This is a genomic window from Alteromonas sp. M12 (assembly GCF_037478005.1).
GTDB lineage: Bacteria > Pseudomonadota > Gammaproteobacteria > Enterobacterales > Alteromonadaceae > Aliiglaciecola > Aliiglaciecola lipolytica_A.
The window spans coordinates 461,374-692,059 of record NZ_CP144164.1 but is presented as its reverse complement, the minus strand read 5'-3'; the positions used below and the strand labels follow the sequence as shown (position 1 = coordinate 692,059).

The following is a 230,686-nucleotide window of genomic DNA, read 5'->3' as shown; positions in this document are numbered from 1 at the left end:
TGATATCGCGGCAAAATAGGGACACTTTTTCTTTAATATTGAAATCGACTTTATAAAACTCATCGGCTTCTAAAAAATAAATACCTTTCCCAAAGGTTGCAATCCAAATTCCCCCTTGAATATCTTCGTATATGGATTCAACATCATATTCAAACAGAGAATGATCTTTTTCCCCATAACGTAAAACATAAGAGCCAGTAATTGCAAAGATTCCATTTTCTCCCCCTAACCATAAAGAAGACTTCCCTTTAAAGAGCGAGTGAGTAGCACCTAAAGGACTATCTTCAAGTGTCTTTTTCGACTCAAAAGAATATGAGTTAACACAATAAATAAAAGCTAAAATTGACAGTACATTTCTAAGTTTTTGTCCCAAAAACACAACTATTTGTCCCACATTTAAATGTTAATATTTATGAATCTTTACATAATTAATATGGTACAAAAAATGTACTCTAACAAGTGAGAATATAATGAACTGCAAATTAAACTTAAAAACAATGCAAGAAATTGCCGATGACTACCTCACAGAAATTCAAGGTGGAAGCGACTTGCAATATGCCAATTTTGAATTTAGAAATGTATCAGGAAGAGAATTACACCCTATGGATCCTGCCAAAAAAGGGAAAAAACTTAACCCGCCATCAGATATAGGCAACCCATAATGTTGTATATTTCAAAAAAACATATAATTACTCAAATCAAGTAAATACTTAATAAACCGGCAGCAACTTATTAAAATGAGTTGCTACCGGTTTACTATATTGACACTCGGTATAAGTCACATCCTAACTATCCAATAACGTCCAGTTCTTTTACCCCCCACCATCTGTACAAAAAACAAACATATTGAAAACATGGGTGATTTTCACTTTGGTTTAATTATTGCTCTTGTAAATTATTGCATTTGTTAGTTATTACATTTGCGATGCTGGGCTTAGCAGTTAATACAAAACAAATCATTAAAGGAAGAAGACGGTGATAGATAAAATAAAAATAAAGGTAATACAATTGATGTTAGTAACGCTGGCATGTTGCTCAGCGCCAGCTTTTTCGACGTTAGTTTATTCAGACACTAATGGGACTGGGGATTTTTGGGCTCGTCCAGTTGAATCAGGACCGATTATTTCAACACTTGGGCCGGTTCAATATCATGTACAAAGTTTTTATACTGCTGGTTCGGGAGAATTCAATTTTAGCAGTGTCCAGGATTATGATGGTTATTTGCATCTATACGAATTTGATTTCTCGCCAAGCGATCAATTAGTCAATTTGTTAGCCGGTGATGATGATGGTGCAGGCGGTATAGGCACCTCAGAATTTAGTTTCAATTTAGTGGGTTTTCAGCAATATTATTTGGTGACAAGCGCGTTCGCAGCCGGAGATATTGGCAGCTTTACCAATACCGTAAGCGCAGATGATAGTGATATTGCGGTATTCGCTGGAATGGTTTCTGTGCCCGAGCCATCTACATTCGCTATTTTTTCCCTAGGTTTGGTGGGGTTAGCATCACGTCGTTATACAAAATAAACAAACAATGACGTCCAGCGAGTTTTGAATCAGCACCTTTGATTTCATCGGTGCTTTTTTGTGTCTATTTTTTGTGTTTGTTTTTGGAATGAGTCTTACTTGGAAGTGATATCTACACGCCATTTTTCGATTGCTGTCTAAATAAGCCAACGTCTGGACTACAGAACGTCTGGGAATTTAGCAGATAGATAAAAAGGCATAAAGAGAAAATGGTGCCGACTGCCGGAGTCGAACTGGCGACCTACTGATTACAAGTCAGTTGCTCTACCAACTGAGCTAAGTCGGCACACTAAGGTGACGGCTTTTGATTTACTGATGTAAGTCGTTCTACAGCAGTGACAAGGTTGGTAAATCTTGTCTCAAAAGCGAGGCGCTATTTTAATCGCAGATTGAATCTTGTCAACAGTTGTTTCTCTACTTATTGGGTTTTATTGCAAGTTTTCATCTAAGCGCCTGATTTTTCATCGCAGTGGTTAAGTTATCAGCACCCCATTAATCTATTTTTGCTAGTTTATCTGCTTCATTTAACAATTTAGGGAAATGTTCGACTGGAACGTATTTGGCCAACGTAGTCATCAGTTCAGCCAAGTCGGCATAACTGTCACCGGTTAAATTAATATGTCCCATCTTACGTTTTGCTCTGACGCTTTTACCATACAGATGCAAGTGGCAGTGATCGAGACTGAGTAAATCAGTAGAATAGTCATCGCAACCAATAATATTGATCATCGCACTTTTGCCGTGAGCTTGGGTATTACCTAATGGCAATCCCGAAATGGCGCGCATGTGATTTTCAAATTGGCTGCAATCAGTGCCTTGCATACTCCAATGACCAGAGTTATGCACCCGAGGCGCTATTTCATTAACCAATAATTGATTGCCTACTAGGAAAAACTCTACGGCTAACACACCAACGTAATCAAATTCATCAACTAATTTTGTAAACGCGGTTTGCGCCTGCGCAGTTAGTTGACTATCAATATCTGGCGCGGGGGCAACCGATACATGGAGCTGACCTTGATGATGCAGATTTTCAGCCAGGGGGTAGAACTTAATGTCACCGTGTAATCCGCGAACACCAACTAACGACAACTCGCGGTCAAATGGCACCATTTGCTCGGCAATTAAAGGCACCTGCTCTAAATCTAAATCGGCTAATTGTTGCTTCAATGCAGGTAAATCTTGGTTACTAGATAAACGCCATTGACCGTAGCCGTCGTAGCCATCACGACTGGCTTTGATAATCAGTTTTTCGCCTAATTGGGCTACCGCATCATCGAGTTGTTCGATGTCAGTAATAATGAGGTGTTTACTGTTGTTGATCTGTAATTTCTCGAGTACGTTTTTTTCACGCACGCGATCCGCACCGGTCAAAATAGCTTGCATGCTTGGGTACAGTTTTCCGCTGCTTTGCGCCTGTTCCAGCAAATCTTCCGGTACATGTTCAAACTCAACCGACAATGCATCGGCCATATCGATAGCTTGTTCAATACTGATATCGAGTTTTATTTTACTAATGGGATCAACCACAGTGTGATTGGCAACATCCACCGCGTAGACTTTGAATCCCAAAGGCACGGCAGATAGGTACATCATTTGTGCTAGTTGCCCTGATCCATAGATCAGTACGTTCATTCAGGTAACTCCAGTTCATCTAAAGCAAGTACAGTATCGGTTTGCTGTTTTCGAAACGCAATAACGGCTTCAGCCACTTTCTTATCGTGTAGCGCAATAACTTGCGCGGCTAGCAAACCTGCATTAGCTGCACCCGCTTCGCCAATCGCTAAAGTACCAACAGCCACACCTTTAGGCATTTGCACTATTGAATATAGTGAATCAACACCACTTAACTGACTGGAGCGAACAGGTACACCAAAAACTGGAATATGTGTATGCGCAGCAATCATGCCCGGCAGGTGAGCCGCGCCACCCGCTCCGCCAATAATGACATGGTAATCGTTATCAGCAGCAGTTTTAGCAAATTCAGTTAGTAAGTCTGGCGTTCTGTGTGCGGAAACCACTTTTGCATCAAAGTCCACACCAAGGTTTTTCAACATAATTGCAGCTTGCTGCATGGTTGGCCAATCTGATTTTGAACCCATTACTATTGCCACTTTAGGCATATCTGCTCCTAAATTTTTAGGTCTGAGAACCAACTGAATGTCGGTAATAAGTTTAGAGGATAAATATTTTAGTCAAATAGTAAAAATGATAGTTAAAAAGCAAACTCTCGTTAGCCCCTACTCCACCTTCGCTTAAATAAAATATACGTAAACCTAGAACAGGAATACTACCCTCAATAATTGAGGCGGCAGATTGTAGCCTAATTTTCGCCCAAGCCCAAATCTTGCTAATACGAAATTAAACATTAAATGCCCAAAGGGAGGATTTTATGTAGGTTATTCAAAAATAACTGGGCTTTTTTATACATTATCTACGTAATAAACAGGGGATTAGCTATTATATGTAGTGATTAACGTTAACATGGCATGGATTTGATAAAAGTAGCAATTAACTACGCATTCTATGCATCCACAAGCTAACCTTAAGGTTGTAATGTAGTTTAAAAGGAGTGATTAATGTTAGACAGGTTTTTAAAGAAAGAATCCGCCGGCGGTATCCTATTAATGTGCTCAGCTGTGCTTGCATTGCTTGTAGCCAACTCTCCTTTTTCAATCATTTACGATTTACTCATCGAAATGCCAGTAGTTATTCAAATTGGCGCGCTGGAAATTAATAAACCATTACTTTTATGGATTAATGATGGGTTGATGGCCGTATTCTTTTTTATGGTGGGCTTGGAACTCAAACGGGAAATACTAGAGGGTGGTTTATCCAATCCTGCGAATATAGTGTTACCGGCCAGTGGCGCAATTGGCGGCATGCTTGTACCTGCAGGCATTTATGCATTTTTCACTTGGGGAAACCCGGTGGCGCTAGCAGGTTGGGCGATACCTGCGGCTACCGATATTGCGTTTGCGATGGGTATTTTAGCGTTGCTTGGAAGTCGCGTCCCCACCAGCTTAAAAATATTTTTAGTGACCTTAGCAATCATCGACGACATTGGTGCCATCTTAATCATTGCCGTGTTTTACAGTGACAATATTTCTACTTGGCCATTAATTGTAGCGGCTTTGTGTTTAGTCATTTTGACCAGCATGAACCGTAAAAATGTCCAACAGATCCCCTCCTACATTTTAATTGGCGTGGTATTGTGGGTTGCCATGCTCAAATCCGGTGTTCATGCTACCTTAGCGGGTGTGTTATTAGCGTTCTTTATTCCTATGCGGGACAACAATAATCCCAACCTATCACCTGTAAAAACCTTAGAGCACAGTCTGCTTCCGGCGGTCAATTTTGTCATACTGCCAGTTTTTGCCTTTGCTAACTCGGGGATCAATATTGCCAGTATCAGCGTGGACTCAGTATTACACCCCGTCACCTTTGGCATATTCTTAGGGCTGTTTGTAGGCAAACAGGTGGGGGTATTTGGATTTAGTTGGTTGGTGATAAAATTAGGCTTGGCTAAACTGCCTGCGGATCAAAACTTTACGCAATTGTATGGCTGCGCGATTTTATGTGGTGTAGGTTTTACCATGAGTTTATTTATCGGCTCGTTAGCCTTCGAACAAACCGGCAACAATGCATTTTTTGATGAGCGACTCGGCATATTATTAGGCTCAATAGTGTCAGCGGTGACTGGTTATCTGGTGCTGAAAAAAGCAATTAAATAGTTTTAGAAACCGGTAATAAGATTAAAGCAAAACGGCATCTAAATAGATGCCGTTTTTTTAGTTAACTATCTGTGGTATCGAGACTAATTTTGTTTCATGTAGTCGATTGTCATATTAGTTAATAGACGAACGCCTAATTTCATTCCCTCGTCATCCACATAAAAATCAGGAGTGTGGTGAGCAGGCGCATCTTTAGGGTCAACGTCTAAAGGTTTTCCACCAACCCATAAGTACAACCCTGGGATCTGTTCTTGGAAGAACGAGAAATCTTCTGCGCCTGTTACCGGTTTACTGTAAATCACTTTATCTTCGCCAGCGGTCTTAATAAGAGTTGGCAGCATAGTCGATGTCAAGTCATGATCATTAAAGGTAATTGGATAAGAATAGTCTAATGGAAGCGTTAGCTCAGCTTCAGCACGCATACTATCGGCGATGCCTTTAACCTTTCTTGGCATGGCTTCATACATGAGGTCACGGGCTTTTTTGTTTAAGGTGCGAATAGTGCCCACCAGCTCAACTTCGTTAGGAATGATATTAGAGCGCACTCCACCATTAATTGCGCCAAAGGTTACCACGGCAGCATCGTCTAAAAGTTGAACTTCACGACTGACGATGGTTTGAATACTCATAATCATTTGTGCAGCCGTGACAATAGGATCAACACTCATCCATGGGTAAGCGCCATGTGCTTGCTTGCCTTTTATAACAATTTTGAAAGGGTCTACCGCCGCCATTACACCACCTTCGCGATACAAAACAGTATTAACATCGGCAAGTGAGCTAATGTGTAGTCCAAATATAGCGTCCACATCTGGGTTTTTAAGAACGCCCTCTTTCACCATTAATTCAGCGCCACCTTCTTCTCCGCTAGGTGCTCCCTCTTCAGCTGGTTGAAAAATAAATTTCACTTTTCCACGCAGCTCGTCTTTCATTCCCACTAGAATTTCAGCCGCTCCCATCAGCATTGCAATGTGCGTATCATGTCCACAGGCATGCATCACAGGTACATCTTTACCATTGTATTCGCCCCTGGCTTTAGATTTCCAAGGTAAATCATTATTTTCTGGAACCGGTAAACCATCAATATCAGCTCGTAAGCCAACGACAGGTCCGGGCTTGCCACTATCTAAAATTGCCACCACGCCGGTCACTGCCACACCAGTTTGAACTTCCAGCCCTAGTGACTTTAAGTGTTTAGCAATGTATTCAGCAGTTTTAACTTCACGATTTGATAGCTCAGGATTTTCATGTAAATGATGACGCCATTGAATAACTTTGGCTTCAATTTTATCCGCCATTAGATCGACAGTGTCAGCAAAACATAAGGTAGGTAAAAGTGACAATGTGAGGAGTAGCTTGTTCATAATTCCCTTCTTTTTAGTTATTTTTATTAGCGTACGAGACTTTTTATATCACAATTTGCAGTACAAATAAAAAATCCACTGGAGCACAAACTACAGTGGATTTTTAGATCTTAAAAAATTAGGTATTGTTAGCTTTTTTGACGTTTCATCGCATCAAAAAATTCTTCATTGGTTTTAGTCATGGCTAATCTACCAATTAAGAATTCGATAGCGTCAATCTCAGACATTTCGTGGACTATCTTACGTAAGATCCACATTTTCTGTAATTCTTCTTGAGTGGTAAGCAATTCTTCACGACGAGTACCAGAACGATTGAAATCGATAGCTGGGAACACACGTTTTTCAGCAATTTTACGGTTAAGGTGCAGTTCCATATTACCTGTACCTTTAAATTCTTCGTAAATGACTTCGTCCATCTTCGAACCAGTGTCGATCAATGCTGTTGCAATAATGGTCAAGCTACCGCCTTCTTCCACATTACGTGCAGCACCAAAGAAACGCTTTGGTTTGTGCAAGGCGTTAGCATCAACACCACCGGTTAGTACTTTACCTGATGAAGGTATAACGGTGTTGTAAGCACGCGCTAAACGAGTAATAGAGTCGAGTAGTATTACCACGTCTTTTTTATGTTCAACTAAACGCTTGGCTTTCTCAATGACCATCTCAGCAACCTGAACGTGGCGACTCGCTGGCTCGTCAAACGTAGAGGCAACAACCTCACCTTGCACCAAACGTTGCATTTCAGTTACTTCTTCTGGACGCTCATCGATCAACAATACCATTAATTCGCATTCTGGATGATTAGCTGCAATTGATTGCGCAATATTCTGCAGCAATAATGTTTTACCGGCTTTAGGCGGAGCAACAATCAAACCACGTTGACCAGCACCAATGGGTGAAGCCAAATCTAAAATTCTTGCAGTCAAATCCTCTGTACTACCATTCCCACGTTGCAACGTAAAACGTCGATTAGCGTGTAACGGTGTTAAGTTTTCAAAAAGGATTTTGTTGCGGGAGTTTTCTGGTTTGTCGAAATTAACTTGATTGATTTTCAGTAGTGCAAAATATCTTTCGCTGTCTTTAGGTGGACGTATTTTTCCAGCGATGGTGTCTCCGGTTCGCAAGTTAAACCGGCGAATTTGGCTGGGAGATACATAAATATCATCCGGACCGGCCAAATATGAAGAATCTGATGACCGTAAAAATCCAAAACCATCTTGGAGTATTTCGAGTACGCCATCTCCGAAAATATCTTCGCCGCTTTTTGCGTGCGCTTTCAGTATGGCAAATATAATGTCTTGTTTGCGAGCCCGAGCCATATTATCTAGGCCCATCTTTTCGGCTAATGCTACAAGTTCGCTGATCGGTTTATTCTTTAATTCTGTTAAATTCATATTGGTGGGTCTTTGTGATTTGAAATGTGCTAAAAGGCACCCTGTTTTATTAGTTTCAGGTTTTTTGGCTAATTAAATTCGTTTTACTCTATGGATTGAGCGCGAAATTTGGTGAGTTCAAGATATGAACAATCGAAAGTTAGCACCAATTAGTTGTTCCGTCCAGCGAAAAACGATGATTAATGCAAAGAATGTTTATTTTTCGTTAAAAATACAAAAAATACGCAGAAAAACCAAATTTAAGTGAGTCGTTCTGCGCATTAATTGAGTTTAGATATTGTCGTTCAAAAACTCAGCTAACTGGGTTTTTGACAATGCACCTACTTTGGTAGCAGCGACATTTCCGTCCTTAAACAATAGCAAAGTGGGTATACCACGGATGCCATACTTTGGCGGAGTTTCATTATTTTCATCGACATTCAACTTGCCAACTGTTAACTTGCCGTCGAACTCGCCAGCAACTTCTTCTAGAATTGGCGCAATCATTTTACATGGGCCGCACCATTCCGCCCAGAAATCAACTAGGACAGGACCAGCAGCATTGATAACATCGGCCTCGAAACTATCGTCAGATAACTGGATAATTTTGTCGCTCATACTTTTCTCCGTAATTGGTCTCTCGCTGAGATAGTTCAGCGCATAATGAGAGTTTTATAGAAACTGGTTTTTAATGCAAGCACTGATAAGCTATAAGCTATGCAAACTACACATTTAACTGAAACACATTTTTCTGATCTGCCCATCCATGAGGATGTTTTAAAGGCATTAACAGAAGCAAACTTTATCCACTGCACGCCAATACAGGCGTTAAGTCTGCCGCACCTTTTGGAAGGGCAAGACATTGCAGGTCAAGCTCAAACAGGAACAGGAAAAACTATTGCTTTTCTTGTTGCCACATTTCATCGATTACTGACTCATCCAAATGAATCAGGTAAGCAACCTAAAGCTATTATAATGGCACCTACTCGAGAATTGGCAGTACAAATTTACAATGACGCCGAATTATTGAGTAAACACACCGGATTATCGCTTGGTTTGATATATGGGGGTGAAGGTTACCAAAGTCAACGGGAATCTTTGCAATCAGGTGTAGATATTATTATTGGCACCACTGGCCGTATAATCGATTATTACAAACAAAATGTTTTTTCCTTGGAAAATATTCAAGTTGCTGTGCTCGACGAAGCAGATCGCATGTTCGATTTAGGCTTCATTAAAGACATTCGATATATGTTCAGACGCATGCCCGATGCAACCAAACGTTTAAGCATGTTATTTTCTGCCACTTTGTCTTATCGAGTTCAAGAACTTGCTTACGAGCATATGAACAACCCCACACATGTGAAGGTTGAACACGACAAACAAACAGCCAGCCGTATCCAAGAAGAGTTATTTTATCCTTCTGATGAAGATAAAATGCTGCTACTTCTGACCTTGCTAGAAGACGAATGGCCTGAAAAAGCGATTGTTTTTGCTAACACCAAACATACCTGTGAGAAACTCAGTGATTGGTTGGAAGCCGATGGTCATCGTGTAGGCTTGTTAAGTGGTGATGTTCCACAACGTAAACGTTTAAAAATACTAGAAGATTTTAGTAAAGATAAACTGGATATTCTGGTTGCCACCGATGTAGCTGCTCGTGGTTTACATATCGAAAAAGTGACCCACGTTTTCAACTATGACCTACCCGATGATGCGGAAGATTACGTTCACCGCATTGGACGAACTGGTCGCGCTGGCAAAAGTGGACATGCAATTAGCTTCGCTTGTGAAAAATATGCGTTGAATTTACCTGCAATTGAAAGCTATATTAGCCGTCCTATTCCAGTAAGTAATTATGACCAAGAATCGCTACTTGAAGATATAACACCACCTAAACCGCAGTACAAAAAGCGACAACAAAGTGGTAAAACGTATCAGAAGCGACCGAATAACCGCAATCAGAAAAGGCGTTAATGGAAAATCAGCCAATTACATCGGTAACCAATGAAGACCAACTGTATGCCGCAGTTGATCTCGGTTCCAACAGTTTTCATTTAGTTATCGTTAGGGTCGTTTCTGGCTCGGTTCAAATTATTGGCAAAGTAAAACAAAAAGTAAGATTAGCCGCTGGCTTAAATGACGGCATGATGCTTGACCAAGTCAGCATGGAGCGAGGCTGGCGTTGCTTGGAAACCTTTGCCGAACGCCTGCAAGACATCCCCTTATCGAACATCAAAGTAGTTGGCACCGCCACCTTACGTTTAGCCAAAAATGCCAATGTATTCATCGAAAAAGCGCAACAAATTCTAAATCAAAAACTCGAAGTTATCAGTGGCGAAGAAGAAGCGCGCCAAATCTATTTGGGCGTAGCCTATACATCCGCGAACCAAGGAAATACCTTAGTCATTGATATTGGTGGAGCCAGCACTGAAGTGATTATTGGCAATGACATGCAGCCCATCAACCTGGTTAGCTTAAACATGGGATGCGTGACATTTAAAGAACGATATTTTATCGATGGGGTTATATCTGAACAGAACATGCACAACGCCATTGAAGAAGCCAAACAAAAATTATTGCCTGTTATAGATGATTTTATTTGTTTCGATTGGCAGCAATGCCTTGGCGCTTCTGGGACTCCCCAAGCCGTTGTTGAGATCCTCGTCGAACAAGGTATTAGTGATGCCATTCGCTTAGATTATTTGCATAACTTGGTACAGCAATGCATTGATTGTGGCAATTTAGATAATTTAGATATTGAAGGCCTTACAGAGGCAAGACGAGCCATATTCCCGAGTGGTTTGTGTATTTTAGTCGCATTATTTGAACAACTTAAAATCCAAGAAATGCAAATCTCAGGTGGCGCTCTCAGGGAAGGTTTGATTTATGGGATGCTTGAGAATTGCGAAAAAAATGACCGCCGCAGTCATTCAATTAACGATGCCATTAAAACCTATCATATCGATGAACAACAAGCACAAAGAGTGTGTAATGTTGCGGTCAACTTTTATAAACAATTGTGTTCACAATCTAATATTTGTAATTTTGATGCATTAGCCGTTATTGAAGCTGCATCGTTATTGCACGAAATTGGTTTGCATATTGAATATAAACAATACCATATCCATGGTGCTTATATTCTTAGCCATATTAACCTTAACGGCTACTCACAAATGCAACGTAAGAGTATTCGAGATTTAGTATTGAGTCATCGAGCAGAACTAGATTTGAATAAGTTCTCCCAATATCACCCTGATATGCAACCTTTGTTATACGGATTGGTTCGCATCTTAAGGTTGTCGTGTTTACTTTCGATTCGCAGAAAAGATGACTTGTTGCCGGAAATTAAGTTACAAATTGATGAGCAACATTGGCACTTAACTTTTCCAGAGGGTTGGCTCAGAGCTCACCCTCTGATAGATGTAGAACTGGCGAATGAAAAGTGGCTACAGCACAAAGCCGGATTACCACTTTCCTTCCGTTAGTTGGATTGAATCGACTCTAATACAATAAACTGTACATTGTGCGACGAGACTTAGACTTCAATGGATCGCCATCAGGCATCGCATTAATCATATCCAAAGTATATTTGCGTGCATCCCCAAAACTTAAGTCCTTTTTAAGCACTGCGAAAAGTAATTCTAATGCATCTTCAGGTTTATTGGCTTGATGCAATTGCACAGCTAATTCAACTTTCAGTTCTAAATTATCTGGCTGTTGTTCCAACTGAGCTTGCAGTTGTTTTATTTCCGGCGACTCGGATGCTTTTTCAACTAACTCTACTTTGCCAACAATACTGTGGTAATAACCATTTTGATCGACTAAAAGAATGTTATCTAACAACAGTTGAGCCTGTTTGGTGTTGCCTAACTCCACATAACAATCGGCTAACACTAGGGCTATATCGGCCCTTTCAGACGCCAAATCATGGGCTTGCTTCGCGATAGTAAAAGCTTGTTGATAATCGCCTTGGTTAACTAAAGCGACGGCTTTTTCATACAAACCATCTTCAGCATTAGGCAAATGTTTTTCTAACAATTCCTGAATTTGCTCTTCCATCATAGGGCCCGCAAATCCGTCAACCGGTTGACCGTCTTTAACTAGAATAACAGTGGGTAAACTTTGAATCCCAAACTGTTGTGCAATTTGCTGCTCTTGTTCGCAATTTACATTGGCATAAATCAAATGCTCGGCATGCTGACTAGCAAGCTTTTCCAAAATGGGTGTGAGTTGTTCACACATTTCCAAATTCGGTGCCCAGAAATTCACCAGCACATGCTTTTCTTTAGACTCTTCGATTATGACTTGTTGAAAATTTTCTATATTCAGGTTTACAAAATTCTGCATTTTTAGCTCTTTCTATTTTTTAGTTTCATAAACTGAAACGCACTGATTGAATACTATCGGTTTAAAGTGGGGGCATTGATTTTAAAAAGCAACCTAGCGATATAAATAGTGCCCAAAAATAGTGCGTTGTTGCTAATCACCTTGCACGACAATGTCAATTAAGCGACATTATATTAAATTTGTATGTGCTAGTGTTCTGAGCATCAACAACGTGATAGCGAAAGGTAAAGATAATGGCAGATAAAGAATACAAAAGTTTTTCTCAATTTTATCCGTTTTACTTGCGAGAACATCAGAACCCAGTCTGTCGCAGACTGCACTTTGTAGGATCCTTTTTAATCTTGCTTACACTGGCCTTTATATTTACCACTGGGCAATGGCGTTATCTTCTAGTATTGCCGGTTTTAGGCTATGGATTTGCATGGGTTGGACACTTTTTCTTTGAACATAATCGGCCAGCGACATTTACTTACCCCCTTTATAGTTTTTTAGGCGATTGGGTAATGTTTAAAGACATGCTAGTTGGCAAAATAAAATTTTAAAGTGTAAACGCTAACAATCAACAACCGCAAAAACCCACGCATTTGTATAATTGGTGCACGCAAACTTAGCCGCAATCGCCAAGCCGTAACTAAAACTATACCTCAATTTAATTAAAATCTTAGTGGCTGACACAGCGCTATGATTTTTATGTCCCAAATTTACTAGTTTTTGTCCCATTACTGCAAGACCTATCATTTTTCCTATTGAAATATAAGACATTCTTATTTTTTGTCCCATTTGTGTATTTTTTCGTCCCAAAATTCCAACGCATTTATTTCATTCTTTTTTATTCTTAAATCGTCATTACGGAAAATGACATTGACACAAACGGAATGAGTCAAAAACGGACTAACGAAGGATCGTTAAAGCAAGGAACGCCAAGCGCGAAATCCGATTGAAGCTAGGAAGGCTTACAGTCAGATCAGCAAGGAGGCATCAAGGAAGAAGGTTGTAAAACCAAAGATGGTAAGGAAACCAAGGCAAGAAAGCACTATGTAGACATTTAAACAGAGAAGTTAATTCTGTGTTGTCCGAGATGATAACTATCACGCTTCAGGCATCGTCAGCATGTATTTTTTGCAACAAGGAGCGGTAAATCCAAGGATGGATATTTCCTACGCAAGTGGTAATGAGCAACAAATAGAGTGAAACGGCAATAGACATAAAACAGTCACAAAACTGAAAAGGAAAGAGCATGCAAGAATCTCTGTTTAGGCAAAGCGCTATCGATCACCAAAAAAATCGGCTTCACGGTGAGATATTGCTTATCCCTACCTCTTCTCATGTATTAGTGACGCTTTTTGTGAGTGCCTGGATTATTGCAGCTTTAGCTTGGTTAGTAACAAGTCAATACGCGCGCAAAGAGAGCGTTGCTGGATGGTTAGAGCCGCCAAATGGCGTTGTCAAAGTGTTTCCTGAAACGACATCAGGTCGAATAGAGCGGGTGCTAGTTAAAGAGGGACAATTCGTATCAGAAGGCCAAGCACTGCTTGTAATAGACGGAGACCGCACACTTAGCAGCGGCTCAAGTTTGCAAACAACCTTGCTTGATGAATATAAAAATCAGCAACGTATATTATTGGCACAAATAGAACGAGTCGAAATAATCGACACCATAACGATTCAAAATGCCCAGTCAAAACTATTGGCAATGGGTCAAGACATCATTAGGCTCGATGCTCAGATTGAGACACTTCAAAAACGTCATTCTCTGGTTTCTTCACGCTACCAGAACTATCAATCGATGCGCAAATCTGGACATATTTCCAAAGCTGATTTAGAGCAGGTTTTAGAACAAAAACTGGGGTTACAAAATCAAGAACAGGCATTGCAGAGAGAAAAAATAAACTTAAACAATGATATCAATGCAACCAAGAATCAATTATTAACGCTACCACAAAATCAGTTAAACCAAGCCAATCAGATAAAATCTAAACTCAGCGACCTAGCACTAAAAATAGCCCAGTTAAGCAGTCAAAGTCGACATGTATTAAAGGCTTCGCGAGATGGTTTAATATCGAATCTCCAAGCCCAAGTGGGTCAACAAACGAATCTAAACACCCCCTTGCTTTCAGTCGTGCCGCAAGAAAGTCAGATTCAGGCGAAACTTTTAGTGCCAGTAAAAGCGATTGGATTTGTTGAACAGGGCCAACCTATACAAATTCGTTATGACGCTTTCCCATATCAAAAGTTTGGATTGTATCAAGGCACTATTACGAGTGTTTCCGATGCAGTGATTTTACCTAATGAGGTGCACTATGCTCCCCTGAATATTCAAGAACCTGTCTATTTAGTGCATGCCACCCTCGAATCCCAGTCAGTATCAGCGTATGGCAAAAAGCTAAGTTTAAAATCAGGAATGACGTTATCAGCAGATGTGCAATTGGGCGAACGCAGTTTACTTGAGTGGATATTTGAGCCGTTGTTGAGTTTGCGGGGTAGAATCTAATGAATAGTACTACTTTTCCTCGCCCCGAAAGTTTGCTTAACTTTAGCTCTCGCCACTCACTGCCCTGCGTATTGCAAACGGAAGCGTCTGAGTGTGGCCTAGCGTGTTTAGCGATGATCAGCGGATTTTATGGATATGAAATAGATTTAACCAGTATTCGAAGCCGCTTTTCCATTTCTGCCCATGGGGCTACGTTAAAACAAATTATGCAAATAGCAGGTCAGATGGAGTTGTCTTCAAGGGCATTACGCCTTGAGATGGAACAACTAACTGAATTGCAAACACCCTGTATTTTACATTGGGAACTGAAGCACTTTGTAGTATTAAAAAAAGTCACTAGACATAAAGTGTATATTCATGACCCTGCGATTGGAGAGCGGGTATTAGAGCTTGCCGAAGTTGACAAACTATTCACCGGAATAGCACTAGAGCTAACCCCGACCCCAGCGTTTGAGAAAGGCAAACAAAAACGAAAGTTATCCTTGAGTCATTTTTGGAATCGAATTAATGGATTGAAGCGCAGTTTAGCCATTATTTTATTGCTTTCAATCTTCATCCAAGTTTTTGCATTGATCCAACCTTATTACATGCAAACCGTCATCGATGATGTGATTTTGCGTTCCGACCTCAATTTACTCACGGTTTTGGCATTTGGATTCGGCTTGCTCTTACTGATAGATACGGGCACCTCATACATTCGCCAAACGGTCATTTTAAATCTATCAAGCCGCCTAAACATTCAAATGGCAGCAAATGTATTTACGCACCTTATAAGGTTACCTCTAGATTATTTTAGTAAACGCCACATGGGTGATGTTGTTTCACGGTTTGGCTCGCTACAAAGCATACGAGAACTGCTAACAACCGGGTTAGTGACGGTATTTGTTGATGGCTTAATGGCGACTCTCACTGTCTGGGTAATGTTTTTATATGACCGCAAATTAACTTTCATCGTTTTAGCAATCGTCTTTCTGTATGCACTACTGCGCTATCTTTTTTACAAACCATTAAAACGCTTAACCGAAGAAAGCATTGTTTCTTCGGCTAAAGAAAACAGCCATTTTATGGAATCGGTAAGAGCAATTCAGACCATCAAGCTATTTGAAAAGGAAACGGACAGACAAAGTCAGTGGCAAAACAAACTTGCGGAAGCCATGAATAAAGAAATACGTTTACAGCGCTGGAATATCGGCTTTGATACAGCGAATAAAATTCTGTTTGGGCTGGAAAACATAATTGTTATTTATTTTGCAGCACTGGCAGTCACTAACAATACGCTGAGTGTGGGGATGCTTTTTGCATTTGTCAGTTATAAATCCCGCTTTATCAATTCTATGAATAACCTAATTGAAAAATTGATAGAATTTAGGATGCTAGAGCTACATTGTGAACGACTTGCTGATGTAGTTTACACCTCGAAAGATCCCATGGTTAAGGAATTCAAAAACCCGCGACTAACCAGCTCAACATCCGAGCACGATAAAATACACGGCGAAATTAGCTTAGTTAATTTAGGGTTTTCATATAGCCAACTTGATGCACCTGTATTCCAAAATATAAACCACACATTCGAGTCAGGCTCTACCATCGCTATCGTTGGTCCTAGTGGCTGCGGCAAGAGTACGTTAATGAAGTGCATGATGGGATTACTGCAACCCACAAATGGACAAGTTTTGGTCGATGGCATTGCTCTTTCAAACATAGATAGCTATCGACAAAGCATTGCAGCGGTAATGCAAGATGACGTGCTTCTAACCGGATCTATTGCAGAAAATATTGCGTGCCTTTCAACCAATATCGATATGCAGAAAATTGTTTATTGCGCCCACTTGGCCTGTATTCATGAGGATATCGCTAAAACCAGTATGCAATACAACACTTTGGTAGGCGATATGGGCGCCAATTTAAGCGGCGGTCAAAAGCAACGCATTATTTTAGCCAGAGCGCTATACAAAGAGCCGCGAATTTTGTTTTTGGATGAAGCCACCAGCCATTTAGATGTGCAAAACGAAATGGCGATAAACAATCATATTAAACAGTTATCGATCACACGAGTGATCATCGCTCACCGTCCACAAACCATAGCCAGCGCCGACAAGGTGTTGAGCTTGGAGAATGGCAGATTAAGCGATGTGACTTCGTCGATAAAACAGCCGTAAACATCAACCTACTATTTAAGGAAAAATACAATGGAAAACATGTTGGAGTTGTACCAAAACAAACTATCTAAAAGAGAGGCACAAGTGGCCAATAAAGTGCGCGAAGGTTTGAGTAACCGTTCAATCGCTGATCAATTATTTATCAGCGAACGGACGGTGAAATTTCATTGCACTAACATTTTTAGAAAGTTAGCAATAAACAATCGAAAAATGCTGCGTTCATTGTTCCCAAATGCGTATGAAACAGCTTAAAACTGTACTCTAGTACAGTTAACTTTTTGAGTATATTAGCCATACTCATATTGTCAGTACAATGATGTACGACAAATTACTAAAGTAAATATTACAAGGAGAATGAAATGGAACATCCATTCAATACAAAAATGGAACTTAACAATTTATCTACCGAGCAAGTTGCTGCGGGTTCGCTCGCAATTCAACTGCCGAAAGATGCCAAGTTGCCTTCCCGCTCACCAATTAAACCACCCATGGAAACAACCATGGCAATTGGCGAAGAAGGCGGCAGTTTTGGCAATTGGTTCTAAGCCAAAAAGTAGTGAACTACCTTGTTAAGGTAGTTCACTATATCTGAAAATTTAACTTCGATAAAAATTACAGGACGTGTTATGTCGGTCGTTATTATTTTAGGTGCCAGCCAAGACTGTCACGCATTACATATGCTTCAAGCATGCCATCAATCAGGGGTTGAAGCCGCATTATTTGACACATCACTTTACCCTTCTTGCCACAGTATTAGTTGGGACCCGATGTTAGCCAAAGGTGGGTTGCGGTTAAACTCTACCTTCTATAAGTTTGCACAAATCGACAGTGTTTTTTGGAGCAGTGTTGGACCGCCTAGCTTGGTAGCTAATACCAACCCTTCTTTGTATCAAATCGCCATGAGTGATAGCTCAAGCGCTTTACGGACTTTTTTCGATGAGACCAGTATTCGCTGGGTTAATTCATGGCAAGTTTTTGATTCTCACAAAGTCAAACCACGGCAATTACATAAGGCATCAACAGTGGGCGCATTAATCCCACAGACCTATATTGGTAATGAAATCAAAGATATTCTTGCGTTTGCAAAACACTATAAAAAATTATTATTCAAACCTGTTTATGGCGGCTCACATGCCACTTTAATAGATGAACAATTGCTCAGTTCGATACATCTTCATAAAGTCTTAAAATATGCGCCTGTGACAATTCAAGAATATATTGAAGGGACAAACATTCGTACATATGTCATTGGTTCCGAGGTTTTCAGTGCAGAAATAGTCAGTGATGAGGTCGACTTTAGACTGCAATCAAATCCAATCCATATTCCCACCAAGACCCCTTCTAAGATTGTCGCTTTGGCCAAACGCTTGACTCAGGCGTTTAATATGCATTGGACTGCGATTGACTGGCGACGTGACAACAAAGGCAATTATTATTTTTTAGAGGCAAATCCCAGTCCAATGTTCATACATTTTGAACAACTCACCGGCTACCCTATTACAGAGTTACTGGTGCAAGCGCTAATCCACCCTAGATATTTATCTAATGTAAGTTAAATTGCTAATGCCAAACGGCCTTATATAAACAAAGTGTACCTTTAAGCATACATTTAAACGCCTGCGTACAACCCCTGAAACATTTTCGTCAATCAATCTAAAGTGTATAGTGTTGACGCTTCAACAGGACAGAATATGAACTTTATTGCTTATAAAGTGAATTTCAAAACTAATAATAAAACGACAGGAATTCTCAATGAATACACTAAACAGAAGCGCTACAGTAAGCTACTTACTATTCAGCATTTCTATTTTGTTTTCTGCTCATATATTTGCTGCACAAGAAGAAAATGCAGATGCGGAAACAGATTCGCCTTCAACTGAAAAACAAGATTGGGATGTACTTAATCCCCCTTTCGAATTGTCTTCAACTAAAATTGATACTGACGAAGTTACTTGGTCAAGTTTAGATATCTCACCCGATGGCAAAAAAATGGCATTCGACACTTTGGGAGACATTTTCATTGTTGATAGCCAAGGTGGTGAAGCAAAAGCGCTCACTCAAGATTTCGCTTGGAATATTCAACCTGCGTTTAGTCCGGATGGCAAAAAAATCGCGTTTAGCTCCGACCGAGGTGGGTTGTCTAATATTTGGATGATGGATTTAGACAGTGGTGAATTAACCCAAGTCACCACCGAAAAAAATAACATTATGCACTCTCCAAAGTGGAGTCCTGACGGACAATATATTCTTGCTACCAAAGGCATAATGTCGAGTCGTAGTATCCCTGCTGGCGAAATTTGGATGTATCACTTTTCTGGTGGCGATGGCGTTCAAATCAAAGCAAGAGTCAATGGCAAAGCAGATCAAAAAAATATCGCTGATCCTGCATTTTCTCCCGATGGAAAGTATGTTTATTTTACCCAAGACATTACGGGAGGCTCGACATTTAGTTACAACCGAGATCCCTTGAAATCGATTTTTGCGATTACCCGTTATGAACTAGAAAACGGTGATGAGGAGAGATTTGTTAGCGGCACTGGTGGCGCAATTGTTCCCACTCCCTCTCCCGATGGTAAAAAGCTAGCGTTTATTCGTAGGATTAAGAACAGAACGGCATTATTTGTTAAAGACTTGTCAGATGGCAGCGAACGAGTTTTATTTCAAGAACTTGAGCGAGATATGCAAGAAGGCTTCGGTAGTGAAGGCTATTTTGCCTATTTTGATTGGACCCCAGACTCTGAAAATATAGTATTTTGGACCGCAGGTAAGTTTCACAAACTCAATGTAGATAGCCTCGAAATTGAAGACATTCCAGTAAACCTATCAACAACAGCACAATATGCAGATGCGCTGCGTTTTGATGTGGATGTCGCACCAGATTCGTTTGACGTAAAAATGATACGCTGGGCTCAGAAATCACCAAATGGAAAAAATATTCTTTATCAGGCCCTAGGCAAGTTATATGTCAAAGACTTAAAATCAGGCAAAGTAAAACGCTTAACCAAACAAAATGACCATGATGAATATTTCCCTCGTTATTCAAATGACGGGAAGAAAATCGTCTATACCACATGGCATGACCAAGATTTAGGAACGATTAGAATCGTGTCTGCTCGAGGCGGCAAAGGTAAAGTTATTTCAAACAATCCAGGTCACTATGTTGAACCTAGCTTTTCGTTAGACGGTGAAATGGTAACTTATAGAAAAACCACTGGAGGATATTTACTTACCCCTAAGTGGTCAGTTGAACCGGGGTTATATGTTACAAACTTAGATGACAAGACCCATACTCGAATTTCTAAAAGTGGCGTTGCCCCGCATTTTGCAGGCTCAAACGAGCGGGTGTATTTTACCGCTGTCGTTGGCGGTACTCCTTACACCGAAACCCAATTAGTCAGTGTTGATTTAAACGGTGAAGACCTCCGTGAACATTTATATGGTGCCGACAAAATTAGCGAATATCGATTATCCCATGATGGGAAATGGATTGCTTTTGTGCATCAGTACAATGCCTACGTTGCGCCATTTATGGAAATGGGGAAACGTCAAAATATCGGACCATCAAGTACTGCAACGCCAATTAAACAAGTTTCAAGTCGAGCCGGTGAATATCTCACTTGGTCCCCAGATAATAAAACACTTTCGTGGTATCACGGCCCTTATTATTTCGAACGAGATTTGAAAGACGCTTTTGATTTTATCGCAGATGCACCAGCCACCTTGCCAGAACCCGTTAGCGAAGGCATTAGCCTGTCATTCAGTCAAAAATCTGATAAACCAGAAGGTTATAAAGCCATTGTTGGCGGTACCGTCGTCACCATGCGTGATGCAGATAATCAACAAGAGATAATCGAAAATGCGGTTGTCTTAATTAACGGCAACAAAATTGAAGCGATTGGCAAAGTTGACGATATCGAGATTCCTGATTCAGCATTTATTATTAACGCTGAAGGAAAAACCATTATTCCTGGTTTAATAGATACCCATGCCCATGGATCCCAGGGCAGTAACGAAATTATTCCCCAACAAAATTGGAGTCAATATTCTAATCTAGCGTTTGGTGTGACCACTATTCACGATCCATCAAACGACACCACTGAAATTTTTTCCGCGGCTGAGTTACAAAAAGCAGGCAAAATCGTTGCACCTCGCATTTACTCAACCGGTACGATCTTGTACGGCGCAGAAGCATTGGGTTACAAAGCAATCATCAAAAGTTTTGATGATGCTAAGTATCACTTACAGCGACTCAAAGACGTCGGTGCAATTTCGGTTAAAAGTTATAATCAACCTCGTCGTGATCAGCGCCAACAAGTATTAGCTGCGGCAAGAGAACTGGAAATGATGGTAGTGCCAGAAGGTGGCGGTAAACTACAGCAAAATATCACTATGGTAGTCGATGGCCACACTGGCTTAGAGCACTCACTGCCCATTGCCAAAGGTTACAATGACTTAACCAAATTATGGTCGGCAACCAAATCGGGGTATACACCAACCTTTATCGTTTCCTATGGTGGTTTAATGGGAGAAGAGTATTGGTACGACCGTACTGAAGTTTGGAAGAATCCTCGTTTGATGCGTTACACGCCATCTTATATTATCGATCGTCGTTCGATTCGCCGACCTACGGCGCCAGACAATCAATATAACCATTTTAATGTGGCATCTTATGCAAAAGAGCTAAGAGACAACGGCGTAAGTATCCATATCGGTGGTCATGGTCAACGAGAGGGCTTAGCCGCACATTGGGAGCTATGGTCCATGCAACAAGGTGGATTTACGCCTTGGGAAGCCCTAAGAGGTGGGACCATTGATGGTGCGAAACATTTGGGTATGGATAAACAGATTGGTAGCATTGAAGTAGGAAAAGTAGCAGACTTAGTGGTTATCGACGGTAACGTGTTAGCCGATATTAGGCGCAGTGAGTATGTAGACTATACCGTGATCAATGGTCGTATCTACGACGCGGCAACCATGAACGAAGTTAACAGCAAACATAAGCGACAAGCGTTTTTCTTTGAACAAGATAATCAAAGTTTTATGCCTAAAGAAACGGAAGCGAGAGTTCATGAAAAAGCCAAACAACATAAGTGGGTTCATTAAACTTAGGCTAGCCTAAACAGCTAATGTTATTAATAGGGGGCGCTTTAAGCGCCCTTTTTTGTGTCGAATTGTGAACGAAGGTGCATAATCTTACCCATTTATATTAAACTATTGACAAAAGCTGATCTGTTTATTTGCTTAGTTTGGCAAATAGTGGGATAAAACATGCCAAGCTTTCAAATTAATTTAGCTAAAAGACGTAATCTAGGAGTATTAGCACATGGATTTCTTATTCGACTATATCTTTACCGTACAAACCGCGTTGTTAGTGTTTGTTATTGTACTCATCAAATCATCAATTAAATTCGTGCCTCAGAATCGCGCATTTTTAGTCGAGCGTTTTGGAAAATTTCAATCTACCAAAGAAGCGGGTTTAAATTTCATTATTCCGTTTATCGACAACGTTGCCGCAGATCGCTCCTTAAAAGAACAAGCTGTAGATGTTCCAGAACAAAGTGCCATAACCAAAGACAACATATCTTTATCTGTAGATGGTGTTTTGTATTTTCGAGTAATGGACCCGTATAAAGCAACATATGGTGTTGATAATTACGTTTTTGCAGTTACTCAATTAGCCCAAACCACCATGCGTTCTGAACTGGGTAAAATGGAATTAGACAAAACTTTCGAAGAGCGTGACATGCTCAATACCAATATCGTAGCAGCAATAAATGATGCAGCCGGCCCTTGGGGTATTCAGGTTCTTCGTTACGAAATTAAAGACATTGTTCCGCCACAATCAGTAATGGAAGCAATGGAAGCTCAGATGAAAGCAGAGCGCGTAAAACGTGCTCAAATTCTAGAGTCCGAAGGCGACAGACAAGCTGCAATCAACCGTGCAGAAGGTAATAAAGCATCTGTAGTATTAGCCGCAGAAGCTGATAAAGAAGAACAAGTATTGCAAGCTGAAGGTGAAGCTAAAGCCATTGTTGCCGTTGCCGAAGCGCAGGCCGAAGCTTTGCGTAAAGTTGGTGTAGAGGCTAATACCGTTGAAGGGCAAAAAGCCATACAATTGGATCTAGCCACAAAAGCTATCGAAGCCAAACAAGCAATAGCCAAAGAATCATCTATTATTCTGCTGCCGGATGGCGCAACAGAGCCCGCCTCAGTCGTTGCTCAAGCTATGACGGTCATTAATTCCATGAACAAAGGAAACTAGGCATGGATTTAATCAGTAACAATTTGGCGGAAAGTTTAATTGTGCTTGGTTTAGTCATGTTAGCCATAGAAATTGCTATTTTAGGCTTCGCAACTTTCATAATGTTTTTTGTGGGTTTAGCCTGTGTTGCCGCTGGCGCTCTTTTGTATCTTGGATTGATTCCAGATACGCTAATGAGTGCTACGTTAACAGTGGGTATTTTAACGGCAATTAGTGCTGTATTGCTGTGGAAGCCACTTAAAAATATTCAACAAGACGTTGATACTAAACCAGCCCAAAGTGATTTAATTGGTCATGATTTTTTGTTAGAAAAAAATGTTTCTGCTACCGAAAATCCGTATTATCACTTCTCTGGAGTGCAATGGAAGTTGAAAAGTTCCCACCCTATTTCGGCAGGAAGTAGGGTCAAAGTTATAAAAGCAGAAGTCGGTATGTTTTATGTAGAACTTGCCGACTAAAAGCGACTCAAAGAAAAAATCTAACACAGCAGAGAGATAGGTATGTCAGCCAAAGATATTGAACAGTCATTTGTCATCCTCAAACAAACCGTCCCTTTGCTGGTTAAACACAAAATTTCTGCCGTCCCTACCAATTATGCCCTTTGGTACACCTATGTCAGCAACGACTCTCCCGAATTAAATGAGCAGTTAGATGCCGCTGTAGAAAGTGATTCTCCAATATCGGAACTCAAGGCTAAAGATCTCTATCGTAGTTACATTTCTGATAAAGAAGAAGTGAATGTTTGGGATTTACGCCAGTCTCTTGAAGGTATGATGATTGAATTATCGCAATCCCTCAAAGACACTAAATCGGAAACCCAAGATTATAAAAACCTCATGGACGCCTGTATCGACGATTTGAGCAAGGTTGAAAAAGAAGGCTGGACAGTAGAGGAAGTGTTAGGCTTAGTGCGCAATATGGTCAAAGAATCGCAAGTGATCAGACAAAGTACCATCAGCTTCAATGGCGCTCTGGCCAGTGCAGAAAAAGAAATAGTGCGGCTTAAATCGCAGTTGCAAGCCAGTCAACAAGAAGCGCTTTATGATGCGTTAACCGGATTATGCAACCGTCGTTATTTCGACTCTGAAATTAGCAGTAAAGCAAAACTAGATAAGTGCAGTCTAGCGTTAATTGATATCGACCATTTTAAAAAAATAAACGACACCTACGGCCATCAAATGGGTGATTTAGTACTAAAAGCGGTGGCGAAAAAGATACAAAGCTGCTGCCGGGAAAATGCCCAAGCATTTCGTTACGGCGGAGAAGAGTTTGCGGTCATCATGCCAGGACTGGATCAATCCCGTGCTCGGCATATGGCCGATGTTATGCGCCGAAATATCGAAAAAATCACCGTAAAAGACCGTCGAACTGGCCAATCTTTAGGGGATATAACGGTTTCTGCTGGCGTGGCCCAGTTGCAAGCAAATGAACATTCAAGTCAGTTTATCGAAACAGCCGACAAGTTATTGTATGAAGCAAAACGTCTTGGAAGAAATCGTGTCATGCCCATGGCTTAAAAGCGGTTTAAAATTAGAGAATTAAGTGTTTTTTCCGCGCTTTTCACGCATTTTAACTAATTAAAATCATAAAACTCATAATATCTACACTATTTTAAGAATAATAAAGTACCTTTATTGGTCATTTAACCAACTGAAAATAAAGGCTTTTTTCAACAAACCTTGAATTAATTTTTAAACTGTTGATTTTTAAAGCAAATGAAACAATGTAACCTGTCGAAAATTTTTGTATAATGCCGCGCAATTTTTTATTAGACACAGAGTGGACCAATGTCAGACTTATCTCATTACAGAAATATAGGTATTTTTGCCCACGTTGACGCGGGGAAAACTACCACCACCGAACGTATATTAAAACTTACCGGTAAAATTCATAAAACCGGTGAAGTACACGACGGTGAATCAACAACAGATTTCATGGAACAAGAAGCAGAGCGCGGGATTACTATCCAATCAGCTGCTGTAAGTTGTTTCTGGAAAGATCACCGTTTTAACGTAATCGACACCCCGGGACACGTTGACTTTACAGTAGAAGTATATCGTTCACTTAAAGTTCTAGACGGCGGAATCGGTGTATTCTGTGGATCTGGCGGTGTAGAGCCACAATCAGAAACTAACTGGCGTTATGCGAACGAATCTGAAGTAGCTCGTATTATCTTCGTAAACAAACTAGACCGTATGGGTGCAGACTTTTACCGTGTTGTTAAACAAGTTAAAAATGTTTTAGCAGCAACACCACTAGTTATGACGCTTCCTATCGGTATAGAAGATGATTTTGTTGGTGTAGTTGATGTATTAACTAAACAGGCTTACATCTGGGATGACACAGGTCTTCCTGAAAACTATACAATTGAAGATGTTCCTGCTGACATGGTTGATAAAGTTAACGAATACCATGAAATGTTAGTTGAAACTGCTGTTGAACAAGACGACGATCTAATGATGGCTTACATGGATGGTGAAGAGCCTTCTATTGAAGACCTTAAACGTTGTATCCGTAAAGGTACACGTGACATGTCTTTCTTCCCAACATACTGTGGTTCAGCTTTCAAAAACAAAGGTATGCAGTTAGTACTAGATGCCGTTGTTGATTATTTGCCTAGCCCGACTGAAGTTGATCCTCAACCTTTGACTGACGAAGAAGGTGTTGAGACTGGTGAAGTAGCGACTGTTTCTGTTGATGAGCCATTACGTGCACTAGCATTTAAAATTATGGATGACAGATTCGGTGCTTTGACTTTCGTTCGAATTTACTCAGGTAAATTGAATAAAGGTGACACTATTCTTAACTCGTTTACTGGTAAAACTGAACGTGTTGGCCGTATGTGTGAAATGCAAGCAGACGACCGTAACGAATTAAACAGCGCACAAGCTGGTGACATCATCGCTATCGTAGGTATGAAAAACGTACAAACAGGTCACACACTTTGTGATCCTAAACACCCTTGTACGCTAGAAGCTATGGTATTCCCAGAGCCGGTAATCTCTATCTCTGTTGCACCTAAAGATAAAGGTGGTTCTGAGAAAATGGGTATCGCTATCGGTAAAATGGTTGCTGAAGATCCATCTTTCCGTGTTGAAACGGATGAAGATTCTGGTGAGACCATTCTTAAAGGAATGGGTGAGCTTCACTTGGATATCAAAGTTGATATTCTTAAGCGTACATATGGCGTTGACTTAGAAGTTGGTCAACCTCAAGTAGCTTATCGTGAAACTATTACTCAACCTATCGAAGATTCTTATACCCATAAGAAACAATCAGGTGGTTCAGGTCAATTTGGTAAAATTGACTATCGTATCCGTCCTGGTGAGCCAGGTTCTGGTTTTACATTTAAATCAGTTGTTGTTGGTGGTAACGTTCCTAAAGAATTCTTCCCAGCTATCGAGAAGGGCTTTAAAGGTATGATGGAAACTGGTGTTCTTGCTGGTTTCCCTGTGTTAGATGTTGAAGTTGAACTATACGACGGTGGATTCCATGCCGTGGATTCATCTGCAATTGCGTTCGAAATCGCAGCTAAAGGTGCATTCCGTCAATCGATTCCTAAAGCCGGACCTCAACTTATTGAGCCAATCATGAAAGTAGACGTGTTTACGCCTGAAGATCATGTTGGTGACGTAATTGGTGACCTTAACCGTCGTCGTGGTATGATTAAAGACCAAGAAGCAGGTGTTACTGGTGTTCGCGTTAAAGCCGACGTACCACTTTCTGAAATGTTCGGTTATATCGGATCACTTCGCACAATGACATCTGGCCGTGGTCAATTCTCAATGGAATTCAGCCACTATATGCCTTGTCCAGCAAACGTTGCTGAAAAAGTTATCGCTGAAACTAAAGCGCGTAACGCTAAGAAGTAAATATTACTTTTAGTTAAGCTATCAAAAAACCCGATTTTTTAATCGGGTTTTTTATTGTTTAATAATAACCACTCTACAAAGCCCTAAAGCAATTATTCCATTCTAATGTACGTTCATTTTTTCGCACAAAACAGTTCACAAAAAAGTACAGTTTTGGGTAAATAAATTGTCAATCTTGTCTATTTTCGTTAAGGTTTAGATATTCTCCGAAGTCGTCCTTTTGGATAAGGAATATGGAGAAATCACTATCGACAATCAAGGAAGAAGCTAAGGAAGCTTATATGAAAACCTGCTTAATTTTTGCGTTGCTACTATTTTGTTCATCTGTATTAGCAAGCAAACTGCCCATAGATCAATTCTCCAAACACAGTGACTATTTAGATATGACCATCTCCCCCGATGGCAAACACCTACTCGCACGAGTACAACACGAAGGTGAGGTAAGTTTAGTCTTTTTAGATGCCAAAAATATGAAAATAGTGGGAGGCGTTCGGCCAAAAGAAGGGGATGCAATTCACTCGGCTCAGTGGGTCAGCGATGAACGAGTGGTATATCAGTTTGCAGAAAAACGTTTACGCTATGATGCGCCAATTGCAACCGGAGAGTTATTTGCGATTAATGTTGATGGCAGTAAACAAGAAATGTTGTATGGCTGGAGAGCGAGAGAGAATGGCGATCGCAGTACAAGAACAAAAAAACGCGAAGCCAGTTACGCCACGCCCGAAATAATTAGCTTGTTGGTAGATGACGAAAAAAACATCTTAATATTGGAACACCCTTGGACCTTAGAACATAACCAGTGGTACGACTTACGCAAAAAACACTCAGTTATTTCTAAGTTAAATATATTCAACGGCCGCAAAACTAAAGTCGAGGTGCTTCCCCACCCCGGAGCTCACGCTATCGCCAACAAATTTGGCGAAATTAATTTTATCAAATGGCATGATGAAAATTTAGAAGTTCATGGAGCATATAGAGAAAAACGTGATTCACGATGGCTAGAAATTGTAGATGCTTTTGGGGTCAACAAAGACCTAGTACCAACTGGCACCAGCAATGATGGCAAAAAGATTTTACTAACGGGTAGTTATGGAAAAAGAGATTTAAATACTTATTACGTACTAGACCTCACCAGCAAAAAACTTAGTCCGATTTTTGACGATATGGTAGCCGATATCGCTTATACCAACCGGGAGCCATTAACCAATATGCCGGTAGTTGGTATTTCTTATCCGGGTAAACCGCAATATCATTATGTAGAGGAAAACAAAACCGCCAAGCTGCATAAGATGTTAGTTGAGGCCTTCGGTGAACAGGAAGTTAACATCACGAGTTCAACTCGAGATGGGAAAAAGCTGTTGGTGCGTGTCTCTAGTGATGTCAATCCAGGCGAATACTACATATTTGACACTGAAAAAATGGGTGCAGAATTTATCTGGTCGAACCGCTCTTGGCTAGACCCGCGCACTATGGCACCAATGCAAGCATTTCAATTCACCACTGAAGACAATATGGTAATCCATGGTTACTTGACCATGCCATTAGCACTAAAGGAAAATGAAAAACCCCCTATGGTCGTCGTTATCCATGGTGGTCCCCACGGTATAAGTGAAACATGGGGATTTAATAGTGAAGTGCAGTTTTTAGCTAACCGAGGGTATGCGGTATTACAAGTTAATTTCCGCGGCTCTGGTGGTTATGGTAAACAGTTTGAACAAGCGGGCTATCGGCAATGGGGTGGTAAGATGATAAAAGATATCACCGACGCCACTAAATATGTTGTCAGCCAAGGATATGTAGACGGCGAAAAAATGTGTGTGTATGGCGCTAGTTATGGTGGATATGCAGCATTGATGGCCAGTGTGCGCGAGCCTGAACTGTACAACTGCACCATAGGCTATGTTGGTATTTACGATTTGAACTATGCATATACTGATAGTATTTACATGAAGAGTCATGGGGGCCGAGGTTATTTTGAAAAAGTCCTAGGCACCAACGCTCGAGAGCTAGCTCAATTCTCTCCAGTGAATTATGCAGACAAAATCAAATCAGATGTATTGTTAATTCACGGCGAAAAAGATTCTATCGTTTCGGTTAAGAATGCCCAAGCGATGCTCACCAGCTTTGAAGCCGTAGGTAAAAAGGTAGACTACATAAACTTCGAAAAAGGTGGACATGGTCTGTTTCAAGAGGCGGGACGAAGACAAGTATATGCTGCGCTCGAAGAATTTATTAATCAGCACATTAATAAATAGAATATGCCAAATAAGCAACCGCATCAGGAACATCCCTTGCGGTTGCGCATATTATCAAGTGATAACAGAATCAGTCGCTATATCAGTTTTACGACAAAACGCTTACACTAACCACCATAAAAATTCTGACATCAAACAATTTTATCAGTTATGACAATTGCGCAAGGCAAACGCCTCAATAAATACATCAGTGAAACAGGCTTATGTTCACGCCGTGAAGCTGACAAACTCATAGAACAAAATCGGGTCACCATAAATAACAAGATTCCAGAATTGGGCACTAAAGTCTTTGATGGAGATGAAGTCAGGGTTGACCGAAAGTTAATTGGTGCCACGCCGAATAATAAATCCGACCGTATTTATATCGCCTACAATAAACCAGTTGGTATCACCTGCACCACAGAGAAACATGTTAAGGGAAATATCATTGATGCGATTGGACACAAACAACGCATTTTTCCGATCGGTCGTTTAGATAAACCATCCGAAGGGTTGATTTTACTCACCAGCGACGGCGACATAGTAAATAAGATATTACGTGCTGAGAACGCCCATGACAAAGAATATGAAGTAACCGTCACACAACCTATCAGTGAACGATTTTTAACGCGTATGGCTTCTGGCGTGCCCATATTGGGCACTGTTACTAAACCCTGTAAGGTTAGTCCTTTAGGAAAATACAAATTTAAAATTATTTTGACGCAAGGCTTAAACAGACAAATTCGTCGTATGTGTGAATTTTTAGGTTATGAAGTGAGTAAATTAAAGCGCACTCGTATTATGCATATTGATCTGTCTCGACTCTATCCTGGTCAATGGCGAAATTTAACCGCTGCAGAAATGCAGGTTTTAAATGAGTCTCTTAAAGGATCACAAAAAACCGCCAATACTACCCCACAATAGCCAAAAACCATTGTGGGGTATTTCCGTTAAACTAGCTTTGCGCGTCAGGCAATAAACCTTGTACTTGAGCCGGTAGAACTTTCAATATTTGTCTGCGACTAACTTGCCAAAAAGCAGATAACAGCAATAAGGTTGCGCCAATACACAAACCAGTGATTGCAAAGCTATAACTTACCATTCCGTAAGTTTCTAATAATGTAGAGAACGCATAAATAACATAGACCAATGCAGACACCATAATAGCGCGTCTATCGACAGCAATAGATATTGCCGCTAGCAAAACATACAGCCCGAGCACCACCAAAGAAACTGACACACCGCCTACCCCCTGCAATACGCCTAAAGAAGTAAATATAGGATGCACAATTAGCGGCGCAGCGGCCAAATGCAACCAAAATGCGACATCAGATGAACGGGTTTGACGGTTGCGATCGGAGGCATCCCAATACATGGCCAAACCAAAAATAGCTAAACCAACACCTAACAACAAACTATTTACCCAACCAACAGCGCTTGGGAACACTGCCAATATAACAGCGATCATACTGCTGCTCAGTGCTGCAACTCCAGCGGCGACTGTTATAGGCACTCGAAAACGCTTCCAATGCAGCACAGCGGCAAAGGCGCTAAGCAAACCGGCAACTAGGAATGGAATTTCAGAAGGTTGTTGGTAGTTCACTAAGGGAGTGGCAAAAACGCCGCCTAAAAATGTCAGCAACAACATAATTGCAGGTAATGCCATTCTGCGCTTCACCACAAAGAATTCAGCTAAAAGCCATGATGCAATAGCAACCCCGATCGTCCCTAGCATAGGAGAAAGATGATATCCGAGAAAAGCGATTGACGCCAAGAGTAACCCGCTGGCAATAACCACGAAAATATCGTTAAAACCTGTAATTAATCGAAAGTTTTCCTCATCAGCCATTGAGGTATTTTTTAAATGAGCAATATGGGTTTTGAATTTAGTGACAGAGTCGTCAGTAAAAATACCGGCCTCCACTGCCTGATTCAAATCTTCGTCGTTGTACATAGGTTGGCTCCAATTATTATTTTTAGCCTTAAATAGGCCTTACGAATTAACCAATTTGAAATGTTTCAGCAATAAACGAACCAGAATTAATAATCTCTATTTTTCAGTATGTTAGGAAATTGGATAGGTATTTTAAGTGATAAAATTAATAGCATTACCCAAATAGTAGTGAAATTAACCATTGTTCGGTAGTTAAGGAGAAGTTACCGTTTGCCAACTCCAATCGAATGCAGCCAGCCCTATTCCTGTTATTAGTCTTTGATACTCAACAGGATCTAGTGCTTTGGCTACTACTTTATACTGAGACCTATATTTCACAGCACGAGTAGTTAATAAATCAAATCGCTTGTCTGCATTTTCGGAAAAGTCCACATCACGAAGTTTTTCAATTCGAATACTGGTGTTGTAATACTCCACCACATACTCCAATAACCGATTTTGTATCAATAACATCTTTTTATTTACTAGATGCTCGCAGATGCCCTTTTCTGTGATGGCATAAGAAAAGCCTTTTTCAGTCAAGTCTGTGGCACTTTCCGCCAACTTCAAGGAGGTTTTCCAATACTGTGTAATCAATTTTAAATACTGAATCGAAATATGCTGGTTTTGCTGAATTTCTGGCGAGTTCAATTCTTCCAAAATGTCTTGGCTAAGCATCTCAAGTGTAACAAGCAAACGATTAAAATTAGACATCTACAGTTTACAGCGGCAAAACCTAAAGGCTATAACTTCCCAACACAATTGGTCAAGTACTCTTAGCTGGCGAAAAGGACGAAAATTACCCACGGAATAAATTATGGCTTACAAAAAGATAATCTCCCCTCCCCTATAGGCGGGTGTTTTTGCCCCGCATCGTTTTGCAATCATCCCATGGCCTGAAGACCATGCTACAGACTCTTATCGGATTCGCGATTCCATGGCCTGAAGGCCATGCTACAAACCGCGCCTTGTTGAACCTTTCCATGGCTTGTAGGCGGGTGTTTTAACCCCGCGATATGTTGCCCCACGCCATGGCGTGAAGGCCATGCTACAAATATTGTAAATACAAATCGCAGGCACAAAAAAAGCCGCTCTAAGAGCGGCTTTTTAATTCGTATCTTATCTCGCTATTAAGCGATGATTTTTGCTACAACACCAGCACCAACAGTACGGCCACCTTCACGGATTGCGAAGCGTAAACCTTCGTCCATCGCGATTGGGTTGATTAGCTCAACTTTGAATTTCAAGTTGTCGCCAGGCATTACCATTTCTACACCTTCTGGTAATTCTACTGCACCAGTGATGTCCGTTGTACGGAAGTAAAACTGTGGACGATAGCCTTTGAAGAATGGAGTATGACGACCACCTTCATCTTTAGACAATACATACACTTCAGCTTCAAACTGGGTGTGTGGAGTGATTGAACCAGGCTTAGCCAATACTTGACCACGCTCTACGTCATCACGTTTAGTACCACGTAGTAGTACACCAACGTTTTCACCTGCACGACCTTCGTCAAGCAACTTACGGAACATCTCTACACCAGTACAAGTTGTTTTCGTTGTATCTTTGATACCAACAATCTCAACTTCTTCACCTACTTTGATGATACCTTGCTCTACACGACCGGTTACTACTGTTCCACGACCTGAGATTGAGAATACATCTTCAATTGGCAAAATGAACGGCTTATCAATTGCACGCTCTGGCTCTGGGATATAGCTATCTAGTGCTTCTGCAAGCTCTATGATTTTTGCTTCCCATGCTGCATCACCTTCCAACGCTTTAAGCGCTGAACCTTGAATTACTGGTAAGTCGTCACCTGGGAATTCGTATTCTGTTAGAAGTTCACGTACTTCCATTTCTACTAGTTCCAACAACTCTTCGTCGTCAACCATGTCACATTTGTTCATGAATACGATCATGTAAGGGATACCAACTTGGCGACCCAACAAGATGTGCTCACGTGTTTGAGGCATAGGACCGTCAGTTGCCGCAACAACCAAGATTCCGCCGTCCATTTGCGCAGCACCAGTGATCATGTTCTTAACATAATCCGCGTGTCCTGGGCAATCTACGTGTGCATAGTGACGCTTAGGCGTGTCATACTCAACATGTGAAGTTGAGATTGTGATACCACGCTCACGCTCTTCTGGAGCGTTATCGATTTGATCAAATGCTGATGCTGCACCACCGTAGGTCTTTGCAAGAACTGTAGTGATTGCCGCTGTAAGCGTAGTTTTACCATGGTCAACGTGGCCAATTGTACCGACGTTTACATGGGGTTTCGTGCGTTCAAACTTTTCTTTAGCCATTTTTCTCGTTTCCTAATTTAAAAGTCCGACCCTGTAACAGACCGGACCGAACCTTCATTTAGATTAATTTCTTGCTTCAACTATCGCTTTAGTCACATTATTTGGTGCTTCAGCATAGTTAAAGAATTCCATAGAGTATGAAGCTCGCCCCTGCGTTGCGCTTCGCAATGCAGTAGCATAGCCAAACATTTCCGAAAGAGGAACCTTAGCACGTACAATTTTTATACCTGCCACCCCTTCATCCATGCCATCAATTACGCCGCGACGACGATTTAAGTCACCCACGACATCACCCATCCAGTCTTCTGGAGTGGTGACTTCAACTTTCATAGTCGGCTCAAGCAGTACAGGATTGGCAATCTCTACACCTTCCCTAAAGCCCATTGAACCGGCTATCTTAAACGCCATTTCAGAAGAGTCAACATCATGGAATGAACCATCAAACAAAGTGACTTTGACATCCAACACTGGGTAACCAGCTAGGACACCATTTTGCATCTGTTCTTGGATACCTTTATCTACTGAAGGAATGTATTCTTTGGGAACGATTCCGCCCACAATTTCATTCACAAATTCGTAGCCTGCACCTTCTTCGTTTGGTTCAATTTTCAGCCAAACATGTCCATATTGACCACGTCCACCTGATTGACGAACAAACTTTCCTTCCACTTCGACACTTTTACGAATCGTCTCTCGATATGCAACTTGGGGTTTACCCACATTACATTCGACATTAAATTCACGCTTCATGCGGTCAACAATGATATCCAAATGCAACTCACCCATTCCTGAGATAATTGTTTGTCCGGACTCTTCGTCGGTTTTTACGCGGAAAGAAGGATCTTCTGCAGCAAGTTTACCCAAAGCAACGCCCATTTTATCTTGGTCAGCTTGAGAACGAGGCTCTACCGCAATAGAAATAACCGGTTCAGGGAATTCCATACGTTCGAGGGTAATGATGTGGTTTGGATCACACAAGGTGTCTCCAGTTGTCACATCTTTCATTCCAATTGCTGCCGCGATATCACCAGCGCGCACTTCTTTTAACTCTTCACGGTCTTTAGCATGCATTTGCACGATTCGACCAAAGCGTTCACGTTTACCTTTTACAGCGTTATAAACAGCATCACCTGTATTTACCACGCCGGAATAACAACGGAAGAAGGTTAAAGTCCCTACAAATGGGTCAGTGGCAATTTTAAACGCTAAGGCAGCAAACGGTTCGCTATCGTCAGCATGACGTTCAGCTTCTGTTTCATTCTTATCACTTAGTACGCCAGTGATTGCAGGTACATCAACCGGTGCTGGCAAGAACTCGATAACGGAATCAAGAACAGCCTGTACACCTTTATTTTTAAATGCTGAACCGCATGTCGCCACTACAATTTCATTTTTGAGTGTACGAATACGTAGTCCAGTTTTAATTTCTTCCTCGGAAAGCTCTTCACCTTCCAAATACTTATTCATCAATTCATCAGAGGCTTCCGCGGCAGCTTCAACCATCTCGGTGCGAAGTTCATTCGCCCTGTCCAGTAAATCTGCAGGTACATCTTCATATAAAAAGGTCATACCTTGATCAGCTTCATTCCAATTAATGGCTTTCATCTTGATCAAGTCAATGACGCCTTTGAAGTTCTCTTCAGCACCAATGTTCAATTGAATAGGTACACAAGTAGCACCTAAACGATTGTGAATTTGCTTAACTACACGATCGAAGTCAGCACCCGTACGGTCCATTTTGTTGACAAATACCATGCGCGGAACACGGTATTTATCAGCTTGGCGCCATACAGTCTCAGATTGGGGTTCAACGCCCGATGAGCCACAGAACACAACTACCGCACCATCTAACACTCGTAAAGAACGTTCAACTTCAATAGTGAAGTCTACGTGCCCTGGGGTGTCAATGATGTTGATTCTGTGCTGGTCATACTGTTGCTGCATGCCAGACCAGAAACAAGTAGTGGCTGCGGAGGTAATAGTAATCCCCCGCTCCTGCTCTTGCTCCATCCAATCCATGGTAGCAGCGCCATCATGGACTTCACCAATCTTGTGAGACAAGCCGGTATAAAATAAAACGCGCTCAGTCGTGGTCGTTTTACCCGCGTCAACGTGGGCAACGATTCCGATATTGCGATAGCGTTCAATTGGATGTTTACGAGCCATTTAATCCTCTCTAAGAAACTTTGACTACCAACGGTAGTGTGCGAACGCCTTGTTCGCTTCAGCCATACGGTGAACGTCTTCACGCTTCTTAACCGCAGAGCCTCTGTTCTCAGACGCATCTAACATTTCAGCTGCTAGGCGCTGAGCCATAGATTTTTCACCACGCTTACGTGCGGCATCAACCATCCAACGCATACCTAATGCATTACGACGAACAGGACGAACTTCTACAGGTACTTGGTACGTAGAACCACCAACACGACGAGACTTAACCTCGACTGTAGGGCGGATGTTATCCAATGCTTCTTCGAATACATCTAGGTGAGCTTTACTGGTTTTTTCAGCAACGATGTCTAATGCACCGTAAACAATTTTTTCAGCAGTAGATTTTTTACCGTCCAACATGACAACGTTCATGAATTTGGCAAGTAATTGTGATCCGAACTTAGGATCTGGTAGGATTTTTCGTTGACCTACGACTCGTCTTCTTGGCATCTTAATATTCTCCGTGGGAATTCAGGTATAACCCAAAACTCTAAATTTAATAGTTTGGCCTTACTAACGGAGAACCGTTAAGACTTAGGCCTTTTTGCGCCGTATTTAGAACGGGCTTGTTTACGGTCGTTAACGCCTGCGCAGTCTAAAGTACCGCGAACAGTGTGGTAACGAACACCTGGTAAATCTTTAACACGACCACCACGAATAAGAACAACACTATGCTCTTGTAGGTTGTGACCTTCACCACCGATATATGAAGAAACTTCAAAACCGTTGGTTAAACGAACACGGCATACTTTACGTAAAGCTGAGTTCGGCTTCTTTGGCGTGGTGGTATATACGCGTGTACATACTCCACGTTTTTGTGGGCAAGCCTGTAAGGCAGCGACGTTGCTTTTTTCAACGGGCTTCTTACGAGGAGAGCGCACTAACTGGTTAACTGTTGCCATTAACTAGGGCTCCTGGTTAATAAAAAACTACTGTTTGCCCGTTTTACCGGGCGCTGAAAGCGAAAAATCCGCGACCAAAAACTTGCATTAGCAAATTTCGGGTCGCGGAATTCTATAGATCATAAAACAAACTGTCAAGAAAAGTCTTTGACTAACTAGGGTCAGCCAAAGATATTTCTAAATTTTCTTACTCGTTGTTAGAACTGTCACCAGCTTCAGCGTTTAACGCTTCAGTTAGGGCAAGTTCAGCTTCAGAGGCAGATACTGATGTTTCTTCAACCATCTTAGCAGCTTGTTTCATTTTCGCTCGGTTTTGGTGGTAAGAGAAACCGGTTCCTGCTGGAATCAAACGACCAACAATAACGTTTTCTTTCAAACCTCGTAACTCATCTTCTTTACCTTGCACTGCTGCTTCGGTAAGAACACGGGTTGTTTCTTGGAACGAGGCCGCTGAAATGAATGATTCAGTAGACAGTGACGCTTTGGTAATACCAAGCAACTGTGTTTCATACTGAGCAGGAATTTTACCCTGCTTTTCAATTTCACGGTTAGCAACTCTAACGTTCGCAACTTCAACTTGCTCGCCTTCAAGGAATTGAGTATCACCTGGGTGAGTAATCAAACACTTACGCAACATCTGGCGGATGACCACTTCGATGTGCTTATCGTTAATTTTAACCCCTTGTAAGCGGTAAACTTCTTGTACTTCGTTAACAATGTAGTTAGCAACTGCACTGATACCACGAAGGCGCAAGATGTCATGAGGTGACTCTGGACCATCGGCGATTACTTCACCTTTTTCTACAGATTCACCTTCAAACACGTTAAGTTGACGCCATTTAGGAATCATCTCTTCGTAATGATCACCTTCTTTAGGCGTAATAACTAAGCGCTTTTTACCTTTTGTTTCTTTACCAAAGCCGATAGTACCGGAAACTTCAGCAAGAATTGCAGGCTCTTTAGGCTTACGTGCTTCGAACAAGTCAGCAACACGCGGTAGACCACCGGTGATGTCACGAGTTTTCGAACTTTCTTGAGGTATACGTGCTAGCACGTCACCTTCACGAGCCATCATACCGTCAGAGGCTTCGATTGTAGTAAAGCTAGGCAGACGAATTTCCTGCAATCCAACTTCATCACTTTCTAGAATAAGTTTAGGTTCTTTAGCGTTCGCTTTAGTTAAATCTTTAACTACGATACGGGTTAGACCGGTTAACTCATCTTGCTGCATTTCGGTATTCGAATCATCAACATCAGCAAAGCTAATTTTAGCCTTACGTTCTGTAATAATTGGATGCGAATGCGGATCCCAGTTCGCGATAACATCGCCAGCACTAATAGCTGCGTTATCATCAACAGAAAGGATTGCACCGTAAGGCACTTTATAACGTTCTTTTTCACGACCTTGGTCGTCGATAACGGTCAATTCAGTAGAACGTGAAACGATAACGACTTTGTCGTCAGCATTACGCACATACTTAGCATTGTGTAATTTCAATGTACCAGTTGTTTTAACTTGTACACTGTTCTCAGCAGATGCTCTTGATGCCGCACCACCGATGTGGAACGTACGCATGGTTAACTGTGTACCAGGTTCACCGATTGACTGTGCGGCGATAACACCAACAGATTCACCGAATCCAACCATGTGTCCACGAGCCAAGTCACGTCCGTAACATCTTGCACAAACACCGAAGTCGTTGTCACAAGTGATAACCGAGCGAACCAAGATTTGGTCTACTGAGTTAACTTCTAACATGTCAACCAAACCTTCATCTAGTAGCGTATTACGTTCTACTAAGATTTCGTTAGTACCTGGCTTAATTACGTCTTCAGCTACGACACGACCCAATACGCGTTCACGCAATGGTTCTACAACGTCACCACCTTCGATAAGAGGAGTCATTTTAACCCCTTCGAAAGTGCCACAGTCTTCAGTGTTAATGACCAAATCTTGTGCAACGTCAACCAAACGACGAGTTAGGTAACCCGAGTTAGCTGTCTTCAATGCCGTATCGGCCAAACCTTTACGAGCACCGTGAGTAGAGATAAAGTACTGAAGTACATTTAGACCTTCACGGAAGTTCGCTGTGATAGGCGTTTCAATGATTGAACCATCTGGTTTCGCCATCAGACCACGCATACCCGCCAACTGACGAATCTGAGCAGCACTACCACGAGCACCAGAGTCAGCCATCATGAACACTGAGTTGAAAGAGTCTTGCTCTTCCATTTCACCGTCACGGTTTTTAACTGATTCTTTAGACAAGTTTGACATCATTGCTTTAGCAACGTCTTCGTTTGCACGAGACCAAATATCAATAACTTTGTTATAACGTTCACCAGCGGTAACAAGACCTGATTGGAACTGTTCCTGAATTTCGAATACTTCTTCTTCAGCAGCTTCAATGATGTCTTTCTTCGCATCTGGAATAACCATGTCATCAATACCAACTGACGCACCAGCGATCATCGCATAGTGGAAACCGGTATACATGATTTGGTCAGCTGCGATAACCGTATCTTTCAAACCTAGTACACGGTAACAAGCGTTCAACAAACGTGAAATCTGCTTTTTACCCATAGCTTGGTTGATAATTTCAAACGGCAAACCTTTAGGCAAAATCAAAGAGAAAATAGCACGACCAACTGTAGTATCAGTTAATGTTACTTTTTCCTGTTTGTTACCATCAGCATCTACGTCATATTCAGTGATACGAACTTTAACGCGAGCATGAAGTTCAGCATTACCTGTACGGTAAGCTTTTTCAGCTTCATGTGGGCTGGTAAATACCATGCCTTCACCCAAACCGTTTACACGGTCACGAGTAAGGTAGTACAAACCTAATACAACGTCCTGTGAAGGTACGATGATTGGCTCACCGTTAGCAGGTGACAAAATGTTGTTAGTAGACATCATCAATGCACGAGCTTCTAGCTGCGCTTCGATTGTCAACGGTACGTGTACCGCCATTTGGTCACCATCGAAGTCAGCGTTATACGCCGCACACACTAGTGGGTGCAATTGTATCGCTTTACCTTCGATCAAAATTGGTTCAAACGCTTGTATACCCAAACGGTGAAGAGTAGGTGCACGGTTAAGCAGAACTGGATGTTCGCGGATAACGTCATCTAGTACGTCCCAAACTTCCGGTGCTTCGCGCTCAACTAATTTCTTAGCCGCTTTGATAGTAGTCGCTAGACCACGTCCTTCTAATTTTCCGTAGATGAACGGCTTGAACAATTCCAATGCCATTTTCTTTGGAAGTCCACACTGATGTAGACGAAGAGTAGGACCAACAGTAATAACTGAACGACCAGAGTAATCAACACGCTTACCTAGCAAGTTCTGACGGAAACGACCTTGTTTACCTTTGATCATATCAGCCAAAGATTTAAGAGGACGTTTGTTAGAACCAGTAATAGCACGACCACGACGACCGTTATCAAGAAGTGCATCAACAGCTTCTTGCAACATACGTTTTTCGTTGCGCACGATGATATCAGGTGCAGCAAGGTCAAGAAGACGTTTCAAACGGTTGTTACGGTTGATTACACGACGATATAAATCGTTCAAATCTGAAGTTGCAAAACGACCGCCATCTAGTGGTACCAATGGACGTAAATCCGGTGGTAAAACGGGTAATACAGTCATGATCATCCACTCAGGCTTGTTACCTGATTGTTGGAATGATTCAAGCAATTTCAAACGTTTAGTAATTTTCTTACGCTTAGTTTCAGAATTGATGCTAGGCAATTCTTCACGCATTGCGACTACATCAGCATCAACATCTAATACTTTAAGTAATTCGAATACTGCCTCAGCACCCATTTTAGCGTCGAATTCATCACCATGTTCTTCCAAAGAATCTAAGTATTCTTCTTCAGTTAAAAGTTGAGAACGCTCTAGGGTTGTCATACCGGGTTCGGTTACAACATAAGATTCGAAATAAAGTACACGTTCGATATCACGCAATGTCATATCTAACATCAAACCAATCCGAGACGGCAATGATTTCAAGAACCAAATATGCGCGACCGGGCTAGCCAATTCGATATGACCCATACGCTCACGACGTACTTTAGTTAATGTAACTTCAACGCCACATTTTTCACAAATCACACCACGGTGTTTAAGGCGTTTGTATTTACCACACAAACACTCATAGTCTTTTACCGGACCAAAAATACGGGCACAGAAAAGGCCATCGCGCTCTGGTTTGAACGTACGGTAGTTAATGGTTTCAGGTTTCTTAACCTCACCAAAAGACCACGAACGGACCATGTCCGGAGAAGCAAGACCGATTCGAATATTATCGAACTCTTCGGTTTTGTTCTGTTGCTTAAGAAACTTTAATAAGTCTTTCACTTTTTTCTCCCAGCGGAGTGGTGTTACAAAACCCGACTAACCTATTTGGCTAGTCAGGCTCTCCTTTCTTTCGCTCAATCAGAGCAAACTAGTCGTTCTGCTCTTCTAACTCGATATTGATACCCAATGAGCGGATTTCTTTCAACAATACGTTGAAGGATTCCGGCATACCAGGTTCCATACGATGATCGCCATCCACAATGTTTTTATACATTTTGGTACGGCCATTAACGTCATCGGATTTCACAGTTAGCATTTCTTGCAAGGTATAAGCGGCACCGTATGCTTCTAGTGCCCACACTTCCATCTCTCCGAAACGCTGTCCACCAAATTGAGCTTTACCACCCAATGGTTGCTGTGTAACCAAGCTGTAAGAACCAGTTGAACGTGCATGCATTTTGTCATCAACCAAGTGGTTAAGTTTCAGCATATACATGTAACCTACGGTTACAGGACGTTCAAATGCGCGGCCAGTACGACCGTCAAACAACGTGATTTGTCCGCTTTCTGGAATATCAGCCAACAGTAACAAGTCTTTAATTTCTCGTTCCGTTGCACCATCAAATACAGGCGTTGCGATAGGTACACCTTTACGCAAGTTTTCAGCAAGACGTCTAACTTCATCATCTGTAAAGCTTTCAATGTCTACAACTTGATGGGATTTACCTGAGTTATACACTTCTGTTAAGAAGCTTCTTAACTTAGTTAATTCTTCTTGCTCTTTGATCATGCGATCAATCTTCACACCCAAACCGTGAGCAGCCATGCCCAGGTGAGTTTCAAGAATCTGACCGATGTTCATCCGCGAAGGTACACCAAGTGGGTTAAGTACGATGTCTACAGGAGTTCCGTTTGCATCGTAAGGCATATCTTCCACTGGTTGGATAGTCGAGATAACACCTTTGTTACCGTGACGTCCGGCCATTTTATCACCAGGCTGGATATGACGTTTAACCGCCAAGTAAACTTTAACAATCTTCAACACACCCGGCGCTAAGTCATCACCTTGAGTGATTTTGCGACGTTTGATTTCAAACTTGTTATCGAAATCAAGTTTGATTTCACTGTGTTGTTCAGCGATTTGATCAAGTTCTAACTGTGCATCTTCATCTTGTAGCGTAAGGTCGAACCATTTTTCACGAGGCATACTGTCAAGCTTAGCTTGATCAATACCATTGCGAAGCAATAGGTTAGTCGCTCGCGCAAAGATACCGTCGGCTAAAATACCGAACTCATCACCCAAGTCTTTTTTGACTTGACGTAATTGCATATCTTCAATCTCAAGAGCACGTTTATCTTTTTCAACACCATCACGGGTGAAAACTTGAACGTCAATAACTGTACCGTGAACAGAGTTAGGTACACGCAAAGAAGTATCTTTAACGTCTGACGCTTTTTCACCGAAGATGGCTCTTAAAAGTTTTTCTTCTGGCGTAAGCTGGGTTTCACCTTTAGGGGTTACTTTACCAACTAAGATATCGCCACCTTTTACTTCGGCGCCGATATAGACCACACCTGACTCATCCAGTTTTCCAAGAGCAGATTCACCAACGTTTGGTATATCAGCACTTATCTCTTCAGGACCAAGCTTAGTATCACGAGCAATACAGCTTAGTTCTTGAATATGGATAGTTGTGAAGCGATCTTCTTGGGCTACACGCTCAGAAATAAGGATTGAATCCTCAAAGTTATAACCATTCCAAGGCATAAATGCGATACGCATATTTTGACCCAATGCCAACTCACCTAAATCAGTGGAAGGACCATCGGCCAATACGTCACCAGTAACAATAGGGTCACCTACATTACAAGTTGGTTTTTGGTTAATACATGTATTCTGGTTTGAACGGGTGTATTTAGTAAGGTTGTAGATATCAATACCTGCTTCGCCAGCAGCCATTTCTTCTTCATTAACCTTAATAACTATGCGACTCGCATCAACATAATCAACAGTACCACCGCGTTTAGCGATAATAGTTACACCTGAATCTACAGCAACCGTTTTTTCCATACCTGTTCCAACTAAAGGCTTATCAGCTTTTAGAGTTGGTACAGCTTGACGTTGCATGTTTGCACCCATCAATGCGCGGTTAGCATCATCGTGTTCCAAGAACGGGATGATTGATGCCGCAACAGATACGATTTGCTGTGGAGAAACATCCATATACTTGATGTCTTCAATTTGCATCAAAGTAGTCTCACCACGGTAGCGGCAAGGGATAAGTTCTTCAGTCAGTTTACCATCATCGTCTAAAACAACGTTTGCCTGTGCGATTGCGAATTGACCTTCTTCGATAGCAGAAAGGTAATCGATATCGTCAGTAACAACGCCGTCAACAATTTTACGATAAGGAGTTTCAAGGAAACCAAAGTCATTGGTACGAGCAAAACTCGAAAGCGAGTTAATCAAACCGATGTTTGGACCTTCAGGAGTTTCAATTGGACAAACACGACCATAGTGAGTCGGATGTACGTCCCGTACTTCAAAACCTGCGCGTTCACGAGTTAAACCACCTGGGCCTAATGCAGAAATACGACGTTTGTGCGTCACTTCTGAAAGCGGGTTGTTTTGGTCCATGAACTGAGATAATTGGCTAGAGCCAAAGAACTCTTTAACTGCCGCTGAGATTGGCTTAGCGTTAATCAAATCCTGTGGCATTATCGCATCAAGGTCGCCTAAACTTAAGCGCTCTTTAACTGCACGTTCAACACGTACTAAGCCAACACGGAATTGATTTTCTGCCATTTCACCAACAGAACGGATACGACGGTTACCTAAGTGATCGATATCATCCACTTCATCTTTACCATCACGGATGGTAATCAATTGCTTCATTACTGCAATGATATCTTTTTTATCTAGCGTACCTTCGCCAATCAGTTCTTCACGACCTAGACGGCGGTTAAACTTCATTCTACCTACAGCTGACAAATCATAACGATCATCAGAGAAGAATAAGTTACCAAATAAGGTTTCAGCAGCGTCTTTAGTTGGTGGCTCACCAGGACGCATCATACGATAAATCTCAACCAAAGCCTCTAAGCGATTGGAAGAACTATCAATACGTAGCGTGTCTGAAATGTATGCACCGTGATCCAATTCATTAATATAAAGAGTATCAAATGAGTCAATTTTTGATTCTAGTAACGCTTCAAGTGTTTCCACTGTCAATTCGTCATTAGCATTAACAATTACTTCACCCGTTTCTTCATTAATGTGATCTTTAGCGATAACACGACCAACTAGGAACTCAGCAGGAACTTCAAGCTCTGTCACTTTTGCTTTTTCAAGAGCACGAGTATGACGAGCAGAAATACGACGACCGGTTTCTACTAGAACATTTCCTTCGCCATCTAGGATGTCAAACTGTGCAGTTTCACCACGTAGACGCTCAGGAACGATGTCCATCATGAATTTTTCATCCACTATTTTGATAAGATCTTTATCAAAGAACTCATCAAGAATTTCTTCAGTGGGCATTTCCAATGCACGTAACATGATAGTCGCAGGTAATTTACGGCGACGATCGATACGAACATATAAATTATCTTTCGGGTCAAATTCGAAGTCTAACCAAGAACCACGGTAAGGAATAACACGTGCGTTATAAAGCACTTTACCTGATGAGTGTGTTTTTCCTTTATCATGATCGAAGAAAACACCAGGTGAACGGTGAAGTTGAGACACGATAACGCGCTCAGTTCCATTGATCACAAAAGTACCGTTTTCGGTCATGAGTGGTATTTCACCCATGTAAACTTCTTGCTCTTTGATATCCTTAACCGTTCCAGGAGCGGCTTCTTTATCGAACAACACAAGACGAAGCTTAACCCTAAGTGGCGCAGAATAAGTTACACCACGGATTTGACATTCTTTAACGTCAAAAACAGGCTCACCTAAACGGTAGCTCACATATTGTAATTCAGAATTACCTGAATAACTTTTTATGGGAAAAACTGATCTAAATGCAGCTTCTAGTCCATAATGGCCGTCAACATCGATGTCGATAAACTTCTTAAAAGAATCGAGCTGGATTGAAAGAAGGTAAGGTATCTCTAATACCTGCGGGCGTTTGCCAAAATCCTTACGGATACGTTTCTTTTCGCTATTGGAGTAAACCATGGGTTCCTCAGCATTCTGATTTTTGACCCAACTTGCCTAGTAAAGCGCTTTTACTAAACAAACTTCAAGCACCCTTTGGGCGCGATCTTCAAGCATACACCAATTTTTCTAAAGTTTTAACACTTAACTTATTGGTTTTATGTCACTTTTAATCACGGTTGCGCATCAATTCGAAGGATAGTTCTAAAGGGTATAAATGCCCTATCCTACAGCGCAAAAAGGCTGGTGATTAAATAATCACCAGCCCGAGCCTTTTCAGGCAAGCAATCTGCCAACAGACAAATTACTTAAGTTCCACTTCTGCGCCAGCTGCTTCAAGTTCAGCTTTAAGTGCTTCAGCTTCTTCTTTAGCCAAACCTTCTTTGATAGCTTTAGGTGCTGATTCAACAACATCTTTAGCTTCTTTAAGACCTAGGCCAGTTGCGCCACGTACTGCTTTGATAACAGCAACTTTGTTAGCGCCAAATGAAGTCATTACAACGTCAAATTCTGTTTGCTCTGCAGCAGCTTCAGCAGCTACAGCAGGACCAGCAACAGCAACAGCCGCTGCAGCAGAAACGTTGAATTTTTCTTCAGCTGCTTCGATTAACTCTACCAATTCCATAACTGGCATTTCAGCAATCGCGTTTAATATATCATCTTTAGTTAGAGCCATTTTCTCTAAACTCCTGGGGTTATTAGTTGTTAAAAAATTTAATGCCAAACACGAAAATTATTTTTCGTCTTTGATCGCCGCCAATACACGCACAAACTTGCCTGGAACTTCGTTGATTGTACGAACGAATTTCTCGGCTGGTGCTTTGAAGGTAGCAAGTAATTTTGCTAGAGCTTCGTCGCGAGTCGGAAGTGAAGCAACTGCGTCCAATTTTTCAGGACCCAATAAACCACTGCCGATTGAAAGTGCAGTTACTTTAAGCTTGTCATTTCCTTTACTAAAATCTTTGAATAGACGTGCTGCACCGCCAGGTGCGTCTATTGAAAATCCGTAAATTAGAGGACCAGTTAAAGCTTCTTCAATATCAGAAAACTTACTGTCTGCTAAACCACGTTTTGCAAGTGTATTACGTACTACTTTAACGTATACGCCTTGCTCACGAGCTTTAACACGCAGGTCAGTCAGTTCTGAAACTTCCATCCCACGGTATTCAGCGACGGCAACGGATAGAGCTCGAGATGCAACTTCACTTACTTCTGCTACGATCTCTTTTTTTGCTGCTAAACCTAGTGCCACTGAGTTCACCTCTTGTTAACTGAATGCAATTTCATAATGATTTCACATTCAGAGTTCCAGATTGATAAACCGTTGAATACTGCCAAACAATATTCGCTGATTTACCGCTCTACGGTGTTCGTTTCCCCAGAGAGTCTGAGTCGAAACCACCGTCTGCGCAGGCATTTTACGTATTAAGCGAAATATTTAATGTAGGTGCTCTCTTACTTCACCTACTATTTCGCACCTGCGGTCTTGGACGGGAGCATGATTTTTAACTTAGTTAAAAACAGCTCCAACCCATAACCTTTAGAGAGATGAGCAATTGCTCATAAGCCAATTAAGATAACTGAGTTATCTAATTGGTAATTTATTTCAAGCCTAGGCTTACTGGATCAAGTGTTACGCCAGCACCCATTGTGGTACTAAGGCTAACTTTCTTGAAGTAAGCACCTTTAGCAGAAGAAGGTTTAGCTTTCTTCAATGCTTCTAGCAAGGCATCAAGGTTTTCTTGAATCTGGTTTGCTTCAAAAGCGATTTTACCAATGCTTGCATGGATAATTCCGTTTTTGTCGTTTCTGTAACGAACTTGACCAGCTTTTGCATTTTTAACAGCAGTTGCTACGTCTGGAGTCACAGTGCCAGTTTTAGGGTTAGGCATAAGTCCACGAGGACCTAAGATTTGACCCAACTGACCTACAACGCGCATTGCATCTGGAGAAGCAACTACTACGTCAAAGTTCATTTCGCCTTTCTTGACTAGCTCAGCAAGATCTTCCATACCAACGATGTCAGCACCAGCTTCTTTAGCTGCTTCTGCGTTAGCGCCTTGAGTAAATACTGCTACGCGAACGTCTTTACCAGTTCCGTTTGGAAGCACAGTTGCTCCACGTACGTTTTGGTCAGATTTACGAGCATCAATACCAAGGTTAACTGAAACATCTACACTTTCAGCAAACTTTGCAGTAGCTAATTCTTTCAACAAAGCAACAGCTTCATTAATTTCGTATTCTTTAGTTGCGTCAACTTTCTCGCGAATAGTGCGCATACGTTTAGTTAATTTAGCCATGTCTTATCCCTCTACTACCAAGCCCATGCTGCGAGCAGAGCCAGCGATGGTACGAACAGCTGCATCAAGATCGGCTGCAGTCAGGTCAGGTTCTTTAGTTTTTGCAATTTCTTCCAATTGCGCGCGCGTCACCTTACCCACTTTTTCAGTGTTAGGACGGCCAGAACCACTCTTAATACCAGCTGCTTTCTTCAATAAGAAAGACGCAGGTGGAGTTTTGGTTTCAAAGGTAAATGAACGGTCTTCATATACAGTGATAACTACTGGAACTGGAGCACCTTTTTCAAGGCTGTCTGTAGCTGCGTTAAACGCTTTACAGAATTCCATGATGTTAACACCTTTAGCACCTAGTGCAGGACCAACAGGTGGACTTGGGTTAGCAGAACCAGCTGCAACCTGAAGCTTAATTAAGCCTGTGATTTTTTTAGCCATTATCTCTCTCTCAAATTTGGGTCTATCGCCTCGCAAAACATAGAGATTGTTTGCTCAATCGGCTTCCCATAAAAATTAACGGTCGCGAATTATAGATTACATATTCGGGCTACGCAACACTTATATACGGATATTTAATTATTTAAGTCATTCTGACAGAATTATTTTTAGCAGATGGGCGCTACTAACAATTTATGAATCGAGAATTTACTGTTTATCTTTCACGCTTTGCTGTTTGGAAAAAAATACCTTTTTGGCTTGATACATCTCGATCAACCGCTTTTTTAGTGCTGGTTCCCGTTCAATCAATTTTTCAGCATAGGCTAGTGACGCTTGTTTCTCTTGTTGAACCTGCATTGCAACATCATCATCAGAAGGTAAAGCCGCCGATGCGCGCATCGCGATTTCAGTTAACTGTGTTTTCTTGGCTAAAAAATACTGGGGGTAACAAGCTCTTTGAGTAATCCGGCCCGCACCTTGTTTTCGCTCTCGTTTACATTTCACTTTAAATTTAGGGTTATCGACTAGATCATTGTAGTAATCGTAAAATTCAAGTTCTGTTTTAACCATTTGTTGGCGATAGAAATATAATGGTTTAGTGCCAACAACTTCGATCTGCTCAACTCTTCGTTGTGGCTCTGGCTGGCTGCTTACTTGAGCAAATAAGGTGGCGCTTTGTACGAAGCTAACACAGAGTATGATGCATATGTTTACAATGCACTTTTTTAGCTGCATAAAAATAATTCCCTTTATTAAGAATGCTCATGAAATGAAATAATATATTGAATGCCAAACTTAACGTTTTAAGTAAAACAAAACAAGCCTACACCGCTTAATTGGTTGGCTATGGAAATGATAATGTAAGAGCTTAAATGGCTAACTTACATCGTGAAAAATTTACATAGACAAATATCATTTTTACTAAACATACGCAGCCTGCTGTTAAACCTAAATTATTTAAGTAGAACAAAAATCATCGCTGAATTGCTCTGGAAGCCCTAGAAATTCTCACCTTAACGAAAAAAAACAGCACAGTGTTTCCGATTTGATACAGTGGCTACACATCGCTGCTTACCGACCTTTTCAATTATTACCAGAGCTCTTTGCACAAGGTGTCTGTTTTAACAGACATTAAACCAAGGTATAGAATACATTCTTTGCCAAAACTTCCTTTTTAACGCCTCTTTAAACTCTCTTTGGAATCAGCAAGAAATAAAAACACCATTAAAAACAATAATATAAGATAATCAAAAGCAGAATCCGATTTTAAAAATGGGTATCACCATTTTTCTGGCCTACTTTCTGCTTCTTACTTAATTATTGAGTATCAAGTTTCATTATTCCCCGGGCCGTTTGTGCAAATTAGTTAAAGACACTTAACAGTGTACAGCTTGATTCTAAACGGCGAAAAAAATAATCATAGGAAGGATAAAAATGTTAAAGCTGGTTGCGAATAAGACCAAAAGAAGAAGTAATAAGCATACATCCACAAAGGTATCTTTGTGGTTTTGCGTTGGTTTAATGCTCCCTAGTAGTTTACTCCTCCCCTCCCAACTAGCGACAGCTCAACAGCCGGTGAGCGCAGAAAAACCTGAAGGTGTTATCACTAAGCCTGATGTAGACAAAATTACATTTGAAATGGTTAAAGGTCAGGCTAAAAAACTATCCGCAGAAGAATATCAAAAACGCTCTACTGAACTGCCTAAAGAATTGGCAACTATGACTTATAGTGAGTATCGAAATATACGCTTCAACCCTCAAAAGGCAATCTGGAAAGACAAGTCAAATTTCGAATTGCAACTATTCCACCCAGGTTTCCTTTACAAAAGTCCAGTGATGCTGCGCTTAGTAGATAGTAATGCTGGAAGCAACACTGTTACCTTTAAGGGAGATAAGTTCATTTATGAAAATGAAGCTTTGCCACTGCAAGGTATCGCGCCTCCTGATGCTGGTTTTGCTGGGTTTCGGGTTCATTACCCCTTAAACACTCCACAATATAAAGATGAATTAGCGGTTTTCTTAGGGGCATCGTACTTTAGGATTGTCGGTCCAGGGCAGGTATATGGAATATCAGCACGAGGATTAGCTATCAATACAGCTCATTCCTCTGGTGAAGAATTTCCTGAATTTACTCGTTTTTGGGTAATTGAGCCTAAAGAAGAAGCCGAAAATTTAATTATTTATGCTTTATTAGAGAGTAAATCGGTAACAGGCGCTTATCGTTTCGAACTTACCGCAGGACTTAACACTGAAGTAAAAGTTAACAGCCAAATATATGCTCGTACTGACGTTGAAAAGCTTGGTGTTGCTCCGTTAACAAGCATGTTGTTGTCTAGTGAAACGACCACTAGGTATTTTGACGATTTCAGACCAGAAGTTCACGACTCCGACGGTTTGTTAATGATCAACTCTCAAGGCGAACAAATATGGCGCCAGCTTAACAACCCAAAAACCTTACAAGTAACCTCAATGCAAGACACCCAACCTAAAGGCTTTGGTTTATTACAACGGGATATTGATTTTGCACATTATTCAGATATCGAAGCGAACTATCACAATCGTCCAGGCATCTGGGTAAAACCAGACAATAATTGGGGAGCAGGTCGCTTAGAGCTTGTGGAAATACCAACGAATTCAGAAACCAATGACAACATCGTAAGTTACTGGGTACCAGATGAGCCTTTTAAGAAAGGCCAAACACGAGAATTTAATTACACCTTGAGCACGGTTTCTGGAGATTTGAAACAAAGTAACCTTGCCACCGTTGTTCGCGCAATGAATAGCTGGGCAGCTTTGCCAGGTGAGAACAATCCTGCGGATAAAAGTGTACGTAAAATTATCGTCGACTTTTCTGCGAATCAATTAACAAATTTAACTCAAAACGTTCCTATCCAAGCTGATTTACAAGTAAGTGGCGGCAAATATGACGAATTGATTGTCAGTCAACTACCTGACAAAAAAAGCTGGAGAGTGTCGTTTACACTGACTGCTGACCAAGATAGAGCCGTGGACATGAGATTATCACTGTCTCTGAGAGGCAAGCCTATTAGTGAAGTGTGGAACTATGTTTGGAGTCGAAATGAAATCGAATAATCATCAAGAGGGAGTTCACATGTCTACTTCTACGAATGAACACTTTATTAAAGCATCCGCAAAAACAGCACGTAAATATAGCTATGCGTTTTTGGTACTTGCCACCGCCATCGTAGGCGGATGGGCGATGACTGATATATTTTCAGTAGATGGATTTACGGCTATAGAAATAGTTTTGCTGTTCCTATTTACCCTAACCTTTGTTTGGATTTCAGCGGCATTTTGGAGCGCGATTATAGGTTTTACCCTGCTTATGTTGCGAAGAGATCCTGTAACCCTCAAACAAGCGCTGCGCAAAAATCAGGCAGGCAGTCTGGACCCAAACCAGCGTCAGGCGATTATAATGCCGGTCTATAATGAAGATACCAACCGCATAATGTCTGGCTTTGAAGCATGTATTAAGGAAATCGAAAAATCGGGGAGTTTACAATATTTTGATTTTTACATGTTAAGTGACACCCAACAGAAACCGCTGATTGAAGCCGAACTAGTGGCATGGAATAAATTGACCGCAAGAATGGGTAATGAGGTTGCCTCACACATGTTCTATCGCCGTCGGGAAAAGAATGTAAATCGTAAAGTAGGGAATGTTGCAGATTTTTGCGAACGTTGGGGAGCCAACTATCAATCCATGATTGTGTTAGATGCAGACAGCCTAATGACTGCTGAGAGCATGCTTACGTTGGTGAAAACCCTGCAGAGCAATCCTAAAGCAGGGCTTATTCAAACGGTTCCAATTCCGATTAGACAAAACACACTTTTCGGACGTTTTTTACAATTCGCTTCTAGTTTGTATTGCCCTACTTTAGCTGCAGGCCAGGCATTTTGGCAAACAGACACTGCCAATTATTGGGGACACAATGCAATTATTCGGATTGATGCTTTTATGGCGTCCTGTGGTTTACCGCATCTTCCGGGTGACGTCCCCTTTGGTGGGGAAATCTTAAGCCATGATTTTGTTGAAGCTGCGCTACTAAGGCGAGCTGGTTGGCATGTCTATCTATTAGCTGACCTAGAAGGTAGTTATGAAGAGGTACCGAGTAATATCATTGACTATGCAACCCGCGATCGACGTTGGGTTCAAGGCAACCTACAACATTTGGGATTACTCCGAACGGAAGGCTTGCAAAATATCAGTAAATTACATTTTGTATTAGGTGCATTCGCTTACGTTTCTTCATTAGTATGGTTTGTTTTGCTGTTGCTCAGCACCATAGACGCCACCGTTAGGGCTGCTTCTGATGATGTGTTTTTCACCGCACCTCATCAATTATTTCCAGCGTGGCCAGTAGATAAATCAGATTCCATATTTGCATTACTTTTCGCAACCGCATTACTACTTATAGGACCTAAATTCTTGAGCCTAATCCATGCTCTTGTATACCGTCGGTACGAGTTTGGTGGTGCACTAACGTTAGTGATTAGTACATTGATAGAGATAGTAGTCGCAATTGTAATCGCGCCTTTGATGATGGCATATCACGCCTACTTTGTGTTGAATGCGCTGGCAGGGAAAAACGTAAGTTGGAATGCGCAAAGTCGAGAAGGCAGAACTGTACCTTGGTCCGAAGCAATAAAACGTACCTGGGCTGCTACAACGCTAGCAATTCTTTGGGGTGCATTGACTTGGTATCTGACCCCACTATTGTTTTGGTGGTTAGCGCCAGTGTTACTTGGATTGATTCTGGGTGCGCCAATCATTCATTACTCGAGTAGTTTAAAGCTCGGGATTATGTCACGTAAATACGGCGTCTTCATTTGTCCTTGTGAGGTGATTGAACAGCCTGTAACCAAAAGCTTGAGGTTGAGTCTAAGCAATTTGGATAAACAGAGTCGATATAACAAAACGGTACCTGAACTACCGCCAGAAAGATGGACCAGTATGCCGATTCAAGAACTCAGACCGACTAAAAAAGCGGGTCTTAAACACGGGCAATCAATTACAAACGAATAACCTCTTTGAAACTCAATTAAAGTTTCACCCCACAAACTTAATTTTGTGGGTTTTTTTTTACCTATTAATAATCAATTCCTGTCGATAAGATCTGTTGGCCAGACTTTAGCCGCGCCCAAGAACACAATAGCTCCACGGGCTGAAGCCTGAAGAATCCCCACAGTAAAAAGAAGTAAGTGCTTGAAATTTGGTATTATATATTTCACCACAAAACAAAAATAACCAAACTCAAGCACTATGAAGCTATTATCAGATTTATTTACCTTAGATTCAAACGTTTTAGATCCGCGTATTACCACCTCACTGTTTACCGCTGCTAAAAGCCTCATAAATGGCTCTGAATTAACCTTAACAGCGATGGGAAGAAATGCGGCTTGTGACACTGGTGGCATTGAAAAGCACAGTATTAAACGGATTGACCGACTGTTGGGAAATCCTCGACTACACCGGGTTATTCCTCGCTATTATCAAATCATACAAAACTTGTTTATCACGGAAAAACATCCGTTAATTCATATTGACTGGTCAACGGTGTACAACTACAACTTTGTGATGTTAAGAGCAGCTATCTCCATTAAAGGTCGGGCGATTACGTTGTATGAAGAGGTGCATCCTGAGGAGCAACATGCTCAGCCGATGATTCAGAAACGTTTTTTAGCTAGGTTAGCTAAACTCTTACCGAGTGACTGCCAACCGATTATTTGCACAGATGCCGGGTTTAAAATACCTTGGTTTAAGGAAGTGAGCCGACTCAACTGGTATTGGTTGGCAAGAACCCGCGGCAGTGTGAAATGTAAATTGGCGACGGAAAATCAATGGCGCTACGTAAGTGATTATCATACTCGAGCCTCTTCTAAGGCCATGGAGCTTCCCATTTGTACTTTATCGAAAAGAAGTCAGTATTCGTGTCGAGGCGTTTTATTCAAAGGGAAAAACAAACAACGACATAATGTAAATAGAAAAGGGGTGGTGACCAAAGACAATATTAATAAGCGTCATAGCAAGTCCGCCAAAGAGCCTTGGTTCTTAGTCTCCAACCTTCCGCAAAATCAATTCGGAGCGAATAAGCTTGTCCATTTATATTCACGTAGAATGGCCATTGAAGAATCGTTTAGAGATTGTAAAAATGAATACTATGGACTGGGATTATCCCGTAGTTTAAGTCGCTGTGAAAAACGTCTGCAAGTCATTTTACTCTTAGCCATGATGGTACAATTCTATCTATACTGTGTGGGTAAAGCGGCAGAAGCCCAGGGCTATCACCGCCATTTCCAAGCAAACACCATCACGAGCCGGCGCGTACTATCTTACGGGTATTTAGCTCTGAGACTGCTCAAGCATTCTCGGTTTTATCTAAATGAGAACATGCTCAAAGCATCCATCGAAGCCCTAGTGGAGGATGCAAAATGTTGATGCCGCTGTGGGGATCCCTCAGGCTGAAGCCCGTGCTACAAGGCATTTAGGCGTATTCCTTAAGCCACAAAACCATACCATCCCTGTAGGCGGGTGCTTTAGCCACGCAGAGCCACAAAACCATACCATCCCTGTAGGCGGGTGCTTTAGCCCCGCAGAGCCACAAAACCATACCATCCCTGTAGGCGGGTGCTTTAGCCCCGCAGAGCCACAAAACCACCCCATCCCTGTAGGCGGGTGCTTTAGCCCCGCGAATAGCACACATTAAATACCATGGCCTAAAAACCATGCTACATAGGCTTTTGTGCTTTTCTCGAGGCAAAAAAAAAGATGCCTATTTAGACATCTTTGTTTTAATTTCTTCGGCGCCATCCTTGGCGCTGGATTCCAGCCTGGTATCTTGAGTGCAGAACTCTGGGGCTAATATACTAAAACCATACTGACCCGTCCTTGGTATTACGTCCAGCCCGCACGTCCTTGAGCGGTCGTGCAGCTGGACGGAGCTTCGCTCCTAATAAAACCAGCTTTACCCATGTCGGTCGTTCAGTCGGCCAAAGCTTCTTCGAAGCTAAAAATTCTGGGAATATTAAACTAAAAAAGACGACCTATAGTCGTCTCTTCGTGCACATCCTGTGGCTGGGTTCCAGCCCGACATCCATGTCGGTCGTTCAGCAAGCTGCGAAACTTCGTTTCGGTCTTGCTTCACCCTTTTTCGACTTGGCCGAACTCTAGTTCTACCGGAGTTGAACGACCGAAAATAAGTACTGATACTTTCAAGCGGCTCTTTTCGTAATCGACTTCTTCGACAACGCCGTTGAAATCTGCGAAAGGACCATCGGTAACACGAACCACTTCGCCTGGTTCGAATAATGTTTTTGGTTTTGGCTTGTCTACTGATTCTTCCAAACGATTAAGAATAGCATCTGCTTCTTTCTTAGAAATAGGCATTGGACGATCTGAAGTACCACCAATGAAACCTAACACTCTTGGAACACTTTTAACCAAGTGCCATGAGTCTTCGTTCATTTCCATTTCTACCAGTACATAGCCTGGGAAAAATTTGCGTTCACTTTTGCGTTTTTGGCCAGCTCGCATTTCAACAACTTCTTCGGTAGGTACTAATATTTCACCGAAATAATCTTCCATACCGTTCATTTTGATATGTTCAACTAACGTCTTTTGAACACGTCCTTCATAACCAGAAAATGCTTGTACTACATACCATTTTTTATCAGACATGACTTACACTCCTAAACCGGTAACAAAAGACACGACTTCCACAATACCCATGTCTAAAAGATAAAGAACGATAGACATAAAAGCGGTAGCAGCCAAAACTATCAAAGTAGTGGTAGTTGCTTCTTGTCTTGTGGGCCAAACAACTTTACGCACTTCGACTCGAGATTCTTTTGCAAAAGTTAAGAATGAACTTCCTTTAACCGTGCTGCTGGCAATAAAGCCGGCAATCACCACCAATGCCACAGCACCAAGTGCACGATAAAGCACAGAAATTTCCTGATAATAGGTATTTGCGGCTATCACTCCGCCCAAAATCAAGACGACTACCAACCATTTGAGCATATCCAATGAATTGGATGGTGATTCTGCTTTTTCGCTCATATTCTTACTTCCGTAATAAATACTGGTCAATTATGTTTCAACTAAACCAGTATGTTTAAATTCAAATTTATGTGATTTGACAAAATTGGCAGGGGTGGAGGGATTCGAACCCCCAACCATCGGTTTTGGAGACCGCTGTTCTACCAATTGGAACTACACCCCTAACAAATTTCAGTTACACCATCTTTGTGATTTGAACCAATTTTTTATTGGAAAATTTGGAGTCACACAAGGAGGGACGCGTATTATACTCATTGAGCCGCGCTATTCAAGTAAAAATGAATTCCGACAAGCGGAAAATAGCAGTGGAGCTAGCAACTATTAATCGTCGCTATTCTTTGGCTTCACTTAATCCATACCCAAGGGCTACTAAAAGTTATTTTAGTTTGAGGTTAAATAAGCCGCCTTGCTAGACGGCCTATTTGATTTTTAATGGATATTTAAGGTTGAACTTCCATCGTCAATGTTAAATTCGAAAATGTGCTGTAAGCGCGAATACCCACATACCAAGTACCTGTTTGCGGTGAATTAAACGAACAGCTTTCAGTATTGCCATTTTGGTATGGTCGACAATCATAACTACCGGTAGTTGGGTTACTACCATATCGAACATAGAGATCGGCATCACCGCTGCCGCCATTGGTACTCACATCCAACACTGATGAACCCGCTGGAACTTCTACTGTGTAATACACCCAATTACGACGTGATGCGGAAATATCTTCAATTACAGTTAACGAGCCATCATTTCCTCCACCACCTGCTGATTCAGTATAATCAGCTTGTATGGACACACCAGAATAAGCACTGTAACCAATTATTTTAACGTAATAGGTACCAGCTTGAACCGGATCTACACTGCAAGATTCATTATTACCACCTAGGTAGGGTCTGCAATCATAACTATTTGTGGATGGTTCAGTTGCATATTTAACATACAAATCAGCATCTCCAGAGCCACCACTCATAGAGAAAACCAAATCGCTTGCTCCTTCAGGGATATCAATGCTGTAAAGTAGTTCAGAATTAGACGCGCCAGATAACCCGGTCACCGCAGTTCCGTTAATTAGTACATTCCCTCCTGGATCTCCACCACCATTGCCACTGCAATTTGCAGCTAAATAGTCTGACGCTGCTTTCGCTTGCACTAAACCATAGCCCGTTTGGTTATCCCGTCCGGTCGACTCCAAATCAAAAGCCGTCGCGCCTAACGCGCTGCGTACTTGGGAAGCACTACAACTGGGGTTATTAGCCCAGACCAAAGCTGCTACCCCAGCAACATGTGGACTCGCCATAGAAGTTCCGTTGTAGTAGGCGTAATCCGTATTACCTAACACCTGTAACGTAGCCGATGTGCCTGCCGCTGCAATTAATTGCTGACCAAGAGTTCGATTGACCGACACTGTTGGCACTGTAATTTGACTACTGTCATCTACCAAAAATGGATTTTGCAATCCAGGACGCTCGGCATTGCTATAAATCACAATCCCCGCCGCTCCCGCATTATCGCAAGCTAATGCCGCGTTAATTTCAGGATAAGTACTGCCCGCTTGATTGTCTGCACGCTCTACAACACAAATTTTGTTGCTCATATTTGAGCAACTGAAACTACCGCTACTGCTGGTACTACAGGCTCCTATCACTCCAGAAACTGAACCGTTAATATTATTGATTGCGTAACTTCCGCCACTAACAATATAGCGTGACGGCGGTAAAACTCGGTCATCTCCTAGTGTCGTTCCATTGAACGTTAAATAACCCTGCCGCCCATCATTAATACCCACAGTAGAAAGAATCGCTTCCCCTGGTGCAGATAGTTCAACTTGGTTGGTATATTGAGAAAATTCAGCTCTTAAACCTGTTTCATCCACTGCGGCAACAGAGATAACCGAACTATAAGACGCCGGATAAGAGTGACTTGAGTCCCCAGCATTTCCTGCTGCGGCGACTAACAAAACACCATTATTGGCGACGGCGGTAAGACGATTGCTTTCGCTTGTAGAAGAACCGGCACCACCCAATGACATATTGACTACATCCGCACCATTTGCCTCACAGGTTTCAACCGCATCGGCTAAATCACTAGAGTAACCCCAGCCTGATTCATTAAATACTTTGATGATATGCAGATTAATGTTTTGGTTAGGAAGCACGCCGACAATCCCTTCAGCATTATTAATTCCAGCAATAGTGCCTGCTACATGAGTACCATGAGATCCTCCTGGCACGTACCAATTTCCGGTACCTGAATTATTGCTCCCAGAAACCGAATTAGCACTAAGATCAGGGTTGTTAATGTCATAGCCAGAGTCAATTATACATACCGTTTTGCCACCAGCACTGACATCAGACAACTGATCAGCTTGAACATTAGCAATTCCCCAAGGCTGTGATTGCGCCATTAAATAGCGAATTGGATCAGCTTCAACAGATTCAACCAAAGGGTCTTGCTGCATTTGTAAAATAATGGATTGCATGGCTGCTTTCGACATTCGCTTGTCTAACTTTAAGATTGCCCTTCCCTGTTTATTGGTTTTTACGAAACGCATTTGCTGACCAGTTTTACTGGCTAGCTTAGTTAATAGATTGCTACCCGCAGAGATTTGACCAGGAGCAATTGACAATCCATTATTTATCTCCGACTCTGAACTTAAATCAGTACTGGCCGTTTCTATTTCATGCAAAGTAGTCTGATTTTTAAATTTTACAATTAATCGATCCGTTAGCTGATTATTCAGTTCTGGGTTTTGTGACGCCAACCATTCAGCAAACTGCAAATTTGGAGATGGCTGTGCAGCCATTGTTTGGGTAATACTCATCACAGCTACACCTAAGGCGCTGATGAGAAACTTTTTATTATTCATTCCCGATTTTCCTATTTCTGTCGTTATTTTAATTTTTATTATTTTTAAATTTGTTTAAATATTTACTTAAATTTTAATTGGTTACATAGACCTTCCTCCTTTTTAAAGACATAAGAATTCCGCCCAGGTCTGCTCAGACTGGGTTTAGGATTATATTCAGAAGTTAAATTAGATAAGAGTCGCTAAGTCTTGAATGCCGAAAAGTTCAAAATTCGCTTGTAGATTGCTTTGAGTCGTAGGTTTTTCATGGGCTCGAAATCCTATATTTCTTATTAAAGTGAGACGCTATAAAGTGACTTGAAAAGGCAGATTTAGCTGCTCACTTAATAATCTCAGGTTAAAAACTAACCATACGGTCAACTAAATGCAACCTTTTTTTACCCTTTTTAGGTGGTTTTTTTACCCGTTAAATTAAAAGGTAAAGAAAACAATAAGCTAGGAAAATACAGATTTTGCGCTTTGCTTTTGAGTGAAGGATTGTTTGAAAAAACCGAAATGAAATATAAAAACTCCCAATGCAAAACATCAGGAGTCTTTGATGTAGCTCATCAGGGAGTGCGAATTAATCAACCCCAATAAATCCTCCCGTTTGATGAGACCATAGTTTTGCGTAAATACCATTTTTTGCCAACAGTTCACTGTGGCTACCTGATTCCACGATTTTTCCTTGCTCTAAAACTAACAAACGGTCCATTTGGGCGATGGTGGATAATCTATGGGCAATGGCTAGTACAGTCTTATTCACCATTACTTTGTTTAAGCATTGTTGAATAGCCGCTTCAACTTCTGAATCCAATGCAGAAGTCGCTTCATCTAAAATTAAAATCGGAGCGTCTTTTAACATCACTCTAGCAATTGCAATTCTTTGTCGTTGACCACCAGATAATTTAACGCCTCGCTCACCTACCTGTGCGTCGTACCCGATATTGCCATTCAAGTCAGAAAGCTGCTGAATAAACTCGTCCGCTTCAGCTTGTTTTGCCGCAGTTATCATTTGCTCTTCTGTGGCAGAGGCGCGACCATAAATAATGTTTTCGCGCACAGATCGGTGCAATAAAGACGTATCTTGCGTCACCATACTAATATTGGCTCGCAGGCTTTCCTGCTTAACGTGTTTTATCTCTTGCCCGTCAATGAGAATATTGCCACTTTGCACATCATAAAATCTCAGCAATAAATTGACTAAAGTAGACTTACCCGCCCCAGAGCGTCCCACTAAACCAACTTTTTCACCTGGTTTGATTGAAAGATTCAATTGTTTGAATACATCTATGGGCTTTCCTTCAGGACCTGCATAACCGAAATCAACATTGTTAAACTCAATCGCTCCGCCGCGGACCTGTAAATCAGGGGCATCAGGTACGTCTTGCACAACAACATCATTGGCAAGGGTATTGATCCCATCTTGTACAGTACCGATATTTTCAAATAGTGAAGATACTTCCCACATAATCCATTGCGCCATGCCGTTGAGGCGTAAACACAAGCTAATTGCGACCGCTAAGTCACCTGGGGTTACTAGATGATTCAACCACAAGTAGATAGATAGTGCGCTGACACTAAAAACCAATAGAGCATTAGAAAACCAAACAAACCCATAAAGTGTTGTGACTAAACGCATCTGCGGATAAACCGTATGCAAAAATCCACTCATACCTTCTTTTGCATAGTCTGATTCACGTTGACTGTGGGAAAACAGCTTAACCGTCATAATATTAGTATAACTATCAACGATTCGGCCGGTCATGATTGAGCGCGCATCAGCTTGTTTTTGCGAGACTTTTTTAAGCCGCGGAATAAAGGTCCGCAGAATAATAAAATAAGTCAGTAACCAAATTAACAATGGCACACTCAAACGCCAATCAATCGAAAAAACCAGTACTAAAATACTGATGAAGTAAACACTTACATACACGAAAATATCGAGTGATTTCATCACTGCTTCACGCACAGCCAGTGCGGTTTGCATCACTTTAGTAGCGACACGTCCAGCAAATTCATTTTGGAAAAACCCGATACTTTGACCAAGTAAATATCGATGTGCTTGCCAACGTATCTTCATCGGGTAATTACCCAATAACGTTTGATGGGTCAACAAAGACTGTAATATCACTAAACAAGGTAATATCACTAGAATGACTGTGCCCATCCAGATTAGGCTGCCACTCTCCTGCTGTATAAAGGTTTCCGGATCACGCTCAGACAGCCAATCAACAAGTTGACCGACATAACTAAACAAGGAAACCTCTAAAGCCGCAACAGACGCAGCTAAAATCGATACCGTAAAGATTACAGGCCACATACCTTTAGTGTAATGACGACAAAAAGCAACTAGGGTCTGAGGAGGTTTTGTTGGGTGCTCAACAGGGAACGGTTTTGTCAACCGTTCAAAAAATGAAAACATGCACTATCCAATTAAAGTTTATTTGAGCTTCGAAATAATATTATCAATATTATGTTTATGGTTATCTTGCCATTGCTGCAATGACGTTTGCGCATCTTTGTCGGTGCGAGCTTTAGCAATTTCATATGCTGACTGAGCTTGGTCTTTAGGTACAACAGCTATCCCTTCTTCATCAGCAATAACGATATCCCCTGGATTGACCGTAACACCACCACATTTGATAGTTTGATTTAGGGGTGAGTAGGCTTTTTTGGCGGCAGGAAAAGGAATCACTCCACGGGCAAAAACAGGGAATTGAATGTCACGGGTTTCTGCCAAATCACGAATGACGCCATCAATAACAAACCCTGCAATTCCTCGCTGTTTAGCGATTGCACAAACGTTTCCGCCCGCTGCAGCAAACTGCGGATCAGACTTTACAACAATGATATCCCCTGGTGAAGCTTCATAGATAGCCGCATGTAACATTAAATGATCACCATCTTCGCAAAACACTGTAAAAGCAGGTCCAGCAATACGTGGGGGCTGTGGCCATAAACTTGATATTTTATAATCAATAAATTGCTCACGAGGTAATGCGTCAGCATATTCACATGGGGAGATTTGTTTGAATAAATTCATATCTAGCATAAATAATCACCTTATCTTTAAAATCTTAAAATGCAAAATTTGTCATTAACTTGAATAACCAATAACCGCAAATTCCAACCTGAACTAGAAAAAACACAAATCGAATCTGAACGGCAAGTACTGAGGTCGAAACAAGATGAACAATAGATTGTCCTAATCTTGCTGCCAGCAAGTAATACGCCAACGTATCAGTAATCGCTGAGGCGTTTGTTGCCAGAGCTGTCAGCATAGTGCCACCAATAAACACAAAACTTTCTGCACAATTAAGGTGAGCCCGAGTAAGTCGTTGCCCAAAATCAGGGGAATCTGAACCGTCGGCCTTGAACTGATTTGGTAATCGCTGTTTCTGACTCACCAAAAAGGTTCGATAGCTGGCTAATAAAATCAGTAAAAACACCGTCCAACTGATGTATCCGAGCAGAGCAATAATAGTAGCATTCATAGGTATTCCTTTATGCGGAGACATGTACGAAGACGTAAGTTACCCGAAATATCAACGAATTAGAAATTTGAATTGTTCTGTTACAGTTTTTAGTGATTTTTGTTGGTGGTTGGCGTTATTCTTTACCCCATTGATCATTAAGAAATATTCAGTTGGGACATTTAAGCATGAAACCTGTATTACCCCGTTGTTTAAATAGCATCAAATTAATATCCGCTATCGTCTTTATTATATTCTCGGTGAATGCAACCGCGGTTCAGTTAACTAAACAGCAAATTAACGATATCCTTTCATCTGTGGAAAGACCATTAGAAGACGCTAAACGAGATAAAGCTAGACTTCCCCAACAAGTATTATCTTTCACAGGCATATCTGCTGGAGATACGGTGTTAGATTTGCTGGCCGGTGGTGGTTGGTATTCTGAGCTCCTTTCCAGAGCTGTAGGTGAAGATGGCCTAGTTTATTTGCAAAACGACAGTGTTTATTGGAATTTTGGTGAAAAAGATATCATTCAAAGAACGAAAGACAATCGTCTTAGCAATGTGGTTAGACTCGACAATGTCGCCATTGCTGACATAGAGGTTGCTGATAAGTCGGTAGACATAGTGTTTACTGCCTTGGGATATCATGATTTATTTTTTACTAATACCGTCCGAGGGGGTAAATTAATAGAATTGCGCGAACATGTCGTTGATCATGTCAAAGTGCTAGAAAAACTGCATCGCGTGCTCAAGGATGATGGCATTATAGTGGTAATAGATCACATCGCTCAGGCTGGTTCAGGTTATGATGCAGCAAATACCCTTCATCGTATTGACCCGAACATTGTTAAACATCAATTTGCGCAAGCCGGTTTTACACTTGTCGAAGAGGCGTTTTATCTGAGAAATCCAGAAGATAATCACCAAAGCTCGGTTTTTTCCCCGTTGATTCGAGGAAAAACAGATCGATTCATTTATAAATTTAGTAAATAAGTCATTGATTGGAAGCTAAGAACTTAGTCTTAAGCAATTTAGTTAAATGTAAGGGAATTCAATGAAAATTTATATTTTAATGCTCGTAGTTATTGTTTTTGTATGGGGATGCTCTGATCCAGCGCCTGTTGAAGAAGAAAAGCAAGAAGCCCCGAAAATAGAAGACACCACCATTGAGCAGCCAGAAACTGAATCTCCTGAACTGGTGATTCCTCAAATTGAATCTCCTAAAGTGGAAGTTCCCAACGTAGAATCACCTACTACCAATCCTAAAACTGAATCGCCCGTTACTGAAACTCCGGCAACAGCATTACCGGATGTCACAACCGTGACTCGCCACTCAGGGCTTAAATTGGATAATATTAATACGGACATTAAACCGGGCGACGATTTTTTCAGATTTGCTAACGGTAAATGGTTAGACAAGGTTGAAATTCCATCAGATAAAGCCGGTTTAAATTCATTTCAGTTACTCGCTGATGAAGCTCAAGAAAAAGTTATGGCTATCATTAAAAAATCCTCAGAAGGCGATTTTGAAAAAGGTAGCAATGAGCAACAAGTGGGTGACTTGTACACATCTTACACCGACATGGAAAACCGCGACAAATTAGGCTTGACACCACTATTAACTGAATTAGCGGTAATTGATGAAATTCAGGATCAACAACAATTAGCGCGCTATTTTGCTTATGCCAACAAACACAGTTTTGGTACACCTTTCGCTATTGGCCAATATATTGATCTAAAAAACCCTAAAACTTACATGATTTACTCATGGCAGGCAGGTTTAGGATTACCAGATAGAGAATATTATACGAGTGATAAAGGTTCCTATCAGGAAATAAAAGGGAAATATCAGAAACACATTGCCAAAATGCTCGGATTAGTAGGATTGGAGAATCCCGAAAAAAACGCAAAAATTATTTTGGACTTAGAAACTAAACTAGCTTCTAAGCATATGAAAAAAGAAAAAACCCGAGATATGGTTGCACTATACAACAAAATTCCAGTAACCAAGTTATCTGAATTAATGCCTCAATTCGATTGGGCAGCAATGTTGCAAGAACTAGAATTAACTGACTTGGATGGCTTAGTAGTCACGCAACCCGATTACATGCGTGAGTTAGACAACATCATTGCTAAAACGCCAATCACAACTTGGAAAATTTATCTGAAATGGATGGTTATCAATCAGCAATCAAGCTATTTAACCACTGAATTAGATAAAGCAAATTTTGAGTTTTTCAGCAAAGTCTTATATGGGGTGACAGAGCAACGACCAAGATGGCGCAGAGGCGTTGATTTCGTAAATACTCACTTAGGTGAAGTGATAGGCGAGGTATATGTCAAAGAACACTTCCCACCGGCCGCCAAAGAACGCATGTTAGACTTAGTCAATAATCTATTAACAGCCTACGAAGTCAGTATCAAACAACTGGACTGGATGTCGGATGCCACCAAAGCGGAAGCGCTCGACAAACTATCCAAATTCACTGCAAAAATTGGCTATCCTGATGAATGGAAAGACTATTCAAAACTGTCTATTTCGAAATCTGACTTAGTTGGCAATATCAAACGCTCAGATGATCTGCAATGGCAGCAGATACTCGATAAACAGCCAGGTCCGGTACAGAAACACGAATGGGACATGACCCCACAAACCGTGAATGCCTATTACAACCCTCCGGCTAATGAAATTGTATTTCCAGCTGGAATTTTGCAGCCACCATTTTTTAATATGGAGGCTGACGATGCAGTTAACTACGGCGGTATTGGCGCGGTTATTGGGCATGAAATAGGCCATGGCTTTGACGATGCTGGCAGTACCTTTGATGGCGATGGTGTACTGCGTAATTGGTGGTCAGATGCAGATAAACAAGAGTTTAAAAAACGTACCAAACAACTTGTCCAACAATATAATAAATTTACCCCATTAAAAAACCTACATGTTAATGGTGAATTTACCCTTGGCGAGAATATCGGTGATTTAGGGGGACTCAGTATTGCCCTCAAAGCCTATGAATTATCTCTAGCCGACAAAGAAGCACCATTTCTCGATGGTTATACTGGACAACAACGTGTTTTCTTAGGTTATGCTCAGGTATGGGCAGCGGTGCAACGGGATGAAACATTACGTAACCAGGTCAATACTGACCCACATTCACCCTCAGAATATAGAGTGAATGGTGTGGTACCGAACGTGCCAGAATTTTATTCCGCATTTGATGTCAAAAAAGGTGACGCATTATTTCTAGCACCGAAAGATCGAGTGAAGATTTGGTAAAAGGATATTGCAGAACTAACTAAAAAGAGTGCTTTCGCACTCTTTTTTTTGGAAAAAATTAAAGCAACTTTCTGGCCTTAAATTTACGGCCTTTCATTTTACCTTCGTTAAATTGCTTCAAACTGCGTTTAACACTGCGAATTTTAACTGCGACATAGCTGTGGGTAGCTGTCACTTTTATTTTACCAATATCTTCGCCAGGAACATCCGCGTCTTTGGTTAATGCGCCTAATATATCTCCAGGACGTAATTTAGCTTTTTTACCGCCATCAATACATATTGTTTGGTACTCAGGCTGAATAATTCGATTCGCATGAAAACGAATAGCTTGAATCCCTTTCCATTCGACTTTTCTTTGCTGATAATCTTCGATGGCATTTGCCCGCGCCATTTCTTTAGGGGCACAAAGAGTTAATGCTAAACCTTCGGCGTCAGCTCGTCCCGTGCGACCGATTCGGTGAATGTGGACTTCTGGATCAGGTGTGATTTGATAGTTAATAACCGCGCCCACACCTTTCACGTCAAGACCTCTTGATGCAACGTCTGTGGCAATAAGCACCGATACGCTTTTATTGGCAAACCGGATTAGAACTTGATTGCGATCTTTTTGTTCTAAATCACCGTGTAACGCATCGACAGAAAACCCCATTTCAGTCAGAGCTTCTAATAGTTCGTTACAGGCAATTTTAGTATTACAAAATATTATCGCTGACTCGGGTTGAAACTCACTTAACAGTGCCGCAGTAGCCTTGATTCTATGAGATTCTTCAACTTCGAAAAACAATTGTTTTATTTTGCTTGTGTCATGGGTTGATTCCACCGTAATCTCAATTGGATTGCGCTGTATCTTAAGACTAATTTGTTTAATTTGGTCAGGATAAGTAGCCGAAAACAATAAGGTTTGTCGGTCTGTGGGCACAGCTCGAATGACGGTTTCCATTTCTTCCTCGAAGCCCATATCCAACATACGATCGGCTTCGTCTAACACTAGCGTATTGACTTCTTTGAGACTGAGTCGGCGTTTAGATAAGTGATCCATAATACGGCCAGGTGTACCGACAATAATATGAGCACCATGTGAAAGTGATCCAATTTGTGGGCCCATGGGCGTACCGCCACAAAGGGTAAGCACTTTCATGTTATCAATCATCCGTCCTACACGACGAATTTCTTCGGCAACTTGCTCAGCCAATTCACGAGTTGGACACATAACCAAAGCTTGAATTCTAAATCGATCCACATCTAGTCTATTTAACAAACCCAGAGCAAAAGCAACGGTCTTGCCACTGCCGGTTTTTGCTTTCGCTACGACATCCTTGCCTGCCAGAATTTTCGGTAGACTTTGTTGTTGAATTTCGGTCATCCCCTCAAATCCGAGGGTTTCCAAATTACTAACAAGTTCAGGTTTTAATGGCAAAGAAGAAAATTGGGTCACTAAAGTGCTCTCTTTAAAATAAGTTTAATTAATAATTACAGCGAGCTTGTGCGATCTAATTCAATCGCTTTTTCTAAGTTTGCTATATGTTCAGCCCTAGCTTTTAGTTTAGTCGCTCGGTGAGATTTTATATCTAAAGAAGCCATTGCGTAGGCTACTTTATTCACGGTTTTTTCGAATTTTTTGGGTTTTACAACTAAATCGAGGAACCCGGCTTCTAGTGCTTGTCCTGGGCTAAATATTTCTGCATTGATAACCGAACGATTAAAATAGCGAGGAGTTAACCTATTGCGGGCGAGTTCAATTCCAACTTGGTGCATCGTCATTCCGATAGCTACTTCATTTAGACCTATTTTGAATTCCCCATCTAACCCAATTCGGTAATCAGCTGATAATAAAAGGAACGCCCCTTTAGCCACAGCATGACCTGAGCAGGCTGCAATCACAGGCGTAGGAAAAGTTAATAAACGTTTTGATAACGTTGATCCTTTTTCCACAAGTTCTAAGGCTGACTCGTTACTGTGTTTCATCACACTTAAATCGTAACCCGCGCTGAACATGCCTGCTTTACCAGCTAAAACTACAACTTTCTGGTTTTTTTCTGCTTTGTCTAAACACAAATTAATTTGGTCTATCACTTCATGAGAAAGCGCATTGGCTTTTCCATTATCAATAGTGATAAGGGCATAGGCTTCTTGATTTTGATAACTTACAAGTTTGCTCATAATATGGTCCGATTATTTATTCCACAAATTAAGTACACCATCTTCCATATGCATAGGAATAGGCAACGTTTCGTATTGCTTTAGCCAATCTTTTGAAATTGTTTTAAATGCGTCAGAATCTTTATATTGTTCTGCCGCACTTTTTAATCTATTTACCAACTCCGGATTTGACCCTACTTTTGACAAAGTAAGATAGGTTATTGTTTTTTCGTACAAAAACACGCGTTCGAACTGATTACAATCTTTTCCTTGAACACGACAAAAATACTGAACTCCTGAATCCGAGAAAAATATTGCACTGGACTCTCCGCTTACGACACTATCGATTGCATCAGACCAACTTGAATAGACCTGAATATTCTTAGCATTTTGCGCTTGCAGCAATTTGTGGCGAACATCATTCTCCAATACCGCAATAGAGTCAAATGTAGATAACTGCTCGATGTTATTTAACGGTCTGACTATTTTTTGAGGGCTAAAAACAGAGTATACGTTCGCTGTTAATGGCGTAATCCAATGATAATTCTGTTCTCTCTCGGGAGTCCGAGTCAATGCGAAGGCAAGCACATTGGGCTTCGCCTTTGCTTCGAGTTCAAGACGTTTCCATGGGGCAAGTAATATTTGCTGCCGAATCCCCGCTGTAGCCAAAATGCCATTGACCTCATCGACCAAGAAGCCCTTTAGCTTTCCTTTTTCTGTCTGTTCAATAAAAGGCGCTTCAGGATATGCTAAGACCCAAAAATCTTTAGAATCTTGAGCAATCAACACGCCATTGTATAGCCCGATAGAGAGTATCAACAAATGACACTTTGTTACTGAACGTAAATTTACTGCGAGCAAAAGAAAATCAGCTGCTCGCGGGAGTTTGTTTAGCAAAGTGAATAACGGCTTAATTATCATTACTAAACGCTTTCTATTTTCCAATCAACCGTTTGTCCTGCAAAAAAGGGCACTATTGGATTCCCATTAGGAAGGATGATTTGTTCCGGTATTTGCCACTTATCTTTGACTAACGTAATAGATTGAGTGTTACGGGGCAGACCATAAAAATCAGCCCCATAGTGGCTACTGAAACCTTCAAGCTTGTCGATGGCGCCTAACTCATCAAATATTTGCGCATACAATTCAAGGGCACTCCAAGCACTATAACAACCTGCACATCCACATGCAGATTCTTTTCTGTGTTTTTCATGGGGAGCAGAATCTGTGCCTAGAAAGAATTTTTTAGAACCGCTGGCAACCACTTTTCTTAGTGCTTGTTGGTGGGTATTACGCTTAAGTACAGGCAAACAAAAGTTATGTGGCCGCACGCCACCAACCAACAAATCATTACGATTCAACAGTAAGTGTTGGGGAGTAATCGTTGCCGCAACATTGTCTGAGCTTTGTAACACAAAATCGGCAGCTTCAGAGGTAGTGATATGTTCGAATACAATTTTGAGGTGAGGAAAATTCTCAACAATTTTAGCGAGGTGCTGATCAATGAATTCTTTTTCACGGTCGAAAATATCCACATGGGCTTGAGTTACTTCTCCGTGAATTAACAATAGCATCTGCTGCTGTGCCATTTCTTCGAAGATTGGATACAGGGCTTCTATTCCAGCAACCGCCGCATCAGAATTAGTCGTCGCGCCTGCTGGATACAATTTAGCTGCCACAACACCGGCTTTTTTTGCATCAATGATGTCTTGTTTTGTGGTTTCATTGGTTAGAAACAAAACCATTAAAGGTTGAAAGTTGCTATTCGCTGGTCGAGCGGCCAAAATCCGTGATTTATAATCCATTGCCATTTTAGCAGTGGTAATGGGGGGTACTAAATTCGGCATTGCGATTGCTCTTTGAAAGCACCTAGCGGTCGCTGGAACCGTCTCTCCCAACATATCATGATCACGGAAATGTAAATGCCAATCGTCTGGGGCGGTTATCGTAATTTTATTCATCATTGGCCTATAGTATAAGTGTAAGCTAAATCTCTCCCCCTATTATGCCCGAAAAAATGCAAAAATAATCTTTTGCATTGCATAAATAGCATCTGTTATAAGGTAAAGATTAATTGTCGTTGTTGAGAATAACTGAAAATATGCAGCATCAGGTGTCGACATCTATCAGTCTTATTAATCTTGTGGGGCCAAAAAGCGCTCCAGTTACCCTTGCACTTAAAATGTTAGATCGCTTAGTCGGCGTCAAGAAAATGGACGCCCTTTATAAGCAACATCAAATGCAAGGGCTAAAAAAAGAACAATTTGCCGAGAAATTGTTACAGGTACTTAATATTGAAGTACTTGGCGGCGATTCTGTACAAAAAAACATTCCAAAGACTGGTCCCTTAGTTATTGCTAGTAATCATCCTTTTGGGGGCATAGAAGGGGTGATATTGTGTTTACTCATTGGCCAAATACGCCCAGATCTGCAAGTTTTGGCCAACCAAGGTTTAAAGCTTTTCCCTGAGCTCAAAGACTATTTTATCTTTACTAATCCGTTATCTGAGCGTGATCCTAAAAATACGCCCTCTATCCGCGCCAGCTTGAAACATGTTAAACAAGGCGGTGCTTTGTTAGTTTTCCCCGCGGGTCGAGTCGCATACTATCAGGGAGATAAAAAACGCATTAGTGAACATCATTGGAACCGCATAGTTGGGAAACTTATCGACTCTTCCCAAGCGCACTTTTTGCCAATCTTTGTAAGCGGTCAAAATAGTCCGTTATTCTATCGACTAGGGCGAGTTTATTTTCGTTTTAGGCTGCTCATGTTGGCAAGAGAGTTACTCAACAAAAATAACAGTCAAATTAAGATTACTTGTGGTTCATTGGTCAAACCCAACACTTATAAAGTGAAAGATAGTAAGCAACACGCTGCATTATGTAGAATTCAGAGTTATTCTCAGGATCCCCTTTGGAGAATGGATTGGCCCGATAATCAATCTGTTCAACAAGCACCTATAGCAGACCAAACCCCTTGGCAAGAAATTGCAAATGAATTGGCTTTGCTTCCTCAAGAGCAATGTTTATTGGTGCATAAACAGTTTTCAGTTTATTACGGCTTCCAGCATCAACTCCCCAAAACTGTGTTCGAAATTGCGCGTTTACGGGAATTAGTATTTCGCCAACATAATGAAGGCAGCGGTGAGCCAATAGATACCGACGCCTTTGATGCCACTTACACTCAACTATTTGTAGTCAACAACGAAAAGCAAAATATTATTGGCGCTTATAGAATGGGGCAAACCGACAAGTTGCTGGAACAAGGTGATATAACGCAACTGTATTTGGCACGTATGTTTAATTTTTCCCCAGGATTTGTGAACCAACAGCAGCCCTGCCTTGAGCTAGGTCGGTCGTTTTTAGTACCCGAATATCAAAAAAGCTTCCAAGGATTATTTTTATTATGGCGAGGGATTGGCGCATTCGTCTGTAAATTCCCCCACTATCGCACTTTATACGGCACGGTTTCGTTAAGTAAACTATATAACCCACGCTCAGTTGCATTAATACAGCAAGCCCTTGTGTCGCCAACTGAATCAGTAACCCCTCATAAAGAATTCGACTTTGCGCTGCATCCGGAAATCTCAGATTTTGCAAAAGAATATGATTTATCGACACATTTAACTACCTTATTGGCAGCAATAGAAAGTGACGGCAAAGATATCCCTGTTTTGGCTAAACATTATCTGAAACTCGGTGCTAAATTTCACTGTCTGGGAATTGACGGAAACTTCAATGACACGCCAGGATTGCTGCTAAGTGTTGAACTTCCTAAAGCCCCTGAAAAATTATTGAAGCTGTATTTAGGAGACGCTTGGAAACAATATGCGTCCTTTGAAGGTTAGTTAATCGACTTATTCGGGCTGAAGCCCAAACTACAATACACCCGTAGCATGGGCTTTAGCCCATGGATATTTACCAATCGCTGCAGCTAACGAGTGAAATGCTAGCGCCTATTCGGGCTTTAGCCCAAACTACAATACACCCGTAGCATGAGGCTTTAGCCCATGGATATTTACCAATCGCTGCTGCTAACGAGTGAAATGCTAGCGCCTATTCGGGCTGAAGCCCAAACTATTATTATGATTTTTTGGTATATGCACTGATGATCACAATTCGCTGACCATTGACTTTGCCTTCGATGTGTTCTGGATTGCTACTAAGGCCAATTCCACGCACTGCAGTACCTCGTTTAGCGGTAAAGTTAGCGCCTTTCACATTTAAATCTTTCACAAGGGTAACGGTATCACCCGCCTGCAGAACTGTACCGTTACAATCTAATGTTGGCTCGTCACTGTGCTCAACAAGACCAGACTCTGCCCACTTAAGCATATCTTCGTCCAGATATAACATGTCTAACAAATCCTGCGCCCAACCTTCAAAAGATAACTTTTTAAGCATTCGCCAGGCAACTATTTGCACCGCAGGGACTTGGCTCCACATGCTGTCGTTTAGACAACGCCAGTGAGTCATGTCCAGTTCAGCCTCGCCCGAAATTTGAGACTGGCATGTGCCGCAAACTAAAATACATTTATCTGCATGCGCCTCTTCTGGCGGGACTTCATATACGACAAGTGAGTCAGTTGCGCCGCACAATTCGCACGTTTGATTGCTGCGAGATAGAAGAGTTTGTTCTATAGACATGTTAAAACCTTTGTGGAATGGAATTTAAGCGGCGATATTATCCATAAAAACCATAAAATTTCTATGGTTTTTACACATTAGGCTAGGATTTTAGATTTAATTAAGCATTGGAAACTGCGGTTTTTCGCGTCTGTTCCCGCTGAAAAGAAACTGTTGCAGGGGCAACACCAAAGTTTTCTGGGGTACTTTGCCCTCTAAGTGACTGGATCACACTAAGTAATGAAAAATGATGAATGGCATGACTTGAGATGAATACCAACTCGCGCGCTAAAGTGGATTGAACTTGAACCTGTTCAACCTTGTTTGCACTGACTTCACAGCTAACTAATAAGTTAACATCAAGATCTTTTTGGCAAACAGAATCTAACCAAGTTTCGATTTCCTGCCACTCTTTTAGTGCGGCTTTGGGGCACCTTTCTGATTCCGAATGTCTATTTCGTTTATCATAATCAATTGATTTTATGGCGAGTCCGTTTTTTAGCGCCAAATAATGATCGAGAATATGCCGCATGTGCATACCTGCACTGCCTGAGAGATGAGGTTTTAAGATCTGCTGATATTCAGTCATATCAGTGTAAGTTAAAAATTGCTTGGCTTGGCGCACTACTTCAAGCTGACTTTCGAGCATGTTATTCCTTCCGCTTTCTTCTCATTCAGAGATTTGTTTTTAGCTAAGACCTTCATTCATAAATAATAATTTCAATTTTTTTGAATGATGTCTTTTATTAGTCACTGTTCATGGTCTACGAAGATTAATTTGGAAGTATCATAGCCAGCTGCACTGGCTTCAGTAATTAACATGTCTACAACCGATTTTGGTAAATTTTTGTCTCTACTCAATATCCATAAATACTCTCGGTTCGGTCCGCTTACCAAGGCATATTGGTAATCACGACTATCGAGGAAAAATATGACATAGCTAGAGTAAAAAGGACCGAAAAAAGATACTTTTAAATGTCCTACTGATTCATCATCAACAAAATAAGCCTTGCCTTTGGCTTCTTCCCATTCACCTTCTTCAGGGTTAAATCCCCGATTGGTAACACTGACACCACCATCTTCGAGTAGGGAATATTGCGCAGAGACAGCTTCTAAACCTTCTTCAAAACTGTGGTCAAAACGAGCGATTTCGTACCAAGTCCCTAAATATTTATTCAACTCAAAATTCTTGACCGGTTCTATTCCCTGAGGAATCGATGTGCATGAAGCAACGAACAAACTTATGATTAAAAGAAAACCGAGCTTAAATTTCATAAATACCAAACCTAATTAACTAAAAATGTCTAAACCTAGTAGTTTTAACGCACAAATAGCTTATTTGTATCACTTACATTGATTAAAAATTTAATTCAAAAGGTAGCGTTTATCTAAAAGTTTAGTTTCATTTCAAAAGTGGATTCAGCAAACCCCGCTTTTCGATAAGCTTTGATCGCTGATTCATTAGTGGCGTAAACATCCAGATAAAAATCATCCAAATTTTGTTCCCTGCCCCAAGCAATTAATGTTTGCATAATTCGTTTATTAATCCCCTGACCACGATACTCTTGAGCTACAAACATAAAGCCTAAATAAACATGATGATCGTGTTTATGGGCTCGTTTCGACTCTCGAATTTGCGCATAACCCGTGGCTATTATCTCGCCCTCGAATTCAGCTACCGCCAAATATGACGATGGACTGGTTATTAAATTTTCAATATCGTAATAAGTTGCATCTTTTGCTTTTAAAATCGAGTTAAAGGGACGTTCGGCCGCAATCAACTTTTGCTCTAATTCTATTAACTTTTCAAGGTCGCCTATTATCGCTTTTCGTATACTTATATTTTCCAACGGTTAAATTCACTCAGTCTATTTTAGTTAAAATGCACCTAATCAAAGGTTAAGTGTGAATTTAATGTAACTTTTCCAGTAACCATTGCAAAGTAATTTTAAGTAAAACCTCGTCTTCTGTTGCCGTTGGGTCGAGAACATTAAATACATGATCCGCCCCTTTCAATACTACCGCTTGAGCATCCTCAGAGCCTGCTGCCTGTATCAATCTAAGCGAAGATATAGGGTCAACAATAGTATCTGCACCACCAGCAATGGCTAAAACTGCACCAGGATAATTCGCCAGCTCAGTTAATGACTTCTGTTTTTTAACCTGCTCAAACCATTGCACACTTAAATTTAACGGTGCGCGCCACTCGAATGTTAATTCAGCCACGCCGTTATTTTTAGCTTCAGCATAATACTGCCCAAACTGGCTTGAAAACGGTTCACCACCATCGCCCGCAACCGATGACCAAGTTACCAGTGCAGCGAGTTCGGGATGCTCTATCACCAACAATTGCGCAATCAACCCGCCTTGACTAAATCCCAGTACCGCCAGAGAATCGGCTAGAATTTGCGGCTGTTCGATTAAAAACCCCCTTGCCATATCTGCATCACGCACTGCACTGGCTAATGTGTATTGACTATAGTCCACTTCACTATCGCCAGTACCCGCAAAATCAATTCTAATCGATGCGATATTATTGTCTCTTAGCCTTTTGGCTAATATCGCATATAAATCACCTACTTCATTTTTATTCGATGCAGTACCGTGGAGTAAAATTATCGCGGGATATTTGTCCATACCAGATGGAGCGGAGTAAATAGCGGGGATTTGATATTCACCATTATCTAAAAATAACGATGTCTCCCCACTTAAAACCTCTGTTGCCAAGAAAACTTGCAAACAAACTAAATACTTAATGATATTCATATATTTTAGGTTCACTGCCTTTTTGTTTTTAACACTCAATTAAAATTAGGTTGCGAACTTATAGGTAAATATTGTTAAGTCGAACTCTCTTAACTAGAGAGTTCTGTTCGCAGTATTTCTGCCCCTGCACTCAAAGCAGCAAGTTTAGCTCGTGCCACTTGTTGTGATAAAGGAGCCATGCCACAGTTGGTTGAAGGATAGAGCTTGTCAGCATCGACAAACTCTAAGGCTTTTCTTAAGGTACTAGCCACTTCCTCTGCTGTCTCTATTTTATTGGTTGCGACATCAATCGCCCCTACCATCACGTTTTTACCTCTAAGAAGTTCAATCAGGTCCATAGGAACACGAGAGTTTTGACATTCCAGTGAAACAATATCGATATTAGATGTTTGCAATTTGGGAAAGGCTTTTTCATATTGTCGCCACTCAGAGCCCAACGTCTTTTTCCAATCTGTATTAGCTTTTATGCCATAACCATAACAAATATGTACAGCAGTTTGACATTTAAGCCCTTCGATTGCCCTTTCCAAAGCAGCAATTCCCCAATCGTTTACCTCATCAAAAAACACATTAAATGCAGGCTCGTCAAATTGAATAATATCAACACCAGCTGCTTCTAATTCTTTGGCTTCTTGATTGAGAATTTTGGCGAATTCCCAAGCTAATTTCTCACGGCTTTTGTAATGGTTATCATACAGGGTATCTATCATCGTCATAGGACCTGGTAGGGCCCATTTAATCGGTTGATTGGTTTGCTGACGTAAAAATTTGGCGTCTTCAACAAAAACTGGCTTTTGACGAGCAACAGCACCAACGACAGTGGGTACACTGGCATCATAACGATCACGAATTTTAACGGTTTTACGTTTTTCAAAATCGACACCATCAAGGTGTTCAATGAAAGTTGTCACAAAATGCTGACGGGTTTGCTCACCGTCACTGACAATATCAATTCCTGCTTGCTGTTGATCTTGTAATGACAAGCGTAAAGCGTCTCGTTTCCCCTCAATTAGCGCTTCATCTTGTAATTTCCAAGGTGACCAAAGTGTCTCAGGCTGCGCAAGCCAAGAGGGTTTAGGTAAACTGCCGGCAGTTGATGTAGGTAATAGTGTTTTCATAATAAATAAAGTCTTATATTGGAGTTAAATGTTAAGCGTAATTAGCAGACCACTGCTCAAGGACTCTTTGGTAGGGTTTAATGAAATGCTCCTCAGCAAATCTTCCTTGCTCATTAGCCAACTGGCTGCGTTCTTCGCGGTCATACACGATTTGAGTCAGTGAATGATCCTGATTTTGCAAATTTGGTTGATAGCATTTTCCCGCAACTGCATTGGCGTTATAGATTTCAGGTCGATAGATCTTTTGAAATGTTTCCATGGTGCTGATGGTACTTATCAACTCAAGCGCTGTGTAATCATTAAGCAAATCACCGCAACAATAAAAAGCCAAAGGCGCGACACTATTGGGCGGCATAAAATAACGAACCTGTAATCCCATTTTTTTGAAATATAGTTCCGTCAACGATGAATCATTTGGCTGGTATTCAACACCTAATATCGGATGTTGATTTTCAGTCCGGTGATAGGTTTTGTTATCCGAAACACTGAGACAGATAACCGGGAGTTTTTTGAAGTGCTGTTTATAGGCATCTGAATTAATAAAAGATTTAAACAGTTTCCCGTGGAGGTCGCCAAAATTATCGGGAATGCTAAATTTCGGTTGATTCTTGTTATGCTCTAACAACAATACGCTGAAATCATAATCTCGCAGATAAGAGGAAAAGTTATTGCCGACAATGCCTTCTATGCGTTTGTTGGTGTTATGGTCAACAATATTGGTTTTTAAAATTTCAATCGATGGGAAGCTACGACCACTGCCTTCAATGTCAATATCAACGGTGATGATATCAAGTTCTACCGAATAACGATCTCCATTGGGATTATCCCAACAGGCCATGCCATTAAAACTATTGTCAATCATATTTAAAGCGTTGCGTAAGTTCTTTTGACGGCTCTGTCCTCTTGCTAAATTAGCAAAATTGGTCGTGATACGAGTGTTGTCTGAGGGATGATAATTTTCATCAAAAGCAACCTTGTTAATAGTAAATATAAAATCTTTAGTCATCGTGATTTGTATCCAATTTATCTGAGATAAAACCTAAATTTATTGTTAGCTCGTTTTAGACTTTGCAACTTTATTTTGCGGCCTTCCTTGTCGGCCATCGCTTTCACAGCCTCAGGGTTTGGGCCTAACGAACTATCAAGAATCAACGGCAATATGTGTAAAGTAAAAATCTAAAGTCGAAGCAGAGTGGGTTTTATACGCGGTTCAACTCATGAATAAAAATGATATTATTTCATTAATGCATGACTGTAATTCATGAGTTAGTTTAATTGATTATTAATAGATGGCGCTTTGCGCTGCACTAAAGGCGGCAAATAAAGCTTGCTCGAAGCGACTAAGGACAGAGCAGGAATATTTATCTCATGTACTGCGTAGGAAAATATAAATTGAAGATGAGTGCTAAATATCGAGTTTTATCGGAAGCAGTGGAATAAATGGCATAGACGCACTACTTTTGATGTAGGCGCCTATATATAAGGATACTTTAGTCAACCCAAACTCTGGCTAACTAACTTAGCAAGGGATACATTATGCTCGGCTTTTTTCTAAGCCCAATAATTTATCGAGAGATATCCTTCCTGGCCCCATACTAAGTACGGCCAACAATACAATAAACCACCAAACTGCAGGATTCCACCAGTGATCCCACGAAGGGAATACAGCTAATTGAATAAATAACGTCATACCAATTAAGCCAGCAGCTCCAACACGAGTCAGAAAGCCAAAAGCGAGCATCACCGGAAGCACGATTTCAGCCACCCCAGCAGAAACAGCAAGTGTTTCAATAAAGGACACAATAGTAGACCCTTCGACGTAATCTAACGTATTAGGATCACACAGCAGTAACGCCCCCTCACGAACTGGATCTGGACAGAAAAATTCATATAAAAATAAATCATATTTATCCGGATTAAAACTAAGAAACCCATTCCACTTTGTTAATCCTGATTGAAAAAACACACTTGCTGCTAATAGCCTAGCAAGAAGTAATGTTATGTCGGTCAAATACAAGCTGACTTTGGCCGTGATGTCAGCATATAGGTTCATTAGGGCTTTCATATTTTTTTTCTCTTATGTTAGTAATTTATTAAGTAGTAACTGACTAAATATTTCACTTATGTCTATTTCACCATTTTGCATCGCCACATCCGCGGCTTCACCTAAAGTTCGGCCTGCGTAAATACTAGAAATAAATAGGCTCTCTGATTCAGAAATGACTCGATGCAAAATGCTGCTATTGTCTCGCCACAATAGAAGGTTTTCAGTTGTATTCTCGATGGCGACTTGTTCGCTTAGGTTACTGACTCTTAACTGTGCCCATAAAGACGATACCGACCAATCATTTTTGATTAACTGCACGCTGGGGTGCAAAGACAGTGATTTCGATTCGATATCTTCAATTAGGGATTCAATTTCATCTTGACCAAGAGAAGGTTTATCATCGGCAAAATAGGCATGATGCCAAGCTCGATCCAATTTACATATATCCCATAAATACCTAAGTTCAGGATGATTATGTTGCAAAAAATCGTTTAAATACTCAGGAAAAATTTCACCATATTCTGCCAAAACAGGTGATGTGGGCGGGTTAGTTAAACAGAATTGTCGAGTTAAGGTTTTAAAGAAGTCCTCACCTAATAACTTCTCAGCACTTGGGTACTTGCGTTGCAACGCATCAATACAACTACTAATAAAGGTGTTCCGATATACCGCCAAGCGACGTTTATTTTGTCCATCATCAAGATGTTCGGTGACATCTTGTATGTCTCCAGTTTGTACATAGCCCATTAAGGCGAAATGAAAATCACTCATAGCTAACAACTTTACTACTTTGGATTAGCTCTCGTGCAATATTGCGTTCTGCCAGCAGTTCAGCAAACGGCGGTAAATTTGCATCTCGCTCTATCAGCACAGGACAAGGACCAATGTGACTTAAAGCATCATTTAAAAGTGCCCAAACCGCATTCGACACATCACTATCATGAGAGTCAATTAACAAATCTTTCTCGATAGGGTCAACCGAATGACCAGCCACATGAATCTCACCGATAGCTGTAGCTTCAAGATTGCCAATGTATTGCTGTGGGTCAATCCCAGTGTTGTTCGCGCTTATAAATAAATTGTTAACATCCAGCAAAATACCGCAGCTAGTCTTATTCACCAAAGACATCATAAATTCCGCTTCGGACATGTCAGATTTAAAGTTGAGATAATTAGCAGGATTCTCTATCAGTATGGGCCGTTGAATTGCATTTTGTAACTGGTCAATATTCTCGGCAGTACGAAGAAGGGATTGAGTGGTAATTGGTGTAGGCATTAAATTGCCCATATAATTTCCGTCAGCACCTGACCAAGCTATATGTTCAGAAAAAGCTGCGGTAGGAACCGAATTGACTAAACGAACCAATCGCTTGAGATGCTCGGGATTAAGTGGGTTTGGTCCACCAAGCGAAGCCCCAACACCATGAATGCTTAACGGAAATCGCTGTGCAACTTCCTGTAATTTTGCAAGTCTAGGACCACCCTGCATCAGGTAGTTTTCTGCATGAACTTCGAACCATAAATGACCATCAACCTTACTTGGTATAGCGTCAAAATGTTCTGGTTTTAAACAAATGCCCGCATCTGCGGGCAATTCAGTTAGCTTTATCATTCGGAAATGAAACGCTTAAGCAATTGGGTCTTTAGAACCAGCACCATTTGGTGTGATTATGTATTCACATGAACCTTTAGGTGCATAAGTCCATGCATTTTTTTGGAAATCAACGGTAGAAGTCCCTTCACAACTTGTGCCAGCGCCAGCTTTACAATCGTTCTCACCGGCTAAAGCAATCCCATAACACTTGTCTTTACGTCCACGTAGTCTATTGCCATCTTTCCATTCTTGGAAAGCGACTTTCACTTTTTCAGGTGTCGCATCTGCTAATGATAATTGATCATTTGGTTTAGCAACGGCGACTTGAGAAGCGGCAAGAGTGGCACCAATAAGTAAAGCAGTTTTAATCGAATTGTTATGTTTCATAAATCGTATCCTCAAAATATTTAGTTGTGAAAAACGGGCTACTTTTTGAACAATGTAGTCCATTATGTAAGTTAAAGACCATTAGCCTTTCGTTAAAATTTCAAAAAAATATTTTATTTAGAAAATTATTTTGTTTAAGAAGTGGATTAGCAAAAAATGAAAAAGTATAAAATTTTTATGAATATCAATTAGCTGCCTCCATCGCCAGTTCGCTTTTTAACGGCTAAAATGTGTTGAAAAAAACATCCAAAAAGACACCCTTTATTGCGATTAAGTAGGGATCTAATCGCAATAAACGCTGCTAATTTGGTTTAAATATTATTCTTCGCTCAGTACAAAAAGCATATTTCATACAAAAATCCTCACCGAAACTCTTAACCATTCCGCCAATAGCAAACACAAATAAATAAAATAATATTTGATCTGCATCAATTAGCGTTTATAATTTTCAGAAATTACTGAAACTTCAGAAAAGAGTCTTGATTATGAAAATGACACCCATGATAGAAACCTTCGTTATGCATTTCGGTGAAATGGGTAGTCGATGGGGTTTTAATCGAACTGTTGGTCAAATGTATGCGCTTTTAGTAATAAGTGAAGAGCCTTTAAGCGCAAATGATATTGCAGAGGCCCTGAATGTTTCTCGCGGTAACGTCAGTATGGGATTGAAAGAATTACAGTCGTGGCGACTAGTGCAAATGCATCATGTTCCCGGAGATAGAAAAGACTATTTTAAATCTTTAGGCAGCATTTGGGATATGGCCAATAAAGTATTTGAAGAGCGTCGAAAACGGGAAATTGAACCCACTATGAGCGTGCTTCGAGATACTCTTTTGGTTACACCGGCAAATCAACAAGAAGAATATGCGCAACGACAGTTACAAGAGATCCATGACTTATTAGAAAACGTCACACAGTGGAGTGAAGAACTGCAACGTCTGAGTCCTGAAAAAATGGCAACCTTAATGAAGTTAGGTTCAGGCGTCGGAAAGGTCTTAGATATGAAGGATAAGTTCCTAAAAAGCAGTTAAATCAAACATGCAAAAAGCAGATTATCGCCGTACGCAGGGTTAAATTCATCGAGTTTTAAATTTAAATAAACAACGGCTAAAATCAGCGCCGCTAGGGGGTTTCAATGGCAGATGTAATGCTACTTTCTCGCATTCAATTTGCAGCTAACATTAGTTTTCATATTTTATTTCCAGCCATAAGCATTGCTATGTGCTGGATGCTTTTCTATTTCCGCGTTCGTTTTCACATTAGTAAACATCCAGTGTGGATGCGAATCTACCGTTTTTGGGTAAAGGTATTCGCCCTCACGTTTGCAATGGGTGTGGTGAGTGGCATTACAATGTCATTTCAATTTGGCACCAACTGGCCAGGTTTTATGGCTACGGTAGGTAATATTGCGGGGCCACTCTTGGCCTACGAAATAATGACTGCGTTTTTCTTAGAGGCAACCTTCTTAGGCGTGATGTTATTTGGTATTAACCGCGTGCCGCCTTGGCTCCATACTTTATCTACCTTTATAGTTGCAATAGGAACCTCACTTTCAGCGTTTTGGATTTTAGCCCTTAACTCGTGGATGCATACCCCAACAGGTTTTGAGATGCGCGATGGCGTAGCTTATGCGGTTGACTGGTTTGAGATTATTTTTAATCCATCATTTCCATATCGATTAGGGCACATGCTGTTAGCATCAGGGTTAACCATTTGTTTTTTAATTGCCGGAATTTCAGCCTACCGAATCCTTCGAGGCGATAACAAAAAAGCCCCTAATTTAGCTTTAAAAACGGCTATCTTCCTAGCCGCAATACTCACACCATTACAAGTGATTATGGGTGACATGCATGGGCTTAATACGTTTGAGCATCAGCCTCAAAAAGTTGCAGCAATGGAAGGCGTTTGGGAAACAACAAATGGCGCACCACTACTGTTATTTGCTGTCCCTGATGAAGAGCAGCGCACTAACCATTTAGAAATAGCCATTCCAAAGATGGCCAGCGTTATCTTAACCCATGATCCAGACGGACAAATTAGAGGTCTAAACGAATTTGAAGGCAAACATCCCCCCGTTAAGCCGGTGTTCTATGGCTTTAGAATCATGGTTGGACTAGGAATGCTCATGCTATTCAGTAGTTGGTTAGCGAGCTTCTACTTATGGCGGAAAAAGTCACTTTCACCATGGATGCTGAAATTCTTCATTGGGATGACATTTTCAGGTTGGGTTGCAACTTTAGCGGGATGGTACGTTACCGAAATAGGTCGCCAACCTTATTTAGTAAGCGGCATATTAACCACGGCGGATGCGGTAACTGATATTGCGCCAGAAAACGTTGGGGTCAGCTTGGCGATGTATTTGACGCTGTATGCTTTCTTACTGTTTGCATACATAAAAACTTTGTTTTACATGGCAAGAAAGTCAGTAGAAATTGAAGAATACGATGCGGCTGAGTACACACCAGCTCGCACCACAGCGACTGCGGAGGCCAACTAATGTTCTTAGACCACGATTTACCTATTATTTTTGCCGGTTTAATGGCGTTCTCAGTACTAGTTTATGCGATTCTCGACGGTTACGATCTCGGCGTTGGTTTGCTTTTACCTATGGACAATCAACAACAAAGAGACAAAATGATCGCCTCAATTGGCCCATTTTGGGATGCGAATGAAACTTGGTTAGTGTTAGCAGTCGGGTTGATGTTAGTCGCTTTTCCTAGTGCCCACAGTATTATTTTGAAAGCACTTTATTTGCCTACCGCCATGTTATTGATTGGGTTAATAATTCGAGGAGTGTCCTTTGATTTTAGAGCCAAGGTAATCGCTCATAAAAAAGACCGTTGGGACAAGCTATTTAAATTAGGATCTTTCATTGCGGCCGCTTCTCAAGGTTATATGTTGGGCATGTTTGTGATGGGATTTGAAACCAGTATAGAAGCCGTTGGCTTCAGTTTACTCAGTGCCGCAGGTGTAGCAATGGCGTATGCGCTCATTGGCGCGTGCTGGCTAATCATGAAAACGGAAGACGAGTTACAAATTAGATCGGTAAAATGGGCAAAGAATGCGGGGAAAGTATGTTTAGTGGGGATCCTTGCTGTGTGTATTATCAACCCGTTAATTAATCCCTTTGTGTTCGAACGCTGGACGCAACCTCCGCTAGCCTATTTTATCGCGTTGGTACCAATATTATGTTTTGCCTTTTTTGTGATTGGGTATTTCACGCTGCAAAGATTACCGTTAGAAGATGACGCTGGTTGCTGGTTACCCTTTGTACTCTGTACAGCCATTTTCACCTTCAGTTTTGTCGGCTTAGCATTTAGTTTTTATCCTTTTGTGGTGCCAGGCGAATTGAATATCTGGCAAGCAGCAAGTGCACCTGAGTCTCTACGGGTTATTTTGTATGGCGCACTTATTGTTATTCCCTGTATTTTTGCTTACACCTTGTTCTCATACCGTGTGTTCTGGGGAAAAGTAAGAGATTTGGAATACCATTAGAATAGCCATTTTCAGCTTACTTAGGTTCACGCTGATAAATAGCTGAATTTCATTGCAGCGCTTATAAAATGAGTGGTCAATTCACCGACGAGTGTGAATTGACCTAACGCATACGTATTCAATGTAATCTTTTTGTAAACTGATTAGAATGACTGAATTATTTCATTTTAAAAGACGTTGGCATGAAACAAATACCGTTGAATTCGTATTTTCCAAGCATGAGTCCGATATCCCTAGGCTGTATGGGATTAGGTGGATCTTGGGGCACAGCTCCATTTGAATCTAAACATGTTACACAGGCACATACTGCGGTTGACGCGGCATTAGATTGTGGAATTAACAGTTTTGATCATGCTGATATTTACACCATGGGAAAAGCAGAACAGGTTTTTGGTGAAGTATTAAAAGCACGCCCTGAATTACGCGAAAATATCCTACTGCAATCTAAATGTGGAATTGTTTTTGAAGATGAAAAAGGCCCAAAACGATTCGACTTTTCAAAACACTACATTTTAAAATCTGTAGACGGGATCCTCAACCGACTCAATACTGAATATATTGATATTTTCCTGCTGCACCGCCCAGATCCATTGATGCAAGCCGATGAAGTCGCCGAGGCATTTTCGATACTCAAAGCCAGTGGCAAAGTAAAACAATTTGGTGTATCCAATCAAAATTCCCATCAAATGAAACTATTGCAATCGGCGTTAGACATGCCTTTGGTTGCCAACCAAATTGAATTGAATCTAACCCATTTAGATTTCTTAGAGGATGTTGTGCTGGCTAACCATCCTCAGGCAAAAGACCTATCCTTTCCTAGCGGTACTATGGAATATTGCCAACTCAACAATGTTCAAGTACAAGCCTGGGGAAGCCTTTGCCAAGGCACCTTGTCTGGCAAGAGTTTAACAAATCAACCACATCATATTCAGCAGACCGCAGATTTAGTCAGTAAACTAGCAGCAGATTACCAAACCTCTGCAGAGGCGATTTTGTTGGCTTTTTTAATGCGCCACCCAGCGAAAATCCAACCCATTATTGGCACAACCAATCCACTGAGAATTCAAGCCTGTAGCCAAGCGTCACAATTTGAACTAACAAGGGAACATTGGTATTCACTGTTTGTAACAGCCCGTGGTTGTGAATTACCTTAACCTTAAAGAGAGCCCATTATGAAATACCTAAATACCCTACTTACTCTGATATTCAGCTGCTCTCTTTTATTTGCTTGTTCCAAGCAAGAGCTGCCCTCATCAGGTACGCAAAAAGTCATATCAGATCCAATAACTTTATCTTTCCCTGATATTTACGACGACTATTTAAATCGAGATGTGCGCGACGATATTTTTTACTTCGTTATGCCTGACCGTTTTTACAATGGCAATCCCGATAACGATATGGGTTCAAAATCCATTCCAATCTCCCAAGGTGGATATAGTATTGATGACATTAAAGGATTTCATGGCGGTGATATCAAAGGATTAGAGCAAAAATTAGATTACCTGAAGGAACTCGGGATCAGTGCAATCTGGATGACACCGATTTTACGCAACAAAGCAATTCAATCCGATGGTTATGCTCATCACGGTTACTGGATTCTCGACTTTACCCAAATCGATCCGCATTTTGGCAGCAACCAAGACCTTAAGGATTTAATAAGCGCTGCTCATGATAAGGGTATCAAAATATTTTTCGACATCATTACTAATCACACTGCGGATGTTATCAGTTATCAAGAGTGTCATAACTCAGACGGCAGTTTTATAGACGAAAGGACCTGCCCTTATAAATCCAAAGCGCAATTAGAAAGTGGCGACAAGTACACAGCATTTGTGCCTGCAGGCAACGAAAATGTGAAAGTTCCCGCGTGGCTGAATGACCCTAAATACTATAACAATCAAGGTGATAGTATATGGCAAGGCGAGAGCGCAATTAACGGTGACTTTGCAGGGCTTGACGACTTAAATACAAAAGATCCACAAGTGATTGCCGGTATGATCGAAATTTATAAAAACATTATTAGCGAATTCAAACCTGATGGTTTTCGAATCGACACCGTAAAACACGTGGATATGGTGTTTTGGTCTTCGTTTAGTCCGGCAATTTTAAACCATGCAAAACAACAAGGCATACCTAACTTTCATATTTTTGGTGAAGTATACAGCGCGGATCCTATAGAACTAAGTAGCTATACAACTTTGGGTAAAATGCCTTCGGTCCTCGACTTTGGATTTCAGGACGCGACCGCCAATGTATTTTATCGAAATAAGCCGGCTCAAGAAATCTATCAGCTTTTTGAAAATGATGACTTTTACAACGACAATGACAGTCAATCTGATTTATTAATGAATTTTTTAGGAAATCACGATATGGGAAGGGCCGGATTTTTTATCAATCAAAGTTTGCCTAATGCCAGTGCAGAAGAAAAGCTCAAGCGAGATATACTCTCTCATGCTTTCATGTACTTATCTCGTGGCATTCCGGTGGTCTATTATGGTGATGAACAAGGCTTTGTTGGCACTGGGGGCGATGTTGGCGCACGAGAAGATATGTTTCCTTCAAAAGTAGCTGCCTATAATGAATTGGATTTACTTGGCACAGAAGCAACAACGGCAACGGAGAACTTTGATCAAAACCACCCAATATATCGCGCTTTGCAAAAACTAGCACAACTGCGTATGGATCACCCTACTTTGCGTCGTGGATTCGCCTTTAACCGCGCAAGCGAAGGTAGTGAATATGCTTTTGCAATATCCAGAGTGGATAAACAAGACTCTACAGAATATTTACTGGCCTTCAATCCAACTAATCAGCCGCAAACTATTAGGTTAAAAGCCAGCAGTGACGGCTATCAATGGATAGATGGTAGCAGAAAATTTAGTATGGATAGCAATGACATACTAATTACCTTGCCAGCTCTTAGCTATACAGTTTTAAAAGCGAATTCAGCCATTGAGAATACCGAGTTAGTAGAACTGGAATTTTTAGGAACGGAATCTCAAGGGCGTGTAATACGTTTTGACTACCGACTTGCTGAACAAGTTTCAAGCCCATTACCACTGTTTGAAGTAACCACTGAAATTAGCAATCAACAAGGCGAATATGAATTAGTCGCCAAAGATAACACCCCGCCATATTCAGCCATTATTGATAAACAAAAATTTATCCGGCTGGCAGCCAAGGATATTCGAGTTTCGATTAGCGATTGGCAAGGAAAAAGCGTAGTACACACTTTTTCCCTTGAAAAAAATACAGATGTTGAACGTACTATCAACCACATCAATTAACTTATTCAGAGACGAGTATGACTAAATTAAAAGGCTTTCATCATGTGGCCATTATTTGTAGCAACTATGCGCATTCTAAAGCCTTTTATACTGACATTTTAGGATTTCAAATAGTGGCAGAGAATTATCGTGCTCAGCGAGACTCATACAAACTCGACTTAGCACTTCCTGATGGCAGCCAAATCGAACTGTTTTCATTTCCCGGAGCCCCTCAACGGCCCTCTAGACCGGAAGCTCAGGGACTCAGACATTTGGCTTTTAAAGTCGATTCGGTAAGTGATTTTTGCGATTATTTGCGGACCAAAGGTATTATTCCCGAGCCGATTCGAATAGATGAATATACAAACCGGGAGTTTACCTTTTTCGCCGATCCTGACAACTTACCATTGGAAGTGTACCAAGATTAAAGTGATAAGGGGGTTAGCCCCCGTGTCACATCCATCAACCTATGCCTGCGAACTTTTCCACTTAGTTAATCGTCGGCGTTATTCCTTTGACCGGGTATGTCTGATAGATATTCGACAAATTCTATTTCAAAGCCGCTCGGATCAATAAAATACATGTTTTTTCTAAATTGATTTTTAGCGCCTAGGTTGTGGGGTTCGAAACCAGCACTTTGCATTCGAGTTAAAAGTGCCGAAATATCCCTTACCTCAAACGCCATATGGGCCAGCCCTAATTGACTACCTTTTAAGTCCCTATTTTCACCACTTCCATTGTCGTTGAACGTAAGATAGTTATATTCATCGCCAAAATGTAGCCAATTTCTTTGGGTTCCATACCAATTAGCATTGCCTTGGTGGCGAATAGACCAGTGTGGAAACGCGGCTTGATAAAAATTTAATGTTTCTTGCATGTCTTTGACGACAATATTGATATGTTCTAAACGGATCATTTGCATACCTCACTTTAATTTCATTGTGTTATTAAACAAACTTAAAAAGTTGTCTAAACGAATAGTTGATGTTTTGGCTATACAAGGTTTGAACTGTAATAGTTTTCGAGTTTGCTGTTGTTTTGTTGGTAATTGATTTTCTTGAGGTGTCTGCATGATGCTCTCCAAAGTTATATGTTTTGTTGTCTATGAGCACAGAATAAATCCTCAAGTTAACTTGAGGTAAAGGACTTTTTTTCATATTCTTAAAAAAAAACGACAAAAGGAATCATCATGGCCGAAAGAGAGCTAAGCGTTGGGTTTGTGGCCAAACGCTGCGGTGTAAAAGTATCAACGCTGCATTTCTACGAACAAAAGGGTCTCATTCAAAGTTGGCGTAATTCAGGAAATCAACGACGTTATAAAGCGGATGTTTTAAGACGAGTCTCGGTGATAAAAGCCGCCCAAAAAATAGGCATCAGTCTACAAGACATTAAACTCACTTTTGCAACCTTACCTCAGTCAAGAACGCCGACAAAACAAGATTGGGCCAAGCTATCTCGGAATTGGCAACAACAGTTAGAAGCGCGCATTCAAAGCATGATAAAACTAAAAGATTCGTTAGACGGCTGTATCGGCTGCGGGTGCTTATCGATGAAATCTTGCCCTATATATAACCCCCAAGATAACCTCGCCATTGAAGGTCCTGGCCCCGTGCTCTTAGACCGCCAGAGATCATCTGATCTGAAGGATAATACATAGACTTTTTACGCTTTATTTGGCATGATTCAGGTAAGGCATTTTTCCGGTAATCAGCTCATTCATGTCACGCTTTGGCGCTCTTCTTCTGACTTCAATACCGTCTTTTTTGTTTGCCACCAATTTCAAAATACTATTTAGGAATCAATATGTTAAGAATTGTCATTGTTGGCGGAGGCGCCGGCGGACTCGAACTTGTCAGTAAGTTAAGTAAAAAGTTAGGCAAGAAAGGATTAGCCCACATCACCTTGGTTGATCGAAACCAAACACACCTATGGAAACCCTTGTTGCATGAGGTGGCCGCTGGAGTGATTGATAAAAACTCAGATGGTGTGGATTACCGAATGCATGCAGCTCGATTTGGCTATCATTTTCAGTTAGGCACAATGAGTAACGTGGATGCTGAGAATAAAACTATTTATCTTGACCCCTTGTATGACGATGCTGGTGAGTTATTGCTAAAAGAACGAACCATCAACTACGACTATTTAGTGCTAGCCGTTGGTAGCGTTAGTAATGATTTTGGCACCCCAGGTGTTGCCGAGCACAGTTTCTTCTTAGATTCTCTATCTCAAGCGGAACGTTTCCATAAAGCACTGTTAAATCAGCTTTTACGAATTAATCAAGAAAAGTCTGATTCAGCAAAGTTGAGTATTGCCATTGTTGGAGGCGGTGCAACAGGTACTGAATTAGCTGCCGAATTACATCATGTGGCAAATTTAGCTAAAAATTATGGTATGCCTGAAATGTCAGCTTCACGATTAAAAATAAGTATTATTGAAGCCGGTGAAAGTATCTTGCCTGCTCTACCAGAACGTATTGCCACCTCTGCTCGTATCGCACTAACAAAGCTGGGTGTCGATGTGTTGGAAAATACACGAATTTCAAGTGCTAGGAAAGGCGCATTCATCACCTCAGACGACAAGCCTATTGAAGCTGATCTGCTGGTTTGGGCGGCAGGTGTAAAAGCCCCCGATTTCATTCAACAATTAGGTGTATTTGAGACCAACAGAGCGCAGCAAATCTTAGTTAATAAACATTTGCAAAGCACGACCTGTGAAACCATTTTTGTTTTAGGCGACTGCTGTGGCTTTATACAGGACAACGGTAAATGGGTACCACCTAGAGCACAATCAGCCCATCAAATGGCCGATACAGTCGCAGCTAATATCATTGGCATAGTCCGCGGCAATGTGATGAAAGACTACAAATATGTGGATTATGGTTCATTAGTCCACCTCAGCAAATACAGTACCGTGGGTAGTCTGATGGGCAGCCTAGTAAGTAGTAGTATGTTTATTGAAGGACGATTGGCAAGACTGGTTTATATTTCACTGTACAACATGCATCAATTTGCGGTGCACGGCTGGTTAAAGGCGATTTTGGTTTTACTAAGTCGCAAAGTGAGCAATATTGTGGGCCCTAAACTTAAGCTCCACTAAGCGCAACCTTCAGCATTCCTCTAGCTTGGTCCCTTAAGTTAGAGGAATGAACTACTACATATGAATTTATTGCCATTCCAGAGGCAGCCGCAATACCAGATTTATGTCCATCAGCCATGGTTCTGGCCAATATATACAGCTTTGGCGGGCCTGGTGACACACTCATTATTATGGAGGCAATGGAAAAAGCGATGAATGTATCCATAATTGGCATACTAAATTTGCTCGCTGAAAATGGTATTAAATTTTAAGTTATCACATTTCATGGGGCTACTAGTCCTCGAAAACCCTTCAAAAAGAGGGTAAAAAGGGATTTTCACTGGACTGATGAGTGTTATCTTGCCCCGAGTTGAACATAATTCCAACAAAAACACTTGCATCAAAAATTAATACCGTCAAAATATGCACGCAGTTGGTTCTCTGTTCTGATTCAAATTTAAAACCAACAAGACAAAAGGAAATGTCATGCTTAAAACAGAAGCTTTATTGGAATGTTTGTGCCCTATTTGCTTATCCGCAAATAGCCTCGATAATCATCAAACCAAAATCATGAACAAACCGCAAACCATGGGTTGTCAAAAATGCAAGTCTAGTTTTGAAATTATCATTGCCAATGGTGTCGATAATGATAAAAATGTGATTGTAATGGGATAACAAACCGATATCGAGGCAATCATGATCTATGTTTTTCACGCACAAGATAAACTAATGGACTTGCTGGCTAATGTGGAAAACGAAAGAGTACTCATTTCTACAGTCATCCAGAATATTCATTTATATCAGTTAGCAACACGGGTTAAACACTCAGAATTAGATATCGCTTTTGCTGCATCTGGTGGACCAACCGCATGGGTAAATGTCGATAATTTATCTGTGGATTACGCGCCAGAGCCTAGCAGACAATCTAAATTTGGAGACGTTTTGGTGGAGATGGCAAACGGTTTTGCAAACCTATCTACACCGGCGGGTTTCATTCCGCTGATTGATGTAATTGAACGTAACGGCCAGTTGTTAAAAAAACAGTTAAATTAACGGGTTTTAGAAACTAGTTTTTTTCTATGGCTAATACCTTCAATTTTGCCTGATACAAGACTTTATCTTGAGGGGTAAAGGTTAATTCCACCGCTGTATCCATATTCTGCTTGGCTGATTCTATTTTGCCCATTTGATAGTAGGTTTTTGCTAAACCGAAATAACCTTCATGCAAGTATGGAGCAGCTTTAACCGACCTTTTAAAATATCGCAAAGCATAGATAAGCTCATCTCTATCAAAATGTCGATTAGCGATATCGTACCAACGATAGGGATTATCATCCTCAATGGACGATAGCTTTTCCTGCAAACGTGATAGTTCATCTTGTCGGTTTTGCTCTGTTAGTAGCATTGCATAGTTGCTTAAAATATTGACTGAGCCCGAGGTGTTATTTAAAGCGTAATGATAAATTTTCTCAGCCCTCGCTAAGTCACCCAGGTTTTTGTATAAAACCGCAAGCGTGTTTAACGTTTCTGGATCTTCACTGTTGATTTCCATTGCTTTAGCTAGCAGCGAATAGGTAAGGTCATAATCTTTAGCGATTAAACTATCGCCCGCTAAATTTTGGTAATACATTGATAAGAATTGCGATTCATTCAGAAAGTCACCTCTTACATTTCCCTTTTCTGGGAAGTAATCGATTATCATTTTTTTTCTAGCAACAACAATTTCGTTTTCCTTAACCTCCGTTTCCGGCGCAAAGACATGGGTTCTTACGTGCGACGATAAGGTCATCACGTTATGGTAGCGCTGATAAATTGGCGCAGCATTTACGCGCTGGTAACGAATGTCTAAATCCACTAAATTTGCCAATGCTGTGGTTAAAATCGCCAATGAAAGACAGTTACCACTGTGCTTAGTTAGGGCATCAGATGCAGTATAAGTATCCCCTCGGTAATCAAAACCATACAGAATCATATCTAAATAGTTGTAGAGACGTTCATGTCCTTCAATATGAGCGTTTTTTTCGGCAAAATAATAGGCTTCGAAGTCCTCTTGCTGCTTTTGTGTCAACTGAAAAATATCATCGACAGAAGCGACTTCTCTAGGCGTAAATAAAGTAGATTGCCAACTCAAAGACACTTTAGGTTCATGTTTATTTTGCAATGAATCATCAGACGTCACTACATTAGCAGTTTGACAAGCTCCCAACCCAATTAACATTGCTAAGAGTCCAATGGTTTTCAATGGCTGTCTTTTCATTCACTTTATCCTTAAACATATACTGTTGCGTCACAATTCGTTAATACTGAGCAACTTACCAATACCGCTCTACACTAATTTGTCCAGGCGAACGACGCAGGTGCTTTTTCAGACCAAAAGCCGAAAGAACCTCTAATGTATCTTTAATCATCTCAGGGTTGCCACACAACATAACCTGACAAGTGATGGGATCAAATTCAAATCCACAACTTCGTTGTATATCACCGTTTCTAATTAACTCAGGAATACGTCCTGTCAATGCATCAGCGCACTGCTGGCGGCTAACAATAGGCACAAAATGAAACTGCGTAGACTTAAGCTCGAGCCATTTTTGAATTTTCTGTTGGTAGGCTAAATCGCTATTGTGTCTTACACCATAAACCAGCACCACATGCTTATACTTTGTCCAAATTTCATCACTTTCTAATATCGATAGAAAGGGGCCGATCCCCGTTCCAGTGGCGATCAGAAACAATATGTCGCTTTGTGGCACTTCATTTAAAACCAAAAATCCAGTTGCAGGTGACATCACTTTCACGCTATCCCCTATTTTTAATTCATGTAATTTAGGGGAGAGACTGCCTTGTTCAACGGGAACTGCAATTATTTCCAAATACTCGTCGTTCGGCGAGTTGACCAATGAATATGGTCGAGATAGAACTGTATTATCGGCTTGAGTGAGACCCACTTTGGTAAACTGACCTGCCACAAATTTAGGAAACTGGTCACATTGAAATTGCAGACTAAACAAATGATCATTCCAATCAACTCGATTCACAATTTTTCCATCATGCCATTGCGCCATAATTTGCTCCAAAGTTGATAATATTGCGGTTAACTTAACATGCTCATTGGTAAAGTCCATTGGCTTAATCAAAAGACCACGGATCTGGTTTTATTGACTACAGATAAAAATGTACCGTTACATTATTGGTTGAGGTTATAATTTCCGCAGAATCTAATTACCCAAATAACTCATGAATCCAGAATTTAAATTGTTGCCTGAATGGCATGCCCAAGAAGCCATTATTTTAGCGTGGCCAGACAAAAGAACCGATTGGAAACCTTGGTTAAAAGAGGTCAGAAATACTTATAAGCAACTAATTGAAGCCATAACCCAAAATAATACAGGGGTGATCTTACTGATTAGAGAGCAAGAAGTAGATACTGCTAAGGAGCTCCTCAAAAATTGTTGCAAATTAATGTTTGTGATTACTAACTATAACGATACCTGGTGTAGAGATTATTGTTTCTTAACATTGCAACACGATAAAAAAATGCAGCCCATTGAGTTTACCTTTAATGGTTGGGGCAATAAGTTTGATGCATCTTTAGACAACAAGGTTAACGCAAATGTGTTGGCAAAGCTGTGTAAAGAGCCCCTTAAAAGTGTTGAGTTAGTAGCAGAAGGCGGTGCGCTAGAAATAGATCAACACGGCCATTTATTGTCAACCGCTTTGTGTTTACAAAACCCACAACGTAATGGCGATTTGTCGCTTGCCGCCTATCAATCCATGTTTATTAAACACTTGGGCGCTAGTCGCGTTAGCATTCTAGAAAATGGCCATTTAGAAGGCGACGATACAGATGGACATATTGATACCATAGTGCGATTCACTGAAGACAATGGTGTTGTAATTCAATCCTGTTTTAACCGACCAGAGGACACTCATTTTAGCGGACTAAATGCCCTTGTGAATGAATTAAAAGTACTGTTACCTCAACATGAAATTTTTGAGCTACCCCTACCAAATATAGTCAATGAAGTTGGTGAGCGCTTACCTGCATCTTATGCAAATTACCTTATTTCAAATCATCAGGTATTGTGCCCTATATATCGTCAACCTGAAGATCAACTGGCTCTGGATATAATCGCAAGTGCCTATCCAGATTACACAATAGTGCCCATAGATAGTTTGCCTTTAGTTCAACAATTTGGCAGTGTGCACTGTATTAGTATGCAGATCCCGAAGGGGACATTAAAACCTGAGGTGCTCGACAACCTTAGCGATGGCTTAACTGTTTATGGATGTGATGCATAAAATGAATAAAAACAAGTTAAAAGTTGGCTTGGTGCAACAAGCGGTTGCTAGCAACGACAAAAACCAAAATTGGGAAAAAAGTGCCAAGCAAGTTGCCAAACTTGCAGCTGATGGTTGTGAGTTGGTGCTGTTACAAGAGCTGCACAGTACCCTTTATTTCTGCCAAGAAGAAAATACCGATTACTTTGATTTAGCAGAGACGATTCCAGGTCCTGCAACCGATTACTTTGCAGAGTTGGCCGCTAAACATAATATTGTTTTAGTTACGTCATTATTTGAAAAGCGTGGTTCCGGTCTGTATCACAATACTGCCGTGGTGTTTGATCGCCAAGCGGGTATGGTTGGAAAGTATCGCAAGATGCATATTCCAGATGATCCCGGGTTTTATGAAAAATTCTATTTTACCCCTGGAGACTTAGGCTTTGAACCCATTGACACTAGTGTTGGTCGACTAGGCGTATTGGTCTGCTGGGATCAATGGTATCCAGAAGCAGCTCGATTAATGGCGATGGCAGGAGCAGATATGCTGTTTTACCCTACCGCAATTGGCTGGGACAACACCGACACTGCGGACGAAAGAGAACGTCAATTTAATGCATGGCAAACGATTCAACGCTCTCATGCCGTGGCCAATTCAGTTCCTGTTATTGTGGCTAATCGCACAGGATTCGAAGCATCTCCGGTAGCCGGTGATCCTGGTATTCAGTTCTGGGGACAGAGCTTTATCACTGGACCTCAAGGCGAAGTACTTGCTCAAGCTAGCAGCGACAAAGAAGAAACCCTGATGGTAGAGTTAGATTTAGCAAGAACAGAAAAAGTTAAACGAATTTGGCCTTATTTTAGAGACAGACGCATCGATGAGTATCAAGACATCACCCGTAGATGGCGAGATTGAGCGATAAAAGTTCAGAATTGCATTTGATTCCTTCTTATTTTTGCGCAATTGACTATTATTAGGTCGACGAAAATTAAGTAAAAGACAAAGGTCGTTTATGGCTCCAATCAAACCTAGCATAATGATTTTTATTAGGCCGCTGACCTTTGTCGTATTCTTTTTCTCTTCATTGACTTCAATGTCATTAAATGCGCAACCAATCAAATATATCGACAATACAGATAGTGTAGACAAACACGGCGCTTATTTTATTAGCGTATTGAAGTTGGCGCTCGAAAAATCCAAAGTGAAATACGGTGACTATGCAATCGAGGGCGTACCTGTTGCAATGCGTCAAGAAAGACAGTTCAAGAGCATCGAGTCGGGGCTAATTGACCTAATGTGGACAGTCACATCAACTCGTCGAGAAGAAAACGCGTTAGCCATACGCATTCCTCTTTTAAAAGGGCTCATTGGGCACAGAGTATTGGTAATTAATAAGACCAAAGAAGCCAGCTTTGCAAACATTAAGAGTCTTGCTCAACTGGCGGAGCTTAGCGCCATTCAGGGACACGATTGGCCGGACGTTTATGTTTTAGAGAATGCCGGATTAAAAGTCGAAAAGACCATATCCCACAGTTCGATGTATAAATTAGTTGCAGGCAATATTGTCGACTACTTTCCCCGATCTTTGCTTGAAGTGATTGAGGAAATGGAGAGCAATGGTGACGACAGTTTAATAATCGATCCGCATCACCTATTAGTTTACCCCAGCGCGATCTATTTTTTCGTCACTAAACAAAATAAGCAATTAGCCGAACGTATCGAATTCGGCTTAAAAGCAGCGCTAGCAGATGGTTCATTCGATACACATTTTTATGCCTATCCTGGTCATTCAAAAGCGTTGCAGCAAATTCCTGTTGATAACCGGATTATATTTAGGCTAGAAAATCCAATCATGTCGAATTCCACGCCCATACAAGACAATTCTCTCTGGCTTAATTTAAATTAAGTCAGTGATTACGCACTGGCGCTGGGCCTAGCACTGACCGAGTCATACCAACGCTGCAAGTTAACTTGGTCATCTTTGAGCTTGATTTTTACCACTCGCGCAAAATCAATTGCACACATAGCGGTAATATCAGCAATGGAAAAAGTATCTCCAGCTACATATTCACTTTGCCCCAAGCGTTTCTCAAGCACATTGAGGTATTTACTCGCAGAAATCCCTGCTACTTCCCCGTATTCTGGTACAGGGGTCATGCGGTCTTTAAAATAGCCTGTGGTATGCTGAAAGCACATACCTACCTGCATAAACAAAGCGAATTCAACTTGGCGCTGCCACATTTCAATCTGTGCCTGTTGTAGTGGAGTCGTGCCCATTAACGCAGGCTCAGGTTGTAATGCTTCGAAATATCGACAAATTGCCACAGATTCACCAATACAAGTGCCGTCGTCTAATTCAAGGATAGGAACTTTTCCGATGGGATTTTTCAAGCGCATTTCGGGGCTAATATTTTCACCTTTTGCTAAATCCACTTGCACGTATTCCATATCAATGCCTTTTTCGGCTAGAAATATTCTTACTCTTCTAGGTGTCGGCGCTGTATGGGTGTCATAAATCTTCATTTTTAGTATCCTGCCAATTTGCCAATGTTTGTTGGGTATGAGCATCAATAGCTGCTTTGTTTTGACTCAGCCACCAGCGCTCCATTATTCGTACATTCGATTGATTTGATTTGTAAAAAATGTCTGCAATATCGCCTATAAAGGGCACTAAACCTAACACAAAATCAATAACACTATTCTTTAACATTTTTAAAATTAGCGGGCCGGGTAAACCAATACTTTTGCCCAATATAATGATCACAGCGCCCACGATTAACATGACCATGTCGCCAATCCCAGGAATCAATCCAATGATAAAGTCGAGGCCGAATTTTACTTTAGTAAACGGTATCCGTACCGCCGTATCCGACATATTGGCTAGCTTTTGCGCCAGTACCAAAGCTTTTGGCGCGGCAATAGAAGCTGCGGCGTTACCATTCATATTGTTGCACCCTTAGCTTTAGCTAAATTTGCTCGAGAAGAATTGTCTGCTGCCAAATCCCAACCATGAAGATTACTGTCAATGATAGATGCCATCATATCGATGTGCGCAGGATCATCATTAAGGGCAGGAATATATTCGTAACGTTTTCCTCCGGCCTCTAAAAAATAGTCACGATTTTCTACGCCAATTTCTTCTATCGTTTCCAGACAATCAACAGAGAATCCAGGGCAGACGATTTGGACTGACTCAACACCGGATTTTGGAAGGCTTTGCAAGGTATGATCGGTATAAGGTTTTAACCATTCTTCGCGACCAAATCTAGACTGAAAACAAATTAGAAATTGATCTTTTTGCAACCCTAAGTTTTCAGCAATTAAGCGCGAGGTCTTGTGGCACTGGCAGAAGTAGGGATCACCATTAGTTAAATAACGTTCAGGAATGCCGTGGTAGGAAAATATTAATTTGTCAGCACGTTCATGTTGTTGCCAATGCTGACGGATTTTGTCCGCGACTGCTTGTATGTATTCAGGGTGATCGCAGTATTGTGAAATAAACCTCAGATCAGGTATCCAACGACGTTTTTCAAAATCTGCGGCTATGGCATCAAATGTAGATGCTGAGGTAGAAGCACTATATTGCGGATACAAAGGCAAAACCACTAACTTACGTACACCCTGTTGCATCATCTTTTCAACCGTGCCTGAGATGCTAGGTGAGCCGTAGCGCATAGCAAAGTCAACTATCACTCCTTCGCCATACTTTGCTTGTATTGTCTTTTTCAGTGCCGCAGCTTGGTTTATTGAATGGATCATCAAAGGTGAGCCCTCATCTTCCCACACAGTTGCATAGGCTTTAGCTGAGCGCTTGGGACGAATATTTAGAATCACTAAATTGAGAATCATCCACCACAACAATCGGGGAATTTCAACCACTCGCGGATCGGATAAGAATTCTTTTAGATAAGTTTTAAGAGCCTTCTTAGTCGGCGCTTCCGGTGTACCTAAGTTGGTTATCAATACACCTATTTTATCTGGCTGGTTGTGCTTAAAGTTCGGACTGCCTGTATATTTCATTAATGACTTGGTCTCAATTTTATAAGTTTTACGCACTAATCACGTAATTGGATTAGCGCACAAAACTTAAAGCTAAACAATGCAAACCGCTAACGGTTATCAGCCTCCATTATATAGCGTTTCTACATTTGGTCCTACAGGCATCCCTAACCAAAATACCCAAACATAGAAAAGTAACGTCCAACCGACAAAAAAGGTGATTGAATAGGGTAACATTGTTGCAATTAACGTCCCCATGCCCAAATCCTTTTTATAACGGGCTGCAATGGCCAAAATCAATCCAAAGTAACTCATCATCGGCGAAATGACATTGGTGACAGAATCACCAATTCGATAGGCAGCTTGAATCACTTCAGGAGAATAACCAATTAGCATTAACATAGGTACAAATATAGGCGCCGTTACTGCCCACTGGGCCGAGGCACTACCCAACGACAAGTTCACTATGCCGCACATCAATATAAATAAAATAAACACTTCTGGGCCATCTAAGCCAAGCACAGTTAACAAGGATGCACCTTTAACCGCTAAAACTGTTCCTAGATTAGTCCATTTAAAGAATGCTACAAACTGTGCAGCAAAGAATACTAAGGTAATGTAAAGACCCATCGACCCCATGCTTTTAGACATCGCATTGATTACGTCTTTGTCATTTTTCATGGTGCCAACGATTTTGCCGTACACGAAACCCGGTATTGCAAACGTGATAAAAATGAAGGCCACAATGCCTTTCAAAAATGGCGAGTAGGCAACAAGTCCCGTTTCAGGATGTCGTAAGATGCCATTTTCCGGCACGATCGTAAGCGCCAATAAAATACATAAAATAACAAAGGACAGACCGGCCATTTTAAGACCTTTCTTTTCTAATGCACTGGGTGCTGTCATTTCTTGTTTTTCTAACTCAACCGAAGCTTCACTAGGATCATATTTGCCTAGTCTCGGTTCTACTATTTTCTCAGTTACAAACGCCCCCATAGCGGCAACCACGAAGGTACTTACAATCATAAAGTACCAGTTTACTTCTGGACCAACCATGTAATCAGGTTCAATCATATGTGCTGCTGATTCAGTAATACCAGATAATAACGGGTCTACTGTGCCTAACAACAAATTCGCGCTGTAGCCGCCAGATACACCTGCGAAAGCTGCGGCCAAGCCCGCTAATGGATGACGGCCAAGGGAATGGAAAATCATTGCCGCTAGTGGAATCAACACAACGTAGCCAAGTTCAGATGCCGTATTCGATAAAATACCGGCCAATACTACGGTAATAGTAACCATGCGTTCGGAGGCATTCATTACCATTGCTCGCATCGCCGTTGAGAGTAAACCTGAATGTTCTGCAACTGATACGCCAAGTAAAGCAACCAACACAGTGCCTAGCGGTGCAAACCCTGTAAAGTTCGTCACTAACCCCGTGACAATCCGTTGTAGTCCTTCGGCATTAAATAACGAAATGACTTCAATCAATCCATCCGGATCTCGCCCTTTGGCCCCTAACGGACGCGGGTCTAAAACGGCAACATCAAAATAACCAAGAATACCGCTGAGAATAACAATGAAAAGTGCCAGTAAGGCGAATAGGGTTATAGGGTGCGGGAGTAAATTACCAAGCCATTCTACTGTTGCCAGAAACCGTGAAAACCATCCCGTATTTTGTTCATCTGAAGACTTATTGTTTGTCTGATCTTGTACCAAAACTATTCCTCTGTCTTTACGGACTTTATCACCAACTCCATTGGGCATAAGTCCTTATTATTTTTTTGCATATGATAGCGAAATAAATCCGCAAAGTGCAGTCTATGACACAAATAAGCAGTTGTAGACAGATTTAGGGTGGTTGCTTATACAAGGTTAAAGCTTTCAATCATTCGCGGCATATACTTATCGTTAGCCGATTAAGCCTCTACATTTACAGCTTGCTGTAACGAATCTTTTGCAGTTGCACATTTTCTTCAATCGACATAACTTCGCCATTAACCCCAGAATTTAATGTTTTTTCCAACTTTTACTCTAATTGTGCAGGTGTTATTAGATCAATATTTTAATTTCGAAAGGCAGCAAACCTAAGTTAATCGCCGCAAAAATAGAAAACACGATCAAACTTGTGGGCGATATTGTTACGTCACTAAACCGCCTTAAAACGAAATTGATAAAACAAAGCACAAGATACTCATGTAGAGATTGTAGAAAGCGGTAAAGGAGACGTTTCAGTATGTGCGGCGGTAATAAGGTTTATCCAATTAACCGGAAATAACCATATATCAGCGGTTTAAAGATTTACTAGGCGCGAAAATAATGGATAGAAAAAGTAATTAGCATCGATTATTTCCCGTGCATAAAGTTGTTTATTTGGGCTATGATTGATTATCGGTGTTTAAGCAGAAGGAAGTGAAAGTGGCGAATAACAAGTCAGACAATAAAACCGTAGTCGATGAGACCCCCAATATCAGTAGCGAAACCCCATCAGAACTAGCTACTTTACGACAAATAGTGTTCGGTGCTGCACAAGCAGATATTGAACATAGGTTGTCAGATTTAGAAAGCCGAATGTTAGAACGCTTCCAACAAGCTGAACAAAAGTTAGCAGAACACGTCAAAGACCTGAATAAATCCATGCACAATGGCTTTGAAGATTTACAGCTTAAAGTTAACTCAGTGGACAAAGTGTACGAAGATAAAACCTCTGAACTTAACGCCTATGCCGACAAACTATCTTCTGAATTAGAAATGTCAGACACCAATGGCCGTCAAGAGACTGACGAACTGCATACTAGAGTTGATAAAGAAGTTGCCATGCTCACCGAGAAATATGACGCTCGATTTGCCGAAGCGTTGGAAAGGTTGGATCAGGTTACCAAAGAACTCAGTTCAACTAAAACAGATAGGAAGACGTTGGCCAAACTACTTGCAACCATGGCTGTTAATTTAGAATCTGACGAAGATTAAAGCCAATTTTTATGGCTGACCATCCAAATAACAGCGAACCACATGAAGATGACGTAGCCATGCAACAGCTGCGTGAGCTTTTATTGGGGAAAAATCGAGAACAAATTAAACAAGTCCTCAAAGACAATGCGCGTGAAATTGTCGGCGAGGTTGTGATTGAAGCGATTCACGATCGGCAAAAACGCAATGACGAATTCACCAACGTGCTGACTCCCGTCGTGCAGCAGTCAGTGGAAAAATCAGTCAAAGAACAGAGTGAACAATTTGTTGGTTATTTATACCCACTTGTAGGTCGCTTAGTTCGTAAATCTGTCACCTCATTTCTAAGTGAATTTTTAGAAAAAACCAATGTATTAATTGAAAATAGCCTGACGTTTAAAGGGATGGCCTGGCGCTTTAAAGCGTGGCAATCAGGCGTAAGCTTTTCTCAATATGTGGCGAGTCAAACTTTCGTATTTAAAGTTGAGCAAGTTTTGTTAATCCACCGGGAAACTGGGATTTTACTTAATTCGGTATCTCAATCGGTTAATGAATCTGCCGATGGAGATCTTGTTTCAGCAATGCTGACGGCAATAAATGACTTTGTATCTGATTCATTTAATTCACAACAAGAATCCACAGAACAAAATCTAGAGGTTATAAAAACCGAAGATTTTTCGTTGCTGATAAAGCGCGGGCCAAGGTTGCTTTTGGTCGCTGCTGTTACGGGTAATATCCCACAAGATATATCTACCAAATTTGAAATTACCAATGAGTATATTCATAAGCTCTATGCCAAAGAAATTGCTAATTTCAATGGCGATACTATTGTGTTTGAACCCACCTCCCAACAACTTCGAGATTGTTTGGTTGCGGAGATGCGCCCGGAAGCAATAAAAAAACGAAAAAGAAAACCGATTCTCGCCATTGGTTTGCTGTTACTCATTTTCATCGGATTAGGCTATTTAGGATTTAACAATTACCAACACACTCAACTACTAGAAAACGTTTCGCAAATCGGTAAACAACCGGGTATCATCATAAGTAAATTAGAACGAGCAGGATGGCAGGATATCAAGCTGTCAATCTTACGTGACCCCGAGGCCATAACCGTAAGGCAATGGATGTCTGAAAAGCAAATCGATACCAGCAGTGTACAAGTAATTGAAAAACAATATTTATCCCTAGAAGCACCATTGGTTAAGGCTAGACTCAAAAAGTTATTAGACCGATACCCACAAATAAGCGTTGATTGGCAATCTTCTGTACCTGTTTTAAGCGGTGTACTGCCAAACGTTCAGCGCTTAGCGTTAGCCAGAGAAATACATGCCATTCCAGGTTTAACTTATGCGGAAGAGTTAATTTCTGGGATCAGCGCCGAAGAATTGGCTACAATCAATGATGATAGTCCAGAAATACTCTCGGCACTTTTCGAAATCAATAGGGCAAAAATAGATAGTACCCAGGTTGAATTTGAACAAGGCCAAAGTGAACTCAACGAAAAGGCACAAGAGCAATTAGCTGCCCTAGCGAGTTACCTTAAAGCAGCGATTGAATTGTCTAAAAAATTGGAGTTAAATGTAGGCTTGATTATTATGGGCGCAAGTGATTCAACTGGCTCCATGCAATTTAATCAGTCTTTAAGTCGAAAACGGGCATTAGCAGCTCGGCAATTTTTAGTTGAGCAAGGAATTGAGGCTCAGTATTTAAATGCCATAGGATTGGGTGTTGTAGAAAATAAAGCGTCGGGCTCAGGATTACGTAAAGTGATTTTTAATATCATCAATTTTAAGACTGATTAAATAAGGACATCAACCGCATTATGTTGCAAAAAAAGATTTGCCTACTTGGCCCCTCGGGAGTAGGGAAAACCAGTTTGGTAAAGCAATTTGTTGAAGGTATTTTTTCTGAAAAATACCTGACCACAATTGGTGTCAAAATTGATAAAAAACTTGTAGATTTAGTAGTCGAACAAGTGCAACTTATGATTTGGGATTTAGAAGGGATTGACCGCTACTGTGGGTTTCAACCTAAATACCTTAGAGGGGCCTCAGCTTACGCAATAGTAACCGACCAAACACGCTCTCAAAGTCTTGTAGAAGGAATGGAAATTCATCGCATGGTAAGAGAAATAAGCGATATTCCTGCAATTCTAATTATTAATAAAAGCGACCTTGATGTAGCTTGGCATTGGACTGAAAATGAGCTCAATGGCTACAGCAAAGAATTTATTCGCAGTTTTTCAACTAGCGCCAAAACAGGCGACCAGGTTGAAGAAATGTTCAAATTTATCGCGCAACTAACGTTGAATTAATCAATTATGCAACAATCACTTATTCAAGCTTTAGGCATTATTAACTGCGCGATTTTAAAGCGAGTAGAAAATCGTAAATTCCAATTATTACACTGCAGTGAAGATTGGTTTTATGCTATAGCGCCAGAGGCAATTGGCAGCGAATTTTTCGAATTTATTGGTAACTCCGCCTACTTAGAAGACTTTTTTATTGATGCCGAAGATTTTTGGCAAATTGGTAATGATGGGCAAATTCAGTCGGGGATTTGGTCCGAACAATCCAAAGATGATTTATTACGTTTAGAAGCCATTGCAGCAGTTTCAAAGGGCGAAGCTTATTTAGTCATTCACAATTTGCAAGCAGAATACAAAAAACAACAACAAACTCTGCAGGTGGCCCGCGAACTGCTGATATCAAATGATAAAATCCTCGCCCAACACGAGTATATTCATGAACGTTTAGATCAAGTTCTTCGTGAAAACCAGACACTACAATCATTACAAGAGCCGATTAAGCAGGTCATTGAAAATGCCGACTTTGGTGTAGTAATTACCGATTCCCAATTAAATATCATTAGCCAAAACCCAAATTCTTATAGTTTTTTCGAAACCTCTGAAGTATCCAATGAGGCTTCCCCCTTTACGATTTTACTCGAATTGTTTAAACACCAATGTGCTGAGTTTGAGCGGGTCTTTGAAACTGGCAGTCGCTGGCATGGAGAGCTTTTTTGGCATAAACCGCCGTATTCTAGCAAGTGGTTAAAGTTAGCGTTATATCCAGTTACCGACGAAATGCAAAATTTGCAAAATTGGATATTCATTTTCAGCGATGTCAGTCGCGTCAAATACCTATTACAAAGAAATGAAAAGTTAAATCTCTATGATAATGTTACCAATCTTCCCAATCGGCAATTTTTCTGGCAAAAATTAGAACACCAAATTGAGAAAGATAAACCATTTTTCATCGTTTACTTGGATGTAAAACACTTTAAACAAATCAATGAATTACATGGTCATCAAGCTGGTGACCATATATTGGTGACTCTCGCTGAGCGGATCCAACAATGTTTATCTACAGCGGATTTATGTGCACGGGTTGGAGGTAATGAGTTTGGTATTATTTTATCCGGAGCTAAAGAGCAATCAGACTGTATTGAGTTTGCCAATCGTTTAATAGAAGCAACCGAATTTCCTTTTTATACCGAATCAAAACAAAAGGTGCAGATTGGACTCAATCTCGGTGCGGCCCATTTCCCTAGTGATGCGTCAGATTCTGAAGAGTTAATGAAGTTTGCCGACTTAGCCATGTTTTCCGCTAAAAAAGAAGATAAGAGCAAATTGCGTTTTTACTCAAAAGCCCTTAAAGAAGCATCAATGCACAGGCTTGAATTAGAAAATGCGCTTAAAAAAGCCATCGATGAAAATCAGTTTGAACTCTATTTACAGCCAATCATCGATTTAAGCACGGGCAAAATCGCTAAAGCAGAGGCGTTAATTCGCTGGCGCTTAGCTGATGGCACTATAACCAGCCCAGATAAGTTTATTCCTCTTGCAGAGCAGACCGGGTTAATAGTACCTATTGGCAAATGGGTGATTAGTCGTGCGACAGATATGTTGAAAGTGATTATTCAACATCAGCCTAATCTAAAAGTATCGGTCAACTTATCTCCTCGTCAAGTTGCCGATAGACACTTGTTTGATTTTGTTACTCAAGCCATTCTGCACAGTGGGATTCCATCCAAAAACTTGGAATTAGAGCTAACTGAAGGGGTATTAATTGATAATTATGACAAAGTTAAAAACTTATTAGACCAAGTGAGAAAAATTGGTATTTCTACTTCAATCGATGACTTTGGAACTGGCTATAGTTCCCTTTCTTATTTGCAAAAGTTACCTATCGATAACCTTAAAATAGATCGCTCTTTTGTTATTGATTTAGAACAGAACGAGAATGACAAAGCGATTATTTTGGCCGTGATTGCCATGGCACACAGCTTAAAATTAGGGGTTATTGCTGAAGGGGTTGAGAATCAATATCAGGCTAAGTTTTTACTCGATAATAAATGTAATACTGCGCAAGGATATTTATTCAGCAAACCCCTACCATTTGAAGAGTTTTGTGAACTTCTAATAACAGAGAAACATTCTGATAAACAACAATCAAACTGATTATGCCAACTCGGCTGCAAACTAGAATTAACCTGAGTTAAGTGAATGCTTGCAGCCCGGTTTGTGCACGGCCCAAAATTAGCGCATGTACATCGTGGGTACCTTCGTAGGTATTTACCGCTTCTAAATTCATAACATGACGAATAACGTGGTATTCATCCGCAATACCATTACCGCCATGCATATCTCTTGCGGTACGAGCAATATCCAAGGCTTTGCCACAGGAATTACGTTTTATTAGAGAAATGGCTTCAGGTGCCAATAAATCAGCATCCATCAATCTTCCGGCTTGCACGCACGCCAGCAAACCAAGGGAGATATCTGTCTGCATGTCGGCTAGTTTCTTCTGTACCAATTGATTGGCAGCCAATGGACGGCCAAATTGCTGACGATCCAAGCAGTATTGTCGAGCCGCATGCCAACAAAATTCGGCCGCTCCCAAAGCCCCCCAAGCAATTCCGTAACGCGCTTTGTTTAAACAACCAAAAGGCCCTTTCAACCCTGAAACATTAGGTAAGATATTCTCTTCAGGAAGAAACACGTTATCCATCACAATTTCACCGGTAATGGATGCTCTTAATGAAAATTTACCTTCTATTTTAGGCGCACTTAAGCCCTTCATTCCCTTTTCTAAAATGAAACCACGTATCACACCGTCCAACTTTGCCCACACTACAAATACATGTGCTACAGGTGAATTGGTAATCCACATTTTACTACCATTGAGAAGGTAGCCATCTGCTACTTTTTTAGCATGGGAACTCATGCTTGCCGGATCAGACCCCGAGTTTGGTTCAGTAAGACCGAAACAGCCGATCCACTCTCCGGTTGCTAATTTAGGCAGGTATTTCTGGCGTTGTTGTTCGCTTCCATAAGTAAAAATAGGGTGCATCACTAATGAAGACTGAACACTCATAGCGCTACGATAACCGCTATCTACCCTTTCAACTTCTCTTGCTATTAATCCATAGGAAACATAATTGATGTTGGAGCAACCGTATTTTTCGGGCAGGGTTGCGCCCAATAACCCTAACTGCCCCATTTCCTGCATGATGCCGATATCAAAGTGTTCAGTCCGATTAGCCTGCAAGATACCGGGCATCAACTGTTGTTGGCAAAACTGATGAACGCTATCTCTTAAAATCCGCTCATCTTCGTTTAATAAGGAATCTAGATTGAGAGGATCTTGCCAATTGAATTTAGTCATTTTAAGGGTCCCGAATTAATATTAATTAGGTAATTTTACAATTTGCATGGAAACAACCTTGCTTTTATCGTCTGCATCCAATCGACCAACCTGATGAAATCCATAGGATTGATGAAAATTTGCTGAAATGGGATTGGCTGGAATTAAATTGTATTCACAACAAATAAGTTCAATTCTATGTTTGAGTGCGAAACAAAATAAATCATCATACAGCTTCTTTCCCAAGCCTTTTCCTTGCGCCGTAGAATCAATCACTACCCTGTCCACATACAAGAAGTGCTTGTAACGTAAGTCGAACCATTGGTAATTATCACTGCTGTAGTCTGTGGCGGGTTTCATAGCAAGTAGGAAGCCGACAGTGGAGACTTCAGATGTCTGTTTGTCATGCTGCTCTATCACCCGGTGATACGCACTGAGGTTATGTAACTGCTCGATGCGAGCTAGCTCCATTGGGCTGGTAAAGTGTACAAATTTATCGTTTAAGCGTTTAATTTCAGAAAAGTCATCCTGAACCGCATCTCTAATATGAAATTCAAACATAAGCACTCTCGCTTAATAATGACGATTTTAGTGATAAAAAAAGCGCCTTCACGGCGCTTTTATCAACACTTAAATTTAGTTTCTAGCACCTGACATGTCTTTCATGTATTTAAAGAAATCACTGTCTGGTTCAACAACTAAAACGTCTTGTTTACTATCGAAACTCGCTCTATAAGCATCCATACTTCTTAAAAATGCATAGAACTCAGGGCTCTTAGAATAAGTTTCAGCATAAATCTGTGCGGCTTGGGCTTCACCTTCACCTTTAATCTTACGCAGGTTCCGTTCTGCGTCTGCCAGCATAACCGTCACTTTAGCATCAATTGTTGCCTTAATGATTTCGGCTTGCTCTCTACCTTCTGAGCGGTGCTCTTTTGCCACAGCTTCTCGCTCTGCTCTCATTCGTTGGAAAATAGAATTACTCACTTCAGGTGGTAGATTAATTTGTTTAACTCTTACATCAACAATCTCAATACCAAGCTCATCCGAACTAGTTGACGCTTGCTTCATGGCTTCATCCATCAATTCTGAGCGCTCACCAGATACGATTTGAGAAATAGTACGAGTACCAAATTCAGAGCGCAAACCATTATTAACTTTTTGTTTTAATAGTGATTCTGCTTGTAATTTGTTAGCACCAGTTGACAAGTAGTAAGTTGCAAAATCTTTAATCCGCCACTTTACATAAGAATCAACGATTAAGTCTTTTTTCTCTGAAGTAACAAAACGTCCAGCAGGATCATCCAGCGTTTGAATTCTGGCATCGAGCTTAACAACGCGGTCAATCAATGGAATTTTAAAATGCAAACCGGGTGAAAAGACAACAGTTTCACCTGAAGCATCTCGCTCAACTTTTCCGAATTGAATTTTAATTGCTTTTTCGCCTTCAGGCACAACAAACAATGAAAGAAAAACTGCGATGATAACGAGTACTACGACTCCAATACTTAGATTTTTCATTATCAATTTCTCCCTGTTCTAGTTCGATCACTACGTAACGTTGTGCTCGGAGTGGAATTACTACTTTGCGAAGAGGAAATACTATTTTGTTGTAGTCCTTCAAGCGTACTGCGAGAGTTCTCTTTAGGTGCTTGACTATTTTGGCTCTCTAGAATTTTATCTAAAGGCAAATACATCATATTGCCACTTCCCTCATTATCTATCATGATCTTAGTAGTGTTTTGATACACCTGTTCCATAGTTTCAAGATAGATACGCTGACGGGTAACTTCAGGTGCCGCATTGTATTGAGGTAATAACTCTTCAAAACGTGCGATTTCACCGCGCGCTTCTAAAGTAACACGCTCTTTATAAGCCTGTGCTTCTTCTGCCATTCTATTCACTTGACCACGGGCGCGAGGCTCGATTTCACGAGAATAAGCTTCTGCTTCGCGGATGAAACGCTGTTCATCTTCTTGTGCAGCAATAGCATCATCAAAAGCCGCTCTCACCGCATCTGGTGGACGAGCATCTTTAAAGTTAATGTCGACAATTGAAATACCCATATCATAAGGATTAATAATGCCTTCTAACTCTTGCCAAACTTGTTGACGGGCTGATTCACGACCGCGGGTTAACACATCGTCCATTTTTGAATGTCCGACCACGTAACGAATGGCACTATTTAACGCCTGACTAAGGCTTTGTTCTGGGTTAGTTACCGCAAAGCTATATTTGAAAGGCTCTACGATTCGATATTGAACTTCCATTTCAACGCTAACCACGTTTTCATCTTCTGTGAGCATGCTGCCCTCTGAAGACATCGACTTAATAGATTGCACGTCAATTGGAATGACTTCATCTACGAATGTTGGTTTCCAACGTAAACCAGGCTCTACGAATTGACTGAACTCACCAAAACGTAATACCACACCACGTTCTGCTTCACGAATAGTGTAGAAACCGCTAATAAACCAAACGACAACTAGCAAAACTGCGATCACAGTTAAGCCAACTCCACCTAAGCTTTTACCGCCAGATGAGCCGTCACCGCCGCCACCTTTGCTGAATTTACCAAACAAATTTTTGAATATATCATCCAAATCAGGCGGGCCTTGATCACGTCCCCCCTTATTTTTCCAAGGGTCGTTATTCTTTCCACCGGGCTCATTCCAAGCCATCATCACTCTCCGTTAGGTTAAGTCTAAATCTACGCAACCCCGATACTACCATCAGAAGTTAACTTAATTTGCATATACTAATGCTTTACTACCAAACTGGATAAGTCTATCTCTGATCTTTTTTCCAATCGGTTCCAATCACTGGTTGGCATTCTGACATCCACCAGCCAATCGCCGTCCTCTGCATACGATTCTGCAGCGATACAGTTCATTCCAAATAATGCGCCTCGAAGTTTACCTTCTTTAGGCGGAATGCGTAATGTAAATTGCACTATGCTTTGCGATAAACATTCAGTGAGGGCATTAAATAATAAATCAATGCCCTGATCTTGTTGAGCTGAAATCCAGACTCGAATGGGAATTCCTTCATCATTGCGGTCTATATGGGGTTCAACCCCTTCCATTCTGTCAATTTTGTTGCAAATCATTAGCTGTTGAATTTCAGATGCATCAATTTCTTCCAAAACATCATTCACCTGATCAATATTGTCTAGATATTGGTCATCCGAATAATCCACAACGTGCAATAATAGGTCTGCTTCTTGAGTTTCCTGTAAAGTGGCTTTAAATGCCGCCACTAAATCATGTGGTAAGTGCCGGATAAATCCAACTGTATCAGCCAATATAGCGTTACCAACATCTTGTAACTGAATTTTTCGCAAGGTTGGATCTAGTGTGGCGAACAATTGATCTGCCGCATAGACTCCCGCATCAGTAATAGTATTAAACAAAGTCGATTTACCCGCATTGGTATATCCCACCAGCGAGAGCGTTGGCATTTCCGCGCGTTTACGAGCTCTGCGGCCTTGTTCACGTTGTTTTTGTACTTTGGCTAAGCGACGTTGAATACTCTTAATTCTGACTCGCAAAAGTCGTCTATCGGTTTCCAGCTGAGTTTCACCGGGACCGCGTAGGCCAATTCCACCTTTTTGACGTTCCAAGTGAGTCCAACCTCGAATTAATCGAGTTGAAATATGCCGAAGTTGCGCTAACTCTACTTGTAATTTACCTTCGTGAGTACGGGCACGTTGCGCAAAAATGTCTAAAATCAGACCGGTACGATCTAACACGCGACATTTGCACAATGCTTCCAAATTTCTTTCTTGAGAAGGCGATAGAGGGTGATTAAAAATAACGACATCTGCGTTATTGGTACGCACAGCATTAGCAATCTCTTCAGCTTTGCCACTACCCGTAAAGTATTTGGGATGAGGTGCTTGCCGTGAAGCGGTTATCACTTCAACTGCATTAACACCGGCAGATGACACTAGCATTTGTAACTCTTGCAGATCTTCTTTGCTAGAATCATCAGAAAAATCAATATGAACTAAAACAGCCTGCTCGCCTGCTTCGTAACGGTCAAACAAGCTTTTCTCCTATAAGGTTTTATTCACCGTTATCAGAGTCAGGTTGTGCGCCGGTTGACATATTAATGGCCCGAGAAGGCACAACAGTTGAAATGGCATGCTTGTATACCATCTGACTAACAGTGTTTTTTAACAGAATCACGAACTGGTCAAACGATTCCACTTGACCTTGTAACTTGATTCCATTGACTAAATAAATTGAGACAGGAATACGCTCCTTTCTTAACGCATTCAAAAACGGGTCTTGTAAAGATTGCCCCTTTGCCATCACTATTCCTTATCCTTTTCTTTTTATTATGATTTTCACCTGATATACAAATTATACAGTAAAACATGGGGCTGTATAGCTGCCTATTAGGGTACAGTATTGCTGACATTCAATATGGTAGTCAAATTGTCTTTTTCAATACCATCTAAAAAAGTTATATTTTTCCAGCTTCTTAGCCAGGTTATTTGTCTTTTTGCCAATTGACGCGTTGCCGCCACACCTTTAAATACCATTTCCTCGTGATTATAGTCACCATCGAGATACTGCCACATTTGACGGTAACCCACACACCGCATGGAAGGCAAATCTAGATGTAAATCTCCGCGACGCTTAAGATCTTCGACTTCTTGTTGAAAGCCTTTATCAAGCATAACATTAAATCGTTTTTCTATACGCTCATGGAGTATACCCCGATCACTGGGCATGATGGCAAATTCTTTTACCGAATATGGGAGACTACTGGACTTTGCCGCAGTTAACTCCGTCATCGTCTTTCCGCTCAATACAAATACTTCTAAAGCCCTTAACAAACGCTGAGGGTCATTTGGATGTATACGTTTAGCTGAAATTGGGTCGATTTGTTCTAATCGGTTATGCAATGCGTCCCAGCCTTGGTTTTGTGCGTCTTGGGTTAATTGCGCACGAACTTCTTCATTGGCAGCTGGCAATGTTGATAAACCATCAACTAAGCTCTTGAAATACATCATAGTTCCACCAACCAGTAAAGGAATCTTTCCATTTTCAGTTACCGCTTTCATCGCATTTAACGCATCGTTCCTGAAATTCGCAACCGAATAAGATTCTGCAGGGTCGAGAATATCAATGAGTCGATGGGGAACTTGAGATAGTTCTTCGGGAGTTGGTTTGGCCGTGCCTATGTCCATACCACGATAGATTAGCGCCGAATCTACACTAATGATTTCACAGGGGAGCCTTTTGCTTATTTCTAATGCCAAATCAGTCTTACCAGAGGCTGTTGGCCCCATTAAAAAAATCGCTGGCGGTAAGTTTTCGGTTTGTTTTTTATTCATCAAATTGTGATAACCAATTTTTTAATGGGATTAATTTAGCGCAAGATTTAAGTATTTCTTCAGCATTGAGTTGTTTAGTTAACCATTCACAAAGAAAGTTCATATTAGTATGTTGTGCTGCTAACCCTTTGATTTGGTGCTCTGCTAACACAGTGTAAAAACTTTCAAGTAATAGTTGTTTGTCACTGTCTTGGTCAAATTTACGAATAGGCAGAGTCGCATTTTCCTTGGTACTTTGATTGAGCGCTAGCTCCAATCTATCAAACAAACTCAGCAGCACACTGGCCCAATCCAAAGCTCGGGTTCCGGAAGGGACTTGCTTCAAAAGTATACGTTGATTAACAATAGAAAGCTCAATACCTAAGCTTTTAATACTCTGAATTAATGATGGCTCTATCGTCAGCTTTATCTGGTTCAACGCCAGCGAAATGGGCATTAAAAGAGGTTGCATCACTGGTTGATTAAACTGCCCATCATCGTGTAATTTTTTAGCGGCTAATTTTTCTGCGTCACACAGATAATACGCCCCTGCACATTCGATCAATAAACGATTATCAGCAACCTGCATAAAACTCAACAGGTTGCTTTGAGAGTGTTCAGAGGAATGCGGAGTCATTAAATTTTTGTAATGCTTGGCCCCTGACTTTGAATGAGCCGGAGCACTATAACTGAATGTTTTAGGTTGCTGATTAGTGACCTGCTCATGAATTTCAGTGGTTGAGCGCAACGGCTGTTCACTCTGGCTTGGCTTATCAATTACCCTGCTCAACGGACGGATATACTGGTGGCTAGGAGCAACTTCTTGCAATGTCGTTGGTGTGACTTGTCCGCCGCTCTCAGCATGCTCCGTATGATCAGAGAACGATTCAGTCAGCGCTTTTGAAACAGAGCGAAATATAACGTCATGGACAAGTCGGGATTGATGAAATCTCACTTCATGTTTAGCTGGGTGAACATTGACATCAACTTGCATAGGATCCAAAGACAGAAACAGCACGAATGCTGGGTGAGTGTTAGGCTCAATCAAACCTTCATATGCTTGCCTAATTGCATGATTAATTAGTTTATCTTTCATCACGCGACCATTAACGTAAACATATTGCAGATCACTTTGCATACGACTCGCGCCAGCGGCGCTTAACCAGCCGTTAAGCCTTATCCCCTCATACTCACTGTCTATAGCAAGAGAGTTATCCGCAAAATCACTACCGCAAACCGCAGCAATCCGTTTGATATGCGACCCGTCATCCTTAATCGCTGGATATTTTCTAACCGTCTTGCCATTGTGTTTAAGGTTCAACGCCACATCAAATCGACTCAAGGCAATTCGCCTTATCACTTCATCAATATGGTTAAACTCGGTTTTTTCAGCGCGCAAAAATTTACGTCTAGCTGGCGTGTTGAAAAACAAATCAAGTACTTCAATGCTGGTACCTTTGGGGTGTGCAGCAGGCTGAAGTGTCACTTGCATGTCCCTTCCCTCTGCGCAAGCTTGCCATGCTTGTTGTTGTTCTTGTGGTTTTGAAGTTAAGGTTAATCGTGACACAGAACTAATACTGGCTAACGCTTCTCCGCGAAAGCCAAGACTACAAATATTTTCTAAATCGTCGAGTTTGGATATTTTGCTGGTTGCATGTCTACTCAGCGCCAATTCTAACTCTTGCTGCGGGATGCCTTTACCATTGTCGCGAATAGAAATACGTTTATGTCCACCTTTATCTATCTCAATTTCAATACTGCTGGCACCTGCATCCAAGCAGTTTTCAACCAATTCTTTGACCACAGAAGCGGGCCGTTCAACTACTTCACCAGCGGCAATTTGGTTGGCAAGTTGTGGGGATAGAATTCGAATTGACACAGGAAACCTTTATTAATTTTTTGGGCGGGAATAACTTATTGTTTAGGTGCTTGGAATTGTCAATACTTGACCAATCCTCACCGTATCATTACGCATATTATTTGCTTCTTTTATGGCGCTAATTCGCACTTTATAGCGTTGTGCCAATAATGATAATGACTCACCACTTCTGACTCTGTGAGTGCGTTTTTCAGAACGTGCGTTATTCGCCCATAGCGTACCATCTGGCGGGAGTTTTCTAAAATGTTGTTTGATTGCAGAAAATACCGAACTTGCTAATTTTTGGCGATGTTGATTCCAATTAAGGTTTTTTTCTTCAGTTGGATTAGAAATGAAGCCCACTTCCACAAGTATCGAAGGAATATCCGGAGAGGTGAGTACCGCTAAGCTGGCTGCTTGTGGCATTTTTTTGTGCAAGCTGGTCACTTGTTTCAATTCAGATATAACCATTTTACTGATGTCGTAACTGGTAGTTAATGAGTGGTCCATTGACATATCTAACAACGCTTGAGCTAAATAACGTTCACTTGCCGTATCTTGAATCACCTCGGCAGCGCCACCTAACAACTCAGAGTGACGTTCAGTGCGTTCCATCCATCGACCTAAAACAGAATTCGCTCTGCCCATAGATAAAACCCAAACAGAAGCGCCTTTTGGCTGGGGAGTGGTAAACGCATCAGCATGAACTGAGATAAATAAATCAGCTTTGTTTTTGCGGGCAATATCTGGGCGTGCATTAGGCGAAATATAATAATCACCAGTGCGTGTCATTACAGCTCTTAACCCTGGCTCGGCGTTAATCAGATCTGCCAATCTTTTGCTTACGCTCAGTGTGATATTTTTTTCATAGGTACCCGCTCTGCCAATTGAACCGGGATCCTCTCCACCGTGTCCAGCATCAATAGCAATGATAATATCTCGATCTCGAGTCGAGCTTTCTGAACTCATTACCACCTGCGGGGTGCTGTTCGAGTGGTCACTTAAATCTATTACTAAACGATTTTTATATGGCGCAGTAGGCGGTAACGCAAAGATTTCGGTATTCAATTTTCGATTTAGTTCGAGTACAACCCGCACTGACGAAGCATCTTTGGCAGAGCTGTACCTTATTTTTTTAACTAAATCGGATGATTTGGCAAAACCAGCAAGATCAATATCGCCCTTAGTATTTGCCAAATCGATAACTAACCGCTCTGGGTTTGAAAGGGTGAAATAGGAGTATTCAGGTTGCTCGGTGAGATCTAAAACCACCCGAGTATTATCCGGAGAAGGCCACAGGCGCAACGCTTCAATTGCATTTTGTGCAATACAGAAATGACTGATAAGCAGCATCAAAGTGCCGCTCAATATTTGAGCTATCAGTCTAGATACAGTATTCATCATTATTATTTTTGTAATATCTCTACAATTTTTTGCCCGACATCAGAATGGGAGGCTAGATGGATGCGCCTTCCACCAGCTTCGAATTCTATACTAATCTCTAAATCAGCTGTTGCCAATAGACCAGCGCCTTTATCGGGCCACTCAATTAGGCAAATGCAGTCTTCTGCAAAATAATCGCGAATTCCCATATATTCGAGCTCTTCAGGATCTGCTAAGCGATACAAATCAAAGTGAAAAACTCTCCAAGGTGGCACTTCATAAGGCTCGACGATAGTATAGGTGGGACTTTTAACGTTCCCAACATGCCCCAAACCATGCAAAAAGCCTCGACTAAACGAGGTTTTACCAGCACCAAGATCACCAGACAAATAAATAACTAAATGCTGGGTGGTCAGTTGGGAAATTCGTTTAGCAATATTGAGTGTAGCTGCCTCATCTGGCAAAAACTGCGTATATTTCATTTTCAATTAACTAGTTGTCTTAAATAATCAAATAAATCACTGGCAATCATACCACGTTGACCAAAGTTGTCCGCCACTAAATCGGCGGCCGCGGAATGAATGCAGGTGCCGTATAAGCTCGCATCAGTTGCTGTCATCCCTTGCGCTGCTAGAGATCCCAAAACACCTGAAAGAACATCCCCCATACCTGCTGTCGACATACCTGGATTGCCATTTGCACATACATATGTGCCTGAGGGTCCATGAACGATACTGCCAGCACCTTTTAGAATACAATTTCCGCCATAGGTTTCGACCAATTTTGATGCCGCTTGATAGCGATCATTTTCCACACTTTCGATGCTTATATTTAGCAACCTTGCCGCTTCGGCACTATGAGGAGACATTATCAAATAAGATAAATTCAACGCGTGCAATTGCTGACTTAATAAATTTAAGCCATCGGCGTCAATTACTAGTGGTTTATCTTGATCAACCAGATAACTCAATAATTGATTAAAGGTTTCTTGGCTCCAAGTAGTTTGACCTAAACCAGGACCAAATACGATACAATCTGCCCAATCTAATAGCTGCAACAAATTTTCACTGCTAGCCATTATTTCTGCCCTCCCCTGCACAATCGATGACGCTGAACTGGGATGACAGTAAACCTTTACCAGCCCGGCCCCCGTGCGCATGGCCGCCTCAGCGGTAAGACGAATCGCTCCAGCCATCCCATTATTACCGCCGATACACAGCAATTTACCATTATTTCCTTTGTGGCTATATAAAGCACGTGAAGGTAAAGGAGCAAAGTCAGCGTATTCGACTAAGCGTGCTTTAGGCTCAGTGAGATGCGCAAAGGTTTCACCAATGTTCAATTCTTCAAATATTAAATTAGCCGATTTTTGTTTGCCGTTAGCGGTGACCAATCCGGTTTTTATACCAACAAATGTAATGGTGGTATCTGCATTAATACTGGCTCCTAGCGTTGCGCCTGTATTGGCATCAAGACCCGATGGAATATCAATACATAAAATATGAGCCGCCGATTGATTAATTCGCTGAATAACAGACTGATAGGCGGATGATACAGGTCCATTTAATCCAGTGCCTAAAAGTCCGTCTACAATTAGCTCAAAATGTTCGGTATCTAACAATCGAATATCAGCCACTTCGCCACCGCTGGCTACCCAACTTTTTTGCGCCAAAGCAGCATCGCCAGATAATTGTCGAGCCGGATCGATAGATGCGAGCGACACCTTATAACCATCATCCAATAACAGACTGGCAGCAACATAGCCGTCCCCGCCATTATTACCCGTTCCAACCACCACTAAAATATTGGTCTGATGATCGAAATGTTTCTGAATCCATTGAAATAACTTTTCGCCAGCGATCAGCATAACGTCGTAAAGAGGAATAGACATCTGTTTAGCCGCTTCCACTTCGCCTTCTCTTACACACTGCGCTGTATAAAGATTTTGTGATAACCTTTGTTCTGACAATTCTGCTTTTAAGGACCGCTGTGACACAATTATCTCCCGATTTTCTGGATAGGTTAGCCAAAAATATCAAGGAGTGGGGCAAAGCGCTAGGTTTTCAGCAAGTGGGAATTACCGATACCGATTTATCTCAACATCAGGCTCACCTCGAAAGCTGGCTAGACAAAGGCTTCAACGGAGATATGCAGTTTTTTGAGCGAAATCAAGAAAAACGCGCAGATCCAGCCAAGTTGCTCGAAGGCACTTTGCGATTGATTAGTGTAAGAATGGACTATCTCCCCCCTGACGCTAGTTTTGCAAAAGATTTAAAACGCTCTAAAACCGCCTACATAAGTCGTTATGCTGTGGGTCGTGATTACCATAAACTGGTGCGTAACCGACTTAAAAAACTCGGTGAACAAATCAAACAACAATTTGTTGATTTAGAATTTCGTCCATTTGTGGACTCTGCGCCTGTATTAGAACATGCGGTTGCAGAAAAAGCCGGTATAGGCTGGACCGGTAAGCATTCATTAACGATCAATAAAGAAGCGGGTTCTTGGTTTTTTCTAGGTGAATTATTTGTCAATATTCCGCTCCCCGTCGACCAACCCGTGGAGCAAAATTGTGGTAGTTGCACAGCCTGTCTAACTATCTGTCCTACGCAAGCCATTGTAGAGCCTTATGTTGTTGACGGACGACGTTGCATTTCTTATTTAACCATTGAGTATGATGGAGTGATTCCTGAGCATTTCCGAACAGCCATAGGAAACCGCATTTATGGCTGTGATGACTGTCAATTGATTTGCCCATGGAATCGATACGCCCAACTGACCCAAGAAAAAGATTTTTATGGTAGAAAAGTCATTAAAGGCGCTGACTTAGTTACGTTATTTTCGTGGGATGAAAAGCAATTTCTTACTAATACGGAAGGATCCGCCATCCGTCGAATCGGTTTCCAAAAATGGCAAAGAAATATAGCGGTAGCTATGGGTAACGCAGAATTCGACCAGTCTATTTTGGACGCACTACAAGCACAATTGAAAGATACTAGTGAAATGGTTTCGGAACACATTCAATGGGCTATACAACAACAGCTCGAACGCCAACAATCCGTGCCCAGTACGGCGCAAACTCAAAGACTCACAAAGCGACTAATTAGAAGTGTGGAAAAAGGTCTGCCAAGAGATGCCTGATTGATTATCTGTTGGGCTGATTAATGCGTGATCAGCGGCCTATTTATCTAAAAAAATGTGGAAATAAGTTTTTCCATCTTTGCTTGTAGTGGATGACGACGTCCCAACATAATCCCACCAATCAGAGCCTCGCATGCCAGATATTACCTTAGCCCAATCTTGATGCTCACCGGCATATTCACCGATCATTTGGCATCGGCTGTTATCACAATCAAGTCGATAAAGATCAATTAGTTTAGCATCTTGGTGTAAAGACAAAAAATCACTGATTTGATTTTGCGCGGTTAAGTTGGTGTGGTTGGCAGAGTAACCCTGTTCGAACTCGACTTCTTTTAATTCTGTTAGTTGACGAGACAATTTCGATTGCTGAAATGCTTCACCTAACTCAGCTAAATCTTGATCTTGCTGGTTATTTTTATCATCTAACAAGCTAAGGTTTTCATCCTTGGCTTTTATTTGAATCTCGATTTCTTTGGTCGTCTGCTGATTCGAAGTGGTATGCGTATTTTCAGTTAGCAGCTGTTCGCTTTTCTGCTCAATTTCAACCAATACCTCGTTGTTCACAATGTCGCCGTTATGTTCCGATTGAACAGTGCCGAACCAATATCCAGCAAAGAATATTAATCCAGCACTAACCCATAAAACAAACGGCGATTTCATTATTTTGCAGTTTGGTGATAGGGCTTACTGAATTTATGCACCGCTTCCACAAATACACCTGCATTTTCAGGTGGCACATCTAGATGAATACCGTGGCCGAGATTAAATACGTGGCCAGTGCCTTCACCAAATCCAGCCAATATCGTTTTAACTTCTTCTTCAATGCGAGGAGCATCCGCGTAAAGAATGGACGGGTCCATATTGCCCTGTAACGCTACTTTATCGCCTACTCGGCGCTTAGCGTCTGCAATATCAATGGTCCAATCAAGTCCCACACCATCACATCCGGTGTCGGCGATTTTCTCAATCCATGCCCCACCATTTTTAGTAAACAATGTAACTGGTATGCGCTGTCCTTCATATTCTCTAATCAGGCCATCAACAATTTTGTGCATGTACTGCAATGAAAATAATTGATAATCTCTTGGAGTTAGCACCCCTCCCCAAGTATCAAATACCATTACCGATTGTGCTCCGGCTTTTATTTGTGCATTCAGATACGAAATCACTGAATCTGCAAGTTTATCTAGCAATAAGTGCAATGACTGAGGATCTGCAAATGCCATTTTCTTAATTTTAGTGAATGCTTTGCTAGCACCGCCTTCTACCATATAAGTGGCAAGCGTCCATGGACTGCCAGAGAATCCAATTAATGGCACTTCCCCTTTTAAGTTGCGTCGAATAGTACGCACTGCATTCATAACATAACCCAGTTCATCTTCAGGATCAGGAATAGGCAGCGCCTCGATTTGCGAGCGACTAGTTAATGGGTGTTTAAATTTAGGACCTTCCCCTGCTTCAAAATACAGACCAAGTCCCATTGCATCAGGAATAGTCAAAATATCGGAAAATAAAATAGCAGCATCTAAATCAAAGCGTCGCAAAGGTTGTAAAGTCACTTCACAGGCCAATTCGGCATTTTTACAAAGTGACATAAAATCGCCCGCTTCTGCACGAGTCGCTTTATATTCTGGCAAATAGCGACCGGCTTGGCGCATCATCCACACTGGGGTGACATCGACTGGTTGACGAAGCAAAGCGCGTAGATAGCGATCGTTTTTTAACTGCATGATTTATCCGTTTATTAAAGGGGTTAAGCCGAGCCAACAGTAATTTTTGTGAATTAGTGAGAAGCTCATTATTTTAAAATTGCGGCATAGTTTAGTAAAAAAGTGTTGTTGAGGGTATATTTATCGATTTTTAGTTTTTTATAACATATTTTAAAAATAATTCTTGATTTACGTTATCACCATTTGCTATAAAATAATGATGTTAAAAGTTCTAACAATTAAGAAGCTCGATTAACGAGCCCTCGACGCTAAAATATTACAACCCTGCTCAGCAGGGTTTTTTATTTCTAATAAGCTTAATTATCGGATTGCGCTATGCGTCGCAAGGTTTCTTCAATTAATTGCCCAGCAATAGATATTCGCGGCGGAATTATTGGCAGCTGGTCAGGTTCGTACCAATGAGCTTCTAAAATCTCATCGCCATCAACTTCAATTTCTCCGCTGTCATGTTCAGCTAAATACCCCATCATCAAAGAATGGGGAAACGGCCAAGGTTGGCTGTCAAAATACTCAAGGTTCTTTACCTTAATCCCAACCTCTTCAAATACTTCTCGATGAACCGCTTGCTCTAAGCTTTCACCACTTTCTACGAATCCGGCTAAGGTAGAAAACATTTTTCGATCTCGTTGTGCTTTACCTTGTGCTAGTAATATTTTATTTCCTTTACGGATAGCAACAATTATACAAGGTGAAACACGCGGGTAGCAGCGATGCTGGCAATTAAAGCACTGGGTTGCCATTTCCCAATTCACTTGCTGCATCGCACTTCCACACTGACCACAGTAACGATGGGTTCGTCTAAACAATATCCATTGCCAAGCACGGGCGACAGTCTGGAACAAAGGAAAATTATTACCAAGGTAAATGCCACGGAGACTAATAGTTTCGTATTCTTCAATAACCAGCTGCTCATTGCCTACATCGACTGCTAGGCAGGGAGTTCCGTCGAACTCACCCAATGAAATGATTTGATCGTCGTAATGATGAATCATTGCCAGATCTTGCCAAGTGGCTCTTAGCAACTCTTGCTGTTCCTTATTTGCGACAACACGGTCGCCCATAAAAATAATCCACTGAACTTCAGTATTAACGCCGATTTCTTTAATATTTATTAGCATAAGTCACACACATGTCGTCTTTTAGAGACACCAAAACAAGGTATAATTACCACAATTTGAAGTCAGAATGATGAAATTAGTTTAACACGATTTCTAGCCTTTCTTGAAAGTCAGATGTTACAATTGATCTACGTCAATAGACTAAAGCATAGTTTAGTTACACTATTGCCAATGATATACTATGTTTCAATGAAATGGACTCTTGTAAGGATCTACAATGTTGACCAAAGTCGAACTCGCTAAGCAAAAATGGAGTGGCTACCATAAGTCTGTAGATATATGGTTGCAAGAGCGTCAAAAATTACTGGTACAATATTGTCAATTGGCGGGCTTGCCGCCGTTTGAGAAGCAAACTTCTGGGTTGCCGGAAATAAGTGAAATCAGGACCTTCTGCGAAACCTTAGTGGATTATGTATCCACTGGGCATTTTGAAGTTTATGATAAACTGGCTTCAGATCCACAAAAGAATAATAACGATCAGAGTCTTGAAAAGTCTATATATCCTCGCATTTCAGAGACAACTGAAGAAGCACTAGCGTTTAATGATTTATTCGCCGAAGTTTCCTCAGATAAGAATTTAGCGAATTTTGACGATAAGCTTTCGTTTTTAGGTCAACAACTAGAAGCACGATTTGAATTAGAAGATCAGTTGCTTCAATCCCTGAATAAATAGGGTTAAAAAGGACATAACTAGCTATAATGAATATCGATGCACAATTGTCTAGAGCTAAAGAATACTGTGAAGGTAAGGGTGCTCGATTCACAAGCCTGAGAGAAAAAGTCTATGAATTACTGTTGAACAAAAGTAGTTCTGTAGGTGCTTACGAGTTATTAGATGAATTAAAAGTGACAGAAAGCGGCGCCAAACCTGCGACTGTTTATCGTACCTTAGACTTTTTACTCGAATTCGGTTTGATTCATAGATTAGAATCCACCAATGCTTTTGTTGCGTGTCATCATTTTGATTGCAGTCATCCAGTTCAGTTTTTAATCTGCGATAAATGCGGCTTAGTAAAAGAAATTCAGTCAGAAGGATTGAAAGAAACATTGGATAAACAGGCAAACTCTGTTGGATTCAAAGTGAGTAAACAAACGATTGAAGCACATGGAACCTGCGCACTTTGTCAGTAGTCATCCATTCCATCTTCATTTAGTTCTGGGTAAATTTGTTTTACCTCTGTAAATGCTAGAACGGGATAAGGAAACACTAGTTCTATGAACGCCGAATTCATTAAGCCATTTATTGCATCTTTTATAAATGTGTTGTTGACCATGGCTCAAACCGAATTGAAGCCAGGAGAAGCACTAGAAAAGGTCGACTCTAAGGCTTGCGGTGATGTTTCAGGTTTAATCGGAATGATTGGTGACGATATTAAAGGTTCTTTGTCGATCACTTTCGAGGAATCCTTAGCACTTGATATAATGAATAAAATGCTAGGCGAAAAACCAACAAGTGTAGATGACGATGTTCAGGACATGGTTGGAGAAGTTGTAAATATGGTTTGTGGTGGCGCGAAAAGTACGCTTGCTGAAACAAGTCAAGAATTTGGTATGGCCACACCTATTGTAGTTTTTGGTAAAAACCATACAATTAATCATCAGGTTGACGGCGCTAAATTAGTTATGCCGTTTACCAGCGAGGCAGGAAAAGCATATTTAGAAATATGCTTTAATAAATAGTGTCGCAATGTGGATACAGAAAAGAATAACAATAAGAGTCAAAGCAAGAGGGTTTCATTTAATTACCCAAGAAATCCTTGGACAGCTGCCTGAAATACGAGAGATGTCTGTAGGTATGTTGAATTTATTTATTCAACACACCAGTGCAAGCCTCACAATTAACGAAAATGCAGACCCTACAGTAAGAATTGATCTCGAAACTCAAATAAATCGGATGATTCCTGAAGGTTCGGAACATTACTTGCATGATATTGAGGGTGATGATGATATGCCAGCACATATTAAAGCGAGTATTTTTGGTAACAATTTAAATATCCCCATTAGCTCAGGTAAGCTGGAAATGGGGACGTGGCAAGGGATATACTTAGGTGAGCACCGAGACCATGGGACCCAAAGAAATATAGTGGCGACACTACAAGGACTCGAAAAAGACGTGTGAAAACTATATTTTTGACACGTAGAATTGACAATAATTTGAAAAATTTACTTTTAATTTAGACAACCACTACACACGGGATGGAAACATGAAAAAATCATTAATCGCAGCAAGTCTTTTAGCTGCTATTTCAAGTAACGCTTTCGCAGCTGAAGATTCTTCAGATAAATACTGGATAGGCGGCTTTACTGAGATTTATAAGCCAGATGAAGAGAAAAGCTTCGACTTTACTTCTTTTGATGCTGGCCTAGGACTAGGTGCTGAAGTTGGTGTTAGAGAAAGCGAGCACTGGGGTGGTCGTTTCGAAGTATCTAAAGTTAACTTACAAAGTGATGCTAACCTAGAAGATGACAGCGCAATACGTTTCGGTATTGATGCAATGTATTTCCTAGATGACGACCTAATGTATATATTTGGTGGTTTGAAACATATCGATATGGTTGACTCTGGAAGCATGGCTAACCTTGGTCTTGGTAAGCACTGGGATCTATCTGAAAAAGTTAAGCTAATTACTGAAGTAGCTGCTTACCATGATTTCGGACAAGCATACAATGACGTAAGCGCTAAACTAGGTTTAGCTTACACATTTGGTTCTACTGGTCCTAAAGCTCCTGGTGATGCTGACCAAGATGGCGTTAACGACAATCTTGATCAATGCCCTAACACTGCTATCGGTGCACGAGTAGACAGCAACGGTTGTAGCATAGATTTAGACGGCGACGGCGTATTGAATGACATTGACCAATGTCCAAATACTCCAGCTGGTACACCTGTAGGTGCGAAAGGTTGTAGTTTAGAACTTGATAGCGACCAAGATGGCGTTCTTGATAATGTAGATCAGTGTGCTGACACGCCTCTTACAGATAAAGTAGATTCAATGGGCTGTAGTGTTTTTGAAGAAGTAGAAGTTCGTGAAACACTTAAAGTAACTTTTGCAAATAACAGCAGTGTTATTCAAAATCCGAAGGATCCTAAGTTCCAAGAATTCGCTGATTTCTTGAATCGTTTCCCGAATACTCACACTACAATTGAAGGTCACGCTTCTGCACCAGGTCGTGCGGATTACAACATGACAATTTCACTTAAGCGTGCAAGAGCAGTTAGACAATTGCTTATCGATGACTACGGTATTGATGCAAGCAGATTGAGCGCTGAAGGTTTTGGTGAAACTCAATTATTAGATACAAGCAATACTGCAGCAGCACATAAAGTGAACCGTCGTATTGAAGCTGTTGTAACAGCTACTAAGAAAGAAAAAGTATTACGTTAATACGCAATATTTACGTTAAAAGCGGCTTTTAAGCCGCTTTTTTTATACCTGAAATTTAATCATGATTTGGCATCGGTGTTTACAAACACCTGTAGGACGGGATTTATCCTGTTGGAAATACAACAGCGACCGATGGACTAAAGCCCATGGCTACAAACCCCTGTAGGACTGGATTTATCCCGTTGGAAATACAACAGCGACCGATAGACTAAAGCCAATGGTTACAAACCCCTGTAGGACGGGATTTATCCCGTTGGAAATACAACAGCGACCGACAGGCTAAAGCCCATGGTTACAAACACCTGTAGGACGGGATTTATCCCGTTGGAAATACAACAGCAACCAATAGACTAAAGCCAATGGTTACAAACCCCTGTAGGACGGGATTTATCCCGTTGGAAATACAACAGCGACCGACAGACTAAAGCCCATGGTTATAAACACCTGTAGGACGGGATTTATCCCGTTGGAAATACAACAGCAACCGATAGACTAAAGCCAATGGTTACAAACCCCTGCAGGACGGGATTTATCCCGATGGAAATACAACAGCAACCGACAGACTAAAGCCCATGGTTATAAACCCCTGTAGGACGGGATTTATCCTGTTTGAAAACAATTTAAGCTCACATTATTCGTCGGAATAAGCGGGACCAGCATAATTGTCAAAGCGGGAAAATTGACCTTGGAATGTAAGACGTACCGTACCAATAGGACCATTCCGTTGTTTTCCTAAGATTATTTCCGAAATCCCCTTAAGATCAGTATTTTCATTATAAACTTCGTCTCGATAGATAAACATAATCAAATCGGCATCCTGCTCGATAGAACCAGATTCACGTAAGTCTGAGTTTATCGGACGTTTATCAGCCCGTTGTTCCAAACTCCGGTTTAACTGTGACAAAGCCACAACAGGCACATTTAACTCTTTTGCCAATGCCTTTAATGAACGGGATATTTCGGCTATCTCTAAGGTACGGTTATCACTTAATGATGGCACTCGCATTAGCTGCAGGTAATCAATCATGATCATACTGATACCACCACGCTCACGCGCTAACTTACGGGCTCGAGTACGCACTTCCATAGGTGTTAGGCCAGATGAATCATCAACAAACAGATTATCTTTGTCTTTCAACATAGCCATTGTGTTGGAAATACGTGCCCAGTCTTCATCGTCTAACTGAGCGGTACGGATTTTGGTCTGGTCGACCCGACTCAAAGAGGCGAGCATCCTCATCATAATTTGCTCGGCCGGCATTTCTAGGGAAAACACTAATACCGGTTTCTCTTCCAATAACATGGCATTTTCGCACAAGTTCATGGCAAAAGTTGTTTTCCCCATGGAAGGACGAGCTGCCACAATAATAAGGTCCGAACCCTGCAACCCACTGGTTTTTTTATCTAGATCGGTATAGCCGGTAGACACCCCAGTCACTTCTTTGTTGGTTTTGATTAAGGCTTCAAGACGATCTATTGTCTTACCTAATACAGACTCAACATCTTTGGGCCCTTCATTACTACCCATTCGCTTTTCAGCGATTTGGAAAACCTGTGTCTCGGCAAGATCGAGGATCTCACTACTATCTCTGCCTTCAGGATTATACCCAACATCAGCGATAGAATGTGCAACACCAATAAGCTCCCGTGTGATAGCACGTTCTTTAATGATTTCTGCGTAGGCCACTACGTTAGCTGCACTTGGCGTGTTCTGAGCTAGTTCGCCTAAATACGTGAAGCCACCGGCTTCTTCCAATTCATCGTGATTCTCTAACTCTTCAGAAACTGTGATGATATCAACAGGTTGGTTAGCAGATAACAAACGAACAATTGCGCGGAAAATAGTACGGTGCGAACGGTTATAAAAGTCTTCTTCAACAACGACTTCCGCTACTTTGTCCCAAGAATCGGGAGCAATTAACATACTCCCAAGCACTGATTGCTCAGCTTCCATGGAATGCGGCGGGATTTTCAGTTTCTCAACTTTATCGTCTCTGTTTTTATCCGGAACGGCTTTCACAACACTCTTAAATCTTTTAACAATGGGCCGAGTATTATGCGCTAAGTTTGATACTGCATCAAAGTGTATTGTGAAAATTTATCAGCAAATCAGGATTTGTTGGAATCGATTGGCGAATTCTTTTCGGCGGTACAGGGAGGTTGTTGATTCGTTTAATTGGGAATCTCCTCGGGGCTAAAGCCACCGACTACAGGATGCGTTTAATTGGGAATCATCTCGGGGCTAAAGCCCCGACTACAGTTGTAGCATGGCCTTTAGGCCATGGGTTCATCTCGGGGGTTTCCCAATCCAATTTCGGGGTTGTAGCATGGTCTTCAGGCCATGGGTTCCTCTCAGGGTTTAACCCATCCATCTCGGGGCTAAAGCCACCGACTACAGGTTTAGTATGTTTATTATTTTTTGTCGACTTTAATTCTGCCGCTGACGGTAGACACCTTAACTTGACCGTTTCCGCCGTTATGGGAAAATTCAAGCCAGCGACTAGGCCCATATTTGGCTTTATGTTCTTTATCTTGGGTAATTTTGTTAATAATCCGACCACCGGCATGACCTTGTAAATCAAAGCGCGCGGAAACATCTGGCTGAAAATATAGACTGATGCCACCACCAACACTGGTAGCCCGAACATCTCCTTGAGACGCTAACGCCATGCTCGCTTGCACACTACCATTTACCGTGTTCAAGTTCAGGTGCTCAACCTTTCCTAATGTTAACTCAATATCCCCATTGACGGTTTCCGCTTTTACTTCCGGACTTGAAACAACAACGTCAATATCTCCATTAACCGATTCGTATGCAGCTTCACTTGCTGTAGAGTCACTGTCTTTAATATCGCCATTTACAGTTTGAATTTTAATATTGCCCTGCAGTGATCGAGCCGTAACATCGCCATTAACGGCTTCAATACGTAACCTACCAGAGAGATTTGTGACTTCAATATTCCCATTTACGGTATCTATATCAGCACTTCCGCGTACTTGTGTAACCTCTACATTGGCATTTGTGGAGTTATAATTTATATGGCTATCTAATGGCACGTAAATTTCCAGATCATCACCATCTTCTGACCCCCAACTCCAAGTACCTTTGTTATTTTTAACCTTCACTTTAATAATGACTTCATTGCCATCACGCTCAAAAATAAACTTCTCTGTACGGTCACCTAATTCACCCACGACTCGTACCTCATTCTTCGACCAGCCTTTTATGTTGGCATAGCCTCCGAGGTGTTCAATTTGTACATAACCGTTGTTATCGGCTTTTAGCGTTTGATCAACTTTCTCACCGGCGAAGGTAAAAGAGCTTATCAAGCAAAAACCAACACTAAACAATATTTGTTTCATTCTAATACCCTTATTTACATCCACTGACTGGCAGTGATGATTCTTGCAGTACTGCAACGCGGTGCGAGTGCTATCTTGTTGCAGTTCCATCAAATTTGTCTCCACTTAGGAGCATGAACTCGTTCAATTAAATCAATTTGCTGTTGATGCACGTTTTGCAGCATTTTCAACAGTGCAATATTGTTTGAATCGTGCTTCAAAGCAGCCTTGATAGCATCAGCTGCTTCATCCAACTCCGTTAATTGCTTTTGCCAATTTTCCGTCAACGCAGGCTGATCTTGAAATTTCACCAATAACGCATCTTTTTGCATTTTATGCTGACTACTTAATGCTGCGACTAGATCTTGCCCCGTCATTTGCTCAGATGTGGGGTTTAGAGAGAACCAACTAAGAACACAAACAAGCGCGAAAGAAGCTGCAATAGCAATCACCTTGAAGCTCGACTCACTTTTACGTTTTTGAACTTGCTCAAGAGGCGCAGGTTCTTCGGCTAGCGCTATTTCAATCCCAGCCCACAGATCTCTTTCAGGTTGTTTTTCGTTACTCAGAGCATCTATTTGCGCTCGTAAATCTTTTTCAAAATTCATATTACTCATAACCCATCCACTCCTTTAACAACTGCTTGGCACGGTGAAACTGTGCTTTACTGGAGCCAACCGCCATATTCATCATGCTAGCAATATCTTCGTGGCGGTAACCTTCTATTGCATGCAACACAAAAACAATCCGCGCTCGTTCGGGCAATCTGGCGACATGACGTTCTAATTCACTTAGATCAGTGGATTGCTCCGCAGCATAAAAATTTGCCTCTGAATCTTCAATATTGAACATACGTTTCACCCAACCTCGCTGCTTACGCAAATAAGAAATGGTAATGTTTGAAGTTACTGTATGTAACCAAGTGGAGAACTTACTGTCTCCTTTATAATTACCCATTTTTCGCCACAGTTGAATGAACACTTCTTGAGCGGCATCTTCTGCTAACGACTTATCACTAGTAAGCCGAAAGCACAGACCATATACCTGACCAATATAGGTTTGATATAGGGTTTGATATGCTTTTTTATCGCCCTGTTGTACTGCTTTAATTAAATCCCGCTCAGACTTATCTTCGAATGCGCGTTGAGCAGAAACAACATTTCCTTGTGTATTCAATATGCTTGTCGTTTTTTATATTGTGTTGAAGAGTTAGTCGCAGAGTAGATCAGAAAGGTTTAAACCGCCAAAATTATATTTCAGCATTATTTGTATTTCATACTATAAGTGTCTGATATTTCCTCACTTATCAACGTAAAAAAATAATAAAACAGTATCATCCAACGCCACGTAAGCGCAGTGAAAACAATGACTTCCCCGCTGTCCACATCCTAATAGGCTTCAAGCCACTAAGGGGGAAGTTAAAATACCAAAACTAATTTAAAGAAGTGGGAAAACCAACAAATAAGGTAGCTGCAGTTAAAGGGCGAAACAGCAGCGACACACTTAGCGTGAAAGAGTCTTTTATACGGCTTATGTTGGCTTAATTTAGTACTAAAATCAATCGTTCGTAGGTTGAGCAATACCTCATAGGTATTTGTTGCTCATAGATTTATTTTCTAACCATTGGCTAAATAGTCGTCTACAATTTTAGTTCAACTAATTAGGGTAAGAAGGTAAAACAATAATGAACATGGAAATCAGCCCCTTTAATCATATTTTAGTCGTACTGCAAGCAGATGAAGATCCGTCTATACCTTTGGCTAGAGCTACTCGTTTGTGCAGGGCCTATTCTGGCAAAATGACGGTGTTCGTTTCCCTGCACAATTATTTCTACCCTAAAGCCAATCTCAACTTAGCAGATGACCTGAACAAGGTTGTGGTTAATCATCAAAATTCAATTAAAAATATATTGGAAAAATGGGAAGCAAGTGAATTTGTTGAAGATATTGTTTTGTCATGGCAGCAGAAACCTTCTCTAGCCGTAGCGAATTTATTAACTCAAACAACATTTAATTTAGTCTTGAAGGCACCTTATCTGCAAAGTGATTTTAAACGATTGTTTACCAGTGGACTGGATCACTATTTCGTTGCTAACTGTCCTCTTCCTATTTGGATGGTTAAGCCAAGATTGTGGGACAAACAACTCGAGGTTTTAGCTTGTGTTGATATGAAAGACGATGATTTCGATAATCATTTACTGAATCGTAGGATTTTAGCCGTCAGCGATAAACTGGCCCAGGCTATCGGTGGGCAAATGCATGTTATTGATTGTTATGATGGCGAAATAGGCACACTTCACATCGATTATAATAGTCAGCGAGGCTTTAAACGAGAGGCGACGTTGAAACAAAAACATCAAGAAAAGTTAGAGCTTTATATTAAAGAATATTCCCTTGCTAATGATGTTCTTCATTCTATCGAAGGTATTCCAGATGAAGTTTTGCCTGAAAAAGCCGCGCGTTTGAATGCTGAAGTAGCCGTTATTGGTAATAATGAAGATAAACATTTTATGGATAAGATCTTTGGTGACACCGCAATGACCCTAACAGAAGCAATGCCCTGTGACATTTTAGTTTTGAAGCCAGAATCTGATAAAGGTGAGGGCAACCTTACTAAAGTATAACTAAATTCGGCTTATCTGAGTAACTCGCTAGTTGATAATATGTTATATTATGCGCGAATTTTCTGGCGTAAAGCGACTCCGAGTCTGATTTTTTTACACTTTACTCAGGAAGGCCAGTTAAATGGAGTTATTTTTTATAAAATACAAAGACTTAAACTTCGGCTTGTTTATTGCTTAAAGATTGAGAACGGAATACTCAGGTAGGCTTTAAGCTTTGAATTGTACGAAACATGTCTGTATGGCGTAAATATTCATATTTTAGTTATAGGAAGAAGTAGATTGAAATTGGTAAAATCATTATTCGCATTTGCATTACTAGCCTCTATATCGGGCGCAGCCACTGCAACCAGTGGCACTATTGGCAAATATAATCTTTTATTGCTTGGCGACTATAATTTCAATGGCGGAGATGTCCAAGGACAAACGTTTATTGGTGGTGATTTGAATTCATCTAATCCAGTAGAATTTGGTAGCAGACTAACCAATACCGACACAGCTATTGATGCGGTAACTATTGTTGGCGATATCAACGCGAGTCGCGTGCGTGTATTACGTGATAATAATTTGGTTTATGGTGGTGATTTAAACGGTACCGCCGTAGAGTTGAACGATGGAAATGACGGCCAGTTAATACATGATTCATCATTGACCGTTGCTGACATCCAAGCTGAGTTGTACGCTGATACAGCCTATTTCGCTGGTCTCACAAGCACAGGTAGTTTTTCAAGTGGTAATTTTGATTATACTGGCTCAGGAGACTTGGCAATTTTTGATGTGTCTGCTGCCGATGTTTTTGCCCAAAACAGCAACTTATCAATGAATTGGGGAAGCGCTGAAACGGTTATCATTAATGTGTCTGGAACTGATATTAATATCGGTGGCGGTGTTAACCTTAACAACGGTTTTAATGGCGACACAGCATTTTCTAATATTGTTTGGAATTTCTTTGAAGCAACTAATATCGATTTTAATAGTTTAGCATCTAAAGGTTCTGTTTTAGCGCCATATGCAGATACAAGTGGCGGCGCATCTTTTGATGGCTCATTTGCTGCTGTGTCATACACTGGTGCTCGAGAATTCCATAATTATACATTCAATTATACCCCTCCAACATCAACGCAGATAGCAGAACCTTCTTTATTTGGTTTGATGTTACTTTCGGGTTTACTAGTGATCAGAAAACGTAGAATCAAATCTTAAGCACTTTATATCAATTCAAAGCCCGTTAATTAGCGGGCTTTTTTATATCTAGTATTAATCAAAGTGGCTTTTTAAATAACCCATTTCGAGGTAAATTAAAGCCTGTATTTCCCTTATAAATAGCAACCTGATTCGTCAGAGACCCCATGAAAAGAAATTACCTGAAGTACCGTTTTTACAAAATTAAATTAATCATTTTGATAGCCGGTTGCGCGCTCACTCAGGTTGTCAATGCAAATAACTCTGATTATGAAAAAGCACTTTCGAACTTCGACCAGGGACAATATGAAGAAGCCTATATCCACGTTAAAAATGCACTTCAAGACAACCCTAATGATTTATCAGCGAAAGTACTATTGAGCAAATTACTGGTAAAAAACAAACTATATGAAGATGCAGAAAAACAGATTGGCGAAGCCATCCGCTCCCATGTAGATATTAACCTAGTGTTTGCTGATTGGGCAGAAACCCTGCTCAACCTTAAAAAGTATAAATATTTAGTAGAGCTCGACTATAGCGGTAGGCTATCGCAAAAAAATCAAATGAAATGGAATATATTCAAAGCAACAGCCTGCATCAACTTGCGCGATTACCAATGCTCCAATCAGTTTTATCAACAAAATTTAGCTATTGATGCCGGTCACATTGATTCAATTAATGGACAGGCCACAATAGCGCTGATCGAAAAAAACTATTCACTGGTCGACAAATTATTAGAAAAAGCCTTAAAAATCTCATCAGAAAATGCTGAAACTTGGCGTTTAAGAGGGCAACTAGCTCGATCTCAAGGTGATATTGAACAAGCAATCATGTTCTTAAACAGAGCCCTTGAGATCAATCCCCGTGAACCAGCAATCGCCCGTAACCTCGTCGATGCTTACATTGCCAGTAATGACCTCGATAAAGCATTTTCTTTATCAGACAAGTTATTAGTAGAGTCTCCCAATGACTTATACGTGCAATTCGCACGCAACTGGTTAGCGGTTAAAACTGCTAACCAGAGTGACGGTTATAAACAAATGCAAGTATTGGCAAATCGACTCAATGGTTTACCAAGATACTTGATCGATGAGTATCCGACATTTTCATACCTCAGAGGGACGGTTTCCTTTCTACTTGGCCAGTATCAAAGCGCGAGAGACGATTTAGCAGAATACAATTTACGCTCCGGTGGTGAGTTTCAGTCGGCCTACCTGTTAGCTAAAACCTATTCGGCACTTTACGACTTTGATGCTGCGTTAGACGTATTCGAAAAATATCAGTTACAAATAACCAATAATCTTTCCCAGTCATTATTTTTAGGCGGTCTGTATTTGGTAAACCATAAACCTCATAGGGCTGTGGCATTATTAGATAGGCTTGAAGATGACTTTTCTGAACAAGTGGAATACAAACTATTTGCTATTCAGGTAGCTATAGCAAGGGGAAAAACTGACATCGCTTTGGCTGAATTAGAAAAGTTGATGATTGCCTACCCTGAAAATAAGAAGGTCCTAATTGAACATTGCATGGTAAACATGGATGCAAAGAAGCTTAGTTCTGCAGACCGAAGTCTAACCACACTCAAAAAGTTAATGCCTAACGATGTGGACGTTAAGAACCTAAATACGGCTATGCTGATCATGCAAGGACAAGATTTTGCAGCAATGGACGCCATACAAAATGTTCTAGCAGAAAACCCAGAGTCTTATTCTGCTTTATATAACCTTGCTACTGTGCAAAGTCGCTTAAAGCGTTACCCAGAAGCCCTACTAACACTAGAAAAATTACTCAGTATTAATACCAGCGATATTGCAGTTAAACTACGTTTAGCCAGAATCAACTTAGCGATGTCTAATACAGATAGGGCTAGCAACCTATATCAGTCGATTTTGAAGCAAGATATAAATAATTTACAGGCAATGGAAGGTTTGTTACAAATAAACGAAAGTCAGGGCAACTTCACTCCAGCCTTGCGTCTAGCGCAAAGTCTTCAACGCTTAGAACCGCGTTACCCGCTGTATGTGTTAAAAGAAGCACAACTTCTCATAAAGTTAAAAGACGAAGCAAAAGCTTTAAGAGCAATTAGTAAATACGAAAAGCTTATTGAAAAAACGGCATTTAATTTACTGGCGCTTAGTCAGTTGTATTTAGCCGTAAATGAGAAAGAAAAAGCGTTATCCGCTGTCGCACAAGCCCATAAACTAAACCCTAATGACATCAGTTTACACTTACAATGGGTGTCTCAATTAATTACTTCAGACAATCTCAAGCAAGCTGAAAAACAACTTAACGAACTAGTTCAAAGCAATTCAGATAACCCAGATGTATTATTAAAACTTGGCGAGTTAAATGATACAAAACAGCAGTTTGACATTGCCAAACAGTACTATTTACAAATATTAAAAATAGACGACAAATACGAATTAGCCTTGGCAAAACTTTATGCACACGTTGCCAATGGAATGTCAGAAAATGAGTTTTTAACCGTGCTCAATCAAATTGTAGACAAATATCCACAGAGCTATTTTCCACGAAGCCTACTTGCGCAATTCCATTTTTACTATGGTCAATCATCCATTGCTATCGAACACTATCAACATCTTCTAGAGACCGATAATATGCCAAATAAAGCGGCACTACTTAATCGTTTGGCTTATTTATACTTACCAGATGATTTGAACAAAAGCGCAGATTATTCTTTGCAAGCTATGGCACTGGATGACGACAATGTAAATATTCTAAGCAACTATGGATGGATACTTGCCAAACAAGGCGATTACGAAAAAAGTATCACTGTATTGCGCGATGCGATGACTCGAGATGCAAGCAACCCAAACCTGAAATATCATCTAGCTTACACATTAACAAAACTAGACAAAATCAAACAAGCTGAGCGGCTACTGAACGAGATACTGGCTGAAAATGTGTATTTCGCCGAAAAATCCAACGCTCAAGCACTGCTTGAAGAAATCAACAAAGGTTGATTGTAGCACGGGATTTATCCCGTTAGGCATACAGCAACATTCCATGAGCTAAAAGCCCATGGCTACACATCCCTGTAGCACGGGATTTATCCCGTTGGGCATACACCAACATTCCATAGGCTAAAAACCCATGGCTACACATTCCTGTAGCACGGGATTTATCCCGTTGGACATACAGCAACATTCCATAGGCTAAAGCCAATGGCTACACATCCCTGTAGCACGGGATTTATCCCGTTGGGCATACAGCAACATCCCATAAGCTAAAAGCCCATGGCTACACATCCCTGTAGCACGGGATTTATCCCGTTGGGCATACAGCAACACTCCATGAGCTAAAAGCCCATGGCTACACATCCCTGTAGCACGGGATTTATCCCGTTAGACATACAGCAACACTCCTTGAGCTAAAAGCACATGGGCCATATTTTTCTTTTGGCATAAAAAAACCCCGCCGAAGCGAGGTTTTTAAAGTCTATAAATCTAAGATTTATGCTTCTTGGATGATAACCAATTTAACAGTGGTCATTACATCTGAGTGTAACTGTAAGTCAATTTCAAACTCGCCAGTTTCACGCAAAGTACCAGTAGGCAATTTAACTTCAGATTTTGCAACTTCAACGCCAGCAGCTGTGATTGCATCAGCAATATCACGAGTACCAACTGAACCGAAAAGCTTACCTTCGTCACCAGCTGGAGAAGCAATAGTTACTTCACCAAGCTCAACGATTTTAGCAGCACGCGCTTCAGCAGTAGCTAAAGTCGCAGCAATGCTTGCTTCAAGTTCAGCACGTTGTGCTTCAAACTTTTCTACATTTGCTTTAGTTGCAGGAACTGCTTTTTTCTGAGGAAAAAGGAAGTTACGTGCATATCCTGATTTTACAGTGACAGTGTCACCCAAGCCGCCCAGGTTGGCGATCTTGTCTAGTAGAATGATTTCCATCTTTGCTACCTCTTATTTACGCCAACGATTACTTGTGAGAATCAGTATATGGAAGCAATGCTAGGAAGCGCGCGCGCTTGATAGCAGTTGACAACTGACGCTGATATTTAGCGCTAGTTCCAGTGATACGGCTTGGTACGATTTTACCACTTTCAGTGATATAGTTTTTCAGCAAAGCGATGTCTTTATAATCGATCTGGACAACACCTTCAGCTGAGAAACGGCAAAATTTACGACGTCTAAAAAAACGAGCCATTATCTGTCTCCTTATGCTTGATCTTCAGTGCTAGCAGGCTCTACAGCTGCAGCAGGTGCTTCTTCTTGCTTTTCAGAACGCTCTGGACGACGGTCATCACGACGATCATCACGACGTTCTTCTTTCGCCATTGGAGACTGTTCAGTTTCAGCTCCTTTGGTACGCATAACAAGGTTACGAAGAACAATATCATTAAAACGGAAAGCAGTTTCTAGCTCTTCAATTGCTTCTGCAGTAGCTTCAGCATTGATTAGTACGTAGTGTGCTTTATGTAATTTTTCGATTGGATATGCCAATTGACGGCGGCCCCAATCTTCTAAACGGTGGATAGTTCCGCCGTCGTTTGTGATTATTCCGGTATAACGTTCAATCATACCAGGAACTTGTTCACTTTGGTCAGGGTGGACCATAAACACGATTTCGTAATGACGCATTGTTGCTCCTTACGGTTGTAGCCTCTTACAGCTCAGCCAAACTGTATTGAGACAAGGAACTAAAGGTGATAGCTGATTTAAGGGCGCGAATTGTATACAAAGCCAACACTTAAGGCAACATATATTTCATTGGAAGATAAAGGGGGCTTAAACCCCCAAAAACTCTTACCTATAGCTATTATCAATTGCCGCTCAGTTTAATCATTTTTAGATTTTTCTATTAAATTATCGATTACATCTTGTGCACCATAAGCCTCTTCGCTCAATTTCGTTCCTTTTCCCATCCGAATATCTAAAATGCTATGGATTTCTTTGCGCTCATTCCCTGCCCTAGTATTCATGCTCATGCCTAACTCGGTAGACGGTCGCTCATAAGAGTTACAAGTTATCAATCCGCATTCACGCTCTATTTGACGTTGATGACTCAGGCCCAATGATGATGCAGGTTGGAGCTTCTGCGACTCTACAAAGGTTTCTTTGTTGGTGATAACAAACCAATCAAACCCCTGCTGTTGAGTTAATTGAGCTGATCTAAGCAATGCAAAATCTGAGGCATCTGCAACACTTTTTGAGAAACTTTTGAATTGTACTCGGTAACGGTCATCAGTAATTTTTTGCTCGCTATATCCAACTGAACCATTTTGTGCAGCACGATAATCAGGTTTCGAAGCACAGCCTGACACGAATAGTACGATTGATAAAAACAGCATGATAGATTTCATATTTCACCTCTTACTTTTTAATGTATTTATTGATTACTTTGCCATTGATTAACAATGGCTTGTTGTTCCTGCGCTCTGTCCAGCGGAGCACCGCTAATAATTTGGTCTATTACAGCATCAAGTTGTTGTTGATTTGATGCTGTTTGATAGCTGCCACTGCTTGGCGAACCTTGTTCTGAATGTTTAGCTTTTATATGCCAACCATTGGTTTGTTTGCAGGCGATGTTGGTACTGCTAATTTCAGCTTCAGACAATTGGTATTGACGGCACAATTCGCCATTTTGAGTAGCAAAACTAAGCTGCGGTTTAACTGCTAATCCATTTGTCGTCAAGGTTGTCTGTCCACTCATAGTGGAATCTAATATACTGGCAATATCAGCAGAAACACTTGATTCAAAAGTCGGCTGGTTGATGGTTAAAACGCCAACAGCTAAAATTAAAGCTACTCCTGCTGCTAATGAATAAGGTAGTTTTATGCTCGGTTTACGCTTTTTTTGAGCTGATATCTGTACCACATTGTTTTTTATTGCGTCGTTGGTCTTATCATTTCCTGCATCAATTTTCCGGGCAAGTTCAACCAATATTGAAGGCTCTGGGGTTTGATCCATTTGCTGTGCATTTTCAACAACCCACTGATCAACTTGTGATATCTCTGCCAAGCGCATTACTAATTCATCATCGTTTTCAAGGGCTTGACGAATTTGCTCCATTTCTTCTGCCGGCAACTCCGCATCTAAAAATGCGCTCAACATCTCATCAGTAATGTTCATGCTTTTTCTCCATGTGACAGTGGATTCACCATATTCAGCAAAGTCATTCTAGCCCTGGATAAGCGACTCATAACAGTACCTACTGGAACTTCCATGGTGGCAGCAACATCCTTATATGACATGCCTTGCAATGCCACTAACGACAAGATTGAACGCTGGTCACTTGGTAGTGAATCCATAGCTTGGTTCACTTGGGTTAACAGTGCCTGCGCTTCATGCTGAGGCTCTTGTTCTTTTGATACTTGCTCTTGTAACTCTGGAGAGTGCGTCGCATTTAGTCGTACCTTGCGTGAACGATATTCATCGATCCATACATTGCGGCACACTTTGAACGCCCATTTGAGGATCTCGACATCCTCTGGCACGCCTTTTTTTAGAATTTTTTCGAAAGTAGCTTGAACTAAATCATCTGCATCAGCTGGGCTACCAGTCAACGAAAACGCAAATCGCCTTAGCATAGGTATGATTTTTTCGAAGGTGTCAGTCATGGTTTTTACTCTTTTCTCTGTATCTTTATTGAGTTAACGAATGAACTAAAATTTTATTCCAAATAAAATGAAATTTATTTTTAGCTGAAACGTTTACTAATCAAGTTTAGTATTAACACAAGAGGTAAACATGACGCGAATCAAAATAACGATATTCAGTTTGTTGGCATTTAGTCAGGTGTCTTCGGCACAATTAATTAATACCCAAGGCATTACTAAGCAAGTTGAAAATATTGAAAAAACAGTCGACCGATTAGAGCAAAAAATAATCGTTGAAGAAGTAAAAGAGCCCTTTGCGCTCAGTGAGATGCCAGCGTTAGAAAACTTAATAACAGAACCCTTAACAACATTACCGAAAACTTTAGCGATAGGCGCTGACCTTAGCAACCCAGCTTTTGTAGAAGTCAAATTGGATGATGGATGGAGAGCGGTCCAAAACCAATGGATGATATTAGCAGATGAACAAACCAAACAGACTTTAACTGGTTTAGGCGCTGTGATTAATTCGGATTCAACATATTCAGGATTAGGATTGTCTATTTTGCGATTTACAATTCCGTCCCATTTAGACTCAAAATCCGCATTAGCTAAACATTTAACCCAAGAAGCATTTGCAACCTTAGATAGAAATCATATTTATACGGCGCAATCCCAGACACCGCAAACCGCTTTTGATACGGCACACAAGCCAATAAACCAATCATTGTGTACTACGACTGCACGAATCGGCATGATCGACAGCGCAGTCGCTCGAACGCACCCTGCGTTTGCAAAAGCGAAGATCACTGCGAAGTCTTTTTTAACCAAGAACTTAAATTCTCCCGCACTGCACGGCACAGCTGTCGCAGGGGTGTTGATAGGAGAATTCAACACGCTGATTCCATTATTACCGCAAGCACATTTATACTCTGCAGAAGTGTTTTATCGGCAATCCGACTACTCCCAGGGTGCAACATTAAGCGCCATGATTGATGCATTAAACTGGTTAGTAGAGGAAAAGGTTACAGTAATCAACATGAGTTTGGCTGGCCCAGATAACCGAATTTTAAATCGAATGATTACAGCCGCTATCCAGCAAGGAACGATTATCGTTGCTGCTGCCGGAAATGAAGGACCTGCTGCCCAAGCAGTTTATCCAGCAGGATATGATGAAGTCATAGCAGTGAGTGCGTTCGACAATAATTTAAAACCATATCGCTGGTCGAATCGAGGCGATTATATAGATTATTCCGCGTTGGGTGTAAACGTGATTACTGCTCAGGCGATGGGGGGGTTAAGCAAAGAATCGGGCACATCTATGGCTGCGCCAGTGGTGTCAGCAGCGATTGCATGTTTGCTGGAAAACTCGAAAAATATGAAACAGAGTTATCGCGACGCTGTTTTAGCGTCCCTATCAGACCAAGCGATTGACTTAGGTCCAAAAGGGAGAGATCCAATATATGGTATTGGCGCTATTCAAGGTATCGGAAGTAAAAGGCAAGTAAACGAATAACGGTTAAAACACCTTTAGAAGGTATAGTTTAAGCCTAAACTAGCGATATTTTGCTGATAGGTTAGGCTCTCAACTTTAGATTTATAATCTCCACGCTGAACTTCAGTCACAACAGACAAGTTATCGAATATATTTAGCACCCAATCAGCCTGTATCACCTGTCTGTTTTCGTCTCTTTGAATATTGTAACTAGCTTGCAAGTCTGACACCTCAACTGACTCATAATCTTTATATTGGTATCGCCATCCTATTCCCACCTTAGAGGCCAGGCCAAACATATCGAACTTATGAGTTAGTTTAGTATTTAACCCCGCCGCCCAATAATTAAACTGATTATCGTGCGCATTTTCTATTTCACCGCTAAGTCCGATCATGAGCATAGTATTGGCATTATTCAAAAAGTGAAATAGGTCGGCGGATGCTCCAAAACCATTGGCATCTCTTTCATATAATTGAGTAAATGACTTATTTTTAAATTTTAGGCTAGTACGCAAGAAAGTCTCAGGTTGAATAAATGTTCCTAAATAAACGCTCATTTGTTGGAAATCTAAAAAAGTGCCTGTTTCGAGACGCGCTTTGGCGCCATCAAAACGCAGCCCAAACTCACGTTGAGTAAACTTGTAGCTGCCATCAAGGCTAAACTGATGTAGCTCCAAATCATATTGTGAATATTGGTTATAGCGTTGCTGACTGTAAGCGTAACGACTTGTTACTTGCGCTTTGTCATTTATCTTCCATTTACCTTGTAGCATTGCATTTAGTTCTTGCCCACTGTCACTTTGAGTAGATACATCATCCAACTCGTCTACACTTAGGGCTGAATTGTAGATTGCGCTAGCATCAGCTTTACCACTAAACGTAAAGGCAGATTGCGTATCCGCCCAAGTAAAAAAACTGGTTGCACACGCGAATATACAGGTAATATTGCCAATTCGTAATTTCATTTTTGACCACCAATAATACTTAAATCACGCCAACGAGTAGTTGACGTAATCTTGCAGGTTTAAAGAAGGTTAAATACCTAGGTCTAAGTCATTAGTAATGGTATTAGCCACCTCTATTGCAGATGCTGTGGCTACTTCATTATTGATTTGGTCAGTCACCAAAGTACTAATTTGGTTGTTTACGTTTTGTGAAATGGAACTTTGAGCATTGCTAGTGATTGTTTCTGCAATCGTTGTGTTGACAGATTGCCCTATCACTTGAGACGCTTGGGAGGCAACATCAAGCATTGCGACTTGTGATAAATTAGCCCCAATGTTGTTGGTTAACTCAGAAGCACTGTTAAGTGATGGTGCTTTATCTATAGTTGATAACGAATTCAATTCAGATACTAGCGACGGAGTTGACTGCAACGCCAAATCATCGCTCGTTGTCTCTTGAATTTGATCATTTCCGTCTACAGAATCAGGGCTTTCTAGGTTAGTCACGCTCAAAACCGTTAGTTTTGACACTGCCGCTAAAGAATTATTTACAGTCACCGCACTAGAATTCCCCACATTGGTGCTGAACTCATCGACGGTATTTGTTAAAACACCATTCAGATTTGCAGTTTGAGTGGCAGCCATTTCCGAACTATCTTGTGTAGTAGACTCGGCTTGCTCTTGTTCAGGCGTCGTATCGGCATTTGCCTGAACATCAGCATTAGATTGAGCAGAAGAGTCAGAATTGGCAGAGATATCCGTTGAAGCATCTTGACTATTTGCTTGCTGAGAAATTTGTGTTTGATTGGATAACTGAATGTCTTGGCTTATTTGTAGATCGGCTGCCATAGCGGCACTACTTGCCTGTGCTATTCCAGCAATTACCATTAAGTTTACAATTTTGTTTAGCTTAGTCATCTTCGTTTCCTCATGTTTATATTAATGACACTTGGATAACGAATGAAAAACGAATTTATTCCCCAATAAAAAAATTTGTTTTAACTAAGCCACAAAATAGTCAGATTAAATGTGCTCTAAACCTACTAAGACACCAACACCGATTAACGCTATCAATGACCAGATAGTAGTTTTACCACTGACTTTTTCCCCCAGTATTTTAGCCACCACCAAGGATAAAATGACGCTCATGGCAAATAAAGTTTGTACCACCGCGGCTTTGGTATAGGTAAAGGCAACCATTTGTAAATATAACGCGGCAAAGGTACCAATCACGGTTGCACCACTAAAAAATAGCCAAGTACGTTTAAGGTTGTCAGTGGTGGGTAACCATTTTTGTTTGGTTACTAGCATTAAAATGACAATAATAGCTAAACCACCAAGCAAACGAATTTGGCTGGCATTAAATGCGTCAATGCCAGTTGAGGTAAGAATATCTCGACTGACTACCGCACCAACCGCTTGGCACAAAGCGGCAAGACCGGCGTAGACATAGCCACTTAATTCAAACTTATCAAAACTTGATCGTTTTTGAATCTTAATGATCATGTCCACTGAAAATAAAACTAAGGCGATTCCGCACCATTGTTGCCAAGTTAACCACTCGGCGATCCAAGCCATAGCAAGTAACGCGGTAAAAATAGGAGCGAGAGTTTCTGCAACCAAAATAGATTGGCTATCACCGATTTTGTTTAACGCTTGGAAAAAGAATGTATCTCCCAATCCTATGCCGATCACTCCACTGAACAATAGCCATAACATGGTATTGGTTGATACTGAAACTTGAGGAAGAAAAAACTGGGTGATAACTAGCAGGATGCCAATTGCTGCCAAGCCTTTCCATAAATTGAGCGCCAAAGGCGAAAAGTTTTTGCCTAAAATTCGAAACATTCGTGCTGCGACAGCCCAGCACAACGCAGTGCTTAGAGCAGCAATTTCACCTACCATCATATTTTTTGGGTACTTCTAATTGAATTATTTATTGTGACGTGAATTCTCGAATCTGCTTACGCAAAGTATCGCGCAGTTCCTCAAGATCTTTATTTAACCACATTTCTTGCGGCACTTGTTGCCACAATCTTTGTAATTTTTCTAAATGATCTTGGAAACTATAATATTCCAGTGCGGCAATCAACATTTGTGGTTTTAAAATTTCATCTGATTGCATCACTTCGAAATCGACTTGTTCACCGACCAAAGTCGCTAAACGTACCTTCCATTTAATCGCATCCTCTTGATTGGCGTTAATAATTACCGAACTAGCAGATTCAAGCCCTTTCTGATTAGCATTCCCATGATGGAACCTGGCGAGCCAATATTGACGCTCGAAAAACGCATCTTGCCACTGACTCATTAAGCCTGCAGCAGTATCACCAACTTTCCCAAAGCTGGCGCTAAATAACTTTCTAGCATGTTCAGAATTTCCCGACAGCATTGCCATCTGCGCTAAACTGGCATCACTAAAGGCATCTAAATATCGCCATTGAATATCCGCATTCTGAGCACGCATCCCACGAGCACAGGCAACCTTCAATTCACTCAATGCAGAATCTGCCTGTTTATATTGACCAACGAGAATGTGTTCATTCGCTAATTTCCACAATGAATATGCTGCAGCCATTTGGTTTGCTGGGGAGTCTTCTTTTTTAATAATTAACGATCTTAGTCTTTGTTCTCCCTTGTTCATTTCTAGCGATTCAGCAATTTTCAATTCTGAATAATACTTATTTGCCAACCAAGTATATGCGCTGGCGGCTTCCAATAAGTCGCTAATATTGGCAGCAGATCTGCCTTTTTCGGTAAACTTAACCGCCTCAAAAAAGCTCTGTGTCGCGCTTTCTAACTGCCCTCGTTGGGCTGCAATTTTGGCTAAATTGGAATATGCTCTAGAAAGTTCGATCTTGGCTATTGGGCTATCAGGTTGTAATTCAACTAAATCATGGGCATTGGTCTGGTAAAATAGGAAGTACTGTTCAGCCTTTTGGATATCTCCCGCGCGCAGATGAGTCATAGCAATCCAATAATTTGCATGAGCTAATTCCAACACATAAGTAAAGCCATTTGGATGGATCTCGACAAGCTCAGTATCCAATTCTAGCGTTTTGTTAAAAGCGTCAAGAGCACCCGCAAACTGTCGATTTTCCAAGTAAACTTTACCTAATTGGAAAAACGTTTGACTGCGACTCAATTTGGCAGCAGTAGAATCATCTGAAGGTGATACAGTACTTAGATATTCCAGTGAACGCTCTGAACTTTCTTGGATTAAATCCAACCGTCCAATCGCCTCTAATTTGGTGCTTTCATCAATCAGAAATTCAATTAATTCGTGGCTTTCAATCAGTTTCGATTCCGCTATTTTCTGATTTACTTTTGCATCATAGGCATTTTTAATCATAAATCCAAACAGCATTAACAGCAGCACTGCAAAGCCAAAACCTACTCGATACTTAAGGCTCGCACGCTTAACTGACGCATGAATCATTGCTCGTAACGTCGAACTTATGGAGCCACTTTGCTTAAGAATGAGTTTTCCTTCATCCAAAGCTTTACCGGGTGCGAGTAAATATGCTGAAGGTCGCGTGGCACTTTTCCACTCAGCAGCTTGTGCTTCTAGCTTGTTTTTTAATTCGAGCGTTTTTTGATGATGGTCTAAAGCTTCACTAAGTCTAGGCCAATTAGCAAATAGACAATCATGTACCAAGCAAATGTAATTGTTGCCATCAATTCCCTGCACAGACTTCATAATGCCTATCGCCTCAAACGCATCAATTAACTCTTTGGCATTGTGGCTTTTATATAAATCGTCAGCTTTAACCCAAACTCTCTCATAATGGCCTTTATAATTTAATTCAGCCAGGCGACTAACGGTGCGGTTAAAATGCTTTTTACAAGAGCGATCCAAACTTTCGTAAGTTTGTTCGGTAATTTTAGCAATCGCCCGTTCTAGCCCCCCCAAATTACGATAGGTTGAGTAATTAATCAGTCCATTTTGCGAACGATTTTGATGTAAGTGAAATAAAACGAATTGCAGCAAAGGTAAGCTGTCAGGAAACTCAAACGCCCGTTGGGCTATGTATGCATCAAGGCTAACCAACTCTCCATTTGCCTGTTCAAATCTTAGATGCTTAGCAGTCCCTGGGAATACCATTTTTTTAAGTTGGTTTAATGTCGGAGGCAACACATCTAGCTGTCCACCATTTTGCTTTAAACGCAGCAATGCTGGATAGTCAGATAAGGTATGATAAAAATCACTGCGCAATGTAGCCACAACGAGTATGCCACAGTGGATGACCAAACCAGCCAAAATATCGGTGAAATAACGTCGCTCAGTGTAACCCAAGGAGTCGGTTAAAAATAAACGCTCAAGCTGCACAATACCAATTGCCAGTTTCTTATCAGCAGGCCAAGACTCCATTTTCTGCTTCATCAGCTGCAAAAATTTGTCAGGTTGCTGTTTGCACATTTTAACTAAAGAATTGAGTTCTTGATTGGCGACAAAATCTTGCTCAGAAATGTCTGACAAAGCTAAAATTAGAGAGCGAAAAGGATCAATACTTAAGTTACAAGGCGTGATAATAGTTGAACGAAAGCTTATATTTTGTTCCCCAAACTGCAATTCATCTAATTTAGGGAAGATACCGGCCTGTAAAAGGCTTGATTTACCAGCGCCACTTTTACCTAACAACAACAAAAATGGTTGGGATGACAGCGCTTTGTGTTGGAGCTTTGACAACGCCTGTTGAACTACATCTTCTCTTCCTTGAAAATTATCAGTATGACTAATCTCAAACGCATTTAATCCAACAAAAGGATTATCATTGTTACGGTTTTCTGATTCCAAAATCGACATCCTAATCTAGCAGTATTTTTGTAGCTTGATGCTGGCGTGCATGCTTAGCTAAAATTCACTTTACGGCAGTGCCCAAAGTTCCCTAATTCCGTCAAAGGTTAACATTACCTATTAGGCTATTCGCCTAATTTAGACAAAAACAATGTCTTGTATGTTAAAAACCCAAGTTAGCATTTATTGTTTATTTTATCATCATTAAATTAACACACTAACAGGCTGAATTTTGGATGATAAGTCACTCATTTAACCTTGCTTAACTCAACTCAAAAAAATTGACTGCGCTGATATGTTGGGCTGAGCTACACTATCATTTTGTAGGCTATTATTTGAATAAACAACAAAAACTTCACTCCACACTTTATCGTCATCTCGAAAATAAACGCGAATGTTTATTGAGTGCAGATCTAAAACAATAAAACTTCGCCCTAACTCGCCCAAGTTACATTTTTCCTAAAAACGCTATTCATAAAAAATATTTTTTAATATTTCCTGCATCCCCTTAACCCTATTTCTAATTTTGATTCGTTTAGTTATTAAATCCATCAAATAGCAGGAACACAAATGCAAAATATTATGCTACATCCCTATCATCACTCTGGTTTTAAAATATCTGGTTTTATTGGTTCTGCAGCCATCATTACTTTCGGCTTATTTGTGATAATGCAAAAACTAACAGCACAAAATGCAGATTACATAACACCGCCGACAGCTGGGGTATTTGTCGATCCTGTATTTAACACCCAAGACAGTAAATCAATAGAAAGAACAAAAATTAAACCCATTGAACCTCCTAAGTTAATGCCGCAAACAATACAACCAAAGGAGGTGTTTGAGCCTAATGATAGCAACTTAACCGCCAACTTTACGGTTGAGGTCCCTACTCAAGAAATCGCCGCAGAAAATCAATTTTTAACGATTCAAGATGCGGAAACTACGCCTATGGTGCGTATTTCACCGAAATATCCTGCCGATGCAGCCAGAGACGGGATTCAAGGTTGGGTGAAACTGCAATTTAGTATTGATGCCAGTGGATCTGTGCAAAACATACAAATCATCGATGCTAACCCCAAACGGACATTTGATCGTGAAGCGCGAAAAGCGTTAAAAAAATGGAAATACAGACCCCAAATAAAAGATGGTAAACCCATCGAGCAGACAGGATTAGAAGTTGTGTTAGACTTTAAATTAGAAAGCTAACTATTTTCACTGCCATAAAGGAAGTTGAGTGAGTATAACTTTAGCGATTAAATCTTTGTTCTCAATTAGTCATTCTAACGAATGGCTAATTGTCCGGTTTGCACAAAGTAGCGATAAAAAACTATTTGAACAACTTTACGATAACTGTGCGAATGACCTTTACCATTTTTTAGTTACCCAATCTGATATGCATTTAGCCAAAGATATCAGTCAAAGAACTTGGTTAAAAGTGTTTGAAAGGCCACATTTATACAAAGAATCGGGGCGATTCAATGCTTGGCTATTTACAGTTGCCAGAAATTTATTGATTGATGAATTTAGGCGCAGCACACGATGTGAACCATTAACCGGCGCTCCTCTGGATCAGCTAAAAACGTCCTTTGAATTTGCTGATCCCATTGAAACTATTTTTGACAAGGTCTTAATGTCTTTACCATTTGAGCAACGAGAAGGATTCTGCTTACAACAAGAAGGATTCGGTCTACAAGAAATTGCCGATATTACCGGTTGTGGTGTAGAGACAGTAAAAAGTCGGATTAGATACGCGAAGAATTCACTTCGTGAACAATTAGAGAAATACCATGACTAAGTCCCATGAACACGATCAAGGGTCGTCAAAACAAACAGAACATTTTGAAACTCGGATATCTGAGCTATATCAACAACGTAAAACCAAGGTTCAAACGACGGGCAGCATGAAGCGTCAGTTGATGCAAAGCACCGAATCAAAATCCAAGCTATATACTTGGTTCCACAACTTTCAGCGCGCGACTTTTGCAACAGGCACAATCTTATTGTTAGGTCTAGTCGCATGGCAATCTTATGAATTACGCCAATCACCAGAGACTTTGCGCTATACGTCAGTAGAAATACACAATATTGATGACCAACAATCCCAAGATTACAGTCAAATTAGCCAACGTTACCAAAAACATTATCAAGATTACTTACAGCAAAAGGCGCTACTGGCAAGTCACCATCAAAAGTCGGCAATTCTAAGCCAATTCGAAAATGGCTGGGAATTAAGAACCTGTAATAACGAGCTAGTTAAAATATCCAAGCAACTGATTGAAACTTTGCAGCAAATGAACCTTATAAATGGCAATTTCAAAAGCGGTGACAGTGTGGAAATAGCATTTAACGTTTCTGGCTTAATTGTGGGTATTCACGCCAACAAAACCTTACTGAAGTGCTAGCTCAATGTCATCACCTCAAATCATCATCTCAGGGGTTGTGGTTCAAGGACACCAAGTAGCCTCAGGCAAAGGTGCAGGCTCGCCCTATCCTGCTGGCACAATTGAAATGCAGAGACCCTTTTTCAAACACTTGGGATTAGATATTAGTGAGTGTTTTGATGGAACCTTGAATGTGCAACTTCCGGTTTGTGCATTTCGTATTCTAAAACCCACTTTTTGTTTCGAAAACCTTCATTGGGCAAAAGGATTCAATCAAGAAACCTTCTCTTTGGTCAAATGCCAAATTAAGTTTCAAGTTCAGCAATTTGATGCTTGGGTCTACTATCCTCACCCCGAGACCAAAACCCAGCACTTTCAACAGCAAAATATAATCGAAATATTAGCGCCACCTATCGTTAATATTCATTATGGCGATAACGTGACCTTGATGTTTAATTCAGACACAATTGAGTTTGATGAAAGTTGAACTATGTGTTGGCGATACTTACCAGCATTGTGTAAGTGTTAATTTAGAAATAAGCAACTAAGACTAATTGAATCGGTAATGTTTAAATTGCTCCCAAACGGCTTGAGCAACAGGCCCTAACAACTCTGATTTGTTTTTCATAATATGGTATCTCGCTAGCATTTCGTTTTTAACATCAGTTAATTTAAGTAAAGCCAATGTTCCATTTTGAATACCTTGCGCTGCTAAGTAATCGGGTATTTTCCCCCACCCCATAGCACTTTCTATCAACATTTTTTTAGTTTGATAATCATTCACATACCACCTTCTTTGACCGTCTTGCACGCCCCATTCAGTATCTTTGAATCCACTCCCTGAATCCTGCACAACAATCTGATATTCATGTAAAAGTTCGCGGCGACTTTGTAAATTAGGATGCCGTTTAATTAATCGAGGTGATGCTACATTGACCAGTGCACCATTCGTTAAGAAGTGCTCTTCAATTTCTGAATCTTTATGTAAAACCTCTTGATACGGGGTTATGCACAGTATTGCTTTTTTGTTTTTTATCGCTTCAAACGCCCCCGTTAAATATTCTTGTTTGATAATGATTTGCGTGTTGGGGAACTGGTTTTGTACGTTTTCTAATAATGGCAGAATCAGTTTTAAATTAAATGATGCCTCAATTGCTAGGGTAATGCTGGTTTCATTTCCCAGCACCATGTATTTAGCAGTTTGTTGCAACGCATTTGCTTCATCCAAAAGACTGGTTGCTTTTTGATATAAAACATTCCCTACTTCAGTTAATTCTAAGCGATAACCCGAACGATTAAACAAACTTAAATTGAAAGAACTTTCAAGTTGTCGAATGCTTTGACTAATTGCTGGTTGGGTTTTATTTAAGTGCGCACTAGCCAGACTTAAAGATCCCAGCCGAGCGACAGTAACGAACATAGTTAGTTGATCAAGTTTCATATTCACACTCTAAAACATAAAGTATTAGTTTATAACTTCATTAAAAACATTCAATATTTATTAAGTAGCTATTCGATTATTCTTAATTCATTAACTAAGCAGTTGTTTAGATAACCTCAAAAAATAGGAATTGAATTATGAAAAAAGTTACAAAATTTACGATGCTGGTATCAGTTGGTTTAGCTTCTTTTGCCTTTGCAGCGGCTGGATTGGCTAAATTGGCTGGAGTTGAACAATTGCACTTATCCTTCGCAGCAATGGGGTTACCTATCTGGTTCGGTTATTTTATTGGTGCAAGTGAATTAGTAGGGGCTATTGGGATCTGGTTTAAAAAGCTAAGTGTTTACGCTGCAAGTGGTTTGCTAGTTATTATGCTTGGGGCAATTTATTTTCACGTGGTTTATGATGCGGTTGCCAATGCTATTCCCGCAATTGTTTTATCATTATTATTGGTCACTATCATAATTAATCGCAAACAAGAGCTTTCTGAATAGAACGGCTAGAGCATGAAAGACTTTACTATTGCGTCTGACGTTCATGTTTTTCACAGAGGCGGTCTAATCCCGCTTCTTCATGATATCGATCTGCAGCGCTTAATCGAGTTTGTATAGCAAGTTTCTCACTTTGAAAAGAACCGTCATATTAGTGCACACAGGTAGCCAAAATCGCCTATATTTGCTCAACATCCAATCCTAAAATGATTTTCGGTATGCAATTTTTTCTCTTGAATTTAACGATCTCAACACCCAGTTTCCTTAGCCAACGCTTGAAGCCAAACAATCAAAGATCTATCAAAAATTAAAAATATTGACTGCAATTTTTCACCATTGCATTTCTGACTAGCTGCTAATTTTACCATTGTGCAAGTTTTGCGGTTCAAACTGAAAGACCACATTTCCGTCAACTTTACTGTTTTCGTTGAGGTTATTTTTGTAATCGATAATTGACAACAAATGACGAATCACATTTATTCTGGCTTGTTTTTTATCATCAGCACTCACCACATACCAAGGTGTAGTGTCACTATGGCTGCGATTAAGCATTTCATTACGCGCTTCGCTATACTCGTCCCATTTGGCAACCGCAACTTCGTCAATGGGGCTGATTTTCCATTGTTTTAGCGGATTTGTATGTCTGTCGTCTAATCTGGCAATTTGCTCTTGTTTAGATATATCCAAATAATATTTAACAATGTGAATCCCCGACTCTATCAACATGCGTTCAAACTGAATAACTGTCTGCATAAAATGTTGATACTCAGCTTCGCTACAGAACCCCATTACCCGCTCAACCCCAGCTCGGTTGTACCAACTTCGATTCATCAAAACCATTTCTTGAGCACAAGGAAGATGACTCACGTAGCGCTGAAAGTACCATGAATTTACTTCGCGATCTGACGGTTTTCCCAGGGCAACTACTCGAGTGTCTCGTGGGCTCAAATGCTCTGTAATTCGTTTAATAATTCCGTCTTTTCCAGCAGAGTCTCTACCTTCAAAAATAACCAAAAGCCGCAAATTATTGTTGATAATATGATTCTGAAGTTTGACTAATTGAATCTGAAGATCACGCAGAATACTTTTATATTCTTTATGTTTCATCGATGAGGAACTCATTATAATTTTCACCTTTTTATAATTGCTAGGTTATATATAGCCGACTATTTTCAAATTGAGACCATTAGATTTGTTTGGTTTTAAAATAAAGGGGATAAACATGCAATACGATAACCCTGTTAACCACAAGTCACAACTGACTGAAAATATCTCGGTTAACTATACCTTTTTAAATCTCAATGAGCATAGAATCTCCTTGCCAAAATACCTAGCGAATTTGACTTAGTACTATTCCTCGATGTTATAGTTTAATCATAGGTTAACAAACATAATTAGCCTAGATGTAAATGGCTTTTAACTGTTAGTAATAATGGAATAGAAAAAATAGGGATATAAAATGAAGTATCAAAGTCTACAAAAGTGCTTTTTTCTAATTGCGCTAGTAGTGCTGGGCGGATGCGCGTCTAAGCCGTATGCAGTTATCGATGGCACCCGAAGCCAAGCATCTGATTTGGACAACTATGACGTTACCATTGTCTCAATTGATGGAAAAATGGAAGTCGGCACACAGGTTAAAAACGTCAAACCTGGATTTCACTATATCAACTTAGCCACTACTAAAAATGTCAGGAGCAAAGTAACAGAGCTGCGTATGTTACCTTTGGATGCGAAGGAATGTATGAGATATGTGGTTACCGCGCAACACAGTAATAGTATAGCCGACGAATGGGAAGTAAAAGTGCTCAGGGAAGAACCAATATTATCTTGCACACCAAGTGAAAAAACCGAAAAAGTAGACGCACTTCCTACCTATTTAGCCCCTAAACTAGCAACTGTATGTATCGATAAAAACTCGCTAAACCAGACTATCAGCCCCGTTGATTTATACCCTTCAATTAAACAGTGCATTATCGATGGTGAAGACGAGCTCGCAATTTACAATTATGTACTAGCCAGTGCTTACGGAATTTATGATTCTAAGAGAGTTGTTGATGCAACTGCACATCAGGCGATTAATATTATTCAGAAACACTCAATCTGGTCACTCACAGCCCTTGAACAAGATAAGTTTCAACAAAAACTTACGGCGTTTATTGAATCCCCAGAGTCAATGCAGGCAGCTTGCGACTTCATACAAAACCTTGGAAAACCCCAGTACATTCCAGATTATATGATAGAGCATGGTGTTAAAAAACTCACTGAAGAAAACCCAGATGGACTGGCTAATAATTTTTCAGAAGAGTCAAATTGGTCATCAATATTAGCGACTCAACTCAAATGTAAAATATAAAATATAAAATAGAGCCAATTCTGGACACAAATATCTTGTTGACTGTCAATCACTGGATGCACCATAAGGCACGATGGCAGTGTATGAAGGGAATCCAAGGTTAAAAAGTCAATGCCAGCAACCTAAACGCTGTTTCCCGTGCCTAATGATGTGTCAGTAAAATCTAGCAAAAAACTGCCATTTTAACCTGCGCAGCCAATGTGATTACTTGCTAGGTCGCAGGTTAAATCCCAGTCAACAAAAGCAGTGGAAGTATATTGTGTGTCTCACCTAGGCACGGCGAACAGTACGGCATTGTTTTGAGGCAAAACGTCATTCGCGTTTTCATAATCGAAAACACCATAGTCGTTAATGTGTCTTCAAATATGAAACGAAAACTAAAAAACCGCTTTTTGCATATTTTCTGTGCAAACTCGCTTTTAATCGATATTTTTATGGATTTTTCGCAAAATAATCCATTATTTCAGCTCTGCTGAGTTCTTTAGTCTGATTAGAAAAACAATAATAATTCGGACGTTGATCACTGAAATACTGCATATCCATTTCTAACCCATCGAGTTGGTGAAAGATGCCAATTGGCATATTGTAATCACCAGTTTGACTGAATTTAAAAAACAAATGGGTACCACATTCAGCGCAAAAGCCACGGGAAGCCCAGGTTGATGATTGATACATTTTTACCTTATCAAGCCCTTCTATAGTGACATTTTTACCACACTGCACCGCAAAAAAAGGTCCTCCGCCCCAGCCTCTGCATGAATCACAATGACATACTGTAAACTTCGGATTAATTTCATTTGCGGTAATTGTCACCGCTTTACAAAGACAACTTGCTGTTGAGCTTAACATGCTGGCATATCCTTATTGTTTATTTGGAATAACCTGAATTATCACCAAAAAGCCCTTTGAACATTGATTGTGCAGAGTTTAGATGCTGTATCAGTATCTAACAAGCAATTCCTAAAAGCTTAATAAACAGACTAAGGTGCATTGCGCTGGGAAGGGTTTGTTTTAAAGTCCTTCACCATATTGTGAGGGTCAATTTGAGCTCGATGCAGATTGGCCGCTTCTGCCCACCAAATTAATTGATTGAAGGTGCGAGCAAAGTAATTAAACCATGATTCTTGGTCTTCGCCGATTTGTGGCGAACCATCCTCAGAGAATACGTCTTGCGCTTTGGGCACATGAATCATAGCCGAAACAGGCAGGCAACCTAATTCAGCAAGAAAAGTGCGCATTCCCACTGCTGCGCGCATACCTCCCCATTGCCCGGCAGAATAGGTGACTATTGCACTGGGTTTATAGGAAAATATAGAGCTACCAAAGTGGTTTAGCAGGTTGGCCAATGCCGGACTCATAGAATGATTATATTCAGGGCTTATCATGATGTAACCATCACTTGATTGAATTTTGTCGGCTAACTGATTGAGCTCAGTAGGCGCTTGGCTTCTAGAATAAGCAAAGTGCGGCTTGAAAACAGGCTGCAACGGGTAATCCAGTGCATCCACCAGCTCAAATGTATGCGCCGCGTAGCGATGGTTTAAACATGCTATGCAGGCTTTACATACTCGCTCGCCAAGACGCGCAGGTTTAGGGGGAGTACTATTACGCACAGTCCCCAAAAAAACCAAAAACTTCATACCTTAAACTCCAATAAAAAAGACGCAAAGTGAATTAACTCTGCGCCTTTTTTGCTTCTCTACTATTCGTCGCCGTATATGATTTCACACTCAATACTGGTACTACAGGAAATCGAATTACGAATGAGGCATTTTTCATCTGATTTAATCAGTAATCTTTCTGCATTATCTTTGTTTTCGGTGCTTGGAATAACCAGTCTGACTTTTGATTTGACTTTAGTGAACTGAATTTTGCCATCAAGCTTGTCTAACTCACCCTCTGATGAACATTCAATCGAATGCCACTCTAACTTCGCTACTCTAGCTATCGCACGAAATGATAAAACAAAACAGTTTGCAATTGAGGCCATAAAAAGATCTTCTGGGGACCATTTATCACCTGCTCCACCAAACTGTGAAGGTGGGGCTACGTCAATATCTGGCAAGTTTTCGCATTTCGCAGTTAAACTGCCAGATACATTGCCTTGAGCAATTACAGTATATTGATGGGGTAAATCTTTCATTCACATAATCTCCAAATTTTATCAAATCATGACCTGTGGCAGACGCAAACAGCGCTAACAACAGTTGTTAAATGTGTGCCTTATTTAGTTGCGACTGCCTGTATCACAGCCCCTTTACCAGTGTGGTATATCCCCTCGATAACGTCTCGTTCTATTTCTTGTAATTGGCTGAAATTCAGCCTTCCGAGATCCGATAGCAACGACTCTTTAGTGGTCATTGAATCAATCGATTTTCCGCCTCCGGTCGCATGCTTTAACTGTTCGGGAGTATAAGCTTCTAGCAAAAACACACCACCAGCTTTGAGCCCATTAACCGCGTTTTTGTATACATGGCTGCGTAATTCGGTAGGCAATGGACAGAATATAGAAATAATGCCATCCCATATATCTTCACCAATATAGAACTCGGCTAGATCAGCATGAATTAGCTCTATTTCAACCCCCTTTTCTTTTGCCAACATTTCAGCCTTTTTCAAGCCTACTTCAGAGCCATCTACTGCCGTAACTGAATACCCTTTTTGAGCAAGAAATACCGCGTTACGGCCCTCTCCTTCAGCCAAACTCAAAACCCGACCTTGTGGAATAGCTTGATAATTTTCTGCTAAAAAAGTATTCGGCTCTTTGCCATAAGCATAGTCTTTGTCAGCGTATCTTTCATCCCACATTTAACACCTCTTTGATTCATATCAAACCAATAACAATAGTATCTCTAACATAATGCCGACGAGGCAGTTTTCTTAACGATGTTAGACGCCTTTTAGTTTCGAACGTTCATTGTTCTTGATGATCTACGTTCATATCATCAGGAGGATCGCCGGATTCTTCACCGCGTTTAATTTGCTCGCGTTTTTGTTTATCTAGGCTTTCAGTTGCCGAAGGGGGAATTGGAAACAGCGAAATAAGAGGAAATATGGCTAAAAAAACAAAGGCGCCTTTAGAGTTTCTTTTTGCCCACTTAATAAGTTTGCTCAAAACAATGAAAAGCATAGGAAATATGAGCATCGCTGTTAGCCCAATAAGTTCCTTTCGATAGTTTCCTGCTTCACTGAGTATGTCCATTTACCAATCATTACAATGTATTCCAGATAAACTATAGATGGGTAGTAAAGAGTTAAAAATAAAGGGGGAAACGATAATTAACTCACCCCTTTTTTAAAAGCCAAAACCCTGTTGAATTTGACTTTCCGGCTCTGTTTCTTGAATAAGCTCAGGGCCTTGGTTGGCGACTTTATTGACTTGACTAGACACCGGATAATACTTGTAATCGTCTGCGTAAGGTAACCATGCTATCTCTTCGCTTTGACAAAGGTTTTGGTCAGCGTCAAACCATTGTTTAGCTAATTGTCTATCGAACATCAAAGGCATGGCGTGATGCAGAGGTTGTAACTCACCTTCTGAGGGACGGGTAATGATAGTAAATGAACCAGGGGCATCTTTTCTCGGTGACTCATATAAACCACCAAATAAAATCGGGTTACCGTCTTTACGACAGACAAAATAAGCTTGTTTATGCCCATTTTCTTGTCGCCATTCATAATAACCTAACGCTGGAACAATACAGCGTTGTCCGGTTTCCCACGCATGTCGAAATGAGGGCTTTTCACTTAGAGTTTTGAGCCGTGCATTGAAAGTGGAAAATTCAGTATTCGCAGTTTTCACCCAACTAGGTAACAACCCCCAGCGAAAGACCTCGCATCCATCTGGCGTCACAATAGGAGCCATTTGAGTGGGGGCTATATTAAAGCCCAATTCAGCCTGCGCTGGCCAGTCTGATAAAATATCTGCCCAACCGTGCATTGCCCCCACATGATTTGCGAATCTGCCACACATTAACTTTACTCTAGTGCTTAGTTGATCTTAACGAAAATTTAGTATGGCAAAAGGTAATCACAATTAACAGTATGTTGCTGAATACCTAGATTCCTTATCTTAAAATGATAAATGTTGTTGTAATAACAAGTCACCCTGAGTGTCTTTGAGACTCAAGCTAACCTTAATTTCATCTTTTGTATCATTTGAGTTAGGCCATTGAATATCAATTTGCCCAAAGTTTGCATCAATAAATGCTTGACCTTGTCGATGTTCATTGGGACTTATTTGATGCCAGCTTTCTGTCAAACCTGATGAAGTCAGCTCCCATATAGATTGTCCTTTTTCGGTTTTATCTACTGACAATTCCCCCCAATGTGTATCACCACTGATAGCGAACAAGTTCTTGATATTCAACTCATCTAGTAAGGCAAGCATGCGTTCACGCTCGTGCGGAAAATTAGCCCAGCTTTCCCAGCCAGTAAATTCAGAAATAAACTGGATACTAGACACTAAAATACGTAAATCAGCAGGCTGTTTTAATTGTTCTTCTAACCATTGCCACTGAGTTTCACCTAACATCATGCCCTTACCAGAAGGATCAGGCTCGTACGGGCCTAAGTTATTAGGTGATTTCATTTTTTCATATTGAGTTTTCGATACTGCATGAAGAGCACTGCGATTCCAACGCAAATCTAATAATATCACCTGTACTTGCTGTCCTAGCGGCCCGTATATATAGGCAGTATAAGCACCATCTTCTCGACTACGTCTTTGACTATTATCAGGCTCTTTAAAATAATCTAGCATAAGTTGTTTGGATGCTTGCTTTTGAGGATATTCCGCACCACCATCATTTACACCAAAATCATGATCATCCCAGATTCCCACCACTGGCGTCGTTTCTCTTAATTGTTTAAAGCCAGGAACATTAGCTTGTTTTTGGTATTTTTCCGCTAACACCTGCATATCTTCTGTATCACCGTAAATATTGTCGCCTAACAGCATAAACAGATCTGGCTTTTGTTGATTAATCGGTGCCCAAATAGGTTGTGGTTTATCTTGATGCACACAAGAACCAAATAAAATCTTGGTGATAGGTTTAGTCGTTGCTTGCTGGGCGAATACAAAACCATGAGAACTCAATAATAAAATCAAGCAAACAGCATAAATATTGATTTTCATTGCTGGTTTACCTCAATAGCTTTACCAATGTCATCATTAAATTGGTCTGGCTTTATATTTAACAAACGAAGGGCTGTAGCGGCAACTTGGTCCAAACTAAATCTTTGCGTGTTTTTTTGCTCTCCTAATGGATGATCGTTTGCCATCATTTGCTTTACGTCTGGCCCCATGGCAGCGAGCCAAATTTGGTTTGAACCCACTATCCCATTTTTGAACTCTGCTTCTGCATTAATATAACCCTTTACTGCTTCAGGGCTGCCATGGTGAGGCCAGCTTTTCAGTGTTTCACCACGCCCGTGATCAGTGGTAATAATGAGATTAGTCTTACCTGCATATTCCGGCATACTTTGTAGCTTCTGCCATAAATTTGCGATTAAGCTATCTGCACGATGTAGTGCATCCACATATTGCCAATAACTGCCATTGTGCGCAAAGTCATCTGTTTCACCTAAAGCCAAATACAACACTTTGGGTTTAAATTGTTCAACATATTCTTCTGCAAAACCCATTGTAAAAGCATCCAAGCGTACGTTATGCCATGGGCTAGGTATATTTTGTTGCAATTGATTTAGCCACTCGGTTCTTTCTGACAGATTTTGCCAGTCTGCAGATTCAAAACCAGCATTGATTGGCAATCCACTTCGTTGCCGATTAATGATTGCCGGAAATACATCCCAACTACCGAATACAGCAACCTTATGTTGATAAATTGGTTGTTGATTTAACCATTCCAAAAAAGTAACGTTTTTGTTGTTATTGGCTGCATTATCACGAATCGTTGGATCGGCTTTACCGGTTAATAGCTCGTTATATCCAGGGTATGAAAACCACATGGAATTGTTTACTGTCATGGCAGAATTAATATCTCGATTACCCAGCAATAGCCCACTATTTGCAATTTTCGACCAAAGAAACGGCATAAGCCTAGTTCTTTTTTCACTTGCAGAAGAACCGCCAAACTGTTCAAGTTGGCGCTGTTTAATAGCAGAGTTAATATTTGCGCTGTACAACTTAGGTTCATAACCTCGATACACATCTTGCCAGCGAACCCCATCGAGGGATATGAGTATAAGGTTTTCAGCACTACTGGCCAACGAACTTGCCAGTAAAGTAAACAAACATAAAATCATAACCAATGCACGTTTCATTCAATTTCTCCATAAAAAAAGGGCTGCAAAAGCAGCCCAAAGACACAGGGTCACACATAAAGCATTTTAATTAAAATTTAACCATAGCGTTGAATGCAGCAGTACGAGGAGCTCCAATCCAAGCTGATTGACCAGAAATACCGCCTAAATAGCTTTCATCAAACATATTATTTACGGTAAGACGAAGCTCAATAGAATCAACACTTTCGCCCAAATCATCAATAATTACACCAGCATAAAAATCAGATACTAAATAGGCATCTGCGACTTGCGTATTCGCCGCATCGATAAAACGGTCATCTACCCATTTCGTCGATAGCCCTGCGATATAATTATTTCTATTCCAATCAATTGAAATAACCGCCATATGTTCGGCAGAACCAAATACGGTATTTCCAACTGGGTAATCAATTGAACCATCAGTATATTCAGCGTCATTTTTAGTAAATGAACCGTAAACGCTTAAGTTGTCATTTACTTGAATATTGATACTAGCTTCAAGACCGCTAGAATCGATACCCCCAACGTTTACATATCCGCCATTGGTGCCGATTAAGAAATCAATTCCATCCGGTGAATCAGGCGCAATAAATGTCAATCTGTCTTCAAATTTAATTGAATAATAAGTCAAACTTGCAGTAACAATGTCGCCATTGTAACGAACACCTAAATCTAGATTTTCTGCCGTTTCAGGCGATATATCTGCTAACTGAGATGAATCAGCTTCAAGCACTGTGTCTTTAATGGCAGCAAAGTTTTCAGCATAGCCAGCAAATACTTCTAAACCGTCAAGACCGGTTTGGACCACTAAACCAGCGCTTAACAACAAATCGGAATCTGACGAAATACTGACGTTTTCAGTCTCACCAAAGTTGTCGGTCCGCTCTAAATCTACGTAAAATTGTTTAACACCAAAACGTGCGGTGAACATATCTGCCTCAAGGGTGTCTTCCAAAAACAACATGGTAGTTTCAACAGGGAAAGAACGGTCATATTGCACCCAATAAGGGGTATTATCGAACTCATAACCAACTCTAGAATCAATTATTTTGTGCCAATCTCGAGACTCGTTACGATCATAATCTTCATACCAAATCCCACCGCGAAGATTGTTCTGCATGTCGTTTATTTGCGCAATCCAAGAAAAATCAGCATTAAATCCAATACGCTCTTTTTCATAGTGAGTATGGCGATAAGAACTAACCGGCAATGCACCAGATGCATAACACGCTGGATCATATTCGGCACCGGCTCCGCCATAAGGGAAGGTGATTGAACTTACACAACCATCAATGGGTGACAAAGCAACGCCAGTAGCATCCACAAAGTAGATTGTCGACAACGCACTGCCACCTTCTACGGTATTGCCAGAAACCAACTCAGAATGAGGCTGATCCGTGCCATCAGCTTCCACATCCACTAGGTATTGAGGGATCCAATCGCCACGACCTTCATTGTAATGATAATAGGCATTAGCATTGACGACTACAGAACCGAAATCATGCTCTAATTCAACATAAGCAAACCGATTTTCACGTAGTGTCGACCAGCCTTTACGATATAATTGATCGATATAGGGAATCCCAGTCCATTCAGACGTTAAGCGATCCCAATCTGGATTTTGAACAAACTGATCCAAACTAACTCGTTGGTAGTTGTCTTCATGGGCATCATCCCAAGAAAAATATGCGGTTAAATCAGTGTCGCCATAACTGCTTATGATTTTTGCGGCAATGTGATCGCGAGTATTTTCAGCCGATTGATTAACCCAATCGGTATTGCTAGAACTTGAAACACTAAACCACGCATAAGTATCTTTAGCTATTTCGCCGGTTTCATAACGCACAAACATTTTTTGCGCATCGAAATCACCCAATGTGGTACTAAAAATCATTTGTTCTTCAGTGCCAGGCTCAATAGTTACGAAATTTAATGTGCCGCCTAGGGCTTCGTTAGAACGAGATGCTATATCAGATGTACCTTGAGACACTTCAACAGTTGCAAGATTTTCAGTGTCGATATAACGATTCGCTTTAGCGCCACCACCATAGTTGGAATTACCATTGGCAATACCATCGACGGTGATACCAATCTGCTGTTGATCTAGACTTAACTGGAATCCTCGAATAGAAACAGTGGTTGACCAATCATCTGTTCCGAAGGTATCCCCTTCATTAATTAATACACCAGGTAAATTATCGATAACGGACAGAACACTGGTAAGCGAACTTTGCTGCAATAACATCGTCTCCGATGTCTGGTTATTGGCATAAGAAACACTTTTACCGATAACACTGATTTCTTCTATTTCAGCTTCTTGGGTGTTTTCTTGGGCATACGAATGCTGTGCAAATAATGCAGCTGCCACGAGCATTCCAAGACTCGAATAATGAAAAGGTAATTGTTTATTGTTGCGCACCATGGTTCCCTTTTTGTATTTAATTTTCGGGCGCTAGAGTGCTAGGAAGTGATGACAATAGAGTTTAATTTCAGTGACATTTTAAAGAAGGTTTTACTACACAAAATTTACGATACAAAAAATTAGTTACTAAAAAACATAATCTTACATAGATTACCTCAAGTGCTTTTCAGCTCTTATTCATAACTATAAGTATTCAAATGTTGTGTCTTTGTGGATAAACAAGCACATTATGCTTTCTTTTATAAGTTGGGAGAATGTTATGCTTAAATTATATGGGTTTGCCGTTAGCAATTACTTCAATATGGTGAAATTGGCCGCTGATCTAAAAAAAATCGATTACCAAGAAGTGATAACCTACCCAAATCAAACACCAGAATATTTAGCTATATCCCCTACGGGAAAAGTGCCTGCGTTAGAAACGGAACATGGTGTCTTGATTGAAACCAATGTCATTTTAGAATACCTAGATGATAATTATTCTGGCATCAAATTATATCCCGAAGACCCATTTCAGAAAGCCAAAACCAAAGAGCTGATAAAAATGCTTGAGCTTTATATGGAATTGCCTGCAAGGCGTTGTATGGCAGAAGCTTTTTGGGGTGTACCAGGAGAGGATATCACTAAAAAAGAAGTTAAACGTGCACTATTAAACGGCATGCAGTCACTCTCTAGAGTCGCTTCTTTTTCTCCATATATCGCTGGCGACCAGTTTACCGCTGCAGATATTTTCTTTTTGTATTCTGCTGATATAGCGCTGCCAATAGCAACTAAGTTATTTGATATCGACTTATTAGCCGAAGTGCCTGGAGCCAAGGAACTATTAGCCAAATTAAACGAAATGCCAGAAGCTAAAGTGATTGCTCAAGCTAGAGTTGAAGCTATGCCCGCATTTAATGCATACTTGCAAAAAGCCTTTCAGAAATAGGCACACAACCTAGTCTGATCCCTGCCTTAATATTGGAGAACTCAATGAAGAGAACTCGTGTTGCATTAACTGCCTTAGCAGTGGTGTTACTTGGTTATACTGGTGTTCGCATTTTTGTACCAAGCTATTTGGAACAACAAATGAACAAAGTGGAGCCGGTTGACACCATCACGATCAGTCAAGATGCTCAAGCATTTCATAATTCGTTAATAGTAGGCGATTGGCATGCTGATTCACTGCTGTGGAACAGGGATTTGTCTGAGCACGGGCAAACTGGACATGTGGACATTCCGCGTTTGCAGCAAGGTAATGTTGCGTTACAAATGTTTACTACTGTAACCAAATCGCCAGTGGGACTAAATTACGAAGAAAATAACACAGATGCCGCAGACAACATTACTCGATTAGCATTAGTTCAAGGTTGGCCGATGGACACCTGGACTAGCTTAACTGCAAGGGCATTATTTCAAGCTGATAAACTTTTAGAACAAGCGCAAGAGCATGCAAACGATTTTGTTGTGGTCACTTCGCAAACAACACTAGCGACATTTTTAGAAAAGCGTCTACAACATCCTAAGTTGGTTGCTGGGCTTTTGGGAACAGAAGGTTCTCACGCGTTAGATGGAGAGTTGGAGAACATTCAAGTTCTGTACAACAAAGGTTTTCGAATGATGAGCTTGCAACACTTTTTTGACAACAAATTAGGCGGCTCATTGCATGGCACAAGCCAAATGGGCTTAACTGAATTTGGTAAACAGGCTGTCAAAAAAATGCAGCAGTTAGACATTATTGTCGATGTATCCCATTCATCTGAACAAACCGTTAAAGATGTGCTAGCAATTAGCACCTCGCCGCTAGTAGTTAGTCACACAGGCTTCTATGGTCACTGTCAATCAAAACGCAATATTAATGATGGCTTAATGCAACAAATTGCCCAAGCTGGAGGCCTTATTGCTGTTGGTCATTGGGATGGTGCCATATGTAGTACTCAACCAACAGATATAGCAGATGCGATCATTTATGGCATCAACTTGGTTGGCGATGAGCACGTTTCTCTAGGTTCAGATTTTGATGGTGCTGTCACTACGGCATTCGATACCAGCCAGTTGGCACTCATCACTCAGTCCCTTTTAAACAAAGGTGTGTCAAAGGAATCTATAAGCAAGGTCATGGGTGGGAATATGCTGCAATTTTTGCAGACTAATTTACCGGTTAACTAAGCCTGCCCTAAAAGATCCATTTTAAGCGAATGCAGAATGTGACTTTCGTCACTTGTGAAGTATCACCCGCTCGATAATATTGGGATACTAAACATTAAGCAGGCAGTTTATATGGATCTTTCAACACCAATTTTACAAGCTAAAAACCTCAAAAAATCATACGCAGCAATTGAAGCTATTAAAGGCGTTAATTTTAGTATTCAAGGTGCTGGCGTATTTGCCATTTTAGGTCAGAACGGTGCAGGAAAAACATCTCTCATTAAATGTGCGCTAGGTTTAGAAAAAATCTCCTCCGGTGACATGCAAATAATGGGGCATCAACCCGGCTCTATGAATGCTAAACGTCAAACTGGGGTCATTTTACAAGACTCAGACTTGCCAGATTTGCTAACAATTCGCGAGCAAATAACGCTATTTGCAAGCTATTATCCCGCCCCATTTTCAGTACAGCAAACCATTGAAATGTGTGAACTTGAAGGCTTTGCAGATAAGCGTTATAAAAAATTATCTGGCGGTCAAAAAAGGCGTGCGCAGTTTGCCTTAGCCATAGTTGGTAACCCCCAATTAATCTTCTTAGACGAACCCACTACGGGTTTAGACATTGAAGCCAGACGAAATATGTGGGCTATCATTCGGCAGTTTGCCAAACAAGGCAAAAGCATAGTACTCACCACTCATTATCTAGAAGAGGCCGAAAATTTAGCCGACAGAATCATGATTATGAACTCAGGTTTAATAGTGGCTGATGCTTCGCCTAATGAAATCAAAAAGCAAACTAGCGGCTCAATTATTCGCTGTGAAACTCAAATTCCGGCAGATAAGTTGCGTGTTATAACCGGCGTGACTTCCGTTTCGAAATCAGGACGCTTTAGTGAAATTCGCAGTAAAAACGTCAATCTATCACTGTCAGAAATATTGAATTTAGATTCCCAAATTGCTGACCTTACCGTTAGCCAACCCAAATTAGAAGACGTGTTCAGTCACCTTAGCCAAGGAGATAAATTATGAACAGGATAGTCGCCTCTTTTGTATTGGAAACCGGTGCCGAATTGCTAAAAGCCTTTCGCGCACCTGAATTCATCTTTCCCACATTAGGGATGCCAGTGGCATTTTATACATTATTTGCCATCCTAATTCCCGGCAGTAATAGTTCGCCAGGTTATTTACTAGCCACTTACGGCGTATTTGCCGTTATGGGACCTGCAATATTTGGATTTGGAATTAGTGTGGCAAACGAGCGGGATAAAGGCTGGTTAGATCTGAAATTAGCAGCGCCTAGCCAAGGCTTCAGTTACATAGGTGCGAAGATCTGTAGCACCCTTTTGTTTTCAAGTATGTCATTGGCAATCATGTATATAATCGCCGGTTTCGGGGCGGCTGTAGCGTTGCCTCAAAGTACCTGGGCATTGATGTTAATTACCCACATTGTTGCCACTTTGCCATTTATCTTAATCGGTTTAATTGTTGGCTTTGTTTGCAATGGTAATGCGTCCGTAGCGGTTTCCAATATCATTTTTCTAGCTTTTGCGGCGTTAGGGGGATTATGGGTCCCAATCATGCTATTCCCACCAGGCATGCAAACTTTTGCACACTTATTACCCACCTATCATCTGAGCGAAATTGCATTGCATATTATAGGTGCCCCAGGGGAACGAGATTTGCTCTACAACATGCTAGCAATTTTAATCATGAGCGCGGTACTGTTAGCGATAACCGCATTGGCTTGGTCTAAACAACGTAATCACTAGAACAAATGAGGGAATAATTTAATGATTAAATATATTTTTGCAGTGGTCACAGCCCTAGTAGTTAGCATTTTAGTTCTTTTAGTTTTTATTTTACCCACTCCTACGAGCTTAGCCGATGCGACAAAAGTGGGAACGGCAAGTCAATCGCACAACACAATACTGCTAAAAACCTAAGCGTTTTTGATGACCACATGCTAATTGAATACACTAACATATTAATGAAAGACTAAGGGTGACAATACAAAGGAAGCGGCTGGCTTAAAACGTTGTGGTGAAAGCCTCCTGCAAATAACGAAGCGGTGAAAGGCACACTGCTATATCCAACTATTGCTCGGTTTGTTTTAACAAGGCTTCCAACTTTTCGGTCTTTTCTCTCGCGCTTTCAAGTAGCTGTTGTTCCTCGATTTTTCTTTTTTCTGCGGCTAGTGAGATTAGGTCTTTTTCAGATTGCGCCATTTCCAACTCAGCACGATTTTCCAATGAGCTGTGTGTCTGCTCGATTTCAGTCAATGAATCGGTTATTAACTTTTTTTCAGCTTCAAGCTCAATAACCTGGTCACCCTTTTGTTGTTCCATAAGCAAACTCTCTGGACTTTTTGACTGCTCAGTCTCTGACGAATTAGGGCTACAAGCCGCTATCGTTATAAATGACAGTATGAAGAGCATATTTATACGCATGTCTAGTTCCTAACATTACAATTATATTGGAGCTGGGTTATTATCATATGATGTTTATTGACGGTAATGAAGCCTAGGTTGTAATGCAAACCACCAAAACGTGCCATTTTAAAATTATTGCTTTGCTGGCAGCTCTTCCTGCTACCTATGTTTTAGCAGACGTATTACAACCCTCGACTATAACCTTAGTAGATACTCAATATAATAGTACCACTTGGGCGGCCAGTAATTTACAGGACGGTGATTCAAACACTCACTGGTTATCTAGCAAATTAAGCAACAACATTAATTTCCAACTCAACGACAGCAACGAAGCATACTGTGTAGAAGAATTTGAATTAACCAATTATGGTAAAGATTCAAGTTCACTAAAACAATTTATGTTACTCACCACTTCAGACAGCTCTTTAAGTGCCGACTCTGGTACTGATGGATGGCGTCCAATCGTAGCTGAGCAAAACCCCACTGCAAAAATTGATTATTTGAGTTGGGCGCAAGGGGCTCGATTGGTATCGGTGGACAGTGAATACAATAGCACAACCTATGGTGCGAAAAACCTTAACGACGGCAGCAACAAATCAAGATGGTTGTCGAAAAAATCGAATAACACCATTGAGTTTAATTTTGATACCGACTGGAATGGCAACGCTGGAAATTCAATCCCCATCAGTGAAATACAAATTACAAACTACGGTAACGATGATCGCTCAGTAAAAGAATTCCAAATTGAAGTTACCACTGATGGTGTGACTTGGAACAAACTTGAAGTCCCCGGCTCAGTCGCTGGTGATGACGACTATATATACTCCAGGACACATAATGGTGGTGTATTAGGCATTGTTGATAGCGAATACAACGCCACTACCTGGGCTGCTGAGAATATGCAGGATGGCGATGACAACTCACTTTGGTTAAGTCGCAAAAATAATAACACTATCGAATTTTCTTTTGACCCAAATAGTAATGGTACAACTGGAGCCGAAGGAGATACTGATGATGTCTTTACCTTTAGTAAATTTAACCTAAGAAACTATGGAGCGCACACTCGTTCAGTACAACAGTTTCAAATTGCAGTGCAAACTCTGAGTGACCCAAGTTGGCAAAAAATTTATGTGCCGGGCTCAGCTATTGGTGATAACGATTTTAATTTTGCTATGTCCCATAATGGCGGTACTTTGGTCGAGATCGATAGCGAATTGAATTCCACCTCTTGGGGTGCTGACAATATTCACGATGGTGACGCAAATAGTAGATGGCTAAGCTCGAATGGAAATAACACCCTAGCCTTCCAATTTGACGTTGACGAAGATGGCTTAATGGGTACGGCAACAGACTATTTCACCCTCGAAAGCTTCCGATTACGAAACTATGGAAATGACGATCGGTCAATTAAGCAGTTTCAAGTTTCAGTCAAAACCGCCTCAAATCCAACATGGCAAAAAATAGCGGTACCTGGTTCCACAAGTGGCGAAGCTAATTATAATTTTGCTTTAACGTATCAAGGCGGTACCTTAACCAGTTTTGACAGTCAGTATAACTCCACGTCATTGGCTGCGAAAAATATTCATGACGGTGACGGAAATTCTTCTTGGCTAAGTAACAAAACTAATAATTTCTTTGAATTTCAATTTGATGCTGATGGGGACGGCTCACTCGCCACTGCCGCGGATCAATTTACCTTACAAAGTTTTTATTTGAAAAACTATGGAAACGATGACCGCGCTATCAACGAGTTCCAAGTAGCGGTTAAGACATCAGCAAATCCAAACTGGCAAAAACTCAGTGTGCCAGGCTCTGTCATTGGCGAACCTGACTATAATTTTGCTTTAGCGCAACAAGGTGGGACATTAGTCAATATTGATAGCCAATATAACGCCACCTCCTATGCAGCTGCAAATCTGCATGACGGCGACTTAAACTCATCTTGGTTAAGTAGTAAAAGTAACAATACCTTGGACTTCCAATTTGATCTCGATGATGACGGTAATTTATCAGGAGCCGGGGACAGATTTAAACTTGAAGGCTTCAATTTAGTTAACTACGGCAATAACGATATTTCAATTAAGTACTTTCAAATTGAAGTTAAAACCCTTTCTAATCCAGATTGGATAAAAATTCCTGTCGCTGGCTCAGGGGCCAACGAACCAAATCACAATTTCTCATTGAGCTATCACGGTGGTAGTTTAACTACTATAGATAGTGAGTATAACTCTACCTCTTACGCCGCCAAAAATTTACACGATGGTGACCAAAGCAATCAATGGTTGTCCTCCAAACAAAATAATACATTAGCCTTTACTTTTGACACCGATAATGACGGTACCAATGGAGATCCGATTAATTTCGATACTTTCTCTCTGGTTAATTACGGTAACAACATATCAGTACAGACCTTTGAACTTGATATTCAAATTTCAAACGGTCCATGGCAAACCATCAATGCCCCAGACGGCGGGACGACTTTTACCGCCAACATGGATAATGATTTGCAAACTTGGTCTGTCGGCGCTTATAACAATGTCACAGCTACACGCATACGTACCTTAAGTAATTACGGACACTCTACCTTTACGGGCGCCAGAGAATTAACCTTTTCAGGTGATTCAGTTGGACCTACCTATACTTATACTGCCGCTAAAAATAACGACGGTGAAAGCTTCAGCATAGATCCAGCTTATCAGTTTGAAAATATAACGGATGTGCGCTTACGCACAATCTCCAACTATGGTCATTCTAGTTATATTGGCGCGAAAGAATTTAAACTTTTAGGGCCATCGGTTAGTGAAAGTAAGACGTTTAAAGCAGCAATGCATAGCAATGGTGAATTGTTCAGCCTAGATAGTGAAGACATCCCCGTTAACGTCACAGATGTGAAACTCATCACTATTAGTAATCACGGCGATCCATCCTATATCGGTGCTCGTGAATTTGAGCTGCTTGGATTGTCAGTAGCCCAAAGCAAAACCTTCACAGCGGCTATGAACGATAGTGTTCAGACTTTTACTCTAGACCCTGCCGATGTGCCAACTGATGTAACCGATGTGAAACTAGTAACCATTAGTAATCACGGTGACAATACCTACATTGGGGCCAGAGAATTTGAACTACTTGGCCCATCAATTACCAGAACGAAAATTTTTACCGCGGCCATGCATTCAAACGGAGAAACTTTTCAGTTAGATGAAGATGACATTCCTGAGGAAGTCACTGCAGTCAAGTTAATAACCATCAACAATCACGGTGATACATCTTACATCGGGCTACGTGAATTTGAAGTAATCGGGGAATCGGTTACTCCATCAACCACCTTTAGTGTGCCAATGTCAGCAGCACCATATGACATAGTATTGGATGAGGAAGATGAAGTTACAGATGTAATAGGAGCACGTTTAGTAACCATTAAAAATCACGGTGACCCAAGTTATACAGGTATCGCTGATTTTAAATTACTGGGCACAGCAATTACCCCAAGCTACATATTTACTGCTGAAAATACGACTTTATTACAGAGTTATGATTTTGATCCTATCACCACCAATATTCTGCGTTTCCGTAGCTTGAACAATTATGGAAGCTCATCTTACGTAAGGGCCACTGATTTTAAATTAAATGAAGGGGTCTGCAAAAACGCGCAGTGGCGGATGGATGAAACCAGCTGGAATGGTACGGCAAACGAAGTAAAAGATAGCACTAACAGTGGTTACGACGCAGTTTCAGTGGGTTACGGGGTGGGTACTGATCCAACTACATCTGCGATGAGCCCCGCCCTTGAGGGCGATCCAGGTTCATGTGGGTATGGAGAATTCGATGGCGTTGATGATTATATTGTTAGTGCAAATGGAGACAGTTTAGACGAGTTAACAGCCATGACGTTATCAGCGTGGATTAAGGCCAGTAGTTTTAATCAAACCAATGGCACGGATTCACGGGGGGTGTTTTCAAAAGGACCTGATGGTGTTGACGGCGTTTCTTATGGTGCTTTTTTTACCAACTCTGGCGGCAACCGACTGTATGTAGACATAGATGGGGCGAATGACAGATTTCAATCGAACACCAGTTTTGTGGTTGATACTTGGTATCATATTGCTATTGTTTTCGATGGTACCCAAGACGAATCAGAAAGAGTAAAACTATATGTTAATGGTACTCTTGACGGTACTTTTTCTGAGTCCAGTAGCCTAATTCCTAATACTTCAGGGGATTTTTATATTGGTAATTTATATTCATCGGCAAATCAGAAAAGCGTTTTCCATGGGGCCATTGATGAGGTAAACCTGAGGCCGACGGCTTTGAATGCGGCAGAAGTATCTAGCCTTATGGGCACAACCCGCTCTTGTACTGTGCCACTACATCATATCCAAATTGAACATGATGGAGATGGTTTAACCTGCAGCGCTGAACCTGTTACGCTCAAAGCCTGTGCCAATCTAGACTGTACAGATTTAGTCCCCATAGACGTCAATGTAACCCTGGCAGCCACGGGAAGTCCGTCTACATGGAGTAATAATCCAATCACTATTCCCAGTGGTGAAACTGTCAGTGTCGAGTTTAACCATACAACCGCAGAAACAATCACCCTATCAGCCGAAACAGATGTTCCAGCAATGAGTGATCTAGAGTGTATACCTGATTGTGATATTGTTTTTTCCAGCGGTGGTTACCTGCTTAGCTTAGAAGATCACACTGCATGCAGCACCACAAACTTAACAATTCAAGCGGTTAAGGTCGGTGACAGTAGTACCAGTTGTGCGGCTGCGGAAAATGGCGATTTATCCCTAGATCTAGTTTTCAATTATGCAAATCCAACCACTGGAACCAAGGTACCCACTTTAGATTCCACCGCCATGGCTGCCGCCTCAGTTACTCAGAATAGAATCATCAATTTTGATGAATCCGGAACGGCAGTATTAAGTTTTGAATACCAAGACGCCGGTAAAATTAGCATTGAAGTAAATGACGCAAGTGGCAACGGGTTGGCTTCTTCAACAGTAACAACGGTAGTTAGCCCGGCTAAATTAATTGTTGCCAGCCCTGATGCTAATGCAGAATGTACAACAAACGATGCTAGCTGCAATGTATTTAAAAAAGCCGGTGAAGACTTTAATTTATCAGTCGCCGCGGCATGTAGTGACGGTACCATTACAGCAAACTTTGAAATGAAGAATATTCCCCTTACAGTAGATACTGTTGCACCGTTAACGGGTAATTCGGTGAGTTTAGGGGTGGCGAACATCAGTATTGATACAGCCGACAACGGCGTAAAATTAGAAACAAATCAAAGTGTTTCAGAAGTAGGTGTATTTACTATAACGGCAACACCGCCAGTTAATGGTTATTTTGGTAAAACTATTGATGCCGCAACAAGTGAAAGTATCGGTAGGTTTACCCCAGCGTATTTTGACTTAGAGACAGTATTTGATGGATTTCTGTCTGGAGGCGATCCTTTTGTCTATGCTGGACAGATGAACATTGCAAGCCCTGCTTCAGGTCAAATTAGCTACGCGACTGAACCTGAATTCACCATAACGGCCAAATCTTTAGATGGGCATACAACGTTAAACTATACCGGTGATTTCGTAAATTTAGATGAGTCCAATATTGTTAGAGTCAGTCCCACCGAAGATTCAAGCCAAATTGGTGCCGATGCCACTACTAATGTCTCTTTGAGCGCAAATCTAAAATCGCCGACGATAACCGAAATGAATGGGGTAATTAGTTATCAATTTAACTCAACCGATAATTTTATTTATGAGCGTAATGCCAACGCGTTAGTTGAACCATTTACAAGTAACCTAAGTTTGAAGGTTACATCGGTTATAGATGCAGATGGAATTACGGCAAACGATTCAGATGGAAATGCTGCCAACGGGGTACTTGAATTGCTACCATTCGGCGAAGAAGTGCGTTTTGGTCGATGGGTTTTGAAGAATAACTACGGCCCAGAAACCACTTCATTGAATATCCCGATGCAAATCGAGTATTGGGATGGAAGTCGTTTTGTGATCAGTAGCGAAGACAATTTCACTCGCTTCGACGCAGCAACCGACGTCAACATAACCGATATAAGTCTAGCTCCAGGCACTACTAGCGCGTCAGGCGCAGGTACGTTCGAGTCGGGACGTGCAGAATTCCTCCTTTCTCCACCTGGAGTTAATAACCAAGGTGATGTGCAAATTGAGTTTGAAGTCCCAACTTGGTTACAATTTGATTGGAGCGATATCGACTTTAACTATGACGGCCCGTACACTGAGAATCCGTCCTCGGTAGCGACTTTTGGCATATTTCATGGCAACGATCGAATGATTCATTGGCGCGAAAAATCAAATTGATGATTTGTGCATTTTAACCAGTGCACACCTTGATTCAAAATTTTGAGTAGCCTGCCAAAGAAGCAGGCTCATAACACCAGTGAAAATATGCCTGTCTATCCTTCACCATCTTTCATTTACGTCTAATTGGCAATTTTTAGCTTTGCTGATATGCCATTTTCAGCCAATCAATCAGTTCTTCATCTACTTGATTTATATCAGTGATTTTAATTCGATGAGACACCATCGAATTGAAACTACCAGAAGCTTCCAATCGCCCCTGAGGCTCGACATTTTTAAGATTAAGACCAAGGTCAACACGGGTTTTAGTGGAAGGTTGAATGAGTGCAAATTGCTTATTGCGCCGCAAGCTAATATAAGACTTTTTTGGCGCTATTTGCATTTCACTCAAACTATCGAGAGCTTTAATAATAGTTGAGTATATTATTTTCAAATGTTGCTTAGAGCCACTATATTGCGTCTCTATTAAGTCTGTTTCGTTTGACGGAGTTGCATTACGATTGAGATAGTCATGGGCGATTAAATTAGCAAAACCGTGGGTCACAGCGAACTCAGTTTTCAACATTTTAACTATTTGACCATGCTTTTCACACTGTCCTTTGGTGATGATTTCAAACCAGCTGTTCATGCCCTTTCCGGTTTTCTGCTCCACGTTGTTGCGCATGGTTTGCGCCATTTCTTCTGGAGTTGCCATAACTATTCTCCCAATTGTGATTATCTGTTTATTAACGAGTCATAATCATTAACCATTTAGAGTGGCCAATGCTCACTTTTACATTTACTTGGCACGGTAAAAGACAAAGCGCCAATCATGAATAGCATAAGTTGATACTTAAATGGCGGTTTGCCATGCTCAACGACACCTTTTAAAGTATTTAAAATAAACGGGACACCTTGCTCCATGTATTTTGCAGTTTTCGTTGCAACCGGCATATCTTCATTAATAAGGGTAAATTCAGTTCCCCCGTCCACTTCCTTCAACTTATAAGTCACCTTGCAATAAGGATCGTCTAAACTGGTAAATTTAAAGGAATGGGAGTAGATAAAGGGAGGATCGAATTCCAGCACTTCCCCCACTACCGAGGTATATTTACCATTTTTACCAGTGCGCATTCTTATAGCTGCACCCTGTTCAAGCCCAGGAGTGTCCAAACGAGCATTAAAAAACTGAGCTTGTAGACCGTCTGTTTTAGTTAGTTGTTGCCAAACTTTATCTATTGGCGCCGCAATAAAAATTTTATGAACACTTTTTGTCTTGCTCTGGCTCATTTTCATCATCCTGCAATTGTTGTTCAATTTGGTTTTTAAAGCCGGTTAAACGGGATGCCATAAAACGACTATATTCATCCGTCCAGCGATCATAAATTTGTTGAATGGGTATGACGTTAAAATAATGGTGTTTGGATGTACCGATCTTTTCAGTAACTAACAAATTGGCCTGCTCTAGTATTTTTAAGTGTTTCATTATCGCTACCCTACTCATAGCGAACTGACGACTAATATCATTCACCAGACAGGCTGGATTGTTCTTCACAAAATCGAGAATTTGACGTCGAGTTTTATTTGCTAGTGCGCTGAAAGTATTGTCCATAACCAATATGTAACCATTAAGTTACATATAAAATAGCGGATATGTTTCTCAAAGACAAGTTTAAACGGTGCATGTTTAACATCGTTATAAGGGTTAGGTAGCCTAGTAGCCTAGTAGCCTAGTAGCCTAGTAGCCTAGTAATCAATTTTATTAGTTTAGGGTTTAATAGCTACAAAGGATATCTCACCATCACTTGGATTATATGATTTCGCCTACCATGCAATTTTTGATTGTATGAAATAATAACAAAAGGAGGCGTGACGGGACCACGCATTTGACCTTGAATGTAAAAATGCTCCCGAACATTTCCGTTCAGGAGCATTTAATTAGAGATTACTTTGGCTCGGTAATTGATACATCTACGCGAGCAATACATAGCAGCTAATAACCGAGTTGAATATACCTTAGAACTGGTGCACTAAACTGGGCTTAAACTTTTTACGAATGTTATTTCGCAAAACGCTTACGCATGCTCATCCCCATTAAACCAATGCCGAACAGCAAGATAGTTGCTGGAACTGGAACGGTAGTTGGATCGTCATCTCCAGGAATATCTACAGTACCTACTGTATCACCGAAAACATAAGAATAATTAAGAGTTGCTGACTCCCCTGCATTCAAGTCCCCGATCATAAAGCCAAGCCCGATACCATTATCCCCAGAAGAGTCGAAACCAAATGCTATTGGTGCAAAATCACCACCGATTAAATAATCAGCAGGGTTAATTTGTGAACAACAAGAAAACTCTATACCTGTATTATGTTCATAATCACTATCGGTAAACATACCCATAGTTAAACCACTGATAACACCAGAGGCACTGATGAAATCAGTTTGCGCCAATTCACCAGCATCATCGTAATCGCCATCATTATTTAAGTCCAACCCACGCTCATTGTTTGTACTTGCCGAACCGCCAGGATAGTTATCTGGATCAGGGTCAATTGCTCTTGAGAATGCAAGATTAGTCATGTCACTAATAGCGGTAATCGTGGTCGTAATATTCAGGTTTTCATCGGTATCATCAAAGAAAAAGTCATGAACAATATCGAAAAAACCATTGTCAGCAGTACCCGTCCAGCGAACATGGTTGTCAAATGCGCCACCACCTAGGTCTGTAATTGACACCTGACTTACGCTATCGCTTGAAGAGTTTCTATTACCTACAGTACTGAATTGGTCAGACGAGATACCAAAGCCTTCAAACGGGGTCCCCGGGCGAAGATAATCTCCTTGTGCAGTATCAAAAGTTCCTGTTCCTGTTGGATCGTGGATAAGTCCAGGTATGGCGCTTTCATTCCCTAAGGTGCCATCATCTGACACTTGGGTCCAGAGGAAATTACCTTGCATAAAAATAGGTGCGGCCGTTGCAGCCGATGCACCTAGCATAGCACTTAATGTAATGCTTGCTAATGCCAGCTTTTTTGTTTTAATCATTGTTTGATTTCCTTTTTAATTTTGACAGTAATGCTTCAATCCTACCGAAGCTTCCGATGCTCACATCAATTTTGCACCTAGTTGGAATACAAGCATAGTTTAAGCCAGCTTATTTTTTATACAACCATATCAACAATTTATTAACAATTAGATAAAAATAATTACCACCTATAAAGGGAAATATGTAAAAAAAACTGACAAAAATTTGTTTAAAGAAAAAATATTTACGACATCCAGATAACTATTAATAAGACCGAGTGAAATCACCACCACGGGTGGCGAAATGGACTTACTCTACTCGCCAGCAAATACACGTCATCATAGAGCAAGGTAATGATTTAACTCAGGTTGCATATATTTTCTAATGCTTTTTGGCACTGATATTTCCAGCTCTTATCTTGTCCCACAAATTCTATCTTTACAATAATTGAAGCCAACCTTGTCAACTATCAATAAACCAATAGCTAGGTATTCTATTCATGAAAAAAAGTACCAATCTCACTAACATTTCTATAACAATATTACTAATAACCTAAGCCACAATTCATTTCAGAGGAAAGATATGACTAATATTGTAATCAAAACCCGCATCACAGATATGCTCGGTATTGAAAAACCTATAATACAAGCTGCGATGGGCTGGATAGCACGTTCACAACTATCATCTGCGGTTTCAAATGCTGGCGGTATGGGCATTATCGAAACGAGCTCTGGTGAATTGGATGCAATACGTGAAGAAATACTAAAAATGCGCGACCTGACGGATAAACCCTTCGGTGTGAACATTGCCCAAGCTTTTGTGCGCGATCCAAAAATTCTCGACTTCATTATTGATCAAGGTATTAAGTTTGTTACCACATCAGCTGGCGATCCAACAAAATATACAAATCAACTAAAAGCCGCTGGCTTAACCGTATTTCATGTAGTACCCAACTTCAAAGGTGCACTAAAAGCAGTAGAGGCAGGCGTTGACGGACTCATAGTAGAGGGTGGTGAAGGCGGCGGTTTCAAAAATGCCGACGACGTATCGAGCATGGTCTTGATACCGCAAGTATGTGAAGCGGTAAACGTACCTATAGTCGCTGCTGGCGGTATTATGGATGGACGCAGCATGGCAGCAGCCCTAGCCCTTGGTGCTGACGGTGTTCTTATGGGGACTCGCATCTTAAGCGCAACAGAAAGCCCCGTTCATCAAAACTGGAAAGACGCGATTATTGCTGCTGATTCAACTGACACTCTGTTTTTAAACCGCAAAGGTCCAGGGCCAGCGTTAAGAGCACTGCGCACCAAACGTTCAACTCGGATTTTAGAGGAAGGTTCACCAAGTATTTTCAGCGAATTCCAAGACACACAAGCGGTATACTTTGGTGGCGATCTAGAGGCAGGAATCGCCTTAACAGGACAAGTTGCAGGGCGCATTAAAGAAACAAAATCGATTAAACAAATATTCGATGAAACTCTTGCTGAGTTTGGTGAAGTCACAGGCCGTTTAGCTGCTTTAGTAAAAAGCAATTAAAACATAAAAGAGGGTAATCATTGTTAACGGGGTCAGCACGCATAATTTAAAAAGCCGCAGTCCCCGTAGGCTTCTATAAAACAACAAGTTACTCACATTGATTAGCTGATAAAGCGGCTCATCCGCACTTAATAAGCAGATTGATAAACACAACAACAATCTCCACCGTTACTCAGCTTGCTAGCTTGTCATGTTCTATCTTTGATGACCCGGGATCGAGACGCACGCGCAGCAGCGGGACACGACCCGTGGCACTGGTTCATTTCAACCTAAAACGAAAAAGCCCCGCATTTTCATGCAGGGCTCTTGGAATAAATGGTGCCTCGACCCGGGATCGAGACGCACGCGCAGCAGCGGGACACGAGCCGCGGCGCTGGTTCGATTTCAACCTAAAACGAAAAAGCCCCGAACATTTCTGTTCAGGGCTCTTGGAATAAATGGTGCCTCGACCCGGGATCGAGACGCACGCGCAGCAGCGGGACACGACCCGTGGCACTGGTTCGATTTCAACCTAAAACGAAAAAGCCCCGCATTTTCATGCAGGGCTCTTGGAATAAATGGTGCCTCGACCCGGGATCGAGACGCACGCGCAGCAGCGGGACACGAGCCGCGGCGCTGGTTCGATTTCAACCTAAAACGAAAAAGCCCCGAACATTTCTGTTCAGGGCTCTTGGAATAAATGGTGCCTCGACCCGGGATCGAGACGCACGCGCAGCAGCGGGACACGACCCGTGGCACTGGTTCGATTTCAACCTAAAACGAAAAAGCCCCGCATTTTCATGCAGGGCTCTTGGAATAAATGGTGCCTCGACCCGGGATCGAACCAGGGACACGCGGATTTTCAATCCGCTGCTCTACCAACTGAGCTATCGAGGCACTGACTTTTCGTCAAATCACAACACTAAAAAGTATACTTGGTAGCGCCGTGGGTGCGTATTAAACGGATTCTTGGCTATCAAGTCAACCGATTTTTAATAAATTTTTAGTTTTAAGCGCTGTTTGTTCGAAAACCCAGCAAATCGACTTCTATTTAAGCATTATTTTAGGTTACTTTACGCAGAAGGTGGAACGTACCCTTCGATATCTGGCTCTTTTCCTTCGAACAAATACCCAACCATTTGCTCTTCTAAAAACTTTCTCGCTTCGGGTTGCATCATATTGAGTTTATTTTCATTAATCAGCATGGTTTGTTTCTTTTGCCAGTCTGCCCAAGCTTCTTTGCAAATATTGTCATAAATCTTTTTGCCTAATTCCCCCGGATATAGTTGAAAGTCCAGTCCATCGGCATCTTTTTGTAGTTTTTGACAAAAAACCGTTCTGCTCATAATCAATGTATCCCAAATGTTCTATTAAAGATTTTTGCGTAGTGTACTAAAAAGTTTAATGGTTGGCGCTGCTAATCCCACTTTTGGCGGTGAATTTAAATCATACCAAAGGGTTTCTTGTTCTTCGACTCTCAAAGTGGGTGGTTTTTTGAGGTGCATCAATAGCGGTTTGATGTCTAGATGGAAGTGGCTAAAAGTGTGTCGGAATTGAGCGAGTTGTTCAATTTGGATATCACCTAAGGCTAAACTTTGTGCTTTGGATTCGGCGTCTTGCAAAGTGTCAGCTTCATATAAACCAAATAGGCCTCCCCAAATACCTGAACTTGGTCGTTTATACACAAGTACTTGATCTCGCCAAACAGGTAGCAACATTACCGTGGTTCGCACTGGAGTGGTTTTTTTAGGCTTTTTAGTGGGCAGTTCAGCTTGTGTACCTTGGGCAAACGCCAAACAAGTGGTTTGCACAGGGCAAGCATCACAATTAGGTTTAGACCGTGTACATAGAGTCGCACCTAAATCCATAATAGCTTGTGTATACAATCCTGTATCTTTGGCTGGGGTAAGGTCATCAGCGTACTCCCATAATTGTTGTTCAATGGCCTTGCTCCCTGGCCACCCATGGATTCCAAAATAACGGGTAAGAACACGCTTAACGTTGCCATCTAAAATACTCACATGTTTGCCATTGGCGATGGACAATACAGCACCGGCAGTGGAACGTCCGATACCCGATAACGCTACCATTCCCTCGAGTGTCTCAGGAAATACGCCGGCGTGAAGGTCACGTACTGTTTGCGCTGCTTTATGCAGGTTTCTGGCTCTAGCGTAATATCCTAATCCAGTCCAAAGATGCAGCACATCATCAATAGGCGCGTTGGCTAAAGCAATCACATCGGGGAAGCGTTGCATAAAGCGCTGATAAAAAGGAATCACGGTTTTAACCTGAGTTTGCTGCAACATGATTTCTGACACCCAAACTCGATAGGGGGTCTTCTGCTGCTGCCACGGCAGATCTTTTCTACCATTTTGATGGTACCAGTTCAGTAATTTTTGACTAAACGTCGAGTCAGTAGTTGGACTTTGCATAATACCTTGAATTGATTTTGCGGTTTTAACGCATCGGGTTTGTTATGATCATACTAGAATTTTATTGAAATAGATTAATGATGCTAGAAATAACCACCCCTACTATTTTTTTTCCTGGAACTTTGTGTGATGAGCGTATTTGGATCCCTTTATGGAAAAAACTGAATCTTGCCCAACGTAGTTATGTGCCTTTGCAGTGGGCCGATACATTAGAACAAATGCAGGCATTGAGCAGTGACCGTATAAACAGCTTTGAGCAAAAGGTTCATTTAGTCGGCTTTTCCATGGGCGGCTATATTGCGGCTTTAACCGCCTTGCAATTCCCAGATAAGGTAGCCTCTTTAACCTTAATTGGTTACTGTCCTGACGGCCTCAGCGCACAAGAAGTTCAGCAGCGTAAAATGCTGATAAAAATGATAGATGACAAAAAATCGGTAACCATGAACCAAGCCAGACTTGCACACTTTTTCACTCAAACTGAAATGAGAAACGCAGATTTAGTTGAGATAGTAAAAGACATGGAAAGTGATCTTGGCCCTAGCGTATTGAAAGCACACGTTCAATCAACGACGCCAAGGCCTGACCTATCGCCGAAACTGAAAACAAGTACCTTTCCGATTCATTTTATAGCAGCAGAATTGGACCAAGTAGCGCCTGCTCAAGCAATTGAAGATTTTGCCAATTCATTAGCCAATGCAGATTTTAATCTCATCAATGGCACTGGACACATGATGCTATTGGCTGAACCTGATTTAATCGCGAAACACTTGCACAAGTTATTATTCTAGCTTGGCTTCCCCCATTAAATCACCACGGCATGGCTAAATGCTAGGTTTGCGCTAGTGCAGGTATTCATTCTGAGGTAAAATGCCGCCCCATTTTAGAAAAACAATTTTTAGATAAGAGACAACATTTGCATGAGCCAGTTTAAAACTCAAGAAGAAGCCGAAGCAGCAGGCGTATACGTTCAAAAAGTACGTAGCTTTGTTAAGCGAGAAGGTCGTTTGACTAAGGGCCAAGCTAAAGCCCTTGAAGAGTTTTGGCCAACAATGGGGTTACTCCATGCAGACGGAAAATTGGACTTTACACAAGTATTTGGACGCTCTGCTCCGGTTGTTTTGGAAATTGGTTTTGGTATGGGTAAATCCTTGGTTGAAATGGCTGCCAATGAACCAGACAAAGATTTTATTGGAATTGAGGTGCACAGACCAGGTGTAGGTACATGTATGGCTGATGCCCACGAACAAAACGTAACTAATTTACGTGTTTACGAGCATGATGCAGTAGAAGTATTGGCAGATTGTATTGCCGATGAAAGTATCGACCGCCTACAGTTGTTTTTCCCTGATCCATGGCACAAAAAACGTCATCACAAGCGTCGCATCATTCAGCCTGATTTTGTTCAGAAACTTCGTTCTAAATTGAAAATAGATGGTGTGTTCCACATGGCAACCGATTGGGAGAATTATGCAGAGCACATGCTTGAAGTGATGCAATCAGCAGAAGGCTTCAAAAACTTATCGGAAAGCCAAGATTATGTCCCACGACCAGATAACCGACCACTGACAAAGTTTGAGCAGCGTGGCCATCGCCTAGGACACGGCGTTTGGGATCTGATGTTTGCGAGGGTGAACTAATGTTATCTACCACAAGCCAAGTGCTTGTGCGTAATAAAGAGCAATTTGCAGAAGGTAGGTGGCTGTTTGTTAACCCTCCTGAAGCAGACATTTTCTCAGCATTAGATAATCCAAATATTTTTGGTTTCCATCAATTTTATGACGTATTTCAACAATGTCCGAAAAATAATAAACATTTATTTTCTGCACATTATCCTGTTGCGCTAAACCATAATCAAAACCCCGAAAAGCCAAACAGTGAGTTGTTTGACGGGGCTGTGATTTACATGCCTAAGTCGAAAGAGCACGCCGCCCTGTTAATTGCCAATATGGCTGCATGCGTCAAACCATCTGGAAATATCTTTTTGGTTGGGGAAAATAAATCCGGCATCAAGAGTGCTGATAAATTGTTTGCTAAAGTTTCCCAACGAATAAACAAAATCGATTCGGCTCGCCATTGCAGTTTATATTGCGCTTACATTGAAGAAAAACACAGTTTTGACATCACCAAATTTGTTCAATACAAAGATATTCAGGTAAATGACGTAGTATGCAAAATTGCCTTTTTACCTGGGATTTTTAATACAGGTGCACTCGATCCTGCTAGCCAACTTTTGATTGAAAACCTACCTGAAAAGCTAACAGGAAAAGTACTAGATTTTGCATCTGGTTCGGGGGTCATTGGTTGTTTTGCAGCAAAAATCAATCCTGAGATTACGCTGACACTATGTGATGTAAGCGCTTTAGCAACTTACTGTAGCGAACTAAGTTTGTCGGCCAATAATCTCAAAGCTAATGTTATTGCTTCAAATGGATTGGCTGAAATTAGCCACAAATTCAACACAGTATTAACCAATCCTCCGTTTCATACTGGGATTAAAACTGACTATAGTGTAACCGACAAATTTATCAAAGAAGTGAAGTTCGCGTTACTTCCAAAAGGCACATTAATGTTGGTAGCTAATCGCTTTTTACCCTATCCAGATATAATTAAAGGTTCGTTGCCAATGGTCTCAACAGTGGCACAAACTTCTAAATTTAACCTTTACAGAGCGCAAAAATAGAATACAGTTATTTATATAACCCATTTATCTAAGTAACTGAGTTGGTCACCTACTCTTGGGTGCCACTTGCTAGACACTCAGGTCGTCATGTAACCTGCTACTCAGTTTAAAGTAATAGTTACTTTATTCTCAAGTTTATGAATTGGAGAGATAAATATTGAAGATTCTTTTTGTAGTATCCGAAGTAGAAGACTTAGCTAAAACAGGTGGTTTGGCCGACGTGGCTAAAGCATTGCCAATCGAGCTAAAAAAACTAGGTCATGATGTCATCATAGTGATGCCCTATTACAAGCTATTAGCAGATAAGTTCGATGCGCCCATAGTCGCTTCTCAAGGTATTGTTTCAGGTAACAAAACCTATTCATTCAACGTCCGTCAATTACATATTCAAGATGTACCGGTTTTTGCTGTGGACTTCCCCGAATACTTTCATCGGGATGGTTTTTACACTGACGGCTATCACGCTTTTGCCGACAATGCGCAACGTTTCGCATTTTTTGCTGATGCTGCTTTAGCGACTAGCCGAGCCATCGATTTCCAGCCTAACATCGTGCACTGTAACGATTGGCATACTGCCTTAACACCGTATTTTTTGAAGACCGACAACAGCGGCTTTTTTGAACACAGCAAATGCATTCTAACCATCCACAACGGCGCTTTTCACGGTACTCATCGTATCGATCAAATTCCTTATGTAAGCAATCATTCTGAGTTACATAACCAGCTCGACGGAGACGCATTAAACTTTCTTAGAATTGGGATTCGCTACGCCGATAAAATTAATACGGTAAGCCCAAATTATGCGGTTGAGCTGTTAACTACCTTAGGTAGCCACATGCTTTACAATGAATTTACTGCGCGAAGAAAAGATGTGTCAGGTATTTTAAATGGATGTGATTACAGTCAATGGGATCCAGCCACCGACAAGTACATTCCTGCGAATTTTGACGTAAATAACCCAGCAGGGAAAACCGAATGTAAACGAAAATTGCAGGAAACCTCTGGCTTCGAACAAAAACCTAATGTGCCATTAATTGGTATGGTTTGTCGTCTAACCGAACAAAAGGGTTTTGGTTATATACTGCCAATTTTAGAAGATTTATTGCAACACAATGTACAACTTTTGATTGTTGGAACAGGAGACCCTTCAATAAGTGAAGTGCTGCATAGACATGCCCAAATACATCCAGACAAATTTATTTTCATTGAGACATTCAGTGTTGAATTGGCCCACTTGTTGGAAGCTGGCAGCGATTTCTTCCTAATGCCTTCTTTGTTTGAGCCTTGCGGCTTGAATCAAATGTATAGTTTGGCATATGGAACCTTGCCAATCGTTCGAGCCGTGGGTGGATTGAAAGATACTGTTATTGACGTTATTCATCAGCCGGATATTGCCACAGGCTTCGTATTTGAACACCCAGACAGTTCGGCGTTGCTTGGTTGTATTTACCGAGCTCTGTTGCATTACTACGAATACCCAGATAGCTTTAATGAAATGAAATTACGCGGTATGAATACTCGATTTACTTGGCATCAAGCAGCCTTAGAATATGAAGCGCTTTATCAGTCATGCTAACAACTATTACCTCAGGTCGTTTTAACAGTATTTTACTGACTCTGTCGCTTCTCTGGTGCATTAGCTATTCAGTTAATGCACAAGATAGTTTGCCAGAAAAATGCATTCAACTGCCTGAACGCACTAGTGTTTGCCCGAATATTTTGTACAAACGCTCGCCTGTTGATGTACCGCAGTTTGCGATCAAAGAAGGGGAGATTTTGTGTATTTGTATGGCCGACTTTGACTCTTTGCGCATACCCGCTACTGATGATGCCGGCAAGGTAGACCAGATAGTGTCTTTAACCAGAGCCTCTGTGAAATTGAATATTGACGAAAAAACCTTACTTGAAATAATTCGAAAATAGTGAAAAACACATATTTAGCCCTTGGCCTATAATTCTTTCCACTTTTATGAGCCTAAGTGTTTTCTTTTTAAACAATTTATATCACTATTATCCCTAGCAGCAGACTTGCCACCATAAGAAGCAGATTAACTATATGCTAACAGGCGGAAAAAATTTATCTTTAAAAACCCTGATTGTTTGGGTGGTAATGGCCATCACAACATCGGCGCTTGTTGTTACCTCTAGCATTTCATTAATCAATCAAATTACTAATTACAAAAATGAACTCATTCAACAGGTTATCATTTATGCTGAAATTATCAGTAACAATGCAATCTCGAGTTTAGAATTTGATGATGATCTAATAGAGGAAGAAAATTTACAAATATTAAAAGCTGCCACATTCATTGAAGCTGTGCATATTTACAGAGTAGTTGAAGGGCAAAATCCCACTTATTTCACCAGTTACAACCGTCCGGACCAAGCTCGAACGCCACCAATGTGGAAGCACATTGAGGACTTTAAAACGCCAGTTCAAACAGATAACAAATTCGAATTTATTAAACCAATTAAATTAGACGATAAGATTATCGGTTACGTGTATTTGCGCGTATCGGCAGATATTTTAAACCAATTGATTTCCAGTTCCATTGTCACCAACTTCGCCGCGTTACTCATTATATTGATAATTTGTTACCTGCTGACACTACGTTTACAAAAAACACTGGCAAACCCAATAATTAATTTAGCCACTTTAGTTCAGCGTATTTCCAGACAAAGAGATTACAAAGGTCGAGCCGAGAGTACCAACATCAAAGAGCTAGATATTCTTGGGTCTGCATTTAACGATATGCTAGATCGTACTCAGCACTATCTAAAAGAACGAGATTTTGCCGAACAAGAACAGCGAAAATTGCATGCCAGTCTAGAGGAAAAGGTGCAACTGCGAACTGTAGCCTTAAAAGCAGCGAATCAAGAACTAATTGAAACCTTAGAAAAACTGCATCAGTTCCAACGACAAATGGTCCAAAACGAAAAAATGGCTTCTTTAGGGGACATGGTTGCAGGCGTAGCACATGAAGTTAACACACCGATTGGACTCGGGGTAACAGCCTCAACAATGATGCTAGATAGGCTTAATCATATTGAAAGTGAATTCGAAGCAAAAACATTAAAAGCCAGTACGCTCTCGAAGTTTATTTCTGAGGGACAAGAAAACCTGAGCATTATCTATCGCAATTTGAATCGAGCTGCAGAGCTTATCTCCAGCTTTAAACAAGTAGCTGTTGATCAATCAAGTGAAAGCAATCGTGTCTTTGCCTTTGCGCAATTACTGGATGAGATTTTGATGTCCATGCGCCCTAAACTCAAAAAATATAAACACGTAATAAGTGTTCATTGTCCAAACGACCTATATATTGAAACCAAAGCCGGACCAATTAATCAGATTATTATGAATTTAGTGATGAACTCAATCATTCATGGCTTTGAATTTATGGATGAAGGTAAAATCGACATATATATTGATTTAGTTTCAGAAAATAAAATAAAAATACGCTATGTGGATAATGGCAAAGGCATTCCAGAACCACTCAGGAAGCGGATTTTTGATCCATTTGTGACCACTAAACGTGGACAAGGCGGCAGTGGTTTGGGAATGCATTTGGTCTACAACTTAATTACCCAAGCACTGAATGGTTCTATCACCATCACCAGCGAAGTAGATAAAGGTGTTGAATTTACAATCCTTTTTCCGGTGAGAATAATCGACCCAAAAACTTTGGCAAAGGGTTCTTAAATTATGATTTTGAGAATAATTATTTTCATCACTGTGACATGGAGCACTATTGTTTATGCGCACAACAATGATTTTGAAGTGTCCGCAACGTCAATTCGTTCCACCTTCTTTTTACATGTGGTCAATTATTCGAAGTGGCAACAGTCTTTCATGAGTTTAAAGTTTTGTTTAATAGAGCAAGAGTCTCAAAAACACTATTTAATGCTAAATGAATCAGATTTACTGAATCATAATAAAAAACAGATACAGCTCCAACAAGTAGACTCTCTACCTACTGCTATTGAACAAGGTTGTAACTATATATTTGTCGATAAGTCGAGCGAGTCCAAAACTTTATACAAAGATTTGAAACAAACAAGCTTATCTATTGTCACTATTGGAGAAACTATATCTTTTATTAAAAACGGGGGATTGCTTAGCCTTATTGAAGAGTACGACAAGATAAGGATTTACATAAATAAAGAGCAGTATGCCGATTCTCCCGTAAAGTTTAGTGCAAGACTACTAAAGTATGCAAATTTCACTGGATAATAGCCTGATTTATAGATATTTTCTGTTAAACTAAATATATTGAAATAAAACGGATAAAAACAATGACGCCCAATATACTAATTGTTGAAGATGAAGTAGTAACACGGACTACTTTGAAAAGCTTATTTGAAGCTGAAGGTTATAATGTATTCGAAGCTGAAGATGGCAGCGAAATGCATGATTTTTTCGAAAATAACAACATTAACCTAGTTGTTATGGATATAAATTTACCTGGAAAGAATGGGCTGATACTTGCTCGTGAAGTCAGAGATCGCAAAAATGTCGGTTTGATATTCTTAACCGGCAGAGATAACGATGTTGACCGTATTTTAGGATTAGAGATCGGCGCGGATGATTATTTAACTAAGCCATTCAACCCTAGAGAGCTAACGATTAGAGCGCGAAATCTTTTGAATAGAACGCTCAGCAACAATGAAGATGACGATCTTCCAAGTCGCGTAAGCTTTAATGGTTGGATTTTAGATGGTGATAGTCGCAGTCTAATATCTCCTAGCCAAAACGAATTCCGTCTTCCTCGTAGTGAATTCCGCGCGTTACACTTGTTCCTAAGTAACCCTGGAAAAATCCTAACAAGAGAGCAGTTGATAATGGAAATGACAGGTCGTGAATTGCGTCCTAATGACCGTACTGTTGACGTAACAATCCGTCGTATACGTAAGCACTTCGAATCAGAAGTCAACTCAGAAGATTTGATTGTAACCATTCATGGAGAAGGCTACCGCTTCTGCGGCACCGTTGACATGTAATCGTTTCAATTTGACGTATTAGACACCGTAAAAAAGGGCTTATTAAGCCCTTTTTTACTATCTGATGAATCGCTAATGGTCACTAATTAAACGCAAATTTACCTAACTTTTTCCGTTTAGAAAGCAGAATGTTAGATGACATACAATCGATTCAAATAGTGCTTTAACTGCCAGCGAGTTGCATTTCACTTACTAAGATAGATCCTGTGTGGATACTTCCTCGAGTTTCAGCCACAGAACCAACGGCAGAAATGTTCATCAACATGTCTTTTAAGTTACCAGCAATGGTTATTTCGTGAACGGGATATTGAATCACTCCATTTTCAACCCAAAAGCCAGCCGCACCTCGAGAATAATCGCCAGTAACGATATTCACTCCTTGGCCCATTAGTTCAGTGACTAACAAGCCTGTTCCCATTTCCTTTAATAATGCATCATCAGAGTGGCCAGTATGTTTAATCAACCAATTATGAATACCACCAGCATGGCCATTAGTCTGCATCCCCATCTTTCTCGCCGAGTAACTGGTTAAAAGATAATGGTTCAATACACCCTGACTCACTATAGTCAAATCTTCAGTTTTAACACCTTCATTATCGAAAGGTGAGCTGGCAAGCCCCGATTTAATATGCGGACGTTCGAGTATTTCAAACCAGCTAGGTAAAACTTGATTACCTAAACTGTCGAGCAAAAAAGATGACTTCCGGAACAAGCTGCCGCCACTAATAGCACTAACAAAATGTCCAAGTAAACCCGCAGCGACATCACGATGAAAAATAACCGGTATTTTAGCCGTCTTCAATTTACGCGCATTTAGTCTGCTTAAAGTAAATTCTGCGGCTTCTTTTCCGATTTGTGCGGCAGGCGTCATCAAATCGGCTTGACGATTAACGGTATAACTATAGTCGCGCTGCATATCACCGTTATCTTCTCCGATAACGACACAACTTAAACTGTAGCGACTACTTGGATAACCACCAATGAACCCATGACTATTGCCATACACCTTCATACCAATATTAGCGTTGTATGAAGCACCGTCTGAATTGGTAATTCTAGGATCGAAGCCCAAGGCTGCCTCTTCGGCTAAAATAGCTTGCTGAATCCCGTGTTGCGTATCGAGTTCAATTGGATGGTACATATCCAAGTTTGGATAGTCATAGGCCATTAAAGCCTCATCAGCAGGACCTGAGTAGGGGTCTTCACTGGTGTACTTAGCAATTTCACAGGCTTTTTCTACTGCTAAAGTCAGCGCATTTATACTCAAATCTGCAGTTGATGCACTGCCCTTACGTTGACCAAAATAAACACTGATACCTAAACCACCATCGTTGGTGAATTCAACTGTTTCTACTTCTTTTAACCGAGTGGATACGGAAATACCCTCAACTTTCGACATGCTAGCTTCTGCATGACTGGCCCCTTTTTGCTTAGCCAATGCCAAAACGTCTTCAACTGCTTGTTGAATTTGGGCTAATTGTTGCTCCATTTGCATATAAGACTCACTTTCTATGCACAACTTTTAATGCTGTGCGCTATTAGCTGGGTTACAATTGGCATAGTGTAACATTAAAGACATTATCATGAGCGATACGAATTTTACCGGAAACGGCCCAGAACAAGAAATTAAAAGCAAAACCCAACTTAAGCAGGAAAGTCTTGCTATTCAAAAATTGGGGGAAGCACTAGTTGAGCTAGGTGCGGCTTCATTATCTAAAATCCCTATGGATGAAGAGTTAACCGAAGCAGTTGAACTAGCTCGTAGAATCAATAAGAAGAAAGATGGTTACCGCCGTCAATTACAACTAATTGGTAAGCTGATGCGGCATCGAGATACCCAGCCTATCCAGTTAGCTCTAGATCAGTTGCAATTGGCTCATCGTCAACAAACTGGCAAGTTCCATCATGTAGAAGAAGCGCGAGACAAAGTATTGCAGGGTGATAGAGGCATTGATGTGTTAATCAACGAGCACCCAGAACTAGATCGCCAAAAGTTAAGACAATATTCTCGTCAGGCTAAAAAACAGCAAGAACTAAATAAGCCTCCTAAAGCCGCACGTGAATTATTCCAATATTTAAAAGAAATGTTGTAGGCGGGTGCTTTAGCCCCGCGCAGGATTTGGATCATTCCTCCTGTAGGCGGGTGCTTTAGCCTCGCGCAAGATATGGATCATTCCATGGCCTGAAGCCCATGCTACAGAGCCCGCTAGATTGACTGAACCTTCCATGGCCTTAAGGCCATGCTACAACAGCCCGCTAGATTGACTGAACCTTCCATGGCCTGAAGGCCATGCTACAACAGCCCGCTAGATTGATTGGAGCCCATGTTATAGGGCGGTTCCGCCTACGGTTAATTCGTCGACTTTGAGGGTGGGCTGACCAACGCCTACCGGCACGCTTTGTCCGTCTTTACCACACACACCAACGCCTTTGTCTAGGCTCAAATTATTACCTATCATCGAAATTTTTTGCATTACTTCAGGGCCATTGCCAATTAGCGTTGCGCCTTTGATTGGAGTGGTAATTTTGCCATTTTCAATCAAATATGCTTCTGAGGTCGAGAAAACAAACTTACCCGATGTGATATCTACCTGCCCACCACCAAAGTTAGGCGCATAAACCCCTTTGTCGATACTACTAATAATCTCTTCAGGGCTATATTGCCCCTCTAACATAAAGGTATTCGTCATTCGCGGCATAGGAAGATGAGCATAGGACTCTCTACGTCCGTTTCCTGTAGGATTAACACCCATCAATCTAGCATTTAATTTGTCTTGCATATACCCGGTTAATACACCGTCTTCAATCAAAACATTTCGTTGTGTTGGTGTACCTTCATCATCAACAGATAATGAACCACGGCGGTCAGCCAAAGTTCCATCGTCAACTACAGTTACCCCTTTAGCGGCGACTTGTTGTCCCATTTTTCCACTAAAAGTTGAAGCACCCTTACGATTAAAATCACCTTCTAAACCGTGCCCTACAGCTTCGTGCAATAATACGCCCGGCCAGCCAGCTCCCAAAACAACAGGCATCAAACCTGCGGGGGCATCAATTGCCTGCATATTTACTCTGGCCATGTGGATTGCTTCATCAGCTAGTACTTGATAACGCGTTTTATCCCCATCAGATTGTAAGAAATATTGGTATCCATAACGTCCACCCATACCGGCACTGCCGCGCTCTCTTCTTCCATTGTTTTCAATTAAGATAGAACAATTAAGTCGAATAAGTGGCCGTATGTCGGTAGTAAAAGTGCCATCTGTAGCAGCAATTAATACTTCTTCATACACCCCACTAATGCTCACAACGACTTGGGTAGCTAAGGGCTCGTTATCTCGAATATATTTATCAACATCCTGCAATAAGGTGATTTTTTGATGTTCTTGCATACCAAGGATGGGATTCTCAGCAAAATACCTTGCAGATGATTGTTTGGGTGCGCTGGCAGCAACATTGAAACTACCTCCAGTACTTGCGATGCTGCGAGATGCTTTTGCCGCTTTAGTCAACGCTTCTTGGCTAATATCATCAGAGTAGGCGAAACCGGTTTTTTCACCGCTAACTGCGCGCACACCTACGCCTTTTTCAATATTATAGCTACCGTCTTTAATTATTCCGTCTTCCAATACCCAACCTTCATGCTGACTAGATTGAAAATAAATATCGGCAAAATCATTTTGATGCTGACAAATCAGATTTAAAGCGGATACGACCTTATTGGGATCTAAATCTGCTGCATATAATAAATTTTCTTCGACCAAATTAGACAAGGTAACTCCTGAATTGATTATGTTGCTGAACTGGCATGTTAGTGCGAATTCTACTGATTTCGCTGGGATCAAACTTAGCACTGACTGCGCCACTGCCTGTTTCTATCTCAGATAAGATTTCCCCCCAAGGAGAAATCACGCAAGAATGTCCGTAAGTCTCGCGACCGTTGGCATGGATACCGCCTTGATTAGCTGCAACCAAATAACATTGTTTTTCTATGGCTCTGGCTTTTAATAGAGGCTCCCAATGAGCTCTCCCCGTTGCGCGGGTGAAAGCGCTGGGTAACACTAATACGTCAATCTCGCCCATAGCGACAAACATGGCAGCAAAGCGGATATCATAACATACAGCCACACCAATTTTGCCGAAAGGTGAATCAACGACTACAAGTTTGTCACCAGCTTGGGTATATTTGGATTCAAGATAATTGCGGGTGCCATCTTCAACTTGGACATCAAACAAATGGATTTTTTGATAATCATCTACACGTCGCCCAGTATCATCAAAAATTAGGCAGGTCGCTGTATATTTACCTGATTTCGAAGTAGTAATTGGCATAGTTCCGGCAACCAACCAAACTTTGTATTTTTTAGCCATTGCCGACAAAGCTTCTTGAATAGCACCTTCTCCAAGCTCCTCTGCAATTAACAATAACGCAGCATCACCAGCCCCAAAACACGCGAAACATTCCGGCAATACAATTAAGTCACCAGGTTGCTGCTGAGCAATATATTGTTCAACGTGTTGTAGATTGACCGATACATCTGGACTTGAAACTAACTGACATGCGACTAAATTGGCCATTACTATCCTCTCGTATCATTGATTTGCAAATTAACTCTCTCTTCGGGAAGAACCTGAGGAGGAATATCTTCATCATCGAGTTCTATGGGCGTATTTCTTGCGGGTAACGCAACTTCTTTACTTTTTCTATCCAACTCTGTCAGTATCGGTTCATCCAAAGTACCGGTTACTGAATATTTCACATTGGAGATGACTTTGGCCTCGGTGAGAACTTGATCAATCGCTAGCGCCGCAATCGCGGTAGCAGGATTTACCATCCAATACACTAACAAGGGTAAACTTGACGTCACGTTCGGCGTAAACTCAATGCGGTAATTCAACTCCTTCGTGGATAAGTCAGTGTAACCTGCAATTAACATTTCCCCTGCAGCACCGTCGATTACCACGTCTTGGGTTTCCGCTTTGCCGTCGACTATTTGCATGGAGCCACCCATTTTGTCGTAGAAAAACCCTTTTGCAAATACATCTCTGAAGTCCAAACTCAACTTTCTAACTAACGATTGCAGACTCAATATACTAAAAATACGAGAGCCTTTATCACTCACATCAGATAAATAACCGTCAGTTAATCGCCAATCAATGTTACCCCCGAGGCTTGATAACGAAAACTTGTGAGGGGCATCTTGCCAGTTTAAATTAAACTTAAAGTTTGCTTTAGAGTCTTTAATCCCCGAATCAAAACCAAACCCTTTGAGTAAAGCACCAAAATCAGGACTGCTGAGTTCACCTTTCAAGTCGGTACTTGAACCTTGTTCACTAATAAACCAGTCACCGCTAGCATATAAAATACCATTGCTGTTATTAAACCTCAGATTGTCAATTTGCATACCTGTGGGGGCTCTAGATAGTGAAAAATCGACTTTCCCTAAATCATTGCCAAACAATTTGCAGCTCTTACAATCGAAACTAACGGGCGGTAAATTTTGCAGCATCGGGGCTTGCGATATGGCACTTTCCTCACCTTCATGCCACTGAGCTAAATCAATAAAATCAGCTTTTATATCAACACCGCGGTTCAACCAATCATCATATAAGGTGACTTTGGCTCGAATCTGATCCGCATTGAACTCCAGTAACCAGTCATCGCTAGAGTGCTTGGCCACTAACTCTAATTGATTGATTTTTTGTCCTGCTACAATCATGGTTTCGGCATTGACATAAACTCGTTGAGGCGCAGTTAATATAGGACGGTCATTGCCACTTGGTAAATCACTTATTAAGGTTGAAATAGCTTGATACCAAGCGTCAAAATCAGTGTCTTTTACTTTTGCCGAGATACTAAACCCCAGCCCCATTGCCAAAGTTTCACTCTCGCCGATAGATAAATGCGCACGAGAAAACTGCATTGTTTCATGGGGTAGAACCCCCTCAAAGGAAATAGAATCGCCGAGAGATAGACTAAAATTAGAAGCTTGATTATCGCCGTTCCCAGTCACGAACAACTGCTTTTCTTGCTCGCTGCTTTTGCTAAATGGTGCAGGTAAACTTGATGTCACCCCTTGTAAATTACTCACCAACTCAAATTCATAAGCATAGGTGTCTTTATGTAAAGTTAGTTGCGTATTTGCCTGCCACGCACTATGTCCAGCTAGATACTTATTCATGCTCGGCTGGTGATCCCGCAATAACGGCTGTAACTCCCAATCACCTTGAATTTCTATATCTGCTTTGTAAGCCCCATTTGGATCCGAATAGCCGTCGAAATTTGCAGTGATTTTTTGCTCAAACAATTCCCCCTTAAGACCATTAAAATTAACCTTTTCATTGGCAAATGAAACCTCACCCACCATGTTTTTAAAATTCAAATTAAGGCTAGGTAAATAGACTGGGTTGCCGTTCAAAGATACTCGGCCTTTAGCCATAACGTTATTGCCTGACAAGGGGATATGCAGATCTAACTTGGTTTGAAGTTTTCCACTAACATTAACGCCTTCGGTTAAAACAGTGCCTAAACTGTTAGCCAAAAAACTGTCTAATATTAGTTCGTTTACATCCGCACTTTGTGCACTCACGTTAGCGTCAATATTTAGCACGGCTCCATTGCTTAGCTCTGGAATTTCTGCCGATAACTGAGATAGGGCGACATTTTTCAATTTGCCTTTATGAGCTAACATTGCCAGGCTTTTGTTTTCAAATAGTAAATCCACATCCAAATCGGTTAATGCTGGCCAGTCAGGTGCAAACTTAAATTCGCTGTCGTTGACGTCAATACTTATCTGAAATATACCTTGGTGATTTTCGAACGGAAATTGGCTAAGCGAACCTTGCCAAAGCACGTTAGTAGAAGCTAACTCTCCGCTGCGCATTGCCCCCTGTAAGTACGCTTTAGTTTCAGGCCCCATGTAGTGATCAGGAAATAAATTTTTAGCCTGCTCAACGCTCAGCTCACCAATATTAGCGATTAAATCCAGTTGTTTGTCCTTGCTATCAAAGGCCATCTGCAGATCTAAGTTTAAATCGCTACCTTGTAATGAGAAGTTGGGTATATCAACCACCACTCCTCGCGGTTGCCAATCGAGGAAAACATCAAAGTCGATAGATTGATAACTGAGATTTTTGTCTAACGTATTGTCTGCTAAAAACTCTCCTTCAGCACCAGAAATAGACAATTTAGCGAGGTTATCAAACATCCTAAAACTGCCAGCAACGTTAGTCACTCCAGGTACCCCATCCACTTGATTCCAGCTAACTTTAGAGAAATTAGCGCTGGCTGAAAATTGCTTACCGAAGACAATGGCTAAATCATCAATTCGCGCATTGGGTTTGAGTTGTTCGATGAAGTCAATTGCTTCCTTATCAAATGCCAATGGCAATACAGGCAACAAGGTACGGATATTGACCGGGGTAGTCGTTTGGAAATGAGTCAGCCCATTGCGGCCAATGTGCCCCGTCCAACTGGTTAATAAACTTTGTTGACGAGATTCTAGAATCAGGTCGTCGATATTAATTAACCAACCCTGTTCATCCGGCACACCACGAATACTTCCGCCAACTATCGCGGCATCAACCTGACTTTCCGGTGAGGTCCATGAAAACTCACTTTTATTCAGCATCATTTGCACGTTTTCAATACGATTTTCTTTCAACTCAGCCCAAAATGTAAAGTTCCCCCTACTTTGGGTTAGCTGATTTTGGGTACGAATCAATTGGTTTAGCCAAGGTGACATATCAAGTTCTTCACCGCGGGCGTAAAAAGTACCGCTAAGATTATCTTTATTACCGACTAAATCGAGACTAAAGGTTGTGGAATTATTGGCTAACTCCACCACGCGCAATAAACCTGAACCTTGGTGGCGGTCGTCTTTATTCAGCCAGCTCAATTGCTGTATTTGAATTAATTGCTGATCGTAGCGCGTGGTGACATCAATCACACTATTACTAATTGAAAAACGCTGCAATTGTTGTAGAAATAAGTCTTCCAGCGCATCAACCACTGGAAATTCGCTTTCTGAACTTTGAATTCGCGCTAAATTAACGGATAACGCCAAGCCACTTAACTCAAAACGTCGGGATTGAATCTGTCGGGCCACAATGGTGCCCCAAAAATCGATCTCGATTTGCGTATCTTCAATTTCTAGACCAATGGGAGATTGTTCGTCTTGTTGAAGTTTAATGTCTTTGAGTATCAAAGAAGGGCCACTTTTGGCCCAATTTGCGCTGAGTTGACCAATAGTTAGATTGATACCATAACGATTACTTAGCCAAGATTCGATTCGGTGCTTATGGTCGTCCATATAAGGCAACGAAAAGCGGATAACACTTAGGCTCACAGCCACCAGCACCAGCAGAACAGCTGCTAGCGTCCATAGTTTTCTAACTACGTAAGCGGCATAGAATGAAGTGGGTTTCACATCATTACCACATCGAATTTGTCTTGGTTATAAAGCAATTCAGTTTGTACCTTTATTTGTTTAGAAACAAAAACCTCTAATTCAGCTAACATATGGGACTCTTCGCCCATTAAAGCTTCGGCGACGGCTTGGGATGCATAAACCACAAATTTATCTGCGTCATAAGCGCGGTTAACTCGCACAATTTCGCGCATAACTTCAAAACAGATAGTTTCTACGGTTTTAATTGAACCTCTGCCCTTACATACTGGACATTCGCCACACAATATATGCTCCAAACTCTCACGGGTGCGTTTACGGGTCATTTCGATTAAACCTAAAGCGGTAAATCCATGGATATTGGATTTAGCCCGATCTTTACTGGTGGCAGATTCTAAGCTGTGCATTACTCGACGTTTATGATCTTCGTCGCTCATATCAATGAAGTCGATTAGAATCATCCCACCAAGATTTCTTAATCTAAGTTGACGGGCGATTGCTTGAGTAGCTTCTATATTGGTGTTGAAAATGGTTTCTTCGAGATTACGGTGCCCTACAAACGCACCAGTATTTATATCAATAGTGGTCATTGCTTCAGTCTGATCGATGATCAAATAGCCACCGGATTTCAATTCCACACGACGTTCCAATGAACGTTGCGCCTCATTTTCAACATCATACAAATCAAATATTGGGCGTTCGCCCTGATAATATTCCAGCAATTTATTCAGCTCAGGAACGTATTCTTGGGTAAAGTGCTGTAACTCTTGAAATGATAATTTAGAGTCGATTCTGATGCGGTCTAATTGAGTACCCACGAAATCCCGCAATACTCGTCTTGCTAAAGGCAAATCTTCGTATAAAACATTACCTTTTCGACCTTTCATGCGCGATTGAATTTTCGCCCATAAACGTTTTAAAAATTCTGCGTCTGAGATAAGTTCTTTTTCTTGCACACCCTCGGCAGCCGTACGAAGGATAAATCCGCCATCATCACTGCAATATTCCTGTACTAAAGATTTCAGCCGTTCGCGCTCTGCCTCATCTTCAATACGCTGCGAGACCCCAACATGGTCAACACTGGGCATAAAAACCAGATAACGGGAAGGAATAGTGATATCTGTAGTAAGCCTAGCCCCCTTAGTACCAATAGGATCTTTCACCACTTGTACGACTATGTCTTGACCATCTCGTAGCAAGTCGCGGATGTCTTTTTTAGCAATTGAGGTAGTCGACATTTCGTCGCTAACTTCATTGTGGAAGGCAATATCAGAGGCATGCAAAAACGCGGCTTTATCTAAACCGATATCCACAAAAGCGGCCTGCATCCCAGGTAAAACCCGACTCACTTTGCCACGATAGATATTCCCCACCAAACCGCGCTTGGTGTGACGTTCCACATGAATTTCTTGCAAAATACCATTCTCAATCAAAGCAACTCTTGATTCAGAAGGGGTTACGTTTATCAGTAATTCAGCACTCATACAGCTTAATACCTGCCTGTTTAATTAATTCACTGGTCTCATACAAAGGTAACCCAACCACTGCGCTATAACTACCATTGATATGTTTTACAAAATTCCCTGCGAAACCCTGTATTCCGTAAGCTCCGGCCTTATCTTGCGGCTCACCAGTTTGCCAATACCATTGCATTTCAGCTTCAGATAATAATTTGAAACGAACGGCAGTTTCCACTATAAAATGTTCGGTACCTAAATGGTTTTTTAGGGCAACCGCGGTCTTCACTTTATGTTGCCTATCACTTAGTTGCTGCCACATCTGCCGAGCATGCTGAAAATTGTCTGGCTTTCCTAACACTTGCTCTTGATTACCACTATCCACAACCACAATAGTATCGGCACCTATAACGCCATCCACCTGCGTATGTTGACGCCAACCTTGTTGTGCTTTTTCAATAGCCAATCGTATAACATAATCATTAGAGTCTTCGTTTGCTAATTGAGTTTCATCAATATCAACATTTAGTGTAGTAAATTTTACGCCAAGTTGACTTAATAGCTCTTTTCGCCTCGGAGATTGAGATGCTAGCAATAACATGTGGGGCCTTAAGTGATTCTGAATTGCCGTCTGACTTTACGCAACAGACCAAAAATCCATGGCCACATCAACATAGAGGTCAGAACCGGCCACAGGTAGGTAAACAAGAAGTTCACATCAGTCTGTAGATGTTGCAACCAAAATACGACCAAGTGATATAACGCAGATAAAGTTCCAATAATAAACGCTTGCTGCCACAAAGAGTAATTTCGCAAACGTTGATAATTCGACGCCAAAATAAAGATATTGATGCTCAAGGCAAAACTATGCACGCCTAGGCTGGTTCCCATTAAAATATCTAACACCAGACCGACTATGAATGCCATTCCCACATTAACCCTATTCGGAAGTGCTAATGCCCAATATGACATCACCAATAAAACCCAATCAGGGCGAAATTGCTCAACCGTAAGAGGCATAGGAACAATTTGCAAAATTAACGCAATAATAATACTCAGAAAAATTGCATAATTGCGCAGCTTCATTGGGCCTCCACTGTTGGCGTAGATTGCGGCATGATAGGTTGTGTTGGCGCATCTGCTGGCCACAACAACAATAGATATCTCAATCTATCTAGCTGCGCTATGGGCGTAGCTGTAACCAATGCAAATGGACGACTTTCATCACGCACGATGGAGGTGATAGTCGCGGTCGGGTAACCTTCTGGAAAGATATTCCCTAACCCTGAGGATACGAGTAAGTCGCCTACTTGAATATCAGCACTATGGGCTACATGTTCCAAAATTAGTTCATCAAACTGCCCTGACCCACTGGCGATAAGCTGCACATTATTACGGGCGTTTCTAAGTGGAATAGCATGGGTTATATCCGCCAACAACAACACTCGGCTATTGGTAGTACCCACTTCCATTATTTGCCCGACAATACCTTTGTCATCCAGTACGGTTTGTCCTTCATAAACCCCGTTTATCGCTCCCTTATCAATGATAATTTGTAAGCTAAATGGATTGTTATCCACCGCCATTAATTCGGTTACCATTTTCTGGATTGGGGCTGAAACAGGCGCTCCAAGTAATGCCCGTAAACGATCATTCTCTGCGGCTAACAAATCGAAGCGTTGTAGCTTTTCAGACATTTTCATCGCTTGCAGGGTTAATTGCTGGTTGTCTTCGAGCAGTTTTTTATGGGTAGAAAACTTTTCAGCCCCTGAACTTAACATTTGCCCAGGTAAGCTGGCAATGTACTGAAGGGGGCTAACAATAGAGTTTAAATAGACTTTTACCGAAGCAAAACCGTCATATTTGTGATCAACAAAAATGAGGATAACAGAAACGAATAAGGCCAACGCGAGTCGACTGACAAGTGATGGCCCTCTAGTAAACATGGTATTCATTTAGGCTAAATACCTGTTTGATAATGTTTGTAATAATTGAACGATGTCTAGCACAAATAATCCCTAATTCAGACTATTCGTAGCTAAACAGGTCACCACCATGAATATCGATCATCTCAAACGCTTTACCTCCGCCACGAGCTACACAGGTTAGCGGATCATCAGCGATCACCACAGGAATGCCAGTTTCTTCCATTAGCAAGCGATCCAAATCTTTTAACAATGCACCACCGCCAGTCAATACCATTCCACGTTCAGAAATATCAGAAGCCAGTTCAGGAGGAGATTGTTCAAGGGCAACCATGACTGCAGAAACAATTCCGGTAAGTGGTTCTTGTAAGGCTTCTAAAATTTCATTGCTATTTAGCATGAATCCTCTAGGTACACCTTCTGCCAAGTTACGACCGCGTACTTCTATTTCACGTACCTCTTCACCGGGATAAGCAGCGCCAATTTCATGTTTAATTCGTTCAGCAGTAGCTTCACCTATGAGTGAACCAAAATTACGACGAATATAATTGATAATAGCTTCATCAAACTTATCACCACCGATGCGTACTGAAGATGAATACACCACACCGTTTAATGAAATGATCGCGACTTCCGTTGTACCACCACCGATATCGACCACCATAGACCCTGTTGCTTCAGATACAGGCAAGCCTGAACCAATTGCAGCGGCCATTGGCTCATCGATAAGGTATACGTCTCTTGCGCCAGCACCTAGTGCAGATTCACGAATCGCACGGCGTTCTACTTGCGTTGAACCACAAGGCACGCAAACCAGAACCCGAGGGCTGGGTTTGAGAAAGTTATTGTCATGCACTTGTTTAATAAAGTGTTGAAGCATTTTTTCGGTCACATAGAAATCAGCGATAACGCCGTCTTTCATTGGACGAATAGCTTTAATGTTTCCAGGCGTTCTACCAAGCATTTGTTTTGCTGCAGTACCTACTGCGGCAACACTTTTTGGTCCGCCCGCGCGTTCCTGACGAATTGCAACTACTGAGGGTTCGTTCAAAACGATTCCCTGACCTTTAACATAAATAAGCGTATTTGCAGTACCGAGGTCGATTGATAAATCGTTTGAAAACATTCCTCGAAGCTTTTTAAACATGAACAGACCGCACCCTGTTGGAGATAGACATAATGATCCGCTAACTTTACCAATGCCCCTTTAAATCAGCAAGTAAAGAATAGATTTATCCGGTGTTAACACCAAAAGAATTGTGCTTTTTGTAGAATAAGCGACTAAATGAGAGAATATGGATGGAAACAAATCGATTTACTTATTTTTTGATACCTAAGTTAAATTGTATTTTACCTTTGTTACCAATCACTGCCAGTAATAGGATGGATAAAATCCATGTGGCAATAAGCAAAACTATTTTGTTGATGAGTCCGCCCTATAATTGAATGGCATGGGCAGTCACCACGACTGAGTCTTAACTTCCTTTTTCACGCCAATGGATAATACGGTCATTTCCTCTAAACTGACCAAAGGTCACAATTGCTGAGGGGTTACCAATTCCGCTGGCTTCTCCATTCCAATCGTACTGCAAAAAATCATCCCAGGTAATTGTGTTGTCTCCAACAGGCAATAATTCAATCCGATACTCGCCCAATACGGAGATATCTAAGTTTTTGACGTCAATTCCTTCAAAACCAAGTGTTTTTCCACTAGTCATACCAAAATAGCTAGATAATATTTCAACTGCAGAAGTACTGGTACCAGCAGAATCAGTGATATTAAAATTGCTAGATGTTAGCGTCAAAGTCGTGCAGGTATCATCGGTATTTCGGATAAAATCGCTACCCAAGTAATATTCTGTTGAAACAGGTAATAGGATATTCTCTGTCTCTGGACCAAAGCCATTTTCAATAACGATCCTACCCCAACGATATTCAGTTCCACCGATGTTGCTTAAATTAATCAAATTATTCGTATCATCAAGGGAAAGAACAGATGAATCAGTATCGCAATCATCACTCGCATCATAGCTTTGATGATAACAAACAGGGGCACTTGCATAGCTGTTATCCGTGAAAAAGCTCGGTAAAACATTCATTTCCAAACTAGCAGAAAACGGCCCATACGGAGCTATTGATTTAGAGTAAATAATTTGAGCATTATTTATAGTTAATGTTCGACTGCCTGCAATACCTAGATCGGTTATATCCATATCAGGCGAACCGAAAAAGTCAATCGTGCCACTGTGCCTACTATCAGACAAACTGATATTATTTTCATTAGCTGATGCTAACCACGTCCATAAACTGTCTGACTGATAATGGCTAGTGATATTGCCTTTCGCATTCATAGCAGTGACAACAAATTGTGGAGAGGTTGCGAAGCCTGTGTTTTGACCTAAATAAGTATAACCTGATGTGACATCACAATTATCCGCTAATTGTGGCGAATTAACATCAATATCAAAGTACGCAGGTAAAAATAAACCTAACGAAATAGAGTCACTACCGCTTAATGTTGCAGAACCAACGCTATGACTAAAGAAATTTGAATCACGAATATCCAAATTAACAGTACCATATTCAGAATAATCGGCCGTAAAGCTATACACACCGTTATTGCTGGATATATTAGCATTACTAGCAGTAATGACACTTGTGCTAAAACCACCTGTTTCCGAAGCCGCCACAGTGCCACTTTGTGCATAAGTAAGCACACCGCTTTGACCACTAATGTCGTCAGGAACACTTCGCTGCAAAGACAATTCGATTTGTTGAGGTTGATAATTGGGGAGGATACCATTTTGACTTCCCCGAGCCGTTAACGACATACCGAATGCCGCACCTGCAGGAGTTAACGCAGTGGATGAAGTCGTTTCGATATGAATATAATCTGGGTACACGACAAATTGTGTAGCACCATTTATATAGCTACTTCCATCAATTTCGGCTTGCACAGATAGGCTTATTTGCCCTGCATCCGCATAAGAAAAGCCACTCAAAGAGGCATACCCTTTACTATCGAAGGTCAGCGCAACACTTGCTTCTGAACCCGATACTATAGGAGTATTACCCGTTTCTATGGGAGTTAAGCACAGACTAGGGTCGTCGCAGTTTAAATTGAAGATGACATCTTGTGGTCCTTCAAGAGCAGCAACACAAACATTGTCACCACTACTGTCATCTGATTTTACCGCTCGAAGCTGAGCAGAATTAAAGAAACTCTCCGCTATCTGGTCAGGAAATGCGTCTGAATTATTGGCTCCAATAAACTGGAAACCTGAATCACTAAACGTTAATTCACAGCTGCCATCCGACACCCCAGTACATTCAACATTTTCATCCAATACATCAAGAGTGACTGTGCCAGGCTCTAATTTACGTAATGTTAAACTCGCAGGGGTATCCGCAATTATGGTAACAGTGTCACCATCTGGCCACCCTGAATTGGGACTCATATTCACAGTAATATTTTGATCATAAAGCTCACTGCAACTTTCATTCGCACAAGCTTTAATTGTGACCGGTTCGGCTTCACAAGTTAAACCATTCCCATTATGTTCAATAAGATATTTATACACAAACGAACAAGTACTGAGTGTATCTTTGTCAAAATTTATTTGGCTACTGGTTTGCACGAAATTATAAATCCGTACCTCGTCAAACTCTCCATTAGCAGAATTTCTAGTACTGCCATTAGACAGGTAGGCACTGCGATTATCACCAATATATAGGGTATCTAAATCCCCTATTTCGCTACTTAAGCCTGATTGGGCTGTTATTGAAACCCTTTGCTTAACCCCATCTAAATAGATTTCACTTACTTTGGTTGACAGATCATAGGTTATAGCCACATGCACCCAAGTATCTGCAGCGTAGGACAGGCTGAGTTGAGTTTGGGCCCCAAAATTGAGGTCATTGTCGTCTTCTAGTTTAAAGTCAAGTTGCCCACCGCTCAATATCGCAAGATAAAAGAAGCGTGAATTGCCAACATCACCTGAAACATCAGTTGATGCATCGAATAGTTGTCTCGAATTACCAGAATTCCAGGCTTCATTGCTACGATACCAAAAAGAAATACTGCCTTTATTGCCAATGGTGTTTACGTCTATACCGGTGTCTAGCGCATTAAACTGAGCATCCAAGCTGGAACTAGCTGGCACTTCCATTGCACGACAAGCAACTTGTTCAGAGGGGTTAATAGGGATCACATCACCTAAAGCGGTGGCGTTGTAACCATTACTTGAGGTATCAGTTACCGAACCTGTGCCCACCCATTCACTTTGTTCAAATTGATATTGAGCCATTAAAATATCGGAAATACAGGTCTGACAAATCCCTTCAGATTCAGCATACAAGTTATCTACTTCTGTTTGGCTCAATTGCCCTTGATATAGGCGCACATCATCAATTTCCCCCATGAAGTAATCTTTCAAGTCTTCGGGTGCAGATTCATTGTCTCCGGTGTGTGACGCACCAGCTCCAAGTATTATTGGTTCTGGGTTCCCAGCAATGCCACCAGTGTAGGTATTAGTTGCAACCAATTGTTTATCTAAGTAGATTTTCACGCCTGCATTACCAAACGTATAAACTAAATGGTGCCATTGGTTCTCAGAAACTAAATTTGCACTTGAGCTTAAATTGTAATTTCTTGAGGTGGATTGGTGCCGTGCTTTGATAGCGCCATTGGAGCCGACATAAATTGTTAAGTGACCGCCACCACTATCATATCCAGTAGAGTCCTTAGAAAATAAAGCTCGACCGTTGAAATATGAATTACTTGGAGGATCTAAATCATCAATGCGAAACCACATTGCAATGCTACCGTTGCTTAATTCAAAATTAGCATTATGTGGAATATTTAGGTGCTCACCGTTTCCTGCAAATTCACTGGCTTGACACAATTTTCCGTTCAAATCAATATTCGCGCCATCTATGGCAGACCCATTTGCGCCAGCAATAATGTCAATCACTTCACCACGAGAGCCATCTAAAGAACATATATCCATTGGCCAATGGGACACCAAAACCGAGTCTAAATCTTCACAGTCTGGTTCTGTACCGGCTAAACGAAGTACTTCGGAGTTTGAAAGTTTATAGTCAAAAATATAGACGTCTTCAAATTGTCCATTGGCTGAATTTCCAGTTCCATCGTGAACAATATAGTTACTGCGGTTGTCGCCAATATATAAGGTGTCCATATTGCCTAGGGTATTACGAATCCTGCTATCGCTAATAGTCAAAACTGTTCCCGAGCCATTAGCAATTTCATAAATTTGAATACGTTTGTCGAATAGATCCCAAGTGATGGTAATGTGCACCCATTGGTTGGCAGCATAGGACAGCCCGGTTCGCTCTGCAGTCAGATCATAGTCATTGTCATCTTCGATGCCAAATTGTAGAGTTCCTCCACCTAGAGATAGATAAAAAAATTTATCTTGGCTAGGAGCTTGATTGGAAGCATCTAGCAATTGTCTTTTTGTTGAATTAGACCAAGACAAATTACTTCGATACCAAAAAGCGATACTCCCCTTACTACCAATATTATTTAAATCAATTTGAGTATCGATAGCGTCTTTTTCAGAAGAACTTGTGTTACTAGGTACATCTAATAAACGACATGAACCACCAGAATATGATAGCGGTAAAACATTACCAATCGGGCTTCCGTGATTTGCATTGCCTGAACTATCTAGAACCGTATCATTGCCACTCCATTGGGTTTGATTAAATTGATATTGAGCCCGCAATTCGTCGGCATGCAATCCACAACTCATCAAAAACAACAATGTAAATGAAATTAACGTTTTCATATTTATTCCACAATTGCATCAACCGCTACTGTGCGACTGGCAGTCACCTTTCCTGCAGTGCAAATTCCGGTACTCTCAAAATGGTAATACTGGGTGGTTTCGTCGACAAACCCTGTGGTTAGGGTACAACTCGAAACACTGAGGCAATTTTGCAAACCAGGCACGGAAGCAAATGAAAAGGTACTCAAACTATCACAGCTACCGGAACCATCCTGAGTCAGTGGAAATGCTTCTTTAATGTTGCGCTCCATTGATGATTGAGCAGCATGTAATGCTCTAGCACCATAAACTTCATGAATCACTGAATCTGCTGAGGCGCTTAAAAGTTTGACCATGGTTAAACCTAAAATGGCCATGACAATTATCACAAACAACGCAATTATGATCATGCTCCCGGATTGTCTTTTAGGGCTGCTTTGCGCTGATTTAAGGGACATTAGGAATATGTATCTCGTTATTAAAAACAACGAGCTCCTCATTCAATTCGAATCTTAACAGGGTAATCACAAAAGCATTGCGGGTTAAACTCGACTCTGCAATTCGAAATGGCAAATCTTGAGTTGAACCGGACAAATCATTTTGAATATTTTCCGCCATTAATACCGCTCCAACAAGAGATGTTGATTGCGTACTAGAGGTTGGATACTGTTGTTTACGATAGAGTTTATTGTCGGTAATACAAAAACTGACTGGAGCACCTGTAATATATGCTCGTGAACTGGGTGACTCAGTTTCAAATTGTTCGCTGGATGCCAAAGGTACCAACAACTTTTTAGAATCTGCCGGATCTAATTCAGGCTCGCCCCCCAACAGAAACCTACGATCAGAATCAGCATAAACGTCGTCTACTGAGGTGGGATAAACGATTATGGATTGACCACTTTCATAATTATAATCATTGATGGCTGCATCGGTCGCAATCAGTTTCACTTCATCAGCAGCAGGTTCTGGCGCTACAGGTAAATCAAAATAGAAACTACTAAACAAAATGGGGGTAAATTCCAAACATTGAATTGAACTATTACCAGCTATTCGTAAGCTATTTGGAAGCGCATTATTTATTTCTAAGTTCATTCGTTGCACAGCAAAACGACCTTGGCTTAACAATTTGTCTCGCTCAACCACGTCCACATATATTTCTGTTCCGGTGCGAATAAAACCTGCGATCCCAACAGACACAACACTTAATACCACCAGCACCGTGATTAATTCAATTAATGTAAAGCCCTTATGTTTGCAGCTTGCCATTAATAATTACTCCGATACGTCGAAAACTGGAGAGTTTCACCACTTGGTGTAGTCACATTAACTAAAATCAGCTTGGATGACTGATCATTATCTGCAATGCCATCCATATCTCCGTCGTAAGTGACCAATACCGATACACTGAACCCTGCATATAAGTTTTTGCCATTCACTAACAGTATTTCACCTAATGAATTACGGATAATTGCATCGGAATAACCAGCTCCTTGCTGCAAACCATGATAATCATCTACATCATCGAAATTTGAATCGGGATAACTCCGAAACTCTGAGCTATCAGGGCCAAAGTTGCCTATCGCAGTGCAAGCAGACTCACCGGCATCATCAAAATCACCATCATCATTTAAGTCATCGTTGCAACGAGTATTGTTCTGACTATTTTCGTCATAAGCTTTTGCAGTAATTTCTCGAATAAGCGTATTAGCCAGCTCTGTGGCCCGCACTTGCATTATAGGATCAACACTTTTGCGGGCTTGGGGAAATATCAAACTGGTAATAAAGGTCAAAGCAATAGCAAAAATCACAATCCCGATAATCAGTTCAATTAAGGTAAACCCCGTTTGAGTTTTAGCACTATTCACAGGCATGTATATACCCCTGTGATTCAATGCATACCGACACCGCACTTTCGCCCTGTAAGACTACTTCAATATCGTTAGCACAAAAACCACTGCCATTGTTTGCGCAACCAAATCGGTTAAACAGTATGCTACCGCCACCACTAGTGATAGTTACATTATCAGCATCCATCTCGTCTATATTAGCGACAACATACGCAGCGTCTTCGGAGGTATCTATAGTCGTCGCACAAGAAAGTGCTCTGCTGCTGTTTTTATAAACAAGTGTAGGGGGACCGAAAGAAGAGTTTGCTCCTGTAAACACGTTTACTTGGAAGCAATAACTGTCGCGAGTATCGTTCATTGCACGTTGTTGCATAGTGCGCAAAGAAGAAATGAGTCGCGCTTGGTAGGTGTATTCAGCCAAGCCCCCGCCAGTTTGGAAGCGAGGAGCTACGACTACGGTAAGAATACCAAGTATAATAATCACCACAACCAGCTCCACTATTGTGAAGCCAATTGCACTTCTAATATTTGATGAAGTTCTCACCGTTATTCATCTGCAAAAACCAGTTTTACTTGGCTTTGCTGATTAACAACCAGTATCGACTACTGTAATAACAGGTGCGCTATTTGCGTTTTCAGCATCAGTGTAGATAACATGACATTCATCAGTTGCATAATCTGGAGCATCTGCACCAGGTGCAATACCGAAAGTACCAGCAGCAGGAGTATCTGCATCACCGTCGCCAACCACAAAGTTAAAGTCAGTACCAATATCCAACTGTACCCAACCGGCTAGCATTGCTTCTGTCATCAACTCAGCATCTGGGTAACCAAAGTCAGTTTGAACATCAACACCACTGACAGATACTTCTGACGTATCATCACCAGCATTGGCAACAGTTTGCTGACCAGCGATCGCTGATTTAGCATAAACCAGTTGTGCGCCACTTTGCATAGCCGCTTTCACTCCCTTGAGAGTAGATGCGGTAGCATCACTGCTTAAGTCAATAAATCTTGGTGCGGCAGTCACAGCCAAGATACCTAAGATCACAATGACTATGATCAATTCTATTAATGTAAATCCGCGTTGTTGTTGCATGGTAGTATCCTCATTTTAAATTCTATAATGTCAAAATTTCAATCTGTTTTAAACAACGATATAGCTAATATAAGTATGTTTAACTATACATGGTTATTTATTGTTGGTTACTAGACTTTAGTTTAATTGTTACTAAAAACAACGACTTGTCCAATTCTAGGGTCGTATATAAAACCGTTACCTGAATTTCTATCAGTCGGTTCTACCGTTAAATTCTTAATCGTTTGAGTCAGGTAGTAGAAACATAAGTCGTTACCACCAGAACCTTGTCCGTCACTCGAATTAGTGAAATAACGATAGTCTTCAAAAGGCAGATCATTCCAATCTGAAGAGATTGTAGGTGCACTTTGCATAATCAAATTAAACGTACTTTCACAATCTAAGTTATTAATATTGTCATCTTCACTACTAGAGTCATTACTGAGTTGTCCAGTGGGGTAGCCTGTATCTTTGTCAATTCCGACTTGCACACCATCAATCACCACAGAAGTACTATTTGTACCAAAATTTTCCTCTGGGCGTCCCTCTAATTCCCAAGCAGCTCTGACTAAACCAACACCTGTCGCAAAACCACCGGCCACGCCTTCAACAGTCGCATCTTCAGCGTCTTTAGTGATATCTAACATTCGTGGCAATGCGGTAGCTGCAAGCAACCCCAATACTATGACCACTACGACCAGTTCGATGAGGGTAAAACCTCGTTGTTTAGTTTGCATGATTAACCCACCTTTTAGCTGATTAGAGGTATTATTTGAAAAATTCATAATTGACCTCCATTTAGTACCTATTATTAATTTATATAATTAGTTTGTCACAATTTATTTTCGTAAATTATTGTATTTACGTTAATTTTCCCGAGCCCAAGTTTCATTTATCGTTAACTTTTTAAGGCGCTCACTTGTCCCGTTGCTAACTGATATTCAAAATATGGTCCAACGGATAATCTAAAACGGCATTTTGCATCATCTACGGCATCTTCAGGATCCGTATCCGAAAAATACTCTGCATATACCTTAAACCCTTCCACACTCATAGAAACATTGAGAATGGTTTGCCATAACTTGCCACAACCTTCAGTGCTAGGTGTTGCTTTAGGGTAGCCATTTAAACCCATTTCAATCGGTCGCCTATCTTTTTCTACCGCTTGGTTATCGTTATCAGGCTGCGACTCATAATGCACCAACACGATAATTCTCGGGCGACCTTCGGCCTGCCATTGCCAATGTGAGTTAGTCACACTTTGTGAAAAACGTTGTTGTAAGTTTTCCATTGCAATGTATTTCATGTCAGGCGAACTATTATTAAAGTACAGCACAAAACTAGTGAGAATAGTAATAAACACTATTAACACAACAATTTTGCCGAATAGTTGGCTGCTACTTTCTTGTCCCGCCTGATTTTTATCCAATTTCTTTCCTAATTACGCGCTTTGGGCTAACTATCTGCCTTTATACGCCCCCATCATTTCCCACATTGGGGTAAAGATACCTAAAGCTAGAATTAGCACCATTACCGCCACAATTACGATTAATATAGGTTCAATTTTAGACGTTAAGCTCTTTAAATCATAATCTACTTCGCGTTCGTAATAGTCAGCTACCTCAGCTAGCAGCTCGTCAACCCGTCCGGTTTCTTCGCCAACGGTTATCATTTGCATAACCAAAGGCGTAAACAATTCACTTGAATGGGCCACTCGAGATAAACTTTCACCCTTTTCGATACTGCGCCGCATATTCAAGATTCTTTCTGACATATAGCGATTATCAACCGCATCAGCAACTAAATTTAGCGCTGCAGTAAGAGGAACACCAGACACCAACATCATCGAGAAACTACGCGCAAAACGTCCTAACAAAGTACGTTCTAGAACACCGCCAATGACCGGTAAATTCAACTTGCGCTTATCCCATTTGTAGCGTCCGACATCGGTGTTTAAATACCGTCTAATCGCATAAATCACGCCACCGATGACAAGTAACATAAACGGCCATTTAGTTAAAAACATATCCGACATGCCGATCAAAAATCGAGTCATCAATGGAAGCTCTGCGTCGAACTTTTTAAACATGTCGGCAAATACGGGAATGACAAAGATGTTCATTACAATTAAAGCGGCAATTAATGCGAGAACCACGAAAAAGGGATAACGCATTGCTGATTTAATTTGTTTACGAGTTTCTTGCTCGCGAATTAAATAATCGGATAGCTGTAAAAATGCATCGTCCAATTTACCGGTGTTTTCCCCCACATGGACAACTGAAACAAATAATTGATTAAATATTTCAGGATGCTGATGCAACGCAGATGACAGCGTCCGTCCACGTTCCAATTGCTCAACAACGTCTTTCAACGCCATTTCCATGCGCTTCGAATTAGTTGAATCTGCTAACCCATTTACCGCACGCAATATGGGTATCCCCGCACGAGTAAGCGAATACATTTGGCGGGAAAAAATAACTAAATCTTCTAAACTAACTTTAGGGGTGAAAAAGTTAATTTCATTATTTTGTTTTTTAGTACCACTTTGCTCGGTACTTTCATAAATATTTAGCGGAGTTACGTTGCGACCAAGCAATATTTTTGCAGCGGTAGACTGATCTACAGCTTCAATTAGGCCGCTGGTTAACTCACCATTAGATGCCCGTCCAGTGTAATTAAACTGAGCCATCTACCTCACCTTCGTTATTTGTACTCTTGTGTTCTTCGTCGTGTTCTTGGTCTTGATGAGTTATACCCTCACTTTCAGCAACCATTTCCACCAACCTGAGCACTTCCTCTACAGTGGTAAAGCCTAATTTGGCATAAGACAATGCGACACTGGCTAAAGGTGAATATCCAGGACTATTTAATGCTGCATGACTGAATGCCACTGTGTCTGAGTTTTTCAACGCATCCATCATCGGCTCGGTCATCTCAAGCAATTCAAATACCCCAAGTCGACCACGGTAGCCTTTTTGATTGCAGCTTTGGCAACCAGCCCCTTTTTTAAATGTGGCCGTTTTAGCACTGGCATCGATATTCCCCAACCAAAACATTTCTTCTTCATTAGGGGTATATTCTATTTGGCAGTTATCACAAATTCGTCGTACCAATCGTTGCGCAATAATTGCTCTTAAAGAACTTGCGACCAAATACCCAGGAGCGCCCATATCCAAGAGTCGAATGGCACTGCTTATCGCGTCATTAGTGTGCAAAGTAGATAATACTAAGTGACCTGTTAAAGCACCTCGCAGGCCAATTTCAACGGTTTCTGCATCACGCATCTCCCCCACCATGATAATGTCAGGGTCTTGACGAAGGGTGGTTCTTAAGATGTTAGAAAAGGTCAGATCAATTTTGTTATTGATTTGAACCTGATTGATTCTAGGCAAACGGTATTCCACGGGATCTTCGACCGTGATGATCTTGGTATCTGGCTTATTCAGCTCACTCAATGCACCGTATAGTGTGGTAGTTTTACCGGATCCGGTTGGTCCGGTAACCAAAATCATACCGTGGGGGCGTTGCAATAAAGTCCGCAATCGACGTAGCAATGGACCAGGCATACCTGTCTGTTCCAAGGTTAAAAGTCCAGCCGATTGATCGAGTAAACGCATTACCACAGATTCACCGTTTTGCACCGGCATAGTCGACAAACGAACATCAACGGTGTGGCCTTTGATGCGAACTTGCGTTCTACCATCTTGGGGTAAACGTTTTTCAGAAATATCTAACCCGGACATTAATTTTAAACGCAGCACTAGTGCCGAGGCGATATTCTTTTCTTTAATAATGGTTTCTTGCAACATGCCATCTACACGTTGGCGAATCCGTAGCAAACCTTCATCCGGTTCAATGTGGATATCCGACGCTTTAGCCTGCACCGCATCTTCAAAAATGGACTGTAACAGCCTAGCAACTGCGGTGTCTTGCTCTGATTCTAAGCCACTTGCGAAGTCAAACTCATCTTCGTTTTGATATTCTTCGGCTAGCTCTTGAGCAAATGAAGCAATCTCTTCTGTTCGTCGGTAAAAGCTATCGTAGGCTTCAAATAATTGAGCTTGGGAAACCACCGCCAGCTTTAGCGGTTTAGTCAGTAACGAAGATAGCGCATCGACAGCATTAATATCAGCCGGATCACTCATACCAACCAATAGGTGGTCGCCTTTGTCATCTAACACAATGGCACGATAACGACGAGCTTGCACTTCTGGTAGTAGCTTCACACTTTCAGGCTGCACCCGGTATTCAGGTATGCTTATTAGCGGTACTTTTAAATGCTGGGATAGAAAAGTCAGTAGGTTATGTTCAGAAACAAACCCTTGCTCAACCAGTACAGCACCTAGCTTTCTACCGGACTCACGCTGAGCTGACAACGCTTGCATGAGTTGCTCTTCGGTTATAATGTTGTTTTGAACCAACAAGTCTCCGAGACGTATTTTAGCTTTAGGCTGCATTATTTAACCTCTGCCAAATAGCGTATTCTTTGCTCAACAAATTCTTCAACCTCAACGGACATTTGGGATAATTGTTTAACATGTCGATAGGCTTCTAAAGCCTCACTCATATTACCTAGTCGCTCTTCTACCACAGCCAAACCAAGCCACCATTTTGCATTCGCTGACTGGCTTTTAGCTAGCTGTTGATAATCCAGTTTCGCCTGTTCAAACTTATTCGCTTTTTGCGCCAATGTTGCTCGATAAGCTACGTAGTCGGGCGCTTGAAAAGCAGATACAGTGTGTGCCATTAGCAACTCGAACCCTTGCACAGGTTTTTTTAGCTGGTCGTATAATCTCGCCTGCATAATTCGCAGTTCTAAATTTCCAGGATATAAATCAATGCCTTTTTGCAGCGTTTTATCAGCTTTGTCATGATTCCCCTGAGCAAATAACATCGACGCCAATCGTTTTCTGGCAGTAGTATTCTCAGGCGTTACCTCAACAAGTTTCTCCAGTAAGTTTATTGCAGTTCGATCATCCCCTCGTTTAAGGGCGATTTGAACTTGTTGCTTTAACTGTTCTTTATCAATTGCAGTGTCGCTAGATTTCATTTCGAAGACACCGTCGACAGTGTCTAGATTCTCTAATTTCTCAGACTCCTGCGGTTTTGATGCAGACTTCATTTTTGTCAATTTTTGCTCAACATCGGCTATCGACACAGATTCTATTTGGGTACTTTGCTGATCGTCTTCTACTCGCTGAACAATTGCATTATTTGCAGACTGCAGCAATTCATTATCTTCAACCTGCACGTTTGCTTGAAGGTTACCAGTGCTTTGAAGCTGCCCTTCAATAACATCTTCATTATCCAGTTGATTGAGCTGTTCTAACTGATTGCCAAGCTGTAATTCAGGATTCGTTGAATCCATCAATCTCTCTGCGTCATGAACAACGTTTGCTTGCTGATCTTGCTTCTCAAGAGGCTGTTCTTGGATATTTTTTTCAGTCTCGGCCGCAATCTCAACAACGTCTTGCGACTGGCTCTTTTGCATAAACAAATTGTCTTTAAACAACCAAATAGCAAAAGCAACTATCAATATCGCGATTAAAATATAGATGGATGCCAACGTCTTTTTCTTTTCGTTTGAAGGGCGATAATCTGCTGAATATTCTGGCTCAGCTTTGCGCTCTTCCAGATCTTGTAGCATTTTATTAACGACACTCATAACAGCCAACTTTCATAAGCAAATGTTGCCGCTAGCGCTAATAAAATCAAACCGGCAATAATCAAGATTAGACGTAGATGTTTGTTTGGCAGCAGCGCCGCTTCCGTATCGTTGATAGCTAAACGAATGTGTTCAAGGGATACTTCTTTTTTGCCTTCACCGTAGGCCAACATCAATGCTTTATGGCACAAGACATTGACAATTCTTGGTGTTCCTTTACTGGCCTTAAACAAGCGTTCACAGCACTTTTTGCTGAATAACTCTTGGCCTTTATATCCTGCTACAGCCATGCGATGACGCACGTATTGGAATACTTGATCAGCATCCATCAAGCGTAGATTATATGAGAATGTAATACGTTGTTTTAGCTGACGTAGTTCAGGTAACGCTAGTTTTTGATCTAATTCAGGTTGGCCAAACAAGACCACTTGCAATAACTTTCTAGACTCAGTCTCTAAGTTGGTCATTAACCTTAACGCTTCAATACTCTCCATTGGTAAAGCCTGAGCTTCATCAATAATCAATACTACCCCTTTGTTTTGTTGGTGTATGTGAATGAGGCGTTGTTGAATACGGTGAGTAAACTCTTGCTGATCAGAGTGATCCGTCAAAGCAACATTAAGTTCACTGGCCACTGATCTGCGCAGTTCAGCAGGGCTTAGAAATGGATTGGGAATGTAGGCAGTAACAAAATCACCTGGCAATTCATTTAACAGCTTACGGCATATCAAGGTTTTTCCGGTTCCCACTTCGCCTGTTACTTTGATAAAACCTTCGCCGGTTTTAAGCGCAGTAACTAACACAGCTAGCGCTTCTTTGTGACTCGGTAAGCCAAAGAAGTAACTGGTGTTAGGCGTTAATGTGAACGGTAATTCCTTTATACCGTAATGGTACAGGTACATAGTGTTATTCCACGTATAACCAATCAGCCATCTGGTCGCGACTTTGCTTTAATTGTTGCTTCCAAGTATTTGCATCGACTACAGTTGGCTTGAGTAAAATGACTAGCTCTTTTTTAGTTTCAATATCATTTTTACTTTTAAATAGATTTCCCAATAACGGAATATCACCCAGCAACGGCGTTTTTGAATCTGATTCGGAGACTATTGATTGCATCAATCCACCTATCACTACAATCTCACCAGAATTTGCATGAATCACCGTATCCGATTCGCGAATGTTGCTCTGAGCTAAAGGCAATACGTATCGCTCTTCGTTCAAGGTGATGACTTTCTCTTGCTCATCGGTTTCGATTACCGATGGGTGAACATGCAATAATACGCCGCCCTTGTCATCAATTTGAGGAGTAACGTCCAATGCTATACCTGAGAAGAAAGGAGTAAGTTCAATATTTGGTGTGACCGTTGTGGTGCCTGAGGTAATGGTATTTTGATTAGACACTTCGGTCACAAAATATTCATCGTCGCCCACTTTGATGACCGCTTTTTGGTTATTGGTTGCTGTCACTCTAGGGCTAGATAACACTTGTACATTACCTTGGGTTTCAAGCAATGTTAATACCCCAGAAAAGTCTTCATTTAAAAACGATAAACTGGTGACATTACCGATAGCAGCACTGATTTGATTACCAAAGTTTCCAGCTGTAGTAGAAAAGTTTACTTGTGTACTGCTGCTATTACTGTTGGCGATTTGATTCCAATTAATGCCTTGTTGATATTCATCACTTAATGAAACTTCGATGATTCTAGCTTCTAGCACTACTTGTCGTTTTACGATCTCTTCAGATACTTTTAAGTATTCTTTCACGCTGCGGATTTCGCCAGGCATCGCGCGAACAGTAACTAATCCAGCTTGCGGAGTCACCATTACCATACGCCCTTCTTCAACCCCAACCATTGACTGTAAAGTCTCTTTCAACTCAGACCAAAAATCGGTTTCAGTTCGTGTACTGATATTAGTGCCATTCGTATTATTACTACTTGAGCCACCACCAATATTATTGCCCGTGGAAGAGTTACCACTGAAATTATTGACGCTACTGGTGTTAGAGTTTTGGTTATTTTCACTTTGCGTTACCCCACCAGAGGCAATACTGGTTTGCGTTGCACCATCACGCTGCATCAACAGGTAATTAACAGGAAAGGTTTCAGTTCGCATGCCAGAAGGAAATACGCGAAAGATTTGATCGAATTTCTGTACATCATAACCGTATAAATCGGACACCAATTCAAACACTTGCTCGAGTGAAACTTGCTTCAAACTTAACGAAATGGCACCTTTCACCTCAGGGTGGACAGCAACGCTGTAAGGCGTACCTTCAACCAAACCGGCGAAAAAGCTGACAGCATCGACGGCCTTAGCACTAATATCGTATTTCTCTTCATCAAAAAGTGGATCTTCACTTAAGGATTGGCCCGGCAACAACGCTTGGCTTACCGCATCGGGTAAATTGTCTAGCGGCATGCTTTGTTTATCCCGCATCGCTTCAACTTGTTGCTCCATAGCTTGGTCCATGGATTTTTGAGCGGGCCCAGTTTCTGAGGTCGATTGGCAGCCAAATAGTGTCAGCGCTAATCCTAGAAGTACAATTTGCTTAGAAGTCATTGGATGCATCTTTTTTAATTGAGTATTGATTTAATAACAAATCTGTTTCACGGCCGTCTACGATTAGCACGACTCCGTTTTTATTGATTTTTTTCACTTGGTTTCCTCTCCAACTCTGTCCTTCTAGCACAGACTCGCCATTTATGACGGCGACCTTACTGTTGCTCTTGATAAACACAGCGGTTAATACAATAGGCGCTGGACCATTTTCGTCCTCATTGCTTTTAGTGGTTAGCAAGCCCGCCCCTTTGGGTTTAGTTGGATCAATAAGCTGTTGTGCGCCAAGTGCAAAAGACAATAGTAATCCAAGGCATAAAGTGAATTTACGAATCATTACGAACTCCAATAAATGCACGACTTGTACTTAGCGTATAAATTTCAATCTGCACTATAGCATCCGGATATTCTTCAACTTTGTACTCAAACTTTTTCCAATAAAACTGATAAGGCAAGGCTTCTACTCTTTGTAGGTATTTTTGAATCTCAAAATAGCCACCTTCCAGAGTCATTTGCACACCATGTTGATACAAATTCACATCCGTTAACTCTTGTTCCTCTTCTAATTTCAGTAAAGGAGTCGGCGCGATAGAGTGCATTTCAACTAACTTGAGCTGTTCAAATTGTGCAAACACTTGTTCTAACAAAATAGGCATATGCGACGCTGGCACCAAATTTTCAGTTTGCGCATTCAACGCCTCATCGGCTTTGGAGATTTTTTGTTTAACGCTTTTCAGACGCGCTTTAATGGATGCATCGGGATCTTCTTGCAAGGTTTGCTCTAATAATGCGATTTTGGCATCTAAACTTGCAGCTTCATTAGTTTGCCGCTGAATTTCCATTTTTTCGCGATCCCATTTTTCTAAAACGGGTTCGACCATCAATACGTATCCACCTAATAATATTACCGACAGTGTAGCTATAATTGTTAACGCCCGCTCTCGGGTCGTAAGGGCGGAAAATTTAGCAAGCAAATCAGTATATTGACTTCCTATAGACTGACTCATTGCCCTTTCCCCTTCATATCATCAAGGTTTGAACTGAGTATAAACTGTAATTGCTGTTTGTCATTTCGAAACATTCGAGTTCCGGCGAACTCAGTATCCGCAAAATAACTAGCTTGATTTAATTGCGATACCCATTGAGGAAGTGCTTTTGAATCAGTAGTGGCACCTTCAATATAAAGGCTACGTTCGTTCAATAAGATATTGGTTAACCACAAATTAGTATGGTGATTTTTCGCCAGATCTACCATTAGACTTGAGAAGCCGTTACTCCTTTGCGTTTGACGACTATCCAATTCATTTAAGATGGTGCGTTTCATGGCTAATTCTTGCTGATGTTTTTCCACATCGGCCACAATCGCAGCACTTTGAGTACGAGTATCTTTCGCTTCTATTAAAGATTTGGATAGTTCTTTTTTCTGGGCAATTTGTGCAAGCAATAAATCCGTTTGTTGTTCAGCGTTAGCATGTGAATTACTTGCCCATAACCAAGCCGTCACAATACAAATGATAGACAAAATGGCCAATCCTAAAAGAAAATTCAAATTCAGAAGTATAATTTTAGATTTAAAATCTTCTCTAAAAAAATTGATTCTAGTTTTCATTGGCAATTCCATTTTTCTGCACGAAGGCCGCGCCTAAACTTCCAATGAAGCTGCTACGGTATGTTAACCCTTCAACATGAGGCACCTCGACATGGATAGGTTCCACTGTCATAAAAGTTAACTGTTGCATCATTTGCGCTAATTTATCTAAGTGTGGAGATTCGATTGCCAATAGAATTTTCTTAACCGGTGCTTGCCGAAGTTGACTCTCAAAATAATCCATTGAACGTTGAATTTCTACGCTCAGATTATCGCCAACTCCCATTTGTAATTCTTCTTCGCTAAATGTAGGTAAGTTTTCATACCCACGCAAACGTCGAGAAAAGTAGACCTGACCATGTTTGATAATATTCAGACATATCTCCTGCCCCGATTCCTGAACCAAAGTAAGTATCGCATCATCACTAGACTCAACAATATCGGCCATAATCAGCTCTAGAATACTGATACTCTTCAATTCTAGACCAGCATGGAGTATGCCGTCGGTGAGCTCTTCAACTTTATCTTTGGCCAGTGCGACAACATTTACCTTATTTGCCCCAGCGCTTTGCACCGGTAATTCGAAATAGTCGACGACAATTTCGTCTTGGTTTGGCATGAGATCTTTCACACTCCAAACTAACGCTTGTGCCAATTCGTCGTCACTTACTTGCGGCTTTTCAACTTGTTGAATCTGATATTTGCTTGGACTTAGCACCACATGACAAGGAGTATTTGTTAACGATTCTTGTGAAACATAATTTTGAAGGTGTTTTTGCCAATCGTGGGCAGGCAATAGGTGCTGTTTTACCCAAGTGATATTTTGCTTATCATCATTCAATACAGAAACTTGAATAGAATCGTCGCCAAATTCAAGCCCTATTGAATAGAACTTCGATGGTGTTTTTAAGCGCTGCTTTAGATATTCTCGCCAACCTGCATGCATAGTTCACGTTTTTATATTTTATTTGTTATCAATCTATTACAGCAAACTTTAACCAAAAGCGCTACATATAATACGCTTTTTTAAATTCAACTTTTGGGTAATATTACACCCCCAACAACTTTGTATCTGTATGATTTTTATCCATTTAGCTGTTTTAATATCCTTTGCGTTTATTTCGAACACAAACGTCTAGCCCATAGGTACCACTGTTAACTCAACGACATAGGATTATTGAGAGTTGTAGAAAAGCATAAAAATCGTGATTTTTAGGGATTAGTTCAAGATTCACAGATACTGTTGCCATTACCCGCATAGAAATTCAAAAGCCGATTATATTTTTCTGGATTATTCCATTTTTCCCGAATGTTACATATGTACGGGTAAAAAGTGCGAACAAATGCCCGACCATCTGTATCAAAGAACTGTTCTGCAGCGGCATCGTCACACAAGTCTAACTCTCTACACAGTATTATCTGCTCATAAAAAGTGAAAATTTGGTCCAATGAACCCGCTAATGCATCTGCTTCAACCTGTTTATTTATAAAATCGTTATATTGGCTGGCAACATTCTCTGGTTTGATGGTTGAATCTGTTAATAATTGATTGATGTTATCAACATGGGATGTCATTGAGTCGGTAATTTTTAACCGTGCTTGCATCAATAAGCCATCACTATGATAACGCTCTACAAACGCCATACTTCGGTCAACACGCACTGCATCTTTATGTTCTAAGTATTGAAAGACACCAAAGATACCGCCGATAACCACAGCTAGAGCAGCAATCCATGTTCCTGCGACTTCCGCAATTTGCAGTCTTAGTTCTTGTGGATCCATTAAGGCTTGCAGACCGGTAAACTTTCATTCACTAAACAGGGATCATAGCCTCTTCCCGTTTCGTCATCTGTATCACAACTTTCTTGCTGCTCGTTGCGACACTCGACTTCTTCTGAGCTATCATCGGTAGTCTTACAGCCGCCAATAAAACATAAACACAAGATGGTAAACAGAATCGATATCAAGGAAACTAAGGGTTTGTTTGAATTCATTTATGTTCTCTATTTTTTGCTATCTACTAACAATACTATTAGTCTTAGCTAATTGCACAAAAAAATAACAATAAGAGAGCATATAATGAACAATCGCTGTTTAGCAGGATTGCTACTAGTGCTAATAGCCTCGCCTGCGGCGTTTGCAAACTCTTCACTTAAAGACATTCGATTTGTAGCTGGCGCATCGCTAGGATATAGCACCTTTTCCTTTTCCGAAAAACTCGATCACGACATCAGCTTTCCTAGCGTCAATATTCCTGTCGCCGTGACTCTTGAAAACTGGCAATTGTCAGCCAACTTGCAGACCACCTTGAAGGATGCTGATATATCCGAAGAAGAAGATACGGGTAAAGCATCTCGTGATGATCTAGACATCACATTAGGCTATCGACTATCAAAAAATTGGACGCTATTTGGTGGTTACAAATATGGCAACACCAAAATTCAATTTACTCCACGGGACATCGACGAAGAAGATCAACTTAACATTACCGATGAACGTTATCGACAAAAAGGACCATTTGTTGGGATAAGTTATCATTGGCAATTTGAGAAAGCTGGCAGTCTTAGTCTGTCTGTCGCTTTTGCAGACCTAAGGGCAAACAACGTTTTTTCTGAAAATACAGATGAAGAAGAGGAAGAAGAGGCAATAGAATTTGACGATCTAACAGGAAATGTTTCTGGTGACACCAAAGGATTTAGTTATAGCTTAAGTTGGACAATGCCAGTTTCCAGCAACTTACTGTTTCAAACACGTTTTAAGATAAATGACTATCAGCAAGATATCGATTATAACGGCGCTCAATTTAACGGCATCGATGAATCTTTTACTTCCTTGCACGTTGGCCTAGCTTACGTTTTTTAAGCCATTCAAAATACCACTATATTGGGGACTTCCTTGTTTTTGGGAGGGCTGAAATAGACCTCTCCAAGTAACGATGAATGTTCCCATGGAATTTGCCTATTGCGAGTTTCCTTTGCCACTGCCGAGCGGACTTTTTTAAATACTTCTTCAATCGAGATGCTTTCGGAAATGTATTTAAGTAGATGTTTAGTATAAACACCATTGTCGCTCCTGCCGTCTAACGCTATCCCTCCAGGCTCAGTGGCAAACGCAATCAGTGTAGCCGACGGAGCTTTCACCGGAGCTAGACCTTGAGACACTAAAACGTTGCCACTGCCTTCAAAAGGATTATTACGACAAGCATCTAAAATCACAATGTTTTGTAACTCATTAGTACTTTTCATCAGTTCAAATAGATGGGAGAGATTATACAACTGATCAACAAATTCCTGTTCACTTTCAAACTGGATATTAAGAGGGATGAGGTAATTGGCATGATTAATTTGTATTGCATGCCCCGCATAATAAACAACGGCTAGCTTTTGACTGCCAGCAGCCTTAGCGACTTCTGCGTAGAACCCATTAATCCCTTGGCGTAGAGTCAACGAATTTGCGTCAGTTAAGGTGGTCACTCGAAAACCGAGTTCGAAAAAAGCGTCAGAAATAGCTTCCGCATCATTGAGGGTATTTTTTAAAGGCGCTACTTGATAATTTTGATTGCCAATTACCAACGCAAAACGGTCGAGATTAACCCCATAGGCACGACCTAAAATCGAGTACAGAGTGATAACCGATAACAGAAGAAATACAATCCAGCGCATTTGACACCAACATTATAGAATCAGATATAAAGCATACTGGTTTATAGGTTAATACTCAAAGGTACGCTATTTACGATTCAGTAGGCTTACTCAAAGCAACACTTTATATTCTTCCCCCCCCCCAAAAAAAAGAACAGTGATTAAAGAATATTGGTTAATGAGTGTGTGAAATTAGCGACATTGCGTTTTTTGGTCTATAACCAAAAGATGCAAGTTCAATAAGCAGCAGAAAGAGCTTCTAAACATTGTCATGTAGTTTCAAAGGAATTGACAACTAACATTGATTTACTGGCTATTGCTACCAGTAAAACTTGGGAGATACATGAGGATGGATAACCGTACCCCACGAACAATCGGGCAATCCTTTATACTTAAATTAATCGGATTGCTGATTTTTATAATTATAGTGTACTTAGCATCTCACATTACATTGATGCACACTAAGTCTAATCTAAATAGTGCAATATCTTGGCAGTATTTTGCGCAAATTTCTAAAATCGGCGAGGTCGATTTCAAAAACCTAAGTGACTTAGACTGGTACATTGACGCCCAGCAAAGTACGCATACCATAGGCAAAATTAGAGACCGTTCTACTACAATTTATGAACTATTCACCAAGACCAAAGCGCAAATTTTTCAATTAAAATCACACCTTAATGATCACCAACAAATCGTTCCTGTTGAGACGCTAGTCAATCAGGGAGCTTATGATGAGGCGTACATTCTAGTAGCTAACATTGGTACTAAACTAGCTGCTAGTAACTTATTACCCAACACCATTAAACAAAATTTGTTTGCTTTATCTAGGTTGAAACGTCAACAAATGGTTGACCTACATACCCTATCCCCTCCTAGCAAACTTTTCATGTGGACATCTCCCAATTTATCTATGTTGGAGGTTCTCTTTTGGGCACTCTTTGGAGTAATAACTAACTTATTGGTGAACTCCGCGGAATATCTTCGCAAACAGAACTTTAATCCGTTAGAGCGTTGGGTCGCTTATACCAAACTTATTTATGGACCTATTCTAGCCTTAGTCATGGTGATGGCAATTATGTTTGGTTGGTTTGATATTGGTCCGTATGAAGCCCGAGTTTGGACACTTCCATTAATAGGATTCATTTTTGGTTACGCTTCCAGACGCACAGCTTCGTTATTCGACAAATTAATTGAAAAAGTACTAGGAGCAGCAACAAGTAGTATAAATGAAGGACCACAAAAAATTTATGAGGAACGAACGAAATTACTTAGAGCCTTAAAAAGTGCAGCTGAACCCAAATCTATCGACGAAATTAAACGTCAAGCTAAAGAGCTTGCCCACGGGTTAGTAGAATCTGAACTTGCGAAGAAGGATACTTCCAAATGAAAATACCAGTGAATTTTATTATTATAATCAGCCTAGTAATCTCAGTGAGCGGCTGTGCAACTCAGGCGGTGTTAAATCTCACCGACAGATCCGTAGAAAATCAAAAAATCTTAGCTCAACAACATGCCAATATTGCCAATGCTTTTAACCAGCAACTATCGACTGAAGTGGAGATGGTTAAATTAGTCGGGTCTGAACTGAGCAAGCAGTGTGACGCTATAAACCAGAGAACTCACACATACGCTCAAGCTTTAATTAGTAATTCCAAACTTAAAATTAAGCAACGCTTTTATGAACAAGTAATTGAGTTTCAAAACAAAACATACCCACAACAGTTCAATACCGCATATGCTCCTTTAGAGGCTTCCTTTAAGGTTTATGAAGCTCAATTAAAAGAGCTTGAAAATGCACAAACCATAACGCCACTTGATGTGGATGTTAGTCGAAAAATAATAGTTAAAAAGACCCAAATATTAGCCGTTTCAGGTCGCCACTCTAGGGATGATTTGGATTTACGAGAGACCTATTTTGAGAAGATATTAAAATATAAAACGACTCTGTTCGATAATATTGATGCCCAATACACAATGATTAACCCACCAGCGGGGACAGATTGTAAGAGCTTCAATAATCAGGCTCAAGACATTGCCAAACAACTGTTGAGCCTGCAAGCAAGTTTAGCTGCTCACTATGGTCAACTGGATACATTAAACGATCAACAGTTACAGACCTTGTTAACTTTAAAAAACAATGTTGATAGGTCTCCAATTTACGAACTAATTTTGGAAGGTGCTAGCGATAACCTCAAAACCAAATTAACAGCCATAAGCAGTAAGCTTAGTGGTCTATTGACGCCATTAAGCTCTACCTTTGACCAGTTTTTAGGGAAGCTGTCGAATAACGCATTTCAGAGTTTAGGTAACCTAACGGGCACGTTAAATAACCTAGAAACGAATTTAACTAAAAGTATTAATAATAAGTTCAGTGATTTAATAGACGAAATTCCAAATCATGTAAATAACTTAATCAATCAACACGCTGCATCACCTATGCCTGCTAAGTCGCAAGGAGAAGAATAATGAGAACCAGAAGATTAGTACCTAGTTTCGACGCTCTTCCGCCAGAGGCGAAAAAAATAGCGGATAATGCCAGACAAGAAATGGATGATTGGATCGATGAAAAAGTCGAGGCCTTAGCCGACGACATGACTACTGAGTTGAGTAAAGGTGTAGCCCTGCTGCAAGCACAAGTTTCCGAGATAGAAAGTGAGCTGGCCGAAAGCCGCAAAAGCATGGAGGCCATATTAGGACAAATAACCAAGCTTCAACAAGATATCACTCTGGGGGATGGAGCTGAAATCAACAAAGCCATAGAACTGACCCAACAAAGTGTTGAAAAAGTGAAAACTGAATTGGCCAATCGTGAGGCTAAATGGAAAGCCTTGGGCAATGGCATTGTTGATCAAGTGTCAGGTGCTATCGGTAAGGTCATTCCTATAAGCATTTGAGATAATAGGTTTATAGAAATTCACGGAACATAATGTATCCAGTAGATTATGAGTAAATTCAACACCTATAAAAAAGTCTCGCTTCAGCGAGGCTAGTGACTGGATATTGTGCAAACTATTTAGTCATGGGACAACGTAGAGAAACTACCCTCAAAAGGCCAAGTCCCATCACAGCCATAGTACTCGGCTCTGTTTCATCAACATTGCCTGGTTGTGCTGGGTTAATTTAGCTGTATTTTACGGACGCTGATTTCATCCACGAAAACAACAATCAAAGTGTAATAAGGGATATCATGATAAAATAAGTTTCAAAGCTGACAATAGCTAGTTGCCACTTAAGTAATGAGTTAACTAAATACAATGCACACAAGAAACCTCCATAAAAACGGCTATGATTTTGCTCAGCTAGTTAAATTCACTCCACAGCTCACAAACTTTATTATAAAAAAAGAAGGGAGACGAGCGACCATCAATTTCGCCGATCCCAGCGCAGTAAAAACCCTCAATCAAGCGCTGTTAAAACAATATTACAAGTTAAGCTACTGGGATATTCCTGAGGGTTTCTTGTGCCCTCCTGTCCCAGGAAGAGCGGATTACATTCATCATATTGCTGACTTAATCACTGCAACCACAAACAAGCAAAATGACGTTTTAGGACTAGATATTGGCGTGGGGGCTAATGTTATTTATCCCATAATTGGTAGCCAAACCTATGGCTGGCACTTTGTTGGCAGTGATATCAGCGACGCCTCACTGCAATCAGCAAGACATATTGTCGCCAACAACGACAATCTAAAAAAGCAGATCACTATTCGCAAACAACAGAATAGCCAGCATATATTTAAAGGATTAATTCAGCCAGACGATAAATTTACCTTTACTATGTGTAATCCCCCTTTTCACGCCAATGCAAAAGACGCATTAGCTGGAAACCAGCGTAAGAACCGTAACCTCGCTAGACATAAACAAAAAAGACAAGGCAGGGAGCAACGCTATTGCGAAGCGAACAAAACCCATCTTAACTTTGCCGGACAGCACAACGAATTATGGTGTAAAGGCGGCGAACCAGCGTTTATCAGTAAGATGATTATTGAAAGTCAGCAATTTGCCAAACAAGTGCAATGGTTTACCTGTTTAGTTTCCAAAAAAGAGCATCTAAATGCGATCTACCGGCAATTAAAGCAAGTCCAGGTCAAAGAGGTTAAAACCATTGAAATGCATCAAGGTAGTAAAGTGAGCCGCTTTATTGGCTGGCAATTTTAAGCCAATTCCTGCAAAGTTTTAAGCCACTTTCTACAACGAATCGCAAAAGTCTTCATAGTAGATAAAGGAAAAGCGCAACTAAGTGCGCCTTCCATTTAGCTATACTGAATGTAAAAAAGATAAATAGTCTTAAAAAACACCACTGGACGAACAAACCTGCTGAGCAGCTTTAAGCTGAGAGTTATAGTGGCAAGCGCCTAATCCCATACTACTCGCTTCGAAGTAGCCATTTTCGCAATCTCTTATTGTGTATTCATCACCATTGTTACAGCGTAGTTTTATCCACACACCATCACGGCTTAAATAGGTCGATAAATTCTTCTTGGCCGTTGACTGACTGCTATTACTACTGCTGCTACTGGGAGATTGCCCGTAGCACTATTTAACCAACAAGAATTTGTCTCAAAGCGCAAAGAAATAGGCTTTTTACAGATGCGGTTAAATTAACAATGATTAAAAAGTTTCCGCTAGTTTTACTGCCGAACCTTTCATTAATTGTTTGGCTCGCTGAATATCTTTTTTATCTTTGGTCTGCACAACGACCGACCATTGATTGTTCTTTCTTCCTTGCCTCACTTCATTGACCACTGAATCATGATCTGGTCTTAAAGAAGCGGCTCCTGCTACTAGTAGCCCCATAAAAGTTCCTAAAGTACCGGTTGCTATCATCAACATTATCGGACTAGAAACGGCAAATTGAATACCGGAAATAATCAAAGAAGAGGCTACTAATAAGCCGATAACTAAGCCGATCAATCCCAACATAATATGCGACGCCAACAATGTGCGACCAATTTGTTTAGTTTCAGGTTCGATTTTTTTAGCAAACTGTTTATCTTTCGGTGAAACCACTGCTACTTCGTCGCTGGATACGCCACCTTTAGTGATTAAGATTTCAGCTGTTTTCTTGGCTGTAGATTCATCTTCAAACACCCCTACTACTTTTCCCGGGTGATGTTCTTCATTCATTTTAAGGTTCATATCATTCTCCAACTACTTTTAATCCAGGTTTGATTAATCTTCGATTTAATAAAACTCAGATTTATTTATTCACTTAGCAATGTATGAGCAAGGTGAATGCCAGTTACAAGTAATCATAGTGAAGTGAGAAATGAGATTCCGACTCTATTCAAATAATTCCATTTTTTGACGGCAAAAGAGGCACGTAAGATTATTAAGAAACAACAACAGAAATACTCTAAGTAATTGTATTAAATATATTTTATTTAAACTTACAATCATCTTGAAATATAAATTAAGCGCTGGGAGTTTTTCAACTTAGCGGACAGCAAATTTAACAGTAAATACTCACTAACCGCTATTTGGATAGTTAAAATAAGTAAACCAAGTGAAACATTTTCAAAGTGTGTAACTTTTACCCAGTGATAAGACCTCTCCCATCGTTCTGTGTGTTGGTCGAAATTCATTTGCCTAAACGGCAAAAAAATAGTTAAAGTTGGTTGGTTTTCTCAGTGCAAAATAGGAATAGTTAAAAATGCCTGATGGCGTCAGTCAGACTTCAACTCTGCACACTCCCCTTGCTGTTTATCGTTCGCAAATTGGCAGTAAACTTGTGGACGACCCATCGCAGTTACAAGCAATAACGGCATTGAATGCGCTATTCTTAGAACTCACCAATCCACGTAAAGCGACTAGCGACATTCAAAAAGGACTCTACTTGTGGGGTGATGTGGGCCGCGGTAAAACATTTTTGATGGATTTGTTTTATGATTGCCTTCCGGCTAAGGGCAAATTAAGACTGCATTTTCACCGTTTTATGGCACGTATCCATCAAGCCCTTAAAGAACATGCAGGCCAACAAGATCCGCTTGTGCAGATTGCCAAAGATCTGGCAAAACATAATCGTATCTTATGTTTTGATGAGTTTTTTGTATCTGACATTGGCGATGCCATGATCTTGGCTGGTTTATTCACCTGTTTGTTTGAACAAGGCGTTGTGCTAGTGGCAACCTCAAATATCCCCACCGAGCGTTTATACGAAAACGGCCTGGCCCGTCACAAATTTCTGCCTTGCATTGCTTTATTGCAACAACATACCCAAACCTTGCATCTTGCCGGTAAGCAAGATCATCGGTTACATGCACAAAATGTGGAAATTAACAGCACAGTTGACCAGTTCCTTTCAAATTATATTGGAGTTGGCTCAAGCATAGATTTGCCGACTATTTTTTCGGAGTTAACGCAGGCAATTCCGTTAACACAAATAAACCATTCCAGTATCGATATTTGTCATCGTCAGATCCCTGTTATTCAGGCTACCCAAAGGCATATTCAAAACTCAGTGGTTTGGTTCGATTTTGCCGCATTGTGCGAAGGCCCGCGCTCTCAACTCGATTACATTGAGATAGCATCGAGCTATAACACCCTGATGCTAAGCGGCGTGCCTCAACTAGGTGGCAAAGTTAGAGGCTGGATTAAAGCACGAGGCACAGAAGATGGTGTAGGTGAGAACCAGGCGACCACTACTGGTGAACGGGTTGTATCTTACGCGGTAAATGACGACATGGCGCGACGTTTTATCAGCCTGATAGACGAACTTTATGACCAAGGAGTCCGATTATACTTAAGTACGGAAGTACCACTTAACGAACTCTATTTAGAGGGGGCCCTCACATTTGAATTCCGCCGTACCTATAGTCGTCTAATTGAAATGAGCCGAGATTAACCTGGTTTTTTTCATCATAAACGCATCATAAACGAGACACCCATGTTTATTCCCCCTTAACAGGACAGCCACATAAACGAGACAGCCATGTTTAGTTAACCCTAAACAAAAACCCTAAACAGGACACCCATGTTTATTCCCCCTAAACAGGACAGCCATGTTTATTCCGCCTAAACAAGACACCCATGTTTAGTTAACCCTAAACAAGACACCCATGTTTAGTAGCGAATAATTTTGTATTGCAAACTAAACACAACAGGTTGAATAAATTAGACTAATCTAGCTCAGACAGTGTGTACAAAGAGAGTATTGTGGTAGCTTTAAAGACAAAGTAAACGGACGTTAAATCAAGGAAACAAAACAATAATGCGAATATTACAACCTCTAACAATAGCCAGCCTTATACTTGCCAGTTCATTCATGGCCAATGCACAACAAATTATTAAACCAGCACCTTTGGTATCTATTCCAACTCAAGATACTTTTTTCGCTAGTCTGAAAGCTTTATGTGGAAAGGCGTTTGCTGGTAAAGTCACTATCGATAATCAAGGCCCAAGCAATATGTCTGAGCAGCCATTAATCATGCATGTAAGACGTTGTACAGATCAGCAATTGCAAATACCCTTTCACGTTGGCGATGACGCTTCACGCACTTGGATTATAACCAAGACAGGGTCAGGCCTTTCCCTGAAACATGATCACCGCCATGCTGATGGTTCCTATTCAGAATCCACTATGTACGGCGGCCACACTGAGGACGCAGGTTTCCCACAGGCACAATCTTTCCCTGTAGATCAATATTCTAAAGAATTATTCGCAAAGGCTGGAAATCCACAATCCAGTACCAATATCTGGCAAATGTATATCTATCCTGAGGTATTTACCTATCGTTTAATCCGCGAAGGAAGAGAGTTTCGAGTAGATTTCGATTTGACCCAAGAAATAGACACACCCGCTGCACCATGGGGCTATCAAGATTAGAAAAGAGCCTAATGGGCCAATTAAATTAACTGACAAAGTAGTGCTGGCCAAGACTGTATAAACTGAGAAAATGAAATACAGTCTACAGAATAAAGGCCAATATTAGGATTGTATTATTTAGCCTTAATTGAGAGTTTCTTTTTCGCTAGTTTCGACACTTGTTCCAGGCTTTGATCCAACTTCTGATTGGAAATATCATTACACATCCAAGCAATCGCCAGATCTAAGTCAGGAATGCGGCTAAAGAAGGTATGAGTGCCTAGCCAGCCACCAGAATGAAAGAATACTTGGTGGTTATTAACTTGTTTAACAAATTGGCCGTTTGCGTAAAGCACTCCGTCATCAGCTTCAAATTGACTATTCGGCGTATTCATATCAACTAACAAGCGCAGCGGATCTTTACCCACTTTAGGTGCGTTAAAATGATTATTCCAAATTAGTAAATCGTCTAAATTGGTGTGTAAACCGCCATCACCTACCCAAAACAAGTTCGTCATATCGGTAATATAAGTGCCATCCTTACGCTGCTTGTATCCATAAGCACGATTTTTCACTATCTCTACAGGATCATCACTAAAAAAGGTATTCTTCATGCCCAGTGGCAAAAAAATATGTTCGTGAGAATATTGCCGAAGAGATTTGCCAGAGACGTTTTCCACCAGCATCGACAATAAAAAATAGGCCAGATTACTGTAACGAAATTGTTGTTCTGGCTCTAGCGCTATGGGCACAGTACGCACAACATCGAAGAATTCTTGAATAGTTAAATAATCCTCGTTTCCGAGTCGAAACGGGCTCCCAGCGGCAGACTTTAATTCTATCGATTTGGGGTTTTTCTCGCCTTCGTAAACAGAGGCGATGAGATCATAATCCCCCATACCGGAAAAATGCCCGAGCATGCCATTAATGCTAATTTTGTGACCGTAATCAGGCAACGATGGAAGATAAGTGCGAATATCCTCATTTAAATTTATTTTGCCTTCTTGAGCCAATATTAACACTGCCATGGCAGTAAATTGCTTAGAAACAGACGCCATGCGATGCACTTGCGTGCCATCTAAAGGCGTTTCGAGTTCAAGGTTGCTCAATCCGTAGCCGCTTTTGTGGATAAAATTACCGTTGTGGATAATGCCTAAATTACATCCTGGCGCGCCATCTTCTATTGCGCTCTCCATGATGGAGTCTACAGCTTCATTAAACTCGTTGCTCATTGATGGTTTAGGCACGCATATTAGAACGGCAATCATTACTGGCAGTATAAATTTCATTGGGTCTTCCTTGAGTTATTTCATGCTAGTCAAAGATAATATAGCTTACTAATAATAGGTTATTTTCCGACCAACATTCAATTAATATCAAAATTTCACATCGGCGAATTTTAAGGTTTGGGCACTAGAAGAATAGAGTGAATAGCGAAGAATGCCCCCAATAAAAAAGCCGTTTTCATCTCTGTTCAAATATTTAAACAGAGAATCCCACGGCTTAGCTTTTATGGATAGACTTTGATTTCTATTGATAGACTTAAATTTTACTGATAAAAGTAAGGACCAGTCCATTTATATTTTTTGCCATTGACTTTCACGCTATGCTTGGCAGTTTTAGAAGCATTATCGTTGGAGATAATGAATAACTGCTCATTGCCCTTCAAGTCAGTAATAGTTACGCCTGTATAGTCGTCGTTATCAACAACCACTTTCAGGTCAGCGATACTACTTTTTGAATTTTGTGATAACTCTGTCACAGGCCCGTAAGAACCATGGGGTTCGATGACCGAAACAAACAGGGTATCTTGGGCATTTCTGCGCAATAACAAAGAAGCATCACGACGCAAATTAAATTCAGGATCGTTTGCACCTATGCGAGTAAAGAGTAATTCATCACTGTTATCAGTCACTGTAGTTAAGGTGTAATACTTGCCATTACCCAACCATGAGAATTTTGAATTTCCGCTAACCGCATTGCCTTTACCTTCAACAAAAAGATGTTGATAACCATTGTCTTCGCCTAACGGACGCAAGACCTTTGGCGAGTCATAAGCAAAGTTCATGTCCAAAACCTGTCCCATAAAGTAATACGGGAAGTCGTACTGATTTTTG

207 protein-coding genes and 3 tRNA genes (2 of these 210 running past the window's edge) are annotated in these 230,686 nt (G+C 40.9%); 80 read left to right on the top strand and 130 right to left on the bottom strand.

Features of this window, described 5'->3' with window-relative positions; translation table 11 throughout:
* Positions 1-379, bottom strand: partial view of an ATP-binding protein gene (locus tag VUI23_RS02950; protein ID WP_303502151.1) — the start only. Its footprint begins 3,611 nt before the window's first position; only the first 379 of its 3,990 coding nucleotides appear in the window; the start codon lies at positions 377-379; its stop codon lies beyond the left edge, outside the window.
* Positions 380-470: 91 nt separating this feature from the next.
* Here VUI23_RS02950 and VUI23_RS02945 point away from each other — a divergent pair, with 91 nt between their 5' ends.
* Positions 471-662 (top strand): hypothetical protein, encoded by a 192-nt coding sequence (locus VUI23_RS02945; RefSeq protein WP_342806756.1) that lies wholly within the window; start codon positions 471-473, stop codon positions 660-662.
* 349 nt (positions 663-1,011) lie between these two features.
* Positions 1,012-1,527: a PEP-CTERM sorting domain-containing protein gene (locus VUI23_RS02940; protein WP_342808234.1), complete on the top strand. Its 516-nt coding sequence runs from the start codon at positions 1,012-1,014 to the stop codon at positions 1,525-1,527.
* Between the two features lie 210 nt (positions 1,528-1,737).
* Here the strand turns inward: VUI23_RS02940 and VUI23_RS02935 are convergent.
* The 3 genes from VUI23_RS02935 to purE form a co-directional block, all read right to left on the bottom strand.
* Positions 1,738-1,813 (bottom strand) — tRNA-Thr (locus tag VUI23_RS02935).
* Between the two features lie 206 nt (positions 1,814-2,019).
* A complete protein-coding gene (locus tag VUI23_RS02930) occupies positions 2,020-3,162 on the bottom strand; it encodes a 5-(carboxyamino)imidazole ribonucleotide synthase (RefSeq protein ID WP_342806754.1) in 1,143 nt (380 codons plus the stop codon).
* Positions 3,159-3,650 carry a 5-(carboxyamino)imidazole ribonucleotide mutase gene (gene purE, locus VUI23_RS02925; protein ID WP_303502155.1) on the bottom strand — a complete coding sequence of 164 codons (492 nt, stop codon included), beginning with the start codon at positions 3,648-3,650 and terminating at the stop codon, positions 3,159-3,161. Before purE ends, VUI23_RS02930 begins: the two co-directional genes overlap by 4 nt.
* Before the next feature lie 456 nt (positions 3,651-4,106).
* On the opposite strand from purE, the gene nhaA reads away from it, so the two are divergent.
* The gene (nhaA, locus tag VUI23_RS02920) at positions 4,107-5,261 is read left to right on the top strand and encodes a Na+/H+ antiporter NhaA (protein WP_216047931.1); all 1,155 of its coding nucleotides are present in this window, start codon (positions 4,107-4,109) and stop codon (positions 5,259-5,261) included.
* An 83-nt stretch (positions 5,262-5,344) separates the two neighbouring features.
* Here the strand turns inward: nhaA and VUI23_RS02915 are convergent, their stop codons facing one another.
* The 3 genes from VUI23_RS02915 to trxA all read right to left on the bottom strand — a co-directional run bounded on the left by VUI23_RS02915 (position 5,345) and on the right by trxA (position 8,616).
* The gene (locus tag VUI23_RS02915; RefSeq protein WP_216047932.1) at positions 5,345-6,625 is read right to left on the bottom strand and encodes an amidohydrolase; all 1,281 of its coding nucleotides are present in this window, start codon (positions 6,623-6,625) and stop codon (positions 5,345-5,347) included.
* A gap of 128 nt (positions 6,626-6,753) precedes the next feature.
* On the bottom strand, positions 6,754-8,019 hold the full coding sequence (rho, locus tag VUI23_RS02910) for a transcription termination factor Rho (protein WP_216047933.1): 1,266 nt from the start codon (positions 8,017-8,019) through the stop codon (positions 6,754-6,756).
* Positions 8,020-8,289: 270 nt separating this feature from the next.
* Positions 8,290-8,616: a thioredoxin TrxA gene (trxA, locus tag VUI23_RS02905; protein WP_008845982.1), complete on the bottom strand. Its 327-nt coding sequence runs from the start codon at positions 8,614-8,616 to the stop codon at positions 8,290-8,292.
* A gap of 99 nt (positions 8,617-8,715) precedes the next feature.
* Between trxA and rhlB the strand changes: the two genes are divergently transcribed.
* The gene (gene rhlB / locus VUI23_RS02900; RefSeq protein WP_216047934.1) at positions 8,716-9,975 is read left to right on the top strand and encodes an ATP-dependent RNA helicase RhlB; all 1,260 of its coding nucleotides are present in this window, start codon (positions 8,716-8,718) and stop codon (positions 9,973-9,975) included.
* Positions 9,975-11,486: a guanosine-5'-triphosphate,3'-diphosphate pyrophosphatase gene (locus tag VUI23_RS02895; RefSeq protein WP_303502159.1), complete on the top strand. Its 1,512-nt coding sequence runs from the start codon at positions 9,975-9,977 to the stop codon at positions 11,484-11,486. Before rhlB ends, VUI23_RS02895 begins: the two co-directional genes overlap by 1 nt.
* Positions 11,487-11,502: 16 nt before the next feature.
* On the opposite strand, the gene VUI23_RS02890 is transcribed toward VUI23_RS02895, so the two are convergent.
* Positions 11,503-12,348: a co-chaperone YbbN gene (locus VUI23_RS02890; RefSeq protein WP_342806752.1), complete on the bottom strand. Its 846-nt coding sequence runs from the start codon at positions 12,346-12,348 to the stop codon at positions 11,503-11,505.
* 233 nt (positions 12,349-12,581) lie between these two features.
* On the opposite strand from VUI23_RS02890, the gene VUI23_RS02885 reads away from it, so the two are divergent.
* From VUI23_RS02885 to rluF, 13 genes are all read left to right on the top strand, one after another.
* Positions 12,582-12,890, top strand: coding sequence for a DUF962 domain-containing protein (locus tag VUI23_RS02885; protein ID WP_216047937.1), 309 nt, complete (start codon positions 12,582-12,584; stop codon positions 12,888-12,890).
* Positions 12,891-13,585: 695 nt separating this feature from the next.
* The gene (locus VUI23_RS02880) at positions 13,586-14,839 is read left to right on the top strand and encodes an HlyD family efflux transporter periplasmic adaptor subunit (protein WP_342806750.1); all 1,254 of its coding nucleotides are present in this window, start codon (positions 13,586-13,588) and stop codon (positions 14,837-14,839) included.
* Positions 14,839-16,998: a peptidase domain-containing ABC transporter gene (locus tag VUI23_RS02875; protein ID WP_342806748.1), complete on the top strand. Its 2,160-nt coding sequence runs from the start codon at positions 14,839-14,841 to the stop codon at positions 16,996-16,998. Before VUI23_RS02880 ends, VUI23_RS02875 begins: the two co-directional genes overlap by 1 nt.
* A 30-nt stretch (positions 16,999-17,028) precedes the next feature.
* On the top strand, positions 17,029-17,250 hold the full coding sequence (locus VUI23_RS02870; protein ID WP_216047940.1) for a helix-turn-helix transcriptional regulator: 222 nt from the start codon (positions 17,029-17,031) through the stop codon (positions 17,248-17,250).
* A 107-nt stretch (positions 17,251-17,357) separates the two neighbouring features.
* On the top strand, positions 17,358-17,543 hold the full coding sequence (locus VUI23_RS02865) for a hypothetical protein (RefSeq protein WP_216047941.1): 186 nt from the start codon (positions 17,358-17,360) through the stop codon (positions 17,541-17,543).
* 81 nt (positions 17,544-17,624) lie between these two features.
* Positions 17,625-18,554 (top strand): hypothetical protein, encoded by a 930-nt coding sequence (locus VUI23_RS02860; protein WP_216047942.1) that lies wholly within the window; start codon positions 17,625-17,627, stop codon positions 18,552-18,554.
* Positions 18,555-18,750: 196 nt separating this feature from the next.
* Complete coding sequence (locus VUI23_RS02855; protein WP_342806746.1) at positions 18,751-22,101, top strand: amidohydrolase family protein; 3,351 nt, start codon at positions 18,751-18,753, stop codon at positions 22,099-22,101.
* Between the two features lie 220 nt (positions 22,102-22,321).
* Positions 22,322-23,260, top strand: a complete 939-nt coding sequence (locus VUI23_RS02850) for a slipin family protein (RefSeq protein WP_216047944.1) — start codon at positions 22,322-22,324, stop codon at positions 23,258-23,260.
* Between the two features lie 2 nt (positions 23,261-23,262).
* Entirely contained in the window at positions 23,263-23,718 is a 456-nt protein-coding gene (locus VUI23_RS02845) for an NfeD family protein (RefSeq protein WP_303502167.1), read from the top strand.
* 42 nt (positions 23,719-23,760) lie between these two features.
* Positions 23,761-24,777, top strand: coding sequence for a GGDEF domain-containing protein (locus VUI23_RS02840; protein WP_342806744.1), 1,017 nt, complete (start codon positions 23,761-23,763; stop codon positions 24,775-24,777).
* Between the two features lie 270 nt (positions 24,778-25,047).
* Positions 25,048-27,132 (top strand): elongation factor G, encoded by a 2,085-nt coding sequence (gene fusA, locus VUI23_RS02835; RefSeq protein WP_216047947.1) that lies wholly within the window; start codon positions 25,048-25,050, stop codon positions 27,130-27,132.
* Positions 27,133-27,413: 281 nt separating this feature from the next.
* A complete protein-coding gene (locus VUI23_RS02830) occupies positions 27,414-29,387 on the top strand; it encodes a S9 family peptidase (RefSeq protein WP_342806742.1) in 1,974 nt (657 codons plus the stop codon).
* Positions 29,388-29,537: 150 nt separating this feature from the next.
* The gene (gene rluF / locus VUI23_RS02825; protein ID WP_342806740.1) at positions 29,538-30,290 is read left to right on the top strand and encodes a 23S rRNA pseudouridine(2604) synthase RluF; all 753 of its coding nucleotides are present in this window, start codon (positions 29,538-29,540) and stop codon (positions 30,288-30,290) included.
* Between the two features lie 31 nt (positions 30,291-30,321).
* Here the strand turns inward: rluF and VUI23_RS02820 are convergent, their stop codons facing one another.
* From VUI23_RS02820 to VUI23_RS02760, 13 genes are all read right to left on the bottom strand, one after another.
* Positions 30,322-31,320, bottom strand: coding sequence for a hypothetical protein (locus tag VUI23_RS02820; protein WP_303502175.1), 999 nt, complete (start codon positions 31,318-31,320; stop codon positions 30,322-30,324).
* A 192-nt stretch (positions 31,321-31,512) separates the two neighbouring features.
* Entirely contained in the window at positions 31,513-32,013 is a 501-nt protein-coding gene (locus tag VUI23_RS02815) for a hypothetical protein (protein WP_216047951.1), read from the bottom strand.
* Between the two features lie 416 nt (positions 32,014-32,429).
* Positions 32,430-33,614, bottom strand: coding sequence for an elongation factor Tu (gene tuf / locus VUI23_RS02810; RefSeq protein ID WP_342806738.1), 1,185 nt, complete (start codon positions 33,612-33,614; stop codon positions 32,430-32,432).
* 63 nt (positions 33,615-33,677) lie between these two features.
* Positions 33,678-35,780: an elongation factor G gene (fusA, locus tag VUI23_RS02805; protein WP_216049830.1), complete on the bottom strand. Its 2,103-nt coding sequence runs from the start codon at positions 35,778-35,780 to the stop codon at positions 33,678-33,680.
* Between the two features lie 24 nt (positions 35,781-35,804).
* Positions 35,805-36,275 (bottom strand): 30S ribosomal protein S7, encoded by a 471-nt coding sequence (rpsG, locus tag VUI23_RS02800; protein ID WP_216049829.1) that lies wholly within the window; start codon positions 36,273-36,275, stop codon positions 35,805-35,807.
* 77 nt (positions 36,276-36,352) lie between these two features.
* Positions 36,353-36,727 (bottom strand): 30S ribosomal protein S12, encoded by a 375-nt coding sequence (gene rpsL / locus VUI23_RS02795; RefSeq protein WP_216049828.1) that lies wholly within the window; start codon positions 36,725-36,727, stop codon positions 36,353-36,355.
* Positions 36,728-36,914: 187 nt separating this feature from the next.
* On the bottom strand, positions 36,915-41,096 hold the full coding sequence (rpoC, locus tag VUI23_RS02790; RefSeq protein ID WP_216049827.1) for a DNA-directed RNA polymerase subunit beta': 4,182 nt from the start codon (positions 41,094-41,096) through the stop codon (positions 36,915-36,917).
* An 88-nt stretch (positions 41,097-41,184) separates the two neighbouring features.
* Positions 41,185-45,219: a DNA-directed RNA polymerase subunit beta gene (rpoB, locus tag VUI23_RS02785; protein ID WP_216049826.1), complete on the bottom strand. Its 4,035-nt coding sequence runs from the start codon at positions 45,217-45,219 to the stop codon at positions 41,185-41,187.
* A gap of 283 nt (positions 45,220-45,502) precedes the next feature.
* Positions 45,503-45,874 carry a 50S ribosomal protein L7/L12 gene (rplL, locus tag VUI23_RS02780; RefSeq protein ID WP_216049825.1) on the bottom strand — a complete coding sequence of 124 codons (372 nt, stop codon included), beginning with the start codon at positions 45,872-45,874 and terminating at the stop codon, positions 45,503-45,505.
* A gap of 57 nt (positions 45,875-45,931) precedes the next feature.
* Positions 45,932-46,450, bottom strand: coding sequence for a 50S ribosomal protein L10 (gene rplJ / locus VUI23_RS02775; RefSeq protein WP_216049824.1), 519 nt, complete (start codon positions 46,448-46,450; stop codon positions 45,932-45,934).
* Between the two features lie 349 nt (positions 46,451-46,799).
* Complete coding sequence (gene rplA / locus VUI23_RS02770; RefSeq protein ID WP_216049823.1) at positions 46,800-47,498, bottom strand: 50S ribosomal protein L1; 699 nt, start codon at positions 47,496-47,498, stop codon at positions 46,800-46,802.
* A 3-nt stretch (positions 47,499-47,501) separates the two neighbouring features.
* Positions 47,502-47,930 (bottom strand): 50S ribosomal protein L11, encoded by a 429-nt coding sequence (gene rplK / locus VUI23_RS02765; RefSeq protein ID WP_008845951.1) that lies wholly within the window; start codon positions 47,928-47,930, stop codon positions 47,502-47,504.
* 207 nt (positions 47,931-48,137) lie between these two features.
* Positions 48,138-48,665 (bottom strand): hypothetical protein, encoded by a 528-nt coding sequence (locus VUI23_RS02760; RefSeq protein WP_216049822.1) that lies wholly within the window; start codon positions 48,663-48,665, stop codon positions 48,138-48,140.
* 699 nt (positions 48,666-49,364) lie between these two features.
* Here VUI23_RS02760 and VUI23_RS02755 point away from each other — a divergent pair.
* From VUI23_RS02755 to VUI23_RS02745, 3 genes are all read left to right on the top strand, one after another.
* Positions 49,365-51,023: a glucan biosynthesis protein G gene (locus VUI23_RS02755; RefSeq protein ID WP_342806736.1), complete on the top strand. Its 1,659-nt coding sequence runs from the start codon at positions 49,365-49,367 to the stop codon at positions 51,021-51,023.
* Positions 51,024-51,042: 19 nt separating this feature from the next.
* The gene (gene mdoH, locus VUI23_RS02750; protein WP_342808232.1) at positions 51,043-52,977 is read left to right on the top strand and encodes a glucans biosynthesis glucosyltransferase MdoH; all 1,935 of its coding nucleotides are present in this window, start codon (positions 51,043-51,045) and stop codon (positions 52,975-52,977) included.
* Between the two features lie 237 nt (positions 52,978-53,214).
* On the top strand, positions 53,215-54,390 hold the full coding sequence (locus VUI23_RS02745) for an IS4 family transposase (RefSeq protein WP_342806734.1): 1,176 nt from the start codon (positions 53,215-53,217) through the stop codon (positions 54,388-54,390).
* Positions 54,391-55,092: 702 nt separating this feature from the next.
* Here VUI23_RS02745 and nusG read toward each other — a convergent pair.
* The 7 genes from nusG to VUI23_RS02710 all read right to left on the bottom strand — a co-directional run bounded on the left by nusG (position 55,093) and on the right by VUI23_RS02710 (position 62,350).
* Positions 55,093-55,629 carry a transcription termination/antitermination protein NusG gene (gene nusG / locus VUI23_RS02740; RefSeq protein ID WP_216049818.1) on the bottom strand — a complete coding sequence of 179 codons (537 nt, stop codon included), beginning with the start codon at positions 55,627-55,629 and terminating at the stop codon, positions 55,093-55,095.
* A 3-nt stretch (positions 55,630-55,632) separates the two neighbouring features.
* Complete coding sequence (secE, locus tag VUI23_RS02735) at positions 55,633-56,010, bottom strand: preprotein translocase subunit SecE (RefSeq protein WP_216049817.1); 378 nt, start codon at positions 56,008-56,010, stop codon at positions 55,633-55,635.
* 86 nt (positions 56,011-56,096) lie between these two features.
* Positions 56,097-56,173: transfer RNA gene (locus tag VUI23_RS02730), tRNA-Trp, on the bottom strand.
* A 277-nt stretch (positions 56,174-56,450) separates the two neighbouring features.
* Positions 56,451-58,874, bottom strand: coding sequence for a S8 family serine peptidase (locus VUI23_RS02725; protein WP_342806732.1), 2,424 nt, complete (start codon positions 58,872-58,874; stop codon positions 56,451-56,453).
* 562 nt (positions 58,875-59,436) lie between these two features.
* On the bottom strand, positions 59,437-61,278 hold the full coding sequence (locus VUI23_RS02720; RefSeq protein ID WP_342806730.1) for an ABC transporter ATP-binding protein: 1,842 nt from the start codon (positions 61,276-61,278) through the stop codon (positions 59,437-59,439).
* An 18-nt stretch (positions 61,279-61,296) separates the two neighbouring features.
* Positions 61,297-61,908 (bottom strand): RraA family protein, encoded by a 612-nt coding sequence (locus VUI23_RS02715; RefSeq protein ID WP_342806728.1) that lies wholly within the window; start codon positions 61,906-61,908, stop codon positions 61,297-61,299.
* Positions 61,909-61,933: 25 nt separating this feature from the next.
* Positions 61,934-62,350: an MAPEG family protein gene (locus VUI23_RS02710; protein ID WP_342806726.1), complete on the bottom strand. Its 417-nt coding sequence runs from the start codon at positions 62,348-62,350 to the stop codon at positions 61,934-61,936.
* 167 nt (positions 62,351-62,517) lie between these two features.
* On the opposite strand from VUI23_RS02710, the gene VUI23_RS02705 reads away from it, so the two are divergent.
* A complete protein-coding gene (locus VUI23_RS02705; protein ID WP_342806724.1) occupies positions 62,518-63,324 on the top strand; it encodes a hypothetical protein in 807 nt (268 codons plus the stop codon).
* A 61-nt stretch (positions 63,325-63,385) separates the two neighbouring features.
* Positions 63,386-65,608, top strand: coding sequence for a M13-type metalloendopeptidase (locus VUI23_RS02700; protein WP_342806722.1), 2,223 nt, complete (start codon positions 63,386-63,388; stop codon positions 65,606-65,608).
* Positions 65,609-65,666: 58 nt separating this feature from the next.
* Here the strand turns inward: VUI23_RS02700 and dbpA are convergent, their stop codons facing one another.
* The 4 genes from dbpA to pyrC are packed head-to-tail and all read right to left on the bottom strand — an operon-like array spanning position 65,667 to position 69,708.
* Complete coding sequence (gene dbpA / locus VUI23_RS02695) at positions 65,667-67,043, bottom strand: ATP-dependent RNA helicase DbpA (protein WP_342806720.1); 1,377 nt, start codon at positions 67,041-67,043, stop codon at positions 65,667-65,669.
* 35 nt (positions 67,044-67,078) lie between these two features.
* Positions 67,079-67,768, bottom strand: a complete 690-nt coding sequence (locus VUI23_RS02690) for a crotonase/enoyl-CoA hydratase family protein (RefSeq protein WP_216049810.1) — start codon at positions 67,766-67,768, stop codon at positions 67,079-67,081.
* Between the two features lie 12 nt (positions 67,769-67,780).
* Positions 67,781-68,692, bottom strand: coding sequence for a transporter substrate-binding domain-containing protein (locus VUI23_RS02685; RefSeq protein ID WP_342806718.1), 912 nt, complete (start codon positions 68,690-68,692; stop codon positions 67,781-67,783).
* A complete protein-coding gene (gene pyrC / locus VUI23_RS02680) occupies positions 68,671-69,708 on the bottom strand; it encodes a dihydroorotase (protein ID WP_216049808.1) in 1,038 nt (345 codons plus the stop codon). Before pyrC ends, VUI23_RS02685 begins: the two co-directional genes overlap by 22 nt.
* Before the next feature lie 152 nt (positions 69,709-69,860).
* Here pyrC and VUI23_RS02675 point away from each other — a divergent pair, with 152 nt between their 5' ends.
* The gene (locus VUI23_RS02675; protein WP_342808230.1) at positions 69,861-71,594 is read left to right on the top strand and encodes a lysophospholipid acyltransferase family protein; all 1,734 of its coding nucleotides are present in this window, start codon (positions 69,861-69,863) and stop codon (positions 71,592-71,594) included.
* A gap of 235 nt (positions 71,595-71,829) precedes the next feature.
* On the opposite strand, the gene VUI23_RS02670 is transcribed toward VUI23_RS02675, so the two are convergent.
* From VUI23_RS02670 to VUI23_RS02620, 11 genes are all read right to left on the bottom strand, one after another.
* Positions 71,830-72,393 carry an alkylphosphonate utilization protein gene (locus VUI23_RS02670; RefSeq protein WP_216049807.1) on the bottom strand — a complete coding sequence of 188 codons (564 nt, stop codon included), beginning with the start codon at positions 72,391-72,393 and terminating at the stop codon, positions 71,830-71,832.
* Between the two features lie 100 nt (positions 72,394-72,493).
* The gene (locus VUI23_RS02665; RefSeq protein WP_342806716.1) at positions 72,494-73,021 is read right to left on the bottom strand and encodes a hypothetical protein; all 528 of its coding nucleotides are present in this window, start codon (positions 73,019-73,021) and stop codon (positions 72,494-72,496) included.
* Between the two features lie 101 nt (positions 73,022-73,122).
* Positions 73,123-73,647 carry a lipocalin family protein gene (locus VUI23_RS02660; protein ID WP_216049805.1) on the bottom strand — a complete coding sequence of 175 codons (525 nt, stop codon included), beginning with the start codon at positions 73,645-73,647 and terminating at the stop codon, positions 73,123-73,125.
* 113 nt (positions 73,648-73,760) lie between these two features.
* Entirely contained in the window at positions 73,761-74,222 is a 462-nt protein-coding gene (locus tag VUI23_RS02655; RefSeq protein WP_252729356.1) for a GNAT family N-acetyltransferase, read from the bottom strand.
* Between the two features lie 61 nt (positions 74,223-74,283).
* A complete protein-coding gene (locus tag VUI23_RS02650) occupies positions 74,284-75,138 on the bottom strand; it encodes an alpha/beta fold hydrolase (protein ID WP_342806714.1) in 855 nt (284 codons plus the stop codon).
* An 89-nt stretch (positions 75,139-75,227) separates the two neighbouring features.
* Positions 75,228-76,256: a methionine synthase gene (locus VUI23_RS02645; protein ID WP_216049803.1), complete on the bottom strand. Its 1,029-nt coding sequence runs from the start codon at positions 76,254-76,256 to the stop codon at positions 75,228-75,230.
* 31 nt (positions 76,257-76,287) lie between these two features.
* Positions 76,288-77,262, bottom strand: a complete 975-nt coding sequence (locus tag VUI23_RS02640) for a DUF1852 domain-containing protein (protein WP_216049802.1) — start codon at positions 77,260-77,262, stop codon at positions 76,288-76,290.
* Positions 77,263-77,790: 528 nt separating this feature from the next.
* On the bottom strand, positions 77,791-78,321 hold the full coding sequence (locus tag VUI23_RS02635; RefSeq protein WP_216049801.1) for a DoxX family protein: 531 nt from the start codon (positions 78,319-78,321) through the stop codon (positions 77,791-77,793).
* 12 nt (positions 78,322-78,333) lie between these two features.
* On the bottom strand, positions 78,334-79,074 hold the full coding sequence (locus tag VUI23_RS02630; RefSeq protein WP_342806712.1) for a DNA-binding domain-containing protein: 741 nt from the start codon (positions 79,072-79,074) through the stop codon (positions 78,334-78,336).
* Positions 79,067-79,915 carry a DUF692 domain-containing protein gene (locus tag VUI23_RS02625; RefSeq protein WP_342806710.1) on the bottom strand — a complete coding sequence of 283 codons (849 nt, stop codon included), beginning with the start codon at positions 79,913-79,915 and terminating at the stop codon, positions 79,067-79,069. Before VUI23_RS02625 ends, VUI23_RS02630 begins: the two co-directional genes overlap by 8 nt.
* 15 nt (positions 79,916-79,930) lie before the next feature.
* Positions 79,931-80,284 (bottom strand): DUF2282 domain-containing protein, encoded by a 354-nt coding sequence (locus tag VUI23_RS02620; RefSeq protein ID WP_216049798.1) that lies wholly within the window; start codon positions 80,282-80,284, stop codon positions 79,931-79,933.
* A 485-nt stretch (positions 80,285-80,769) separates the two neighbouring features.
* Here VUI23_RS02620 and VUI23_RS02615 point away from each other — a divergent pair, with 485 nt between their 5' ends.
* From VUI23_RS02615 to VUI23_RS02590, 6 genes are all read left to right on the top strand, one after another.
* On the top strand, positions 80,770-81,315 hold the full coding sequence (locus tag VUI23_RS02615) for a GbsR/MarR family transcriptional regulator (protein WP_216049797.1): 546 nt from the start codon (positions 80,770-80,772) through the stop codon (positions 81,313-81,315).
* 104 nt (positions 81,316-81,419) lie between these two features.
* Positions 81,420-82,781 carry a cytochrome ubiquinol oxidase subunit I gene (locus tag VUI23_RS02610; RefSeq protein WP_216049796.1) on the top strand — a complete coding sequence of 454 codons (1,362 nt, stop codon included), beginning with the start codon at positions 81,420-81,422 and terminating at the stop codon, positions 82,779-82,781.
* Positions 82,781-83,779 (top strand): cytochrome d ubiquinol oxidase subunit II, encoded by a 999-nt coding sequence (cydB, locus tag VUI23_RS02605; RefSeq protein ID WP_216049795.1) that lies wholly within the window; start codon positions 82,781-82,783, stop codon positions 83,777-83,779. The genes VUI23_RS02610 and cydB overlap by 1 nt, the downstream gene beginning before the upstream one ends.
* A gap of 182 nt (positions 83,780-83,961) precedes the next feature.
* Complete coding sequence (locus tag VUI23_RS02600; RefSeq protein WP_342806708.1) at positions 83,962-84,933, top strand: aldo/keto reductase; 972 nt, start codon at positions 83,962-83,964, stop codon at positions 84,931-84,933.
* An 18-nt stretch (positions 84,934-84,951) separates the two neighbouring features.
* Positions 84,952-87,066 carry an alpha-amylase family glycosyl hydrolase gene (locus VUI23_RS02595; RefSeq protein ID WP_342806706.1) on the top strand — a complete coding sequence of 705 codons (2,115 nt, stop codon included), beginning with the start codon at positions 84,952-84,954 and terminating at the stop codon, positions 87,064-87,066.
* A 17-nt stretch (positions 87,067-87,083) separates the two neighbouring features.
* Entirely contained in the window at positions 87,084-87,473 is a 390-nt protein-coding gene (locus tag VUI23_RS02590; RefSeq protein WP_216049792.1) for a VOC family protein, read from the top strand.
* Positions 87,474-87,538: 65 nt separating this feature from the next.
* On the opposite strand, the gene VUI23_RS02585 is transcribed toward VUI23_RS02590, so the two are convergent.
* Positions 87,539-87,961, bottom strand: a complete 423-nt coding sequence (locus VUI23_RS02585) for a VOC family protein (protein ID WP_342806704.1) — start codon at positions 87,959-87,961, stop codon at positions 87,539-87,541.
* A 273-nt stretch (positions 87,962-88,234) separates the two neighbouring features.
* On the opposite strand from VUI23_RS02585, the gene soxR reads away from it, so the two are divergent.
* From soxR to VUI23_RS02565, 4 genes are all read left to right on the top strand, one after another.
* The gene (soxR, locus tag VUI23_RS02580; RefSeq protein WP_216049790.1) at positions 88,235-88,702 is read left to right on the top strand and encodes a redox-sensitive transcriptional activator SoxR; all 468 of its coding nucleotides are present in this window, start codon (positions 88,235-88,237) and stop codon (positions 88,700-88,702) included.
* A gap of 146 nt (positions 88,703-88,848) precedes the next feature.
* On the top strand, positions 88,849-90,141 hold the full coding sequence (locus VUI23_RS02575) for an NAD(P)/FAD-dependent oxidoreductase (RefSeq protein ID WP_342806702.1): 1,293 nt from the start codon (positions 88,849-88,851) through the stop codon (positions 90,139-90,141).
* Positions 90,142-90,606: 465 nt separating this feature from the next.
* A complete protein-coding gene (locus tag VUI23_RS02570; RefSeq protein WP_216049787.1) occupies positions 90,607-90,795 on the top strand; it encodes a hypothetical protein in 189 nt (62 codons plus the stop codon).
* A gap of 21 nt (positions 90,796-90,816) precedes the next feature.
* Positions 90,817-91,173: a hypothetical protein gene (locus VUI23_RS02565; protein ID WP_216049786.1), complete on the top strand. Its 357-nt coding sequence runs from the start codon at positions 90,817-90,819 to the stop codon at positions 91,171-91,173.
* Between the two features lie 13 nt (positions 91,174-91,186).
* Here the strand turns inward: VUI23_RS02565 and VUI23_RS02560 are convergent, their stop codons facing one another.
* Both VUI23_RS02560 and VUI23_RS02555 read right to left on the bottom strand, forming a co-directional pair.
* On the bottom strand, positions 91,187-92,377 hold the full coding sequence (locus tag VUI23_RS02560; protein WP_303501297.1) for a tetratricopeptide repeat protein: 1,191 nt from the start codon (positions 92,375-92,377) through the stop codon (positions 91,187-91,189).
* Positions 92,378-92,432: 55 nt separating this feature from the next.
* On the bottom strand, positions 92,433-93,182 hold the full coding sequence (locus VUI23_RS02555) for a ferredoxin--NADP reductase (protein ID WP_216049784.1): 750 nt from the start codon (positions 93,180-93,182) through the stop codon (positions 92,433-92,435).
* Positions 93,183-93,354: 172 nt separating this feature from the next.
* On the opposite strand from VUI23_RS02555, the gene VUI23_RS02550 reads away from it, so the two are divergent.
* The 3 genes from VUI23_RS02550 to VUI23_RS02540 all read left to right on the top strand — a co-directional run bounded on the left by VUI23_RS02550 (position 93,355) and on the right by VUI23_RS02540 (position 96,305).
* Positions 93,355-94,419, top strand: coding sequence for an agmatine deiminase family protein (locus VUI23_RS02550; RefSeq protein WP_216049783.1), 1,065 nt, complete (start codon positions 93,355-93,357; stop codon positions 94,417-94,419).
* Position 94,420: 1 nt separating this feature from the next.
* Positions 94,421-95,314 (top strand): carbon-nitrogen hydrolase, encoded by an 894-nt coding sequence (locus VUI23_RS02545; protein ID WP_216049782.1) that lies wholly within the window; start codon positions 94,421-94,423, stop codon positions 95,312-95,314.
* 97 nt (positions 95,315-95,411) lie between these two features.
* A complete protein-coding gene (locus VUI23_RS02540) occupies positions 95,412-96,305 on the top strand; it encodes a hypothetical protein (protein WP_342806700.1) in 894 nt (297 codons plus the stop codon).
* Positions 96,306-96,313: 8 nt separating this feature from the next.
* Here the strand turns inward: VUI23_RS02540 and VUI23_RS02535 are convergent, their stop codons facing one another.
* The 4 genes from VUI23_RS02535 to VUI23_RS02520 all read right to left on the bottom strand — a co-directional run bounded on the left by VUI23_RS02535 (position 96,314) and on the right by VUI23_RS02520 (position 100,117).
* On the bottom strand, positions 96,314-96,922 hold the full coding sequence (locus tag VUI23_RS02535; protein ID WP_342806698.1) for a glutathione S-transferase family protein: 609 nt from the start codon (positions 96,920-96,922) through the stop codon (positions 96,314-96,316).
* Entirely contained in the window at positions 96,909-97,343 is a 435-nt protein-coding gene (locus tag VUI23_RS02530) for a DUF4112 domain-containing protein (RefSeq protein ID WP_216049779.1), read from the bottom strand. The genes VUI23_RS02535 and VUI23_RS02530 overlap by 14 nt, the downstream gene beginning before the upstream one ends.
* Positions 97,340-98,419 carry a ferrochelatase gene (gene hemH, locus VUI23_RS02525; protein WP_342806696.1) on the bottom strand — a complete coding sequence of 360 codons (1,080 nt, stop codon included), beginning with the start codon at positions 98,417-98,419 and terminating at the stop codon, positions 97,340-97,342. Before hemH ends, VUI23_RS02530 begins: the two co-directional genes overlap by 4 nt.
* Before the next feature lie 99 nt (positions 98,420-98,518).
* Positions 98,519-100,117 (bottom strand): AbgT family transporter, encoded by a 1,599-nt coding sequence (locus tag VUI23_RS02520; protein ID WP_216049836.1) that lies wholly within the window; start codon positions 100,115-100,117, stop codon positions 98,519-98,521.
* A 699-nt stretch (positions 100,118-100,816) separates the two neighbouring features.
* Between VUI23_RS02520 and VUI23_RS02515 the strand changes: the two genes are divergently transcribed.
* Genes VUI23_RS02515 through VUI23_RS02500 form a run of 4 tightly spaced genes read left to right on the top strand, consistent with a single transcriptional unit; the run spans position 100,817 to position 105,809 of the window.
* The gene (locus VUI23_RS02515) at positions 100,817-101,368 is read left to right on the top strand and encodes a hypothetical protein (protein ID WP_216049777.1); all 552 of its coding nucleotides are present in this window, start codon (positions 100,817-100,819) and stop codon (positions 101,366-101,368) included.
* 11 nt (positions 101,369-101,379) lie between these two features.
* Positions 101,380-103,149 carry an OmpA family protein gene (locus tag VUI23_RS02510; RefSeq protein WP_342806694.1) on the top strand — a complete coding sequence of 590 codons (1,770 nt, stop codon included), beginning with the start codon at positions 101,380-101,382 and terminating at the stop codon, positions 103,147-103,149.
* 20 nt (positions 103,150-103,169) lie between these two features.
* Entirely contained in the window at positions 103,170-103,661 is a 492-nt protein-coding gene (locus VUI23_RS02505; RefSeq protein WP_216049775.1) for a Rab family GTPase, read from the top strand.
* Between the two features lie 6 nt (positions 103,662-103,667).
* Complete coding sequence (locus VUI23_RS02500; RefSeq protein WP_342806692.1) at positions 103,668-105,809, top strand: bifunctional diguanylate cyclase/phosphodiesterase; 2,142 nt, start codon at positions 103,668-103,670, stop codon at positions 105,807-105,809.
* 37 nt (positions 105,810-105,846) lie between these two features.
* Here VUI23_RS02500 and VUI23_RS02495 read toward each other — a convergent pair whose 3' ends face one another.
* From VUI23_RS02495 to VUI23_RS02445, 11 genes are all read right to left on the bottom strand, one after another.
* Positions 105,847-107,016, bottom strand: coding sequence for an acyl-CoA dehydrogenase (locus VUI23_RS02495; RefSeq protein ID WP_303501308.1), 1,170 nt, complete (start codon positions 107,014-107,016; stop codon positions 105,847-105,849).
* 21 nt (positions 107,017-107,037) lie between these two features.
* Positions 107,038-107,556, bottom strand: coding sequence for a GNAT family N-acetyltransferase (locus VUI23_RS02490; RefSeq protein ID WP_216049772.1), 519 nt, complete (start codon positions 107,554-107,556; stop codon positions 107,038-107,040).
* Between the two features lie 75 nt (positions 107,557-107,631).
* Positions 107,632-108,516 (bottom strand): protease modulator HflC, encoded by an 885-nt coding sequence (gene hflC / locus VUI23_RS02485; protein WP_216049771.1) that lies wholly within the window; start codon positions 108,514-108,516, stop codon positions 107,632-107,634.
* Between the two features lie 2 nt (positions 108,517-108,518).
* A complete protein-coding gene (hflK, locus tag VUI23_RS02480; RefSeq protein WP_216049835.1) occupies positions 108,519-109,676 on the bottom strand; it encodes an FtsH protease activity modulator HflK in 1,158 nt (385 codons plus the stop codon).
* A 77-nt stretch (positions 109,677-109,753) separates the two neighbouring features.
* Positions 109,754-111,043, bottom strand: coding sequence for a ribosome rescue GTPase HflX (gene hflX, locus VUI23_RS02475; protein WP_216049770.1), 1,290 nt, complete (start codon positions 111,041-111,043; stop codon positions 109,754-109,756).
* 19 nt (positions 111,044-111,062) lie between these two features.
* Positions 111,063-111,311: an RNA chaperone Hfq gene (hfq, locus tag VUI23_RS02470; protein ID WP_008843456.1), complete on the bottom strand. Its 249-nt coding sequence runs from the start codon at positions 111,309-111,311 to the stop codon at positions 111,063-111,065.
* Positions 111,312-111,397: 86 nt separating this feature from the next.
* On the bottom strand, positions 111,398-112,342 hold the full coding sequence (gene miaA / locus VUI23_RS02465) for a tRNA (adenosine(37)-N6)-dimethylallyltransferase MiaA (protein WP_342806690.1): 945 nt from the start codon (positions 112,340-112,342) through the stop codon (positions 111,398-111,400).
* Positions 112,335-114,200, bottom strand: a complete 1,866-nt coding sequence (mutL, locus tag VUI23_RS02460; RefSeq protein WP_342806688.1) for a DNA mismatch repair endonuclease MutL — start codon at positions 114,198-114,200, stop codon at positions 112,335-112,337. The genes miaA and mutL overlap by 8 nt, the downstream gene beginning before the upstream one ends.
* Positions 114,201-114,242: 42 nt before the next feature.
* A complete protein-coding gene (locus VUI23_RS02455; RefSeq protein ID WP_342808228.1) occupies positions 114,243-115,532 on the bottom strand; it encodes an N-acetylmuramoyl-L-alanine amidase in 1,290 nt (429 codons plus the stop codon).
* 53 nt (positions 115,533-115,585) lie between these two features.
* Entirely contained in the window at positions 115,586-116,044 is a 459-nt protein-coding gene (gene tsaE, locus VUI23_RS02450) for a tRNA (adenosine(37)-N6)-threonylcarbamoyltransferase complex ATPase subunit type 1 TsaE (RefSeq protein ID WP_216049767.1), read from the bottom strand.
* Positions 116,045-116,046: 2 nt separating this feature from the next.
* Entirely contained in the window at positions 116,047-117,558 is a 1,512-nt protein-coding gene (locus VUI23_RS02445) for an NAD(P)H-hydrate dehydratase (protein WP_342806686.1), read from the bottom strand.
* Between VUI23_RS02445 and queG the strand changes: the two genes are divergently transcribed.
* Positions 117,552-118,703, top strand: coding sequence for a tRNA epoxyqueuosine(34) reductase QueG (gene queG, locus VUI23_RS02440; RefSeq protein ID WP_342806684.1), 1,152 nt, complete (start codon positions 117,552-117,554; stop codon positions 118,701-118,703). The two genes, VUI23_RS02445 and queG, sit on opposite strands and share 7 nt — an antisense overlap.
* Positions 118,704-118,742: 39 nt before the next feature.
* Here the strand turns inward: queG and VUI23_RS02435 are convergent, their stop codons facing one another.
* The 3 genes from VUI23_RS02435 to nudC all read right to left on the bottom strand — a co-directional run bounded on the left by VUI23_RS02435 (position 118,743) and on the right by nudC (position 121,551).
* Positions 118,743-119,363 (bottom strand): hypothetical protein, encoded by a 621-nt coding sequence (locus tag VUI23_RS02435; RefSeq protein ID WP_342806682.1) that lies wholly within the window; start codon positions 119,361-119,363, stop codon positions 118,743-118,745.
* Positions 119,363-120,436, bottom strand: a complete 1,074-nt coding sequence (hemE, locus tag VUI23_RS02430) for a uroporphyrinogen decarboxylase (RefSeq protein ID WP_216049833.1) — start codon at positions 120,434-120,436, stop codon at positions 119,363-119,365. Before hemE ends, VUI23_RS02435 begins: the two co-directional genes overlap by 1 nt.
* Positions 120,437-120,729: 293 nt before the next feature.
* Positions 120,730-121,551: an NAD(+) diphosphatase gene (gene nudC, locus VUI23_RS02425; protein WP_216049763.1), complete on the bottom strand. Its 822-nt coding sequence runs from the start codon at positions 121,549-121,551 to the stop codon at positions 120,730-120,732.
* A gap of 217 nt (positions 121,552-121,768) precedes the next feature.
* Between nudC and rsd the strand changes: the two genes are divergently transcribed.
* The 5 genes from rsd to VUI23_RS02400 all read left to right on the top strand — a co-directional run bounded on the left by rsd (position 121,769) and on the right by VUI23_RS02400 (position 124,937).
* Positions 121,769-122,224, top strand: a complete 456-nt coding sequence (gene rsd, locus VUI23_RS02420; protein WP_216049762.1) for a sigma D regulator — start codon at positions 121,769-121,771, stop codon at positions 122,222-122,224.
* A 26-nt stretch (positions 122,225-122,250) separates the two neighbouring features.
* Positions 122,251-122,682, top strand: coding sequence for a transcriptional repressor (locus VUI23_RS02415; RefSeq protein ID WP_342806680.1), 432 nt, complete (start codon positions 122,251-122,253; stop codon positions 122,680-122,682).
* Positions 122,683-122,766: 84 nt separating this feature from the next.
* Positions 122,767-123,231: a chemotaxis protein CheX gene (locus tag VUI23_RS02410; protein ID WP_303502367.1), complete on the top strand. Its 465-nt coding sequence runs from the start codon at positions 122,767-122,769 to the stop codon at positions 123,229-123,231.
* Positions 123,232-123,238: 7 nt separating this feature from the next.
* Positions 123,239-123,670 carry a secondary thiamine-phosphate synthase enzyme YjbQ gene (locus tag VUI23_RS02405; protein ID WP_216049759.1) on the top strand — a complete coding sequence of 144 codons (432 nt, stop codon included), beginning with the start codon at positions 123,239-123,241 and terminating at the stop codon, positions 123,668-123,670.
* Positions 123,671-123,755: 85 nt separating this feature from the next.
* Complete coding sequence (locus VUI23_RS02400; RefSeq protein WP_216049758.1) at positions 123,756-124,937, top strand: OmpA family protein; 1,182 nt, start codon at positions 123,756-123,758, stop codon at positions 124,935-124,937.
* A gap of 631 nt (positions 124,938-125,568) precedes the next feature.
* Here VUI23_RS02400 and dnaB read toward each other — a convergent pair.
* The 4 genes from dnaB to VUI23_RS02380 form a co-directional block, all read right to left on the bottom strand.
* A complete protein-coding gene (gene dnaB / locus VUI23_RS02395; RefSeq protein ID WP_216049757.1) occupies positions 125,569-126,957 on the bottom strand; it encodes a replicative DNA helicase in 1,389 nt (462 codons plus the stop codon).
* Between the two features lie 392 nt (positions 126,958-127,349).
* Positions 127,350-128,390, bottom strand: coding sequence for a DUF4097 family beta strand repeat-containing protein (locus VUI23_RS02390; protein WP_252729354.1), 1,041 nt, complete (start codon positions 128,388-128,390; stop codon positions 127,350-127,352).
* The gene (locus tag VUI23_RS02385; protein ID WP_342806678.1) at positions 128,390-128,896 is read right to left on the bottom strand and encodes a hypothetical protein; all 507 of its coding nucleotides are present in this window, start codon (positions 128,894-128,896) and stop codon (positions 128,390-128,392) included. The genes VUI23_RS02390 and VUI23_RS02385 overlap by 1 nt, the downstream gene beginning before the upstream one ends.
* The gene (locus VUI23_RS02380; RefSeq protein WP_216049831.1) at positions 128,889-129,458 is read right to left on the bottom strand and encodes an RNA polymerase sigma factor; all 570 of its coding nucleotides are present in this window, start codon (positions 129,456-129,458) and stop codon (positions 128,889-128,891) included. The genes VUI23_RS02385 and VUI23_RS02380 overlap by 8 nt, the downstream gene beginning before the upstream one ends.
* Positions 129,459-129,963: 505 nt before the next feature.
* On the opposite strand from VUI23_RS02380, the gene VUI23_RS02375 reads away from it, so the two are divergent.
* From VUI23_RS02375 to prsT, 3 genes are all read left to right on the top strand, one after another.
* Complete coding sequence (locus VUI23_RS02375; protein WP_303502014.1) at positions 129,964-130,902, top strand: universal stress protein; 939 nt, start codon at positions 129,964-129,966, stop codon at positions 130,900-130,902.
* A 279-nt stretch (positions 130,903-131,181) separates the two neighbouring features.
* Positions 131,182-132,102, top strand: coding sequence for a choice-of-anchor A family protein (locus VUI23_RS02370; RefSeq protein ID WP_342806676.1), 921 nt, complete (start codon positions 131,182-131,184; stop codon positions 132,100-132,102).
* A gap of 146 nt (positions 132,103-132,248) precedes the next feature.
* The gene (prsT, locus tag VUI23_RS02365) at positions 132,249-135,068 is read left to right on the top strand and encodes an XrtA/PEP-CTERM system TPR-repeat protein PrsT (RefSeq protein WP_342806674.1); all 2,820 of its coding nucleotides are present in this window, start codon (positions 132,249-132,251) and stop codon (positions 135,066-135,068) included.
* A gap of 22 nt (positions 135,069-135,090) precedes the next feature.
* Here the strand turns inward: prsT and VUI23_RS02360 are convergent, their stop codons facing one another.
* The 7 genes from VUI23_RS02360 to VUI23_RS02330 all read right to left on the bottom strand — a co-directional run bounded on the left by VUI23_RS02360 (position 135,091) and on the right by VUI23_RS02330 (position 138,681).
* Positions 135,091-135,270 (bottom strand): hypothetical protein, encoded by a 180-nt coding sequence (locus tag VUI23_RS02360; RefSeq protein ID WP_342806672.1) that lies wholly within the window; start codon positions 135,268-135,270, stop codon positions 135,091-135,093.
* 288 nt (positions 135,271-135,558) lie between these two features.
* Entirely contained in the window at positions 135,559-136,011 is a 453-nt protein-coding gene (gene rplI, locus VUI23_RS02355; protein WP_216047991.1) for a 50S ribosomal protein L9, read from the bottom strand.
* A 28-nt stretch (positions 136,012-136,039) separates the two neighbouring features.
* Positions 136,040-136,267, bottom strand: a complete 228-nt coding sequence (gene rpsR, locus VUI23_RS02350; RefSeq protein WP_008843478.1) for a 30S ribosomal protein S18 — start codon at positions 136,265-136,267, stop codon at positions 136,040-136,042.
* A gap of 11 nt (positions 136,268-136,278) precedes the next feature.
* Entirely contained in the window at positions 136,279-136,701 is a 423-nt protein-coding gene (rpsF, locus tag VUI23_RS02345) for a 30S ribosomal protein S6 (RefSeq protein WP_216047990.1), read from the bottom strand.
* 197 nt (positions 136,702-136,898) lie between these two features.
* Positions 136,899-137,423, bottom strand: coding sequence for a hypothetical protein (locus tag VUI23_RS02340; protein ID WP_342806670.1), 525 nt, complete (start codon positions 137,421-137,423; stop codon positions 136,899-136,901).
* 26 nt (positions 137,424-137,449) lie between these two features.
* Positions 137,450-138,193, bottom strand: a complete 744-nt coding sequence (locus VUI23_RS02335; RefSeq protein WP_303502025.1) for a hypothetical protein — start codon at positions 138,191-138,193, stop codon at positions 137,450-137,452.
* Positions 138,190-138,681: an RNA polymerase sigma factor gene (locus VUI23_RS02330; RefSeq protein ID WP_216047987.1), complete on the bottom strand. Its 492-nt coding sequence runs from the start codon at positions 138,679-138,681 to the stop codon at positions 138,190-138,192. Before VUI23_RS02330 ends, VUI23_RS02335 begins: the two co-directional genes overlap by 4 nt.
* Positions 138,682-138,811: 130 nt before the next feature.
* Between VUI23_RS02330 and VUI23_RS02325 the strand changes: the two genes are divergently transcribed.
* On the top strand, positions 138,812-140,173 hold the full coding sequence (locus VUI23_RS02325; RefSeq protein ID WP_342806668.1) for a S8 family serine peptidase: 1,362 nt from the start codon (positions 138,812-138,814) through the stop codon (positions 140,171-140,173).
* Positions 140,174-140,187: 14 nt separating this feature from the next.
* On the opposite strand, the gene VUI23_RS02320 is transcribed toward VUI23_RS02325, so the two are convergent.
* The 4 genes from VUI23_RS02320 to VUI23_RS02305 all read right to left on the bottom strand — a co-directional run bounded on the left by VUI23_RS02320 (position 140,188) and on the right by VUI23_RS02305 (position 145,894).
* Complete coding sequence (locus tag VUI23_RS02320; protein WP_342806666.1) at positions 140,188-141,117, bottom strand: hypothetical protein; 930 nt, start codon at positions 141,115-141,117, stop codon at positions 140,188-140,190.
* A gap of 69 nt (positions 141,118-141,186) precedes the next feature.
* Positions 141,187-142,014, bottom strand: coding sequence for a hypothetical protein (locus tag VUI23_RS02315; RefSeq protein WP_342806664.1), 828 nt, complete (start codon positions 142,012-142,014; stop codon positions 141,187-141,189).
* 105 nt (positions 142,015-142,119) lie between these two features.
* Positions 142,120-143,004: a DMT family transporter gene (locus VUI23_RS02310; RefSeq protein ID WP_216047983.1), complete on the bottom strand. Its 885-nt coding sequence runs from the start codon at positions 143,002-143,004 to the stop codon at positions 142,120-142,122.
* 28 nt (positions 143,005-143,032) lie between these two features.
* Entirely contained in the window at positions 143,033-145,894 is a 2,862-nt protein-coding gene (locus VUI23_RS02305; RefSeq protein WP_342806662.1) for a hypothetical protein, read from the bottom strand.
* Between the two features lie 570 nt (positions 145,895-146,464).
* On the opposite strand from VUI23_RS02305, the gene VUI23_RS02300 reads away from it, so the two are divergent.
* Genes VUI23_RS02300 through VUI23_RS02285 form a run of 4 tightly spaced genes read left to right on the top strand, consistent with a single transcriptional unit; the run spans position 146,465 to position 148,762 of the window.
* Entirely contained in the window at positions 146,465-147,100 is a 636-nt protein-coding gene (locus VUI23_RS02300) for an energy transducer TonB (RefSeq protein ID WP_216047981.1), read from the top strand.
* A 28-nt stretch (positions 147,101-147,128) separates the two neighbouring features.
* Complete coding sequence (locus VUI23_RS02295) at positions 147,129-147,689, top strand: sigma-70 family RNA polymerase sigma factor (RefSeq protein WP_342806660.1); 561 nt, start codon at positions 147,129-147,131, stop codon at positions 147,687-147,689.
* A complete protein-coding gene (locus VUI23_RS02290) occupies positions 147,682-148,296 on the top strand; it encodes a hypothetical protein (protein WP_342806658.1) in 615 nt (204 codons plus the stop codon). The genes VUI23_RS02295 and VUI23_RS02290 overlap by 8 nt, the downstream gene beginning before the upstream one ends.
* Positions 148,297-148,300: 4 nt before the next feature.
* Complete coding sequence (locus VUI23_RS02285) at positions 148,301-148,762, top strand: hypothetical protein (RefSeq protein ID WP_342806656.1); 462 nt, start codon at positions 148,301-148,303, stop codon at positions 148,760-148,762.
* Between the two features lie 63 nt (positions 148,763-148,825).
* Here VUI23_RS02285 and VUI23_RS02280 read toward each other — a convergent pair whose 3' ends face one another.
* Positions 148,826-149,716 carry a LysR family transcriptional regulator gene (locus tag VUI23_RS02280; protein ID WP_216047978.1) on the bottom strand — a complete coding sequence of 297 codons (891 nt, stop codon included), beginning with the start codon at positions 149,714-149,716 and terminating at the stop codon, positions 148,826-148,828.
* Between the two features lie 137 nt (positions 149,717-149,853).
* Between VUI23_RS02280 and VUI23_RS02275 the strand changes: the two genes are divergently transcribed.
* Entirely contained in the window at positions 149,854-150,210 is a 357-nt protein-coding gene (locus tag VUI23_RS02275) for a DoxX family protein (protein ID WP_252729049.1), read from the top strand.
* Positions 150,211-150,555: 345 nt separating this feature from the next.
* On the opposite strand, the gene ppk2 is transcribed toward VUI23_RS02275, so the two are convergent.
* Complete coding sequence (gene ppk2 / locus VUI23_RS02270; RefSeq protein ID WP_303502040.1) at positions 150,556-151,329, bottom strand: polyphosphate kinase 2; 774 nt, start codon at positions 151,327-151,329, stop codon at positions 150,556-150,558.
* A gap of 337 nt (positions 151,330-151,666) precedes the next feature.
* On the opposite strand from ppk2, the gene VUI23_RS02265 reads away from it, so the two are divergent.
* A complete protein-coding gene (locus VUI23_RS02265; protein ID WP_216047976.1) occupies positions 151,667-152,560 on the top strand; it encodes a hypothetical protein in 894 nt (297 codons plus the stop codon).
* A gap of 432 nt (positions 152,561-152,992) precedes the next feature.
* Here the strand turns inward: VUI23_RS02265 and VUI23_RS02260 are convergent, their stop codons facing one another.
* The 9 genes from VUI23_RS02260 to VUI23_RS02220 form a co-directional block, all read right to left on the bottom strand.
* Positions 152,993-153,409, bottom strand: a complete 417-nt coding sequence (locus VUI23_RS02260) for a GFA family protein (protein ID WP_342806654.1) — start codon at positions 153,407-153,409, stop codon at positions 152,993-152,995.
* A 131-nt stretch (positions 153,410-153,540) separates the two neighbouring features.
* Positions 153,541-154,200 (bottom strand): NAD(P)H-dependent oxidoreductase, encoded by a 660-nt coding sequence (locus VUI23_RS02255; protein WP_342806652.1) that lies wholly within the window; start codon positions 154,198-154,200, stop codon positions 153,541-153,543.
* A 62-nt stretch (positions 154,201-154,262) separates the two neighbouring features.
* Entirely contained in the window at positions 154,263-154,703 is a 441-nt protein-coding gene (locus VUI23_RS02250; protein WP_342806650.1) for an OsmC family protein, read from the bottom strand.
* 80 nt (positions 154,704-154,783) lie between these two features.
* The gene (locus VUI23_RS02245) at positions 154,784-155,368 is read right to left on the bottom strand and encodes a class I SAM-dependent methyltransferase (RefSeq protein ID WP_342806648.1); all 585 of its coding nucleotides are present in this window, start codon (positions 155,366-155,368) and stop codon (positions 154,784-154,786) included.
* A 106-nt stretch (positions 155,369-155,474) separates the two neighbouring features.
* Positions 155,475-155,762, bottom strand: a complete 288-nt coding sequence (locus tag VUI23_RS02240; RefSeq protein ID WP_252729047.1) for a hypothetical protein — start codon at positions 155,760-155,762, stop codon at positions 155,475-155,477.
* 93 nt (positions 155,763-155,855) lie between these two features.
* Positions 155,856-156,533, bottom strand: a complete 678-nt coding sequence (locus tag VUI23_RS02235; protein ID WP_216047971.1) for an SOS response-associated peptidase — start codon at positions 156,531-156,533, stop codon at positions 155,856-155,858.
* A gap of 99 nt (positions 156,534-156,632) precedes the next feature.
* The gene (locus VUI23_RS02230; protein ID WP_342806646.1) at positions 156,633-157,697 is read right to left on the bottom strand and encodes an alkaline phosphatase D family protein; all 1,065 of its coding nucleotides are present in this window, start codon (positions 157,695-157,697) and stop codon (positions 156,633-156,635) included.
* Positions 157,694-158,845: an alkaline phosphatase family protein gene (locus VUI23_RS02225; protein WP_342806644.1), complete on the bottom strand. Its 1,152-nt coding sequence runs from the start codon at positions 158,843-158,845 to the stop codon at positions 157,694-157,696. The genes VUI23_RS02230 and VUI23_RS02225 overlap by 4 nt, the downstream gene beginning before the upstream one ends.
* A 70-nt stretch (positions 158,846-158,915) precedes the next feature.
* On the bottom strand, positions 158,916-161,219 hold the full coding sequence (locus VUI23_RS02220; protein ID WP_342808226.1) for a TonB-dependent receptor: 2,304 nt from the start codon (positions 161,217-161,219) through the stop codon (positions 158,916-158,918).
* Positions 161,220-161,526: 307 nt separating this feature from the next.
* Here VUI23_RS02220 and VUI23_RS02215 point away from each other — a divergent pair, with 307 nt between their 5' ends.
* From VUI23_RS02215 to VUI23_RS02195, 5 genes are all read left to right on the top strand, one after another.
* Entirely contained in the window at positions 161,527-162,192 is a 666-nt protein-coding gene (locus VUI23_RS02215) for a glutathione S-transferase (protein WP_342806642.1), read from the top strand.
* Positions 162,193-162,236: 44 nt separating this feature from the next.
* Entirely contained in the window at positions 162,237-163,412 is a 1,176-nt protein-coding gene (locus tag VUI23_RS02210; protein ID WP_342806640.1) for a dipeptidase, read from the top strand.
* Between the two features lie 111 nt (positions 163,413-163,523).
* Positions 163,524-164,420 carry an ABC transporter ATP-binding protein gene (locus VUI23_RS02205; RefSeq protein WP_342806638.1) on the top strand — a complete coding sequence of 299 codons (897 nt, stop codon included), beginning with the start codon at positions 163,524-163,526 and terminating at the stop codon, positions 164,418-164,420.
* The gene (locus tag VUI23_RS02200) at positions 164,417-165,160 is read left to right on the top strand and encodes an ABC transporter permease (RefSeq protein WP_342806635.1); all 744 of its coding nucleotides are present in this window, start codon (positions 164,417-164,419) and stop codon (positions 165,158-165,160) included. Before VUI23_RS02205 ends, VUI23_RS02200 begins: the two co-directional genes overlap by 4 nt.
* A gap of 21 nt (positions 165,161-165,181) precedes the next feature.
* Entirely contained in the window at positions 165,182-165,334 is a 153-nt protein-coding gene (locus VUI23_RS02195) for a hypothetical protein (RefSeq protein WP_342806633.1), read from the top strand.
* Between the two features lie 150 nt (positions 165,335-165,484).
* Here VUI23_RS02195 and VUI23_RS02190 read toward each other — a convergent pair whose 3' ends face one another.
* Positions 165,485-165,736 carry a hypothetical protein gene (locus VUI23_RS02190; protein WP_342806631.1) on the bottom strand — a complete coding sequence of 84 codons (252 nt, stop codon included), beginning with the start codon at positions 165,734-165,736 and terminating at the stop codon, positions 165,485-165,487.
* A gap of 185 nt (positions 165,737-165,921) precedes the next feature.
* Between VUI23_RS02190 and VUI23_RS02185 the strand changes: the two genes are divergently transcribed.
* Entirely contained in the window at positions 165,922-172,167 is a 6,246-nt protein-coding gene (locus VUI23_RS02185; protein WP_342806629.1) for a DUF6701 domain-containing protein, read from the top strand.
* Between the two features lie 136 nt (positions 172,168-172,303).
* Here the strand turns inward: VUI23_RS02185 and VUI23_RS02180 are convergent, their stop codons facing one another.
* From VUI23_RS02180 to VUI23_RS02165, 4 genes are all read right to left on the bottom strand, one after another.
* Positions 172,304-172,861, bottom strand: a complete 558-nt coding sequence (locus VUI23_RS02180; RefSeq protein ID WP_342806627.1) for a DUF5655 domain-containing protein — start codon at positions 172,859-172,861, stop codon at positions 172,304-172,306.
* A 56-nt stretch (positions 172,862-172,917) separates the two neighbouring features.
* Entirely contained in the window at positions 172,918-173,436 is a 519-nt protein-coding gene (locus VUI23_RS02175; protein ID WP_342806625.1) for an SRPBCC domain-containing protein, read from the bottom strand.
* Positions 173,405-173,758, bottom strand: coding sequence for a metalloregulator ArsR/SmtB family transcription factor (locus VUI23_RS02170; protein WP_216047960.1), 354 nt, complete (start codon positions 173,756-173,758; stop codon positions 173,405-173,407). Before VUI23_RS02170 ends, VUI23_RS02175 begins: the two co-directional genes overlap by 32 nt.
* 447 nt (positions 173,759-174,205) lie before the next feature.
* A complete protein-coding gene (locus tag VUI23_RS02165) occupies positions 174,206-175,195 on the bottom strand; it encodes a PEP-CTERM sorting domain-containing protein (protein WP_342806623.1) in 990 nt (329 codons plus the stop codon).
* A gap of 562 nt (positions 175,196-175,757) precedes the next feature.
* Between VUI23_RS02165 and VUI23_RS02160 the strand changes: the two genes are divergently transcribed.
* A complete protein-coding gene (locus VUI23_RS02160; RefSeq protein ID WP_342806621.1) occupies positions 175,758-176,711 on the top strand; it encodes a nitronate monooxygenase in 954 nt (317 codons plus the stop codon).
* A gap of 800 nt (positions 176,712-177,511) precedes the next feature.
* Here the strand turns inward: VUI23_RS02160 and VUI23_RS02155 are convergent.
* The 3 genes from VUI23_RS02155 to mutY all read right to left on the bottom strand — a co-directional run bounded on the left by VUI23_RS02155 (position 177,512) and on the right by mutY (position 179,122).
* Positions 177,512-177,587 (bottom strand) — tRNA-Phe (locus VUI23_RS02155).
* Between the two features lie 176 nt (positions 177,588-177,763).
* Positions 177,764-178,036 carry an oxidative damage protection protein gene (locus tag VUI23_RS02150; RefSeq protein WP_216050449.1) on the bottom strand — a complete coding sequence of 91 codons (273 nt, stop codon included), beginning with the start codon at positions 178,034-178,036 and terminating at the stop codon, positions 177,764-177,766.
* A 24-nt stretch (positions 178,037-178,060) separates the two neighbouring features.
* On the bottom strand, positions 178,061-179,122 hold the full coding sequence (mutY, locus tag VUI23_RS02145) for an A/G-specific adenine glycosylase (protein WP_216050450.1): 1,062 nt from the start codon (positions 179,120-179,122) through the stop codon (positions 178,061-178,063).
* A gap of 77 nt (positions 179,123-179,199) precedes the next feature.
* Between mutY and VUI23_RS02140 the strand changes: the two genes are divergently transcribed.
* The 8 genes from VUI23_RS02140 to arcA all read left to right on the top strand — a co-directional run bounded on the left by VUI23_RS02140 (position 179,200) and on the right by arcA (position 186,800).
* Complete coding sequence (locus VUI23_RS02140; RefSeq protein ID WP_216050451.1) at positions 179,200-179,910, top strand: alpha/beta hydrolase; 711 nt, start codon at positions 179,200-179,202, stop codon at positions 179,908-179,910.
* A 129-nt stretch (positions 179,911-180,039) separates the two neighbouring features.
* Positions 180,040-180,759 (top strand): tRNA (guanosine(46)-N7)-methyltransferase TrmB, encoded by a 720-nt coding sequence (trmB, locus tag VUI23_RS02135; protein ID WP_342806619.1) that lies wholly within the window; start codon positions 180,040-180,042, stop codon positions 180,757-180,759.
* Entirely contained in the window at positions 180,759-181,802 is a 1,044-nt protein-coding gene (locus VUI23_RS02130) for a methyltransferase (protein ID WP_342806617.1), read from the top strand. Before trmB ends, VUI23_RS02130 begins: the two co-directional genes overlap by 1 nt.
* Positions 181,803-181,959: 157 nt before the next feature.
* Positions 181,960-183,378: a glycogen synthase GlgA gene (gene glgA / locus VUI23_RS02125; RefSeq protein WP_216050454.1), complete on the top strand. Its 1,419-nt coding sequence runs from the start codon at positions 181,960-181,962 to the stop codon at positions 183,376-183,378.
* Positions 183,372-183,725 (top strand): hypothetical protein, encoded by a 354-nt coding sequence (locus tag VUI23_RS02120; protein WP_342806615.1) that lies wholly within the window; start codon positions 183,372-183,374, stop codon positions 183,723-183,725. The genes glgA and VUI23_RS02120 overlap by 7 nt, the downstream gene beginning before the upstream one ends.
* Positions 183,726-183,858: 133 nt before the next feature.
* Entirely contained in the window at positions 183,859-185,502 is a 1,644-nt protein-coding gene (locus VUI23_RS02115) for an ATP-binding protein (protein ID WP_342806613.1), read from the top strand.
* A gap of 3 nt (positions 185,503-185,505) precedes the next feature.
* Complete coding sequence (locus tag VUI23_RS02110; protein WP_342806611.1) at positions 185,506-186,033, top strand: YfiR family protein; 528 nt, start codon at positions 185,506-185,508, stop codon at positions 186,031-186,033.
* Positions 186,034-186,095: 62 nt separating this feature from the next.
* The gene (arcA, locus tag VUI23_RS02105) at positions 186,096-186,800 is read left to right on the top strand and encodes a two-component system response regulator ArcA (protein WP_216050458.1); all 705 of its coding nucleotides are present in this window, start codon (positions 186,096-186,098) and stop codon (positions 186,798-186,800) included.
* Positions 186,801-186,963: 163 nt separating this feature from the next.
* Here arcA and pmbA read toward each other — a convergent pair whose 3' ends face one another.
* Positions 186,964-188,295 (bottom strand): metalloprotease PmbA, encoded by a 1,332-nt coding sequence (gene pmbA / locus VUI23_RS02100; protein WP_342806609.1) that lies wholly within the window; start codon positions 188,293-188,295, stop codon positions 186,964-186,966.
* Positions 188,296-188,383: 88 nt separating this feature from the next.
* On the opposite strand from pmbA, the gene yjgA reads away from it, so the two are divergent.
* Entirely contained in the window at positions 188,384-188,893 is a 510-nt protein-coding gene (yjgA, locus tag VUI23_RS02095; RefSeq protein WP_216050460.1) for a ribosome biogenesis factor YjgA, read from the top strand.
* A 234-nt stretch (positions 188,894-189,127) separates the two neighbouring features.
* On the opposite strand, the gene tldD is transcribed toward yjgA, so the two are convergent.
* The 27 genes from tldD to VUI23_RS01960 form a co-directional block, all read right to left on the bottom strand.
* On the bottom strand, positions 189,128-190,573 hold the full coding sequence (gene tldD, locus VUI23_RS02090) for a metalloprotease TldD (protein ID WP_342806607.1): 1,446 nt from the start codon (positions 190,571-190,573) through the stop codon (positions 189,128-189,130).
* Positions 190,566-191,378 (bottom strand): carbon-nitrogen hydrolase family protein, encoded by an 813-nt coding sequence (locus tag VUI23_RS02085; RefSeq protein ID WP_216050462.1) that lies wholly within the window; start codon positions 191,376-191,378, stop codon positions 190,566-190,568. The genes tldD and VUI23_RS02085 overlap by 8 nt, the downstream gene beginning before the upstream one ends.
* 2 nt (positions 191,379-191,380) lie before the next feature.
* Positions 191,381-195,229: a YhdP family protein gene (locus VUI23_RS02080; RefSeq protein ID WP_342806605.1), complete on the bottom strand. Its 3,849-nt coding sequence runs from the start codon at positions 195,227-195,229 to the stop codon at positions 191,381-191,383.
* On the bottom strand, positions 195,226-196,692 hold the full coding sequence (gene rng / locus VUI23_RS02075) for a ribonuclease G (RefSeq protein ID WP_216050464.1): 1,467 nt from the start codon (positions 196,690-196,692) through the stop codon (positions 195,226-195,228). Before rng ends, VUI23_RS02080 begins: the two co-directional genes overlap by 4 nt.
* Complete coding sequence (locus tag VUI23_RS02070) at positions 196,682-197,266, bottom strand: Maf family protein (protein WP_216050465.1); 585 nt, start codon at positions 197,264-197,266, stop codon at positions 196,682-196,684. Before VUI23_RS02070 ends, rng begins: the two co-directional genes overlap by 11 nt.
* An 8-nt stretch (positions 197,267-197,274) precedes the next feature.
* Positions 197,275-197,751: a rod shape-determining protein MreD gene (mreD, locus tag VUI23_RS02065; RefSeq protein ID WP_216050466.1), complete on the bottom strand. Its 477-nt coding sequence runs from the start codon at positions 197,749-197,751 to the stop codon at positions 197,275-197,277.
* Positions 197,748-198,620 (bottom strand): rod shape-determining protein MreC, encoded by an 873-nt coding sequence (gene mreC, locus VUI23_RS02060; protein WP_303502259.1) that lies wholly within the window; start codon positions 198,618-198,620, stop codon positions 197,748-197,750. The genes mreD and mreC overlap by 4 nt, the downstream gene beginning before the upstream one ends.
* A gap of 73 nt (positions 198,621-198,693) precedes the next feature.
* On the bottom strand, positions 198,694-199,737 hold the full coding sequence (locus tag VUI23_RS02055) for a rod shape-determining protein (RefSeq protein ID WP_008843593.1): 1,044 nt from the start codon (positions 199,735-199,737) through the stop codon (positions 198,694-198,696).
* A 328-nt stretch (positions 199,738-200,065) separates the two neighbouring features.
* Complete coding sequence (locus VUI23_RS02050) at positions 200,066-204,403, bottom strand: DUF6701 domain-containing protein (RefSeq protein ID WP_342806603.1); 4,338 nt, start codon at positions 204,401-204,403, stop codon at positions 200,066-200,068.
* 2 nt (positions 204,404-204,405) lie between these two features.
* Positions 204,406-204,792 carry a type II secretory pathway protein gene (locus tag VUI23_RS02045; RefSeq protein ID WP_342806601.1) on the bottom strand — a complete coding sequence of 129 codons (387 nt, stop codon included), beginning with the start codon at positions 204,790-204,792 and terminating at the stop codon, positions 204,406-204,408.
* Between the two features lie 37 nt (positions 204,793-204,829).
* Positions 204,830-205,651: a prepilin-type N-terminal cleavage/methylation domain-containing protein gene (locus VUI23_RS02040; RefSeq protein WP_216050470.1), complete on the bottom strand. Its 822-nt coding sequence runs from the start codon at positions 205,649-205,651 to the stop codon at positions 204,830-204,832.
* Entirely contained in the window at positions 205,651-206,256 is a 606-nt protein-coding gene (locus VUI23_RS02035) for a type II secretion system protein (RefSeq protein ID WP_342806599.1), read from the bottom strand. Before VUI23_RS02035 ends, VUI23_RS02040 begins: the two co-directional genes overlap by 1 nt.
* The gene (locus VUI23_RS02030) at positions 206,243-206,776 is read right to left on the bottom strand and encodes a prepilin-type cleavage/methylation domain-containing protein (protein ID WP_303502213.1); all 534 of its coding nucleotides are present in this window, start codon (positions 206,774-206,776) and stop codon (positions 206,243-206,245) included. The genes VUI23_RS02035 and VUI23_RS02030 overlap by 14 nt, the downstream gene beginning before the upstream one ends.
* Before the next feature lie 42 nt (positions 206,777-206,818).
* Positions 206,819-207,331: a prepilin-type N-terminal cleavage/methylation domain-containing protein gene (locus VUI23_RS02025; RefSeq protein WP_342806597.1), complete on the bottom strand. Its 513-nt coding sequence runs from the start codon at positions 207,329-207,331 to the stop codon at positions 206,819-206,821.
* A 122-nt stretch (positions 207,332-207,453) separates the two neighbouring features.
* Entirely contained in the window at positions 207,454-208,047 is a 594-nt protein-coding gene (locus VUI23_RS02020; RefSeq protein WP_216050589.1) for a prepilin-type N-terminal cleavage/methylation domain-containing protein, read from the bottom strand.
* Between the two features lie 161 nt (positions 208,048-208,208).
* Positions 208,209-208,739: a hypothetical protein gene (locus VUI23_RS02015; protein ID WP_216050473.1), complete on the bottom strand. Its 531-nt coding sequence runs from the start codon at positions 208,737-208,739 to the stop codon at positions 208,209-208,211.
* 30 nt (positions 208,740-208,769) lie between these two features.
* Entirely contained in the window at positions 208,770-209,999 is a 1,230-nt protein-coding gene (locus VUI23_RS02010) for a type II secretion system F family protein (protein WP_342806595.1), read from the bottom strand.
* The gene (locus VUI23_RS02005) at positions 209,986-211,767 is read right to left on the bottom strand and encodes a GspE/PulE family protein (protein ID WP_216050475.1); all 1,782 of its coding nucleotides are present in this window, start codon (positions 211,765-211,767) and stop codon (positions 209,986-209,988) included. Before VUI23_RS02005 ends, VUI23_RS02010 begins: the two co-directional genes overlap by 14 nt.
* Positions 211,767-212,975 carry a tetratricopeptide repeat protein gene (locus VUI23_RS02000; RefSeq protein ID WP_303502220.1) on the bottom strand — a complete coding sequence of 403 codons (1,209 nt, stop codon included), beginning with the start codon at positions 212,973-212,975 and terminating at the stop codon, positions 211,767-211,769. The genes VUI23_RS02005 and VUI23_RS02000 overlap by 1 nt, the downstream gene beginning before the upstream one ends.
* Positions 212,972-213,877: an AAA family ATPase gene (locus VUI23_RS01995; protein WP_216050477.1), complete on the bottom strand. Its 906-nt coding sequence runs from the start codon at positions 213,875-213,877 to the stop codon at positions 212,972-212,974. Before VUI23_RS01995 ends, VUI23_RS02000 begins: the two co-directional genes overlap by 4 nt.
* 4 nt (positions 213,878-213,881) lie before the next feature.
* Positions 213,882-215,540, bottom strand: coding sequence for a pilus (MSHA type) biogenesis protein MshL (mshL, locus tag VUI23_RS01990; protein WP_216050478.1), 1,659 nt, complete (start codon positions 215,538-215,540; stop codon positions 213,882-213,884).
* Positions 215,530-215,874, bottom strand: a complete 345-nt coding sequence (locus VUI23_RS01985; RefSeq protein ID WP_342806593.1) for a hypothetical protein — start codon at positions 215,872-215,874, stop codon at positions 215,530-215,532. The genes mshL and VUI23_RS01985 overlap by 11 nt, the downstream gene beginning before the upstream one ends.
* Positions 215,864-216,544 carry an MSHA biogenesis protein MshJ gene (locus VUI23_RS01980; RefSeq protein ID WP_342806591.1) on the bottom strand — a complete coding sequence of 227 codons (681 nt, stop codon included), beginning with the start codon at positions 216,542-216,544 and terminating at the stop codon, positions 215,864-215,866. The genes VUI23_RS01985 and VUI23_RS01980 overlap by 11 nt, the downstream gene beginning before the upstream one ends.
* Positions 216,541-217,146: a PilN domain-containing protein gene (locus VUI23_RS01975; RefSeq protein WP_342806590.1), complete on the bottom strand. Its 606-nt coding sequence runs from the start codon at positions 217,144-217,146 to the stop codon at positions 216,541-216,543. Before VUI23_RS01975 ends, VUI23_RS01980 begins: the two co-directional genes overlap by 4 nt.
* Positions 217,136-218,071 (bottom strand): pilus assembly protein PilM, encoded by a 936-nt coding sequence (locus VUI23_RS01970; RefSeq protein WP_216050482.1) that lies wholly within the window; start codon positions 218,069-218,071, stop codon positions 217,136-217,138. The genes VUI23_RS01975 and VUI23_RS01970 overlap by 11 nt, the downstream gene beginning before the upstream one ends.
* A 278-nt stretch (positions 218,072-218,349) precedes the next feature.
* Positions 218,350-218,907, bottom strand: coding sequence for a hypothetical protein (locus tag VUI23_RS01965; RefSeq protein ID WP_252729419.1), 558 nt, complete (start codon positions 218,905-218,907; stop codon positions 218,350-218,352).
* The gene (locus VUI23_RS01960; protein ID WP_303502229.1) at positions 218,907-219,119 is read right to left on the bottom strand and encodes a hypothetical protein; all 213 of its coding nucleotides are present in this window, start codon (positions 219,117-219,119) and stop codon (positions 218,907-218,909) included. The genes VUI23_RS01965 and VUI23_RS01960 overlap by 1 nt, the downstream gene beginning before the upstream one ends.
* An 85-nt stretch (positions 219,120-219,204) precedes the next feature.
* Between VUI23_RS01960 and VUI23_RS01955 the strand changes: the two genes are divergently transcribed.
* The gene (locus VUI23_RS01955; protein WP_216050484.1) at positions 219,205-219,987 is read left to right on the top strand and encodes an outer membrane beta-barrel protein; all 783 of its coding nucleotides are present in this window, start codon (positions 219,205-219,207) and stop codon (positions 219,985-219,987) included.
* Between the two features lie 5 nt (positions 219,988-219,992).
* Here VUI23_RS01955 and VUI23_RS01950 read toward each other — a convergent pair whose 3' ends face one another.
* Positions 219,993-220,787 (bottom strand): caspase family protein, encoded by a 795-nt coding sequence (locus tag VUI23_RS01950; RefSeq protein WP_342806588.1) that lies wholly within the window; start codon positions 220,785-220,787, stop codon positions 219,993-219,995.
* A 328-nt stretch (positions 220,788-221,115) separates the two neighbouring features.
* On the opposite strand from VUI23_RS01950, the gene VUI23_RS01945 reads away from it, so the two are divergent.
* The 4 genes from VUI23_RS01945 (at position 221,116) to rlmF (ending at position 224,923) form a co-directional block, all read left to right on the top strand.
* Positions 221,116-222,153 carry a hypothetical protein gene (locus VUI23_RS01945; protein ID WP_342806586.1) on the top strand — a complete coding sequence of 346 codons (1,038 nt, stop codon included), beginning with the start codon at positions 221,116-221,118 and terminating at the stop codon, positions 222,151-222,153.
* Entirely contained in the window at positions 222,150-223,232 is a 1,083-nt protein-coding gene (locus tag VUI23_RS01940; protein WP_216050487.1) for a hypothetical protein, read from the top strand. Before VUI23_RS01945 ends, VUI23_RS01940 begins: the two co-directional genes overlap by 4 nt.
* Positions 223,232-223,660 (top strand): hypothetical protein, encoded by a 429-nt coding sequence (locus VUI23_RS01935; RefSeq protein WP_216050488.1) that lies wholly within the window; start codon positions 223,232-223,234, stop codon positions 223,658-223,660. Before VUI23_RS01940 ends, VUI23_RS01935 begins: the two co-directional genes overlap by 1 nt.
* Before the next feature lie 360 nt (positions 223,661-224,020).
* Positions 224,021-224,923 carry a 23S rRNA (adenine(1618)-N(6))-methyltransferase RlmF gene (gene rlmF / locus VUI23_RS01930; RefSeq protein ID WP_342806584.1) on the top strand — a complete coding sequence of 301 codons (903 nt, stop codon included), beginning with the start codon at positions 224,021-224,023 and terminating at the stop codon, positions 224,921-224,923.
* 453 nt (positions 224,924-225,376) lie between these two features.
* Here the strand turns inward: rlmF and VUI23_RS01925 are convergent, their stop codons facing one another.
* The gene (locus tag VUI23_RS01925) at positions 225,377-225,904 is read right to left on the bottom strand and encodes an HPP family protein (RefSeq protein WP_216050490.1); all 528 of its coding nucleotides are present in this window, start codon (positions 225,902-225,904) and stop codon (positions 225,377-225,379) included.
* Between the two features lie 514 nt (positions 225,905-226,418).
* Here VUI23_RS01925 and zapE point away from each other — a divergent pair.
* Together zapE and VUI23_RS01915 are read left to right on the top strand one after the other, a co-directional pair.
* On the top strand, positions 226,419-227,609 hold the full coding sequence (gene zapE, locus VUI23_RS01920; protein WP_216050491.1) for a cell division protein ZapE: 1,191 nt from the start codon (positions 226,419-226,421) through the stop codon (positions 227,607-227,609).
* Positions 227,610-227,975: 366 nt separating this feature from the next.
* Positions 227,976-228,590: a hypothetical protein gene (locus VUI23_RS01915; protein WP_342806582.1), complete on the top strand. Its 615-nt coding sequence runs from the start codon at positions 227,976-227,978 to the stop codon at positions 228,588-228,590.
* Positions 228,591-228,703: 113 nt separating this feature from the next.
* On the opposite strand, the gene VUI23_RS01910 is transcribed toward VUI23_RS01915, so the two are convergent.
* Both VUI23_RS01910 and VUI23_RS01905 read right to left on the bottom strand, forming a co-directional pair.
* The gene (locus VUI23_RS01910; protein WP_342806580.1) at positions 228,704-229,858 is read right to left on the bottom strand and encodes a serine hydrolase domain-containing protein; all 1,155 of its coding nucleotides are present in this window, start codon (positions 229,856-229,858) and stop codon (positions 228,704-228,706) included.
* Positions 229,859-230,118: 260 nt separating this feature from the next.
* Positions 230,119-230,686, bottom strand: partial view of a heparinase II/III family protein gene (locus VUI23_RS01905; RefSeq protein ID WP_342806578.1) — the 3' portion only. 1,670 nt of this gene lie beyond the right edge of the window; the window shows 568 of its 2,238 coding nt (coding positions 1,671-2,238); its start codon lies off the right edge, out of view — the gene reads right to left on this strand; the stop codon is at positions 230,119-230,121.

Coding starts and splice junctions, on each gene's coding strand:
- VUI23_RS02945 (WP_342806756.1), top strand. CDS start 471: ATGAACTGCAAATTAAACTTAAAAACAATGCAAGAAATTGCCGATGAC.
- VUI23_RS02940 (WP_342808234.1), top strand. CDS start 1,012: ATGTTAGTAACGCTGGCATGTTGCTCAGCGCCAGCTTTTTCGACGTTA.
- VUI23_RS02930 (WP_342806754.1), bottom strand. CDS start 3,162: ATGAACGTACTGATCTATGGATCAGGGCAACTAGCACAAATGATGTAC.
- purE (WP_303502155.1), bottom strand. CDS start 3,650: ATGCCTAAAGTGGCAATAGTAATGGGTTCAAAATCAGATTGGCCAACC.
- nhaA (WP_216047931.1), top strand. CDS start 4,107: ATGTTAGACAGGTTTTTAAAGAAAGAATCCGCCGGCGGTATCCTATTA.
- VUI23_RS02915 (WP_216047932.1), bottom strand. CDS start 6,625: ATGAACAAGCTACTCCTCACATTGTCACTTTTACCTACCTTATGTTTT.
- rho (WP_216047933.1), bottom strand. CDS start 8,019: ATGAATTTAACAGAATTAAAGAATAAACCGATCAGCGAACTTGTAGCA.
- trxA (WP_008845982.1), bottom strand. CDS start 8,616: ATGAGCGACAAAATTATCCAGTTATCTGACGATAGTTTCGAGGCCGAT.
- rhlB (WP_216047934.1), top strand. CDS start 8,716: ATGCAAACTACACATTTAACTGAAACACATTTTTCTGATCTGCCCATC.
- VUI23_RS02895 (WP_303502159.1), top strand. CDS start 9,975: ATGGAAAATCAGCCAATTACATCGGTAACCAATGAAGACCAACTGTAT.
- VUI23_RS02890 (WP_342806752.1), bottom strand. CDS start 12,348: ATGCAGAATTTTGTAAACCTGAATATAGAAAATTTTCAACAAGTCATA.
- VUI23_RS02885 (WP_216047937.1), top strand. CDS start 12,582: ATGGCAGATAAAGAATACAAAAGTTTTTCTCAATTTTATCCGTTTTAC.
- VUI23_RS02880 (WP_342806750.1), top strand. CDS start 13,586: ATGCAAGAATCTCTGTTTAGGCAAAGCGCTATCGATCACCAAAAAAAT.
- VUI23_RS02875 (WP_342806748.1), top strand. CDS start 14,839: ATGAATAGTACTACTTTTCCTCGCCCCGAAAGTTTGCTTAACTTTAGC.
- VUI23_RS02870 (WP_216047940.1), top strand. CDS start 17,029: ATGGAAAACATGTTGGAGTTGTACCAAAACAAACTATCTAAAAGAGAG.
- VUI23_RS02865 (WP_216047941.1), top strand. CDS start 17,358: ATGGAACATCCATTCAATACAAAAATGGAACTTAACAATTTATCTACC.
- VUI23_RS02860 (WP_216047942.1), top strand. CDS start 17,625: ATGTCGGTCGTTATTATTTTAGGTGCCAGCCAAGACTGTCACGCATTA.
- VUI23_RS02855 (WP_342806746.1), top strand. CDS start 18,751: ATGAATACACTAAACAGAAGCGCTACAGTAAGCTACTTACTATTCAGC.
- VUI23_RS02850 (WP_216047944.1), top strand. CDS start 22,322: ATGGATTTCTTATTCGACTATATCTTTACCGTACAAACCGCGTTGTTA.
- VUI23_RS02845 (WP_303502167.1), top strand. CDS start 23,263: ATGGATTTAATCAGTAACAATTTGGCGGAAAGTTTAATTGTGCTTGGT.
- VUI23_RS02840 (WP_342806744.1), top strand. CDS start 23,761: ATGTCAGCCAAAGATATTGAACAGTCATTTGTCATCCTCAAACAAACC.
- fusA (WP_216047947.1), top strand. CDS start 25,048: ATGTCAGACTTATCTCATTACAGAAATATAGGTATTTTTGCCCACGTT.
- VUI23_RS02830 (WP_342806742.1), top strand. CDS start 27,414: ATGAAAACCTGCTTAATTTTTGCGTTGCTACTATTTTGTTCATCTGTA.
- rluF (WP_342806740.1), top strand. CDS start 29,538: ATGACAATTGCGCAAGGCAAACGCCTCAATAAATACATCAGTGAAACA.
- VUI23_RS02820 (WP_303502175.1), bottom strand. CDS start 31,320: ATGTACAACGACGAAGATTTGAATCAGGCAGTGGAGGCCGGTATTTTT.
- VUI23_RS02815 (WP_216047951.1), bottom strand. CDS start 32,013: ATGTCTAATTTTAATCGTTTGCTTGTTACACTTGAGATGCTTAGCCAA.
- tuf (WP_342806738.1), bottom strand. CDS start 33,614: ATGGCTAAAGAAAAGTTTGAACGCACGAAACCCCATGTAAACGTCGGT.
- fusA (WP_216049830.1), bottom strand. CDS start 35,780: ATGGCTCGTAAACATCCAATTGAACGCTATCGCAATATCGGAATCGTT.
- rpsG (WP_216049829.1), bottom strand. CDS start 36,275: ATGCCAAGAAGACGAGTCGTAGGTCAACGAAAAATCCTACCAGATCCT.
- rpsL (WP_216049828.1), bottom strand. CDS start 36,727: ATGGCAACAGTTAACCAGTTAGTGCGCTCTCCTCGTAAGAAGCCCGTT.
- rpoB (WP_216049826.1), bottom strand. CDS start 45,219: ATGGTTTACTCCAATAGCGAAAAGAAACGTATCCGTAAGGATTTTGGC.
- rplL (WP_216049825.1), bottom strand. CDS start 45,874: ATGGCTCTAACTAAAGATGATATATTAAACGCGATTGCTGAAATGCCA.
- rplA (WP_216049823.1), bottom strand. CDS start 47,498: ATGGCTAAATTAACTAAACGTATGCGCACTATTCGCGAGAAAGTTGAC.
- rplK (WP_008845951.1), bottom strand. CDS start 47,930: ATGGCTAAAAAAATCACAGGCTTAATTAAGCTTCAGGTTGCAGCTGGT.
- VUI23_RS02760 (WP_216049822.1), bottom strand. CDS start 48,665: ATGCAGCTAAAAAAGTGCATTGTAAACATATGCATCATACTCTGTGTT.
- VUI23_RS02755 (WP_342806736.1), top strand. CDS start 49,365: ATGTTAAAGCTGGTTGCGAATAAGACCAAAAGAAGAAGTAATAAGCAT.
- mdoH (WP_342808232.1), top strand. CDS start 51,043: ATGTCTACTTCTACGAATGAACACTTTATTAAAGCATCCGCAAAAACA.
- VUI23_RS02745 (WP_342806734.1), top strand. CDS start 53,215: ATGAAGCTATTATCAGATTTATTTACCTTAGATTCAAACGTTTTAGAT.
- nusG (WP_216049818.1), bottom strand. CDS start 55,629: ATGTCTGATAAAAAATGGTATGTAGTACAAGCATTTTCTGGTTATGAA.
- secE (WP_216049817.1), bottom strand. CDS start 56,010: ATGAGCGAAAAAGCAGAATCACCATCCAATTCATTGGATATGCTCAAA.
- VUI23_RS02725 (WP_342806732.1), bottom strand. CDS start 58,874: ATGAATAATAAAAAGTTTCTCATCAGCGCCTTAGGTGTAGCTGTGATG.
- VUI23_RS02720 (WP_342806730.1), bottom strand. CDS start 61,278: ATGTTTTCATTTTTTGAACGGTTGACAAAACCGTTCCCTGTTGAGCAC.
- VUI23_RS02715 (WP_342806728.1), bottom strand. CDS start 61,908: ATGCTAGATATGAATTTATTCAAACAAATCTCCCCATGTGAATATGCT.
- VUI23_RS02710 (WP_342806726.1), bottom strand. CDS start 62,350: ATGAATGCTACTATTATTGCTCTGCTCGGATACATCAGTTGGACGGTG.
- VUI23_RS02705 (WP_342806724.1), top strand. CDS start 62,518: ATGAAACCTGTATTACCCCGTTGTTTAAATAGCATCAAATTAATATCC.
- VUI23_RS02700 (WP_342806722.1), top strand. CDS start 63,386: ATGAAAATTTATATTTTAATGCTCGTAGTTATTGTTTTTGTATGGGGA.
- VUI23_RS02690 (WP_216049810.1), bottom strand. CDS start 67,768: ATGAGCAAACTTGTAAGTTATCAAAATCAAGAAGCCTATGCCCTTATC.
- pyrC (WP_216049808.1), bottom strand. CDS start 69,708: ATGAATAAAATTACGATAACCGCCCCAGACGATTGGCATTTACATTTC.
- VUI23_RS02670 (WP_216049807.1), bottom strand. CDS start 72,393: ATGTCTATAGAACAAACTCTTCTATCTCGCAGCAATCAAACGTGCGAA.
- VUI23_RS02665 (WP_342806716.1), bottom strand. CDS start 73,021: ATGCTCGAAAGTCAGCTTGAAGTAGTGCGCCAAGCCAAGCAATTTTTA.
- VUI23_RS02660 (WP_216049805.1), bottom strand. CDS start 73,647: ATGAAATTTAAGCTCGGTTTTCTTTTAATCATAAGTTTGTTCGTTGCT.
- VUI23_RS02650 (WP_342806714.1), bottom strand. CDS start 75,138: ATGAATATCATTAAGTATTTAGTTTGTTTGCAAGTTTTCTTGGCAACA.
- VUI23_RS02645 (WP_216049803.1), bottom strand. CDS start 76,256: ATGAAAACACTATTACCTACATCAACTGCCGGCAGTTTACCTAAACCC.
- VUI23_RS02640 (WP_216049802.1), bottom strand. CDS start 77,262: ATGACTAAAGATTTTATATTTACTATTAACAAGGTTGCTTTTGATGAA.
- VUI23_RS02635 (WP_216049801.1), bottom strand. CDS start 78,321: ATGAAAGCCCTAATGAACCTATATGCTGACATCACGGCCAAAGTCAGC.
- VUI23_RS02630 (WP_342806712.1), bottom strand. CDS start 79,074: ATGAGTGATTTTCATTTCGCCTTAATGGGCTATGTACAAACTGGAGAC.
- VUI23_RS02625 (WP_342806710.1), bottom strand. CDS start 79,915: ATGATAAAGCTAACTGAATTGCCCGCAGATGCGGGCATTTGTTTAAAA.
- VUI23_RS02620 (WP_216049798.1), bottom strand. CDS start 80,284: ATGAAACATAACAATTCGATTAAAACTGCTTTACTTATTGGTGCCACT.
- VUI23_RS02615 (WP_216049797.1), top strand. CDS start 80,770: ATGAAAATGACACCCATGATAGAAACCTTCGTTATGCATTTCGGTGAA.
- VUI23_RS02610 (WP_216049796.1), top strand. CDS start 81,420: ATGGCAGATGTAATGCTACTTTCTCGCATTCAATTTGCAGCTAACATT.
- cydB (WP_216049795.1), top strand. CDS start 82,781: ATGTTCTTAGACCACGATTTACCTATTATTTTTGCCGGTTTAATGGCG.
- VUI23_RS02600 (WP_342806708.1), top strand. CDS start 83,962: ATGAAACAAATACCGTTGAATTCGTATTTTCCAAGCATGAGTCCGATA.
- VUI23_RS02595 (WP_342806706.1), top strand. CDS start 84,952: ATGAAATACCTAAATACCCTACTTACTCTGATATTCAGCTGCTCTCTT.
- VUI23_RS02590 (WP_216049792.1), top strand. CDS start 87,084: ATGACTAAATTAAAAGGCTTTCATCATGTGGCCATTATTTGTAGCAAC.
- VUI23_RS02585 (WP_342806704.1), bottom strand. CDS start 87,961: ATGATCCGTTTAGAACATATCAATATTGTCGTCAAAGACATGCAAGAA.
- soxR (WP_216049790.1), top strand. CDS start 88,235: ATGGCCGAAAGAGAGCTAAGCGTTGGGTTTGTGGCCAAACGCTGCGGT.
- VUI23_RS02575 (WP_342806702.1), top strand. CDS start 88,849: ATGTTAAGAATTGTCATTGTTGGCGGAGGCGCCGGCGGACTCGAACTT.
- VUI23_RS02570 (WP_216049787.1), top strand. CDS start 90,607: ATGCTTAAAACAGAAGCTTTATTGGAATGTTTGTGCCCTATTTGCTTA.
- VUI23_RS02565 (WP_216049786.1), top strand. CDS start 90,817: ATGATCTATGTTTTTCACGCACAAGATAAACTAATGGACTTGCTGGCT.
- VUI23_RS02560 (WP_303501297.1), bottom strand. CDS start 92,377: ATGAAAAGACAGCCATTGAAAACCATTGGACTCTTAGCAATGTTAATT.
- VUI23_RS02555 (WP_216049784.1), bottom strand. CDS start 93,182: ATGGCGCAATGGCATGATGGAAAAATTGTGAATCGAGTTGATTGGAAT.
- VUI23_RS02550 (WP_216049783.1), top strand. CDS start 93,355: ATGAATCCAGAATTTAAATTGTTGCCTGAATGGCATGCCCAAGAAGCC.
- VUI23_RS02545 (WP_216049782.1), top strand. CDS start 94,421: ATGAATAAAAACAAGTTAAAAGTTGGCTTGGTGCAACAAGCGGTTGCT.
- VUI23_RS02540 (WP_342806700.1), top strand. CDS start 95,412: ATGGCTCCAATCAAACCTAGCATAATGATTTTTATTAGGCCGCTGACC.
- VUI23_RS02535 (WP_342806698.1), bottom strand. CDS start 96,922: ATGAAGATTTATGACACCCATACAGCGCCGACACCTAGAAGAGTAAGA.
- VUI23_RS02530 (WP_216049779.1), bottom strand. CDS start 97,343: ATGAATGGTAACGCCGCAGCTTCTATTGCCGCGCCAAAAGCTTTGGTA.
- hemH (WP_342806696.1), bottom strand. CDS start 98,419: ATGAAATATACAGGCAGTCCGAACTTTAAGCACAACCAGCCAGATAAA.
- VUI23_RS02510 (WP_342806694.1), top strand. CDS start 101,380: ATGGCTGACCATCCAAATAACAGCGAACCACATGAAGATGACGTAGCC.
- VUI23_RS02505 (WP_216049775.1), top strand. CDS start 103,170: ATGTTGCAAAAAAAGATTTGCCTACTTGGCCCCTCGGGAGTAGGGAAA.
- VUI23_RS02500 (WP_342806692.1), top strand. CDS start 103,668: ATGCAACAATCACTTATTCAAGCTTTAGGCATTATTAACTGCGCGATT.
- VUI23_RS02495 (WP_303501308.1), bottom strand. CDS start 107,016: ATGACTAAATTCAATTGGCAAGATCCTCTCAATCTAGATTCCTTATTA.
- VUI23_RS02490 (WP_216049772.1), bottom strand. CDS start 107,556: ATGTTTGAATTTCATATTAGAGATGCGGTTCAGGATGACTTTTCTGAA.
- hflC (WP_216049771.1), bottom strand. CDS start 108,516: ATGAAAAATCTAAGTATTGGAGTCGTAGTACTCGTTATCATCGCAGTT.
- hflK (WP_216049835.1), bottom strand. CDS start 109,676: ATGGCTTGGAATGAGCCCGGTGGAAAGAATAACGACCCTTGGAAAAAT.
- hfq (WP_008843456.1), bottom strand. CDS start 111,311: ATGGCAAAGGGGCAATCTTTACAAGACCCGTTTTTGAATGCGTTAAGA.
- miaA (WP_342806690.1), bottom strand. CDS start 112,342: ATGAATAAAAAACAAACCGAAAACTTACCGCCAGCGATTTTTTTAATG.
- VUI23_RS02455 (WP_342808228.1), bottom strand. CDS start 115,532: ATGCTGCTTATCAGTCATTTCTGTATTGCACAAAATGCAATTGAAGCG.
- tsaE (WP_216049767.1), bottom strand. CDS start 116,044: ATGAAATATACGCAGTTTTTGCCAGATGAGGCAGCTACACTCAATATT.
- VUI23_RS02435 (WP_342806682.1), bottom strand. CDS start 119,363: ATGAAATCGCCGTTTGTTTTATGGGTTAGTGCTGGATTAATATTCTTT.
- nudC (WP_216049763.1), bottom strand. CDS start 121,551: ATGCTAATAAATATTAAAGAAATCGGCGTTAATACTGAAGTTCAGTGG.
- rsd (WP_216049762.1), top strand. CDS start 121,769: ATGTTGACCAAAGTCGAACTCGCTAAGCAAAAATGGAGTGGCTACCAT.
- VUI23_RS02415 (WP_342806680.1), top strand. CDS start 122,251: ATGAATATCGATGCACAATTGTCTAGAGCTAAAGAATACTGTGAAGGT.
- VUI23_RS02410 (WP_303502367.1), top strand. CDS start 122,767: ATGAACGCCGAATTCATTAAGCCATTTATTGCATCTTTTATAAATGTG.
- VUI23_RS02405 (WP_216049759.1), top strand. CDS start 123,239: ATGTGGATACAGAAAAGAATAACAATAAGAGTCAAAGCAAGAGGGTTT.
- VUI23_RS02400 (WP_216049758.1), top strand. CDS start 123,756: ATGAAAAAATCATTAATCGCAGCAAGTCTTTTAGCTGCTATTTCAAGT.
- VUI23_RS02390 (WP_252729354.1), bottom strand. CDS start 128,390: ATGGAACTGCAACAAGATAGCACTCGCACCGCGTTGCAGTACTGCAAG.
- VUI23_RS02385 (WP_342806678.1), bottom strand. CDS start 128,896: ATGAGTAATATGAATTTTGAAAAAGATTTACGAGCGCAAATAGATGCT.
- VUI23_RS02375 (WP_303502014.1), top strand. CDS start 129,964: ATGAACATGGAAATCAGCCCCTTTAATCATATTTTAGTCGTACTGCAA.
- prsT (WP_342806674.1), top strand. CDS start 132,249: ATGAAAAGAAATTACCTGAAGTACCGTTTTTACAAAATTAAATTAATC.
- rplI (WP_216047991.1), bottom strand. CDS start 136,011: ATGGAAATCATTCTACTAGACAAGATCGCCAACCTGGGCGGCTTGGGT.
- rpsR (WP_008843478.1), bottom strand. CDS start 136,267: ATGGCTCGTTTTTTTAGACGTCGTAAATTTTGCCGTTTCTCAGCTGAA.
- rpsF (WP_216047990.1), bottom strand. CDS start 136,701: ATGCGTCATTACGAAATCGTGTTTATGGTCCACCCTGACCAAAGTGAA.
- VUI23_RS02340 (WP_342806670.1), bottom strand. CDS start 137,423: ATGAAATCTATCATGCTGTTTTTATCAATCGTACTATTCGTGTCAGGC.
- VUI23_RS02335 (WP_303502025.1), bottom strand. CDS start 138,193: ATGAACATTACTGATGAGATGTTGAGCGCATTTTTAGATGCGGAGTTG.
- VUI23_RS02330 (WP_216047987.1), bottom strand. CDS start 138,681: ATGACTGACACCTTCGAAAAAATCATACCTATGCTAAGGCGATTTGCG.
- VUI23_RS02325 (WP_342806668.1), top strand. CDS start 138,812: ATGACGCGAATCAAAATAACGATATTCAGTTTGTTGGCATTTAGTCAG.
- VUI23_RS02320 (WP_342806666.1), bottom strand. CDS start 141,117: ATGAAATTACGAATTGGCAATATTACCTGTATATTCGCGTGTGCAACC.
- VUI23_RS02315 (WP_342806664.1), bottom strand. CDS start 142,014: ATGACTAAGCTAAACAAAATTGTAAACTTAATGGTAATTGCTGGAATA.
- VUI23_RS02310 (WP_216047983.1), bottom strand. CDS start 143,004: ATGATGGTAGGTGAAATTGCTGCTCTAAGCACTGCGTTGTGCTGGGCT.
- VUI23_RS02300 (WP_216047981.1), top strand. CDS start 146,465: ATGCAAAATATTATGCTACATCCCTATCATCACTCTGGTTTTAAAATA.
- VUI23_RS02290 (WP_342806658.1), top strand. CDS start 147,682: ATGACTAAGTCCCATGAACACGATCAAGGGTCGTCAAAACAAACAGAA.
- VUI23_RS02285 (WP_342806656.1), top strand. CDS start 148,301: ATGTCATCACCTCAAATCATCATCTCAGGGGTTGTGGTTCAAGGACAC.
- VUI23_RS02280 (WP_216047978.1), bottom strand. CDS start 149,716: ATGAAACTTGATCAACTAACTATGTTCGTTACTGTCGCTCGGCTGGGA.
- VUI23_RS02275 (WP_252729049.1), top strand. CDS start 149,854: ATGAAAAAAGTTACAAAATTTACGATGCTGGTATCAGTTGGTTTAGCT.
- ppk2 (WP_303502040.1), bottom strand. CDS start 151,329: ATGAGTTCCTCATCGATGAAACATAAAGAATATAAAAGTATTCTGCGT.
- VUI23_RS02265 (WP_216047976.1), top strand. CDS start 151,667: ATGAAGTATCAAAGTCTACAAAAGTGCTTTTTTCTAATTGCGCTAGTA.
- VUI23_RS02260 (WP_342806654.1), bottom strand. CDS start 153,409: ATGTTAAGCTCAACAGCAAGTTGTCTTTGTAAAGCGGTGACAATTACC.
- VUI23_RS02255 (WP_342806652.1), bottom strand. CDS start 154,200: ATGAAGTTTTTGGTTTTTTTGGGGACTGTGCGTAATAGTACTCCCCCT.
- VUI23_RS02250 (WP_342806650.1), bottom strand. CDS start 154,703: ATGAAAGATTTACCCCATCAATATACTGTAATTGCTCAAGGCAATGTA.
- VUI23_RS02245 (WP_342806648.1), bottom strand. CDS start 155,368: ATGTGGGATGAAAGATACGCTGACAAAGACTATGCTTATGGCAAAGAG.
- VUI23_RS02240 (WP_252729047.1), bottom strand. CDS start 155,762: ATGGACATACTCAGTGAAGCAGGAAACTATCGAAAGGAACTTATTGGG.
- VUI23_RS02235 (WP_216047971.1), bottom strand. CDS start 156,533: ATGTGTGGCAGATTCGCAAATCATGTGGGGGCAATGCACGGTTGGGCA.
- VUI23_RS02230 (WP_342806646.1), bottom strand. CDS start 157,697: ATGAAAATCAATATTTATGCTGTTTGCTTGATTTTATTATTGAGTTCT.
- VUI23_RS02225 (WP_342806644.1), bottom strand. CDS start 158,845: ATGAAACGTGCATTGGTTATGATTTTATGTTTGTTTACTTTACTGGCA.
- VUI23_RS02220 (WP_342808226.1), bottom strand. CDS start 161,219: ATGCTCGTGGCAGCTGCATTATTTGCACAGCATTCGTATGCCCAAGAA.
- VUI23_RS02215 (WP_342806642.1), top strand. CDS start 161,527: ATGCTTAAATTATATGGGTTTGCCGTTAGCAATTACTTCAATATGGTG.
- VUI23_RS02210 (WP_342806640.1), top strand. CDS start 162,237: ATGAAGAGAACTCGTGTTGCATTAACTGCCTTAGCAGTGGTGTTACTT.
- VUI23_RS02205 (WP_342806638.1), top strand. CDS start 163,524: ATGGATCTTTCAACACCAATTTTACAAGCTAAAAACCTCAAAAAATCA.
- VUI23_RS02200 (WP_342806635.1), top strand. CDS start 164,417: ATGAACAGGATAGTCGCCTCTTTTGTATTGGAAACCGGTGCCGAATTG.
- VUI23_RS02195 (WP_342806633.1), top strand. CDS start 165,182: ATGATTAAATATATTTTTGCAGTGGTCACAGCCCTAGTAGTTAGCATT.
- VUI23_RS02190 (WP_342806631.1), bottom strand. CDS start 165,736: ATGGAACAACAAAAGGGTGACCAGGTTATTGAGCTTGAAGCTGAAAAA.
- VUI23_RS02185 (WP_342806629.1), top strand. CDS start 165,922: ATGCAAACCACCAAAACGTGCCATTTTAAAATTATTGCTTTGCTGGCA.
- VUI23_RS02180 (WP_342806627.1), bottom strand. CDS start 172,861: ATGGCAACTCCAGAAGAAATGGCGCAAACCATGCGCAACAACGTGGAG.
- VUI23_RS02175 (WP_342806625.1), bottom strand. CDS start 173,436: ATGAGCCAGAGCAAGACAAAAAGTGTTCATAAAATTTTTATTGCGGCG.
- VUI23_RS02170 (WP_216047960.1), bottom strand. CDS start 173,758: ATGGACAATACTTTCAGCGCACTAGCAAATAAAACTCGACGTCAAATT.
- VUI23_RS02165 (WP_342806623.1), bottom strand. CDS start 175,195: ATGATTAAAACAAAAAAGCTGGCATTAGCAAGCATTACATTAAGTGCT.
- VUI23_RS02160 (WP_342806621.1), top strand. CDS start 175,758: ATGACTAATATTGTAATCAAAACCCGCATCACAGATATGCTCGGTATT.
- VUI23_RS02150 (WP_216050449.1), bottom strand. CDS start 178,036: ATGAGCAGAACGGTTTTTTGTCAAAAACTACAAAAAGATGCCGATGGA.
- mutY (WP_216050450.1), bottom strand. CDS start 179,122: ATGCAAAGTCCAACTACTGACTCGACGTTTAGTCAAAAATTACTGAAC.
- VUI23_RS02140 (WP_216050451.1), top strand. CDS start 179,200: ATGATGCTAGAAATAACCACCCCTACTATTTTTTTTCCTGGAACTTTG.
- trmB (WP_342806619.1), top strand. CDS start 180,040: ATGAGCCAGTTTAAAACTCAAGAAGAAGCCGAAGCAGCAGGCGTATAC.
- VUI23_RS02130 (WP_342806617.1), top strand. CDS start 180,759: ATGTTATCTACCACAAGCCAAGTGCTTGTGCGTAATAAAGAGCAATTT.
- VUI23_RS02120 (WP_342806615.1), top strand. CDS start 183,372: ATGCTAACAACTATTACCTCAGGTCGTTTTAACAGTATTTTACTGACT.
- VUI23_RS02115 (WP_342806613.1), top strand. CDS start 183,859: ATGCTAACAGGCGGAAAAAATTTATCTTTAAAAACCCTGATTGTTTGG.
- VUI23_RS02110 (WP_342806611.1), top strand. CDS start 185,506: ATGATTTTGAGAATAATTATTTTCATCACTGTGACATGGAGCACTATT.
- arcA (WP_216050458.1), top strand. CDS start 186,096: ATGACGCCCAATATACTAATTGTTGAAGATGAAGTAGTAACACGGACT.
- pmbA (WP_342806609.1), bottom strand. CDS start 188,295: ATGCAAATGGAGCAACAATTAGCCCAAATTCAACAAGCAGTTGAAGAC.
- yjgA (WP_216050460.1), top strand. CDS start 188,384: ATGAGCGATACGAATTTTACCGGAAACGGCCCAGAACAAGAAATTAAA.
- VUI23_RS02085 (WP_216050462.1), bottom strand. CDS start 191,378: ATGGCCAATTTAGTCGCATGTCAGTTAGTTTCAAGTCCAGATGTATCG.
- rng (WP_216050464.1), bottom strand. CDS start 196,692: ATGAGTGCTGAATTACTGATAAACGTAACCCCTTCTGAATCAAGAGTT.
- VUI23_RS02070 (WP_216050465.1), bottom strand. CDS start 197,266: ATGTTATTGCTAGCATCTCAATCTCCGAGGCGAAAAGAGCTATTAAGT.
- mreD (WP_216050466.1), bottom strand. CDS start 197,751: ATGAAGCTGCGCAATTATGCAATTTTTCTGAGTATTATTATTGCGTTA.
- mreC (WP_303502259.1), bottom strand. CDS start 198,620: ATGAATACCATGTTTACTAGAGGGCCATCACTTGTCAGTCGACTCGCG.
- VUI23_RS02055 (WP_008843593.1), bottom strand. CDS start 199,737: ATGTTTAAAAAGCTTCGAGGAATGTTTTCAAACGATTTATCAATCGAC.
- VUI23_RS02050 (WP_342806603.1), bottom strand. CDS start 204,403: ATGAAAACGTTAATTTCATTTACATTGTTGTTTTTGATGAGTTGTGGA.
- VUI23_RS02045 (WP_342806601.1), bottom strand. CDS start 204,792: ATGATCATAATTGCGTTGTTTGTGATAATTGTCATGGCCATTTTAGGT.
- VUI23_RS02040 (WP_216050470.1), bottom strand. CDS start 205,651: ATGGCAAGCTGCAAACATAAGGGCTTTACATTAATTGAATTAATCACG.
- VUI23_RS02035 (WP_342806599.1), bottom strand. CDS start 206,256: ATGCCTGTGAATAGTGCTAAAACTCAAACGGGGTTTACCTTAATTGAA.
- VUI23_RS02025 (WP_342806597.1), bottom strand. CDS start 207,331: ATGCAACAACAACGCGGATTTACATTAATAGAATTGATCATAGTCATT.
- VUI23_RS02020 (WP_216050589.1), bottom strand. CDS start 208,047: ATGCAAACTAAACAACGAGGTTTTACCCTCATCGAACTGGTCGTAGTG.
- VUI23_RS02010 (WP_342806595.1), bottom strand. CDS start 209,999: ATGGCTCAGTTTAATTACACTGGACGGGCATCTAATGGTGAGTTAACC.
- VUI23_RS02005 (WP_216050475.1), bottom strand. CDS start 211,767: ATGCAGCCTAAAGCTAAAATACGTCTCGGAGACTTGTTGGTTCAAAAC.
- VUI23_RS02000 (WP_303502220.1), bottom strand. CDS start 212,975: ATGAGTGTCGTTAATAAAATGCTACAAGATCTGGAAGAGCGCAAAGCT.
- VUI23_RS01995 (WP_216050477.1), bottom strand. CDS start 213,877: ATGTACCTGTACCATTACGGTATAAAGGAATTACCGTTCACATTAACG.
- mshL (WP_216050478.1), bottom strand. CDS start 215,540: ATGACTTCTAAGCAAATTGTACTTCTAGGATTAGCGCTGACACTATTT.
- VUI23_RS01985 (WP_342806593.1), bottom strand. CDS start 215,874: ATGATTCGTAAATTCACTTTATGCCTTGGATTACTATTGTCTTTTGCA.
- VUI23_RS01980 (WP_342806591.1), bottom strand. CDS start 216,544: ATGAGTCAGTCTATAGGAAGTCAATATACTGATTTGCTTGCTAAATTT.
- VUI23_RS01975 (WP_342806590.1), bottom strand. CDS start 217,146: ATGAAAACTAGAATCAATTTTTTTAGAGAAGATTTTAAATCTAAAATT.
- VUI23_RS01970 (WP_216050482.1), bottom strand. CDS start 218,071: ATGCATGCAGGTTGGCGAGAATATCTAAAGCAGCGCTTAAAAACACCA.
- VUI23_RS01965 (WP_252729419.1), bottom strand. CDS start 218,907: ATGGATCCACAAGAACTAAGACTGCAAATTGCGGAAGTCGCAGGAACA.
- VUI23_RS01960 (WP_303502229.1), bottom strand. CDS start 219,119: ATGAATTCAAACAAACCCTTAGTTTCCTTGATATCGATTCTGTTTACC.
- VUI23_RS01955 (WP_216050484.1), top strand. CDS start 219,205: ATGAACAATCGCTGTTTAGCAGGATTGCTACTAGTGCTAATAGCCTCG.
- VUI23_RS01950 (WP_342806588.1), bottom strand. CDS start 220,787: ATGCGCTGGATTGTATTTCTTCTGTTATCGGTTATCACTCTGTACTCG.
- VUI23_RS01945 (WP_342806586.1), top strand. CDS start 221,116: ATGGATAACCGTACCCCACGAACAATCGGGCAATCCTTTATACTTAAA.
- VUI23_RS01940 (WP_216050487.1), top strand. CDS start 222,150: ATGAAAATACCAGTGAATTTTATTATTATAATCAGCCTAGTAATCTCA.
- VUI23_RS01935 (WP_216050488.1), top strand. CDS start 223,232: ATGAGAACCAGAAGATTAGTACCTAGTTTCGACGCTCTTCCGCCAGAG.
- rlmF (WP_342806584.1), top strand. CDS start 224,021: ATGCACACAAGAAACCTCCATAAAAACGGCTATGATTTTGCTCAGCTA.
- VUI23_RS01925 (WP_216050490.1), bottom strand. CDS start 225,904: ATGAACCTTAAAATGAATGAAGAACATCACCCGGGAAAAGTAGTAGGG.
- zapE (WP_216050491.1), top strand. CDS start 226,419: ATGCCTGATGGCGTCAGTCAGACTTCAACTCTGCACACTCCCCTTGCT.
- VUI23_RS01915 (WP_342806582.1), top strand. CDS start 227,976: ATGCGAATATTACAACCTCTAACAATAGCCAGCCTTATACTTGCCAGT.
- VUI23_RS01910 (WP_342806580.1), bottom strand. CDS start 229,858: ATGAAATTTATACTGCCAGTAATGATTGCCGTTCTAATATGCGTGCCT.